The following is a 224,254-nucleotide window of genomic DNA, read 5'->3' on the forward strand; positions in this document are numbered from 1 at the left end:
GGCGACACGCTGTTCGCCGATCAGCATTTGGCCTGGGAAGCACTGCCGACTGAACTGCAGCAGCGCATCCTCCCGCTCAAGGCCGAGCACAGCTACCTCGCCAAGTACGAGGAACTGCGCGCCAGGAACCCGTGGCGGCCCAAGCTCTCGCAGGCGCAGATCGACCAGGTCGCGCCCGCGGTGCAGCCGGTGGTGCGCACGCATCCCGAGACCGGGCGCAAGGCGCTGTTCGTCAGCGAGCACTTCACCACCCGCATCGTCGGCCTGCCCAAGGAAGAAAGCGATGAACTCCTGTCCGAGCTGTTCGCGCACAGCGTGAAGCCCGAATTCGTCTACCGCCACCAATGGGCGCCCCACGACCTCGTGTTCTGGGACAACCGCTCGCTGATGCACCTGGCGGCGGGCACGCCCGACCACCTGCGCCGCCGGCTCAACCGCACCACCATCGTGGGCGACGAGCCCCGATAGACCGACCACCTCCGCAGACGAACGTCCTCGACGGACCGGCGACGCCGGGTCCGCGCGGAGCGCTGCACCCCGAATTTCTTCCCCTGGAGTCCTTCCCGCCATGAACCGCTTCACCCGCCAGGCCACATCCCTCGTCGCCGGCCTCGGCCTGCTGGCCGGCAGCCTCGCCGCGCACGCCGAGGGCCAGATCCGCATCGCCGAGCAGTTCGGCATCGTCTACCTGCTGCTCAACGTGGCGCAGGACCAGAAGCTGATCGAGAAGCACGCGAAGGCCGCGGGCGTCGACGCCAAGGTCGAATGGGTCAAGCTCTCGGGCGGCTCGGCGGTCAACGACGCGCTACTGTCGGGCAACATCGAGATCGCGGGCGCGGGCGTCGGCCCGCTGCTCACGCTGTGGGACCGCACCAAGGGCAAGCAGAACGTCAAGGGCGTGGCCTCGCTGGGTAACTTCCCCTACTACCTGGTGAGCAACAACCCGAACGTGAAGACCATCGCCGACTTCACGGACAAGGACCGCATCGCGCTGCCCGCGGTCGGCGTGTCGGTGCAGTCGCGCGTGCTGCAGTTCGCCTCGGCCAAGCTCTGGGGCGACAAGGAATTCAACAAGCTCGACAAGATCAGCGTGGCGCTGCCGCATCCCGACGCGGCCGCGGCCATCATCAAGGGCGGCACCGAGATCACGGCCCACTTCGGCAACCCGCCGTTCCAGGAGCAGGAGCTCGCGGGCAACCCCGCGGCGCACATCGTGCTGAACTCCTACCAGGTGCTGGGCGGCCCCTCGTCGGCCACGGTGCTCTACGCCACCGAGAAATTCCGCAACGAGAACCCGAAGACCTACAAGGCCTTCATCGACGCGCTCGACGAGGCCGCGAAGTTCGTCAGCGCCAATCCCGAGAAGGCGGCCGACATCTACCTCAAGGTCAGCAACGCCAAGCTCGACCGCGAGCTGCTGCTGAAGATCATCAGGAACCCCGAGGTGCAGTTCAAGACCACGCCGCAGAACACCTACGCGCTGGCCGACTTCATGCACCGCGTGGGCGCGATCAGGAACAAGCCGGCCTCGGTGAAGGACTACTTCTTCGACGACGCGCACAACGCCTCGGGCAACTGATGACGAGCACGGCGGCGGTGCTGGATTCGCGGGCCGATGCCCTGGCCCACCGGCAGCGGGTGGCGCCCGCGGCCGGGTCCTCCTTCCCGGAGCTGGCACGCGAGGAGGCGCGCGCGCGGGAGGCCGCGGCGCCGCTGCTGCAGGTCGACGGCGTCAGCCTCGAGTACCGCACGCCCGAGCGCGTGGTGCGCGCCACGCACCGCGTGAGCTTCGACGTGCACCAGGCCGACCGCTTCGTGCTGCTCGGTCCCTCGGGCTGCGGCAAGTCGACTCTGCTGAAATCGGTCGCGGGCTTCATCGCGCCGGTCGAGGGCGAGATCCGGCTGGCCGGCGAGCGCGTGCTGCGGCCCGGGCCCGACCGCATCGTGGTGTTCCAGGAGTTCGACCAGCTGCCGCCGTGGAAGACCGTCCGGCAGAACGTGATGTTCCCGCTGCTGGCCTCGCGCACGCTGGGCCGCAAGGAGGCGGCCGAGCGCGCGCTGCACTACCTCGACAAGGTGGGCCTCTCGAAATTCGCCGACGTGCATCCGCACCAGCTCTCGGGCGGCATGAAGCAGCGCGTGGCGATCGCGCGCGCGCTCGCGATGCAGCCGCGCGTGCTGCTGATGGACGAGCCCTTCGCCGCGCTCGACGCGCTCACGCGCCGGCGCATGCAGCAGGAGCTGCTGGCGCTGTGGGACGAGGTGCGCTTCACGCTGCTGTTCGTCACCCATTCGATCGAGGAGGCGCTGGTGGTGGGCAACCGCATCGCGCTGCTGTCGCCGCATCCCGGGCGCATGCGCGCCGAGATCAACAGCCACGGCTTCACGCTCGACAGCCTCGGCGGCACCGAGTTCCAGCAGACCGCGAAACGCATCCACGACATGCTGTTCGACGAAGCACACGACACCGAGGCCGGCCGATGAGCGCGATCCTTCCCCCCGTGCGCCCCGAGTACGAGCGCACGCTCGAGCCCTTCACCGCGCTGCCGGTCGAGCGCCGGCTGCCGCTGGGCGCGCGCCTGGCCTCGCAGGCCTGGCTGCGCAAGGGCCTGATCCTGGTCGCGATCGCGCTGCTGTGGGAACTGGCGGCGCGCTGGCAGGACAACGACCTGCTGCTGCCCACCTTCAGCGCCACCGCGCGTGCGCTGGTCGAGGGCCTGGCCAGCGGCGAGCTGCTCGAGAAGGTGCGCATCTCGCTCGCGGTGCTGGTGCAGGGCTATCTCGCGGGCGTGGCGCTGGCCTTCGCGCTGACCACGCTCGCGGTCTCCACGCGCATCGGCCGCGACCTGCTGGACACGCTGACCTCGATGTTCAACCCGCTGCCCGCGATCGCGCTGCTGCCGCTGGCGCTGCTGTGGTTCGGCCTGGGGCGCAGCAGCCTGGTGTTCGTGCTGATCCACTCGGTGCTGTGGCCGCTGGCGCTCAACACCTACGCGGGCTTCCAGGGCGTGCCCGAGACCCTGCGCATGGCCGGGCGCAACTACGGCCTCACGGGCCTGCGCTACGTGCTGCAGATCCTGGTGCCGGCGGCGCTGCCGTCGATCCTCTCGGGGCTCAAGATCGGCTGGGCCTTCGCCTGGCGCACGCTGATCGCGGCCGAGCTGGTGTTCGGCGCCTCCTCGGGCAAGGGCGGGCTGGGCTGGTACATCTTCCAGAACCGCAACGAGCTCTACACCGACCGCGTGTTCGCGGGCCTGGTGCTGGTGGTGCTGATCGGTCTGCTGGTGGAAAGCCTGGGCTTCAAGACGCTCGAGCGCCTGACGGTGCGCAAGTGGGGCCAGCAGCGCTGACGCGCTTCAGCCGGCCTTGCCGGTCTTCTTCGCGTCCTCGCGCAGGCTGCGCAGCTCGGCGCGCAGGAACTCGTTCGATTCCCTGACCACGCCGTTGGTGAGCTTCACGCGGTAGGCCTGGCCGGTCATCTCCGAGCGCGTGGCGCAGCGCTCGATGAAGTCCTCGGCGGTCACGATCTCCTTTTTGAAGTGCTCGTACTTGGCCTGCATGTGCTTGGCGGCGTCGGCGGCGTTGTACTCGCTGCCGTTGCGCAGGAAGGTCATCGAACCCATCTTCGCCACGCGCTGGATCAGCGTGTCGATCAGCCGGTGCTCCGATTCCGACGGGGTGGCGTGGGCGAGGGCGGCGGCGGTGCCGAGCAGGGCCGCGAGCAGCGCGCGGCGCAGGGGCTGGAAGCTGGTCATGTCGTCTCCGCTTGGCAATTTTCGGACCATGCTAGGACGCGGTGCGGCGGCGGTCAAACCCCGGGCCGATCCAAGTTCGGCCTGGACCCCGGCGCAAGGTCGGGTCTAATCCGGGGTCCGCGGCAACCCCGCCGCCTTGCCCGCAGTCCTTCGCCATGAGCACTTCCAACGCCGATCTCCCGAGCCTCGCGCAGGCGCTGGCCGACGCCGCCGCCGCCCAGTCGATGCGCCATTTCCGTACCCCGCTGGACATCATCACCAAGGCCGACGAAAGCCCGGTCACGCTGGCCGACCGCGCGGCCGAGAGCGCCATGCGCGAGCTGCTCGCGCAGCGCGCGCCGGCCGACGGCATCTACGGCGAGGAACACGGCGCCGAGCGCCTCGAGGCCGAGCGCGTCTGGGTGCTCGACCCGATCGACGGCACCCGCAGCTTCATCACCGGCTCGCCGCTGTGGGGCACGCTGATCGGCGTGCTGCAGGGCGAGCGCGTGGTGTTCGGCATGGTCGACATGCCGGTGCTCAAGGAACGCTGGGTCGGCCAGGCCGGCGTGGGCGCCACGCGCGACGGCCAGCCGGTGCACGCGAGCGCCTGCGGCGAGGTCGCCAAGGCGCGCATCGTCACCACCTCGCCCGACATCTTCGCGCCCGCCGACTGGCAGGCCTTCGACCGGCTGAGCCGCCAGTGCGCGATGCGCCGCTTCGGCGGCGACTGCTACGGCTATGCCCAGCTCGCGGGCGGCACCATCGACCTGGTGGTCGAGACCGGCCTGCAGCCCTACGACTACCTCGGCCCGGCCGGCCTGATCGAGGCCGCGGGCGGCGTGATCACCGACTGGGAGGGCCGGCCGCTGGGGCTCCAGTCCGACGGCCGCGTGATCGCGGCGGCCACACCCGAACTTCACCGACAAGCGCTGGCCGTCCTGCGGGGCTAGACTGGTTTCATGCTTCGCTGGCTGATCGTCGTCGTCCTGGCGCTGGTGCTCATGAGCGGCCTGACCGCCTGGCTGCGCCGCTTCGGCTTCGGGCGATTGCCCGGCGATTTCGAGTTCCGCGCCTTCGGCCGCGAATGGCAGCTGCCGATCGCGAGCACGGTGGTGCTCAGCATGCTGGCCGCGCTGGTGGCCCGGCTGCTGTAGGCGTTTCGCCCCTGAAAGAGAAGACAACCGCAATGAGAGCCTGCGTCGACATCGGCGGCACCAAGGTGGCCGTGAGCCTTTCCACCTCGAGCGACGCGCCGCTGATCGGCCGGCGCAGCGAGCCGACCGCGAAGACCGGCGACAACGATGCCGTGGCACGGCAGATCATCCGCATGATCGATGCCGTCTGTGCCGAGCAGCACATCGATCCCGCGAGCATCGACCGCGTGGGCGTGTCCTCGGCCGGCCCCTTCGAGCTGCGCGAGGGCAAGGTCGAACTCGCCACGCCCAACATCTGCGGCGGCATCGCGGGCCCCGCGCGTGGCCTGCCCAACGACTGGATGACGGCACAGGTCGAGGCGCCGCTCGCGCAGCGCTACGGCTGGGTGCGGGTCGAGAACGACGCCGTGGCCGCGCTCGAGGCCGAGCGCCACTGGGGCGCGCTGCAGGGCTTCGACCATTGCGCCTACGTCACCTGGAGCACCGGCGTGGGCGTGGGCCTGTGCGTGGACGGCCGCGCGCTGCGCGGCAAGAACGGCAACGCGGGCCATGCGGGCCACAGCTTCGTGGTCGACGACGGCAGCGGCGCGCTCTGCGGCTGCGGCAACATCGGCGACGTCGAGGCGCTGGTGGCCGGCAACTCCATCGACCGCCGCTTCGGCCAGCCCGCGCCCGACCTGTTCGCCGCCGCCTCGGCCGGCGAGCGGCATGCGCTCGAGGTGGTCGACGCGCTCAGCCGCGTCATGGGCCGCATGCTCTACAACCTGGTCGCCACGCTCGACCTGCAGCGCATCAGCCTCGGCGGCAGCGTGTTCTGGCACCACCGCGATTTCCTGCTGCCGCGGCTGCAGGCGCAGATCGACGGCCGGCTGCCGCCGCTGACGCGCGGCGTCGAACTCGTGCCCGCGGGCCTCGGCGACAAGGTCGGCGACTACGCCGCGCTCGCGCTGCTCGATTGAATCAGGCCTTCGGGCGCGGTGCCTCGCGCGCGCGGCACCGCGCCGCGAGTTCGCCCAGCCGCTTCAGGCCCGCGTCGACGGCCGGCGAATAAGGCCAGCCGCAGTTGATGCGCAGGTAGTGGTCGAAGCGCCCCGAGTTCGAGAACTGCGCGCCCGGCGACACCAGCATGTGCTCGCGCAGCGCCGCCTCGAACACCTCGACCGAGGAGCGCTGCTCGGGCAGCTCCACCCACAGCTGCAGCCCGCCGCGCGGCAGGTTCAGCCGCGTGCCGGGCGGGAAGTACTTCGCGATGGCATCGGCCGTCTGGTCGCGCTGCACGTGCAGGCGTTCGCGCAGGCGGCGCAGGTGGCGGTCGTAGGCGCCGCTGGCGATGAACTCGCCCGCGGCGATCTGCGCCAGCGCCTCGTTGTTGCGCGTCTGCGCGTACTTGAGCATTTCCACCTGCGCATGCCAGCGCCCGGCGGTGATCCAGCCCAGGCGCAGTCCCGGCGCCAGCACCTTGTGCAGCGAGGCGCAATAGATCACGTTGCCCGTGCGGTCCCACGACTTCACCGCGCGCAGCGGCACCTCGGTCTCCACCAGGTCGCTGTAGGTGTCGTCCTCGACCAGCGCGATGCCGTGGCTCTCGCACAGATGCGCCAGGCGCTGCTTGTGCGCATCGGGCATCACGCTGCCGATGGGGTTCTGCAGGTGCGGCACCACCACCACGGCCTTGATGTGGTCGTAGGTGTGGATGGCCAGGTCCAGCGCCTCGATGGAGATGCCGGTCTGCGGGCTGGTCGGGATCTCCAGCGCGCGCATGCCCAGGCTCTCGAGCACCTGCAGCAGCCCGTAGAAGGTGGGCGACTCCACGGCCACCGTGTCGCCGGGCTTGGCGACGGCGCGCAGCGCGAGGTTCAGCGCCTCGATGCAGCCGTTGGTGACGAGCACCTCGTCGGGCGACACCGTCATGCCGATGCGCAGGTTGCGCTGCGCGACGGCCTCGCGGAACTGCTCGTGGCCCTTCTGCGACGAGGCGGTGGTCAGCAGCTCGGGCCGCTGGCGCAGCGCGCGCGTCATGGCGTTGCGCAGCGCTTCGGCGGGGTACAGCTCGGGCGCGGCGCGCGCGATGGCGAAGTTCAGCTTCACGCCCGCATGCCGCCCGCGCGCCATGAAGGTGGCCATGCGGGTGCGCATGCTGACGAACTGCGCCGGGTCCGGCGGCATGTCGGCCACCGGCTCTTCCATCGGCGCGATGGCCATGCGCTGGGGCCGTCGCACGAAATAGCCCGAGCGGTCGCGCGCCTCCACCCAGCCGTCGCTCTCCATCGCGCGGCACAGCTGCAGCGCGGTCGAGAGGCTGATGTCGTGCAGGCGCATCAGGCTGCGCAGCGAGGGCAGCTTGTCGCCCTGCTTGAGCGAGCCGGTGTGGATCGCGTCCACGTAGTGCGCCGCCAGTTGTCGGTAGAGCGGTAGCGAGTCCATGGCCTCGATGCTCGCGCGATCGTTCATTGAAAAACAGATGCAGTTGCGAGGGAAAACGACCATAACAGATGGCCGCCGGCCCTGGCTGTTGCGGTGCGAATCGCGCGGCGGTGTGCCTGTTTTCCGGGCGGGGGAATTCCTACGATCGAAGCGCTTCCAGCCCTTCCTTCACCGATTTCCGAACCCCCGAGGTACCGCCATGATCACCACCCTCTCGCAAGCCCCCGATGCCGTCTTCCTCGAGGCCGGCGACTCCTTCCGCACGGCGGTGGACGCCGGCACCTGGCTGCAGGTGGCCGAGGGGCGCGTGCGGGTGTCGTCGCCGCCGCGCTGGATCGGCGAGGCCGTGTGGACCGCGCACACGGTGCTCGGCGAGGGCGAGATGCATGGCGTGGAGCACGGCGGCTGGATTGAGCTGACGGCGCTGTCGCCGGTGCAGCTGCGCCTTCATGCGCCGGTCGCCGCGGGGCGCCGGCTGCCCACGCGGGCCGAGCCGCCGGCCGAGCCGGTGTCGGCCACCTGGGCCCTGCCGCGGCGGCCGGTGATGCGGCTGATGCAGCTGCTCACCGGCTGGTGAGCGGCCGCCTCAGCGCACGCTGGCCGCCTCGCGCAGCGTCTCGAGGAAGCTGCGCCGCCACCAGTGGATGTCCTGCGCGCGGATGCGCGAGAGCAGCGCCTGGTGCCGTTCGCGGCGTTCCTCCAGCGGCATCTGCAGCGCCTGCTGCACCGTCTCGGCGGTGCCGTGGGTGTCGTAGGGATTGACCAGCAGCGCTTCCTGCATCTGCTCGGCCGCGCCCGCGAAGCGCGACAGCACCAGCACGCCGGGGTCGGCCGGGTCCTGCGCCGCCACGTACTCCTTGGCGACCAGGTTCATGCCGTCGCGCAGCGGCGTCACCAGACCCACGGCCGCGGCGCGGCACAGGCCCGGCACGCGCTTGCGCGCCACCATGCGGTGGATGTAGCGCACCGGCATCCAGTCGAGCTCGCCGTAGTCGCCGTTGATGGCGCCGCACAGCGACTCGAGCTCGCGCCGGATGTCGGCGTAGGCATCGACCGTCTCGCGCGTGGGCGAGGCGATCTGGATCAGGGTGGCGCTGCGCCGGTTCTCGGGGTAGTGGGCCAGCAGCTCGCGGAAGGCGCGCACCCGGTTCGGGATGCCCTTGGAGTAGTCGAGCCGGTCGATGCCCAGCAGCAGCCGGCGCTGCGAGTACTCGCGCTTCATGGTTTCGTACATGTCGCGCGCTTCCTTGGCATGGGTGAGCGCCGCGAACTCGTCGACGTCGATGCCGATCGGGAAGGCCGCCGCGCGCACCGTGTTGCCGTAGGCGCGGTACATCTCTGCGCCCAGGCTCTCGCCCTTGGCCTCGTTGTGCACGTAGTGCTCGAAGTGCTGCACGTCCTGCTGCGCCTGGAAGCCGATCAGGTCGTAGGCGAACAGCGAGCGCATCAGCCACTCGTGCTGCGGGATCGCCGCCAGGATGATCTGCGGCGGCAGCGGGATGTGCAGGAAGAAGCCGATGCGCTGCCTGCAGCCCATGGCGCGCAGCTCGGCCGCCAGCGGGATCAGGTGGTAGTCGTGCACCCAGATGACGTCGTCCTCCTTCAGCAGCGGCATCAGCTTGCGCGCGAACAGCTGGTTCACGCGCCGGTAGCCGCCGATGAAGTTGGCGTCGAAATGGGCCAGATCGAGCCGGTCGTGGAACACCGGCCACAGCACGTCGTTGCTGTAGCCCAGGTAGTAGCTGTCGTGGTCCTCGCGGCTCAGGTCGATGGTGGCCAGCGTGACCTTGCCGGCCTGCTGGCGCCGCAGCTCGCCTTCGCCGGTCGGCCCGTCCTCGACGATCTGGCCGCTCCAGCCGAACCACATGCCGCCCGACTGCTGCAGGCTTTCGCCGAGCGCGACGGCCAGGCCGCCGGCGGCGGGCTTGCGCGGATCGGCCACGCGGTTGGAGATGACGACGAGGCGGCTCATATCGCTGAATCCCAAGGAGCGGACAAGCGCATGGCCGCGTTGATGATGCCGACCATCGAGTAGGTCTGCGGGAAGTTGCCCCACATCTCGCCCGTGACCGGATGCGTGTCCTCGGACAGCAGCCCGAGCGGATTGCGCGCGGCCAGCATGGTCTCGAAGATCTGGCGCGCCTCGGCCTTGCGGCCGATCTTCGCGAGCGCGTCGATGCGCCAGAAGGTGCAGATGTTGAACGCGGTCTCGGGCTTGCCGAAGTCGTCGGCCGCCTCGTAGCGGCGCATGTAGGGACCGTCGCACAGCGTCTTCTCCATCGCGTCGACGGTCGAGACGAAGCGCGGGTCGCGCGCGTCGATCAGCCCCACCTCGGCCATCAGCAGGATGCTGGCGTCGAGCTCGCGGCCGCCGAAGCTCTCGGCGAAGGCCTGGCGCTCCTCGCTCCACGACTTGGCGAGGATCTCCTCGCGCATGCGCGAGGCATGGCCGTGCCAGTAGGCGGCGCGCTCGGCGAAGTTGATGCGCGTGTCCACGGGCTTGCCGGCCGAGGCGGCCTCGGCGCGCGCGTTCTTGTCGAGCGCGCGCGCGATCTTCGCGAGCCGGTCGCAGGCGGCCCAGCTCATGAGCGCCGAGCTGGTGTGCACGCGCGCGCGGGTGCGCAGCTCCCACATGCCGGCGTCGGGCGTGCCGTAGACGGCGATCGCGCGCTCGCCCACGGCCTCGAGGTGCGGGAACTCCGCCTCGCCCGCGCGCTGCAGCAGCCGGTGGTCGTGGAAGGCCTGCGCGGCGCCCAGCACGATGTTGCCGTAGACGTCGTGCTGGAAATGCTCCTGCGCCTGGTTGCCCACGCGCACCGGGCCCATGCCGCGGTAGCCGGGCAGGCTCTCGACGAAGGACTCGGGCAGCTCGCGCTCCAGGCCGATGCCGTACAGCGGCTGGATGTGCTCGCCGTGCGATCCGATCACCACGTTGCCGAGCCAGCGCAGGTAGTCCTCCATGGTGCCGACCTCGCTCAGCGAGTTGAGCGCGCGCACCACGAAGAAGGCGTCGCGCAGCCAGCAGTAGCGGTAGTCCCAGTTGCGCTGGCTGTCGGGCGCTTCGGGGATGCTGGTGGTCATCGCGGCGACGATGGCGCCGGTGTCCTCGTAGAGCGACATCTTCAGCGTGATGGCCGCGCGGATCACCGCGTCCTGGTACTCGAAGGGGATCGCGAGCCGCTTGGACCACACGCGCCAGTAGGCGATGGTCTCCTGCTCGAAGCGGCGCGCGGTGTCGGCGATGCCGTCGAGCAGCGTTTCGTCGACGCCGAACATGAAGTTGTATTCGCGCGAGACCACGAAGGGCTGGCGCGAGAGGATGTGCGAGATCGAGGCGTCGGTGTTGAGCCTGAGCGTCACGTCGGGGCCGACGTAGCGGATGTGGTTGCTGCCGCGCGTGACCTCCACCGGCTCCTGCGCGCCCCACTGGAAGCGCGGATCGAGCGCCACGCGCATGCGCGGCGCGCCCGCGATCGGGCGCACGCGGCGCACCAGCATCAGCGGGCGGAAATAGCGCGCGCGGCTGTAGAAGCGCGGCGCGAAGTCGGTGATCTCGATGCCCTGGCCCGCGCTGTCGAACAGCTGGGTACGCAGCACCGCGGTGTTCGGCTCGTACCACTGCTTGGCATGCGCGAAGTCCTCGATCTCGAAGCCCCAGGCCGCCGCGCCCTCGCCCGGATGCAGCAGGGCGTTGAACACCGGGTCGCCGTCGAAGCGCGGCAGGCAGCACCAGACCACGCGCGCGCGCCCGTCGATCAGCGCGCTGAAGGCGCAGTTGCCGATCACGCCGAGGTTGAGCGAGCAGTCGGCCGGGCGCGGGAACTCGCGCGCCTTGGGCGCGGTGGCCGTGCCTTCGTCGACCGGGGCATCGTCGTCGGGACCGGCCGCGCCGGCCACCGATTCGCCGCCGCGGTCCTCGGGGGCCTTGGGCATCTGCCGCGCCTGCGGGTCCTCGTGGCGCGCGGTGGGCACGTCCTGTTGTTTTTCCTGCTGCGGGGTGTCGCTCATCCGGGGTTCCTTGGCGATGCTTCTTCGGGGGCGGGCCGGGGCGCGTTGGCGAGCCGGTCGCGCGCCTGCACCAGCCATTCGTAGACGGCGCGCGGCGACTCGAGCCGGTGCAGCGCCAGGCTCGGACCCGAGCCGACCTTGATGCCGATGCCGCCGCGCGGCTGCACCACGGCGAAGCCGCTCTCGTCGGTGGTGTCGTCGCCCGCGAACACCGGCACGCGGCCCGCGAACGGCGGCTCGTGCATGAAGGCGTCGATGGCGATGCCCTTGTTGACGCCGGCGGGCTTGACCTCGAACACGAACTTGCCGTGCAGCAGCTCGAGCTGCGGCTGGTCGGCGATGGCGCGCGACATGGCGTCGCCGCACACGGCCTCGAGCTGCGGCGCGAGCCGGTAGTGCAGCGCGATGGCCGCGTGCTTGCGCTCGACCAGCAGGCCTTCGTGCACGCGCGCGAGCTCGTTGGCGATCTCGAGCACGGGCACCAGGTCGGGCGGATGCTGCTCCTGCATCGCGCCCTTGGCGTCGCGACGCTGCACGCCGTGCTCGCCGGCGGCCGGCAGGCGCAGGGGCGCGAGGAAGCGGTCGAGCACGTCGATCTGGCGGCCCGACACCACGGCGAGGGCGCCGCCGAGCTGGTCCTTGAGGTCGCCGAGCAGCGCGACCAGGGCGGGGGGGACTTCGATCGCCTCGGGCGTGGCCGCGAGGCCCACCAGGGTGCCGTCGAAATCGAGGAAGAGGGCCGCGTCCCGGCCCAGGGGAGGAGGCAGCGAATCGTTGCTGCGGATGGGATTGGACATCGGGAAAGACCTTAGCACGGCCTCCGCGCGCACCGTGTCGGCCAAAACCGGACGTGCCCCGGGGCCGGGGCCGTGACCCGCGCGAGCGGTTCAGCGTGTGCCGTGGGGCGCGAGTTCGGCCAGCGCGCGCAGCAGCGCCATGGCTTCCACCGGCTTGAACAGCACCGGCACGCCCGAGGCGCGCACGCGCTGCAGCCGCTCGGGCGCGGTCTCGCCGGTCACCAGCATCAGCGGCGCCGCGAGCGCGAAGCGCGCGCGCAGGCGCTGGCCGACGTCGAGGCCGTTGTCGCCGTTGGCGAGCCGGTAGTCGCACAGCAGCGCACGGAAGGGCGCCGGGCCCGAGGCCAGCAGCGCGGCCGCTTCCGCCTCGCCGGCCACGGCCTCCAGGTCGATGCCGTGGGCCCGCAGCAGCTCGGTCATCGCCGCGCGGATCTCGGCGTCGTCGTCGATCAGCAGGATGCGCCCCGGCACCGGCACCGCCGGGGCGGGTACGGCCTCGGCGCGGACGGCCCAGGGCCCGGGGGCGGCCTGCGCGTCGCAGCGCGGCAGCACGAGCCGAAAGCGCGTGCCGCGTCCCACGCGCGAGCGCAGCTGCACCGGATGGCCGAGCAGCCGCGAGAGCCGGCGCACGATGGCCAGGCCGATGCCCAGCCCGTGCGAGCGCTCGCGCCCGGGGTTGTCGACCTGGTAGAACTCCTCGAACACGCGCTCGAGCTGGCCCGGCGCGATGCCGATGCCCGAATCGACCACCTCGATCCACACCGAATCGCCGAGCCCGTCGCCGTTGCGCCGCATGCGCGCGCGCACCGACACGCCGCCGCGCGCCGTGTACTTGAGCGCGTTGTCGAGCAGGTTCGACAGCATGCGGTGCAGCAGCCGCGGATCGCTGCGCACCCACAGGCCGCTCGCGCGCAGCCGCAGCTGCAGCTGGCGCTGCTCGGCCTGCGCCGAGAACATGGGGTTGAGCGCGCGGAACAGGCCGTCGAGCGAGACCGGCTCGAGCACCGGCTCGACCACGCCGGCATCGAGGCGCGAGACGTCGAGCATGGTGTCGAGCGAACTGCCGAGCGCGTTCACCGCGCGCATCAGCCGCTGCGCGTTGCGGCTGCCCGGATGCTCGTTCTCGAGCGCGGCGCCGAACAGCGCAATCGCATGCAGCGGCTGGCGCAGGTCGTGGCTGGCGGTGGCCAGGAAGCGGGTCTTCTCGATGCTCGCGCGCTCGGCCGCGGCGATCTGTTCGCCCAGGCGCGTGGCCAGCGCCTCGTTCTCGAAGCGCAGCACCAGCGAGTCGGTGAGCAGCCGGTGCTGCTGCCGGCCCACGCGCAGCGTGAACAGCAGGTAGGCCAGGCTGAACATCGACAGGAACAGGTGCATGCCGTCGCCCTGCCAGGCCAGCGCGACGATCAGGCTCAGCATCATCGGCAGCGTGTAGCCGTAGAGCGCGGGCTTGAGCGGCCACAGCAGCTGCATGGCGCGCGCGCAGCTGCCGATGATGACGACCGTGAGCACCGAGGTCGCGGACAGGTCGTCGCGCGAGATGAAGAGCCAGGGCGCCGTGGCGGTCGCCAGGCTCACCAGCATGACGGTGCGCGCATGGCGGCGCGCCCACAGCGGGGTTTGCCGCAGCGGCAGGCCGGCGTGCCAGCGCGGCATCAGGAACAGCGCCAGGCCGAGCAGCAGGTGGGCCGCCATCCAGGCCAGGATCCAGGCGCGCGGCGAGGCGATGTACATCGCGGCCCCGAGCGCGGCGCCGAGGCCGAAGTGCACCACGATCGAGGCGTCGTAGGCGCCGTACACCGCGGCCAGGTGCTCGCGCAGCACGCGCAGTGCCAGGTCCTGCGGCACGGCGGCCGCGACCGGCGCCGCGGCGTGCGTGGCGGTCGGGTCCGGCGAGGAGCGGGGGGGCGGGGCGGCGATCACCCGACCCATGCTAGCCATGGCGCGCGGCGTCGGAAGTGCCCTAAGTCATGGAACCTCCGCCATAGGCATGAAGACATGCCGCGGCGCGCGTGGTATTGCGCGCGCCGCCTGGGTGCTCAGCCGGCCGCGGCCTTCACCGCGTCGATGCGCGCGCGGTGGATCGCCTCGCCGATCCTCGGCCCGGTGGCGCCGGCCTGCTGCGCCTGGCGCGCGACCGCGTCGGTGGCCACGGCCGCGGCCGCGGCCAGCACCGAAAGCAGCCGCTCGCGCTGCGGATAGTCGCGCTGCTCGAAGCCGAGCCGGCCGCGCGCGTCGCATTCGCAGGCCAAGAGCGCCTCGGCGAAGCGCGCGGGCTTGCGGAAGGCATCGCAGCGCTCGAGCAGCCGCACCAGCGCGGCGGCATCGAGCTCGCCGCTGCGGTGGATGTTGCCGTGCTCGCGCGCCACCACCTCGGCCAGCTCGCGGATGTCGACCGGCACGCGCCAGCGGTCGCACACCGATTGCAGCAGCTCGGCGCTGCGCTTCTCGTGGCCGATGTGGCGCGGCAGGATCTCCGGCTCGGTGGTGCCCTTGCCGAGGTCGTGCATCAGGCAGGCGAAGCGCACCGCGAGCGAGGCCGCGAGCCGCGCGCTGGTGTCGAGCACCATCATCAGGTGCACGCCGGTGTCGATCTCGGGATGGTGCTGCGCGGGCTGCGGCACGCCCCAGAGCCGGTCGACCTCGGGCAGCAGCACCGCGAGCGCGCCGCAGGCGCGCAGCACCTCGAACATGCGCGAGGGCCGCGTCTCCATCAGCCCCCGCGAGAGCTCCTGCCACACGCGCTCGGGCACCAGCGCATCGACCTCGCCGGCCGCGACCATCTCGCGCATCAGTGCCTGCGTGTCGGGCGCGACTTCGAAGTCGTCGAAGCGCGCGGCGAAGCGCGCCACGCGCAGGATGCGCACCGGGTCCTCGCGGAAGGCGTCGGTGACGTGGCGCAGCCGCTTCTCTCGCAGGTCGCGCTGGCCGTGGAAGGGATCGGCCAGGTCGGTGGGGGCGGGGTCGAAGCTGCCGTCGGCGGCCACGCGCTCGGCCGGCAGCGCGATCGCGTTGATGGTCAGGTCGCGCCGCGCGAGGTCCTGCTCGAGGCTCACGTCGGGCGACGCATGGATCACGAAGCCGCGGTAGCCGGGCGCGCTCTTGCGCTCGGTGCGCGCGAGCGCGTATTCCTCGCGCGTCGATGGATGCAGGAATACCGGGAAATCGCGTCCCACGGGCAGGAAGCCCTGTGCCACCATGGCCTCGGGCGTGGCGCCGACCACGAGCCAGTCGTGGTCCGACACCGGGCGTCCGAGCAGGCGATCGCGCACCGCGCCGCCGACGAGATAGGTTTTCATGCGCCCAGTGTAGGGATACCCCGCAGGGCTTAAAAAGAACGGTCGTTCGATAATCGACGGGCAAATCGAACGACCGTTCGCTCGTTCGAGGCGCTCGAACGCCTCACCGGCTGCAGACCGGCACCGCGTTTGGAGGGGGCATTTCAACCAAAGGAGTATTCACATCATGAAAAAGACCATGTTGGCGTTGGCAGCCCTGGGGGCACTGACGTCCGGCAGCGCCTTTGCACAGAAGGCCGGCGACTGGGTCGTCGGCGCGGGCTGGTTCCATCTGTCGCCGCAGGACAAGAGCAAGCCGCTGACGCTCACCGCGCCGGTGCAGAGCGTGCTCGCGGGTTCGGGCGCGAGCGTGAGCGATTCCGACACGCTGGGCCTGAGCGCCATGTACTTCGTCGACGACCACTGGGCCGTCGAAGGCGTGCTGGGCATTCCGCCGAAGTTCAAGCTCAACGGCACCGGCACGCTGGCACGCGTGGGCCAGCTCGGCGAAGCGCGGCAGTGGAGCCCGACCATCCTCGGCAAGTACTACTTCAACGAGGCCAACTCGGCCTTCCGTCCCTTCGTGGGCCTGGGCGCCACCTACGTCTGGTACAGCGACATCAACCTGACGTCGAACCTGCAGGAAGCGCTCGGCAGCCAGCTGCACCAGCGGCCGCTGTCGACCGTGACCACGGCCAAGCTCGACAGCTCCTTCGCGCCCGTGCTCAATGCCGGCCTGGCCTACCAGTTCGACAAGCACTGGGGCATTTCCTTCTCGGTCTCCTACATCCCGCTGAAGACCAAGGCCAAGCTCACGACGACCTCGATCACGGGCCTGCCGATCGCGACCAGCGAGGCGCGCCTGAAGCTCAACCCGATCGTGACCTACGTGTCGGCGACCTACCGCTTCTGAGCGGCGCGACGCGGCCTGGCCGGCTCGCGCCGATCGCGAACGACGATCAGCGCGAGGTCCGGTAGGGCTCGTCGAAGGCCACGAAATCCTGCTCCGCGAGCGCCTGCTCGATCCACGCGGCGACGCCCGGCAGGGCCGCCACCCGCTCGATGTAGGCCCGCGCCGCGGGCGGCACCGGCAGCCCGTAGCTGCGGATGCGCATGCACACCGGCGCGTAGAAGGCGTCGGCGATGCTGAATTCGCCGAACAGCATCGGGCCGCCATGGGTGTCGAGCAGCTCGCTCCACATGCCCGCGATGCGCTGCAGGTCCTCGACCACGCCGGGCTGTTCCTTCAGCACGCGAGCGCCGACCTCGGCCAGCGAGGCCTCGATGTTCATCGGGAAGTGGTTGCGCAGGCTGCCGAAGCCCGAGTGCATCTCGGCGCTGATGCTGCGCGCGCGGGCCCGCGCGGCCTTGTCGCGCGGCCACAGCGCCTTGTCGGGGAACTGCTCGGCCAGGTACTCGGCGATGGCGAGCGAATCCCAGACCGTGAGGTCGCCGTCGATCAGCACCGGCACGCGCGCCGTGGGGTTGACCGCGCCGACCACGGCCTTGAAGTTGGAACCGGCCTCGAAGGCGTCGAAGCGCACCATCACTTCCTCGAAGGGAATGCCGGCCTGCTTGAGCAGCACCCAGGGACGCATGGACCACGACGAGTAGTTCTTGTTGCCGATGTAGAGCTTGAGCATGGGATTCCTCCGGTTGGTTCGTGGCAAAGCCTTCGATGCTAGGGCGCTGGCGCCGCGCGATTGATACCGTTTGCGGCGCGCATTGATGACGGGCGCGGGCGGCGCGCCGCTGTCTATCGCCGGTCGCTGTCGTCGGTGCGCGGCACGGGCTCGGCGCTCGAGGCGATGACGCGCGGTGCCGCCTGGCCTTCGCCCTTGGGCGGCCCGATCGCGCGCTCGATCAGGCTCACGAGCTTCGGCACGAACTGCAGCACCACCAGCGCCAGCAGTGCGCTGATCACCGCCGTGGCCTCGCGGCCCAGGCCGCAGGCCATGCCGATCGCGGCCGTCATCCACAGCCCGGCGGCGGTGGTGAGGCCCTGCACGTGATGCTCGTCCTTGCCCTGCTTGAGGATGGTGCCCGCGCAGAGGAAGCCGACGCCGGCCACCAGGCCCTGGATCACGCGGCTCATGTCGGCCGGCACGATGCCGGTTTGCTGCGGCACGAGCACGAACAGGGCCGAGCCGATGGCCACCAGCATGTGGGTGCGCACGCCGGCCGCCTTGCCCTGCTGCTCGCGCTCGAAGCCGAGCACGAAGCCCAGCAGCGCCGCGAGCAGCAGCCGCACCAGGATGCGCGTGAGCTGGGCGAGGTCGCCCACGTCCGAGAACTCCGCGGCGATGGTGTCGAGGACCTCGTCGCGCCAGCTCATCTCAGGGCAGGTCCTTGTTGGGCTCGGGCATCGCGGCGTCGCGCGGGCCGACCCGGCCCAGGCGTTCCTTCAGCGACTGCGGCCGGCCGGTGATGATCGCGGCGTAGTTGGTGGTGTTGGCCAGCACCTTCTTCACGTAGTCGCGGGTTTCGTTGAACGGCACGTTCTCGGCCCAGATCGCGGCATCGAGCACCGGGCCGTTGCGCCAGCTGCGCGGGCGGCCCGGGCCGGCGTTGTAGGCCGCGGCGGCCAGCGCCATCGAGTCGTCGAAGTCGTCGAGCGCGAGCTTCAGGTAGTTGGTGCCGATGGTGATGTTGGTCTCGCGGTCGTTGATCTGGCCCGGCGTGAAGTCGGTCATGCCGATCTTGCGCGCGGTCCAGCGCGCGGTGGCGGGCATCACCTGCATCAGGCCCGAGGCACCGACGCCCGAGCGCGCGTCCATGATGAAGCGGCTCTCCTGGCGGATCAGGCCGTAGACGTAGGCCGGGTCGAGGCCGATGTCCTGGCTCTTGCGCAGCACCGTGTCGTGGAAGGGCATCGGGAAGCGCTGCTCGACGTCGATCACGCCCTTGGTGCGCTCGCTGGTGTTGATGCAGCGGTCCCAGACCTCGCGCTGGCAGGCGAAGTCGGCCGCGGCCAGCAGCGCGCGGTCGTCCATGCCGCCGCGGTCGTGCAGGTTGGTGGCGTAGTTCCATTCGCGCGTGCCCTCGGGGCGCAGGCCGATCGCGATGGCGTAGAGGCCGCGGTTGAGCGAGGGGTTCATGCGCGCGGCATTGCGTTCCTCGGGCGTGAGCGGCGCGGGCCGGGTGGCGGCCATCACGCGCTGGCCCAGCTCCTCGAGCGCCAGCATCTCGTAGAAGCCGCGCGTGCCCGCGATGCCCTGGTAGAGCTCGCGCGCCTGGGCGCGGCGCTCGTCGCCGCCGGCATTGACCAGTGCGCGCGCCTTCCAGTAGGTCCAGGTCGGGTCCTGCTGGCTGGCCTCGCTCATGGCGTTGATGGCGGGCGCCACGTCCTTCCACTGGCCGGCGCGCAGCGCCGCGCGCACGCGCCAGCCGAGCATGTCGTCCGACAGGTCGGCGTTCTTGGTCACGTTGCCGAAGTAGCTCACGGCCTGCGGCCAGAGCTTGATCGCCGACTGGCGGCCGATGATGCCCCAGATCCAGTTGCGCTCCTCGGCCGAGAGCATCGCGCTCCACTTGGCGTCGAGCTGCGAGGCGGCCTGCTCGGGGTCGGCCATCGCGATCTTGATCAGTGCCAGCGTCACCAGCTCGCGGCGCGACTTGGCGGCCACCGGCCCGCGCGCGACCAGGAACTTGGCCGCGCTCGCGTTGACCTCCTCGAACAGCGGCAGCGCATCGGGCGAGGCCAGCGTGACGGCGCCGCGCGCGGCCTGCGGCCGGTTGGCCTCGATGGCCAGGCGCGCCTTCTTCCAGGCGTCGTTGGGCGTGAGCAGGCGCGCGGCGATCATGCGGTCGGCGGCCGTGAGGCAGCCGTCGTCGCTGTCGCGCTGGGCGAACCAGTTGCGCCGGATCTCGTCGGCCTGGGCCTGCGTGGCGCTGCCGCTGCGCAGCGCGTCGACCAGGATCGCGTAGCAGCGCACCTGGGTGTCGTCGCCCATGCGGAAGCCCGCGATGGCGGCCGAGAAGTTGTCCCAGTCGCGGCGCTGGCCCGTGAGCAGCAGCCAGTCGTTGCGCAGCCGGTCTTCCTGGTAGGTGCCGGGGTAGCGCGCGAAGAAGTCCTGCACCTCGTTCGCGCCGGCTTCCTGCAGCCGCGCCTTGAGTTCCCAGTAGGCGGCCCAGGGTTCGAGCACGTGGCCGCGGGCCTGAGGCAGCAGCGCCGCCAGCCGGGCCTTGTCGCCGCGCTGGAAGGCCTGCTTCATCTGCAGCAGCACCTCGTCGTTGCTGTTGTTCTGCGCCAGCGCCGCGGCGGGCGCGAAGAGGGTCAGCGCGCAGGCCGCGAGGGCCGAAAGAACCAGTGCCGGCGCGACGCTGCGCGGGCGGCGGCACATGGATGCCAAAATGCTTGGAAACTGCATCGGGAGATTATGGACAAGTCAAAGGATGCCGCCACGTCGGCGACGGCGAGTTTTCTCAAGGATCAGCTGCGCAAGGCGTTGATCGAACAACGTCTGGGGATGCCGGACCGGCTGACACGCGCGGACCTGCTGCAGCGCGTGATGCGCATCTGGCTGGTCGGCCGCCCCGACACCGTGATCGGCGCCTACTGGCCGATCAAGGGCGAGTTCGATCCGCTGCCCGCGCTGCATCGGTGGAAGGAGGACGGCGAACTGATCGACGAGCCGCAGCGCCGCCGCATCGGCCTGCCCGTGATCGACAAGGTCCACAAGACCCTGACCTTCCATGCCTGGTACCCGGGCTGCCAGATGGAAGAGGACGCCTACGGCATTCCCAAGCCCAAGGACACCGAGCTGATCGTGCCGACCCTGCTGTTCGTGCCCTGCGTGGGCTACAGCGCGGGCGGCTACCGGCTCGGCTACGGCGGCGGCTTCTACGACCGCACGCTGGCCGCCCTCGAGCCGCGGCCCTTCACGGTCGGCCTGGGTTTCGCGAACGGCTTCCTCGAGGACTTCGAGCCCGAGGCGCACGACCTGCCGCTCGACGCGATCCTCAACGACAACGGGGTGGTCTGGCCGATCGGCTGAGCGGCTGCTTCCTGCGCATACGGGCGCCCGGCCTCGAGCCGCGGCGCCCTTTTTCTCGTCAGTCCAGGTCGTCGACGGTGTCCGGGTCCGGCACCTCGCCGATGGTCTCGCGCGTGGTGCCGGCCTGCGCCAGCAGCCAGTCCCAGAAGGCCTTGATCTCGGGCCGCAGCGCGCTGCGCGGGCCGGCGATCAGCCAGTAGGACATCGGCGAATCCATGCGGTGCTGCGGCAGCACCTCGATCAGGTCCCCGTTGGCCAGGCTCTCGGCGATCAACGAGCTGCGCGCCAGCACCACGCCCTGGCCGGTGAGCGCGGCCTGCACCATCTGGTAGGCGTAGTTGAAATAGAGCCAGCGCTTGGGCTGGGCGCGTTCCAGGCCGTGCAGCTCGAACCAGCGCCGCCAGGTCAGCCACTCGAGGTGGGTGCGGTGGGCGTCGCCGGCCTCGATCAGCGTGAAGCGTGCGATGTCCTCGGGCTTCTTGATCGGCGGGCTGCTCTTGATGAGCCAGGGGCTCGCCACCGGCGTGAGGTTTTCGCCGAACAACCGCACGGCCTGCGGGGGCATGGCCTCGCGCGGGCCGTAGCGCAGCGCGATGTCGACGTCGGCCACCTCGAGGTCGACCGCGAGGTCGCTGGCGTCGATCCGGATGTCGATCTCGGGGTTGTCGCGCTGGAAGGCCTCGAGCCGCGGGATCAGCCACATCGAGGCGAACGAGGCGAAGGTGGTCAGCGAGACGCTCTTGCGCCCGGCGCTCTGGCGGATCTGCCGCACCGCGGTGTCGACGCGCGGCAGCGCCTGCTGCACCGCCAAAAGCAGCTGGGCGCCCGCGCTGGTCAGCTCGACCGCGCGCGTGTGGCGCAGGAACAGCGGCACGCCCACTTCCTCCTCGAGCGACTGGATCTGGCGGCTCACGGCCGACTGGGTCAGGGCCATTTCCTCGGCCGCGGCGCGGAAGTTCAGGTGTCGCGCGACCGCCTCGAAGGCCCGCAGGTGGCCGGCGGAGATCGGGCGGGAACGCAGGTGGGTTTGCGAATGCTGCATGGATCGGGGGCCGGCGCCTGCCTCGGGATTGATGCGAAACCGGAATCAGTAGGCTACCTCCTTTTCATTGGACTGCCAACGGCCGGGAAACGATCATTCATTCCCGAACCGCGCCATTGCTGCCTCCTTCTCCAAGCACCCATTGATTCGCGATTCGGCAAACACCTAGGAGCCCATCATGTCCACTGCCGTCTGCACCACCTCTACGCTGTCCACCCTGTCGCTGCCCAACCGCAACACCGCCGCCGCGATTCCGCCGGCCGTGCGCCGCGGTGCCTGGCAAATCGCGCCCGGCGAGGCGATGAGCCTGAAGGCGCGCGGCGAGAGCGTGCTGCGCGTACGCCAGGGCCGGGTCTGGATCACGCCCGATGCCACGCTCGAGAGCCCGAGCGAGGACCTGGTGCTCGCCCCCGGCGAATCGCTCACCGTGGCGGCCGGCCAGCGCATCGTGATGGAAGCCTGGGACGGCTACGGCGCCACGTACACGTGGGACGCCGCCTGATCCCGCGGGTTTCCTGATCGATCCTGGGCCATCGGGCGGCGGCGCGAGCCGCGCCCGTCATACAAGGGGCCGGACGGCGCTTCGCGCATCGTCCGGCCCTTTTTCTTTGGCGCGGCCGTCTTCAGCCGTTGATGTCGAAACTGCGGCGCAGCGCCAGGAAATGCTTGAGCGCGACCTCGCCGTCGAGCGCATGCACGCCGGCCATCAGGTCGGGGCCCTCGCTCTCGGCCAGCCCGAGCCGGAAGCCGCTGTAGCGGCGCGCGGCCAGTTCGCCTTGCCAGGCCACGCGCACGTCGACATGGCGCGGGTCGCGCGCGATGCGATCCATCAGCGAGCGCAGGGCGTCGGGCGGTCCCTCGATGTGCTGGCAGAAGCGCTGGCCGTCGAAGACCAGCAGCCCGGTGATGCCGAGTTCGCCGTTGCGCACGCGGGCGCGCGCGACGATGCTGGCCACCGTGTCGGGCGGCAGGTCCGGCGCAAGCTCGCTGCAGTAGAGGATCTCGGAGAGCGCCGGGGCGGGCGCGGGAGCTTGCGTCTGTTCGTCGGAAATCATGGGCCGGGATGGGAAAGGCGAGCGCAGTGTAGGCAGCCGTCCGACATCACGAAATGTAAAAAGACATACCGGGACCACCCCCCTCGATGCCTATAGTCGGTGGTGCTCGACCAGTACCCCACACCCGCCGCCCCGGAGAACGGGCCCCATCCCTGCAGCCGTTGCGCGCTGCGTCAGCTGCCGGCCTTTTTGCCGGTGTCCGCCGACCAGTTGCGCACCATCGAATCGTTCCGCATCGGCGCGCGCCGCGTCGAGGCCGGCGGCTCGATCATCGAGGAACACCGGCGCAGCCCGCAGCTGTTCACGCTCTATTCGGGCTGGGCCTTCCGCTACAAGACCCTGAGCGACGGCCGGCGGCAGATCCTCAACGTGCTGCTGCCCGGCGACTTCGTCGGGCTGCAGGACGAGTTCGCCGATGGCCAGACCCATGGCGTCGAGGCCCTGACCGAGGTCTCGCTGTGCGTGTTCGCGCGCGACCGGCTGTGGGAGCTGTTCCATGCCGAGCCCAAGCTCGGCTACGACATCACCTGGCTGGCCGCGCGCGAGGAAAAGATGATCGACGACAACCTCGTGACCACCGGCCGGCGCAGCGCCGTCGAGCGCGTGGCGATGCTGCTGATGCATCTGTACCGCCGCGCCGAGCGCGTGGGCATGGTGCGCGACGGCTGGGTCGAGTTCCCGCTCAACCAGCAGCACATCGCCGATGCGCTCGGGCTGTCGCTGGTCCACACCAACAAGACGCTGCGGCGGCTGTCGCAACTCGGGCTCTACAAGCTCGACGACCGCTGGCTGCGCATCCTCGAGCCGCGCGCGCTCGAGGCGCTGGGCGACTACTTCGAGCGGCCGCTGCGGCCCACGCCGCTGATCTGAGGCCGGGGCCGGCTCAACCGGCCGCCTCCGAGAGCTGCCGCAGGTCCTCGCGGTAGCCCTGCAGCCGCTTGACCGCCTGCGCGCGCTGCGCCGCGCTGGTGCCGTTGTGCAGCGCGGCCAGGTTGCGGCAGCCTTCCTGCAGCAGCGCCTGCTGCTGCTCGCGCCAGGGGCCGGGTGGCGGGTCGGCGATGCGCTGCAGGTAGGCATGCAGCGCGGCGCGCGCCTCGGCCGGCGGCGTGCGGTTCGCGACGAAGCCGCGCAGCAGCACCAGCGCCTCCTGCTGGCGCTTGCGGCGCTCCACGTCCTGCAGCTTCGGGTCGAACACCGACTGCGCCACCTGCTGGCGCAGCAGCTCGCGCTGCTCGGGCGAAAGCCGGCCGTAGAAATCCTCGAAGCGGTCGAGGAACTGGTCGTAGCGCTTCTCCTGCACCCGGGCCGGCGAGCGGTCAAGCCAGTCCTTGCGGTAGTCGGCGTTGTTCTTCGCGTACTTGCGTTCGAGCTGCTGCAACTGGGCCTCGCCGAGGCTCAACGCCAGCTCGGTGCCCGCGGGCTCGGCGCGCTCGCTGACCGCCAGCAGCCGGTCGCGGATGCGGTCGGTCATGGCGCAGGCCTGGGCCGGCGTGATGTCGCCGGGCGCCAGCGCCTCGGCCTCCTGCAGCAGCGCCGCGATCTTCGGCAGTTCGTTGCGCCGGTGCCATTCGAGCAGCCGCGCCAGGTCGTCGCGCACCTTGGGCGTCTGCGAGCCGTCGAAATCGAGGTAGCCGTCGAGCCACCAGTAGCTGAGCTCGGGCAGGTTGTTGTAGGCCAGCCGGATCGCGCTGCAAGCCCCCAGGACGGCCGCCAGCGCCAGCACGCCGATAATCCGCGCCAGCTTGAAACAACGCATCCGGGTAGAAAAAGGCATGAATCAGATTCCGAAGCAGGGCGACCAGGGACCGGTCGACGTCGTGATCATGGCGGCCGGCAAAGGCACGCGCATGAAGAGCAGGCTTCCCAAAGTGTTGCATCGTTTGGGTGGGCGCGCACTGTTGTCGCACGTGACCGGCACCGCCGCGCGCATCGGCGCCCGGCACGTGGTGATCGTCACGGGCCACGGCGCCGAGCAGGTCGAGGCCGCCATGGCCGCCTCGCCCGAGGCCGCCTCGCTGCGCTTCGCGCGCCAGGAGCCGCAGCTGGGCACCGGCCACGCGGTGCAGCAGGCCACGCCGCTCTTGCCCGACGACGGCACGGTGGTGATCCTCTCGGGCGACGTGCCGCTGATCGCCGAGGACACCTTGCGCACCCTGATTGCCGCCAGCGGCGGCGAGCGGCTGGCGCTCTTGACCATCGAGCTGGACGACCCCACCGGCTACGGCCGGATCATCCGCAACGCCGCGGGCGGCGAGGTGACCGCCATCGTCGAGCACAAGGACGCCAGCGAGGCGCAGCGCGCGGTGCGCGAGATCAACAGCGGCGTGATGGCCGCGCCCGCGAAGCTGCTCAAGGGCTGGCTCGAGCGGCTGGACAACCGCAATGCCCAGGCCGAGTACTACCTGACCGACATCGTCAAGCACGCCGCGGCCGACGGCGTGCCGGTGGTGGCCCACATCACGACCGACGGGCTGCAGGTGGCCGGCATCAACAGCCCGGTGCAGCTGGCCGAACTCGAGCGCGCCTTCCAGCGCCGCCAGGCCGAGGCCCTGATGACCCAGGGCGTGCGGCTGGCCGACCCGGCGCGCTTCGACCTGCGCGGCACGCTCGAATGCGGCGGCGACGTCGAGATCGACGTCAACTGCGTGTTCGAGGGCCAGGTCGCGCTCGGCGAGGGCGTGCGCATCGGCGCCAACTGCGTGATCGCCAATGCCCGCATCGAGGCCGGCGCCGTGATCCATCCCTTCACCCACATCGACGGCGAGAAGGCCGGCGTGACGGTCGGCGAGCGCGCGCTGATCGGCCCCTTCGCGCGGCTGCGCCCCGGCGCCCAGCTCGGCACCGAGGTGCACATCGGCAATTTCGTCGAGGTCAAGAACTCCACCCTGGCCGCCGGCGCCAAGGCCAACCACCTGGCCTACCTGGGCGACGCCACCGTGGGCGCGCGCGTCAACTACGGCGCGGGCAGCATCACCGCCAACTACGACGGCGCCAACAAGCACCGCACCGTGCTCGAGGACGACGTGCACATCGGCAGCAACTGCGTGCTGGTGGCGCCGGTCACCATCGGCGCGGGCGGCACGGTGGGCGGCGGCTCCACCGTCACCAAGACCACGCCGGCGGGCGCGCTGACCGTAGCGCGCGGCAAGCAGATCAGCCTGCCGAACTGGCAGCGGCCGCAGAAGAAGCCGAAGGCCTGACGCGCCTCAGCCCGCGGGCGCCAGCGGTGCCAGCGGCACCCGCGGCTCGAACTTCGCGCGCTTGAGGCTGAAGAAGGCCTTGACGTTGCGCACGTTGGCGTCGGCGGTGAACAGCCGCTGCACCAGCGCGCCGTAGCCGGGCATGTCGCGCGCCGCCACCACCAGCACGAAATCCGGTCCCGGCGACACGCGCCAGCACTGCTGCACCGCGTCGTCCGCGATCACGCGCGCTTCGAAGGCCTCGAGCGACCCGGCGTCCTGCCGGTCGAGCGAGATCTCCACCACCGCCTGCAGCCCGTGGCCCAGCACGGCGGCCAGCCGGTCGGGCGACAGCAGCGCCACCTGGCGCTCGATCAAACCCTCCTGCCATAGCCGCTGCACCCGCCGCAGGCAGGTCGGCGGCGAGATGCCCACGGCCGCCGCCAGCTTCTGGTTGGTGGCCGAGGCGTCGCGCTGCAGGGCGTCGAGCAGCTTCAGGTCGATGGCGTCGATTGCGATGGATTCCATGATTCGTGAAATTATGGAATAAAAATTCATTGACCTGAATTTATGAAAGAAAAGTCCAAATTCATGGAAATTTAGACGGCAAATTTCTTTTCACCCTCCCTACCATTCGCAGCAATTCTTTTCGTTCTCCCTCATTCCTTTCCAAAGGCAAGACAACCATGTGCGGCATCGTCGGCGCGGCTTCCCATCGAAACATCGTCCCGGTCCTGGTCCAGGGCCTGCAGCGGCTCGAATACCGCGGCTATGACTCCTGCGGCGTGGCCGTGCACGCGGGCGGCCTGACGCGCGCGCGCACCACCTCGCGCGTGGCCGACCTCCAGGCCCAGGTGGCCGAGGACAGGCTCGAAGGCCTGACCGGCATCGCCCACACCCGCTGGGCCACGCACGGCGCGCCCGCGGTGCACAACGCGCATCCGCACTTCAGTCACGGCCCGGGCGCCGGCGCGCAGGAAGCGCGGCCCGGCCGCATCGCGCTGGTGCACAACGGCATCATCGAGAACCACGAGGCGCTGCGCGCCGGCCTCGAAGCCAAGGGCTACGTGTTCGAGAGCCAGACCGACACCGAGGTCATCGCCCACCTGGTCGACAGCCTCTACGACGGCGACCTGTTCGAGGCCGTGAAGGGCGCCGTGCGCCAGCTCACGGGCGCCTATGCCATTGCCGTGATCTGCCGCGACGAACCGCAGCGCGTGGTCGGCGCGCGCGCCGGTTCGCCGCTGATCCTGGGCGCCGGCAAGGACGGCACCGAGAACTTCCTGGCCAGCGACGCGATGGCGCTGGCCGGCGTCACCGACCAGATCGTGTACCTCGAGGAAGGCGACGTGGTCGACCTGCAGCCCGGCAAGTACTGGATCGTCGACCGCGCCCACAAGCCGGTGCAGCGCCCGGTGCGCACCGTGCAGGCCCACAGCGGCGCGGCCGAGCTCGGCCCCTACCGCCACTACATGCAGAAGGAGATCTTCGAGCAGCCGCGCGCCATCGGCGACACGCTCGAGGGCGTGGAAGGCATCGTGCCCGAGCTGTTCGACGGCATCGGCCAGGACGGCAAGCAGAGCGGCGCCAGCGCGCACCGCGTGTTCAAGGAGATCGACCGCATCCTGATCCTGGCCTGCGGCACCAGCTACTACAGCGGTTGCACCGCCAAGTACTGGCTCGAGGGCATCGCGAAGATCTCGACCCAGGTCGAGATCGCGAGCGAGTACCGCTACCGCGACTCGGTGCCCGATCCGCGCACCCTGGTCGTCACCATCAGCCAATCGGGCGAGACCGCCGACACCCTGGCCGCGCTCAAGCATGCGCGCTCGCTCGGCATGGAGCAGACCCTGACCATCTGCAACGTCGCCACCAGCGCCATGGTGCGCGAATGCAAGCTGGCCTACATCACGCGCGCCGGCGTCGAGATCGGCGTGGCCTCGACCAAGGCCTTCACCACCCAGCTCGCGGGCCTGTTCCTGCTCACGCTGGCGATCGCGCAGTCGAAGGGCCTGCTGAGCGCGGAAGACGAGGCGCGCTACCTCAAGGAGATGCGCCACCTGCCGGTCGCGCTGCAGTCGGTGCTCGCGCTCGAGCCGCAGATCATCAACTGGGCCGAGGACTTCGCGCGCAAGGACAACGCGCTGTTTCTGGGCCGCGGCCTGCACTACCCGATCGCGCTCGAGGGCGCGCTCAAGCTCAAGGAGATCACCTACATCCACGCCGAGGCCTATGCCGCCGGCGAGCTCAAGCACGGCCCGCTCGCGCTGGTGACCAGCGAGATGCCGGTGGTCGCCGTGGCGCCCAACGACGCCCTGCTCGAGAAGCTCAAGAGCAACCTGCAGGAAGTGCGCGCGCGCGGCGGCGTGCTCTACGTGCTGGCCGACGGCGACTCGAAGATCAAGAGCAGCGAAGGCCTGCACGTGATCCACATGCCCGAGCACTACGGCGCGCTGTCGCCGCTGCTGCACGTGGTGCCGCTGCAGCTGCTGGCCTATCACACGGCCTGCGCGCGCGGGACGGACGTGGACAAGCCGCGCAACCTGGCGAAGAGCGTGACGGTGGAGTGAGCGGGCGGGATCGGCCCGAATGGCTTCCCAAGGCCTGCGGGACCTCCTGGCCCCCGGCCTCGCCATCGTCTTCTGCGGCATCAACCCGGGCCAGCGCGCGGCCGCCTCGGGCCTGCACTTCGAAGGCCGGGGCAACCGCTTCTGGCGCGTGCTGCACCTGGCCGGCTTCACGCCGGTGCTGTTGCAACCCGCCCAGGCGCCGTTGCTGCTGCAACGCGGCTACGGCCTGACCACGGCCGTCGACCGGCCGACGGCGCGCGCGAGCCAGTTGGCGGCGCATGAGTTCGCGGCCGCCACCGAGGCCTTCACCCGCAAGATCGCCGCCTGCGGCCCGCGCCGCCTCGCGTTCCTCGGCAAGGCCGCCTACGCGGGCATGACGGGACACCGGCAGATCGCCTGGGGCCGCCAGCCCGAGCCCTTCGCCGGCATCGAGACCTGGATCCTGCCCAATCCCAGCGGACTCAATCGCGCGTTCTCGCTCGATGAGCTGGTGGCTGCCTACAAGGCGCTGCGCGAGGCCGCCTCGCCGAGTTGACCGGTATTCCATCATGTTGGAAAATAAATCCAACATGAAAGAACAAGAGCCCGTCCCCCTCAACGACCGCATCGCCCGCCGCGTGCGCGAACTGCGCGCCGCGCGCGGCCTCTCGCTCGAGGCGCTGGCCGCGCAGAGCGGGGTCAGCCGCTCGATGATCTCGCTGATCGAGCGCGGCGAGAGCAGCCCCACGGCGGTGGTGCTCGAGAAGCTCGCGACCGGCCTCGGCACCATGCTGGCCTCGTTGTTCGACGAGCCGCGCCCGCGCGCCGATCCGGTCGCGCGCCGCGCCGACCAGCCGCAATGGCGCGATCCCTCGTCGGGCTACCTGCGGCGCAACGTCTCGCCCGGCGGCATCGCCTCGCCGCTGCAGATCGTCGAGGTGCTGTTCCCGCCCAAGGCGCGCGTGGCCTACGAATCGGGCGCGCGCGAGTCGCAGGTGCACCAGCAGGTCTGGATGCTCGAGGGAACGATCGAGATCGCGATGGGCGAGGAGCGCCACCGGCTCGACGCCGGCGACTGCCTCGCGATGGTGCTCGACCGGCCCGTCGCCTACTTCAATCCCACGCGCGAGAACGCCCGCTACGCGGTCGCGATCGTGAGTCCCCATCCCGATGTCTGGAAGTGAGAACGAACGCCATGAACCCCACCAGCCTCCACCCGGTGCGCCGCCTGCGGGCGGTGGACGCGGCGCAACTGCAATCGCTGGCCGAGCTGCTGATCGACTGCGTCGACGGCGATGCCTCGGTGAGCTTCATGCATCCGCTGTCGCTCGAGCAGGCGCTGGCCTTCTGGCGCAAGGTGGCCGACGGCGTGGCGCGCGGAGAGCGCGCGCTGATGGTGGCGGAGGACGCGCGGGGCATCGTCGGCACGGTGCAGCTCGTGCTCGACCAGCCCGACAACCAGCCGCACCGCGCCGACCTCGCGAAGATGCTGGTGCACCGGCGCGCCCGGCGCCAGGGGCTCGGCGCGCTGCTGATGCAGGCGGCCGAGCAGGCCGCGCGCGACAGCGGCAAGACGCTGCTGGTGCTCGACACCTCGAGCCCCGAGGCCGAGCGGCTCTACGAACGCTCGGGCTGGCAGCGCAGCGGCACCATCCCCGGCTATGCGCTGCTGCCGCGTGGCGGCTTCTGCGACACCACCTACTTCTATCGCACGCTCGCGCCCTGAGGCCGACATGCGGCGGACTGGCGCGATGACCGAATTCGATCGACTGCTGGCCGAGGCTGCGCGCAAGCCGCTGGTCGGCTGGGACCTGTCCTGCGATGGCCGCATCGCGACCACCGCCGTGCCCTGGGATTTCGAACGGGCGGTGGTCCACCGCGCGCGCGAGTCGCCCGACCTGCTCGACATGGGCACGGGTGGCGGCGAGTGGCTCGGCCGGCTGCCGCTGCGGCCCGCGCGCACCGTCGCCACCGAGGGCTGGGCGCCCAACGTCGCGGTGGCGCGCGAGCGGCTCGCGCCGCTGGGCATCGAGGTGGTGGCGGTGGAGGGCGCGCTCGACAACGGCGCGCGAAGCGATGGCGATGACGATGCGCACGACGACGCACCGCTGCCCTTCGCCGATGGCGAGTTCCACCTGGTGGTCAACCGCCACGAGTCCTTCGTGCCGGCCGAGGTGGCGCGCGTGCTCGCGCGCGGCGGCCACTTCCTCACGCAGCAGGTGGCCTCGGACTTCAATGCCGACCACCACCGGCTCGCGGGCCTGGCACCGGCCGAGCCGCCGCCCGAGTGGCGGCTCGACATCGCGCGGCGCCAGCTCGAGCGCGCGGGCTTCGAGATCCTGCGCGCGGAGGCGGGCGCCGAGCTGCTGCGCTTCGCCGACGTGGGTGCCTTCGCCTGGTACCTGAAGAACGTGCCCTATGTCTGCCCCGACTTCACGATCGAGGGCACGCGCGATGCGCTCGAGCAGCTGCATCGCCGGCAGCAGGCGGGCGAGGCGATCGAGGTGCGGCAGACCTTGTTCTGGCTCGAGGCGCTGCGCTGAAGGCGTTCAGCGCGCCCCGAACTTCGCGTTCTCGAACAGGTCCTTGAACTCGCGCGGCTGCGAGCGCCAGTACTGCACCGGCGCCTTCACCTGCGCGCCGAGTTCGGCGGCCGCGTGCCAGGGCCAGCGCGGGTCGTAGAGGATCGCGCGCGCCAGCGAGATGGCGTCGGCCCTGCCCTCGGCGAGGATGGCCTCGGCCTGCCGCGCCTCGGTGATCAGGCCGACCGCGATCACCGGGATGCCGACCTCGGCCTTCACGCGTTCGGCGAACGGCACCTGGTAGCCCGCGCCCAGCGCGATCGCCTGCTTCGGCGACACGCCGCCGCTCGAGACATGGATGGCCGCGCAGCCGCGCGCCTCGAGTGCCCGGGCGAAGGCCACGGTGCCCTCGAGGTCCCAGCCGCCTTCCACCCAATCGACCGCCGACACGCGCACCCACACGGGCCGCTCGGCCGGGAAGACGGCACGCACCGCGTCGAACACCTCGAGCGGAAAGCGCAGCCGGTTCTCGAGGCTGCCGCCGTAGGCGTCGTCGCGGTGGTTGGCCAGCGGCGACAGGAACTGGTGCAGCAGGTAGCCGTGCGCGGCATGGATCTCGATGCCCTCGATGCCGAGCCGCGCGGCACGGCGGGCGGCGGCCACGAAGGCCTCGCGCACGCGCGCCAGGCCCTCGGTGTCGAGCGCGAGCGGCATGTCCTCGCCGGGCGCATGCGGCACGGCCGAGGGCGCGAAGGCCTTCCACCCGCCGGGCTCGCCGGGGCGGATTTGCGCGCCGCCTTCCCAGGGCGCGCGGCTCGAGGCCTTGCGCCCGGCGTGGCCGAGCTGCATTGCCACGGGCATCGACGAATGGGCGCGCATGGCGGCGAGCACGCGTGCCAGGCCTTCCTCGTTGGCGTCCGAATAGAGACCGAGGTCGCCCGGCGTGATGCGGCCCTCGGCCTCGACCGCGGTGGCCTCGAGGATCAGCAGTCCCGCGCCCGACAGCGCGAGATGGCCGAGATGGATCAGGTGCCAGTCGCCCGGCGTGCCCTCGCTCGCCGAGTACTGGCACATCGGCGCGATCAGGATGCGGTTGTCGAGCGAAAGCGGGCCGAGCTGCATCGGCTCGAAGAGGCGGGGGGTGTCGCTGCTCACGGTGTCGTGGCTCCAGGGGTGCGGTAGGTGCAGGGATTCTGCGGGGGCGGCGCGATCCTTGCCGCGGGCAGGGCGTTGGCCTTGCGGTTCAGGGCGGTATGGATCAGGAGCGCAGCCACCACCATCGCCATGCCCAGCAGTTCGTTCGCCGTGGGCAGGGTGCCGAGCGCCGCGCTCATCAGCAGCGCCGATACCGGCACGAAGTTGAGGAAGGCGGTGCCGGTGACGGCGCCGAGCGTGCGCACGCCATGGTTGAAGGCCAGCACCGAGGCGGCCGAGGGCACCACGCCGACGAACAGCAGCGCTTGCCACGAGAGCCGCAGCCCTTCGAGGCTGGGCGCCGCCGACCAGCCGAGCAGCGCGGCACCGACCGCGGCCGCCAGCAGCACCGGCCACGCGGCCAGCACCGTGAGCGCGCTGTACTCGACCGCGTCGAGTTCGGGAAAGCGCGCCGCGCCGCGCGTGTACCAGACCCAGCCCAGGGTGCCGGCGAAGGCGATGGCGTCGCCGAACAGCGTGGCGTTGCCCGCGCCGCCGTGGCCGCCATGACCGCCGATGAGACCCGAGACGATCGCCACGCCCGCGAGCGCCAGCGCGGTGGCGAGCAGCGCGGCGCGCGTGGGGCGCACGCCGTCGAGCAGCCAGCGCACGAGCTGCGTGGTCATCGGCGTGGTGGCGATGATCACCGCGCCGTGCGAGGGCACCGAGTGCGCGAGGCCGATCAGCAGCAGCACGCTGAACACCCCGAAGCCGGCCGCGCCGCGCAGCGCCAGCGCACCCGCATGGCGGCGCAGCCTGCGCCAGGGTGCGGCGCCGCGCGGCAGCACCAGCAGCGCGAACAGCAGCGCCGACAGGCTGTAGCGGATCAGCGTGAACCACACGGGTTCGACGTGGTGGAGCACGCCCTTGCTGACGAGGAACAGGGAGCCCCAGCCGGAGGTGGCGAAGAGCAGGGCGGCGATGCCGTACAGGCGTTGGGATCGGGACATGGGGGGCTTTCGGACGATGAAGGAGTCGATGTGTCCGAGGATCGGGGCGGGGCCGCGCGAATGCCATTCGCTTCTTTGGAGCGGGCCCTCCGAAAAAACGAAGGGACCGCGCGCCGCCGCGCGCTCACAATCGGCCGCCATGGAGCTCTACCAGCTGAAGACCTTCGTCGCCATCGCCCGCGAGGGCAGCCTCACGCGCGCCGCCGAGCGCGTGTTCACCAGCGCGCCCGCCGTGAGCGCGCAGCTCAAGGCGCTCGAAGACGAACTCGGCGTGCGCCTGTTCGAGCGCACGCCGCGCGGCATGACGCCCACGCCCGCGGGCCAGAGCCTGCTCGAGGAGGCCGAGCGCACGCTGGCCTCGGCGCTGCGCATGCGCTCGGCCGCCGAGCAGCTGCGCGGCGCCGCGCAGGGCGTGGTGCGCTTCGGCACCGTGGTCGACCCGGTCTCGCTGCGGCTCGGCGACGTGCTCGTGAAGCTGGCCGAGCGCCATCCGCAGGTCACGCTGCAACTGCGCCAGGGCCTGTCGTACGAGACCGCCTCGGCGGTCGAGCGCGGCGAGCTCGACTGTGCCTACACGCTGAGCGACGTGGCTTCGCGCGAAGGCCTGGCGCTGCACCGCCTGGCGCCGGTCGACCTGGTGGTCGTGCTCCCGCTGCCGATGGCCGACGCCCATCCGGGCCTGTCGCTCGAGACGCTCACCGAGCAGCCCTGGGTCGGCACGCCGCCCTCCTGCGTGCTGCGCGCGCACCTCGACCGCCTGTTCGCCGGTGCCGGCCGCGAGTACCGCCAGGGCCGCACCGCCGACAGCGAGAGCGCGGTGCGCAGCGTGGTCGCGAGCGGCATGGGCGCGGGGCTGATGCGGCTCGACCAGGCCGAGCAGGGCGAGCGCCACGGCGAGCTCGCGATCTGGCCCGGCTGGCGCGCCCACACCTGGCTGTGCTGGATCGAACCGGCCGCGGGTGCGCGGGCGCCGGCGGTCGAGGTGGTGCGGCAGGCGGTGTTCGAGGCCTGGGGCGTCTGAGGCCTTTCGCCCCTGTGGCAAGGCGGCCCCTGTCAGCCTCCGGTCAGCGCGAAACGCCGGCACGCGGGTACGATGCGCGCGGCCTGCCGCTGGCGGGGTCTTCCTCCTTTCTCGCATGCCCGAACCGACCCTTTCTCTCGCCGAACTCCTGAACCGCGCCAGGCAGGCACTGGCGGGTCCCGAGGGCGTGCTGCCCGCGCTGCCGCCGGCCACGCCGGTCACCGGCAGCGTGGTCTTCCTCGCGATCGGCGAGGGCGGCAGCCGCGCGCGCGTGGTCTCGGGCCGCGGCGCCGATGCCGCGCAGGCCTGGGAGGAAGCGGCCGAGGCGCTGGCCGATGCCGCGCAGCGCGGCGAGCGGCCGCCGCAGCGGCTGCGCGCGGAGCTGGTCGAGCACGTGCTGCCGATGCACTGGGGCGAGTTCAAGGAACTGCTCGCGAAGACGCGGCGCAACTACTTCCAGCAGGGCGTGTCCTTCGACAGCCGCTTCGAGTTCGCGTTGCTCGCGCCCGAGGCCAACGGCAGCGCGGTCTTCTACGACGGCAGCGTGGACCACTGCCTGCCCAATCCCGGCAACCTGCGGCTGCACACCCGGCGCCGCTTCGGCAAGGAGCTCGACTTTCCCGACGACGATGCCGCGCCCGTGTGGTGCTTCACCACGCGCGCGGTCTACGTCGATGCGGGTGGGGCCTGGCCGATCGTGCCCGAGGGGCAGGAGGCCAACCTGCGCCGCCTCGACGACTGGAACGCCGCGCGGGTGCGCGGCATGGTGGAGGACGCCAGCCGCTATCTCGCGGCGCAGGTCAAGCCCACGGGCGAGTTCCACTACGGCTGGTTCCCCTGCTTCGACCGCGCCATCCCGACCTACAACACGCTGCGCCACGCGAGCTCGACCTATGCGCTGCTCGAGGCCTGGGAGCTCACGCGCGATGCCGCGCAGAAGGAGGCCATCGACCGCTCGCTGGCCTTCCTCGCGGGCTCGCTGATCCGGCCCGCGGTGCTGCCCGACGGCAGCCGCGCGGCCTTCCTGGTCGACGTGGCGCACGAGATCAAGCTCGGCGGCAACGCCGTCTGCCTGCTGGCCTTCGTCAAGTACACCGAGCTCACGGGCGACCGCCGCTTCCTGCCGCTGCTCGAGCAGCTCGCGCTCGGCATCCGCCACATGCAGGACCCCGAGAGCGGCCGCTTCGTGCACGTGCTGCACCGGCCCAGCCTCGCGGTGAAGGAGGCTTTCCGCGTCATCTATTACGACGGCGAGGCCGCGTTCGGCCTGATGCGGCTGTACGGCCTCACGCGCGATCCGCGCTGGCTCGCGATGGTCGAGAAGGCCTTCGACCACTTCATCGCCGCCGAGCACTGGCGCGCGCACGACCACTGGCTCGGCTACTGCGTCAACGAGCTCACGCGCCACCGGCCCGCGCTGCGCTACTACGAGTTCGGGCTGCGCAACGTGGCCGACTACCTCGACTTCGTGCTCGAACGCGTCACCACCTTCCCGACCCTGCTCGAGCTGATGATGGCCGCGCGCGAGATGGTGCTGCGCATCGAGGCCGATCCCGAACTGCGCCCCCTGCTCGAGGGCCTGGATCGCGACAAGTTCGAGCGCGCGCTCGAGCACCGCGCGCGCTACCTCGCGAACGGCCACTTCTGGCCCGAGCTCGCGATGTTCTTCCGCCATCCCGAGCGCATCGCGGGCGCGTTCTTCATCAAGCACCACAGCTTCCGCGTGCGCATCGACGACGTGGAGCACTACCTGTCGGGCTACGTGGCCTACCACCGGATGCTGAAGGCGCGCGAGGGCGGCGAGATCGCCGCGCCGTCCGTGCCGCAGGCCGCCACGCAGGCGCCGGCCGACACGCCCGCGACGCGCACCGGCACGGTCGCCTTCGGCGGTGACGTGAACCTCGCCCGCCGCCTGCACTACCGGCGCCTCGAGCTCGGCGGCGCGCGCCGCATGCTCAGCGGCATCCCCGCGCTGCGCGAGGCCGACCTGCGCATCGTCAACCTCGAATGCGTGGTCGCCACCACCGGCGAGCAGGGCGTGGACAAGGGCGAGGCCGGCTCCTACTACTTCCGCGCGCGGCCCGAGATGCTGGACGTGCTGACCACCGCGCGCGTCGGCATCGTCGCCACCGCCAACAACCACAGCGGCGACTACGGTCCGGGCGCGCTGATGGAGCAGCAGTGGCACCTGCGCGCCGCGGGCATCGCCTGGGCCGGTTCCGGGCGCGACCTCGAGGCCGCGCTGCGCCCGGCCTTCGCGATGGCCGGCGAGGTGCGCGTGGCGCTGTTCTCGCTCGACGCCACCCAGCCCCAGTTCGCGGCCGGCCCCGACAGGCCCGGCGCCGCCTACCTGCCGCTCGACGAGCCCGCGGCCTGGACCGCGCTGCTCGCGCCGCGCATCGCGAAGGCGCGCGAGTCGGCCGACGTGGTGCTGGTGGCGGTGCACTGGGGCGACAACCTCGAGACCGAGCCCTCCGAGGCCGAGATCGCGGTCGGCCACGCGATCGTCGACGCGGACGCCGATGCCGTGCTCGGCACCTCGGCGCACGTGCTGCAGGGCATCGAGGTCTACCGCGGCCGGCCGATCGTGCACGACGCGGGCGACCTGCTGTTCGAGGCGGTGCGCAACGATTTCGTCGACGCGGGCGTGTTCACGCTCGCGCTGAGCCCGCGCGGCGTCGAGCAGCTGGTCTTCACGCCGATCGGCGTGGGCTTCGGCCGCTCGCGCCAGTACGCGAACGAACGCGCGCGCGGCGCGGCCGCGCGCTTCGCGCGCCAGTGCGAGGCGCTGGGCACCGCCATGACGGTACAACCCGAGGGCCGCTGCACGCTCGCGCTGGCGCCGCCCGAGCGCGCCTCGCGGCTCGCCGCCGACGCGCCCGCGCTGCCCGAGCAGGTGTTCGCGCGCGTCGCGCCGATGCTCGCGCCGCGGCCCGAATGGCTGGTCGACGTGCTGCCGCCCGATTCGCGCCACATCGCGCCGATGCGCTTCGGCCCGCTCGAGCTGCTCGGCATCCGCTGCACGCCGACGCAGATCTCGGGCCGCCGCATGCTGTGGGTCGAGTCGTTCTGGCGCGCGGTCGAACCGGTGGCCGACGACCTGCGTATCCAGTTCCGTGCCATGCCGATGCGCAGCACCCACATGCCGCCCTGGGGCGAGAGCATGGACCACGATCCCTGCGACTGGATGTGGCCCACCAGCCGCTGGCAGCCGGGGCGCATCCACCGCGACCGCTACGGACTGCGCCCGCCCGCGAGCAGCCTGCTGCGCAGCGACGTGCTGCAGCTCGAGGTGCGGGTGGTCGGCAGCGCCCGGCCCGCGCGCCTGGGCGAGGAGAGCGAGGAGACCGTGCCCGCGCCCGAATGGCCGGCGCGGCGCCTGCCCGTGTGGTGCGGGCTGCGTGCCTCGCAGGTGGCGCTGCCGCTGCCCGAGCGGCCCGCGCCCGTGCTGTTCGCGCTGCGTCCCGGCGCGTCGGCCACGCCCGAGCCGGTGTGGACCGCCGAGGCGCTGCAGCGCATCACGCACGGCCAGTGGCTGGTCGAGCCGCCGCCCGGCTGGCTCGCGCGCTCGGTGGTGCGCGGGCCCAAGCACATGGAGCTGCTGCCGGCGCCGGCGCTGTTCGTCGCCTCCGACTACGAGACGCTGGCCGCGCACGAGCGCTACAGCCGGCCGCGCAGCACCGTCAACTGGGACCGCCACCTGCTGCTGCCCGGCCTGCAGGACCAGCTCGCGGGCGCGATCGTGCAGCACCCGGTCGAGGGCCTCGCGAGCGACTTCCCGCTGCTGCAGGTGGAAGACCCGATCCGTGCCCTGCTGCGCCTGGGCGCCGCCGCGCGCGAGCGCTACCGCGGCCTGCTGGTCGGCGTGACCGGCACCGTGGGCAAGTCCTCCACCATCGCGATGCTGCGCGACCTGCTGCCCGCGCAGGCGCGCGTGCACACCACCATCGACAACTACAACTCGCGCGTCGGCGTGCCGGCGATGCTGGCCAGCCTCGGGCCCGACGTCGACGTCTGCATCCTCGAGATGGCGCAGAGCTCGCTGTGGATGGACCGCGGCCCGATCTCGCTGATGGCGCGCCCGCACGTGGCGATCGTCACCGAGATCGGCCTGTCGCAGACCCGGCAGGCCGTGAGCGTCGAGCAGACGGCCGAATACAAGTCGCGCATCTTCCTCGGCCTCGAGCCCGGCGGCGTGGCGATCGTGCCCGACCACATCCCCTGCCTGCTGCCGGTGGTGCAGGCGGCCGCGCGCACCGCCGGCGCGGTCTGGGTGGTGGGGCCGGGGCCGCAGGCCGACGTGCGCGTGCTCGGCATCGAACCCGAGGGCCACGGCTGCCGCGTGCGCATCGCGCTGCGCGGGCGCACCCATTCCTACCTGTTCCCGGTCGCGAGCGAAGGGCTGGTGCGCAACTCCACGCTCTCGTTCGCGGCGCTGGTCGCGATGGGCTTCGATCCCGAGGCCGCCTGCGCGCGCATGCCCGGCGTGCGGCTGCCGGCCTCGGTGATGCAGGTGCATGCGCTGCGCACCGGCAACGGCGTGCAGGCCACGCTGATCGACGACAGCTGGAACGCCGAGGTGATGTCGATGCGCAATGCGATGGCGTTCGTGCGCGACTACGGACGCGGGAATGGTGCCACGCCGGTCGCGCGCCGCATCGCCATGCTCGGGCGCATCGTCAACCTCGACCACGAGTCCGAGGCCATGCACCGCAGCCTCGCGGCGCCGCTGCTGGCCTCGGGCATCGAGCACGTCGTGACGCACGGCCACGAGATGCGCTGGCTGCGCGAGGAGATGCCGGCCGCGATGCTGGGTCCGCACTTCGAGAGCGCGGCCGAGGCCGCCGGCTATCTCGGCGCCTTCCTGCGCGACGGCGACCTGCTGCTGGTGAAGGGCGACCGCGACCGCTCCGACTTCGGCGACATCCCCGAACTGCTGCAGAAGCTATGAACCTGCGTTCGACCGCCATGCTGCTGTGCGCGCTCGCCGTGGCGCTGGTGCAGGCGGCCTGCGCGCAGCGCGCCGAGATCCGGCCGCCCGCGATCCGCGCCATCGGCGACGAGGTGCTGCACTGGAACCAGCCGGCAGTGCGCGAGAACTGCCCCGAGGGCCGCTTCGGCTTCCTCTGGGTGCAGCCGGTCGAAGGGCCGGCCTGCATCCGCTATTTCGCGAGCAGCGACATCGAGGGCGCGCGCGTCGCCATCGTGCAGTTCTCGGGCGACCGCGACGCCGTGATGGACCAGCCGCCCGCGCGCATCTCGGGCAACACCGAGGCGCTGCGCACGGCCGATGCGCAGAAGAACCGCGACCGCGCCGGCGTGCCGTGGATCTTCGTCGCGCGGCCCGGCACCTACGGTTCCTCGGGCAACCACCGCCAGCGCCGCCAGCCGGTGGAGTTCCATGCGCTCGATGCCGCGCTCGACGCGCTGATGCAGCGCCACCGGATCCAGCGCCTGGTCATCCTCGGCCACAGCGGCGGTGCCACCGCGGGTGCCGCGCTGCTCACGCTGGGCCGCACGCGCGTGGCCTGCGCGGTGCTGACCTCGGGCGCCTACGGCCTGCTCGAGCGCGCGCGCCTGCTCGGGCGTTCGCGCGACGGGCGCACCGACACCACCGGCAGCACGCGCTTCTACGACCCGCTCGACCATGTCGACGGCGTGGTGCCCGATGCGGCGCGCCGCATCGTGCTGATCGGCAACCGCGAGGACCAGAACACGCCCTTCGCGCTGCAGGAGCGCTTCGCCGAGGCGCTGCAGCGCGCCGGCCATCGCGTGGAGATCCGCACCGCGGCCGCGGAGCCGCCCGACTTCCACGACCTCAAGGACCGCGCGGGGCCGAACGCCGCCGCGGCCTGCGCGCGCGAAGCCATGTACCCGGAACCGCGCGGCATGGAGCACTGAGCCCGGGCCGCTCCATTCACACCAGACGTCATTCGATGAGCGAACCGAGAATCTCCCAGCGCAGCTACGGCCGCATGCCCGACGGCCGGCCCGTCATCGAGTACACGCTCGACAACGGCCTCGGCCTGCGGCTGCAGGCGATCAACCTCGGCGGCATCGTCACCGCGCTGCTGGTGCCCGATCGCCAGGGCCGCGCCGCCAACGTGGTGCTGGGCCTGCCCGACCTCGCGGCCTACCTCGGGCCGCATCCGCACCTGGGCACCATCGTCGGCCGCTTCGCCAACCGCATCGCGGCCGGGCGCTTCGAGCTCGACGGGCAGGCGCACCAGCTCGCGCTCAACGACGGGCCGAACTCGCTGCACGGCGGGCCGCAGGGTTTCGGCAAGCGCTTCTGGAGCATCTACGCGCTGCCGGGCGAGCCCGGGCGCATCGGCATCGAGCTGCGCCATGTCAGCGCGCATGGCGACGAGGGCTACCCGGGCGAGCTGCGGCTCGCCGTGCGCTACGAGCTGAGCACCACGGCCAACACCTGGCGCATCGGCTACCGCGCCGAGACCGACCGGCCGACCGTGCTGAACCTGAGCCACCACGACTACTTCAACCTCGCGGGCGAGGGCAGCGCGATGGCGCACCGGCTCATGCTGCCGGCCAGCCGCTACTGCCCGGTCGATGCCACGCTGATCCCGACCGGGCTGGCCGAGGTGGCGGGCACGCCCTTCGACTTCCGGCAGCCGATGCCCATCGGCGAGCGCATCCGCGACGGCCATGCGCAGATGCTGATCGCGCGCGGCTACGACCACAACTGGGTGCTCGACCGCGCGCAGGAACGCGATGGCCTCGCGCTGGCCGCGCGGCTGGCGCACGAAGCCTCGGGCCGCACGATGGAGGTGCACACCACCGAGCCCGGCGTGCAGTTCTATTCGGGCAACTTCCTCGACGGCAGCCTGCTGGGCAGCGGTGGCGCGGCGATTCGCCAGGGCGACGGCCTGTGCCTGGAGACGCAGCACTTCCCCGATTCGCCGAACCGGCCGGAATTTCCCTCCACGGTGCTGCGGCCCGGCGAGGTGTTCCGCAGCGTGACCGAGCACCGCTTCGGCATCGCCTGAAGCCCGGCGCCGGGCTCACGAGGTGTGAAGAAACCATAGCGAGCGCCCCGAGGTCGCGCCGAGGACCGCAGCCGTACTCACGTACGGTGAGGACCGCAGGTGCGAGATCGGGGCGCGCAGTAGGTTTATTCATACCTTGTCAGGCCGCCGACAGCCGGTCGTCGGGCACCGTGCCGAAATCCGTCAGCGCGAAATCCTCGGGCACGTGCACGGCGCGCGCATCGCGCCGCAGCAGGCCGCGCTGTTCCATGGCGCGCATGGTCTTGTTGACCACCTCGCGCGACAGCCCCGAGTACGAGGCGATCATCGATTGCGAGATGCGCTTGTCGAAGCCGCCCGCATGCGCCGGCGCCAGCTGCGTGAGCTGGTGCAGCACGTGGCCCACCAGCGCGCCCGAGGACAGCGTGGAGACGCGCCGCAGCCGTCCGCGCAGCAGGGCCAGCCGCTTCGCGACCAGGCCCAGCAGGCGCAGCGCGATCTCGGGCCGGCGCGCGCACAGCTCGCGCAGCGCCGCCGCCGACACCAGGTGCACCGACGAGGGCAATGCGGCGACCAGCGCCTGCGTCGAGCGGTAGCGATCCTCCGGCAGCCCGAGATCGAGGAAGAAGTCGTCGGCGCGGATGAACTCGCTCGTGAAGTCGGCGCCCGGCGTGCGGCCGCGCGCCACCACGCGCAGCAGTCCGCTCGCCACGCAGTAGACGCGGTCGGTGTCTTCGCCGGCCTCGAGCACGGTCTCGTTGCGCCGGAAGTAGCGCAGCTCGCTGTGGCGTGTCAGCCATTCCCGTTCCGCCATCGGAAGGCCGGCCGTGAGGGGATGCAGGTACATGGCCGCGATGATTGGCGAGCGCGGCCGCCGCGTCTTCTCATTGCGCGCAGGCGCCCCGCGGCGAAACGATCAGTGGCCGCCGGCCCGTGCGCGCGCGTCGCGCGGCGTCATGGCATAGGCGGCGCGGAAGGCGCGGTAGAAGGTCGCGAGGCTGTCGAAGCCGCTGCGGTAGGCGATGTCGGTGACCGAGCGTTCCGGTGCCGCCGCCAGCTGCCGCGAGGCGTCGGCGAGCCGCAGCGCCGTCAGCGTGCGCGCGAACGAATGGCCGGTGGGCTCGAACAGCACGTGCACCTGGCGCAGCGAGATGCCCAGTTCGCGTGCCACGCCCGAGGGCGAGAGTTCGGGCAGCCGCAGGTCGCGCTGCAGGATCTCGCGCGCCGCGTGCAGCAGGCCCGCGCGCAGCGCGGCACGGCTCTCGGGCAAGCCCGGCGCGAGGCGGCCGCGCGCCAGCAGCGTCAGCCGCACGGCATGCACCACCTCGGCCCCGGCGTTGGCGAGTTCACCGGGTCGCGTCGTCAGCGCGCGGAACAGCGCCAGCAGTGGTCGCGCGAAGGCGGCCGTGCGCGTGAGCGGTGCCGCGAACAGGTCGTCGGCGCGCGCGCCCAGCAGCATGCCGGGCGCGAGCGGTATGCGCAGCGAGCGGAAGTCGAAGCCGTCGCCGCGGATCGGCGTGGCCTCGAACGGCAGGTCGGCATGGTGGACCACGAGGTCGCCCTCGCGCACCAGCAGGGGTTCGCCGCGGCCGCTGCCGACCCAGCCCGGGCCGCGCACCTGCAGGCCGATGCACAGGCTCTGGCCCGCGACGCGCGCGATGTCGGCGCGCGTGCGGCTCACGCGGTAGGAGGAGGCGCGCAGCTCGGAGACGCTGGCGGAGATGCTCGCGTCGCCGACCGGCGTGGAGAGGAAGTGCCCTTCGAAGGCCGTGCGCCGTTCGCGCGGCACCTCGATCGTGACGCCGAACAGGTGCTTGCCGCGCACTTCGCACCAATGGTCGAAGCGGTCCTGCGGGCGGAGGTCGTCGGTCGAGAAATGCAGCATGGCCGTCGGAGCGAAGCGACGGATTCTCCGGCGACTTCGCGTCGCCGGCATGGCAATCCCCGGTGTCCGTGGGGCCGACGGGGTCGGGTCAGCCCGCGAACAGGTTCGCCGCTACGCCAGGGCCGTCGATGCGCACCGCGAACAAACCGCCGGCCAGCGGCTCGGCGGCGAGTTGCGCCTCGCTGCGGCCGTTGCGCGCGGTCGAGATGTAGAGCGTGCGCAGGTCGGGCCCGCCGAAGGCGCAGTCGGTGACGTTGCCCGCGGGCAGCGCGATGCGCGCGAGTTCCCGCGCGCTCACCGGATCGTGGCAGCTCACGCAGGCGCCGTCCCAGTGCGCGATCCACAGTCGGCCGGCCGCGTCGGTGGTCATGCCGTCGGGCAGGCCGTCGGTGGCGGGGAAGCGGTGCCAGAGGCGGCGGTTCGCCACCGTGCCGGCCTCCATGTCGAAGTCGTAGGCGTAGAGATGGTTGAGCACCGTGTTGTTGAAGTACAGGGTGCGGCCATCGGCCGACCAGGTCGGGCCGTTCGTGACCTCGAAGCCGTCGTCGTGACGGCCGCAGCGGCCGTCGCCGTCGAAGCGGTAGAGCGCGCCGGTGGGCGCCTTGCAGTCGAAGTCCATGCTGCCGCCCCAGAAGCGGCCGCGCGCGTCGCACTTGCCGTCGTTGAAGCGGTTGCCCGCGCGCTCGGGCTCGGGCTGGTGCAGGTAGGCGGGCGAGGCGGTCTCGTCCTCGGGCGCCGTCGCGGGATCGAAGAAGGCGAAGCCGCGGCGCTGCGTGATCACCAGGCCCGGGGCGGCGGCGCGCTCGGCGATGGCCGTGATCTCCTCGGCGAAGCGCCAGCTCCGGCGCTCGCCGCTCGCGGGGTGGAAGCGGAACAGCCGCGGCGTGAGGATGTCGATCCAGTAGAGCGCCTGTTCGCGCGGCGACCACATCGTGCCTTCGCCGAGGTTGGCGCCGGCATCCCAGATGCATTCGGGCGTGCCGAGGATCGTCGGCGCGGGGAGGGGGCTTGTCTCTGCGGCGGTCATGCGTGCCTTCTTGGTTGGGTGCCTCGTGGCGGGTCTTCTTGACGCCGCGGATCGTATCAAGGCATATTGATAACTGAAATCAAAAATAACGGTATGCATTGATATTCAATTTGCAATGCATCAAGACCACCCCGTCCGGAGACCTCCTTGACCGCTTCCTCCTCCCTTGCCATCCACCCCAGCCTCTCGGGCCGCACCGTGTTCGTCACGGGCGGCGGCAGCGGCATCGGCGCGGCCATCGTGTCGGCCTTCGCCGCGCAGGGCGCCAGGGTGGCCTTCGTCGACATCGCCGAAGCCGCCAGCGCCGAACTCGCGCAGCGCATCGCACAGGCCGGCCACGTGGCGCCCTGGTGGCGTGCCTGCGACGTGCGCGACATCGCCGCGCTGCAGGCCGCCATCGCCGATGCGGCGGCCGAACTCGGCGACTTCGCCGTGCTGGTCAACAACGTCGCGAGCGACGACCGCCACACGCTCGAGTCGGTCACGCCCGACTACTACGACAACCGCATGGCGATCAACGAGCGCCCCGCGCTGTTCGCGATCCAGTCGGTGGTGCCGGGCATGAAGCGCCTGGGCGCGGGCTCGATCGTCAACCTCGGCTCCACCGGCTGGCAGACCAAGGGCTCGGGCTACCCCTGCTACGCGATCGCCAAGTCCTCGGTCAACGGCCTCACGCGCGGGCTCGCGGTGGAACTGGGCCGCGACCGCATCCGCATCAACACCGTCTCGCCCGGCTGGGTGATGACCGAGCGCCAGGTCGCGCTGTGGCTCGACGCCGAGGGCGAGCAGGCCCTGAAGCGCAACCAGTGCCTGCCCGACAGGCTGATGCCCGAGGACATCGCGCGCATGGTGCTGTTCCTGGCCTCGGACGATGCGCGGATGTGCACGGCGCAGGAGTTCACCGTGGATGCCGGGTGGACCTGAGAGAGACAGCCGAACAGCCGGACGCAGAGGACGCGAAGGTTTCGCGAAGAGCGCGAAAGGAATACCAAATTTTTTGAGGTCTCTTTTGCGTACTTCGCGAAACCTTCGCGTTCTTCGCGTCCGGCTGCCCGCCCCCGAATTCAGTCGATCTCGAGCTTGCGCCCGTAGACGCCCAGGCTCGCCGTCTTCAGCGCCTTCATCATCACCTTGGCCGCCGGCGACAGCAGCCGGTCGGTGCGCGTGATGATGCCGAAGGCGTCCATGTGGCAGGGCATGTCCAGCGGCAGCAGCGACACGATGCCGTGCGCGGCGTAGTAGCGCGCCACGTCGGTCGCCAGCACCGCCACCATGTCGCTCTGCTGCAGCATGCGCGTGATGAACAGCAGCGCCGAGCTCTCGATGGTGTTGATCGGCGGCTGCAGCCCCTCCTCCTGGAACATCAGTTCGAAGCGGTGCCGCAGCACGCTGCCGGCCGGCGGCACGATCCAGCCCTCGCCGACCACGTCGCGCAGCGTGAGGCCGCTCACGCCCAGCAGCGGATGGCCGGGGCGCACCAGCGCGCACACCGGCTCCTCGGTCAGCGCCTCGTAGCGCAGCTGCGACTTGTCGTGCTCGGCGAACAGCCGCGCCACCAGGATGTCGAGCTTGCCCTGCTCGAGCCGCTCGATCAGCACCGGGCTGGTCTCGATCTCGAGCGAGATCCGCAGCTGGGGCTGCTCGCGCTTGACCATTGCCACCGCGGGCGGCAGCAGCGTGAGGCCGGGCGCGGTGATCGCGCCCACGCTCACCTGGCCGAAGCGGCCGGCCTTGAGCGCGGTGAGCTCGTCGTGCGCCTGGTTCAGGCTCGCGAGCGCCACCCGCGCGTGGCGGATCATGGTCTCGCCGTACCAGGTCGGCCGCATGCCGCGCGGCAGCCGCTCGAACAGCGGCACCTCGAGCACGTCCTCCAGGTCCTTGAGCAGCTTGGAGGCCGCCGGCTGCGTCATGTTGAGCACCTGCGCGGCGCGGTGGATGTTGCCTTCCTCGGCCAGTGCCACCAGCAGCAGCAGCTGGCGCGTCTTGAGCCGCGCGCGGATAAACCAATGGGTGTAGTTCGTCATGAAGGCTGAGAACCTCGGTTCGCCCGGGTTTTCCAGAATGTCTCGATCGATATTCATTTTGTCGAAAAAATGATTGGATCGATATCCGTTTCATTCCTAGACTGCCGCCCACCCCCCACAACAACAGAGACAAGGTCGGCGCCACGGTGTTCCACGGCGAGATCCATCAGAACGTGCGGCAGTACATCAACGGCCGCTGGGAAACCAGCGCGACCACCGGTGTGAGCACCAATCCCTCGGACACCAGCGAAGTGGTGGCCGAGTACGCACGGGCCGACCGCCGCCAGACCGACGCGGCGATCCGCGCCGCCTCCGACGCCTTCCCCCACTGGAGCCACAGCACGCCGCAGCGCCGCGCCGACGTGCTCGACCGCATCGGCGCCGAGCTGCTGGCGCGCAAGGACGAGCTGGGCCTGCTGCTGGCGCGCGAGGAGGGCAAGGTGCTGCCCGAGGCCGTGGCCGAGGTGGCGCGCGCGGGCCAGGTGTTCAAGTTCTTCGCGGGCGAGGCCTTCCGTGGCGGCGCGGGCGCCGGCGGCGGCGAGAGCCTCGCCTCGGCGCGCGCGGGCGTGCAGGTCGACGTCACGCGCGAGCCGCTCGGCGTGGTCGGCCTGATCGCGCCCTGGAACGCGCCTTTCGCGGTGCCGGCCTGGAAGATCGCGCCCGCGCTCGCGCATGGCAACAGCGTGGTGTTCAAGCCGGCCGAGCGGGTGCCGGCCTGCGGCTGGGCGCTGGCCGAGATCATCAGCCGCGCCGCGCTGCCCGCGGGCGTGTTCAACCTCGTGATGGGCAGCGGCCGCGAGGTCGGCCAGGCGCTGGTCGACAGCCCGCACGTCGACGCGCTGAGCTTCACCGGCTCGGCCGCCGTCGGCGAGCGCGTGCTGCGCGGCGCCACCGCGCGCCGGGCCCGGGTGCAGCTCGAGATGGGCGGCAAGAACGCGCTGGTGGTGCTGGCCGACACCGACCTCGAGCGCGCGGTCGACTGCGCGGTGCAGGGCGCCTACTTCTCGGCCGGCCAGCGCTGCACGGCCTCGAGCCGGCTGATCGTCGAGGCCGCGGTGCACGATGCCTTCGTGGCGCGGCTGCGCGAGCGGCTCAAGGCGCTGCGCGTGGGCCATGCGCTCGAGCGCGGCGTGGAGATCGGGCCGATCGTCGACGCCGAACGGCTCGCGGGGCATCTCGCCTGGGTCGACATCGCGCGCGCCGAGGGCGCCGAGCATGTCTGGGGCGGCGAAGCGCTGGAGCGCGCCACCACCGGCCACTACATGAGCCCCGCGCTGTTCCTGGCCGAGCCCGGCCACCGCATCGCGCGCGAGGAGATCTTCGGCCCGCTGGCCTGCGTGCTGCGCGCCACCGACTACGAGCATGCGCTCGCGCTGTGCAACGACACGCCGTTCGGCCTGTGCGCCGGCATCTGCACCAACTCGCTGAAGCACGCGATGCATTTCAGGCGCCATGCCGAGGTCGGCATGACCATGGTCAACCTGCCGACCGCGGGCGTGGACTTTCACGTGCCCTTCGGCGGCCGCAAGGGCTCGGGCTACGGCCCGCGCGAGCAGGGACGCCAGGCCGCCGAGTTCTACACGCAGGTCAAGACCGGCTACATGCTGGCCTGACCCGCACCCAGGTCCCCCTAAGGTTTCCGACAAGCAGCCCCCCATCCACAACAGGAGACGACCCATGACCATGAACCGCCGCACCCTCAACGCCGCGCTCGCCGCCGCCGCCCTCGGCGGTCTGCTGCCGGCTTCCGTCCTCGCGCAGAAGAAGCTCGTGCTGGGCTTCGCGCAGGTCGGCGCCGAAAGCGAATGGCGCACCGCCAACACCGAGTCGATCAAGGCCTCGGCCAAGGAGGCGGGCATCGAGCTCAAGTTCTCCGACGCGCAGCAGAAGCAGGAGAACCAGATCAAGGCGATCCGTTCGTACATCGCGCAGAAGGTCGACGTGATCGCCTTCTCGCCCGTGGTCGAGTCGGGCTGGGACACGGTGCTGCGCGAGGCCAAGGCCGCGAAGATCCCGGTGGTGCTGACCGACCGGTCCGTCAACAGCAAGGACGACACGCTCTACGTGACCTTCATGGGCTCGGACTTCGTCGAGGAGGGCCGCAAGGCCGGCCGCTGGCTGGTCGAGAAGATGAAGGACCAGAAGGGCGAGGTCAACATCGTCGAGCTGCAGGGCACGGTGGGCTCGGCGCCCGCCATCGACCGCAAGAAGGGCTTCGAGGAAATCATCAAGGCCGACCCGAAGTTCAAGATCGTGCGCTCGCAGACCGGCGACTTCACGCGCGCCAAGGGCAAGGAGGTGATGGAAGCCTTCCTCAAGGCCGAGGGCAAGAAGATCAACGTGCTCTACGCGCACAACGACGACATGGCGATCGGCGCCATCCAGGCCATCGAGGAGGCCGGCCTCAAGCCCGCAAAGGACATCGTGATCATCTCCATCGACGGCGTGAAGGGCGCCTTCGAGGCCATGATCGCCGGCAAGCTCAACGTCTCGGTCGAATGCAGCCCGCTGCTGGGCCCGCAGCTGATGCAGGCGGTGAAGGACATCAAGGCCGGCAAGACGCTGCCCAAGCGCATCGTGACCGAGGAGGGCATCTTCCCGATGGAAGTGGCCGCCAAGGAATTCCCGAACCGCAAGTACTGAGGACGACCATGAAGCGCAACTTCCTCAAGGCGGCCGTGGCGGGCCTCGCGCTCGCCGCCGCCGGCATCGCGCCGCTGGCCCGGGCGCAGGACAAGGGCCTGATCGCGATCTCGATGCCCACCAAGTCCTCCGCGCGCTGGATCGCCGATGGCGCCAACATGGTCAAGTACTTCAAGGAGAAGGGCTACAAGACCGACCTGCAGTACGCCGACGACGACATCCCGAACCAGCTCGCGCAGGTCGAGAACATGGTGACCAAGGGCTCGAAGGTGCTGGTGATCGCGGCCATCGATGGCACCACGCTGTCCGACGTGCTGCAGAAGGCTGCCGACAAGGGCGTGAAGGTGATCGCCTACGACCGGCTCATCAAGGGCTCGAAGAACGTCGACTACTACGCCACCTTCGACAACTTCCAGGTCGGCGTGCTGCAGGCGCAGTCGATCGAGAAGGCGCTCGACCTCAAGGCCGGCAAGGGACCGTTCAACATCGAGCTGTTCGGCGGATCGCCCGACGACAACAACGCCTTCTTCTTCTACAACGGCGCGATGTCGGTGCTCGACCCCTACATCAAGAGCGGCAAGCTGGTGGTGCGCAGCAAGCAGACGGGCATGGACAAGGTCGGAACCCTGCGCTGGGACGGCGCGGTGGCGCAGGCGCGCATGGACAACCTGCTGTCGGCCTTCTACACCAAGGAGCGCGTCGACGCGGTGCTCTCGCCCTACGACGGGCTGTCGATCGGCATCCTGTCGTCGCTCAAGGGCGTGGGCTACGGCTCGGGCTCGCAGCCGATGCCGGTGGTGTCGGGGCAGGACGCCGAGATTCCCTCGGTGAAGTCGATCCTGCGCAAGGAGCAGAGCTCGACCGTGTTCAAGGACACGCGCGAGCTCGCCAAGGTCACGGTGGCGATGGTCGACGCCATGCTCTCGGGCAAGACGCCCGAGGTCAACGACACCAAGACCTACAACAACGGCGTCAAGGTCGTGCCCTCGTACCTGCTCAAGCCGGTCAGCGTCGACGGCAGCAACTGGAAGCAGGTGCTGGTCGACAGCGGCTACTACAAGGAAAGCCAGGTCAAGTGAACGAGCGCGACGCGCACGGCGGCGGCACGATCCTCGAGATGCGCGGGATCACCAAGACCTTCCCGGGCGTGAAGGCGCTGTGCAACGTCAACCTCGCGGTGCGCGCGGGGGAGATCCACGCGGTGGTGGGCGAGAACGGGGCCGGCAAGTCCACGCTGATGAAGGTGCTCAGCGGCGTCTATCCCTGCGACTCGTACGACGGCGAGATCCTGTTCGAGGGCGAGCCGCGCCGCTTCCGGGGCATCGCCGACAGCGAGAAGCTCGGCATCATCATCATCCACCAGGAGCTCGCGCTGGTGCCGCTGCTGTCGATCGCCGAGAACATCTTCCTCGGCAACGAGATCGCGCGCGGCGGCGTGATCGACTGGTTCGCGGCCTATGCGAGGACGCGCGAGCTGCTCGCCAAGGTCGGCCTGAAGGAAGCGCCGACCACGCTGGTGACCGACCTCGGCGTGGGCAAGCAGCAGCTGGTTGAAATTGCGAAGGCGCTCGCGAAGGAGGTGCGCCTGCTGATCCTCGACGAGCCCACCGCGAGCCTCAACGAGACCGACAGCGACGCGCTGCTGCGGCTGCTGCTCGAGCTCAAGCGCCAGGGCATCGCCTCGATCCTGATCTCGCACAAGCTCAACGAGATCGCCAAGGTGGCCGATGCGATCACCGTGCTGCGCGACGGCGCCACGGTCGAGACCATGGACTGCCGCGCCCAGCCGATCAGCGAGGACCGCATCGTGCGCGGCATGGTGGGGCGCGACATGGCGCACCGCTATCCGCCGCGCGAGCCGAAGATCGGCGAGACGGTGTTCGAGCTGCGCGACTGGCGCGTGCACCATGCGCAGCATGCCGACCGCGAGCAGATCCACGGCGTGGGCCTGCGCGTGCGCCAGGGCGAGATCGTAGGCATCGCGGGCCTGATGGGCGCGGGCCGCACCGAGCTCGCGATGAGCGTGTTCGGCCGCTCCTACGGCCAGCGCATCAGCGGCGAGGTGCTGATGCACGGCAAGACGGTGGACGTGAGCACGGTGCGCAAGGCCATCGACCACGGCATCGCCTACGTGACCGAGGACCGCAAGGGCCTGGGCCTGGTGCTCGAGGAGGAGATCCGCAAGAACGTGAGCCTCGCGAACCTCGGCGCGGTGGCCGACGGCCTGGTGATCGACCCGGGCCGCGAGTTCCAGGTGGCGAACGAGTACCGCAAGGCGCTCAAGATCCGCTGCGCGGGCATCGAGCAGCCGGTGGTCAACCTCTCGGGCGGCAATCAGCAGAAGGTGGTGCTGAGCAAGTGGCTCTTCACGCAGCCCGAGCTGCTGATCCTCGACGAGCCCACGCGCGGCATCGACGTGGGCGCCAAGTACGAGATCTACACCATCATCGACCGGCTCGCGCGCGAGGGCAAAGGCATTCTCATGATCTCTTCCGAACTGCCGGAGCTGCTCGGCATGTGCGACCGCATTTACGTGATGAACGAGGGGCGCTTCGTCGCCGAATTCACGGCCGCCGAGGCCACGCAGGAACGCATCATGCACGCCATCGTGCGCGCGGGGAGCACGGTCCATGTCGCGGCCTGAAGCACAGGCGGTGACCGCCGCCGTGGCCGCCGAGCCCCGGGGCCTGCACGCGGGCTTCCTCAAGAACAACCTGCGCGAATACGGCATGCTGATCTCGCTGGTCGCGATCATGGTGCTGTTCCAGGTGCTGACCGACGGCACCCTGCTGCGGCCGCTGAACCTCACGAACCTGCTGCTGCAGAACAGCTATGTGGTGATCATGGCGCTGGGCATGCTGCTGGTGATCGTGGCCGGCCACATCGACCTGTCGGTGGGCTCGGTCTGCGGCTTCATCGGCGCGCTGGCGGCGGTGCTGATGGTGGAGTACGAATGGCATTTCGTGCCGACCGCGATCGTGAGCATCCTCGCGGGCGCGCTCATCGGCGCGGCGCAGGGCTGGTTCGTGGCCTTCCGCAAGATCCCCTCGTTCATCGTCACGCTCGCGGGCATGCTGGTGTTCAAGGGGCTCACGCTGGCATTGCTCGCGGGCCAGTCGGTGGGGCCGTTCCCCGAGGCCTTCCAGCGCCTGAGCTCGGGCTTCATCCCCGACCCGATCGGCGGCGCGGCGCTGCGCACCACCTCGCTGGTCGTGGGCGCGCTGGCGGCCGCGGCGCTGGTGTTCTTCAAGCTGCGCGGCCGTGCGAAGCTCGCGGCGCACGGCATGGCGCAGGAGCCCTATGCCTTCTTCCTCGTGAAGAACCTGTTCTTCGCGGCCATCATCCTGTTCTTTAGCTACCTGCTGGCCACCTACAAGGGCCTGCCCAATGTGCTGATCGTGATGGCGGTACTGATCGTGGCCTACGACTTCGTCACCAACCGCACCACCATCGGCCGGCGCATCTATGCGCTGGGCGGCAACGAGAAGGCGGCGCGGCTGTCGGGCGTGAAGACGCAGCGCCTGGCCTTCCTGACCTTCGTGAACATGGGCGCGCTGGCCGCGCTTGCGGGACTGGTGTTCGCGGCCCGGCTCAACACCGCCACGCCCAAGGCCGGCCTGGGCTTCGAGCTCGACGTGATCGCGGCCTGCTTCATCGGCGGCGCCTCTGCCTCGGGCGGCGTGGGCAAGGTGATGGGCGCGGTGATCGGCGCCTTCATCATGGGCGTGATGAACAACGGCATGTCGATCCTCGGCATCGGCATCGACTACCAGCAGGTGATCAAGGGGCTGGTGCTGCTGGCGGCGGTGTTCATCGATGTCTACAACAAGAACAAGTAGCGCCATGGCCGACTCCGCGACCTCCGCGCCCCTGCCCGTGCTCGCGCTGCGCGGCATCCGCAAGCAGTTCGGCGGCATCGCCGTGCTCGACGACGTGCAGCTCGAGCTGTACCCGGGCGAGGTGCATGCGCTGATGGGGCAGAACGGCGCGGGCAAGTCGACGCTGATCAAGGTGCTGACGGGCGTGCTGCCCTCGAGCGGCGGCGAGATGTTCCTAGACGGGCAGGCGATCCATCCGGCCTCGCCGCTCGATGCGCAGAAGCTCGGCATCAGCACGGTCTACCAGGAAGTGAACCTGTGCCCGAACCTGTCGGTGGCCGAGAACGTGTTCGCGGGTCGCTATCCGCGCCGTGGCGCGCTGCAGGGCTTTCGCATCGACTGGCGCGCGGTGAACCGCCGCGCGGAGGAACTGCTCGCGCGCATCGGGCTCGAGATCGACGTGACGCGCTTGCTGTCGAGCTATTCGGTGGCGGTGCAGCAGATGGTGGCGATCGCGCGCGCGCTCGGCGTGTCGTCGAAGGTGCTGATCCTCGACGAGCCCACCTCGAGCCTGGACGACGACGAGGTCGAGAAGCTGTTCGAGGTGTTGCGGCGGCTGCGCGCGGAAGGCATGGCGATCGTCTTCGTGACGCACTTTCTCAACCAGATGTATGCAGTGTCCGACCGCATCACGGTGCTGCGCAACGGCCACTGGGTGGGCGAATGGAAGGCGGCGGACCTGGGGCCGCAGGCGCTGATCGCGGCGATGCTCGGGCGCGAGCTGGCGGCGCAGTCGGCGCGGCCCGCGGCATTGCCGGCCTTCGACGAGGCGGCCCCCGCGCTGCTGCAGATCGAGGGGCTGGCACAGGCCGGCCAGCTGCAGCCGACCGACCTGCGCGTGCGTGCCGGCGAGGTGGTCGGCATCGCGGGCCTGCTGGGCGCGGGCCGCACGGAACTGGCGCGGCTGCTGTTCGGGCTCGAGACGCCCGACCGCGGGGTGTTGAAGATCGAGGGCCGCACGCTGAGCTTCTCGAACCCGGCCGATGCGATCCGCGAGGGTCTGGCGCTGTGCCCCGAGGAACGCAAGACCGACGGCATCGTGGCCGAGCTGTCGGTGCGCGAGAACATCGCGCTCGCGCTGCAGGCGCGCCTGGGCACGCGCAAGTTCCTCTCGCATGCCGAACAGACGGCGATGGCCGAGCGCTTCGTGGCCTCGCTGGGCATCAAGACGGCAAGTGTCGAGACCCCCATCGGATTGCTGTCGGGCGGCAACCAGCAGAAGGCCATGATCGCGCGCTGGCTCGCGACCGAGCCGCGCATCCTGATCCTCGACGAGCCCACGCGCGGCATCGACGTGGCGGCCAAGCAGGAGATCATGGAAGAGATCCTGCGGCTCGCGCGCGCGGGGATGGCGGTGATCTTCATTTCTTCCGAGATGAGCGAGGTGGTGCGGGTCGCGCATCGCATCGTGGTCCTGCGTGACCGGAAGAAGGTGGGGGAGTTGCCGGGCGGGGCCACCGAAGACGAGGTGTACGACATGATTGCTGCGGCATGAAGCGCTTGTCTTGCTTTGTTCGTTCGGGACGGGCGCGCGCCGATGGGGTACTCCCCTCCGCGAATGTCCCCCGCCTTCGGCTCCTCCTTTATTTCGCTGCGGGGAGTACCCCATCGACGCGCGCCTGGACGCAGCGGTTGTTGAACCGCCGGCACCACCGCAGCGCCTCTCGTGCACAGGGCAGTGGGTGCTTCCCGCAGCGAAATCAAGGAGGAGCCCGAAGGGCGGGGGACATTCGCGGAGGGAAGTACCCGCTGTCCTGTGCACGCGCCCCAGCCCTCAAGCAGAGACCCTACCAATGACAGCAACAAAAAGCCGAGTGCACAAGGCCATGCACCACCGCCTGACCTGGCCCCTGGTCACGCTGTTCCTCTTGCTGGCCGTCAACACAGCCTTCAACCCCAGCTTCCTCCACCTCGAATGGAGAGAGGGCCATCTCTACGGCAGCCTCATCGACATCCTCAACCGCGCCGCCCCCCTGGTGCTGGTGTCGCTGGGCATGACCCTGGTCATCGCCACGCGCGGCATCGACATCTCGGTCGGCGCCGTCGTGGCCATCGCGGCGGCGCTCGCGGCCTGGATGATCGGCGGCTCGGTGGCCAGTGACGTGAGCCGCTTTCCCATGAGCCTGGCCATCGTGGCGGCCATCGGCATCGCGTTGCTGTGCGGCCTGTGGAACGGCCTGCTGGTGGCCAAGGTCGGCATGCAGCCGATCATCGCCACGCTGATCCTCATGGTGGCCGGGCGCGGCATCGCCCAGCTCATCGCCGACGGCCAGATCATCACCATCTACTACAAGCCCTTCTTCTTCCTCGGCAGCGGCTACCTGCTGGGCCTGCCGTTCTCGCTGTTCATCGTGGCCACCGTGTTCGTGCTGCTGTATCTCGCCATCACCCGCACCGCGCTGGGCCTGTTCATCCAGGCCGTGGGCATCAACCCGACGGCCGCGCGCGTGGCGGGCGTGCAGGCGCGGCGGCTGATCGTCGGGGCCTATGCCTTCTGCGGTGCCTGCGCGGGCGTGGCGGGCCTGCTGATCAGCTCCAACGTCAAGAGCGCGGACGGCAACAACGCCGGCCAGCTGATCGAGCTCGACGCGATCCTCGCCGTGACCCTCGGCGGCACCGCGCTGACCGGCGGGCGCTTCAGCCTCGTGGGCAGCGTGATCGGCGCGCTGATCATCCAGACCCTGACCTATGCGATCTACTCGCTCGGCGTGCCGCCCGAGATCAACCTCGTGGTGAAGGCCGGCGTGGTGTTCGCGGTGATGCTGCTGCAGTCGCCCGAGTTCAGGGCGGAGATACGGACGCTGGTGCAGCGGCCGGCGCATGACGGAGCCAAGGCATGAGCGCGGTGATCGAGGCGGCACCACAGTCCTCCGCCGTGCGTACAGGGGGGAAGGAGCGCAGCAGGCTCAATCCCAAGTACCTGCCGCTGGCCGCGACCATCTCGCTGTTCGTGCTCGTCGCCACGCTGGGCTCGGTGTTCTACGACGGCTTCTTCTCGGCCCAGGTCTTCCTCAACCTGCTGATCGACAACGCCTTCCTGATCGTCGTCGCCGTCGGCATGACCTTCGTGATCCTCTCGGGCGGCATCGATCTTTCGGTGGGCTCGGTGATCGCGCTCACCACCATGGTGTCGGCCGCGCTGGTCGAGAAGCACGGCTGGAGCCCGGCGGTGGTGATTCCGCTCGTGCTCGCCATGGGCACCGCCTTCGGCGCCTTCATGGGCCTGCTGATCGAGCGCTACCGGCTGCAGCCCTTCATCGTCACGCTGGCCGGCATGTTCCTCGCGCGCGGCCTGTGCTACCTGATCAGCATCGACTCGATCAGCATCACGAACGAGTTCTACACCGAGGTCTCGCAGATCCGCATTCCCATCTGGGGCGAGGCCTCGATCTCGCTGAGCGCGGCGATCGCCGTCGGCGTGCTGCTGGCCGCGGTCTTCGTCGCCCACTGCACGCCCTTCGGCCGCGCCGTCTACGCCATCGGCGGCAGCGAGCATTCGGCCATGCTGATGGGCCTGCCGGTGCGTCGCACGCTGATCGGCGTCTACACCCTCTCGGGCTTCTGCTCGGCGCTGGCCGGCGTCATCTTCACCTTCTACATGCTCTCGGGCTACGGCCTGCATGCCGTGGGCCTCGAGCTCGACGCCATCGCGGCGGTGGTCATCGGCGGCACCCTGCTCACCGGCGGCGTGGGCTATGTCGCCGGCACGCTGTTCGGCGTGCTGATGCTCGGGATCATCCAGACCCTGATCTCCTTCGACGGCACGCTGAGCTCGTGGTGGACGCGCATCGTCGTCGGCGCGCTGCTGTTCGTGTTCTGCCTGCTGCAACGCTTCTTCACCTCGCGCGCCCCGCGCCGCTGATCGACCTCCCCATGACCCAGAAGAAATTGCGCTCCGCCGAATGGTTCGGCACGGCCGACAAGAACGGCTTCATGTACCGCAGCTGGATGAAGAACCAGGGCATCCCCGACCACGAGTTCGATGGCCGGCCGATCGTCGGCATCTGCAACACCTGGTCGGAACTCACGCCCTGCAACGCCCACTTCCGCAAGATCGCCGAGCACGTCAAGCGCGGCATCTCGGAGGCCGGCGGCTTCCCGGTCGAGTTCCCGGTGTTCTCCAACGGCGAATCGAACCTGCGGCCCACCGCCATGCTCACGCGCAACCTCGCGAGCATGGACGTCGAGGAAGCCATCCGCGGCAACCCGGTCGATGCCGTGGTGCTGCTGACCGGCTGCGACAAGACCACGCCCGCGCTGCTGATGGGCGCGGCGAGCTGCGACATCCCGGCCATCGTGGTCACGGGCGGGCCGATGCTCAACGGCAAGCTCGACGGCCGCAACATCGGCTCGGGCACGGCCGTGTGGCAGCTGCACGAATCGCTCAAGGCCGGCGAGATCGACCTGCACCAGTTCCTCTCGGCCGAGGGCGGCATGTCGCGCTCGGCCGGCACCTGCAACACCATGGGCACGGCCTCCACCATGGCCTGCATGGCCGAGGCGCTCGGCACCTCGCTGCCGCACAACGCGGCCATTCCCGCGGTCGACGCGCGGCGCTACGTGCTGGCGCAGATGTCGGGCATGCGCGCGGTCGAGATGGCGAAGGAGGGCCTGACGCTCTCGAAGGTGCTCACGCGCGAGGCCTTCGAGAACGCCATCCGCGTCAATGCCGCCATCGGCGGCTCGACCAATGCCGTGATCCACCTGAAGGCGATCGCGGGGCGCATCGGCGTCGAACTCGAGCTCGAGGACTGGACCCGCATCGGCAGCCACACGCCGACCATCGTCGACCTGATGCCCTCGGGCCGCTTCCTGATGGAGGAGTTCTACTACGCGGGCGGCCTGCCCGCGGTGCTGCGCCGGCTCGGCGAGAACGGCCTGCTGCCGCACCCGGGCGCGCTCACCGTCAACGGCCGCTCGCTGTGGGACAACGTGCGCGACGCGCCCAGCCTTGACGACGAAGTGATCCGCCCGCTCGACAAGCCCCTGATCGCCGACGGCGGCATCCGCATCCTGCGCGGCAACCTCGCGCCGCGCGGCGCCGTGCTCAAGCCCTCGGCGGCCACGCCCGAGCTGCTCAAGCATCGCGGCCGCGCGGTGGTGTTCGAGAACCTCGAGCACTACAAGGAGCGCATCGTCGACGAATCGCTCGAGGTCGACGCCAGCTCCGTCCTCGTGCTGAAGAACTGCGGCCCCAAGGGCTACCCCGGCATGGCCGAGGTCGGCAACATGGGCCTGCCGCCCAAGCTGCTGCGCCAGGGCATCAAGGACATGGTGCGCATCTCCGACGCGCGCATGAGCGGCACCGCCTACGGCACCGTGGTGCTGCACGTCGCGCCCGAGGCGGCCGACGGCGGCCCGCTGGCGGCGGTGCGCGACGGCGACTGGATCGAGCTCGACTGCGATGCCGGCCGGCTGCACCTGGATATCGGCGACGAGGAACTGGCCGCGCGGCTGGCCGCGCTCGGGCCCTCCGACGCGCAGCCCATGAACACGCGCGGCGGCGGCTACCAGAAGCTCTACGTGAACCACGTGCTGCAGGCCGACGAGGGCTGCGACTTCGATTTCCTGGTCGGTTGCCGTGGGGCGGCCGTGCCGCGCCATTCGCACTGAAATGAAACACCAACAGCCGGACGCAGAGGACGCGAAGATTCCGCAAAGGGCGCGAAAGAGAAATTCAAAAATTTTCTTGTCTTCCTTTTGCGTCCTTCGCGAAGTCTTCGCGTCCTCTGCGTCCGGAAGTCCGCTCCCGTCTTCGGCCGTAGCGCAATGAACAACCGACCTCTTCGACACACCATGACCCCCCGATACCGCGGCATCTTCCCGGTGGTGCCCACCACCTTCGACGAACAGGGCGCGCTCGACCTCGAGAGCCAGAAGCGCTGCGTCGACTTCATGATCGACGCCGGCTCCGACGGCCTGTGCATCCTGGCCAACTTCTCCGAGCAGTTCGTGCTGTCGGACGAGGAGCGCGAGGTGCTCACGCGCACCGTGCTCGAGCACGTGAAGGGTCGCGTGCCGGTGATCGTGACCACCACCCACTACAGCACCCGGGTGTGCGCCGAGCGCAGCCGCCGCGCGCAGGACATGGGCGCCGCGATGCTGATGGTGATGCCGCCGTATCACGGCGCCACTTTCCGCGTGCCCGAGGAACAGATCTTCGCGTTCTACGCGCGGCTGTCGGACGCCGTGGGCATTCCGATCATGGTGCAGGACGCGCCGGCCAGCGGCACCGTGCTGTCGGCGCCGTTCCTCGCGCGCATGGCGCGCGAGATCGAGCACCTGGCCTATTTCAAGATCGAGACCGCGGGCGCGGCCGCCAAGCTGCGCGAGCTGATCCGCCTGGGCGGCGACGCGGTCGAGGGCCCGTGGGACGGCGAGGAGGCGATCACGCTGATGCCCGACCTCGATGCCGGCGCCACCGGCTCGATGACCGGCGGCGGCTATCCCGACGGCCTGCGCCCGATCCTGGTGGCGCACCGCGAGGGCCGGCGCGAGGAGGCCTTCGCGCGCTACCAGCAGTGGCTGCCGCTGATCAACTACGAGAACCGCCAGGCCGGCCTCCTGGCCTGCAAGGCGCTGATGAAGGAGGGCGGCGTCATCGCCTGCGAGGCGCCGCGGCATCCGCTGCCGGCGCTGCATCCTGACACGCGCGCGGGACTGATCGAGACCGCGCGGCGGCTCGATCCGCTGGTGTTGCGCTGGGGGCGCTGAAGAACGACTGCCGCGTCAGCGGTAGTAGACCTCGACCGTGCCCTTGAGCTTGAGCAGCAGCGGATGGCCCTTGCGGTCCACCGTCTTGCCGGCCGGCACCTTGATCCAGCCTTCGCTGATGCAGTACTCCTCGACGTCGAGGCGTTCCTTGCCGTTGAAGCGGATGCCGATCTCGTGCTCGAAGGCCGTGGGCAGATGGAAGGGGCTGCGCGCGTCGGTCGAGAGGCGGTCGGGCAGGGGCGGGCGTTCGGTGGCGTCGGTCATGGCAAGGATTGTCGGTCGAAGGGGCCGGCCGCGGCAGTGGGCGCGCGGCGGCGTGCAATGATAGTGGCCGACCGACCCCCGCCCCCATGAGACCCGACCTGGATTCCCTTGCGCTGTTCCTGCGCGCCGTCGAATGCGGCAGCCTCTCGAAGGCCGCCGCCGAGAGCCACATGGTGCTGTCGGCCGCGAGCCGGCGCATCGCGATGCTCGAGAGCCAGTTCGGCGTGACCCTGTTCCAGCGCAGCTCGCGCGGCGTGACCGTGACGGGCGCGGGCGAATCGCTCGCGGTACATGCGCGGCTGATCCTGCGCGACGTCGACCGCATGCGCGCCGACCTGTCCGACTACGCGCAGGGCGCCACCGGCCGCGTGCGGCTGCAGGCCAATGCCTCGGCGATGGGGCAGTTCCTGCCCGACGACGTGGCGAGCTTCCGGCGCGCCTATCCCGAGATCCGCGTCGACGTGGAGGAGCACCGCAGCGTGTGGATCGTGCAGGCCATCCGCGAGCGCCAGGCCGACGTCGGCGTGATCACCGGCGAGACCTCCGACGCCAGCCTCAACTTCATCCCCTACCGCATGGACCGGCTGGTGGCCGTGGTGCACCGGCGGCATCCGCACCGCGGCCGCGAGGTCTCGTTCGAGCAGCTGCTCGATTTCGACTTCGTCGGCCTCGAGAGCGACTCCGCGATCGCGCGCACCATCGAGGACGCGGCCGCGCTGGCGCGCAAGGTGCTGCGGCTGCGCGTGCAGGTCAAGAGCTTCGAGGCCGTGTGCCGGATGATCGAGGCCGGCATGGGCGTGGGCATCCTGCCCGAGGGCGCGGCCGCCACCTACCGCAAGGAGATGGGGCTGCGCTTTTTGAACCTCACCGACGCCTGGGCCTCGCGCCGCATGTACATCTGCACGCGGCAGGAGACGCTGGGCTTTCCGCAGCGCCGGCTGGTGGACCACCTGCTGGCGCGCAGCGTCGCGCCCGTCACTTCATCAGGTCGCTGAGGTTCACCGGCTTGATCTTGCCGCCTTCCACCGTGGCCACCAGCGGGTCGACGATGGTGCCGCCCACGCTGTCCACGCCCTTGAAGCTGCCGGCATTGATCTTCTCGGGCAGCGCCTTGAGCGCGTCGCCGAGCTTGGCGCGGATCGCCGCCGCGTCGCTGGTGGTGCCCGCGAGCTTCATCGCGCCGGCCAGCGCGTGCACCAGCGTGTAGTTGTAGGAAGACTCGGTGGTCGCGTCCTTGTCGGCGCCGTAGGCCTTGCGGTAGGCCTCGGCGAAGCTCTTCGGGCCCACGCGCTCGTCGTAAGCCACCGGCAGCACGCCGATCGAGCCCTCGAGCGCGCCGAGGCCGCCCGTGACCTTGGCCATCTCGTCGAACTTGGCCTGGTCCATCACCAGGAAGCCGCCCTTGAAGCCGAGCTCGCGCGCCTGCTTGGCCACCAGCGCGGTGGGCTCCGAGGGGCCGCCGACGAACAGCACGTCGGGCTTCTCGGCCAGCACGCGGCTCACGCCGCTGTAGAAGTCGGCCGAGCGGTTGTAGGACATGGGGTTGTTCGAGGCGATGGTGCCGCCGGCCTTCTCCCAGGCCGGGCCGAACAGCTGGCTCCAGTTCTTCGCGTACTCGTGGTCGCCCGGCAGCATGCCGACGCGCTTGCCGAACTTCTTCATCTCGTAGCGCGTGAAGGGCTCGATGTAGGAGTTGAAGGTCGGCGGGATACGGATGGTGAGCTTGTTGCCGGTCTCGGTGATCTTCGGCGTGCTCGAGTACGCCATCACGATGAACTTCTCCTGCTCGTTGAAGGCCTGCATCGCGTAGATGCCGCCCGAGTGCGGCACGAACACCGCCGGCGCCTGGTGCTGCTGCACCAGCCGGCGCGCGTTGATGGCGGCATCGGCCGGCGAGTACTTGTCGTCGAGCGCGACCAGCTCGAACTTGTACTTCTTGCCGCCGACCTCGAGGCCCGCGGCATTCACTTCCTTGATCGCCATCTCCATGCCGTTGACCACGTTCTTGCCGTAGAGCGCGGCGCCGCCGCTCAGCGGGCCCGTGAAGCCGATCTTCACCGTGTCCTGCGCGAAGGCGGAGCCGGCACCGAAGGCGGCGGCCAGCGCGGCGGCCACGGGCAGCGCGGCGAGGCGGCGGCGGGTGCGAAGGGGCGTGGTGGATGTCATGGCGTTGTCTCCTGTAGTTGGGGGGCGAGGAAAAAGCGGGGGACCGGCGCGCGGCTCAGGCGCCGATGTAGGCGGCGCGCACCGCCTCGTTGTGCAGCAGCGATTCGCGGTCGCCCTCGAGCGCGATGCGGCCGCGCTCGATGACGTAGGCGCGGTGCGCGATGGCCAGCGCCGAGTAGGCGTTCTGCTCGGCCAGCAGCACCGTGGTGCCCTGCTGGTTGATGCGCTGGATCACCTCGAACACCTGCTTCACGATCAGCGGCGCCAGGCCCAGCGAGGGCTCGTCGAGCAGCAGAACCCTGGGCCGCCCGAGCATCGCGCGGCCGATCGCCACCATCTGCTGCTGGCCGCCCGAGAGCGAGCCCGCGGGATCGTTCTGCTTGGCCGCGAGGATCGGGAACAGCGAGAACACCTCGTCGAGCGAGCGCTGGATGCCGGCCTTGTCGCCGCGGTGCACGTAGGCGCCCAGCGTGAGGTTCTTGCGCACCGTCATCATCGGGAACAGCTTGCGGCCCTCGGGGCAGTGCACCAGGCCCGAGGCCACGATCTGCGCCGGGCGCTGGCCCGTGATGTCGCCGTCGCCCAGGCGGATGCGGCCCGCGCTCGGGCGGCGGATGCCGCTGGCGGCCATGAAGATCGAGGTCTTGCCCGCGCCGTTGGCGCCCAGCAGCACCACCAGCTCGCCCGGATCGGCATGCAGGCTCACGCCGCTGAGCGCGCGGAAGCTCCCGTAGTGGAGGTCGACGCCCTCAAACCGCAGCATGGTCGGTCCCCAGGTAGGCCTCGATCACCTGCGGATCGCGGCGGATCTCGGCGGGCGTTCCCTCGGCGATCTTGGCGCCGTTGTTGAGCACGACGATCTTGTCGGCCAGCTGCATGATCATGTCCATCTTGTGCTCGATCAGGCACACGGTCTTGCCGTGCGCCACCAGCTTGCGGATCAGCGCCGCCAGGCCCACGGTCTCCTCGGGGTTCACGCCGCCCGCGGGTTCGTCGAGCAGGAGCAGCTGCGGGTCGGTCGCCAGCGCGAGCGCGAAGGCCACGCGCTTGCGCTCCTCCTGCGTGATGTCGGCCGCGATGCGGTGGGCGATGTGCGAGAGGCCCACGAAGTCCAGCGCCTCCTGCGCCTTGTCGCGGCACAGCTTCTCTTCCTCGCGCAGGCGGCGGCTGCCGATCAGCACGTCCCACAGGCCCGAGTGGGTGCGCAGCCGGTGGCCCACGATCAGGTTGTCGAGCACGGTGGCGTTGTCGAACAGGTGCGTGGTCTGGAAGGTGCGCGCGATGCCCAGCCGCGCTACGTGGTCGGGGCGCATGCCGGTGACGTCGCGGCCCTCGAAGGCGATGCGGCCCGCGCTCGGCTTGTGCGTGCCCGCCACCAGGTTGAAGAAGGTGGTCTTGCCGGCGCCGTTGGGGCCGATGATGGCGCTGATCTGGCCGCGCTCGAAGCGCGTGCTCACGCTGTCGACCGCGGTCAGGCCGAAGAACTGCTTGGTGAGGCCCTCGATCTCAAGCATGGCGCCGCACCTCCTGCACGGTGGCGGCGGAAGCCGCGGCCCGCCGCGCGTCCGCCTTGCGCGCCCGGCGCTTGAGCCAGGTGCCGACGATGCCGTCGGGCAGGAAGATGATCAGCGCGATCAGCACCGGGCCGAACACCACCATGCGGTAGTCCTGCAGGAACTGCAGGCTCTGCGTGAGGCCGGTGACCAGGAAGGTGCCCACCAGCGGCCCGAGCAGCGTGCCGATGCCGCCCACCAGCACGAACATCACGAGGTCGAAGGTCACGGCCTCGCTCGCGAGGTCGGGGCCGAGGAAGCGCACCTGGCCCGCGTAGAGCGCGCCCGCGAAGCCGGCGTAGATCACCGACAGCACGAAGGACAGCGTCTTGGTGCGCATCAGGTCGGTGCCCAGCGCCTCGGCCAACTCGTCGCTGTTGCGCACCGCCATGAAGCTGCGGCCCAGCAGCGAGCGCACGATGCGCGCCATGACCCAGATGCCCAGCGCGAGGAAGGCCAGCACCAGGTAGTACTGCGACAGCGGCGTGCCGAACTGCAGCGGCCCGATGCCCGTGGGCGAGGGGATGCCCATGATGCCCACCGGACCGTGCGTGAGGCTCTCCCACTTCTCGATCAGCAGGAACATGATGTAGCTCACGCACAGCGTGAAGATCGAGAAGTAGTGGCCCTTCAGCCGCAGCGACAGGATGCCGATGAAGAAGCCCAGCACGCCCGTGACCACGCCCGCGAGCGCGAAGGCGATCCAGAACGGCACCTGGTGGTCGACCGTGAGGATGCCCACCGTGTAGGCGCCCACGGCCATGAAGGCGCCGTGCGCGAGGTTGAACTGGCCCGTGTAGCCGGTGATCAGGTTCAGGCCCAGCGCGGCGATGGCCATGATGAAGGCCTGCGTCGCGACCGAGATCAGGTAGTTGTTGGGCGCGAACAGCGGAAAGGCCAGCGCGATCAGCGCGAGCACGGCCCAGCCGGCCTTGCCTTGCAGCAGCGATCCCATCAGCGCGCTCCCTTCGGCGTGAACAGGCCCTGCGGGCGCAGCGACAGGATCACCACCAGCAGCACGAAGGCGATGATGTCCTTGTAGTCGGTCGAGAAGTAGAAGCCGCCGAAGCTCTCGGCCATGCCGATGATCAAGCCCCCGACGATGGCGCCCGGGAAGCTGCCCATGCCACCGAGGATGATGATCACGAAGGCCTTGGTGATCACCAGGTTGCCCATGCTCGGGTAGACCAGGTTGATCGGCGCATAGAGCACCGCGGCCACCGCCGCCAGCGCGCCCGAGATCGCGAACACCAGCAGCGTGACGCGCGTGGCGTCGATGCCCACCAGCGCCGCGCCGTCGCGGTTCTGCGCCATCGCGATGATGGTCGAGCCCAGCACCGTGTGGTTGAGGAACAGGTGCAGCAGCACCATCAGCCCGAAGGCGCCCGCGATGATCAGCAGGCGCTGCAGCGGCGCCGTGAGCCCGAACACCTCGACGATCTGGCCGTAGGGCGTGGGCATGCGGTGGAAGTCGGCGCCGAAGATGGCCTGCGCGCCGGCCTCGATGAACAGCAGGATGCCGATGGCGGCGATCATGTCGTGCAGCTCGGGCGCGTTGCGCAGCGGATGGAACACCAGCCGCTCGGCCAGCATCGCGATCACCGCGACCACCACCGCCGCGCCGGCCATCGCGAGCCAGTAGTTGAGGCCCAGCCGGGCCATCAGGTAGTAGCCCGCGAAGGCCCCGGCCATGTAGAAGGCGCCGTGCGCGAAATTCGGCACGTGCAGGATGCCGTAGACCAGCGTGAGGCCCAGGGCCACCAGGCTGTAGACACCGCCCACGGTCAGGCCGTTGAGCAGTTGCTGAAAGAACAGTTCCACGTCGATCCTCGCAGTTGCCGTCAAGGCATTCACCCGCGCACCGGCTCTGGAGGTCGGTGTCGCCGGGGTCCAGCGGGGGATTGTGGAAGCGCGGTGTGGCCGCGTCGACTGAGGTTTGCCCGAACTTGCCTTGTCGCTTCAGCGACTTCGAAAAACGGGTATGGGGTTGCGCGGGGCCCGGCGGTCACGCGGGCGTCGCGCGGATCTGCGCAGGAAACGCCCGCGCGAGGGCGTTCCCGCGCGGGTGCTCAGCGCTTGAGCGCCTCGACCAGGTCCAGCACCATGCGGTCGCCGCCGAAGGTGTCGACGCCGCGCGTGAGCAGCGCGTCGACCGCCTGCGCGATGCCGTGCGCGGCCGCGGACTGCTCGGCCATGTCGTTGTAGTAGCCCAGGTCCTTCTTGGCGTTGGCCATCGAGAACTTGAGCGAATCGGTGCTGCCGGTCAGGAGCTTGGGCTTGACGCGTTCGAGCGCGACACCGTTGCCGCCGCCCTTGGCGAGCACGTCGACGAAGACATCGGGCTTGACGCCCGCGCGCTCGGCGCAGGCCGCGGCCTCGCACAGCAGCGCCACGGTGCCCAGCGAGACGAAGTTGTGCAGCAGCTTCATCGCATGGCCGGCGCCGATGCCGCCCACGTGCGTGACGTTCTCGGCGAAGGCGCGCAGGAGCGGCAGGCAGGAGGCCAGCACCTCGGCGTCGCCGCCCACCAGCAGGTTGAGCCGGCCCTCGGCCGCTTCCTTCGCGGTGCGGGTCATCGGCGCGTCGAGGAAATGGCCACCCCTGGTCTCGACGGCGCGTGCCACGCGCGAGGTGGATTCGGGCACCGCGGTCGAGCAGTCGACCACCACGGTGCCGGGGCGCAGGGCGGAGAGCGCGCCCTTCTCGCCGAGCATCACGGCCTCGACCTGCGGCGTGCCGGTCACGCAGAGGATCAGCACGTCGACCTCGGCCGCGAGCTTCGCCACGTCGGGCGTGGAGGTCGCGCCGGCCGCGAGCAGGGCGTCGATCGGCTGGTTGCCCGGGTGCTCGAGCACCGTGAGCGCATGGCCGTGGCCCACGATGTTCTGCGCGATGCCGCTGCCCATCAGGCCCACGCCCACGAGGCCCACGCGGCGCTTGGGAGCGGCCGCCTTCTCTTGTTCGTTCAATGCCATGGTCTGGTTCCGCCTTGCTTATCCGTGCTTGATCGCGATGGTCTTGAGGGTGGTGAAGCCGAGCAGGGCCTCGAAGCCCTTCTCGCGGCCGAAGCCCGATGACTTCACGCCGCCGAAGGGCAGTTCCACGCCGCCGGCCGCGCCGTAATTGTTGATGAAGACCTGGCCGCAGTGCATCTTGTGCGCCATGCGCAGCTGGCGCGCGCCGTCGCGCGTCCAGATGCCGGCCACCAGGCCGAAGTCGGTGCCGTTGGCCAGGCGCACGGCCTCGGCCTCGTCGGCGAAGGGCGTGAGCGCCAGCACCGGGCCGAAGATCTCGCGCTGCGCGATGTCGCTGTCGCCGGGCACGTCGCGGAACAGCACGGCCTCCTGGTAGAAGCCCTGGGCCGATGCACTGGGCGCCACGCTGCCGCGCGCGGCCACCTTCAGGCCCTGGGCCTCGGCGGTGGCGACCATGTCGCGCACCTGGCGGAACTGCTTCTCGTTGATCAGCGGGCCCATGTCGAGGTCGTCGGCCGGCGGGCCGGCGCGCACGGCCGAGAAGCGCTTCGCGAGCCGCTGCACCACCTCTTCGTAGATCGACTGCTCGACCAGCACCCGGCTGCCCGCCGAGCAGGTCTGGCCGGCGTTCTGGATGATGGCGTTGACCAGCACCGGCTCGGCCGCGTCGAGGTCGGCATCGGCGAACACGATCTGCGGCGACTTGCCGCCCAGCTCCAGCGTCACGGGGCAGTGGCGCTCGGCGGCCGCCAGGCCCACGCTGCGGCCGGTGACGGTGGAGCCGGTGAAGGAGATGTGGTCGATGCCCGGGTGCGCGCACAGCGCCGCGCCGGCTTCCTTGCCGTAGCCCGTGACCACGTTGAGCGTGCCGGCCGGAAAGCCGACCTCGGCCGCCAGCTCGGCCAGGCGCAGCAGCGAGAGGCTCGCGTCCTCGGCCGGCTTGACCACGCAGGCATTGCCCGCGGCCAGCGCGGCGCCCACGCTGCGACCCGCGATCTGCATCGGGTAGTTCCAGGGAATGATGTGGCCGGTCACGCCGTGCGGCACGCGCACGGTGAGCACGGTGTAGCCGCGTTCGTAGGGCAGGGTGTCGCCATGCAGCTTGTCGCAGGCGCCGGCGTAGTACTCCATGTAGCGCGCGAGCGCGGTGGCGTCGTTGCGTGCCACGCGCAGCGCCTTGCCGGTGTCGCGCGCCTCGAGCTGGGCCAGTTCCTCGTGGTGGGCGAGCACGGCCGCGCCGAGCTTGGCCATCAGCCGGCCGCGCTCGAGCGCGCTCAGAGCGCCCCAGGGGCCGTCGAAGTTCTCGCCGACCGCGCGGCGCGCGGCCTTCACGGCGGCATCGATGTCGCCCGCGGTGCCGCGCGCGAGCTGGCCGAAGCGCTCGCCGTCGCTGGGGTCGATCACGTCGATGGTGGCGTTGCCTTCCGAGGGCACGCGACGGCCGTCGATGAAGTGGGTGGGGTTCATGGGGGTGTCTCCTTGCGGGCGGCGCCGGCGGGGCGGCGCGGAAAAACGGGGGGCGGTGCGCGAGAGGCTCGCGCGCCGCCCAGTGTCGGACAAGCGCTTCAGCCGAGTTCGGGCCAGGGCTTCTGCGGCTCGCGGATCTGCTCGAAGGCGCGGCTGAACTGCAGCACGCCGAGGTCGTCGAAGCGCCGGCCGATGATCTGCAGGCCGATCGGCAGGCCCTCGGCGGAGTAGCCGCAGTTGATCGAGGCCGCCGGCTGTTCCGACATGTTGTAGGGCACGGTGAAGCCGATGTGCTCGAGCGAGCGCAGCGGGTCGTTGGTGGGCGAAGCATGCTCCGCGGGCGCGGGCATGTTGGGCGACACCGGCGAGAGCACGAAGTCGAAGCCGACCGTGGCCGCCACCGCCGCGGCGCGCGTGGCGATGAACTGGCTGTAGGCCTCGTAGATGTGCTCGCCCGAGAACTCGGCCGCGCTCTCGGCCCAGGTCAGGATGTAGGGCAGCATCTTCGCGCGCTGCTCGGCGCTCATCGTGCGCAGGTCGCTCAGCGAGCGCATGCGCCAGAAGTGGTCCATGCCCTGCAGCATCTTCGGCGTCATGAAGGGCTGCATCGGCTCGACGTGCGCGCCTGCGTCCTCGATGCGCTTCGCGGCGCGGCGCACCGCCTCGGCGATCTGCGGATCGAGCGGCAGGCCGCAGCCCGCGTCCATCAACAGGCCCACGCGCTTGCCCTTGATGAAATCGGGCTCGACCGCGAAGGCGGCCCAGTCGATCGCGCCGGGCGGCAGCTCGGAGTAGTCGCGCGCGTCGGGCTGGGCCATCGAGGCCATCATCAGCGCCGAGTCCTCCACGGTGCGCGTCATCGGGCCGGCGCAGCGGCCCATGTAGGGCGTGCTCAGCGGGATGCGGCCGAAGCTGGGCTTGAGCGAGTAGATGCCGCACCAGCTCGCGGGCAGGCGCAGCGAGCCGCCGATGTCGGTGCCCACGTGCAGCGGGCCGTAGCCGGCCGCGGCGGCCGAGCCGGCACCGGCGCTCGAGCCGCCCGGCGTGCGCGACAGGTCCCAGGGATTGCGCGAGAGATGGTGGAAGGTCGACAGGCCCGAGGACAGCATGCCCACGTCGGGCATGGTGGTCTTGGCCACGAGCACCGTGCCGTCCTCCTTGAGGCGCGCGGCGGGCGGCGAGTCCTGCGCCATCGGCACCAGCGGATAGGCGGCGGTGCCCAGCGGCATCGGGTCGCCCGCGGTCGCGAGGTTGTCCTTGATGGTCACGGGCACGCCGTCGAGCGCGCCGCGCTGCGTGCCGGCCTGCCAGCGCGCCTCGGAGGCGCGCGCCTGCTCGAGCGCGAGCTCGGGGCGGAACAGCCAGGTGGCGCAGAGCCTGGGCTCGAGCGCCTCGATGCGCGCATTGACCGAGCGCGCCACCTCCACCGGCGAGAGTTCGCGGCGCGCGTAGGCGGCGCCGAGTTCGGCCGCGCCGAGGTCGTACAGGTTCTTCGTCGTCATCGCATCAGCTCCACGAGATGGCCGCGAGGTCGTTCACCACGATCGGCATGCTGGGCCACAGGCCCTTGACTTCCTTGCGCGCGATGGTCGGGAACACGGCCTGGTAGAGGAAGCCGTTGACCGCGTCGGTCGCGAGCATCTTCTGCGCGTCGCCCAGCAGGTCGGCGCGGCGCTTCTTGTTCTCCTCGTTCTGGATCGCGGCGAACAGGTCGCGGAACTTCTTCGAGTCGTAGCCCCAGTAGTAGTCGGGCTCGGTGTACTTCACGAGGTCGAAGGGCTCGACGTGCGCGACCATCGTGAGGTCGAAGTCGTGCGCGCCGCCGAAGGTGCCGCTGAGCCACTGGGCCCATTCCACGTTCTGGATCTTCACGTTGATGCCGATCTGCGCGAGCTGCGCGGCGATCACCTCGCCGCCCTGGCGCGCGTACGACGGCGGCGGCAACTGCAGGCGCAGCTCGAGCGGCGTCTTCACGCCGGCCTCGGCCAGGAGCTTCTTCGCCTTTTCGACGTCGAAGGGATTCATCGCGGTGGTGTCGACGAAGCCCGGCGCGCCCAGCGCGTAGTGGCTGCCGATGGGCTTGCCGAAGCCGTCGGCCGCGCCCTGCACGATCGCGTTGCGGTCGATCGCCGCCAGGATCGCGCGGCGCACGCGCACGTCGTCGAGCGGCTTCTTGCGGTTGTTGATGGTGAGGATCACCTTGCCGCGCGTGCCGACTTCGATCACCTGGAAGCGGTTGTTGCCCTTGAACTGGCTCACCGAGCGCGTGCCCGCGCGCGGGAAGATGTCGATGTCGCCCGACAGCAGCGCGGCGGTCTGGGCCGCGGTGTCCGACATGAAGCGGAACACGAAGCGCTCGATCTTGGCCTGCGCGGGATCGCGGTAGGTGGTGGACTTGACCAGCGTGCACGAGGCGCCGCGCTGCCAGCCGCCGAGCTTGTAGGGGCCGGTGCCCACGGGCTGCGTGGCATTGGTGTCGGCGCTCTTGGGCTCGACCAGGCAGGCGGTGGACTGGCCCAGCATGAAGGGCAGGTCGGGATTGGGCAGCGTGCTGTTCACGCCCACCGTGTGCTCGTCGAGCACCACGGTGCCGATCTCGCTGAAGAAGCGCTTGTCCTTGTTGGTGCTCTTGGCGTTGCCCGCGCGGTCGAAGGAGAACTTCACCACCGCCGCGTTGAAGGGCTCGCCGTTCTGGAACTTGACGCCGCGCTTGAGCTTGAAGACGAAGGTCTTCATGTCGGGCGAGGAGGTCCAGCTCTCGGCGAGCATCGGCGTGACCGAGCCGTCGGCGTTGACCTTGGTCAGCGTCTCGAAGATGTTGTACTGCGTGATCTCGGCGATGGCCGAGGCCGCGCCCGTGGTCGGGTCCAGGCCCGGCGGTTCGAGCGGCATGCCGATGGTCAGCGTGTTCTTGCCGGCCTGCGCGCGCGCCTGCGGCAGGAAGACGCCCGGGATGGCCGCGGCCATGGCGGACGTCATGAGGGTGCGACGCTTCAACATACTTCGATAGCTCCTGGAAAAGACAACAGAAAAAATTCAGTGGGCCGGTGCCTGCAGCACGGCGCCGAGCAGCGTGCGCGTGTAGGGATGCTGGGCGTTGGCGAAGAGCTCCTGCGGCGTGCCGCACTCGACGATCTGCCCCTTGAAGACCACGCAGACTTCGTCGCACAGGTGGTTGACGACGGCCAGGTCATGGCTGATGAGCAGGTAGCTGATGCCGAACTGCTGCTGCAGGTCCTGCATGAGGTTGAGCACCTGGGCCTGCACGGAGACGTCCAGGGCGCTCACGGGCTCGTCGGCGACGATGAGCTTGGGGCGGGTGATCAGGGCGCGTGCGATCGCGATGCGCTGGCGCTGGCCGCCCGAGAACTCGTGCGGGTACTTGTCGAGGTCGGTGGGGCGCAGGCCCACGGCGGCCAGGGATTCGGCGGCGCGCTCGCGCTGCTCCTTCTTCGAGACCTGGGCCAGTGCCTCCAGAGGCTCGGCCACGATGCGCGCGACGGTCTGGCGCGGGTCGAGGGAGCCGTAGGGGTCCTGGAAGACCATCTGGAAGTCGCGCCGAGCGGTGCGAAGTTCGTCTCTTGAGAGGGCATGCAACTCGCGCCCTTCGAGCTTCACGCTGCCCGAGGTGGGCTTGTCCAGGGCCATCACGAGCCGTGCGATGGTCGACTTGCCCGACCCGGACTCCCCGACGATCCCCACGCTGCGCCCGGCCTGCACCTCGAAGCTCACGCCATTGAGGGCCTTGACGGTGGGCGGCGGGCCCAGCAGCTTCTCGCGCGGCAGCGCGTAGTGGCGAACGAGGTCGGTGACTTGCAGCAGCGGTGTGTTGGTGGTGGTCGTGCTCATGCCACGGCCTCCGCTTCGATCTCGTCGAGTCGGATGCAGCGCACCGCATGGTCGTCAGGCAGCATCACCGCGGGCGGGCGCGTCGACTGGCAGGCATCGACCGTGTAGCTGCAGCGCCCCGCGAAGGGACAACCCGCGGGCAGGTCCACCAGCTCGGGCACGCTGCCGCGAATCGTCGCCAGCCGCTGGCCCTTCGGCGCCCCGATCACCGGCCGCGCCGCGAACAGCCCCTTGGTATACGGATGGGCCCGGTTCGCGAAGAGCGCGCGCGTCGGCCCGCTCTCCACCACGCTGCCGCCGTACATCACGAGCATGCGCTGCACGCTGTTGGCGATCACGCCCAGGTCGTGCGAGATCAGGATCAGCGCCATGCCCATCTCGGCCACCAGGTTCTGGATCAGGTCGAGCACCTGCTTCTGGATCGTCACGTCCAGGGCGGTGGTGGGTTCGTCGGCGATCAGCAGGTCGGGCCCGCAGGCCAGCGCCATGGCGATGCCGATGCGCTGGCGCTGGCCGCCCGAGAACTGGTGCGGATAGGCATCCAGGCGCGAGGCCGCGTCGGGAATGCCCACGCGCTGCAGCAGGTTCAGCGCCTCGGCGCGAGCCTGCTTCGCTGTCAGCCCGCGGTGCAGCCGCAGCGGCTCGCCGACCTGGCGCGCGATGGTGTGGACCGGGTTCAGAGCCGTCATCGGCTCCTGGAAGATCATGCCGATGCGGTTGCCGCGGATCTGGCACAGGGCCGACTCGGGCTGCCCGATGAGCTCCTGGCCGTCCAGGCGGATGCTGCCCGTGACCTTGGCGGTGGCCGGAAGCAGGCCCATGAGGGACATGACCGTGATGGACTTGCCGCAGCCCGACTCGCCCACGATGCCGAGGGTCTGGCCGCGCTCGAGCGAGAAGGAGACGCCGCGCACGGCCTGGGCGGGGCCGCGCTGGGTCTGCAGGCCGATGTGGAGGTTGTCGACTTCGAGGAGGGGCATGGGATTGTTGGTGGCCATGTCGCTCACCTCGCACGCGCCAGACGCGGATCGAGCAGGTCGCGCAGGCCGTCGCCCAAGAGGTTCAGGCCCAGCACCGCCAGCGCGATGGCCATGCCCGGGAAGACGGCCAGGAGGGGCTGCTGGAACATCAGGGTCTGCGCCTCGCTGAGCATGCGGCCCCAGGAGGGCTGGGGCGGCTGCGTGCCCAGGCCGAGGTAGGAGAGGGCGGCCTCGGCCAGGATCGCGATGGCGAAGCGGATGGTGATCTGCACGATCAGCACCGCCGAGATGTTGGGCAGCACGTGCTGCATGGTGATGGCGAATGATCCCTTGCCGCAGGCACGCGCGGCGGCCACGTACTCGCGCGACCAGATGGCGTTGGCCGAGGCGCGCGTGATGCGCGCGAAGGTGGGGATGTTGTAGATGCCGATGGCGATGATGGCGTTGACGATGCCCGCGCCGAAGACGGCCGTCATCATGATGGCCGAGAGGATGGCGGGGAAGGCCAGCGAGAAGTCGGAGAAACGCATGATGGCTTCTTCCACCCAGCCCCGCCTGGCCGCGGCCAGCAGGCCCAGGGCGGTGCCCACCACCAGGCCGATGCCCACGGCGATGACGCCCACCAGGATGGAGGCACGGGCGCCCACCAGCAGCAGCGAGGCCACGTCGCGCCCGAAGGCGTCGGTGCCCAGCCAGTGGCTGGCCGAGGGCGCCTGCATCTTGTTGGCCATGTCCATGGCGTAGGGCGAGTAGGGCGTCCAGAGGTAGGAGACCAGGGCCGCGAGCAGCAGCAAGGCGGCGAGCACGCCGCCGATGACGAAGCTGCGGTGGTGGCGCGCGCGCTGCCAGAAGCCGGGCAGCTTGAGGGCGGCGGCCGAAGGCACGGCCAGGGAGGCGGGAGTGGCGCTCATATGTCGCTCGCCTTGATGCGCGGGTCGATGACGGCATAGAGCACGTCGACCACGAAGTTGACGATGACGACCATGGCCGCGAGCAGCATGACGCAGTTGCGCACGACGATGAGGTCGCGGTTGCTGATGGCCTGGAAGATCAGGCGGCCCAGGCCCGGCAGGTAGAACACGTTCTCCACCACGATGGTGCCGGCGAGCAGCTCGGAGAACTGCATGCCCATGACGGTGATGACGGGGATCAGGGCATTGCGCAGCACGTGGGTCCAGAGCACTGCCCGCTGGGTCACGCCCTTGGCGCGCGCGGTGCGCACGAAGTCCTCGCGCATGACCTCGAGCACGGCCGAGCGGGTGATGCGCGCGAGGATGGCCGCCTGCACGACGGCCAGCGACAGGGCGGGCAGCAGGAGCGACTTCAAGCCGGCGAAGACGCCCTCGCCCCAGCCGTCGAAGCCGCCGGCGGAGAACCACTGCAGCTGCACGGAGAAGACGAGGATCAGCAGGATGGCGAACCAGAAGTTGGGGATGGCGATGCCGACCTGGGTGAGGCCCATGAGGCCGACGTCGCCGAGCTTGTTGTGGCGGGCGGCGGCGGTGACGCCCACGAGCAGGGCGAGCACGGTGGTGAAGGCCATGGCCAAGAGGGCCAGGGGGACGGTGAGTGCGAGGCGCTCGAGGATGAGGTCGAGCACGGGGGAGCTGTAGGCGTAGGAGTCGCCGAGGTCGCCGGTGAGAAGTCCGGCGATCCAGTGCCAGTAGCGGGTCCAGGCGGGTTGGTCGAGGCCGAGCTTGGTGGCCAGGGCGGCGACGGCTTCGGGGGCGGCGTCCGGGCCCATGAGCATCTGCGCGGCATTGCCGGGCAGGATCTCCAGGACGAGGAAGACGATGATGGAGGCGCCGATCAGCGTGCCGATCAGCGTGGCAAGGCGCTTGATTAAGAAGAGGCTCATCGCTTTGCGTGTTTGTTTCTGTTCGGGGTGCTTTTGTCCGGGGCGCGTGCACAGGACAGCGGGTACTTCCCTCCGCGAATGTCCCCCGCCTTCGGCTCCTCCTTTATTTCGCTGCGGGAAGCACCCACTGCCCTGTGCACGGAGGCGCTGCAGTGGTGCCGGCCGATCACGCCGTCGGAGCGCGCCCGCCCCGACCCACGCACCTCATCCAAGGCACGACGAACCGTACGGCAGGCGCGAGAACTCATGCCGAGATGCACTCGGCGATCGCACGCCCCACGTCGACGGTGTTGGCGGTGCCACCCATGTCGCGGGTGCGCGGACCTTCGCTGAGCACGGTCTCGATCGCCGAGAGCACGGCGGCCGAGGCTTCGGCGTAGACCGGGTTGTCGCCGCCGAGGTGGTCGAGCATCAGCGCGGCCGACCAGATCTGGCCGATGGGGTTGGCGATGCCCTTGCCCGCGATGTCGGGGGCCGAGCCGTGCACGGGTTCGAACAGCGAGGGGAACTTGCGCTCGGGGTTGAGGTTGCCCGAAGGCGCGATGCCGATGGTGCCGGTGCAGGCCGGACCCAGGTCCGACAGGATGTCGCCGAACAGGTTGGAGGCCACCACCACGTCGAACCAGTCGGGGTGCTGCACGAAGTGCGCGCACAGGATGTCGATGTGGTACTTGCTCGTCGCCACGTCGGGGTAGCGCTTCGCGATCTCGGCCAGGCGCTCGTCCCAGTAGGGCATCGTGATCGAGATCCCGTTGGACTTGGTCGCGGCCACCAGGTTCTTGCGCTTGCGGCGGCTCGCCAGCTGGAACGCGTAGTCGATGATCCGGTCCACGCCGGTGCGCGTGAACACCGCTTCCTGGATCGCCATCTCGCGCGGCGTGCCCTCGAACAGGCGACCGCCGACCGAGGTGTATTCGCCCTCGGTGTTCTCGCGCACCACCAGGAAGTCGATGTCGCCGGGCTGGCGGTGCGCCAGCGGGCCGGGCACGCCGGGCATCAGGCGCACCGGGCGCAGGTTCACGTACTGGTCGAACTCGCGGCGGATCTTGATCAGGAGGCCCCACACGGCGATGTGGTCGGGCACCTTGTCGGGCGCGCCCACCGCGCCGAAGTAGATCGCGTCGTGGCCCTGGATCTTGTCGTCCCAGTCGGCCGGCATCATCAGGCCGGTGCGCACGTAGTGGTCCGAACCCCAGTCGAAATGGTCGAACGAGAAATCGATGCCGAAGCGGCGGCCCACGGCATCCAGCACGCGAAGGCCCTCGGGCATCACCTCGACGCCGATGCCGTCGCCGGGAATGACGGCGATCCTGTGTTTTGCTTGCATTTGATCCAGTACCCGGTTGATGAGGGAGGGCGCGGGGCGCCCGTCATGCGGGGCGCGCGCCTGCCGCGTCGGAGTCTAGGACTGGATCGGCGGGGCGGGATCGGGAATGGCACGTACGCCGGCTTGCCAATATTGGAAGGGGCTGAGGCCGGTCTTTCCAGGGAGGCTGCCGAAAGACCGGGCTCGTTTCAGCGATCGGTCTTCGAATATTTGGAAGGCTGGAGGCCGAATCGGCGACCGCTGGACATGGGCACGACACGCGCGCGTGCCAGCGCCGCGGCCGCCCGCGCTCCCGCCGCGCGCCCGCGCAAAGGCAGGCGCGTCGCGTGGCGCGGGTTCGGGAAGCGGAAGGGAAGCGGATCGGCCGGCTGCGACGGTGCAGCGGTCGCGTCGAACGCGAGGGGAATCGGGGGAAGGGGAGAGGCGGGGAGCGGGAGCGAGGAAAACGAAAAAGGCGCGGGACCGTCGGATCTCAGTTGCTGCTGCTCTTGGTGTCGAGCTCGCTGACCTGCAGCGACAGATCGAACAGCTTGGACTTGCTGGCGTAGTAGCGGTCGAGGCGCCACTCCTTGAGGATGTCCATCGCCAGCTGGAAGCTCTTGTAGTCGAGGCTGTAGAGCGTGACGAGTTCGAAGCTGCGTTCGGATTCGAGGGCCAGCACGAGCTGGGCGAGGATCTTGGCCGATTCGTTGGCCGGGTCCGTTTCGATGAATCGGCGAGCGACCTTGATGGCATTCATGGGTGGAAAGTTTCTCGGTAAGGCAGGAGCCGAGAACTATAGCTAGCAGCCCCCAGGGCTTTTATGACAATTCTGTGACATTGCGGGGCATCGATTTGCAGTCCTGCAAGACCTCGCCAAGAGGGAAAACACCCGGATTTCGGGGCGTCGAGGCGGTTTTTCGCAGGAAAAAGGCGCCCCGAAGGGCGCCTCGTGGCGGATGCCGATGGCGATCAGCGGATCGGCTGCGGTGCCGGGTAGGGCATCGGCGCGGCCGGATAGGCGGCCGGCGGCACCATCACGGGCTCGGGCGCGCGCATCATCGGCGCGGGCGGTGCCACCGGGTAGGGCGCGGGCGCCGGCATCACGACCGTGGTGACCGACTCGCGGATCACGCCGCCGCCCATCACGCTGCCGTCGACCGCGGCACGGGTGTTGCCCTCGCCACCGAGCACGCGGGCCTCGCAGTCGGCGCGATCGCCCGGCGGCTGCAGCGCGCAGCGTTGCAGCGCGTTGCGGCGGTAGTCGGGCGCGCTCGTGAGGCCGCCGCGCGCCGCTTCCTGGCGTGCCGCGCCGGCTTCGCGGATGCAGGCCGCGCGGTCCTGCTGGTTGTGGCCGCAGACGGCCAGTTCGCGTTCGTAGGTGGCGTCGCCACGGCGCGATTGCGCGCTGGCGGTGCCCGCGCTGGCCAGGGCGCCGAGCGCCACGAGGGCGGCGATGGCGCCGCGGGTGAAAAGAAGACGGTGGGTCATGGTGTGCTCCTCGAAATGAGCCGATGGAACGGGTGAAGGGTTCAGCGCGCCGGTGCCGGCTGCGCGGGCAGGGGCGTCACGGTCTCGCGGATCACGCCGCCGCCCATCACGCTGCCTTCGGTGGTGGTGCGGCCGGCGCCCGCGCTGCCGCGGATGCGCGCTTCGCAGTCGGCGCGATCGGCCACCGGCTGCTCGCGGCAGCGCGCGAGCGCGTTGGCGTCGTAGCCGCCGGGACTGGCGCTCGTCAGGCCGTTGCGGCCGGCCTCCTGCCGTGCCGCGCCGGCTTCGCGCAGGCAGGCCGCGCGGTCCTGCTGCACGCCGTCGCAGGTGGCGCGCTCCTTCTGCATGCGGGCGTCGGAACCGGGCGCCTGGGCATGGGCGCCGAGCGCGACCAGCCCGGCGGCGAGCGCGAGGATGCGAAGGGAGCGCAGCGGCCGCATCGGCCGGCGGGACGGGATCGTTCCCGCGTGAATCGTTGGGGTCATCGGGCCTCCTGGAAAGGACGCGACTTCCTCGAGAGCGAGGCAGTGCGCGACTGGAGGCCCAGTGTCCGGCCGCGCGGCGCGCGCGGCCTGTGGGACGGCACAGATTGCGGACCCGGCGGGACGCGCCCCCGCGTGTGGGACGAATCCCGCAGGCCGAGGGCTCAGCCCTCGGCGATGCGCTTCGCGAGGTGAGCGAGCGCTTCGTCGACCTGGTCGACCAGGATCAGCGAGAGGTCGCCGGGCTGCAGCCGGGCCAGCGCGGCGTCGATGGCGATGAATTCGCCGCGGATCTCGTCGATCTGGCGCGTGCGGGTCGCGCCCTGCAGGCCCTGGCGCAGCAGGCCCATCACCTCGCCGTCGGCGCGGCCGCGCTGGGCCGCATCCTGGTAGAGGATCACGTCGTCGAAGGCCTGGCCCAGGATCGCGGTCTGGTCGCGGATGTCGGAATCGCGCCGGTCGCCCGCGCCGCTGATGACCACCGAGCGCTTCTTCGCGGGCATGGTGTCCACGGCCGAGACCAGCGCGCGCATGGCGTCGGTGTTGTGGCCGTAGTCGGCGATCACGGTGGCGCCGCGGTAGTCCATCACGTTGAAGCGGCCGGGCACGCCGGCGGCGTCGTTGAGGAAGCTCGCGAGGCCGCTGCGGATGGTGTCCCAGTCCAGGCCCACGGCCCAGGCCGCGGCCACGGCGGCCATCACGTTGTCGACCTGGAAGCCGATGCTGCCGCCGCGCGTGATCGGCACGTCGCGCAGCGCGATGCGTTCGCGCCACGAGCCCTCGGCCGCCACCACCGTGTCCTGGTCGACGTAGACGGTGCGCTTGCCCTGCGCGCGGTGCGTGGCCATCACCGGATGCTGGCGGTCGGCCGCGAAGAAGATCACCTCGCCCGGGCAGTTGGTGGCCATCGCGGCGACGTTGGGGTCGGCCGCGTTGAGCACGGCGTAGCCGCCGGGCGCCACGTTGCGCACCACCACGCGCTTGAGCACCGCGAGGTCCTCGACGGTGGTGATGTAGTTCAGGCCCAGGTGGTCGCCGCTGCCGATGTTGGTGACCACGGCCACCGAGCAGCGGTCGAAGCCCAGGCCCTCGCGCAGCACGCCGCCGCGCGCGACCTCGAACACGGCCGCGTCCACGTCGGGATGCAGCAGCACGTTGCGCGCGCTCTTCGGGCCGCTGCAGTCGCCGCTGTCGGTCTGGCGGCCATCGACGTACACGCCGTCGGTGTTCGTCATGCCGGTGCGCAGGCCGCTGGAGGCGACGATGTGGTTGATCAGCCGCGTGGTGGTGGTCTTGCCGTTGGTGCCGGTGACCGCGATCACCGGGATGCGGCCGTCGTCGCCATGGGCGAACAGCGCATCGACCACCGCCTCGCCGACCGCGCGGCCGCGGCCGAACGAGGGCGAGATGTGCATGCGCAGGCCCGGTGCGGCATTGACCTCGACGATGCCGCCGTGCTGCTCTTCGAGCGGGCGCAGCACGCTCTCGCAGACCACGTCGACGCCGCAGATGTGCAGGCCGACCATCTGCGCCGCGTCGACCGCGCGCGCCGCCACCTCGGGGTGCACGGTGTCGGTCACGTCGGTGGCGGTGCCGCCGGTCGAGAGGTTGGCGTTGTTGCGCAGCACCACGCGCTGGCCCAGCGCGGGCACGCTATCGGGCGTGAGGCCCTGGGCCTCGAGCCGGCCGACGGCGATGTCGTCGAGGCGGATCTTGGTCAGCGAGGTGGCATGGCCCTCGCCGCGGCGCGGATCGAGGTTGACCGTGTCGACCAGCTGGCGCACGGTGGCGCTGCCGTCGCCGATCACGTGCGGCGGATCGCGGCGCGAGGCGGCCACCAGGCGGTCGCCCACCACCAGCAGGCGGAAGTCGAAGCCCGGCAGGAATTTCTCGACCATCACCTCGCCGTAGGCGTCGGCGGCCTTGTAGGCGGCGTCGAGCTGCTCGCGCGTCGTGATGTTGACGGTCACGCCCTTGCCCTGGTTGCCGTCCTGCGGCTTCACCACCACGGGCATGCCGATCTCCTGCGCGGCGGCCCAGGCGTCGTCCATGTCGGCCACCGGGCGGCCCAGCGGCACCGGCACACCGGCGGCGTTGAGCAGCTGCTTGGTGAGCTCCTTGTCCTGCGCGATCGACTCGGCCACGCCACTGGTGCTGTCGACCTCGGCGGCCTGGATGCGGCGCTGCTTCGAGCCCCAGCCGAACTGCACCAGGCTGCCGGTGGTGAGGCGGCGGTAGGGGATGCCGCGCGCGACGGCGGCATCGACGATGGAGCCGGTGCTCGGGCCCAGGCGTTCCGATTCGTCGAGGTCGCGCAGCTCGGTGATGGCGGCGGTGGCGTCGAAGGCGGTGCCGTTCTGCGCCGCGGCGATCAGCGCCTCGGCCAGCTCGAGCGCGCGGCGGCCCACGGCCTCCTCGGTGTATTGCACGACCACCTGGTAGACGCCTTCTTCCAGCGTGGGCGAGGTGTGGCCGAAGTTGACCGCGCAGCCGGCCTGGGCCTGCAGCGCCACGGCCGCGTTCTCCAGCACGTGGGCCAACGCCAGCGGCTGGCCCAGCACCATCGGGTGCAGCTCGCCGATGGTCGGGAAGGCCGCGCGCAGGCGGTCCTCGAAGCCGGCCAGCCGGCCGATGGCGTTCTCGTCGCCTTCGCAGGCAACGACCGCCTCGATGGCGGTGTGGCGGCTCCAGAGGTTGGGGCCGCGAAGGGCGCGGGTGCGGGTGACTTTCATGGGGCGGCGCGGTTCTTCAGGGGGTATCGGCGGGTGCCCCCGCGCGGATGCGCGGAGGAACCGGGTGGATCAGGCGAGCTGGAGCTGGGGCGAGGGCTGGCTCTGCGAGAGCTGCAGCGAGGCCAGTGCCGCCTGCAGGTCGGCCTCGAAGGCCTCGATGCCCGCGCCGATGAGGTTGAGCGGAATGCCCAGCGCCCAGGCCGCGGCCACGGCGGCCAGCAGGCTCTCGAGGCTCACGCCGGCATGGGTGGCGCGCCACACGGTGAGGCGGCCCAGGCCCGGCAGGAAGGACTCGCTGGTGCCGTTGGCCAGCACCACGCGGTCCTGGCGGATCAGCACCGCCTTGCCGCCGGAGGCCTGGTGGGCCGTCAGCGACGCGGCCTGCGCGTCCACGCTGTAGAGGATCACGGCGCCGTCGCACAGCGGCGCCAGGCCGGCCACGCGTTCGTCGTCGGCGTTGAGCACCGCGGTGCCCTCGGGCAGCACCACGTCGACCTGGGTGCGCAGCACCTTGACCATGTGGTCGCTCTCGCGGATGTCGAAGTCGCCCAGCTGCTCGAAGCCGCCGAGGTCGGTCACGATGCCGACCTCGCAGCGGTCGTAGGGCAGGCCGTCCTGCAGGATGGTGCGCGCGCCGTTCTCGATCACCACGGCCTGCACCTGGCGGTTCATCAGCAGGCGGTGGCCGGCTTCCCAGTTGGCGCTGTCGCGCGCGTCGACGCGGCGGCGCTCGAGGAACAGGCCGTCGCGGCAGGCCAGGCCGGTGTGGCGGCCGCCGAGGCCGACCAGCCAGGCCACCAGGCGGGCGATCACCGCGTTGTCGCGCGAACCGGCCACGCCCACCACGGGGATGCGGCCTTGCGAGTCGTCGGGGAACAGGTGGTCGCAGATCGCGCGGCCCACCGGGCGCGGCGAACCGACGGCCGGCTTCAGGTGCATCAGCAGGCCGGGGCCGGCGTTGACTTCGACGATGGCGCCGCCCTGCGGGCCGAGCGGCTTGGAGATGTCCTCGCACACCAGGTCGATGCCCGCGATGTCCAGGCCGACCACGCGCGCGGCCAGCTCGACCATGTGCGCGACCTCGGGATGGACGCTGTCGGTGCAGTCGATCGCGACGTTGCCGTTGCGCTGGATCAGCACGCGGCGGCCGGCTTCGGGCACCGATTCGGGCTCCAGGCCCTGGCGGCGCAGGTCCGACAGGATCGCGCCGTCGCGCGCGCCCAGGAAGGACAGCGGGAAGTCTTCCGTGTCGCCGCGGCGCGGGTCGCTGTTGATCTGCAGGTCGATGAGCTCGCTGCAGTTCGACTTGCCGTCGCCCGTGACCCAGACGGTCTCGCCGCGCGCGGCCGCCACCATGCGGCCGCCGACGACCAGCACGCGGTGCTCCTCGCCGCGGATGTAGCGCTCGACCAGCACTTCGCTGCCGTGGCGCTCGGCCACGGAGAAGGCGGCCTCGATGTCCTCGCGCTTGGTCAGGTCCAGGATCACGCCGCGGCCGTGGTTGCCGTCGGAGGGCTTGACCACCACCGGCACGCCCATGTCCTCGGCCACTTCCCAAGCCTCGGCCGGGCTGGCGACCGCCTGGCCGCCGGGCACCGGGATGCCGCAGCCCGCGAGCAGCGACTTGGTCAGCACCTTGTCGCTGGCGATCGATTCGCCGATGGCGCTGGTGTAGTCGGTCTCGGCGGTCCAGATGCGCTGCTGGTTGGCGCCGTAGCCCATCTGGACCAGGTTGCCGCTGTTCAGGCGCATGTAGGGGATGTCGCGGTCGATCGCGGCATTCACGATCGCCTCGGTGCTCGGGCCGAGGTAGCAGTCGTCGACCTTCGACTTGATCGCCTCGATCGCGGCCTGCACGTCGGCCGGGCCGATGGGGTCGTCGTTGATCGCGGCCATCATGATGCGGTGGCCCTCGGCCAGCGCCACCCGCGCCACCTGCTCGTCACGCGAGCGGAACACCATGCGGTAGGTGCCCGAGACCGAGGTCTCGCGGGTCTGGCCGAAACCGGTGGCCATGCCGGCCAGGTTCAAGAGCTCGATCACCACGTGCTCGAGCACGTGGCCCGACCAGGTGCCTTCGCGCAGCCGCTGGATGAAGCCGCCGCGCTCGCCGACGCCGCAGTGGTGCTCGATCAGCGCCGGCAGCAGGGTCGTCAGCCGGTCGCCGAAGCCTTCGATCTTGTTGGAGGGGAATTCCTCGAGCCGGCCGAGGTCCAGCCAGACTTCGAGCACCGGGCGGTAGGTCCAGATGCTCGGGCCGCGCAAATAGTTGATGCGCAGCAGGCGAATGTCGTCGAAACGGGTCATGCAAACGTTCGATGTGCTTTGGCCGAGCACCGCGGCGCCTTCAAGCGCGCCCATGGCGATCGGTCAGAATCGGCGCCCCGCGAAGGGCGTCATGGCGCGGTCCCAACGGGCCGCGACGGGCAAGAGTCAAAGAAACACAATGCAACATCACGATCCAGTCGGCACCCAGGAGGGCGAAAACGAAGCGGTTTCAGAGGCTCTGAAAAGCCGGCTCGCAGTCGCGGAAAACGTTCTGGCAACACTGTCGGTTGACCTCGATGAAGAACTTCGTTTCGGTTTTGGCCTGGTGGCGCTCACAGATCGCCGGCTGCTGGCGCTGGACCCCGGCGGCAAAGGCGTGTGGCGTGAGTGGTCGCTCGCCGACCCGGCGCTCGAACTGCAGCTGAGCGACCAGTCCGGGGTCGGCCTGCTCGATCTCGTCGACGGGCGCGGGCGGCTGGTGCGCTGGCGCTACACCCTGGCCCAGCAGGTCGCCGCGCTGCGCCTGCTGCGGCTGTTCGGCCAGCGCGCCAACGCGGCGGGTGTCGCGCGCGCGACACCCGAGGCCGACGGCGACGAGGTCGACACCGAGCTCCAGACCCCGCCCTCGACCTGGGTGCTGCTGCGGCTGGGCCGCTTCGCCCGGCCCTACCGCAAGCAGCTGATCGCCGGCTTCTTCCTCACGGTGCTGTCCACGGCCGCCACCCTGGTGCCGCCCTACCTCACGATCCCGCTGATGGACGACATCCTGATCCCGTTCCAGAACGGGCAGAAGATCGATCCGATGCGCGTGGGCCTCTACCTGAGCGGGCTGCTCGGCGCGGCGCTGGTCGGCTGGGGCCTGGGCTGGGCGCGTACCTACCTGCTGGCGCTGGTGTCCGAGCGCATCGGCGCCGACCTGCGCACCACCACCTACGAGCACCTGCTCACGTTGCCGCTCGACTACTTCGGCGGCAAGCGCACCGGCGACCTGATGGCGCGCATCGGCTCCGAAACCGACCGCATCAACGTTTTCCTCTCGTTGCACGCGCTCGATTTCGCCAACGACGTGCTGATGATCGTCATGACGGCGGCGATCCTGATCTCGATCAATCCGCTGCTGGCCGTGGTCACGCTGGTGCCGCTGCCCTTCATCGCCTGGATGATCCACGTGGTGCGCGACCGGCTGCGCACCGGCTTCGAGAAGATCGACCGCGTCTGGTCCGAGGTCACCAACGTGCTGGCCGACACCATCCCCGGCATCCGCGTGGTCAAGGCCTTCGCGCAGGAGCGCCGCGAGGCCGAGCGCTTCCGCGCCGCCAATGCCTACAACCTGCAGGTCAACGACAAGCTCAACCGCACCTGGTCGGTGTTCACGCCCACGGTGTCGCTGCTGACCGAGATCGGCCTGCTGGTGGTCTGGGCCTTCGGCATCTGGCAGGTGGCGCGCGGCAGCATCACGGTGGGCGTGCTGACCGCCTTCATCGCCTACATCGGCCGCTTCTACACGCGCATGGACTCGATGAGCCGCATCGTCTCGGTGACGCAGAAGGCGGCCGCCGGCGCCAAGCGCATCTTCGACATCCTCGACCACGTGAGCAACGTGCCCGAGCCCACGAACCCGGTGAAGGTGGAGCGGGTGCAGGGCGCGATCGCGATGCGCGGGCTGGGCTTCCGCTACGGCTCGCGCGCCGTCATCCACGACCTCGACCTGCGCATCGAGCCCGGCGAGATGATCGGCCTGGTGGGCCACAGCGGCTCGGGCAAGAGCACGCTGGTCAACCTGATCTGCCGCTTCTACGACGCCACCGAGGGTGCGATCGAGGTCGACGGCACCGACATCCGCCGCTTCGCCGTGGCCGACTACCGGCGCCACGTCGGGCTGGTGCTGCAGGAGCCCTTCCTGTTCTTCGGCACCATCGCGCAGAACATCGCCTACGGCAAGCCCGACGCCACGCGCGAGGAGATCGTGGCCGCGGCGCGCGCCGCCCATGCGCACGACTTCATCCTGCGGCTGCCGCATGGCTACGACTCGCTGGTGGGCGAGCGCGGCCAGGGCCTGTCGGGCGGCGAGCGCCAGCGCATCAGCATCGCGCGCGCTCTCTTGATCGACCCGCGCATCCTGATCCTCGACGAGGCCACCTCGGCGGTCGACACCGAGACCGAGAAGGAGATCCAGAAGGCGCTCGACAACCTCGTGCAGGGCCGCACCACGATCGCGATCGCGCACCGGCTCTCGACCCTGCGCAAGGCCGACCGCCTGGTGGTGATGGACCGCGGCGAGATCGTCGAGGTCGGCCCGCACGACGCACTCATGGCGAAGCAGGGCGCCTACTGGCGCCTCTACCAGGCGCAGCTGCGCCAGGGCGACGACGACGCCAGCGAAGGCGCGGCCAACGAGCGCGTGGGCGCGCAGGGCATCCCGGTGAGCCATGCGGCGCATCCGGCGGGAGAGGCATGATGGAAACGACGACGATCACCCCGCCCGACTTCGGGCTCGAGCGCGATGCCTTCGGCCGGCTGGTGCTGACCGATGCGCAGGGCCAGCGGCACGTGGGCATTTCCGCGGTGCGGGCCTTTCCGCTCAGCGCGCCGGGCGAGGGCATCTCGCTGGTCGGCGGCGAGGGCCGCGAACTGGTGTGGATCGACCGCGTCGATCAGCTGCCGTCCGCGGCGCGCGCGCTGCTCGAGGAAGAACTCGCGGTGCGCGACTTCGCGCCCACGCTGCTCAAGCTGCACGCCGTGTCGAGCTTCGGCGTGCCCAGCACCTGGACCGTGAGCACCGACCGCGGCGACACCCGCTTCGTGCTCAAGGCCGAGGAGGACATCCGCCGGCTCGAGCATGGCGCGCTGCTGATCGCGAGCGCGCATGGGGTGCAGTTCCGCATTGCCGACGTGAAGGCGCTCGACCGGGGGTCTAGAAAGTTGCTGGAGCGCTTTCTCTGAATTCGGGAACCGGACGCAGAGGACGCGAAGGTTTCGCGAAGGACGCGAAAGAACAGCCTTGAAGGTGTGGGTCGCGCTCGTGCGCAAGCACTGCCCCGTAGCGAGACCGAAAGTGCCGCAGCGTTAGCCCAGCAGCAGCCCACTTCATTGGGTATTCCTTTCGCGTCCTTCGCGAAACCTTCGCGTCCTCTGCGTCCGGCTGCCCGATCCCGCTTTCCAGCCGACCCTTCAGTCCAGCAAATCCGAATAGTCGCCGCGCTCGTAGGCCTCGACCGCCTGCCAGGGCAGTGTCTTCGGCGCCGCGATCGGCATGGCGGTCATCGTGTTGAGCGAGGTGCCGTGCGCGTTGCGCTGCTCGATCCTGCGCGCATAGCGGCCGGCCACGTCCCAGTCGATGCGCACCGTGCTCTCGCCCTGCTGCTGCTCGTAGCGCTGCACGCCCGGGCCCGCGGCGCCCAGGGACTTCATGCGCGGCAGCACCGCCGGATCGACCAGCCAGTAGGCAGGCGCCCACGAGCCGCCGTAGCCGACGTTGCCATAGTTGGCCGCGTCGACCTCGATCAGCTTGCGCTGCGCGCGCAGCACCATGCCGACCTCCACCTTGCCGCTGGCATCGCGGCGCAGCCACAGCGGCGCGGCCGTGTTGTCGGCATGCGCATGGCCGATGTGCACCTTGGCGTCGCGGGCCTCGTGCTCGTGGTCGGCGCGCAGCGCGGCCGGCAGCTCGCGTTCGATCCACACCGTGCCGGCGCGGCGGAACATGCGGTCGGCGTAGCGGCTCTCGCGCTGCACGCCGTCCTTGCCGATCGACAGCACGTGGTGCTGGATGCGCAGGTTCTGGTCGGGTGCCTGGGCGTCGCCCGCGGCACCCGCCGCCAGCGGGACGGCCGCGAGGACCGCCGCCGCCAGCAGCGCCTGGAGTTTCGAGCCCGCCGTCACAGGCCCGCCGCCTGCCGGACCTTGTCGAACACCTTGATGTTCTCGAGGGTGCCCTTGAAGATCTTCGAGCCCGCGCCGCCGGCGAACAGCATCACGTCGCCGCCGCCATGGGTTTCGGAGCCGGGCGCGCCGAGGTTGATGCCGACCTCCTGCAGGAAGTTGTCGTCCTCGGTGTTCATCGCGCTCTGGTCGTCGCGGTTCGGCGCGCGCGCCGGCGCGATCCACGGCTTGTTGCCGTCTTCCGGGTTGACCTGGCTGGCCGCGCTCGCGTTGGGCCGGCCGCCGTTGCCGAACACCAGCGTGGTGTAGGGCTTGCCGTCGGCCGCCTTCGAGGGCTTGCCGTCGGCGTAGCCGTTGACCTTGCCGAGGATCGGGTTGCCGATCTTCGGATAGCCGTTGAAGGCGATCGCATGGTCGTGGTCGGCCGTGACCACCACCAGCGTGTTCTTCAGGCCCGGGTCCTTCCTGTTCATGTAGTCGAGCGCGGTCTGGATCGCGGCGTCGAAGGCCAGCGTGTCTTCCAGCGCGCGCTTGGCGTTGGTGCCGTGCAGCGCATGGTCGATGCGCCCGCCCTCCACCATCAGGAAGAAGCCCTTGTCGTTGCGGCTGAGCACGCCCAGCGCCTTCTCGGTCATCTCCGAGAGGCTCGGCTGGTCGAGGTTCTGCTTCACGCGGTCGAGCTCGTAGGCCATCTCGCTCTGCGAGAACAGGCCCAGCAGCTTGCCGGTGGCGGCGGTGTCGACGGCGCGCAGCTTGGTGCCGGTGTCGACATAGGCGTAGCCCTTGGCCTGCATCGCGGCCACCAGGTCCACGTTGTCGGTGCGCTTGCTGCTCGGGTTGAGCGACTTCGGCAGGTAGTTGCGCTGGCCGCCGCCCATCAGCACGTCGATGCCGTCGAGCAGCTTGGGGTTGTAGTTGGCATGGCCCGGCGCGCTCTGCTCGGCGATGGTGTTGTAGCCGTTGCGGTTGCAGATGTGGGCGTAGGTGGTGGCCGGCGTGGCGTGGCCCACGCGCGTGGTCGACACCGCGCCCACCGCGCGGCCCTTGGCCTTGGCGAGCTCGAGCAGCGTGTCCACCGCCTTGCCGTTGGTCGGCGGGCAGGTGGTGTTCTCGCCGTTGATGTACTGGGTGCCCGTGCCGTCGACGGCGGTGGTGTCGCTCGACATCGAGATCACCTCGTTGCGCATCTTCACGCCGGTCATGTAGGCGGCCATCGAGGGCGCGCTGTCGGTGGTCTGGCCGTCGAGCGAGAAGGTCTTCACGCGCGCCGCGAAGGGCAGCGACTGCATGACGAGGTGGGCGCGCTCCGGGCTCGCGAGCGAGCCGGGCCTGGCCGCGAGCTGCTTCTCGCCCTTGTAGATGCGCGCGGCCGTCACGGTGACCGGGCCCATGCCGTCGCCGAGGAAGAAGATGACGTTCCTGGCTTCGCCGGCGGCGTGCGCGCTGCCGGCCAGGGTGCCGGCGGCGGCGCACAGGATCGCGGCGGCCAGGCGGGTGTTGCGGGTGATGCGGTTCATGGTCGTGCTCATGGTGATGGGGTCGGTGGCTGCGGTGCGTGCCTCAGAGGCCGACCGCCTTCCGGATCAGGCCGAACACGTCCGTGTTGGTGATCACGCCGGAGAAGTTCTCCGCGCCCAGGCCCTGCGCGCCGAGGAACACGTCGGCGCCGCCATGCGTCTCGGAGTCGCTGGCCGCGTCCATCGGCACCACGGCTTCCTGCCTGTAGTCCTTGCCCTCGAGCTCGGCGTCGCCGATCGGGCCGCGCGAGGACAGGCGGCGCGGGCCGTTGCCGAAACCGATGATGGTGTACGGGTTGCCGTCCACGTCCTTGCTGGTCTTGCTGGTGTCGACGTAGTCCTTCACCAGGCCGAGCACGCCCGGCTTGCCGGCCTAGGTCTTGCCGGTGCGCGCGGCATAGCCGTTGAGCTGCAGCGTGTGGTCGTGGTCGGCCGTGACCACCACCAGCGTGTTCTTCAGGCCCGGGTCGATGGCCTTCATCTTGTCGAGCGCGAGCTTGATGGCGTCGTCGAAGGCGCCCGTGTCCTGCAGCGCACGGCGCGCGTTGGTGGCGTGCAGCGCATGGTCGATGCGACCGCCTTCCACCATCAGGAAGAAGCCCTTCTTGCGCGCGGCCAGTGCGTCGATGGCCTTGCCGGTCATCTCGGCCAGGCTCGGTTCCTTGCCGGCATCGCGGTCCAGGTCGTAGGCCATGTGGCTCTTGGTGAACAGGCCGGCGATCTTGGTCGTGCCGTCGGCCGGCAGCTTGTCGAACTCGGCCTTGCTGGCGGCGAAGCCGTACTTCGCGCTCTTCAGTTCGGCGATCAGGTTGCGCTTGTCGTTGCGCTTGCCGCCGTCTTCCTTGGGCGTGAAGTAGTCGGTGCCGCCGCCGAAGACGACGTCGACGCCGTCGCCCAGCCTGGTGTTGTAGCCGGCGCCGCCGGGCACCAGCGCGGCGGCGATGGTGTTCTCGGCGTCGCGGTGGCACACGTGCGCGTAGGTGGCCGCGGGCGTGGCGTGCGTGATGCGCGTGGTGGTCACCACGCCGGTCGCGTAGCCGCGCGCCTTGCTCTGCTCGAGCAGCGTTTCCACCGCGCGGCCGTTGCTCGGGGGGCAGGTGCTGTCGAAGCTGGTGTGGTAGGCCTTGCCCGCGGCATCGGTGGCCTGGGTGTCGGGGCTCATCGAGATGACTTCGTTGTTCATCTTCACGCCGGTCATGTAGGCCGACATCGAGGGCGCGCTGTCGGTCACCTGGGCGTCGTTCGAATAGGTGTGGACGAAGGCCGTCTCGGGCAGCGTGTCGATCGTGAGGTCGCCGTCCTCGCCGACCTTGTAGATGCGCGCGGCGGTCAGCGTGGTGATGCCCATGCCGTCGCCGAGGAAGAACAGGATGTTCTTCGGCGCTTCCGCCGCCGGCGGGTTGGTGGTGGGTGGAATCAGCGGCAGCAGGCCGCCGTGGCTGTCGCTGCCGCCGCAGGCGGACAGCAGCAGTGAAACGCCCAGCAGCGCCGGGGCAATGAAGTGTCGGGTCATGCGACTCCCTTGGTGGTTATCCGTTCGGCGCGCCTCCTGCGCGCCGTTTCTGGAGAAGCAATCTAGGGAGGCCGCATGACTCTCGCGTGACGCGATGCACGCGGGCATGAAAAGTTCGACGCGCCGTTAAAAAAAGCGCGCCATGCCCGGCCAGCGCGATTTCAGCGGGATGCCGCCCAGCGCAGCGCCGCCCCGCCCGCCGTCGCCGCCACGCCGCTCGCGAAGGTGCCCCAGGCCATGTCGAGCAGCGACAGGCCCAGCGGCCAGCCCTTCATGATCGAGAGGTTGGTGAGGTCGTAGGTGGCGTAGGCGAACAGGCCGAGCAGGGCGCCCAGCAGCGCGGTGCGCGCGAGGCTCGCGGCCTCGGCGCCGGGCAGCACCGCGAAGAACACCAGGCCCACCGGGTACAGCAGGTAGAACAGCGCCGCGAAGCCCAGCTTCGGCTCGGAGGCCATCAGGTGGCCCAGCCCCTGCTGGTAGAGGTTCTTGGCGATCACGCCGAGCCAGAGCGAATCGATCAGCGCCATCACCAGGAAGGTGGCGGCCCAGGCGGCGAGGTGTTTGGTGGTCATGGCAGCGGTGCGGATGGGTGGGGTGTCGCGGCCATCGTAGCGAGGCCCGGGGGCCGCGGGTAGCGCCGGCGGCGCGGGCTGCGAAAATCGCGCGTTCGGACTACAGCTCCGTCGTTCCCGCGCACCGATGCGCCTTGCCATTCATTCCTCGAGCCCATCATGCCCCTGCACACCACTGCCCTCGTCCTGTTCTCCGGCGGGCAGGACTCCACCACCTGCCTGGCCGATGCCCTCTCGAAGTACCAGCGCGTCGAGACCCTGGGCTTCGACTACGGCCAGCGCCACCGCGTCGAGCTCGACGTGCGCGCCGGCATCCTCGCCTCGCTGCGCGAGCGTTTTCCCGACTGGGCGCCACGCCTGGGCCAGGACCACGTGCTCACGCTGGCGGCGCTGGCGCAGCTCGGCGGCTCCTCGCTGACCGAGGAGGTCGCGTTCGAGATGCAGGCCGACGGCCTGCCCAACACCTTCGTGCCGGGACGCAACCTGCTGTTCCTCACGCTGGCCGGCGCGCTGGCCTACCGGCGCGGGCTGCAGGTGATCGTCACCGGCGTCTGCGAGACCGACTTCTCGGGCTATCCCGACTGCCGCGACGACACCATGAAGGCGATGCAGCTCGCGCTGTCGCTGGGGCTGGAGCGCCGGCTGGTGATCGACACGCCGCTGATGTGGATCGACAAGGCCGAGACCTGGCAGCTCGCGCACCGCCTCGGCGGCCAGCCGCTGGTCGACCTGATCGTGGAGGAGACCCACACCTGCTACCTGGGCGACCGCACGCACCGGCAGGCCTGGGGCTATGGGTGCGGCGAGTGTCCGGCGTGCGAGCTGCGCGCCAAGGGCTGGGATCGCTACGTGGCCGCCGCCGGAGCCGCCGAGGCTTCGAGCCGGTAGCGCGCGCCGCCGGCCGCGCCATCGGCCTGCGGCACCAGCGTCCAGCGCTGGCCATGGAACTCGCCCACCGCCGCGCGGTGCGCGATCGACACCATCGAACCGCCCGCTGCCTGCACCATCGCGCCCAGCCGCCGGTAGAGCGTGCTCTCGGCCTGGGCATCGAGCGCGCTCGTGATCTCGTCGGCGAACAGCCAGGCCGGCTTGCGCAGCAGCACGCGCGCGATCGCCAGGCGCTGCTGCTCGCCGCCCGAGAGCTTCTGGCTCCAGGCATCGCTGTCGTCGAGCCGGCCGGCAAGGTCGGGCAGCAGGGCGTCGTTCAGGGCCTGGCGCAGCTGGTCGTCGCTGAAGTCGGTGGCGGGGTTGGGGTAGGTCAGCGCATCGCGCAGCTTGCCGTCGGGCACGTAGGGGCGCTGCGGCATGAAGGCGACGTTGTCGGGCACCTGCAGGCGCCCCTTCGAGAATGGCCAGATGCCCGCGAAGGTGCGGAACAGCGTCGACTTGCCGCTGCCCGAGGGGCCTTGCAGCAGCACGCTCTCGCCGGACTTCACGGCCAGCGCGGCGCCGGCGAGCAGCGGTGTGCCGTCGGGCAGCGAGACCGCGAGATCGTCGGTGCGCAGCTCGGCGTTCTGCTCGCGCTGCAGCGGCATGGACTGGGCCGCGTGGGCGCGCATGGCGTCGTCGAAGCTGGTCAGGCGGTCGGTGGTCGCGCGCCAGATCGCCACGCGGTCGTAGTTGTCGACGAACCAGCTCAGCGAGCCCTGCACCTTGTCGAAGGCCGAGCCGATCTGCATCAGCTGCCCCAGCTGGATGGCGCCGCCGAAGAAGCGCGGGCCGGCGACCAGGAACGGGAAGATCACCGCGGCCTGGCCGAAGAACGAGGTGAAGGTGACCAGGTTCTTCTGCTGCTTGATGAGCAGCAGGTAGTTGCGCAGGACGCTGCCGAAGCGCAGGTCGAGCTGGGCGTGCTCCACTTTCTCGCCCTTGTCGAGCGCGATGGCCTCGCTGTACTCGCGCACCCGCACCAGGTGATGGCGGAAGTCGGCCTCGAAGCGCTGCTGGCGGAAGTTGATGCCGATCAGCGGCCGGCCGACGAAGTGGGTGATGGCCGTGCCGACCACGCAATAGACGACGGCCAGCCAGACCATGGCGCCCGCGATCTGGTAGGTGCTGCCGCCCAGCGAGAAGGAGAAGTTGCCCGACAGGCCCCAGAGGATGCCGACGAAGCTCACCAGCGTGACCACGGCATTCAGCAGGCCCATCGACAGCGTCATCGTGTAGTCGGTGAACAGCTGCATGTCCTCCTGGATCCGCTGGTCGGGGTTGTCGGGCGCATGGCCGTTCTGGTTCGCGTAGCGCGCGAGCTCGAGGTGATAGAAGGTGCGGTCGGACATCCAGCGCGACAGGTAGTCGCGTGTCATCCAGGTGCGCCAGCGCAGCTGCAGCAGCTGCGTCACGTAGAACTTGAGCACCTGCACCGCGATGTTGAAGAAGGCGATCCAGCCGAAGACCCGGACCTCGCGCCAGAAGCTCACGGCGTCCTTGTTCTGCAGCGCGTCGTAGAAGCGGCCATACCACTGGTTGCCCAGCACGGCCACGTACACATAGAACAGGTTCAGTGCGACGATGCCCAGCAGCATGAGCCGCGCCCGCCATTTCTCCTCGGATCGGAAGTAGGGCGCCGCGAGCGCGAAGACGCGCCGCAGCACCTGCAGGAAGCTGCGGGCGCGTTCGTTGACGGTGGGAGACATGCTGGCTTTCCTCGCTGGCGCAGGCGCGCCGGTCATCGTGAGGAGGCCATAGTAGACAAATGTTTCTTAAACCGGGCTGAAACATGCCGGCACGGCATGCGACCCGCGTCCAGCGCCCTTCAGTACGTGTCCAGCATCACGCGCGCCGCGGTCGCCAGGAAATGCGAGAGCGGCGGCGTCTTCAGGCCTTCGACCTTCGCCTCCTCGTCCCACAGTCGCAGCCGGATCGCATCGCCCGACCACGGATGGTCGGCGAAGCGCCGCGCGGCCGCGTCGTTCATCGGCCCGCCCTGCAGTTGCAGGCTGCGCACCGAATCGGGCGACAGGCGCGCGAAGTAGTCGGGCCGGGTCGCGCAGAGGTAGCGCTTGGCATCCACGTGCAGCCGGATCGGTTCGCGCACCTCGAGGCCGAAGGCGCCGCGCAGCAGCGGCAGCGCGATGTACTGGTGGCGGTCGTCGATGCCGAGCTCGGTCGGCGAGCGCTCGAGCGTCTGGTGCTCGGTGATCAGCATGTGGCCCAGGTCGTGCAGCAGCGCGGCCGTGACCAGCGCGTCGCCGGCCTCGGCCTGCTCGGCCAGCCAGGCGCATTGCAGCGCGTGCTCGGCCTGCGACACGGGCTCGCCCGCATAGGCCACGCCGCCGCGTTCGGCAAAAAGGCGGGCGATCTCGGCGAGGTCGAGTGTCATTGTTCTGAAACGAAGCGCGGGCGACAGCACACCGAAGTTCGCGGATCTCCATGACAAGGCCGTGACCGCTGGTGCGGGCCGCGTCGAAAAGAGGGTCTTGGCGGGCCCTGGCTCATGCGTTTGACAAATCCCTGTCACACGCCGCTGCCAGCATCGCCGCGTCCACGGCAGGCCTGCGCCACCGTGTTGCGTTTTCGTTTTTCTTTCGCTTTCCGCTTCATTTCTTTCCCGAGGGATCTCACCATGCTGCGTCGTTGTCTTCGCTGGGCCGCCGTGCCCGCCCTGCTTTCGCTGGCCTTCGCCGCCACCGCCCAGGGCCGCACCGAGCTGCTGGTCTATACCGCGCTCGAGGCCGATCAGGTGCAGGCCTACAAGGCCGCGTTCGAGAAGGAGAACCCGACCATCGAGCTGAAGTTCGTGCGCGACTCCACCGGCATCGTCACCGCCAAGCTGCTGGCCGAGAAGGCCAACCCGCAGGCCGACATGGTGTGGGGCCTGGCCGCCACCTCGCTGATGCTGCTCGACAAGGAAGGCATGCTGCAGCCCTACGCGCCCAAGGGCCTCGACGCGGTGAAGCCCACCATGCGCGATCCGGCCAACCCGCCCAAGTGGGTGGGCATGGACGTGTGGTCCTCGGCGATCTGCTTCAACACCGCCGAAGCGACCAAGAAGAACCTGCCCAAGCCCACGAGCTGGGCCGACCTGACGAACCCGGTCTACAAGGGCCAGATCACGATGCCGAACCCGGCCGCTTCTGGCACCGGCTACCTGATGGTCTCGGGCTGGATCCAGATGATGGGCGAGGACAAGGCCTGGAAGTACATGGACGCGCTGCACCAGAACATCGGCATCTACAGCCAGTCGGGCAGCAAGCCCTGCCGCCAGGCCGGCGCCGGCGAGTTCGCGCTCGGCATGTCCTTCGAATACCGCGCCAACAAGACCAAGCGCGACGGCGCGCCGATCGACATCGTGCTGCCCAAGGAAGGCCTGGGCTGGGACATGGAAGCCACCGGCATCATCAAGACCAGCAAGAAGCAGGAAGCCGCCAAGGCACTGGCCGACTGGGCCGTGACGAAGCAGGCCAACGAGCTCTACGCGAAGAACTTCGCAGTGCTGGCGCTGCCGGGCATCCAGGAGAAGCTGGAATTCGTGCCGGGCGACGTGGAGAAGCTGCTGGCCAAGAACGACTTCACCTGGGCCGCCGCGAACCGCGACCGCATCCTGGCCGAGTGGTCGAAGCGCTACGAATCGAAGTCGGAAAAGAAGCCGATGTGATCTGAATACGGGCAGCCGGACGCAGAGGACGCGAAGGTTTCGCGAAGGACGCAAAAGATGCAGCAGAAATCCTTTCATGGATTCCTTTCGCGCTCTTTGCGAAATCTTCGCGCCCTTCGCGTACGGAAGTCCGATCCCGTATTTGCCTCAGCTTGACCATTGACATGACCAGCTTCCTGTCCCTGCGCGGTATCGAAAAATCCTTCGGTGCCACCCGTGTGCTCGACGGCATCGACCTCGACATCGAACCCGGCGAGTTCGTCTGCCTGCTCGGCCCCTCGGGCTGCGGCAAGACCACGCTGCTGCGCATCGTCTGCGGCATCGAGCGCGCGGACCGCGGGCAGATCCTGCTCGGCGGCCAGGACATCGCGGGCCTGCCGCCGGCGGCGCGCGGCTTCGGCGTGGTGTTCCAGTCGTACGCACTGTTCCCCAACCTGACGGCGGCGCAGAACATCGCCTACGGCCTGCATCCCACGGGCGCGCTGGCGCGCGAAATGGCCAAGCGTTCGCGCGAGATGCTCGACCTGGTGGGCCTGGCGGCGCATGCCGACAAGTACCCGGTGCAGCTCTCGGGCGGCCAGCAGCAGCGCGTAGCGCTGGCGCGTGCGCTCGCGCCCAATCCGCGCCTGCTGCTGCTCGACGAGCCGCTGTCCGCGCTCGACGCGCAGGTGCGAGCGAGCCTGCGCACCGAGATCCGCGCGCTGCAGAAGCGCCTGGGCATCGTCACCATCATGGTCACGCACGACCAGGAAGAGGCACTCTCGATGGCCGACCGCGTGGTGCTGATGCACGACGGGCGCATCGAGCAGGCCGGCACGCCCGACGAGCTCTACCGCCAGCCGCGCACGCGCTTCGTCGCGGGCTTCGTGGGCCGCATGAACATGCTGCCGGCCACGGTGCTGGCCGATGGCAAGGTGCGCGTGCGCGATGCCGAGCTGTTCTGCGCCCCCGGCAACCTCAGCGTGGGTTCGCAGGCCACCGTGGGCATCCGTCCCGAGCATGTGGTGGTGAAGCGCTTCGGTGCCGAACTCGGCGCCAACAGCTTCGCGGCGCGCCTGCTCGACACCGAGTTCTTCGGCAACCGCACCGCCGCGCGCCTGTCTTGCGAGCCGCTGGGCATCGAGATCGAGGCCGAGCTGCCGGCCGATGCGCAAGGCAATGGCGGCGAGCCGCTGGTGCCGAGCAGCATGGTGCATATCCAGTTGCCTTTGCATGCGCTGTCGGTGCTGGCGCATTGAATGACGAACCGCTTTGTCGTTTGTTCGACGATGGAGCGATGGGGCCGGACTCACGCCGACGGGGTACTCCCCTCCGCGAATGTCCCCCGGCCTGCGGCCTCCTTCTTGATTTCGCTGCGGGGAGTACCCCATCGACGTGAGTCTGGAGCAGGTCGGTTGAACCGGTTGGCACCACCGCTGCGCCCACGTGCACAGGGCAGTGGGTGCTTCCCGCAGCGAAATCAAGGAGGAGCCGAAGGCGGGGGACATTCGCGGAGGGAAGTACCCGCTGTCCTGTGCACGCGCCCCGGACACACACAATGAGCAGCACCCCCGAAGCCATCGCCATCATCCCTGTCACGCCGATACGCGCCAATGCCATCGACCGCGAGCGCTGGCTCACGGGCGCTGCCGTGGCATTGGTCGTGCTGTTGTTGCTCGTGATCGTTGCGTTGCCCGTAGGTGCACTCGTCGGCCAGAGCTTCTTCGACCGCGAAGGCGCCTTCGTCGGCCTCGCCAACTTCGCTCGCTACCTCGACAACCCCGCCCTGGTCCAGTCCGCCTCCAACAGCCTCTGGCTGGCCGCGATCAGCGCCGTCATCTGCACCGCCATCGCCTACGTCTACGCGTATGGCCTCACGCTCTCGTGCATGCCGGCCAAGGGCGTGCTGCGCGCTGTCGCGCTGATACCGCTGCTCGCGCCCTCGCTGCTGCCCGCCATCAGCCTGGTCTACCTGTTCGGCAACCAGGGCCTCTTCAAGGGCCTGCTCGGTGGCGCGTCCATCTATGGCCCGCTGGGCATCGTGCTGGGCTCGGTGTTCTGGACCCTGCCGCATGCGCTCCTGATCCTCACCACCGCGATGGCGACCTCCGACGGCCGCCTCTACGAGGCCGCGCAGACCCTCGGTGCTTCGCGCTGGCGCATGTTCCGCACCGTCACCCTGCCGTCCACGCGCTACGGGCTGATCGTGGCCGCGATGGTGGTGTTCGTGCTGGTGATCACCGACTTCGGCGTGCCCAAGGTGGTGGGCGGCCAGACCGGCGTGCTCGCGACCGACATCTACAAGCAGGTGGTCGGGCAGCAGAACTTCCAGATGGGCGCGGTGGTGGGCTTCGTGCTGCTGATCCCGGCCGTGCTGTCCTTCCTGGTCGAGCGCCACGTGCGTCGCAAGCAGGCGGCCGCGCTGTCGGCGCGCGCCACGCCCTACCAGCCCGAGCCGGTACGCACGCGCGACCGCGCGCTGCTGGTGTTCTGCGCGCTCACGGCCTGCGCCATCCTCGTGATGATCGGCATGGCCGTGTTCGCCTCGCTCGCCACCTATTGGCCCTACCAGCTCGCGCCCTCGCTGAAGAACTACGACTTCAGCAACATGGACGGCGGCGGCTGGGGCAGCTACTTCAACTCGCTGCGGCTCGCGGTCTGCGCCGCCGTGGCGGGCGCGCTGCTCAGCTTCGTCTCGGCCTACCTGGTCGAGAAGCCGCGCCACTTCGGCCTGCTGCGCGAACTGCTGAACCTGCTGGCCAACCTGCCGCTCGCCGTGCCGGGCCTGGTGCTCGGCGTGGGCTACATCTTCTTCTTCATCTCGCCCTCGAACCCGCTGCGCGCCATCTACGGCAGCATGACCATCCTCGTGGTCTGCACCGTGGCCCACTTCTTCTCGGTTGCGCACCTCACCTCGCTGACCGCGCTGCGCCAGCTCGACCGCGAGTACGAACTGGTCTCCGAATCGATGGGCATCCCGTTCTGGCGCACCCTGTGGCGCGTGCACCTGCCGGTGGCGCTGCCCACGGTGCTCAACGTCGGCGGCTACTTCTTCGTCAACGCGATGACCACCGTCTCGGCCGTCGTGTTCCTCTATTCGCCGCAGACCACGCTGGCCGCCATCGCCGTGCTCAACATGGACGATGCCGGCGACGTGGCACCCGCCGCGGCCATGGCCTCGCTGATCATGCTCACGGCCGCCGCCGGTCGCGGCCTGTTCGCGCTGGCCGGCCGCTGGGCGCTCGTGCGCACCCAAGCCTGGAGACACCGTTGACCGCCGCTCCCAACTCCTCCTCCTTCGACGTCATCGTCGTCGGCGCCGGCATCGTCGGCCTCGCGCATGCCTACACCGCCGCCAGGCGCGGCCTGCGGGTCTGCGTGGTCGAGCGAGACGCCGCCTGCATCGGCGCCTCGATCCGCAATTTCGGCTTCATCACCGTGACCGGCCAGGCGCCGGGCGACAGCTGGCGCCGCGCCATGCATTCGCGCGACGTGTGGCAGGAGATCGCGCCGCAGGCCGACATCGACATCGTGCACCGCCACCTGTGGCTCGCGGCCTACCGGCCCGAGGCGCATGCGGTGCTCGAGGCCTTCATGCGCACGCCCATGGGCGAGGCCTGCCAACTCATCGATGCCGCCGAGGCCCAGGCCAAGGCGCCCGCGCTGCACCTGGCCGAGGCGCGCTCGGTGCTGTTCAGCCCGCACGAGCTGCGCGTGGAATCGCGCACCGCGATCGGCCGGCTCGCCACCTGGCTGGCGCGCGCGCACGGCGTGAGCTTCCGCTTCGGCGAGGCCGTGCTCGAGGTGCAGACGCCGCGCGTGCGCACCTCGCGCGGCGAGCTGCATGCCGAGCGCGTGGTGGTCTGCACCAACAGCGAACTGCACGGCCTGTTCGCCGATCGCATCGCGGCCCACGACCTCACGCTGTGCCGGCTGCAGATGCTGCGCGTGCAGCCCGAGGCCGGCTTCCGGCTGCCGGGCGCGGTGATGATGGACCTGAGCCTGGTGCGCTACGAGGGCTACAGCACGCTGCCCGAGGCCGCCGCGCTGCGCGAGCGCCTGCAGCAGGAAGAAGCGGCTTCGCTCGCGCACGGCATCCACCTGATCGTGGTGCAGAGCGCCGACGGCTCGCTGGTGGTCGGCGATTCGCACCACTACGCCGCCGCGCCCGAGCCTTTCGCGCTGGAGGAGGTCGACCGCCTGATCCTGCGCCACCTGCGCAGCACGCTCGACCTCGAGAGCGCGCAGATCGTCGAGCGCTGGAACGGCGTCTATCCCTCCTCGAAGACCACGCCCTGCGTGATCGACGCGCCCGACGACGCGACCCGCGTGGTGCTGGTCACCAGCGGCACCGGCGCCAGCACCGGCTTCGGCATCGCGCACGACGTGTTCGCCGGCTGGTGATCCCTTTTCATTCACGCGAGTTCTTCTTCATGTCCGCCACGCATTCCTCCAGGCTCCAGGCCGTCGTCTTCGACTGGGCCGGCACCATCCTCGACTTCGGCTCGTGCGCGCCCATGGGCGCCTTCGTGAAGCTGTTCGAGCAGTTCGGCATCGAGATCACCATCGCCGAGGCGCGCGGCCCGATGGGCATGGCCAAGTGGGACCACATCAAGGCGCTGGGCTCGCAGCCGCGCATCGCCGCGCAGTGGGAGGCGAAGCACGGCCATGCCTTCAACGATGCCGATGTCGACCGGCTCTACGAGGTGTTCACGCCGATGAATGCCGCCAGCGCGCGCGACCATGCCGACTTCATTCCGGGCGCGCTCGACGCCGTGGCCGCCGCGCGTGCGCGCGGCATGAAGATCGGATCGACCACCGGCTACAACCGCCCGATCATGGAGGTGGTCGCGGCCATCGCCGCGCAGGGCGGCTACGTGCCCGACAACCTCGTGTGCGCGGGCGACCTCGCGGCCGGCCGGCCTTCGCCGCTGATGATGTACCGCTGCTTCGCCGACCTCGGCGTGTGGCCGGCCCACGCCGTGGTGAAGGTCGACGACACCGGCGTGGGCCTCGAGGAAGGCCTGAACGCGGGCACCTGGGCCGTGGGCCTCGCGGTCAGCGGCAACGTGATGGGGCTGACCCTGGCCGAATGGCAGGCGCTCGGCGCCGACGAGCAGCAGGCACGCCGCGAGCAGGCCACCGAGCAGCTGAAGGCGGCCGGTGCCCACTACGTGATCGACAGCGTGGCCGAGCTCATGCCGGTGCTCGACGACATCGAGCGCCGCCTCGCGGCCGGCGAGCGGCCCGGGCGCTGAGTTCCGTTTTCACGGCGGCGCGATCGGGCCCGCGTCCGACTTGACCGCCCATCGGGCGGGCCTAGCATGCCCGCCATGCGACACCTCTTCCTCGCACTCTGCTGCTGCCTCGGCCTGATGGCCGCCGGTTGCGACGACAAGCCCAGGCCGGGCGGTCCGATGCCCAAGGCCTCGGCCGCGCAGCCGCTCGTCGCGCCGTCGCTGGCCTGACGCGCACCGGCACATGGCGGCGCCGCCGACGCGCGGCGCGGGGCGCTCGTGCGCCAGCGCGGCTTGCCTTGTATGCTCGACCTCGCCGTCGCCCTGACGGACGCATGCAGGACAAGAAAGAGAACGATGACGGAGACGCTCGCCGCACGCCACCCCTCCCACCAGCCCGATTCGCGCTACGCCATGGTGCGGCTGGGCCTCACGCTGCTGATCATGACGGTCGGCAGCAGCGGCATGTACGTGGTGTCGGTGATGCTGCCCTCGGTGCAGGCCGAGTTCGGCATCGACCGCGCGCAGGCCTCGCTGCCCTACACGCTGCTGATGCTGGGCTTCGGCATCGGCGGCGTGCTCATGGGCAAGCTGGCCGACCGCTTCGGCATCATGTGGCCGCTGCTCGGCGGCGCCGTCTGCCTCGGTCTCGGCTACGTCGCCTCGGGCCTCGCCGGCGGCATCGTCTCCTTCACCATCGCCCAGACCCTGCTGGTCGGCCTGCTCGGCAGCTCGGTGGCCTTCGCGCCGCTGGTGGCCGACACCTCGCTCTGGTTCGTCAAGCGGCGCGGCATCGCGGTGGCGATCTGCGCCAGCGGCAACTACGTGGCGGGCGCGGTGTGGCCGCCGATCGTGCAGCACTTCATCGAGACCGTGGGCTGGCGCCAGACCTACATCGGCATGGGACTGTTCTGCAGCGTCACGATGGTGGCGCTGGCCTTCTTCTTCCGCGCGCGTCCGCCGGCGGCCGTCGCGGCACCGCCCGTTGCCGGTCCCGGCGGCGCCGCGGTGCGCAACCTCGCGCGGCCCTTCGGCTTCAGCACCGGCGCGGCGCAGGGCCTGCTGTGCGTGGCGGGCGTGGCCTGCTGCGTGGCGATGGCGATGCCGCAGGTGCACATCGTGGCCTACTGCAGCGACCTCGGCTTCGGCGCCGCGCGCGGCGCGCAGATGCTCTCGCTGATGCTGGCCTTCGGCGTGGTGAGCCGGCTGGTGTCGGGCGCCATCTGCGACCGCATCGGCGGGCTGCGCACGCTGCTGCTCGGCGGCGCGCTGCAGTGCGTGGCGCTGCTGCTGTTCCTGCCCTTCGACGGGCTGGTGCCGCTGTACGTGGTGTCGGCGCTGTTCGGCCTGTTCCAGGGCGGCATCGTGCCCTCGTACGCGATCATCGTGCGCGAGCACTTCCCGGCCTCCGAGGCGGGCGCGCGCGTGGGCACGGTGCTGATGTTCACGCTGTTCGGCATGGCGCTCGGCGGCTGGATGTCGGGCAAGGTGTTCGACCTCACGGGCAGCTACCACGCGGCCTTCCTCAACGGCATCGGCTGGAACCTCGTCAACGTCTCGATCGCGGCCTTCCTGCTCTACCGCGTCATGGGGCGCGGCCGCCGCGTCGCGCCGGCCTGAGCCGCCGTCCGGGAGGCCTGGGGCGGCAGAGTATATTCAAGCGACAGATTCTTCGAGCCGACCCCCGATGCCCGCCTCCAAGCCCACCGCCCGCCGACCCGACGTCCGCCCGCGCGCGCGCCGCGCCGCCCATGCGGAAGCGGTGCCGCCGGACGACGCGCAGGGCGCGCGCGCCGACACGCTGACCGATCAGGTCTACCAGCAGCTTCGCCAGTCGCTGATGACCGGCGCGCTGCTGCCCGAGCAGGTGCTGACCGTGCGCGGCGTGGCCGAGAGCCAGGGCGTGAGCCTGACGCCGGTGCGCGAGGCGGTGCAGCGGCTGGTGGTGGAGCACGGGCTCGAGGTGGTCAACGGCCGCACCATCCGCGTGCCGCGCCTCGACGTCGAGACCTACCGCGAGATCCTCAAGATCCGCATGGAGCTCGAATGCCTGGCGGCCAAGGAGGCCGCGCCGCGCATCTCGAACGACGAGATCGAGCGCCTCGACGGCGTGGTGCAGGCGCACCTGGCGGCGATCCAGGCCGGCGACGCGCACCGCACCCTGCTCGAGAACACCGAATTCCATCTCTCGATATATCGAGCCTCGGGCCAGGCCATCCTGATCCGCATCATCGAGAGCCTGTGGTTGCGCGTCGGCCCCACGCTCAACCTGCTGTTCCCGCAGTACTGCGGCAGTCTCACGGGCCACGAGACGCATCTGACCGCGATGGACGCGCTGCGCCGGCGCGACGGCGACGCGCTCGGACAGGCGATGCGCGACGACCTGACGCACGGCTCGCGCTACCTGATCCGGCTGCTCAAGCCCTGAAAAAGCGGCTGGGTCGGGTTTTTGCGTAGACAGAATATATTCTGATCGCCTAAAGTGCGGCCCAAGGCCTCGTTGCCGGGGCTCCAGTTCCTTCGTCTGTTCGAAGAAAGGCCGTCGCATGAAGTTGAATCTCTCCCGCCGCGAGTTCCACCTGGCCAGCGCCCACATGCTGCTGGCCTCTTCCGCCGGCTCGCTGCTGCTCGGGGCTTCGGGCCCGGCCGCCGCGCAGGCGCGTTCGGTCAAGCTCGGCACCTTCGGCGCCATCGATGCGCAGAACTACATCCGCGCGAAGAACATGGCGGCCAAGACCTTCGGCGCCGGCACCAGCGCCGACTTCGTGACCGTGCGCGCGGGCTCCGAGGTGATCGCGGCCATGGCCGGCGGCAGCCTCGACATGTGCAACATCGGCTCCAGCCCGATGATGGTCGGCTACGCCAACGGGCTGAAGGCCTCGATGGTCTACGTCTACAAGAACATCGTCGACAGCGAATGCCTGGTGGTGCAGGGCAACTCGGGCATCACCACGGTGGCGGGGCTCAAGGGCAAGAAGATCGGCCTGCCGTTCAACACCTCGGTGCACTTCGCCGCGGTGGCGGCGCTCAAGACCGCGGGCATCGGGCTGGCGGACGTGCAACTCATCAACATGCGCGCCGACCAGATCGCCTCGGCCTGGCAGCGCCGCGAGATCGATGCCAGCTACATCTGGGTGCCGGTGCTGCCGCGCCTGACCGAGGACGGCGGCAAGATCATCTTCAAGACCGGCGACCTCAACAAGAACAACCTGCTGATCTTCGACGGCCTGCTGGTGCGCGACGAGTTCAAGCAGAAGTCGCCCGACCTGGTGCTGGCCTTCCTCAAGGACTACGAACAGATCGCGCGCACCTTCAAGCAGGAACCGAAGGAAGTGGTCGAGACCATGACGAAGTTCCTCAACGTCGACGAGGCCGCGGTGATGCGCTCGCTCAACACCTTCTACCCGGTGCCCGCGCGCGAGCAGCTGCAGAGCCATTGGATGGGCAAGCCCGGCGAGAAGGACACGGGCGTGCTCAAGACCTTGCAGACGCAGGCGCAGTTCCTCCTGGAGTCGGCGCAGATCTCGGCCATGCCCAAGGACCTGAGCGGGCTCGTCGATTCGAGCTTCGTCGCCAAGATGGCCGCCTGAGGCCATGGGACTGCCACCGCAGCAGGCGGGCACGCCCAAGGTCCGTTTCGAGGAAGTCTCCAAGCGCTTCGGCGACGGCCCCGACGCGGTGCAGGCGCTGGAGCCGATCACGCTCGACATCGCAGAGGGCGCCTTCGCCTGCCTGCTCGGCCCCTCGGGCTGCGGCAAGAGCACGCTGCTGAACATCCTCGCGGGCTTCGAGCAGCCCACGGCCGGCCGCGTGCTGATGGACGGCCAGCCGGTGCGCGGCCCCGATCCGCGCCGCGGCGTGGTGTTCCAGCAGGGCGCGCTGTTCACCTGGATGCGCGTGATCGACAACGTGGCCTTCGGGCCGCTGGCCACGGGCAAGTCGGCCGCCGAGGCCACGCGCATCGCCTCGCAATACCTCGAGATGGTCGGCCTCGCGGGCTTCGCGAAGCGCTATCCCTACGAGCTCTCGGGCGGCATGCAGCAGCGCGTGGGCATCGCGCGCGCGCTCGCCAATTCGCCCGAGATCCTGCTGATGGACGAGCCCTTCGCCGCGCTCGACGCACAGACGCGCGAGCTGCTGCAGGAGGAGATCAAGCGCATCTGGCACGAGACGCGCAAGACCGTGCTGTGGATCACCCACAGCATCGACGAGGCGCTGTTCCTCGCGACCGAGATCGTCGTGATGTCGGCGCGCCCGGGCCGCATCAAGGCGAAGTTCCATCCGGGCTTCGCGCAGAGCGACGACCCGGCCGTGGTCGCGAGCGCCGAGTTCGCGCGCATGAAGGCCGAGATCTTCGGCCTGCTGCGCGAGGAGGCGCTGGCCGCGCAGCACCAGGAGGCCCAGCGATGAGCGCCGCGCCCAACCGGCCCAACGGCGCACGCACCCGCGCGCGCTGGATCAACCTCGGCTCCTTCGCCGCGCTGTTCGTGCTGTGGCTGCTGATCACCGTGCCAATCGTGGGCGACCAGCCGCTGGTCGCGCCGCTGTTCCTGCCTTCGCCGATGTCGGTGTGGAACACCTTCCTCCAGCTCATGCAGAACGGCTACCAGGGCAAGACGCTCGCGCACCACCTGGGCATCAGCCTGTTCCGCTTCGGCGCCTCCTTCGTCCTCACCGTGCTGGTGGCGGTGCCGCTGGGGCTGTGGATGGGCATGAACGAGACCGTGAAGGCGGTGCTCGATCCGCCGATCGAGATCACGCGGCCGATGCCCAAGCTCGCGCTGCTGCCGCTGCTCATCATCTGGTTCGGCATCGGCGAGGTCTCGAAGATCGTGATCATCGTGCTCGCGCTGTTCCCGATCCTCTCGATCAGCGCCATGCAGGCGGTGCGCGCGGTGGGCCGGCGCAAGGTGCAGGCTGCGATGGCGCTCGGTGCCTCGCGCGCCATGATCTTCCGGCGCGTGATCTTCCCGGCCAGCCTGCCGGGCATCTTCACCGGCATCCGCGTGAGCATCGGCCTGGGCGTGACCATGCTGGTGGGCGCCGAGATGATCGCCACCAACGCGGGCATCGCCTACATGGCGATGTCGGCCTCCGACTTCCTGCTCACCAACGTCGTGATCGTCGGCGCGCTGATCATGGCGATCCTCGGCTACCTGCTCGACCTGCTGGCGCGGGCACTCGAAAACAAGGTCGTCCATTGGGGCGGCAAGGAAGGATGAAGCGACCATGGCACTGACACTCCCCGAGCAAGGCACGTCCTGGCCCGAGCTGCAGCGGCGGCTCGAGGAGGCCGGCCGCGGCGACGCCGACTGGCGCAACGGCCGCGTGCCGATGTTCATCCACTATGCGGGCGAGGACGTGCTCGAGGTGGCCAAGAAGGCCTACCTGATGTACTTCTCCGAGAACGGCCTGGGCCCGCGCGCCTTCGCGAGCCTCGCGACCTTCGAGCGCGAGGTGGTGGAGATGGGCCTTTCGCTGCTGCACGGCGGCCCCGAGTCGCGCGGCGCCATGACCACCGGCGGCACCGAGAGCATCTTCCTCGCGGTCAAGTGCGCGCGCGACCGCGCGCTGGCGCGCCGCCCCGGCATGGCCAAGCCCGAGATCCTGATGCCCCGGAGCGCGCATCCGGCCTTCGACAAGGCCGCGCACTTCCTCGGCCTGGTGCCGGTGCGCACGCCGCTGGCGGCCGACTTCCGCGCCGACCCGGCGGCGATGCGCGCCGCCTTCACGCCCGACACCGCGATGGTGGTGGGCTCGGCGCCGGCCTTTCCGCACGGCGTGGTCGATCCCATTCCCGAGATCGCGGCATTGGCGCGCGAGCACGGCTGCTGGATGCATGTCGATGCCTGCGTGGGCGGCTACTTCGCGCCGTTCGCGCGCGAGCTCGGCGCCGACATTCCCGACTTCGATTTCGCGGTCGAGGGCGTGACCTCGATCTCGGCCGACCTGCACAAGTACGGCTACACCGCCAAGGGCGCCTCGACCCTGTTCTTCGCCGATCCCGAGGCCTTCGCGCTGATGGGCTACTACTTCGACGACTGGCCGCGCGGCCAGTACTTCACCCACACGCTGGTGGGCACGCGCGCGGGCGGCGCCATCGCCGCGGCCTGGGCGGTGATGAACTACCTGGGCCATGCGGGCTATCTGCGCGTCACCGAGCGCGTGCTCGCGACGCGGCGCGCGATGCAGCAGGGCCTCGATGCGCTGGGCCTGCCCACGCTGGGCCGGCCCGAGCTGTCGATCTTCGCTTTCGGCTCGCCCGAACGCGACATGGGCGCCATCGGCCGCGGCCTCGGCGCGCGCGGCTGGACCGTGGGCTACGTGAAGAACCCCGACGGCATCCACCACATGCTGAACCTCACGCACGAGCCGGTGGTGGGGCAGTACCTGGGCGACGTGGCCGCGGTGCTGGAGGATCCGGCGACGTTGGCGGATGGCGGTGCTGGCGGGGTGGTGGCGCAGTATTGAACGCGGGAGCGGACGGAAACCCGAATTCGACAACCTGTCCAGCGTCCGCTCAGATGTTCGTGCTCGACGGAATCCGGCTCGGCAGCAGGTGCTCGTAGGGCCGCGAGCGCGTCGTGTTGCGCTGCTTGATCGTCGTTTCGATGTTCGCCAGCGCCGCGCGGAAGCGCTCGAGCGGCCCGCCCTGGCCCGCGATCGCGGGATCGATCAGCACCGGCAGGTGCGGAAAGGCGTTGTCCTTGTACTCGCCGAGCGGCCGGTAGTAGACGCCGCCGAGGATGTGGAACAGCAGGATCTGCTCCTGCGCCGCGAGCCGCGCGGGCAGCATCTGCGACCAGGTGGCCTCCGACTGGCCGGCCGTCGAGGCGGGCGCCGGCGTGCCGGCCATGCCCGCGCTGAAGGGCGCGTAGGTCATCACCGAGAGCTGCGGGAAGTTCACGGCCGCATGCTGCGCGCTGGTGTTGAAGACGATGGCCGTGATCACGTCGGCCAGCCTGGCGCGCGTGGAAATGGCCGGCAGCCCCTTCACCTTGCCGTGGGTCGATAGGTCGACGGCCCAGGCCTGCAGCTCGTGGTCGCCGCTCACGTCGGCGTCGCTGAGGTAGTAGGTCGCGACGTACTCGCCCACCCATTGCGCGATCGCGTTCCACAGCAGCAGCGCGTCGTCGCGGTACGGGTACTCGGGCAACTCGTTCGGGTTGTCGACGCCGCGCGCGCGCAGCTCGTCGGGCAGCATCAGGTTGGCCTGGAAGTCGTAGGCCAGGCGGTCGCGGCCGCACTCGCGCTGCAGGGTCTCGATCGGCGCCGCGAGGATGCCGTCGCCCGTGGTCAGCGGCGCCATGATGATCAGCGTGGCCGCCTCGTTGATGAACATCGCGCCCTCGAGGTGCGGCGACAGCAGGCGGCTCAGCGGATGCGCGGTCGCGAGCTGGCGCTGCGTGGCCATCGCGAAGGCCTCCGACATCAGGTGCGTGCGGCCCAGGTGCACGAACATCTCGTGGTAGTTGAAGTCGGCCACCTGCACCGTGGTCTTGGCCGACTGCCAGGCCCAGTAGGCCTCGGCGTTCGAGGCGTCGTCCACGCGCAGGAAGATCGGATGCTGCGCCGGGTTCTGGCCGCACTGGATGGCCACGGGCACCAACGAACGGCCCGCCCTGGGCCGCGCGAACAGCGCGATGGGCATGAAGACATAGGCGGTGCCGGTCAACGGCTTGGTCACCGGGCCCGTGGGCGCCATGTCGCCCAGGCCCTCGTAGTCGAGCAGGTAGAGGCGGCCCTCGGCGGCCGCGTCGGCGAGGCTGTCGGCGTTGCCCATGGCCTGCCGGTACTGCGCGTCGGTCAGCGGGAACTTCGAGGGCAGCACGCTCGCCTTGCGGATCAGCATCGGGTTCGGGCCGGCCACGCGCATCCAGGCGAACAGCGCGTTGTCGCGGAAGACCTGCGCGATCGACGGCTTCTCGATGGTCGCGAACAGCGCGTCGTACTGCGCCACGGTGCGCGGCCCGCCGAGCAGGCCCTGCGTCATCAGGTCCTGGTGCACCTGGCGCAACTGGGTGGCGATGTCGCCCGCGGTGCCGGTCAGCGTGCCCAGCAATGCGAGCGCCGCGGCCGGCAGCGTGAGCAGGCCGGCGTTCTGCGACAGCAGCTGCGCGAAGCTGGCCTGCAGGCCCGAAAGCCGCGTGCGCAGGTTGTCGAGCGTCTGCAGGCTGCCGCTGGCGAGCGGGCTGGTGGCGAAGGAGGCCGCGAAGTTCACGGCCGCCTCGAGCGCGCGCGACAAGGTCAGCAACTGGTGCTCGAGCGCCGGCAGTTCGGCCGGCGGCACCACGGTGCCCATCGGCACGCCCGCGAGGTTGAGGTGCGACTCGGTCCAGAGGTAGGTGGCCTGCCGGCTCACGAGTTCGAGCCGGCGCAAGGTGGCGCTGATCGGATCGATCTTCTGCGGCAAGGTGGGCCTGGGCACCGGCAGCGCGGCCGAAGCGGTGGATGGCGCGCCGGCCAGCAGGCTGCCGAATCCCGCTGCGGTGCCGGCCGCGGCCGCGCCCTTGAGGAGTTCTCTGCGTTTCATCGCTGGTGTTCCCTGTTGTTGTCGTGCATCTGGAACATCGGCCGATGGTTCTCGCCCTGGCCGACAAAATCGAACGCTCGTTCTATTCGAGCCAGCGGATTCTGCGGACGAGGCATGACGCCCGCAATGCGGGTAGCTGCCTAGGGCGAAGGTTCGCATCCGGCGTTGCGAAAGCGCACGCCGGTCAGGTGCTGTTCAGCGTCTCAGGCCGTGTGCGGATGCCGCGCGCGCTCGTACAGCGTGCGCGCGAGCTCGCGGTGCCGCGCGAGCAGCGGCGGCAGCTCGAGATCGACGAAGCGGCCGTCGCGGATGCGCACCTGGCCGTCGATGATGCTGAGCGCGGCCGAGGCCGGCGTGCAGAACACCAGCGCCGCCACCGGGTCGTGCCCCGCGCCCGCGTGCGACACGCCGCGCAGGTCGAAGCCCACCATGTCGGCCGACATGCCCGGCGCGAGCGCGCCGATGTCGTCGCGGCCCAGCACGCGCGCGCCGCCCAGGGTCGCGATCTCGAGCGCCTCGCGCGCCGTCATCGCGGCCGGGCCATGGCCCACGCGCTGCAGCAGCATGGCCTGGCGCGCCTCGCCGAGCAGGTGGGCGCCGTCGTTCGAGGCGCTGCCGTCCACGCCCAGGCCCACCGGCACGCCGGCGCGGCGCATGGCGCCGATGGGCGCGATGCCCGAGGCCAGCCGCATGTTCGAGCACGGGCAATGGGCCACGCCGGTGCCGGTGCGGCCGAAGAGGGCGATGCCCGCGGGGTCGAGCTTCACGCAGTGCGCATGCCAGACGTCGCGGCCGACCCAGCCCAGGTCCTCGGCGTACTCGGCCGGCGTCATGCCGAACTTCTCGCGCGAGTAGGCAACGTCGTTGTCGTTCTCGGCCAGGTGCGTGTGCAGCGACACGCCGCGCTCGCGCGCGAGCAGTGCCGAGTCGCGCATGAGCTCGCGCGAGACCGAGAACGGCGAGCAGGGCGCGAGCACGATGCGCCGCATCGAATGGCGCGAGGCGTCGTGCCAGCGATCGATCAGCCGCTCGCTGTCGCGCAGGATCGCGGCCTCGCTTTCCACCACCTCGTCGGGCGGCAGGCCGCCGGCGCTGCGGCCCACGCTCATGCTGCCGCGCGCGGCATGGAAGCGCATGCCCATCGTGGCGGCCGCCTCGATCGAATCGTCGAGCCGCGCGCCGTTGGGGAACAGGTAGAGGTGGTCGCTGGTGGTGGTGCAGCCCGAGAGCATCAGCTCGGCCATCGCGGTCTGGGTCGACACGCGGATCATCTCGGGCGTGAGCCGCGCCCACAGCAGGTAGAGGTTGGTGAGCCAGCCGAACAGCTCGGCGTCCTGCGCTTCGGGCACCGCGCGCGTGAGGCTCTGGTACATGTGGTGGTGGGTGTTCACCAGCCCCGGCATCAGCACGTGGCCGTGCAGGTCGATGGCCTCGGCACCGCCGCTGCGCAACGCCTCGAGGTAGATCGGCGGCAGCTCGGCCGTGGCACCGACCCAGGCGATGGCCGGCCCGTCGATCACCAGCGCGCCATCGGCGATCTCGCGCCGCGCGGCGTCCATGGTGACGAGCACGTCGGCGTGGCGCAGCACGCGCAGCGGCCGGGGCGAGGAGGCGATGGAGGAAGTCATGTCATTCGGTTCCGTGCGAGGTGCGTGCCGCCAGTGTGAAGGAACGCTCCCTCGACTGCACGCCGTTGTAGAAGAGATTGAGCAGCACCGCGGCGACCGTGCCGAGCACGATGCCGCTGTGCGTCAGCGGATGGGTCCAGGCCGGGAAGTGCTGGAAGAAGTTCGGCGACAGCGTGGGGATCAGCCCGAGGCCGACCGAGATCGCGATCACGTAGAGCGCGTGGCGCTCGCGTGCGTAGTCGATGCTGCCGAGGATTCGGATGCCAGTGGCCGCGACCATGCCGAACATCACGATGCCCGCGCCCCCGAGCACGAAGGAAGGCACCGAGGCCACCACGTGCGCGACCTTGGGGAACAGCGCGAGCGCGATCAGCAGCACGCCGCCGCCGGCCGCCACGTAGCGCGAGCGCACGCCCGTGACCGTGACCAGCCCCACGTTCTGCGAGAACGAGGTGTAGGGGAAGGTGTTGAACACGCCGCCGATCACCGTGCCCAGGCCGTCGGCGCGCAGGCCGCGCGAGAGCGCGTCGGTGTCGATCTTGCGGCCCGTGATCTCGCCGAGCGCGAGGAACATGCCGGTCGATTCGACCAGGGTGATCAGCATCACGATGCACATCGAGGCGATGGCCGTGAGCTCGAAGCGCGGCAGGCCGAAGTGGAAGGGCGTGGTCACGGCCATCCAGCTCGCTTCCTCGAGGCCGTCGAACTGCATGCGGCCGAGCGCCAGCGACAGCAGCACGCCGAAGACGATGCCCAGCAGCACCGCGATGTTGGCGATGAGGCCCTTGCCGAAGCGCGTGATCGCGACGATCGCCGCCAGCACGGCCGCGGCGATGGCGAGGTTCACCGGCTCGCCGTAGGCCGGGTTGGCCACCGCATGCGCCACGCCCTCGATGCTGCGCGTCGAGGTGGGCTGCCCGCCCGCGGCCCAGTGGATCGCCACCACCATCAGCGAGACGCCGATCAGCGTGATGACCGTGCCCGTCACCAGCGGCGGGAACACGCCGAGCACGCGTCCCATCAGCGGCGCGAGCGCGATGCCGAACAGCCCCGCCACGATGGTGGCGCCGTAGATCGCGGGCAGGCCCAGCGAGGGATCGATGCCGATCGCGATCATCGGGCCCACGGCCGCGAAGGTCACGCCCATCATCACGGGCATGCGGATGCCGAAGCGCCAGAAGCCGATGGCCTGCACCAGCGTGGCGATGCCGGCGGCCAGCAGGTCGGCATTGATGAGGAAGGCGATGTCGGCCTTCGAGAGGCCGAGCGCGCCGCCCACGATCAGCGGCACCGCCACCGTGCCCGCGTACATCACGAGCACGTGCTGCAGGCTCAGCGCGCCGCAGCGCATGAGGGGAAGCTTCTGGTCGACCCCTTCGCCGTCTCCTGCGGGGGTCTTTTTCTTGTCGTTCGAAAGCATGGGACTTTTCCTTCCGGCCGATGACCGGCGCGGCAGTCTAGGAGCCATGCCTTCGAACGCGCAAAGTCAATAAATGGCGCGCCCCGTGCACAAAAAGTGGACAGCCCCCGGCGCCGTGTTCAGGGCGCGAGCAGCTCGTCGAGGCAGGCCGTCACGTGGTTGGCGAACAGCTCGGCCGCGGGGCTCGGTGCCTGCGCGGCGCGGGTCTCGAGCGTGAGCGTCTGGGCCGGCAGGGTCGCGTCGCGCAGCGGCACGAAGACCAGCGAGCCGTCGTGCATCTCCTCGGCCACGTCGAGCCGGTTGAGCAGCGTGATGCCCTCGCCCTCGCGCACCAGGCGGCGCATCAGCGCGGTGGAGGTGGTCTCGATCGCGGGCGAGGCGCGCAGGCCCGAGCGTTCGAAGGCTGCATCGATGATCGGCCGGATCGACAGCGAGGGCGCGGGCAGCAGCAGCGGATGGCCCACGCACTCGGCCAGCACGGTGCTCGCATGGGCCGTGAGCGCATGGCCGGGAGGCACCACCGCGCCGATCGGCCATTCGCTCGCGAACAGCGTGCGAAAGCCCGCCGTGGCGGGCACGTCGTAGGCCAGCGCGAGGTCGGCATCGCCTTCGCGCACGCCGTGCAGCACGGCCGCGATCGGCAGGCCCAGCAGCTTGAGCTGGATGCCGGGATGCGCCGCGCGAAAGCGCCGCACCACGCCCGGCAGGAAGGCGTCGGCGAGGCCGGCGGTGGTGGCCAGCGTGACCTCGCCCTGGCGCAGCCCGCGCATGGCCTCGATGCGCTGGCGCACCCCGTCGAACTCGCGCAGCGTGCCGCGCGCATGCGCGAGCACCAGCTCGCCCACCGGCGTGAGCTTGAGCGTGTTGTGGATGCGCTCGAACAGCGGCGCGCCCAGCTCCTCCTCGAGGTTGAGGATCTGCCGGTTGATCGCGGTCGGCACCACGTGCAGCTGCGCGGCCGCCTTGCGGATCGAACCCGCGCGAACCACCTCGACGAAGTACCGGACCACCTTGGCGTGCATGACATCTCCCGCGCCACCGTGGGCGCGGGGGGATCATGCATGCGGGCTCAGAGGTCGGGCAAGCCCAGCGCGGGATCGCTGACCGAATGCTTGCCGGTCTCGACGCGGCCGGCGAAGCGGCGGTAGTAGGCCGGATCGGCATCGCAGTTGACGGCGAAGTCGTACCACTGGCCGCTGGCCGCGAGCTCCCAGTGCAGCTCGGCCTTGGCGCCGCCCGCGACGGTCGCGGTCCACGGGCCGTCGTCGCGGTAGGCCTTGGCGCGCACGCTGAACTTCGCCGCGGCCTGGCCGCCGTTCATCATCTCGAGGTAGACGTTGCCGTTGGCGATGTCGTAGCACACGCGCACTTCGGGCGCGGCCGCGCCGCCGGCGCGCAATGCGTTGAGGTCGCCCTGGAAATGGCGGTGGTAGCCGTTGGGGCCGAGCACCCAGAGGTCGTAGCGGCCGGCGTTGTCGGCGGTCGCGTTCCAGCGGTCGTCGAGCGACTTGCCGGCTTCGACCATGTAGCGGCGCGGCAGGCGGTCGAGGTTGAGCCGGTCGTAGACATGGAACACGGCGGCCGCGCTGCCGGTGTTGGCGAACAGCAGCTGCAGCGTGCCGCCGGCCGCGTCGGCCCTGGCGCTGGTGTGCAGCTCGTAGGGCAATGCGCGCGAGGGCCGCGTGCCCGTGGCCTGGCGCGGCAGCAGGCCATTGGCCGGCGGCGTGACCTGCGGCAGCGCCTGCTGCGCGGCGCGCAGCTGGTCGGCCTCGGCCTTGGTGCGGCGGCCCGCGAGCGTGGGCAGCGCCTCGCCGTTGGGATCGGCGAAGTTGAAGGCGCTCGTGAGGTCGCCGTTGACCGCGCGGCGGAACGGGCCGATGTTGCTTTCCTTCACGCCGAAGCGGGCCTCGACGAAGCGCAGCACCGAGGTGTGGTCGAAGGTCTGCGAGTTGACCCAGCCGCCGCGGCTCCACGGCGAGATCACGTACATCGGCACGCGCATGCCGGGGCCGTAGACGTTGCCGTCGGGCGCGGGCTGCGACTGCGTCATGCCCGGCGGCTTGGGATGGTTGAAGTACTCGAAGCTCAGGTCCGCGTCGGACATCGTGGTCTTGCCCGCGAAGGCCTTCGCCGAGGGATCGGCCGATGCGATGGGCGAGGGCGCCGAGGCCGAGGGCACGTGGTCGAAGTAGCCGTCGTTCTCGTCGAAGTTCACGAACAGCACGGTCTTGCTCCAGACCTCGGGCACGGCGGTGAGCGCCTCCAGCACCTGCTGGATGTACCACGCGCCCTGCACCGGGCTCGAGGGGCCGGGGTGCTCGGAGTAGACGTCGGGCGGGATCACCCACGACACCGCCGGCAGCCGGCCGGCCTTCACGTCGGCGCGGAAGGCATCCATGATCGCGCCCGCGTCGAAGGCCGCCTGGTCGGCCACCGGCAGCGTGTTGGCCGTGCCCTTGTAGAGCGGGTTGCCGGCGTCGTCGCCGGGCGCGTAGGCCGGCGATGCGCCCTGCGGCAGCGAGGTGCTGACCGGCTTGGCCGAGGCCTCGTTGGCCTTGCGGAAGTTCTTGAAGCCCAGCAGCGGATTGCAGCCGTAGTTGTTCGGGATGTTCTGGTAGACCATCCAGCTCACGCCCGCGTCCTGCAGCCGCTCGGCATAGGTCTTCCATTCGTAGCCCTCGGTCGAGGGACCGGTCGAGCTCCAGGCATTGACGTTGTTCACGTAGGCCACGTTGCCGCCGGTGGGGCCGTTGGTGCCGGTCCAGTGGAACGAGCGGTTGGCGTGCGTGCCGGTGTGCATCGCGCAGTGGTAGTCGTCGCAGATCGTGAAGGCGTTGGCCAGCGCGAACTGGAACGGCAGCTCGGCCTCGGCGAGGTAGCCCATCGACTGCACGTAGGGCGCGGTGCTGCTGACCTTCTTGTAGCGCGGCCACTGGTAGAGGCGGCCGCCGTCCCAGGCGTTGTGCGAGTCGACCCAGGTGTGCGGCGTGCTGCTCACGCGCTGCGCGTTGCCTTTGCTGCCGTCGAGGTGATAGGGCAGCACCACCTTGCCGTTCTCGTCGAGCTGCTGCCACACGTTGAGGCCGTTGGGCAGCGGGATCGGGAAGCGGTCGCCGAAGCCGCGCACGCCCTTGAGGGTGCCGAAGTAATGGTCGAACGAACGGTTCTCCTGCATCAGGATGACGATGTGCTCGACGTCCTGGATGGTGCCGGTCTTGTTGTTGGCGGGGATCGCGAGCGCGCGGCGGATGGCGGGCGGAAAGGCCGAGAGCGCGAGCGCGGCGGCGCCGGTGGTGGCGCTGCCGGTGAGGAATTTGCGGCGTGAGGTCATGGTCTTGTCGTGTTGTTTTTCGGGCCGTTGTATCAGGGCGCGCAGCGCATCACGGGCTGCGTGGTGGCGGGCGGGTTCTGCGTGCCGCCGTCGCCGCCGCCGGGGTTGCCCGTGCCCGGCAGGCCGCCGAAGCCGCCGCCGCTGCCGCCACCGCAGGCGGCGAGGGTGCAGGCCAGGATCAGCGCCGGCAGCAGCCGCGCGCGCGAGAAGAAGAGATGCATGGGGAAATCCTCGCAGGTGTGTTTTCTTGTGAAGAGGCGACGAGGAGCGCGCCGCCACTGCCCACGGTAGGAAGCGGCAATGACAGTCGAGTGAAGAACGCGGCCGAGGTGTAAGCGCGCGTTGCGCCTGCGCGCGCGATGAATACCAAAGCCGGACAGGCAGCGCGCGAAGGGCTCGCGCGTACCGTGTCCGGCCTGGTGGGAAGGCTGCGGAAGCCCTCAGCGATGCATGGGCCTCAGAGGTCGGCCATGCCCATCGCGGGATCGCTGACCGAGTGCTTGCCGGTCTCGACGCGGCCCGCGAAGCGGCGCGCGAAGGTCGGATCGGCATCGCAGCCCACGACGAAGTCGTACCAGGCGCCGCTCGACGAAAGATCCCAATGCAGCTCGGCCTTGGCGCCGGGCTGCACGGTCGCGGTCCACGGGCCGTCGTCGCGGTAGGCCTTGGCGCGCACCGTGAACTTCGCGGCCTTCTTGCCGCCGTTGAGCAGCTCGAGGTAGACGTTGCCGTTGGCGATGTCGTAGCACACGCGGACTTCGGGGGCGGCCGCGTCGCTCGCGCGCAGGCTGCCGAGGTCGCCCTTGAAGTGGCGGTGGTAGCCGTTCGGGCCGAGCACCCACAGGTCGTAGAAGCCGCTGTTGTCGCGGCCCGCCATCCAGGTGTCGTCGAGCGTCTTGCCGGCCTCGACCATGTAGCGGCGCGGCAGGCGCGCGAGGTTGAGCTTGTCGTAGACGTGGAACACGGCGGCTGCCTTGCCGGTGTTCGCGAACAGCAGCTGCACCGTGCCGTCGAGCGGTGCCGTGCGCGCGCTGGTGTGCAGCTCGTAGGGCAGGGCGCGCGAGGGGCGCGTGCCGGTGGTCTGCCGAGGCAACTGCGGATCGAGCGGCAGCGGCACCTGCGACAGCGCCTCCTGGTTGCGCCGGATCTGGTCGACCTCCGCGCGGGTGGCGCGGCCGGTCAGCGTGGGCAGCGCCTCGCCGTTGGGGTTGGCGAAGTTGAAGGCGCTCGTGAGGTCGCCGCACACCGCGCGCCGGAAGGCGCTGATGTTGGGCTCCTGCACGCCGAAGCGGGTTTCGAGGAAGCGCAGCACCGAGGTGTGGTCGAAGGCCTGCGAGCTGACCCAGCCGCCGCGGCTCCACGGCGAGATCACGTACAGCGGCACGCGCGGGCCCGGGCCGTAGACGCGGCCGTCGGCCTTGGGCTGGCCGCCGCTGCCCAGCGGCGCGGCATGCGTGAAGTACTCGGGACCCATCGCCGAGTCCGACAGCGTGGTCTTGCCCGCGTAGCTGCCGTCGCCGTTGGGCGAAGGCGCCGAGGGCGAGGGCAGGTGGTCGAAATAGCCGTCGTTCTCGTCGAAGTTGATCAGCAGCACGGTCTTGCTCCACACCTCGGGCACGGCGGTGAGCGCGTCCAGCACCTCCTGCAGGAACCAGGCGCCCTGGATAGGGCTCGAGGGACCGGGATGCTCGCAGTAGATCGACGGCGCGTTCATCCAGCAGACCTGCGGCAGCTTGCCTTCGCGGATGTCGCGCTTGAACGCGTCGAGGTAGTCCTCGGGCTTCGTGCCGGGCAGCGTGTTGGCCACGCCCTTGTAGAGCGGGCTCTTCGCGTCGTCGGTGGCGCGGTCGTAGGCCTTGTAGGGCAGCGCCTGGCCGGTGTCGGCATAGGGCTTGTTGGGCTCGCCGCCGCTGGAGACCGGATAGCCCGAGTCGATGTTGGCCTTGCGGAACTGCCGGAACGCGCCGAGCATGTTGTCGCCCCATTCGTCGGGCATGTTCTGGTAGCTGATCCAGCGCACGCCCGCATCTTCCAGGCGCTCCGCGTAGGTCTTCCAGGTGTAGCCCACGTTCAGCGAGCCGGGCTTGCCGTCGATCCAGTCCCATTCGTTGCGCACGAAGGCGGTGTTGGTCGCGGTCGGGCCGTTGGTGCCGGTCAGGTGGAAGGAGCGGTTGGCGTCGGTGCCGGTGTGCATCGCGCAGTGGTAGGCATCGCAGATCGTGAAGGCGTTGGCCAGCGCGAACTGGAACGGGATCTCCGTCGCCTTGTGATAGCCCATGGCCTTGCTGGTCTTGTAGCGCGCCCACTGGTACATGCGCCCGCCATCCCAGGCGTTCTGGCTGTCGGCCCAGTCGTGCGGCGTGCCGCCGTCGCGCTGCGCATTGCCCTTCGAGCTGTCGAGGTGGTAGGGCAGGATGGCCTTGCCGCTGGCATCGCTCTGCTGCCAGACGTTCATGCCCTTGGGCAGCGGGATGGTGAAGCGGTCGCCGAAGCCACGCACGCCGGCGAGCGTGCCGAAGTAGTGGTCGAACGAACGGTTCTCCTGCATCAGGATGACGACGTGCTCGACGTCCTGGATGGTGCCGGTCTTGTTGTTGGCGGGGATCGCGAGGGCGCGGCGGATGCTCGGCGGGAAGGCCGAGAGTGCGAGCGCGGCGGCGCCGGTGGTGGCGCTGCCGGTGAGGAACTTGCGGCGTGCGTTGTCGGTCATGGTGCGTGCCTCCTTCACAGATCGCCCAGGCCCATGGCCGGATCGCTGACCGAATGCTTGCCGGTCTCCACGCGGCCCGCGAAGCGGCGCTGCCAGCTCGCGTCGGCGTCGCAGCTCACGACGAAGTCGTACCAGGCGCCGCTCGACGAAAGATCCCAGTGCAGCTCGGCCTTGGCGCCGCCCGCGACGGTCGCGCTCCACGGGCCGTCGTCGCGGTAGGCCTTGGCGCGCACCGTGAATTTCGCGGCGGCCTGGCCGGCATTGAGCATCTCGAGGTAGACGTTGCCGTTGGCGATGTCGTAGCACACGCGCACCTCGGGCACGGCGGTGCCGCCGGCGCGCAGCCGGCTCAGGTCGCCCTTGAAGTGGCGGTGGTAGCCGTTCGGGCCGAGCACCCAGAGGTCATAGAAGCCGCTGTCGTCGCTGACCGCGTTCCAGGCGTCGTCGAGCGTCTTGCCCGGTTCCACCATGAAGCGGCGCGGCAGGCGGTCGAGGTGCAGCCGGTCGTAGACGTGGAACACGGCGGCCGCCTTGCCGGTGTTAGCGAAGATCAGCCGCACGCTGCCGCCGATCGCATCGCTGCGCGCGCTGGTGTGCAGCTCGTAGGGCAGCGCGCGCGAGGGCCGCGTGCCGGTGGCCTGGCGCGGCAGCTGCGGGTCCAGCGGCAGCGGCACCTGGGGCAGCTTCTCCTGGTCGTTGCGCAACTGAGTGGCCGCGTTGCGCGTGGTGCGGCCCGCGAGCGTGGGCAGCGTCTCGTTGTTCGGATTCGCGAAGTTGAAGGCGCTCGTGAGGTCGCCGCACACCGCGCGCCGGAAGGCGCTGATGTTGGTCTCCTTCACGCCGAAGCGCGCCTCGATGAAGCGCAGCACCGAAGTGTGGTCGAAGGCCTGCGAGTTGACCCAGCCGCCGCGACTCCACGGCGACACCACGTACATCGGCACGCGCACGCCGGGGCCGTAGACGCGGCCGTCGGGCGCGGGCTGGCCGGTGGTGCCCGGCGGCTTCGGATGGTTGAAGTACTCGGGCTTGAGCGCGTCGACCGGCAGCGTGGTCTTGCCCGCGGGCGTGCCGTCGGGGTTGATCGAGGGCGCGGCGGGCGAGGGGTAGTGGTCGAAGTAGCCGTCGTTCTCGTCGAAGTTGATGAGCAGCACGGTCTTGCTCCACACCTCGGGCACGGCGGTCAGCGCATCGAGCGTTTCCTGGATGTACCAGCCGCCCTGCACCGGGCTCGAGGGGCCGGGGTGCTCGGAGTAGGTGGCCGGCGCGACGATCCACGACACCTGCGGCAGCTTGCCGTTCCTGATGTCCTGGCGGAACTGCTCGAGGAAGCCGCCGTCGCCCATGGTGTTGGCGATGCCCTTGTAGAGCGGGTTGCGCGCGTCGTCGCTCGCCGGGTCGTAGACCGGCGAGGGGTCGTCGTTGCTGACCGGCTTGCCCGAGGCCTCGTTGGCCAGGCGGTACTGCTTGAAGCCCGCGAGCGGGTTGTCGCCGAAGTTCTCCGGCATGTTCTGGTAGACGATCCAGCTGACCTTGGCCTCCTGCAGGCGCTCGGGATAGGTCTTCCACTCGTAGCCCTTGGCCGAGCTGTCGATCGAATCCCACTCGTTGTTGACCGTGGCCACGCCCGCGCCGGTCGGGCCGTTGGTGCCGGTCCAGTGGAACATGCGGTTCGAGTTGGTGCCGGTGTGCATGCTGCAGTGGTACTCGTCGCACAGCGTGAAGGCGTTGGCCAGCGCGAACTGATAGGGCAGTTCGGCTTCCTTGAAGTAGCCCATCGCCGCGTTGGTCTTGTAGCGCGCCCACTGGTAGGTGCGCCCGCCGTCCCACGCGTTCTGGCCGTCGCTCCACGAGTGCGGCGTGCCGCTCACGCGCTGGGCGTTGCCCTTGGTGCTGTCGAGGTGGTAGGGCAGGATGGCCGTGCCGCTGGCATCGCTCTGCTGCCAGACGTTCATGCCCTTGGGCAGCGGAATCGTGAAGCGGTCGCCGAAGCCGCGCACGCCCATGAGCGTGCCGAAGTAGTGGTCGAAGGAGCGGTTCTCCTGCATCAGGATGACGATGTGCTCGACGTCCTGGATGGTGCCGGTCTTGTTGTTGGCGGGAATGGCGAGGGCGCGGCGGATGCTCGGCGGAAAGGCCGAGAGCGCGAGCGCGGCGGCGCCGGTGGTGGCGGCGCCGGTGAGGAATTTGCGGCGTGCGTTGTCTGTCATCGCGGGGTCGTCCTTGGCGTTCTTCCGGTTTGGAAAGCTCGAACGCTCAGGGCGCGCAGCGCTTCACGGGCTCGGTGGTGGCCGGCGGATTCGGCGTGCCGCCGCCGGGGTTGCCCGCGCCGGGCAGGCCGCCGAGGAAGCCGCCGCCGCCATCGCCGCCGCCGCAGGCGGACAGCAGGCAGGCCAGCAGCAGGGCGGGCGCGAAGCGAAGCAGGTGAAGGGGACGTGGGACTTGCATGGTGATCCTCTCTCTCGGGGTCGTTGTGTGTGGGGGAACGGAATGCGATGGCGCTCAGGGCTCGAGCGTGGACAGCGGCTGGCCCGACTTGAAGATGCTCGTGAGCTCGTCGGCCGCGAGCGCGCGGTTCCAGATCGCGAACTCGTTGAAGTCGAGCGGGCCGCGCGGCGAGCTGGTCCAGCGCTTGTAGTACTGGCCGGTGCCGTCCTCGTTGAGGCTCAGGCCGTTCTTCAGGCCGCCGAGCTGGGCCACGATGTCGGCGTTGAGGGTGGCGCTGCCGGTCTGCAGCGCGCGCGCGGCGTCGAACAGGTAGCCGGTCATCTTCAGGTTGGCCTTGTCGATCACGACCGCCACGTAGGCCCACTGGCCGGCGCTCAGGCGGTAGCCGTTGCTGTCGGCGCGGCCGCCGCCCTTGCCGACGTTGAAGCGCAGTTCGCAGCCGTCGAACAGGCCGATCGCGAGGCCGGCGTTGCTGCCGCTGTCGTAGTTCTTGTTGGCGATCACCGAGGCGCCGTCGCCCGCGCCCACGCTGCAGCTCGCGTCGGTGCGCAGCCAGAAGCCGATGGTGTAGGCCGTGACCGAGGGCGCGGTCGCCACGTCGGCGGTCTGCACCAGGCGATAGCCGGCGGTGCCGTCGGCGGTCTTCACGCTGCTGTCCACGCGCAGGGCCTTGGCCTTGTACGGGGCCTTGAAGCCATCGTCCACGAGGCTGCCGCCGTCGGCGCCGGCGGCCCAGGGCGCGAGCGTGGAGGCGCTCTTGCGGTCGGCGGGCGGCAGCGCGTCGAGCGGGTAGTAGTTGACCAGGCCGTTGCGCAGCGTGGGCGCGAGCGTGGCGGGCTTCACGTAGGTGACGCGCGCCGGCAGCGCGAGGCTCGCATCGCCCGCGACCACGGTGTAGTCGAAGGCCAGGATGCCGTCGCTGGCCGCCTCCACGGGATCGTTGTTGGCGGTGGCACCGGCCGCGAGCGTGGCGACCAGCTTGCCGTCGCGCAGCACCTTCACCGGCACGTTCGCGTTGCCCGCGAGCGTCCACGAGAGGTCGACGCTGGCCTTGTCGGCGCCGGTCGTTGCCACCAGGCCGCGCAGCGCGGTGGCGGCCTGCAGCGGCTGGCCGTTGAAGCGATAGGCCTCGGCCGCGGGCAGCGCGCCGAGGTGGCGCAGCACGGTCGGCGCGATGTCGGTCGCGGCGGCCAGCTTCGTCAGCGTGGCGACGTCGGCGGGCGCGGCCTCGCCGGTGGCGGGCAGCGCGGCCAGCGTCTTGTTGCTCGCGACGAAGATCGTCTTGGTCTGCGCGCTCTGCGTGCCGGTCGCGTTGCCGAAGGCATCGAGGCCGTTGGGCGTGGTGAGCACCACGAGCCAGTCTTCCTTCGCATCGTTGGCGCTGCGCCGCGCGATGCGCGCGAGCAACTGGCCGACCGCGGCGGCGGTGTCGGACACGGCGCGCTGGTAGGCCTCGCCGCGCGGGCCGGAGGGCGCGGCCGCGGCGGGCGCGCCGTACTGCGCCACCAGCAGGTCCCAGCCCTGGTCGATGAGCTGCGCGGTGCGTTCGGTCACGCAGGCGTCGGCGCCCGCGCAGTCGACGGCGGCATCGAGCGTGCCGCTCTCGTTCGCGAGCAGCGAGCGGTAGTTGGCGCCGGCCGTCACCGAGGCGGTGAGGTAGCCGGCGTCCTTCTTCAGCTTCGCGAGCGCGAACACCGAGGGCGCGAGCTTGGCGTCGATGCGCTGGTCGGCCGTGTCCCACTGCACCGAGTGGCGCTGCGCCCAGGTGCCGGTCACGAGCGTGGCCCAGCCGGGGCTCGCGGTGGTGCGCTGCTCGGTGAGCGCGCCATTGGCGCCGCCGGTCCAGGCCGGCGCGAGCTTCAGGCCCTGCAGCGCGGGCACCTTGTTCTGCGCCATCGCATCGCGCAGCGCGGCGTGGGTGAGGCCGTCGATCTGCACCACCAGGGCCTTGGGGCCGCTCTTGCCCTGGTTGGTGGTGGGCAGGTTGCCGTCGCCGTTGCCGCCGCCGGCGGGTGGTGTCGCGACCGGCGGGAAGACCACGCCGCCGCCGCCACCGCCGCCGCATGCGGCGAGCGCCATGGCCGCGGTCAGCGGCAGCAGCCAGCGGGTCGCGGCGCGTGATCGGAATGCGGGGAGCGCGTGAAGTTTCGGACGCATCGTGGAGCCCTGGAATGAGATGGAACGGAGTGCCGGTGACAGTCGGCTGGAGGCAAAAAAAAGTGCCCGGAGGGCACGTGTGCGGACGCCGCGAAGATTAGGGAGAACCCGTGACGCAGCAGTGAATCGCGCATGACAATGCGAAGGCATGCGCGTGACAGCGCATCGCCGGTTACTGCGAAAGAATGAAGTTGGCGGTGGCCGGCGGGTTCGGCCCCGCGCCCTTCGCGCCTAGCGCGAGCGCGGCTTCGCGGGCTTCGCCGCGGCCTTGGGCGCGCGTTGCTTCGATGGCGCCTTCGCGGCCTTCGCCGCTTCGCGCGCGGGCTCGTTGCTGATCCCGCTCGAGACATGCCCCGCCGGCACATGCCGCGCCGCCGCATCGACATGCCCGGTCTGGTCGTCGAAGAAGAAGTCGGGCTCGAACTCGCGCAGGAACTCGCCCTTGGGCAGGCCGCCGAGGAACATGGCCTCGTCGACGCGGATGTTCCAGTTCATCAGCGTGCGGATGGCGCGTTCGTGCGCGGGCGCGCTGCGCGCCGTCACCAGCGCGGTGCGGATGCGCATCTGCGCATTGCCCGCCATCTGCAGCCGGTGCAGCGCGGCCAGCAGCGGCTTGAACGGGCCGCCGGGCAGCGGCAGGTCGACCTTGCTCGCCTCGTGCGCCTGGAAGGCATCGAGGCCCTCGGCCTGGAACACGCGCTCGGCCTCGTCGCTGAACAGCACGGCGTCGCCGTCGAAGGCGATGCGCACCTCGTTGGGCCAGGCATCGCTGGCCTTCACCGATTCGACCAGCACGCGCGCGGCCGGGAAGCCCGCGGCCAGCGCCTCGCGCACGTCCTGCGCGTTGACCGAGAGGAACAGGTGGGCGCGCAGCGCGCGCAGGTAGCCGAAGGGCGGGCGGCCCTGCGTGAACACGCCGCGCTGCAGCTTGATGTCGGCCGCGGCGCTGGAGCGGAAGATGCGCATGCCCGAGACCGGGTCGTTGCGCGAGAGGATCACGACCTCGACGCGCTGCACGCCATCGTCGTTGAAGCGCAGCAGCTTGCGGATCAGCGAGTAGGCGATACCGGGCGCGGCCGGCACGTCGAGGCGCTCGAGCTGCAGCTTCATGTAGCCCGCGTCGTCGCCCGACTCGAAGATCTCGTTCTCTTCTTCGAGGTTGAACAGGGCGCGCGAGGAGATCGCGACCACGAGCTTGTCTTCGAGGGTGACGGGCATGGCGTGCGGTTGGACGGTCAGGAGTCGTCGCGGCCATCGTCGGCCGCATCGAACGAGAAGTAGAGCGTATCCGACCAGTGGCCCAGGCCGAGCTCGCGGATCGGCGCCTCGACCACCTGCTGCGCGGGCGGCAGCAGGCGTTGCCAGATGTTCTTCGGCCGCGGCGCGAGCGTGGCGAGCGTGCGCTCGATCTCGGCGTCGAGGTCGCCCAGGCCCAGGCGCAGCTTCTCGACCGCTTCGGCCACGGGCGCGTCGCCCATGCCCAGCACCTCGGCCGGCTCGAGCACGAACCATTCGTCGGGCCGCGTGTGTTCGTTCAGGAAGCGCAGCGCCTCCTCGCGCATCGGCGAGATCGCGGGATGCTCGATGCGCGCGAGGAAGGCGGCCGCGCGCGCGATGCCCGGGCCGCAACGCCCGGCCAGCGCGAGCGGCCCGGGCTCGTTCCAGATCGCCGAGCGGCAGGGCCGCGTCTCGCACGAGACCAGCAGCCGGAACAGCAGCGGCACCGCGTACGCATGCTCGGAGATGCCGCGCAGCGTGGACGGGCTGGCCTGCGCATCGGGCAGGGCGGTGCTGGCATAGAGGTAGCTTCGATTCGCCATCGGCTTGCTCCTTGCCCGCGGCCGGACCGCGCGCGGGCGCTACTTCACGAACTGGTTGAGCTGGATGATCGGCAGCATCACGGCCAGCACGATCAGCATCACCACGCCGCCCATCGCCACGATCAGCAGCGGCTCGAGGATGGTGGCCAGGTGCATGGCGCGGCGCTGCACTTCGGCGCCGAGCTGGTTGGAGGCGCGCTGCAGCATCAGCGGCAGCGTGCCGGTCTGCTCGCCGAGCCGCGCGAACATCGACACCAGGCCCGGAAAGCGTTTCTTCTGCGCCAGCGCCGAGGCCAGCGGCGCGCCCTCGCGCACCAGCACCAGCGCATCGAGCGCGTCGGCGCGCATGGCGCGGTTGCTCAGGGTCTCGGCGGCCGCTTGCAGCGCGCGCAGGATCGGCACGCCGGCGGTGGCCAGCATGGCGAGCGTGCTCGCGAAGCGCGCCGCGTTGTAGCCGCGCGCGAGCTTGCCCACCAGCGGCAGCTTGAGCCAGGCGGCGTCGAACTTGAGGCGGAAGGCCTCCTGCGCCAGCGCCAGCCGCGCGCCGATGGCGGCCAGCAGCACGGCGCCGAGCATCCACCAGCCGTAGTTGCGCACCGCGGCGCTGAGGCCCAGCATCACGGTGGTGAGGAAGGGCAGCGAGCGCTTGGTGCCCGCGAACACCTGCGCCACCTGCGGCACCACGTAGCTCACGAGGAAGATCACGATCACGATCGCCACCAGCGTGACGATGGCCGGGTAGAGCGCCGCGCCGACCAGCTTCTGCTGCAGCGCCTGGCGTTCCTCGAGATCGTCGGCCAGGCGGTCGAGCACCAGGCCGAGGTTGCCGCTCTGCTCGCCGGCGCCGATCACGGCGGTGTAGATCGGCGAGAACTCGCGCGAATGCGCCGACAGCGCGCGCGCGAACGGCGAGCCGGCGTTGACCTCCGCGCGCAGCGAGGCCACGAGGTTGCGTTGCTGTTCCGATTCGGCCTCGTCCGTGAGCGCCGTGAGCGCGCGCTCGAGCGGCAGGCCCGAGGAGACCAGGCCCGCGAGCTGGCGCGTCCAGACCGCGAGACCGGTGGAATTGAAGACCCGCTTGCCGCCGCCGAGCCAGCGCGACAGGCCGCTCGCCTGGCCGGTGCCGTTGACGTGGTCGCTGCCGACCGGCTTGACCGACAGCGGGATCAGCGCCTGGGCGCGCAGCATGCTGCGCGCGCTGCGCGCGGTGTCGGCTTCGAGCACGCCTTCGCGCGACTGGCCGGCGGCATCGATGGCTTCGAAGGAATAGGCGGGCATGGCGGAACTCGCGCGCTAGTCGCGCGTGACGCGCAGGAGCTCGGCGCGCGAGGTGATGCCGGCCTGCACCAGCCGTTCGCCGTCCTCGCGCATCAGGCGCAGGCCGCCCTGCGCGCCGGCCTTGAGCAGCTCGCTCTCGGCCGCCTTGCTGTGGATCAGGCCCTGGATGGTCTCGTCGGCCACCAGCAGCTCGAAGATGCCGGTGCGGCCCTGGTAGCCGGTCTGGCCGCAGGCCTCGCAGCCGGCGCCGCCGCAGCTGGTGCAGACCTTGCGCACCAGCCGCTGCGCGAGCACGCCCAGCAGCGAGGAACTCAGCAGGAAGGGCTCGACGCCCATGTCGGTGAGACGCGTGACGGCGCTGACCGAGTCGTTGGTGTGCAGCGTGGCCAGCACCAGGTGGCCGGTGAGCGAGGCCTGGATCGCGATCTGCGCGGTCTCGAAGTCGCGGATTTCGCCGATCATGATCACGTCCGGGTCCTGCCGCAGGATGGCGCGCAGGGCCTTGGCGAAGGTGAGCTCGATCTTGGCGTTGATCTGGGTCTGGCCCACGCCCGGCAGCTCGTACTCGATCGGGTCTTCCACCGTCATGATGTTGCTGCGGCTCGCATCGAGCCGGGCCAGCGCGGCATACAGCGTGGTGGTCTTGCCCGAGCCGGTGGGGCCGGTCACGAGGATGATGCCGTGCGGCTGCGTGATCAGCTTCTCGAAGCGCTCTAGCGTGTCGCCCAGCATGCCCACCGATTCGAGCGTGAGCTTCGACTCGCTCTTGTCGAGCAGGCGCAGCACGGCGCGTTCGCCGTGCGCGCTCGGCAGCGTCGACACCCGCACGTCGACCGCGCGCGTGCCGATGCGCAGCGAGATGCGCCCGTCCTGCGGCAGCCGCTTCTCGGAGATGTCGAGGTCGGCCATGATCTTCAGGCGCGAGATCAGCGCGGCATGCAGCGCGCGGTTGGGCTGCACCACTTCGCGCAGCGTGCCGTCGATGCGAAAGCGCACCGACGACGTGCGCTCGTAGGGCTCGATGTGGATGTCGCTGGCGCCGTCGCGCGCGGCCTGCGTGAGCAGCGCGTTGAGCATGCGGATGATGGGCGCGTCGCCCGCGCTTTCCAGCAGGTCCTCGACCGCCGGCAGCTCCTGCATCATGCGCGAGAGGTCGGCGTCGCTCTGCACCTCGCTGACCACCGCGGCGGCGCTCGATTCGCCCTGGGCGTAGGCGGCGCTGATGCGCTGCGCGAGCGGGCCGTCGGCCAGCACCTCGAAGGCCTGCACGCCGTACTTGCGCGTGACCTCGCCGACGGCGCTGCGCGCGGGGTGGCTCGACATCCACAGCGTGTAACGGCCGTCGTCGGCTTCCTCGAGCAGCAGTTGCTGGCTGCGGGCGAAGGCGTAGGGCAGGGGATAGCGCATGGGGCGGGTCGGCGGGGCGTGGTCGGTGCGTGGTTCGAGCGGGGCGGGCGGCCTTCGGGCCTCAGGGCATTTCGCGTTGCGTGGCCGGGTCGGCGGTGGGCGGCAGGGCGCCGCGCAGCGGGCTGGCCGGCAGCTTGCGGTTGTCGGGCGCGGGGATCGGTGGCGGGATCAGCTGCGTGCCTTCCTCGCGCAGGCTGCCCGAGGGAGCGCGCGGCGCGCGCGTCAGCGGCGTGTCGGGCAGGATCGGCGCGGCGTCGACCTTGTTGAGCATCGGGTTGCCGGTGTCGGGCTGGGCCTGGACCTGCAGGGCGCGGATCTGGTCGTAGCGGTCGAAGGCGAAGGCCTCGGTGGAGGCGGCGTCGCGCATCACGACCGGGCGCAGGAACATCATCAGGTTGTTCTTCTCGCGCGAGCGGGTCTCGTTCTTGAACAGGTTGCCCACGACCGGGATGTCGCCGGCCAGCGGCACCTTCTCGATCTTGTTGCCGTAGTTGTCGGACAGCAGGCCGCCCAGCATGACCAGGCCGCCGTCTTCCACCAGCACGCTCGATTCGAGCGAGCGCTTGTTGGTGGTGGGGCCGTTCGGGTCGGTCAGGCTGCCGGGCAGCACGGTCGAGATCTCCTGGAAGATGCTCATCTTCACGGTGCCGTTCTCGTTGATGGTCGGGCGCACGCGCAGCGTGAGGCCGACGTCCTTGCGTTCGACGGTGGTGAAGGGGTTGAGGCCGCCCGTGGTGGGGTTCGAGTAGGAGCCGGTCGGGAAGGGCACGTTCTGGCCGATCACGATCTTGGCCTCCTCGTTGTCCAGCGTCAGCAGGTTCGGCGTGGACAGCACGTTCGTGTCGTTGTCGCTGGCGAAGAAGTTGGCGATGGCGCCCAGCACGTAGTGGCCGCCGATCTTGCCGCCGATGCCGATGTTGAAGCCCTGCGGCAGCGAGATGCCCTGCGGGTTGCGCGTGGCGATCGCCGCCGTGAGCGCCAGCAGGTTGGTGCCGGTCAGGCTCGAGTTGGTGCCGAGCACCGCGTTGTTGCCGAGCGCGCTCTGCCATTGCACGCCGAACTGCGCGGCCTTGGTCGCGTTCACCTCGACCACCAGCGCCTCGATCATGACCTGGGCGCGGCGGCCGTCGAGCCTGTCGATCACGGCGCGCATCTGGCGGTACTGCGGCTCGGGCGCGGTGATGATCAGCGAGTTGGTCGACGGGTCGGCCTGGATCTGGCCGCCGGTCGAGGGCTGGTTGGCGTTGTTGAGCGGCGCGCTCGCCTGCGGCGAACTGCCGTTCTGCGAGTTGCTGTTGCCGAAGTTGACCGGCATGGCGGCCGACAGGTTGGGCTGCGACTGTGCCGCGGCCGCGCCGGCGCCGCCGGCCGCGCCGGGCTGGCCCTGGTTGTTGGTCTGCGCCGCCGCCATCGCCGCGCGCAGCGTGGCCGCGAGCCGTACCGCGTCGGCGTTCTTCAGGTAGACCACGTAGATGTTGCCGGCCGCGCCGTTGCTGTTGTCGATGGCGGGGCGGTCAAGCTTCTCGACCAGCGTGCGCACCAGCGCCGCGCGCGCCGGGTTGGCCGCGCGCAGGATCAGCGCGTTGCTGCGCGGATCGGCCATCAGCGTGGTGCGGAACGAGGCATCCGTGCCGCCCGGGGCCGCGGCCGCGCCGGGCTGGCCGGTGGCGCCGCCGCCGTCGACCAGGCGCTGGATCAGCGGCACGATGTCGGTGGCGATCGAGTGCTTGAGCGGGATCACGTCGATGTCGGAGGCGTTGGGCACGTCGAGCGCCGCGATGATGCGCGCGAGGCGGCGCATGTTCTCGGCGTAGTCGGTGATCACGAGCGAGTTGTTGCCCGGGTTCACGTTGATGGTGTTGTTCGGCGGGATCAGCGGCCGCAGCACCGGCAGCAGGTTGTTCGGCGATTCGTAGTTGAGGCGGAAGATCTGCGTGATGATCTGGTTGCCCGCCACCGCGGCGGTGCCGCCCGTGGTGGTGGTGACGGTGCTGGTCTGCAGCTTGGCGTCGGCCTCGGGCACGATCTTGTAGAGGCCGTCGGCCTCGACCACCGCGAAGCCCTGCAGCCGCAGCGCCGAGGCGAACTGGTTGAAGGCGGCCGAGGGCGGGATCGCGCGGTCGGTCACGAGGTTCATCGTGCCCTTCACGCGCGGATCGACCACCACGTCGCGTCCCGTGACCACCGCCATGGTGCGCGCCACGGCCTCGATGTCGGCGTTCGCGAAGTTCAGCGTGATCGGCTCGCCGCGGCGTGGCGCCTCGCCCTGCGCGAAGGCCGGCATCAGCGCGAGCGGCGCGGCCTGCAGGAAGGTGGCGGCGATCAGCAGCCGGACCGCATGCGCGACCAGGCCACGGGGGGCGCGGGGGAGGGAGCTCAGGGGCGTCGTCATGGTCAGGTCAACCCAGGGTGATGATCGAGCGCGCGTTGTCGCGCCGCCCGATGATGTTCAACAAGTTGGAGAGAGCGTCTTCGCTGCCCGGCGCGGCACTGGCCTCGCCGTTGAAGCGGAATGCGGTGCCGTTCCAGCTGCCGCTGCCGTTGAGCTCGAGGCTGCCCTGGCGCGTGCTCAGCAGCAGCGAGGGGCGGTTGCCGCCCTCGAGCGCGAGGCGGTAGCTGCCCATCGGCCGCAGGGTCGAGAGGCTGGAGGAAACGTCGGTGGCGTCGAGCGTGGCCTGGCCCGCGATGCGCAGCACCGGGCCGTCGGTGCGCAGCGAGAAGGCGCGCGTCGAGAGGTCGAGCGTGCCTTCGAGCTTGAGCGTGTTCCAGGGCGCGCCGAGGCCGCTGAGCATGGTGGCGGGCCAGCGCGAGCGGCCGTCGCCCCAGTCGATCTGCACGCCGCCGGCGCGCGGGCCGGCGCGCAGCTCGAGCGGCTGGGCGGCGCAGCAGGGCAGGTCGAGCGATGCGGACACGCCGCCCCAGCCCGGCCGCAGGCGCCAGTTGAGCGTGCCGGGCAGCGAGACGGCTTCGCCGCCGCCCGCGCCGCTCGCGAACACCACGGCCGCGGCGCCGTTCCAGACCGTGCCGCGCGGATTGACCAGCAGCAGCCGGCCCTCGCTCCAGCTCGAGAGGCCGGCCGCGAGCCAGCGCGCGGGCGCGAACAGCACCAGCGCGACCAGCGCGCCGACGACGATGCCGAGCACGGCCCAGCGCCAGCCGCGGCGCGGCTTGGGAGAAGACAGCGGGGCGCGCGTCAGCATGGACGGGGGCACCGGTGGAGGGGGCGGCTCATCGCGCGGCCGGCAGCGTCATGACGAGGGTGCCCTCCCAGCGGATCTGCGGCGGCTCGGGCGTCTTGTCGCGCGCGGCGGCCTGCGCCGGGCCGGTGGGCGGGGTCGGCGTGGCGGCGACGGCGCGCGTGAGATGCGCCTCGCGCGGCACCGCATGCGCATTGCCGCGCGCCTGCGCGAGCCATTGCGCGAGCGCGTCGGCGGCGGTGGGACGCAGCGTGACGGTGGCGACGTCGCCGGAGCCGCCGCCACCGGTCATCAGCTGGCCGCTGGCGCCGATGCCCTGGCGCACCGAGGTCTCGAGCGCGCGCAGCGCGTCGTCGCGCGCCAGCCGCGGTTGCGACTGCAGCGCCTTGGCGCGGTTCTGCAGGGTGGCCATCTGCTGCAGCTGCGCGTCGAGCTTCGCGTGCTCGGCCGGCGCGGCCCAGAGGGTGCGCAGCGCGGGCGCGAGCGCGATCCACCACAGCAGGGCCAGCGCCACCAGCGAGACGGCGGCGATCACCATGCGGCGCTCGCGCATCGCGAGGACGGCCCAGCGGGCCTTGAGTTCTTCGGTGAATTTCATCGGGTGGCCTCGGCCTGTACCAGCAGCAGATCGCCCTCGGTGCGCACGCCGTAGCCGCGCGGCGCCATCGCGGACGTGAGCTGCGAAACCTCGGAGGGCTGCAGCCCGAGGCCGCGCAGACGCAACTGGCCGGCCACGTAGTCGATGGCGCTCGGCACGCGGCCCGGCGGAAGATTGCCGGCGAGCGCGCCGAGCATGGGTTCGAAGTCGCCGCTGGTCACATCGCCCACGGCGAGCTGCAGCGCGGCGACTTCGCGCTGCATCTGCACCGGCGCGTCGACCACCAGCTTGACGGCGGGGAAGGTCTGCGTGAGCACGCCCTTGACGGCTTCGCGCTTGGCCTCGAGCGCGCTGCGCTCCTTCCAGGCCCAGGCGTTGAGGCCGACGAGCTGCACCAGCACCAGCACCACCGCGCCCCAGCGCGCGGCGCGCCATTCGGGCGCGTAGCGCAGGGTCTGGACCACGGAGGCGAATTTCTTGCCGGCGCGCGCGCGGCCCGTGACCGCGAGGTCGAACTGCGCGAGCTCCCAGCGCGAGCGCGCGGCCTGCAGCCAGCGCTGCGGCGCCTGCACGATCGGCACGCGCTGCTCGAGCAGCCGTTCGGCCGCCGCGGCCACGGCCGGCTCGGCCGAGATCACGGCGGTGTCGGCCGGCAGGCCGGCCGAGAGCGCGAGGCCGGCGCCCGCGAGCGGCAGCGAGACCACGCCGTCGGCGTCGCAGACCGTGAGCTGCGGGGCTTCGGGCTCGCCGGTGATCAGCAACTGCGGCGGGCCGTCGGCCGGCTGCGGCGCGAACTCGGGAACGATGCGGGTGACGCGCCGGCCGCTGGCCTCGAGCGCCTGCACCACCGAGCGCAGCCAGATGCGGTTGCAGGCCGCGACCCACACCGGATCGCCGGCGCGCGCCTCGGGCTCGAGGGCGAAGTGCAGCGCCTCGGGGTCGTCGAGCAGGTGTTCCTCGAGCAGGCCATCGAGCACGGCGCGCAGCTTGGAGGCGCTGCCCATGCTGCCCTTGGGCAGCGTGACGCGGTGCCACGAGAGCGCGGTCGACGGCACGCCGAGCGTGACCTCGCTGCCCGAGGGCAGCAGCGCGAGCAGTGCGCGGCCATGGTCGCGCAGCACGATGCCGTCGTCGCCGGCCTGGGCCCAGTCGTACTCGCCCGCGGCGTCGGCCGGAGGCAGGGGAGCGATGAGCAGCAGCGGGGTCATGGGGGTGTGGGGAAAAGCCGGTGATTGTAGGTGGGCGTCTTACAAAGGCGCACTACGTTTTTCATAGCGTACCTGACAGATGTGACGGGCGTTGGAAGGCTTTTATGCTCGGAAAAATGTAACGGGCCTCAGGGTTTGACCGAGGTGTAGGTGGCGCCGGTGCCGCGCGTACGCCACAAGGTCTTGACGGTGACGCCATCGCGTTGCAGCAGCGAACGCTCGTCGACCCAGGTGCGGTCGATGCGCAGGCGGCCGTAGACCTCGAAGAACTGCGTGGCGACGCCGTGCTGCTCGGCGTTGAACAGGCCGCCGTCGGCGGGCAGGCCGGCATTGGCGTCCGCGAAGGTCTTGAAGTACGTGCGCGTGCGTCGTTCCACCAGCTGGCGCGCGTTGGCGATGGTGAGCGAGGGCAGGCTGGCGGCAATGACTTCGGCGGACGCCGTGTTGAGGTTGATCGGCGTGCGGATCGGCAGCACCGTGACGTAGGGCTCGAGCGCGGCCGCGGTCGCAGGCGAGAGGCCGAGCCACACGAGCTGCGACACCTCCTGCGGCATCAGCGGCGCGCTGGCGCCGTCGTCGGCCGGTGCGCCGGCCGAGGCATCGGTGGTGGTGTTCAGGGTGCGCGTCAGCGAGGCGACCATCGCGTTGAGTTCGGCGCCCGGCAGGTTCAGCAATCCGAACAGCTTGGTGAAGGCGGCGACCGCCGCTGGCACCGGCTTGCCCGCATTCACCAGCGTCAGCACGTTGAGCTTGGACTGCGCATCGACGATGCGGCCCGAGAGGAAGGCATCGGGCAGGCCCTCGAGCTGGTCGCTCGAGACGTTCTTGTCGGCCGCCAGGAAGCTGGTGAGCCGCGCTTCCTCGAGCGGCACGGCCCAGGGCTCGGCCAGGTGGTCGGGGCCGCCGGCGCGGCCGTCCTCGCGCAGGATCAGGCGCGACCAGTCGAGCGCGCCGACCAGCACCCAGGCCGCCTGCACGCGCGCGCGCTCGGCCGATTCGACCTCGGACGCGCGCCACTGCTGCCACAGCGCGGCGGCGGCGAAGGTGGCGACCAGCGTCACGGTGAGCATCGCGGCCAGCAGCGCGGCGCCGGCCTGCCGATGGCGTTGGTGGTGGCGTGGCGTCATGAGCGTTGCGATCCCACGGTGGGCCGCACCCAGTCGCGCGTGAGCGTGCCCGAGAGGCCGTCGCCCGGCGGCAGGGTGAGCACCAGCCGAACGCCGTCGGGCATGCTGACGATCGAGCCGGTCGGTGCCTGCGGATTGGCCGGCGTGGCCTGCAGTTCGCTCGCGGGCACCCAGACGTCGTTGCGGAAGTAGTAGAGCTGCCAGCTCTGCACCGGGATCAGCACCGTGTCGCTGAAGCCGTTGGGGCCGCCGTAGCTGCCCTGCGCGCCGCCGTTTTCCTGCGCCCACGCGGCGGCCTGGGTCCAGGCCTGCTGCCAGGCGCCACGGGTGCTGAAGGGAGGCGATTGCCAGCGGCGCCAGCGCACGCCGTCGGGGCCGGCGCGCAGCGTCCAGGCCACCACCAGCACGCCGGGGTTGGCGGCGTCGCCGCCGCTGCGCGTGAGGCGCAGCACGCGGCCGTCCCAGTCGATCGGCCGCGTCTGCGCGAGCGCGACCACCGCGTCGAGGTCGGTGCTCCATTGCGCCAGCGTGGTCTGCAGCGTGAGCACCGCGTCGGCGCGCAGCTGGTTCTGCGAGGTGGCGCGCGACATGCCGTCGAGCCCACGCCAGCTGACCAGCGCGAGCAGCGCCATCACCGCGATCGCGACCAGCAGCTCGATCAGCGTGAAGCCGCGGGCGCGGGTTGTGCGGGCAGGCCTGCGGTTCATCAGTAGCGCCCCACCACCGTCGACAGGCGCAGGATCGGCGCATCGACCGCGTCGCGCACCTGCACGTCGACGCGGTTGAAATTGGGATTCAGCGTGGGGGACACGGTGGTCGTCACGTTGAAGCTCGCGCCGGCCTGGGCGCAGATGGAGCCCGAGATGCCCACGCCCGGCATCTGGCGCGCGAGCCGGGCCTTGGCCAGTTCGTTCTCGGCGCACAGGTCGGCCAGCAGCAGGTCGGACTGGCGCTGCGCGTTGCGCGTGAGCGCCATCGTCGCCTCGGAGCCCGCGGCCAGCGCGAGCGCGACGATGCCGAGCGCGATCAGCACCTCGATCAGCGTGAAGCCGCGGCGGCGCCGCGCGGCGGCCGCGGCGCGGGGGGCGCGCTGCCTCATGGATTGCTGACCGAGAAGGGGCGCAGGCCGTCGGTCGCGATGCGCAAGGTGCGCGCGGGCGGGCCGTCGGAGGACAGCAGCACCTGCTGGGGCGCGATGATCGGATCGGGGCCGAGCAGCAGCGCCGCGACCGGAATGCCGTTGGCGAAGAAGGCCTGCGCCGTCATGCCCTGCGAGGCCCAGCCGTTGGGCAGCGTGCCGGGCGGCAGGCCGTCGAACACGAAGCTGCCGCCCTCGACCAGGCGCCAGCGCACCGCGATGCCGCTGGCGCGCGACTGGGCGCGGGCCGATTCGAGCAGCGCGGCGAGGCGGTCGGCCTCGCGGTCGAGCCGGGCCTGGCCGCTGTCGCGCATCGCGAAGCTCACGCCGGCCGTGGCGATCGCGATCACCGCGATCACCACGATCAGTTCGATCAGCGTGAAGCCCGCGGCCCGGCGGCCGGCGCGGCGTCTATTGCCAGCTGCCGATGTCGGCATTCTTGCCCTCGCCGCCGGCCTGTCCATCGGCGCCGAGCGAGAGCACGTCGATTTCGCCCTTGATGCCTGGGTTCATGTACTGGTAGGGATGACCCCAGGGGTCGTTCGGGAGCTTTTCGACGTAAGGCTTCCAGTTGGGGGCCGCCGGGCCGGTGGTCGGGCGCACCAGCAGCGCCTGCAGGCCCTGTTCGGCCGTGGGATAGCGCTGGTTGTCGAGGCGGTAGAGCTTGAGCGCCTGCATCAGGTTGTTGATGTCGGTCTTGGCGGCCGTCACGCGGGCGTCATCGGCCCGCTCGATCACGTTCGGCACGATCAGCGCGGCCAGCACGCCGATGATGACGAGCACCACCATCAGCTCGATCAGCGTGAAGCCGCGCTGGGCGGAACGGGTGGCGGCGCGAAGGAGTTTGGTCATGGATTTCGGTGACATGGTTCGGAAAGCGCGCTGCATGATAATCCGCGGCCATGACAAGTCCCTATACCGCCGCGCGCTGGCATGCGCCCCTCGCAACCACGGGCCTGTGGGCGCTCGCGGCCGGTGCGGCCGTGTTCTGGGGCCTGCGGCTGGCGTCGCCGGTGCAGACCGTCGCCGCGGCCGCTGCCGCCGGACGGCCCGCCGCGGCCGCCGATAACGACGCGGTGGCGCGGATCTTCGGCGTGCTGCCGGCCTCGAACAACGCGCCGGTGGCGCCCGAGGCGGCCAGCCGCTTCGCGCTCGCGGGCGTGGTGGCCGACCCCTCGAGCCAGGGCGCGGCGCTGATCGCCATCGACGGCAAGCCGCCGCGGCCCTTCCGCGTGGGCTCGCGCGTCGGCGAGGGCTACGTGCTGCAGTCGGTCGGACTGCGCTCGGCGACGCTGGGCACGCGGATGGATGCGCCGGCCGCGTTCACCTTGCAGCTGCCGGTGAAGGCGCCGATCAACGTGAGCGTGCCGCCGCCGATCGGTTCGGCACCCGTGATGCAGGCGCCTCCGAATCCGGGCGTGCTGCCCGCGACCATGCCCGCGATGGCGCCTGCCGCCGCCGCGCTGCAGCCGCAGCCGCAGCCGCAGCCGGACGGGGCGGCAATGCCGCAGCCCGGGCAGGGCGGGGCGACCGCGCAGTAGCGCCGCGTTGGGCGGAAAGAAAAAAACCGGCAGCGCGCCGGTTTTCTTCTTTCAGGCCTGGAGGAACAGGCGGTACGCGGGGTTCGCGGTTTCTTCCACGTAGGGATAACCCAGGGTTTCGAGGAAAGCGTCGAATGCTTCGCCGTCGCCGGCGGGCACCTGCAGGCCGACCAGGATGCGGCCGTAATCCGCACCCTGGTTGCGATAGTGGAACAGGCTGATGTTCCAGTTCGGACGCATCAGGCTCAGGAACTTGAGCAGCGCGCCGGGACGCTCGGGGAAGATGAAGCGCAGCAGGCGCTCGTCGTGCGCGAGGCCGGTGCGCCCGCCGACGAGGTGGCGCAGGTGTTCCTTGGCGAGTTCGTCGTGCGTGAGATCGAGCGCGTCGAAGCCGTTCTCGCCGAAGGCCTTCGCGATGACCGCCGACTCGCCGCGCGTCGAGGTCGTGAGGCCGACGAAGACATGGGCCTGGGCCGCGTCGCTGATGCGGTAGTTGAACTCGGTCACGTTGCGCAAGCCGCCGCCCGGAGTGGCCGCGTTCGTGTCGGCGTCGCCGATCGGCATCTGGCCGACCAGCTCGCACAGGCGCCGGAAGCTGCCGCGCTCCTCGGGGATCGTGACCGCGAACAGCGCTTCGCGCTCCTCGCCGACTTCCGCGCGTTCGGCCACGAAGCGCAGGCGGTCGAAGTTCATGTTCGCGCCGCTGAGGATCGCCGCGTAGGTCTCGCCATGGCGGCCATGCTGCGCCGCGTACTGCTTGATCGCCGCCACCGCCAGCGCGCCCGAAGGCTCGACGATGCTGCGCGTGTCGACGAACACGTCCTTGATCGCGGCGCAGACCGCGTCGGTGTCGACCGAGACGTAGTCGTCCACCAGGTCGCTCGCGACGCGGAAGGTTTCCTCGCCCACCAGCTTGACGGCGGTGCCGTCGGCGAACAGGCCCACGTCGGACAAGGTCACGCGCTGGCGCGCCGCGACCGATCGCATCATCGCGTCGGAGTCGTTCATCTGCACGCCGATCACCTTGATCTCGGGACGCACGGCCTTGATGTAGTTGGCCACGCCCGAGATCAGGCCGCCGCCGCCGATCGCGACGAAGACCGCATCGAGCCGGCCCTGGTGCTGCCGCAGGATCTCCATCGCGATCGTGCCCTGGCCCGCGATCACCTCGGGATCGTCGAAGGGGTGGACGAAGGTCAGCTTCTGTTCGGCCTGCAGTTCGAGCGCGCGCGTGTAGGCGTCGGAATAGCTGTCGCCATGCAGCACGACCTCGCCGCCGAAGCCGCGCACCGCATCGATCTTGAGCTTGGGCGTCGTCACCGGCATCACCACCACCGCGCGCGCGCCGAGCTTGCGCGCGCCGAGGGCCACGCCTTGCGCATGGTTGCCGGCCGATGCGCAGATCACGCCGTTGGCGAGTTGCTCGGCGCTCAGGTGCGCCATCTTGTTGTAGGCACCGCGCAATTTGAAGCTGAAGACGGGCTGCTGGTCCTCGCGCTTGAGCAGCACCGTGTTGCCGATTCGCTCGCTCAGCGCGCGCGCTTTTTCGAGGGCCGATTCGACCGCCACGTCGTACACGCGGGCGTTGAGAATTTTTCGGAGATAGTCGGCAGGTGTCAGTGCCGACGAGGGTGCATGGCGCACGATTGTTCCTGGGGAGAATTTTGTTAACAACGAATGATAAGAGGCATCGGGATTGCATACGGGAGATGACATGGACACAAATGTCATAACTCTCTTTCCCAACGCGCCTGCCGCCAATGATTCCGGTTTTTTTGGACGCACCTATCCCGCAGTCCCACCGGCCGCCGAAAAGTTCAAAGACGGACAGAATCTGTTATCAATTTCTGTCAGTGATCTTTCCGAAAAGTTGATGCATGCGGAGGCCGCGCGCGTTCAACGTGGGGAGATAGGACGCGCCACCTGGCAGGTGATGGGCAACAGATTGCGTGCGCATGTCCTTCCGCTGCTGGGGGATTTGCCCGCGCAGGCGTTCGGCACGCGCGATGCGCAGCGGCTCATCGATCGGCTCGGCGACGAGGGCTTCACGAGCACGACGATCGCGCAGTACCTCGTGCTGCTGCGCAAGGTCGTGATGCATGGCGTGCACATCGGTGTGTTGCGCGAAGCGCCGCTGTTTCCGAAGGTGAAGGTGCGCAGCCGGCCGCGCGGAAGCTTCAGCGTGGCCGAGTACCGCGCATTGATCGCCGCGGCGCGCAGGTTGCGCGGCCGATCGCATCCCGTGCTCGATGCACTCGCGCCCGGCGAGCGCTTCTGGATCGCGCGCGAGCTGCTGGTGATGCCCGACGAGATGCCGTGGCTGATCCGCTGGATGGTCAACACCTTCGTGCGGCCGAGCGACATCAAGCTCATGAAGCACAAGCACATCGAGGTGGTGCGCGCGAAGCATGTCTACCTGCGCATGAACCTGCCGGAGACGAAGCGCCACAGCCAGCCCATCGTGAGCCTGCAGCCCGCGGTGCGTGTCTACGAACGCCTCGTCGCGCACCGCGCGAGACACGGCTTCGATGGCGCGGACGACTACATCTTCCTGCCGCAGCTCAAGAACCGCGAGCACGCGCTCGCGGTGCTCAACTTCCTCTTTCACTGGGTGCTCGAGGTCGAAGGCATCGAGAAGGGGCCGCTGGGGCAGGACCGCACGCTCTACTGCCTGCGCCATACCGCCATCACGTTGCGTTTGCTCTATGGGCAAGGCATCGACATGCTGACCTTGGCGCGCAATGCAAGAACGAGTGTCAACATGGTCGAGCGCTTCTATGCGTCGGTGCTCAATGGGGAAATGAATGTGGGGCTGTTGCAAAGCCGTCGGGGACGCACGGTGTGAGAGGGCTGCGATGAACCCGCCGGTCCTCGAGGCTTGAGGCCGGCGCCGCAGGCGCGGAAGAGGCGGATTCGGAAAGAGCGTCGACACAACGCTCGACACGGACGACCAAAAAGCCGCCCGGCGCGAACCGGGCGGCTTGGGATGGGAAGGATTCGATCTGGCGGGAGCCAGCATCGGAATCGGCTTCTTTCAGATCGGCTTAGAACGCGTGGCGGATGCCGATGTCGTAACCGGTGGCCGTGCGCGGAGCCCAGCCGAGGTTCTTCGCGGCGTCCAGGTAAGCGGGGGTGCCGCCCGTGGTCGCGCCCATCACGCCGGGGTTGTTCTGGCCGTCCTTGATGCGGATGCGAGCCACCGTGGCGTACAGCGCGGTGCGCTTCGACAGGTTGTGCACGTAACCGATGGCGAGCTTGTTGGCCGAAGCATCACGGTTGCCGCCGAAGAGCGCTTCCGCGACGCTGAGCGGCGCGCCGTTCTTGAACTTGACCGTCGAGTACGAAGCGCGGATCAGGCCCGGGCCGACCGGCACCGTCACGCCCAGCAGGTAGCCGTTGTACTTGTCGCTCTGCGAGCTGGTGGCGAAGTAGGGGACCGACTGCAGCGTGAGGGGGTTCACGAAGCTCGAGCTCGCGCCCGTTTCGTTCTTGTCCTTCACGCGGGACACCTCGCCGAAGAGCTTGACCGGACCGAAGTCGTACGAAGCGCCGAGGTTGAAAGTGCTGATCTTGCGATCCTGCGAGCCGGTGATGAGCGACAGGTTGTTGATGGTCACGCTGTCGGCGGCGGTGCTTTGCCCGTAGGCGGCAGCCACGTCGATCGGGCCGTTGGCGTAGCCGAAGCGGCCGCCGACGTAGCGACCCTTGGTCGACGGGCTTTCGGGCAGGCCGCTCGACTTCACGTTCTCGTGCAGCGCGTACTGGATCTGGCCGTAGAAACCGCCCAGGTTCGGAGGCAGGAAGTATCCGATGCTGTTGCTGGCGCGGTAGTAGTTGTCGGTCTTGTCCACGGCGGAGCCGGGGCCGGACGAGGTCGACAGGTTGCTGTTGATCGTGGCGATGAGGTTGGTGCCGACGCCATTGGTGCCGAACGGATCGAACACGGTGTCGTTCCAGAAGGTCGAGGTGTAGTCGCGACCGAGGCGGACTTCACCGAAACCACCCGACAGGCTCACGGTCGAGCGGCGGCTGAAGTCGGCGACGCCCTTGGAGCCGTCGTCGTTGCTGATGGGGGCCTCGAGCCAGAAGCTGGCGGCCAGGCCGCCGCCGAGGTCCTCGGTGCCGCGGAAGCCGAGGCGGCTGGAGTTGTAGCCCGAACGCGAGAGCGCGGTCTGGCTCTGTTTCACGCCGACGGGTGCCACCAGGAAGGGGTTCGCGAGCGGGCTGTAGTAGGTGCTCTTCGTCGAGTAGTTGCTGACTGCGGCATCGACCACACCGAACAACGTGACGGAAGACTGGGCCGAGGCAACACCGGCAACAGCCAGGGCAGCCAGAGCAACTGCCCTTCGGAGCGGATGGCTAGAGTGGGCGCGGCGCCCAAGAAAAAAGCCCCGGGCCTTGCGGCTCGGGGCTAAATCCACCAATTGGAAGGGTGGAGGAGACAACTTGCACGCACCGGGGTGCGCAATGAAATAAAGTATATCGGTTGTTTGTTGCGATGCAACAAGCGAGTGACGCTTTTCCCACACAGATAACGATGCCGGGCGTGATTTTTGCCAGACATCCGGAACCGGAGTTCAAAAAAAGATGGAATGCACTGTAAGTTGGACCGGCAATGCGGGCGCGCGGTCGTCGATGGGCTTCGTGGCCGAGACGGGCAGCGGCCACGTCCTGATGATGGACGGGGCGCCCGATGCGGCCAAGCCCGAGAACGGCGGCCAGAACCTGGCGGCGCGTCCCATGGAGACGGTGCTGGCCGGCACCGGCGGTTGCACGGCCTACGACGTGGTGCTGATCCTCAAGCGCGGCCGCCACCAGGTGGAGCGCTGCAGCGTCAAGCTGACCAGCGAGCGGGCCGAGAAGGATCCCAAGGTGTTCACCAAGATCCACATGCATTTCACCGTGGCCGGCAAGGGAATTCCGGCCTCCGCGGTGGAGCGAGCGATCGCTCTCAGCCATGAGACCTACTGTTCCGCCAGCATCATGCTGGCCAAGACCGCGGAGATCACGACCAGCTTCGACCTGATCGAAGCCTGATCCTCCCGGGGGTCAAATCCGGTGCGCCACGGTCGTCATCACCCGTGAGGCGACGCGCATCAGGGCCTTGGCGGGCGGCGGCAGCTCGGCGGCGCCCGCGGCCACGGCGTTGTCGGCGTGCCGGGCCTCGTCGGCCTTCATCTGTTCGACCACCGCGCGCGAAGCGCTGTCCGCGGGGGGGAGCCGGTCCAGGTGGCTGTCCAGGTGGGCCTCGACCTGGCGCTCGGTTTCCGCCACGAAGCCCAGGCTCAGCGGATCGCCGAGCCGTCCGGCGACCAGGCCAAGCCCGAAAGCACCCGCGTACCAGAGTGGATTGAGCATCGAGGGGCGTGCGCCGAGCGCGTCCAGGCGCTCGCGCGTCCAGGCCAGGTGGTCCGTTTCCTCGTGCGCTGCCTCGAGCAGTTGCGCGCGCAGCAGGGGATCGCGCGCCACGGCCGCCTGCGCCGTGTAGAGCGCCTGCGCGCACACTTCCCCGACATGGTTGACGCGCATCAGCGCACCGGCCTCGCGCCGCTCCGTGTCGCTCAATTCCCCGCCAGGCTGGGCGGGGACGGGGCTCGCGCGGGTGGCATGCGGACGGGCGAACAGCGTCCGCAGCGCGGAATCGGCGGCGGTCAGCAGGGGGTCGAGCGAAGTCGTCATGAAGGGATTGGAACGCAACTTGCCAAAGCACCAATTCCGGCAAGTTTGTTTCACATCATGAGATGGAAAGGCCCTAAGTCCTTTGTTGCATCACTGCAACGAAACGCAGGGAGGGTAGGAGATTTCGGCCGAATTGTTTTGCCCTGCCGCAGCGGCTCTGGTGCAATAGCGACAACTTCCCAAAAGGAGGTTGGCCCGGGGTCCGGTGGGAGCACAGAAGTGCCAGTCACGGTGAGCCCTTCGCGCCGGAGCCCTATGTTTAACCTTGGAGAAACTTGCAATGAAAAAATCTCTAGTTGCTCTGGCTGCCCTGGCTGTTGCCGGTGTTGCCTCGGCGCAATCGTCCGTGACGCTGTTCGGCGTGGTTGACGCTGCAGTCAGCGGCTATTCGACCAAGAGCAATCTGTACTACACGAACCCGTTCGCGGTTCCGTTCACGGTGCCGGGCTCGCTCAAGCGCAGCCAGACCGCTCTGTCGAACTCGGGCTACAACTCCAGCCGCATCGGCTTCCGTGGTACGGAAGACCTCGGTGGTGGCCTGGCAGCCAGCTTCTGGCTCGAAGCCCCGATCACGAACGACGACGGCAAGGGTGGTATCTCCAACTTCGCTCGCCGCTCGACCGTGAGCCTGTCGGGTGGTTTCGGTGAAATCCGTCTGGGTCGTGACTACACCGCCACGTTCTGGAACGACACCGTGTTCGACCCCTTCGGCACCAACGGTGTCGGTTCGAGCGCGATCTTCCGCACCAACGTGAACCTGGCTGCTACGCACGGCGGTACGCCGAACGGCGCCGCAGGCTCGGACAGCTATGTCCGCACCAGCAACGCCATCGCCTACTTCCTGCCCCCGAACCTGGGCGGTTTCTACGGCCAGTTCCAGTACGCTCTGCATGAGAACGTCAAGACCGACGAGCTCAACGGCAGCCCGTCGAAGAAGGGTCGCTACATCGGTGGCCGCTTCGGCTACGCGAATGGTCCCCTGGACGTCGCAGCCGCCTACGGCATCGACACCAAGGACAGCCTGACCGACCTGACCGTCGCTGGCAAGGATCGTCTGAAGACCTTCAACCTGGGCGCTTCGTACGACTTCGGTCCCGTCAAGCTGTTCGGTGAACTGTCGCAAGTCAAGGACGCGTACAACCTGAGCTCGACGGTCACCCTGGGTGGCTTCCCGTACCTGCTGACGCAAGGCGTGTCGAACAAGTACAACGGCGCTCTGATCGGTGCGACGATCCCCGTCGGCCCCGGCCTGATCCGCGCTTCGTACTCGCAAGTGAAGTACAAGCCTGACTCGGCCATCGTGCCGTTCAACTTCTACAACAACGGCAGCAGCCGCGCCAGCCAGTTCGCTGTTGGCTATGTGCACAACCTGTCGAAGCGTACGGCTCTGTACGCTACGCTGTCGCGCATCTCCATCAAGGACGGCCAGAACAACCCTGGCGTGATGGGCATCACGACCGGCGGTTCGCCGGCCTACGGCACCCTGACGGGCTACACGTACGCTCCGAAGAGCGCCACGGGTTACGACTTCGGTATCCGTCACGCTTTCTAATTTGATGCTGGCGCAAGCCAGCTTCGAATCGAAAGATCAAAAAGCCGCTCGACGCAAGTCGAGCGGCTTTTTTTCATGGGCATTCCATCGGCCCTGGCGATGCCGGGATACCCTCGCGCACCGTTGCGAGATCGCATGCGCACCAAGCGCGTGCACCCCGGGGGAACCCCCGTGCGGGCACGCAGTTTGCACTGCTAGCATGCCTGCTCTTTTTCAGAACTGAATGATTGCCTTCGTACTGCGCCGCCTGATCCAGGCCGTGATCGTGATGGTCGCGGTCGCGTTCATTGCCTTCCTTCTCTTCCAATACGTGGGCGATCCGGTCGTGTTCCTGCTGGGCCAGGACGCCCGGCCCGAGCAGATCCGCGAAATGCGCTCCGCGCTGGGGCTCGATCGGCCCTTCTTCGTGCAGTTCTGGCATTTCCTGGTGAATGCGGCGCAGGGCGAATTCGGCCTGAGCCTGCGCCAGGGCGCCAAGGTCTCGCGCCTGATCGGCGAGCGCTTCCCGGCCACGCTCGAACTCGCGCTGGTCGCGGCCGTGCTCGCGCTGCTGATCGGCATACCGATGGGCGTGTACACCGCGCTGCGCCGCGGCACCTTCATGAGCCAGGTCTTCATGACCGTTTCGCTGCTCGGCGTGTCGCTGCCCACCTTCCTGATCGGCATCCTGCTGATCCTGGTCTTCGCCGTCACGCTCGGCTGGTTCCCGAGCTTCGGCCGCGGCGACACCGTGCAGATCGGCTGGTGGTCCACCGGCCTGCTCAAGCCCGACGGCTGGATGCACATCGTGCTGCCCGCGATCACGCTCGCGATCTTCCAGCTCACGCTGATCATGCGGCTGGTGCGCGCCGAGATGCTCGAGGTGCTGCGCACCGACTACATCAAGTTCGCGCGCGCACGCGGCCTCTCGAACCGCGCCATCCACTTCGGCCATGCGCTCAAGAACACGCTGGTGCCCGTGATGACCATCACTGGCCTGCAGCTCGGCGGCCTCATCGCCTTCGCGATCATCACCGAGTCGGTGTTCCAGTGGCCGGGCATGGGCCTGCTGTTCATCCAGGCCGTGACCTTCGCCGACATCCCCGTGATGGCCGCCTACCTGTGCCTGATCGCGCTGATCTTCGTCACCATCAACCTCATCGTGGACCTGCTGTATTTCGTGGTCGATCCACGGCTGCGCATCGGCAAGGCGGGAGGACACTGACATGAGCGCCACCCCCACCGCGGCCACTCCGCGCCTGCAGGCCAACGGCCGCGCCTTCGCCCACATCGCGAGCTTCTATCCCGAGATCGAGGCCTTCCGGCGCGACCTGCACGCGCATCCCGAACTGGGCTTCGAGGAGGTCTACACCTCGGGCCGCGTGCGCGAGGCGCTGCGTGCCTGCGGCGTCGACGAGATCCACGACGGCATCGGCAAGACCGGCGTGGTCGGCGTGATCCGCGGCCGTTCCACCGCGAGCGGCCGCATGATCGGCCTGCGCGCCGACATGGACGCGCTGCCGATGCGCGAGGACAACGACTTCGGTTGGCGCTCGTGCACCGAGGGCCTGATGCACGGCTGCGGCCACGACGGCCATACGGCGATGCTCGTGGGCGCGGCGCGCTACCTGGCCGAAACGCGCAACTTCGACGGCACCGCGGTGCTGATCTTCCAGCCCGGCGAGGAGGGCTACGCCGGCGCGCGCGTGATGATCGAGGACGGCCTGTTCGACCGCTTCCCCGTGCAGTCGGTCTATGCCATGCACAACTGGCCCGCGATGCCGGCCGGCACGGTCGGCATCAACCGCGGCGCGATGATGGCCGCGGCCGACCGCATCACGATCGAGATCAAGGGCAAGGGCGGCCACGGCGCGCATGCCTATCTCACGGTCGACCCCGTGGTCGTGGCGGCGCACCTGATCACCGCGGCGCAGACCATCGTCTCGCGCAACGTGCGTCCAATCGACGCGGCCGTGATCAGCATCTGCGCGATGCAGGCCGGCGACCTCGGCGCCTTCAGCGTGGTGCCGGGCGAGGCCACGCTCGTGGGCACCGTGCGCACCTTCAGCGCGCGCGTGCAGGCGCAGGTCGAGCAGCGGCTCGGCGAGCTCTGCAAGGCCGTGGCCGCGGGCTTCGGCGCCACCGCCACGCTGAAGTACGAGCGCATCTACCCGGCCACCATCAACACCGCGCCCGAGGCGATGTTCGCGGCCGACGTGGCCGAGTCGCTGGTCGGTGCTTCCAACGTCGACCGCAGCCTCGAGCCCAGCATGGGCGCCGAAGATTTTTCGTTCATGCTGCAGAAGAAGGCCGGTGCCTACCTGCGCCTGGGTCAGGACGCGCGCCGCGGCGCCTTCCTGCACAACAGCCGCTACGACTTCAATGACGAGATCCTGCCGCTCGGCGCCGCGCTGCACGCGGGGCTGATCGAGCGGGGCATGCCGCTCGCCGCGACCCGCGGCGGGCAGCCGGAAAAAGCTGCCGCCACCGCGGCGCCTTGATTGTTTTGATCCCAACCCGAGGAGTGTTTCCCATGAGTCTCAGAAGAAATGTGGCCGCGGCCGCGGTCGTGTGCGCCCTGGGCGCCGTCAGCATGGTCGCCGGCGCGCAGACCATCCGCATCGCCAACCAGGGCGACGCGCTGTCGCTCGATCCGCACTCGCTCAACGAATCGCTGCAGCTCAGCGTGACGGCGAACGTCTACGAAACCCTCGTGGGCCGCAACAAGGACCTGAGCCTCGCGCCGCTCCTGGCCACCAGCTGGAAACAGACCTCGCCCGACGTCTGGCGCTTCGAGCTGCGCAAGGGCGTGGTGTTCCACGACGGCACGCCGTTCACCGCCGACGACGTGGTGTTCAGCTTCGCGCGCGCGCAGGGCGACGGCTCCGACATGAAGGCCACGCTCAGCGAGATCAAGGCCGTGCGCAAGGTCGGCGAGCTCGCCGTCGAGATCGAGACCAACGGCCCGTTCCCGATCCTGCCCGACGTGATCTCGCTGACGATGATCATGAGCAAGAAATGGTGCGAGGAGAACCAGGCCACCAAGCCGGTCGACCGCCGCAAGGGCATCGAGAACACGGCCTCGTTCAAGGCCAACGGCACCGGCCCGTTCCGCGTGCGCGAGCGCCAGCCGAACGTGCGCACGGTGTTCACGCGCAACGGCACCTACTGGGGCAAGATCGACGGCAACGCGCAGGAGATCGTCTTCACGCCGATCGCCAACCCCGCCACCCGCGTGGCCGCTCTGGTCTCGGGCGAAGTCGACGTGATGGAGCCGGTGCCCGTGCAGGACATCGCGCGCATCAACGCCGCGCCCAACGCGCGCGTGATCACCGGCCCCGAGCTGCGCACCATCTTCCTGGGCATGGACCAGAAGCGCGACGAGCTGCAGTACTCGAACATCAAGGGCAAGAACCCGTTCAAGGACAAGCGCGTTCGCCAGGCCTTCTACCAGGCCATCGACATCGCCGGCATCCAGCGCACCGTGATGCGCGGCGCCTCGCGGCCCACGGGCCTGCTGGTCGGCCCCGGCATCAACGGCTGGACCGCCGAGCAGGACAAGCGCCTGCCCTTCGACGTCGAGGCCGCCAAGAAGCTGCTGACCGAGGCCGGCTATCCGAACGGCTTCGAGGTCTCGCTGAACTGCCCGAACGACCGCTACGTCAACGACGGCCAGATCTGCCAGAGCGTGGCCGCCAACCTCGCGAAGATCGGCGTCAAGATCAACCTCGTGGCCGAGACCAAGGGCACCTACTTCCCGAAGATCCTGCGCCGCGACACCAGCTTCTACATGCTGGGCTGGACCCCGACCACCTACGACTCGCACAACGCGCTGAGCTCGCTGACCTCCTGCCCCGACGACAAGGGCACGGGCCAGTTCAACCTGGGCGCCTACTGCAATCCGAAGCTCGACGAGGTCACGAAGAAGATCCAGTCCGAGAGCGACAAGACCAAGCGCAACGAGCTGATCAAGGAAGCCTTCAAGATCCATGCGGACGACGTCGGCACGCTGCCGCTGCATCAGCAGTCGCTGGCCTGGGGCGTGAGCAAGAAGGTCGAGCTGGTGCAACTGGCCGACAACTTCATGTATTTCAAGTGGATGAGCGTCAAGCCCTGATCGGGCTTCCCGCTGCCTTCGCGGCCTGACCCATGGGCCCGCTTCTTGCGGGCCCATTCCTTTTGCTTCCACGATGAAAAAAAACTTAGTTCGCTGGTTCGACAGCGATGTCGGCTACAGCTTCCGCACCTCGCCGGTGGCGATCGTCGCGGCGCTGATCGCGCTGACCTGCCTGTTCTGCGCGGTGTTCGCCGGCTGGGTGTCGCCGCACAACCCCTTCGATCTCGCATCGCTCGAACTCGGCGATGCGCGCCTGCCGCCGGCCTGGACCACCGACGGTTCGGCCAAGTACCTGCTGGGCACCGACGATCAGGGCCGCGACATCCTCTCGGCCGTGATCTACGGCGCGCGCATCTCGCTGATCGTCGGCGTGGTGTCGGTGGTGCTGTCGGTCTTCGTCGGCGTCGTGCTGGGCCTCTTGGCCGGCTTCTTCGGCGGCTGGCTCGACACCTTCCTCATGCGGCTGTGCGACGTGATGCTGTCGTTTCCGCCGATCCTGGTCGCGCTGCTGATCGCCGGCGTGGGCCGCGCGCTGTTCCCGCATGCCAACGATTCGCTGGCCTTCGGCGTGCTCATCATCTCGATCTCGCTGACCGGCTGGGTGCAGTACGCGCGCACCGTGCGCGGCTCCACGCTGGTGGAACGCAGCAAGGAATACGTGCAGGCCGCGCGCGTCACCGGCGTCGCGCCGCTGCGCATCATGCTGCGCCACGTGCTGCCCAACGTGCTCGGGCCGGTGATGGTGCTGGCCACGATCCAGGTCGCGACCGCGATCATCACCGAGGCCACGCTGTCCTTCCTCGGTGTCGGCGTGCCGCCGACCTCGCCCTCGCTGGGCACGCTCATCAGCATCGGCAACCAGTACCTGTTCTCGGGCGAGTGGTGGATCACCGTGTTCCCCGGCGCGATGCTGGTGCTGATCGCGCTCAGCGTGAACCTGCTGGGCGACTGGCTGCGCGATGCGCTCAACCCGCGGCTGCGCTGAAGAAGCGGGAGACACGCCATGACACTGCTCCAGGTCAAGAACCTCGTCGTCGAATTCCCGAACCGCCGCGGCACCCTGCGCGCGCTCGACGACATCTCCTTCGACATCGCGCCCGGCGAGATCCTCGGCGTGGTCGGCGAATCGGGCGCGGGCAAGTCGCTCACCGGCGCCTCGATCATCGGCCTGCTCGAGCCGCCGGGCCGCGTGGCCGGCGGCCAGATCCTGCTCGAGGGCCAGCGCATCGACAACCTCGGTTTCGACGCCATGCGGCCGATCCGCGGCCGCAAGATCGGCGCGATCTTCCAGGACCCGCTGACTTCGCTGAACCCGCTTTACACGGTGGGCCGGCAGCTCGTCGAGACCATCCGCACCCACCTGCCCGTGACCGAATCGGAAGCGCGCAAGCGTGCCATCGGCCTGCTGCAGGACACCGGCATTCCCGCCGCCGAGCAGCGCATCGACCATTTCCCGCACCAGTTCTCGGGTGGCATGCGCCAGCGCGTGGTGATCGCGCTCGCGCTCGCGGCCGAGCCCAAGCTGATCGTGGCCGACGAGCCGACCACCGCGCTCGACGTGTCGATCCAGGCGCAGATCATCCAGTTGCTCAAGCGCGTCTGCAAGGACCGCGGCGCGGCCGTGATGCTGATCACGCACGACATGGGCGTGATCGCCGAGACCTGCGACCGCGTGGCCGTGATGTATGCGGGCCGCATCGCCGAGATCGGCCCGGTGCACGAGGTCATCCACCAGGCGGCGCATCCCTACACCGCGGGCCTGATGGCTTCGATCCCCGACATGGCGAGCGACCGCGAGCGGCTGAACCAGATCGACGGCGCGATGCCGCGGCTCAATGCGATCCCCAGGGGCTGCGCCTACAACCCGCGCTGCCCGCGCACCTTCGCGCGCTGCCTCGAGGAGCGGCCCGAGCTGATGCACGCGGGCGCCACGCGCGCCGCCTGCTGGCTGCACGACGCGACCGATCCGCACACCGGCCAGGCCGAGATCGCGGCGAAGCATCACGACGTGCTCGCGGCCGACGAACGCGCCACGCCCGAGGCGGCCGAACCGATCGTGGAGGTGACGCGATGAGCGCCGTGATCGAACCCGGCAAGGCCACCGGCGGCGAACCGCTCGTGGTGGCCCACGACCTCGCGCGCACCTTCGACGTCTCGCCGCCCTGGCTCAACCGCGTGCTCGAGCGCAAGCCGCGCGTGCTGCTGCATGCGGTCGATGGCGTGAGCTTCTCGATCGAGCGCGGCAAGACGCTCGCGCTGGTCGGCGAATCGGGCTGCGGCAAGAGCACGGTCGCGCGCCTGCTCGTGGGCCTGTACGCGCCCACGCGCGGCGGGCTGCAGTTCGACGGCCAGGACGCGCACGCGGCCTTCAAGACCGCCGAGGGCCGCAAGCTGCGCCGCCGCATTCAGATGATCTTCCAGGACCCCTACGCGAGCCTCAACCCGCGCTGGATCGTCGAGGACATCATCGGCGAGCCGCTGCGCGAGCACGGCATCCTCAGCGACAAGGCCCAGTTGCGCGAGCGCGTGGGTCAGCTTTTGCAGTCGGTGGGCCTGTCGCCGCTGGACATGAGCAAGTACCCGCACCAGTTCTCGGGCGGCCAGCGACAACGCATCTCGATCGCGCGCGCGCTGGCCACGCAGCCCGAGTTCCTGGTGTGCGACGAGCCCACCTCGGCGCTCGACGTGAGCGTGCAGGCGCAGGTGCTCAACATCATGAAGGACCTGCAGCGCGAGCAGGGCCTGACCTACCTGTTCATCTCGCACAACCTCGCGGTGGTGCGCCACGTGGCCGACCAGGTGGGCGTGATGTACCTGGGGCGGCTGGTGGAGGTGGCGGACAAGCAGAAGCTGTTCGCGACGCCGCAGCATCCGTACACGCGCATGCTGCTCGACGCGATCCCGCAGATGAAGCACACGGGGCGCGCGCGCACGCCGGTGCAGGGCGAGGTGCCGAACCCGCTCAATCCGCCCGCGGGCTGCGCCTTCCATCCGCGCTGCCCGCATGCCAATGCGCGCTGCTCGGCCGAGCGGCCGAAGCTCCAGAGCATCCGCGGCGTGCAGGTGGCATGCCATGCGGCGGAGGAGGGGCGGATCTGAGGATCGGGACCGGCGCGCAAAGATGTGCGCAAAGGCACAGCCCGGCGCGCCGCATCGCGGCACAGTGGCGCGGCCTCTTCCGCACCGCGCCATGCCCCTTCCGATGACCTCTCTTCCTTCCGACGCCAGCGCGCTGAGCGCGCTCGGCCGCCGCGGCTTCCTCATGGGCTCGGCGCTCGGCGCGACCGCCGTGCTGGGCGCGCTGGCTTCCGTCTCGCAGGCGGCGTCGGCCGCCGGCGGTGCGCCCGCGCGGCGCATGCCGGTGATCTTCATCGGCCATGGGTCGCCGATGAATGCGCTGGCCGACAACGGCTTCACGCGCCGGCTCGCGGCCTGGGGCCGCGAACTGCCGCGGCCCACGGCCATCCTCAGCGTCTCGGCGCACTGGCTCAGCAGCGGCGCGACCGGCGTCGGCGTGCAGGCCCGGCCCCGCACCATCCACGACTTCGGCGGCTTTCCGCAGGCGCTGCACGACATCGACTACCCGGCGCCCGGCCATCCCGCGCTCGCGCGCGAGGCGGCCGCGGCGGTGAAGCAGTCGCCGGTGGTCGCCACCGAGCAATGGGGCCTGGACCACGGCACCTGGACCGTGCTCAGGCATCTCTATCCGAAGGCCGACGTGCCGGTGTTCCAGCTCAGCATCGACTACGACAAGCCCGCGGCCTTCCACTACGCGGTGGGGCGCGACCTCGCCGCGCTGCGCGACAAGGGCGTGCTGGTGATGGGCAGCGGCAACGTGGTGCACAACCTGCGCGCCACCGACCGCGGCACGCCCGACGGCCCGGCGGCGAGCCGGCCCTGGGCCCAGTCCTTCGACGATGCGGTGAAGGCCGCGCTGGCCGGGCGCGACGACCGCGCGCTGATCGGTTATGAAAGGCTCGCGGGCGCATCGACCGCGGTGGCCACGCCCGATCACTACTTCCCGTTTCTCTACGCGCTCGGCGCCGCGGGCGCGGGCGAGCGCGCGAAGACGGTCCACGAGGGCTTCCAGTCGGGCACGCTGAGCATGCGCTGCGTGCAGTTCGGCTGAGCTACTGCTCCTCGCCCCACGAGAACCCGTCGCGCGCGATCATCGCGCTCGACGCGCTCGGGCCCCAGGTGCCGGCCGCGTAGGGGCGCGGTCCGCCGTCGCTGGCCCAGCTGTCGATCAGCGGCTCGACCCAGCGCCATGCCTCCTCCTGCTCGTCGCTGCGCACGAACAGGTTGAGCCGGCCGTCGATCACGTCGAGCAGCAGCCGTTCGTAGGCGCCCACGCGCTCGGAACCGAAGCGTTTGTCGAAGTCGAGGTCCAGCTGCACCGGCGCGAGCTGCGCCGCGCTGTCCTGGCGGCCGTTGCTGCGGCGGTTGTCCTGCGCCTGCGCGAGCATGTGCAGCTCGAGCCCGTCCTTGGGCTGCAGGTTGATCACGAACTTGTTCGCGCTGCCGGCCGGCGCGCGGAAGATCGCGTGCGGCGTCGGGCGGAAGTTGACCTCGATGCGCGCGTCGCGCGAGGCCAGTCGCTTGCCGGTGCGGATGTAGAAGGGCACGCCGGCCCAGCGCCAGTTGGCGATCTCGGTGCGCAGCGCGACGAAGGTCTCGGTGCGGCTCTCGCGGTCGACGCCGGGTTCGTCGCGGTAGCCGGGCACGCGCTCGCCGTAGGCCGTGCCGGCCGTGTACTGGCCGCGCACCGTGTGCAGGCCCAGCGTCTCGGGCGTCCAGGGCTTGAGGGCGCGCAGCACCTTGAGCTTCTCGTCGCGGATCGCATCGGCGTGCGAGTTGATCGGCGGCTCCATGCCGATGGCGCACAGCAGCTGCAGCGCATGGTTCTGCACCATGTCGCGCAGCGCGCCGGTCTGGTCGTAGAAGGCGCCGCGCTTCTCCACGCCGAGGTCTTCGGCGATGGTAATCTGGATGTTGGCGATGTGCTCGCGGCGCCAGATGGGCTCGAACAGCGCGTTGCCGAAGCGCATCGCGAACAGGTTCTGCACCGAGGGCTTGCCGAGGTAGTGGTCGATGCGGAAGACCTGCTTCTCCTCGAGCACCTTGCCCACCGCGGCATTGATCGCGCGGTTGGAGGCCAGGTCGTGGCCCAGCGGCTTCTCGAGCACGATGCGGGTGCGCGCGCCGTTGAGGCCGGCGGCCGCGATCTGCTCGACGACCTGCGTGAACAGGCCCGGCGCGGTGGCGACATACATCACGACCGTTTCGGCATCGCGCTGCTTGAGCAGGTCGGACAGGCGCGCATAGTCGTCGGGCTTCGACAGGTCCATGCGCAGGTAGTGCAGCATCGAGGCGAACTTCTCGAACTCCTCGGGCGAGGGCCGCTTGGCGCCCTCGACGGCATTGAAGCGCGACTGAATCAGCTCGCGGTACTGGTCGTCCGACAGGTTGTCCCGCGCCACGCCGACGATGCGCCCATCCTTCGGCAGGCTCCCGTGCCGGAAGGCCTGGAACAGAGCGGGCATCAGCTTGCGCCATGCGAGATCGCCGGTGCCGCCGAACAGAACGAGATCGAAGCTCATGGGAACACTTTCCTTGGGTCTGGGGCGAGAGCAGGCAATGCGCCGGTCCGCCAATCGCGATGGTACTTGTACCGATTCCACGCACTTGTACTAAAGCTACGCTGCACCCACGGCCGGGAGGCCTTTTTTTATTGGACAAAGCGGAGAACTCCATGAAGAAGCTTTTTGTTGCGGCGGCGCTGCTGGGTGGATCGGCCATGGCATCGGCCCAGGGCACGGTCAACGTGATCTGCTCGGTGCAGGCCGAGTGGTGCAGCGTGATCTCGACCGTGTATGCGCGCACCACGGGCACCCGCATCAACATGGCGCTCAAGGGCTCGGGCGAGGCGCTGGCCCAGCTCATCGCCGAGAAGGACAACCCCAAGACCGACGTCTGGTTCGGCGGCACCGGCGACCCGCACCTGCAGGCGGCCGAGCAGGGCCTGACGCTCGAGTACAAGTCGCCCTCGCTGCCGCAGTTGCATCCCTGGGCCCAGCAGCAGGCCAAGCAGTCGGGCTACAAGACCGTGGGCATCTACTCGGGCCCGCTGGGCTTCGGCTACAACCCCGAATTGCTGGCCAAGAAGAAGCTGCCCGTGCCCAAGACCTGGGCCGACCTGCTCAAGCCCGAGTACAAGGGCGACATCCAGGTGGCCAACCCCGCCTCGAGCGGCACGGCCTACACCATGATCGCCACGCTGGTGCAGCTCATGGGCGAGGACAAGGCCTTCGAGTACCTCAAGGCGCTGCACAAGAATGTCGGCCAGTACACGCGCTCTGGCACCGGCCCGATCAAGGCCGTGGCGCGCGGCGAGACCGCGGTGTCGATCAGCTTCGTGCACGACGGCCCGGGCGAGAAGATGCAGGGCTTCCCGGTCGAGACCATCACGCCGAGCGACGGCACCGGCGCCGAGATCGGCTCCATGAGCATCATCAAGGGCGCGCGCAACCTCGAGGCCGCGAAGAAGTTCTACGAATGGGCGCTCACGCCCGCCGCGCAGGAACTCGGCGCCGCCAACAAGCAGTTCCAGCTGCCGAGCAACGTCAATGCCAAGCTCGATCCGCGCATTCCCGACTTCAAGAAGATCAAGTTCATCAACTACGACTACGCCAAGTACGGTGCCAGCGCCGAGCGCCGCCGCCTGATCGCGCGCTGGGAGAAGGACGTCAACTCGCTGCCGCGCTAAGTGGAAGCGCGTTCCATCGGAGCCTCGCCCCGCGCGGCGGCCCCGCGCAATCCGGCATCGGAGGCCGCGGCGCGGCGCACCCAGCGCTGGATCCGCGCCTGGGTCTTGCTGGGCCTCGCGGCCTACCTGCTGCTGCCCTGGTATGCGATCCAGGATGCGACCTGGTACGAGGCCGTTCCGCAGGTCTTCGGCGGCGCCGAGGGCGCCAATGGCCTGATGCAGGCGGCCCTGCAGGGGCGCGTCTGGCTGTTCGTCGGGCTGGCGGGCCTGCTGGTCTGCGCCATCGGCGCCTGGCTGCCGCCGGGCCGCGCGCAGGGGCGTTGGCTGCTGGCCGGCGGCGCGGGCGGTGCGCTCGGGCTCGCGCTCGCGGGCTTCGCGATCGGCGCGCGCGGCTGGGCCTTCGCGGCGCTCGAGGCGCGCTTCGGCGAGCTCGGGGTCAACCAGTTCGGCATCGGCGCCGGCGGCTTCGTGGCGCTCTGTGCGCTGGTGCTGCTCGCGGCCTTCGGCATCGCGCGGCTCGGCCGCTTCAAGGGCGACCTGTTCGTGGCCGCCTCGGTGCTGGGCTGCGGCGTGCTGATGGCGCTGTTCATCGCCTATCCCGTGAGCCGCGCGCTGTCGGGCGCCTTCCTCGACGAGGATGGCCGCGTGTCGATGGCCGCCTTCCTCGCGCGGGTCTTCACCGAGCGCATCTGGGGCCTGGGCTGCCTCGCGGGCGGAGTGCGCTGCGGCGTGGCCTGGAACACGCTGGTGCTGGCGCTGCTCACGGCCGCGGGCACCACCTTCCTCGGCACGCTGATGGCGCTGATGGCCGAGCGCGGCAGCCGGCGCGGACAGGGCGCGCTGCGGGTGCTGGCGCTGCTGCCGATCATCACGCCGCCCTTCGTGGTGGGCCTCGGCCTGATCCTGCTGTTCGGCCGCGCGGGCATCGTCAACCAGGTACTCGAAAACCTGTTCGGCATCGAGCCCACGCGCTGGTTCTACGGCATGCCCGGCGTGCTGGTGGCGCAGCTGTTCGCCTTCACGCCGATCGCCTTCATGATCATGCGCGGCGTGGTGCAGGGCATCGCGCCCAGCCTCGAGGAGGCGGCGCAGATGCTGCGCGCCGACCGACGCCGCGCCTTCTTCACCATCACGCTGCCGCTGCTCAAACCAGGGCTGGCCAATGCCTTCCTGGTGGGCTTCATCGAGAGCATCGCCGACTTCGGCAACCCGGTGGTGGTGGGCGGCCAGTTCTCGGTGCTGTCGACCGACATCTTCTTCGCCATCGTCGGCGCGCAGTACGACCAGGGCCGCGCGGCCTCGCTGGCCTGGGTGCTCACCTTGTTCGCGCTCGGCGTGTTCGCGCTGCAGCGCGGGCTGCTCGGCAAGCAGAACTACACCACCGTCAGCGGCAAGGGCGACGCCGGCATCCCGATGGCGCTGCCCGACGGCGTGCGCCGCACCATCCACTGCATCGCGCTGCCGTGGATCGCCTTCACGGCCGTGGTCTACCTGTTCGCGTTCGCGGGCGGCTTCGTGCAGACCTGGGGGCGCGACTACAGCTTCACCTTGCAGCATTTCAAGACCGCGTTCGCGCTCGAGTGGGGCCAGTTCGGGCTGGTGTGGGCCGGCACCGCGTGGAACTCGCTGCTCACCACGCTCAAGCTCGCGGGCATCTCGGCGCCGATCACCGCGGCACTGGGCCTGCTGATCGCCTGGCTGCTGGCGCGCAACGAGTTCAAGGGGCAGGGCGCCTTCGAGTTCGGCGCGCTGCTGGCCTTCGCGATCCCGGGCACGGTGCTCGGCGTGAGCTACATCCTGGCCTTCAACGTGCCGCCGTTCGAGCTCACGGGCACCGGGCTCATCATCGTGCTGTGCTTCATGTTCCGCAACCTGCCGGTGGGCGTGCGCGCGGGAACCGCGGCCTTCAAGCAGCTCGACCGCTCGCTCGACGAGGCCTCGCTGATGCTGCGCGCCTCGACCTCGCAGACGCTGTTCAAGGTGGTGCTGCCGCTGCTCAAGCCGGCGCTGGTGGCGGCGCTGGTCTACAGCTTCGTGCGCGCGATGACGACCGTGAGCGCGGTGATCTTCCTGGTCACGGCCGAGAACGAACTCGCCACCACCTACATCATCGGCCGCGTCGGCAACGGCGACTACGGCATCGCGCTGGCCTACTGCACGGTACTGATGATCCTGATGTCGCTCGCGATCGCGCTGGTGCAGTGGGTGGTGGGCGAACGCAGGCTGGGACGGCGCGGCACGGCGCCGGGGCACCAGGGGCATCACAAGATGGAGGGGCTGGCATGAGCACGGGCATCGAGTTTCGCGACGTCACCAAGCGCTACGGTGCCGACCGCAACGCGCCGCTGGCGGTCAAGGGCATCAGCTTCGAGGTGCCCGAGGGCACGCTGACCACCATCCTCGGCCCCTCGGGCTGCGGCAAGACCACCACCCTGCGCATGATCGCGGGGCTCGAGTCGCCGACCTCGGGCGCGATCTTCATGGGCGGGCGCGACGTCACCACGCTCGGACCGGCCGAGCGCAACGTCAGCATGATGTTCCAGAGCTATGCGCTGTTCCCGCACATGGACGTGATCGGCAACGTGGGCTATGGCCTGCGCATGAGCGGCGTGAAGAAGGACGAGGCCACGGCGCGTGCGCGCGAGGCGCTGCGCGGCGTGGGCCTGGTCGGCTTCGACCAGCGGCTGCCGAGCGAGCTCTCGGGCGGCCAGCAGCAGCGCGTGGCGCTGGCGCGCGCGCTGGTGCTCGAGCCCGCGGTGCTGCTGTTCGACGAGCCGCTGTCGAACCTCGACGCGCGGCTGCGGCGCGAGATGCGCGAGGAGATCCGCTCGCTGCAGCAGCGGCTCGGGCTCACGGTGGCCTACGTCACGCACGACCAGAGCGAGGCGCTGGCCGTGAGCGACCAGATCATCGTGATGGACCATGGCGTGATCGCCCAGCGCGGCACGCCCGAGCAGCTCTACGGCCGGCCCGAGAGCGAGTTCGTCGCGGGCTTCATGGGCGAGGCGATGGTGTTCCCGGCCGTGGCCGGCGCCGACGGCGACGTCACGCTCGGGCCGCTGCGGCTGCGGCCGCGTCATGCGGTGGCGCCGGGCGCGGTCAAGGTGGCGGTGCGGCCCGAGGCCTGGCGCATCGGCGAGGCTTCGGCGGCCGGCACCGGCCTGCCGGCCACTCTGAAGAAGGTGGCCTACCTCGGCAGCTTCTACGAGTACGGCTTCGACACGCCGCTGGGCGCGGTCTTCGTGGTCTCGACCGACCTGTCGAACCCGCTGGCCGCGGGCGCGCAGACCCGGCTCTCCCTGGGGGCGCACGGCGTCAGCGTGGTGTAGCGCGCGCATGGAACAATGGCGCCATGAACGTGGTTTTCGATCTTGGCGCCGTGCTCTTCGCCTGGGAGCCCACCCGGCTGGTCCAGGCCCATCTGGCGGAGCATGCTCCCACTGAATCCGCCGCCGCGGCCCTGGGCCGCGCGCTGTTCCATCACGACGACTGGACCAGCTTCGATTGCGGCACCCGCACGCTCGAGGAATCGGTCGCCCGCATGGCGGCGCGGCTCTCGCTGCCGGCCGACCGCCTGCTGGCCATGCTCGACGGACTCGGCGAACGGCTGGTGCCGATCGATGTCACGGTGGCGCTGCTCGAGGAACTGTTCGAGCGCCGCGAGGCCGGCGAGCCGCTGAAGCTCTACTACCTCTCGAACATGCCCTCGCCCTATGCGCGCGCGATCATGGCGCGCCACGGCTTCATGCGGCGTTTCGACGGTGGCGTGTTCTCGGGCGACGTAAAGTTCCTGAAGCCGCACCGCGAGATCTACGAACTGCTCGCGGTGCGCCATGCGCTGGCGGCGGAGCGGACGGTGTTCATCGACGATTCGGCGCCCAACGTGGAGGCCGCGCGCGCCTTCGGCTGGCACGCGATCCACTGCACCGCGCCGGCCGCGCTCGCGACCCAGCTCTCGCGCTACCTGCCAGTGCGCTCGACCTTGTCGATGTCGAAGCCCAGGCTGCCCGCGTAGTCGAGCTCGGCCTGCAGGGTCGCGTCGTCCAGGCAGGGGGCGCGCGACAGCACCCACAGGTACTCGCGGTTCGGCGTGCCGACCAGCGCCACCTGGTAGTCGCGGTCCAGCTTCAGGATCCAGTAGTCGCCCCACACCACCGGCAGCCAGGCCAGCCACGAGGGCGCGAAGCGCACCTCGAGCCGGCCCGCGCCGGGCTGGCCGGCCACCGGCACCACGCGCGCGGTGCCCAGCGATTCCTCGAAATTGCCGTCGGCGCGCTCGCAGCGGTTGAGCACCTCGATCGTGCCGTCGGGCCGCGGCGTGTAGTGGGCCGTGACCGGGCCGGCGCAGGACTTCTGGAAGCGGTTGGGCAGCCGCGCCTGCTCGTGCCAGAGACCCGCATAGCGGTGCAGGTCCACCGGCGCCACCACCTGCAGCGGCGCGCGCATCAGCGGGGCGCCGTCGGCCGGGCCGGCCAGCCGCACGCGCGAGCGGCGCGCGGCATCCAGCGCGAGCCAGGCCGCCGCGCCGCCGATCACGAAGGCCGTGGCCAGCGTGCCGATGGCGGCACTGGTGCGGCGGTCGTCGAAGGGGGCGAGGTCGGTGGAGGCTGCGGGAGGAAGTCTGCGCTGCATGGAGGGGGCTCCTGGGTCGGGACGGGACGGCGAATCCGACGATTCGCGAAGGAAGGACTCGCCAGACTAGACGCGCCCGCCAGCCGTCGCCGTCAGCCGTGGACCACAGCGCCTGTAGGGCGGCACGGGGCCGAAACCCTGCTGGCCGCATGTTGTTCGCGCCGTCATGGAGCCGGGCCTGAAGCCGTGCTACGGTGCGCATGAAAGCATCGGCCCGCATGCAACAACGTGCAGGCCACGTCGCCATCACCGCAACATAATCATTGCCATGAACCAACTCGATGCACTCCGTCAATGGACCACCGTGGTCGCCGACACCGGCGACTTCAAGCAGCTCAGCGCCTCCAAGCCGCAGGACGCGACCACCAATCCGTCGCTGATCCTCAAGGCGGTGCAGAAGCCCGAGTACCGTCCGCTGCTCGACGAGAGCGTGAAGAAGCATGCGGGCAAGCCGCTCGACGAGGTCATCGACCGCCTGCTGGTGCGCTTCGGCACCGAGATCCTCTCGATCATCCCGGGCCGCGTCTCGACCGAGGTCGATGCGCGCCTGTCCTTCGACACCGCCGCCACCGTGGCGCGCGGCGAGCGCATCACTGCGCTCTACAAGGCCGAGGGCATCGACACCGAGAAGCGGCTGCTGATCAAGGTCGCTTCCACCTGGGAAGGCATCGAGGCCGCGCGCCAGCTCGAGAAGAAGGGCATCCGCACCAACCTCACGCTGCTGTTCTCGTTCGCGCAGGCCGTGGCCTGCGGCGCGGCCGGCGTGCAGCTGATCTCGCCCTTCGTCGGCCGCATCTACGACTGGTACAAGAAGTCCGAGGGCGCCAAGTGGGACGAGGCCGCCAATGCCGGCGCCAACGACCCGGGCGTGAAGTCGGTGCGCCAGATCTTCGAGTACTACAAGGCCAACGGCATCGAGACCGAGGTGATGGGCGCGAGCTTCCGCAACGTGGGCCAGATCAAGGCGCTCGCCGGCTGCGACCTGCTGACCATCAGCCCCGAGCTGCTGGCCGAACTGGCCGCCAGCAACGAGCCGCTCGAGCACGCGCTCGACGCCAAGGCCGCCGCCCAGGGCAAGGCCGAGAAGATCGCCTACGACGAGGCCGGTTTCCGCTTCGCGCTCAACGAGGACGCGATGGCCACCGAGAAGCTCGCCGAGGGCATCCGCGCCTTCGCGGCCGATGCGATCAAGCTCGAAAAGCTGATGCAGGAAAGCGGCCGCTGATCATGGCGACCCCGCTTCGCTGCGACCGCGCGCCGGCCTGGGCGCAGCTGCAGTCCTACTTCGAGACCGCGGGCCGCCAGTTCGACCTGCGCCATGCCTTCGTCGACGACGCCGGCCGCTTCGCGCACTTCAGCCAGGAGGCGCCGTACCTGTTCGCCGACCTGTCGAAGAACCTGATCGATGCGCGCGTGGAAGCGCTGCTGTTCGCGCTCGCGCGCGAGTGCGGCCTCGAGGCGCACCGCGACGCGATGTTCGCGGGCGAGCACATCAACAACACGGAAGACCGCGCGGTGCTGCACACGCTGCTGCGCGCGCCGGCCGATGCCAAGGCCGGCAAGACCGCGCCGCAATTGCGCGAAGTGCACGAAACGCTCGACGCCATGCTCGCCTACGCCGAGAAGGTGCGCGGCGACCACACCATCACCGACGTGGTCAACATCGGCATCGGCGGCTCCGACCTCGGCCCGCAGATGGCGGTGCTGGCGCTCGCGGAGTTCGCGGCGCCGGGCAAGCATTTCCATTTCGTCTCGAACGTCGACGGCCACGAGCTCGACGGCGTGCTCGAGGGCCTCGCGCCCGAGCACACGCTGTTCCTGATCGCCTCGAAGACCTTCACCACGGCCGAGACGATGACCAACGCGCAGTCCGCCAAGCGCTGGTACGAGCAATCGGGCGGCACCGACATCGCGGGCCACTTCGCGGCGCTCACCACCAACGTGGAAGCAGCCAACAAGTTCGGCATCGAGACCACCTTCGGCTTCTGGGACTGGGTGGGCGGGCGCTATTCGCTGTGGTCGGCCATCGGCCTGCCGATCGCGCTGGCCATCGGCGCCGAGGGCTTCCGCCGGCTGCTGGCGGGCGCGCATGCGATGGACGAGCACTTCCGCACCGCGCCGCTGGCGCAGAACCTGCCGATCCGCCTCGGCCTGCTCGACGTCTGGTATCGCAATTTCCACCGCTTCACGAGCCGCTGCATCGCGCCATATCACAGCGCATTGAAGCGGCTGCCGGCCTATCTGCAGCAGCTCGAGATGGAGAGCAACGGCAAGCAGGTCGACGCGACCGGTGCCGCGCTGCCGCCGGGCCTGGGCACCTCGCCCGTGCTGTGGGGCGAGCCGGGCACCAACGGCCAGCATGCCTACTTCCAGATGCTGCACCAGGGCACCGACGTGATCCCGCTGGAGTTCCTCGCGGTGCGCGATGCCTCGCACGACCTCGAGGGCCACCATCCGAAGCTGCTGGCCAACGCGCTCGCGCAGGCGCAGGCGCTGATGGTGGGCAAGCTCGACGCGGGCGGCCACAAGAACTTCCCGGGCAACCGGCCCAGCAGCTTCTTCGTGTTCGAGAAGCTCACGCCCGAGGCGCTCGGCGCCTTCATCGCGATGTACGAGCACCGCGTGTTCACCAGCGGCGCGCTGTGGGGCATCAACAGCTTCGACCAGTGGGGCGTGGAGCTCGGCAAGGTGCTCGCGAAGGACATCGAGCCGCGGCTCGCCTCGGGCGACGTCACGGGGCTCGATGCCTCGACCGCGGGGCTGCTGCAGCGCCTGAGTCCGCCCGCGCAATAGCTGCTTGGCCATTTGAAGTACGCCATTCGTTGCCATTGCCGTTGAAGAAGGCGCCGATATGATGGCCCCGGGAAATTTCCCGGGGACCTCAAGAGGAGCCGAGCAAATGGATTTTCAAACAGCGGTCAAGACCTGCTTTCAGAAGTACACGGATTTCAGTGGGCGCGCCTCGCGCTCCGAGTTCTGGTGGTTCATATTGGCCGAGGTGGTCGTGCTGATCGTCGCCAGCCTCATCCACCAGATCGTCTACCTGATCGCCGCGCTGGGTTTCCTGCTGCCCGTGCTGGCCGCGGGCTCGCGCCGCCTGCACGACATCGGCAAGAGCGGCTGGTTCCAGCTGCTGATGATCATTCCGCTGGTCAACCTCGTGCTGATCTATTTCTTCGTGCAGCCCAGCCAGCCCGAGGCCAACGCCTACGGCCAGCCGCCGGGCGCCTGAAGCCCCCCGGGACTCGCAGAACAACGATTCGACAGGGCCGCGCATGCGGCCCTTTTTTCTGGTCGCCCGCCGACTCAGGCCTCGGCCGTCGCGGCCGCGCGCACCGGCGCGCCGCTGGCCATGCGCAGGCACAGGTCGAAGGCCTGCTGCAGGCCCTCGATCTGCGCGATGCCCTGGCCCGCGATGTCGAAGGCGCTGCCGCTGGCCGAGGTGGCCACGGGCACGGGCAGGCCGCCGTGCAGGGTCACGCCCTGCTCGAAGCCCATGAGCTTCATCGCGATCTGGCCCTGGTCGTGGTACATCGAGACCACCGCGTCGACGTCGCCGCGCCGCGCGCCGATGAACACCGTGTCGGGCGAGAACGGGCCGCGCGCGTCGTAGCCCTCGGCGCGCAGCTTCTCGATGGCCGGGCCGATGATCTCGATCTCCTCCATGCCGATCGAGCCGCCGTCGCCGGCATGCGGGTTGAGCCCCGAGACCGCGATGCGCGGCTGCGCCACGCCCGACTGCCGCAGTGCCGCGGCGATGATCTTCACCGCGTCGCGCACGCCTTCGCCGGTGATGTGGCTCGCCACGTCCTTGAGCGGAATGTGCGAGGTCACGCGCGAGGTCCACAGCGCGCCCGTGAGGTTGAACTCGCAGACGAAACCCGGCACCGCGAAGCGCGCCTGCATGTAGCGCAGCTCATCCTCGTGCACCAGGCCGCCCAGGCGCAGCGAATGCTTGTTGAGCGGCGCGAACAGGATCGCGTCGACCTGGCCGCGGCGCACGGCCGCGGTCGCGAGCTCGAGCGCCTGGAATGAGGCACGGCCCGAGGCCTCGTTCGATTCGCCGAGCACCGGCTCGGCGCCCTCCATCCAGTCGCAGGCCAGCAGCGAGGGCCGGCCGTCCTCGAAGCGCAGCGTGTCGAGGCTCTCGGTCGCGAGCGGATCGAGCTTCGCGCCGGCGATGCGCTCGCCCGCAGCCAGCACCACCGGGTCGGCGATCAGCAGCACGCGCGCGGCGTCGAGGTTGCGCTGGCGCGCGAGCAGCTTGACCGCCATCTCGGGGCCGACCCCGCTGGGGTCGCCGAGCAGCACGGCGATGCGGGGCTTGGCGGAGGTCACGGTCGGGATCTTCGAAGGAGTTGACATGGCGATCGTCGGTGGAGAAAAAGCGGGGGACGGCCTCATTCGGCCTTGATGTTGGCGGCGCGCACGAGCTGGCCGTAGTGCTCGAACTCCTGCCGGTTCATGGCCGCGAAGGGCTCGCCGATCAGGTTGCCGGGCTCGCCGCCCAGGGCCTTGATGCGGGCCTGCACGTCGGGCAGCTGCAGGCTGCGCGCGAGCTCGGCGCTCAGGCGCTCGACGGCCGGGCGCGGCGTGCCGGCGGTCACGTAGAGGCCGTACCAGGTCGAGACGTCGGCGCCCTTGACGCCCTGCTCGGCCAGTGTGGGCACGTCGGGCAGCTCGGGCGAGCGCTGCGGCGCGCTCACGGCCAGCGCGCGGAACTTGCCGGCCTTGATCTGGCCCATGGCCGAGGAGGTGCTGTCGAACATCATCTCGACCTCGCCCGCGATGATGTCGATGTGCGCCTGCGAGCTGCCCTTGTAGGGCACGTGCACCGACTTCATGCCGGTGGCCAGGTTGAAGGCCTCGCCGCCCACGTGCTGCGTGCTGCCGATGCCCGAGGAGGCGTACTTGAAGCCGCCGGGCTTGGCCGCCATCGCGGCCAGCAGGTCCTTCACCGACTTGTAGGGCGAGCTGGCCGACACCACCAGCACGTTGGGCATCACGGCCACCAGGCCCAGCGGTTGCAGGTCCTTGAGCGGGTCGTACTTGAGCTTGAGGATGTGCGGCGCCACCGCCTGCGCGGTGTTGGTGGCCAGGAGCAGCGTGGCGCCGTCGGCCGGCGCGCGCGCCGTGAGCTCGCCCGCGATGGTGTTGGAGGCGCCGGGCCGGTTCTCGACCACCACCGGCTGCTTGAGCGCGGGCGAGAGCTTGTCGGCCAGCACGCGCGCCAGGATGTCGGTGCCGCCGCCCGGCGAGGCGCCGACCATGATGCGCAGCGGCTTGTCGGGGTAGGCGGGCGCGGTCTGGGCGGTGGCGAGGCCGGTGGCCAGCGCGAGCGCGGCGGCGAATGCGATGGCGCATCGCTGGCGGAAGGCCGGGGAAAAGGGGCGCATCGGGGTTGTCTCCTGCTTGTTGGTCTTGGATGCCATTGCTTTCCATGCATGGCGAGGCCGCAGGTTAGGCCGTTCGCTCCCCTCGATCCAATCGAAATTGGCGGGGTCTTCATATACTTTTGGTGATGACCATCCAGAAAGCCTCGCCCGATGCCTCGCTGATGCTGCAGGTGCGACCGCGCCAGCTGTTGCTGCTGGTGCGCCTCGACGCTCACCGCCACCTGGGCCGCGCGGCCGAGGCCATGAACATCAGCCAGCCCGCGGCCACCAAGCTGCTGCAGCAGCTCGAGGATTCGCTCGGCGAGAAGCTGTTCGAGCGGCTGGCGCGCGGCATGGAGCCCACCGCCTACGGCGAGATCCTGGTGCGCTACGCCCACCGCGTGGTCAGCGACTTCGGCAGCGCGCGCGAGGAGATGCTGGCGCTGCGCTCCGGCCTCAGCGGCGCGCTGCGCGTGGGCAGCGTGCCCGGCGCCGTGCCCGAGCTGCTGGCGCCCGCGCTGGTCGAGTACCGCCGGCGCCATCCGCAGGTGGCGGTGTCGGTGGTGGTCGAGACCAGCGACGTGATGCAGGCCCAGCTCGAGCAGGGCGAGGTCGACCTGGTGCTGGGCCGGCTCACCGACGGGCACGACGAGTCGCGCTACGCCAGCGTGCCGCTGCTCGGCGAATCGCAGGTGGTGGTGGTGCGCGGCGGCCATCCGGCCTTCGAGCGCGAGGGCCTCACGCTGGCCGACCTGGCGGCCTGGCAATGGGTGCTGCAGCCGCCGGGCTCGCCGCAGCGCGGGCGCTTCGAGGCCGCCATGCGCGAGGCCGGCGTGCAGGCGCGGCTCGACATTCTCGAGACCGCCTCGCCGATCGCCATCACGGCGCTGCTCGAGAGCTCCGACATGGCGGCCGTCATGCCCGCCTCGCAGGCCCGGCACTATGCGCGGCTCGGGCTGCTGCGGGTGGTGCCGATCGAGCTGCCGGTGCGCGTGCCGCCGATCTGCCTGGTCACGCGCGAGGGGCGGCCGCTCTCGCCCGCGGCGGCCCAGTTCCGCCGGCAGCTGCTGGGCACCGGCTGAACGCTTTGGATTGCACAAAACACATGCTGTATTGCATTGACTAGGGATTTCACTAGCCAATCGGTGCATGAAAGTACTGTCGATGACATTCGAAGTACCAAAATCGCAAGCCGGTTTATCCAGAATCCGGGCACGGCGACCCAAGGGGGCGTCGCTCACCCTCTAGGAGACAACATGCAGCGTTTTCTGAAAGCGGGCCTCGTCCTCGCACTCGCCGGCACCGGCCTCGTTGCCCAGGCGGCCACCGAACTCGTGATCGCGACCGTCAACAACGGCCACATGATCGAGATGCAGAAGCTCACGCCCTTCTTCGAGAAGGCCAATCCCGACATCAAGCTCAAGTGGGTCACGCTGGAGGAGGGCACGCTGCGCCAGCGCGTGACCACCGACATCGCCACCAAGGGCGGCCAGTTCGACGTGATGACCATCGGCCTGTACGAAGCGCCGATCTGGTCGAAGAAGGGCTGGCTGCAGCCCATCGCCACCGATGCCGCCTACGACGCCGACGACCTGCTGCCCGCGATCCGCGACGGCCTGTCGTACCAGGGCAAGCTCTACGCCGCGCCGTTCTACGGCGAGAGCTCGATGCTCATGTACCGCAAGGACCTGGCCGACAAGGTCGGCTTCCAGATGCCCGAGCAGCCGACCTGGACCCAGGTGAAGGAACTGGCCGGCAAGATCCACGACCCGAAGGCCGGCGTCTACGGCATGTGCCTGCGCGGCAAGCCGGGCTGGGGCGACAACATGGCCTTCCTGACCACGCTGGTCAACACCAACGGCGGCCAGTGGTTCGACATGCAGTGGAAGCCGCAGATCGACACCAAGCCCTGGAAGGACGCGATCGGCTTCTACGTCGACCTGATGAAGGCCTACGGCCCGCCGGGCGCCTCGGCCAACAGCTTCAACGAGAACCTCGCGCTCTTCAACGAAGGCAAGTGCGGCATGTGGGTCGACGCGACCATCGCGGCCTCGTTCATCAGCGATCCCAAGCAGTCGAAGGTGGCCGACAAGGTGGCTTTCGCGCAGGCACCGGTGGCCGTCACGCCCAAGGGCGCCAACTGGCTGTGGACCTGGAACCTGGCGATCCCCGCCAGCTCGACCAAGGCCGCCGCCGCCCAGACCTTCGTGAAGTGGGCCACCTCCAAGGACTACATCAACCTGGTCGCCAAGGAGCAGGGCTGGGGCGCGGTGCCCACCGGCACGCGCAAGTCGACCTACGCGAACCCCGAGTTCCAGAAGGTCGCGAAGTTCGCCGCCGCCGAGAAGAAGGCCATCGACAGCGCCAACCTCAGCGACAGCACGCTGCCCAAGTCGCCTTATGTCGGCGTGCAGTACGCGGCCATCCCCGAGTTCCAGGCCATCGGCGTGGCGGTGGGCCAGCAGATGAGCGCGGCGCTCGCGGGCAAGGTCACGGTCGACCAGGCGCTGAAGACCTCGCAGACCACGGCCGAGCGCGAGATGAAGAAGGCCGGCTACTACAAGTAAGCCGCGCGGCCTGCGCCCTCCCCCTGGGGGAGGGCGCCAGACAGAAGAGAGAAGGGATCACCCATGAAAAGACTCCTGCCCCGCGCGCTCATGGCGCCGGCCGTGCTCACGCTCTTCCTCTGGATGATCGTGCCGCTCGCGATGACGTTGTACTTCTCGTTCGTGAACTACAACCTCATGCAGCCCGGCGACCATCCCTTCGCGGGCCTCGCCAACTTCGAGTACTTCGTCACCGACCCGGACTTCTGGCCCGCGACCTGGAACACGCTGCTCCTGATCGGCAGCGTGATCGGCATCACCGTGGTGCTCGGCGTGCTGCTCGCGCTGCTGGTCAACGAACCCTTCCCGGGCCGCGGCATCGTGCGCGTGCTCTTGATCTCGCCCTTCTTCGTCATGCCCGCGGTCAACGCGCTGCTGTGGAAGCACATGATGATGAACCCGATCTACGGCATCCTGGCCGACGTGTGGCGCATGTTCGGCGCCCAGCCGATCGACTGGCTCACCGACGTGCCCCTGCTGTCGGTGATCATCATGGTGGCCTGGCAATGGCTGCCCTTCGCCTGCCTGATCTTCATCACCTCGCTGCAGTCGCTCGACCGCGAGCAGATGGAGGCCGCGCGCATGGACGGCGCGAGCGCGTTCCAGCGCTTCTTCTACCTCACCGTGCCGCACCTCGCGCGCCCGATGGCGGTGGTGATCATGATCGAGATGATCTTCCTGCTCAGCGTGTTCGCCGAGATCGCCATCACCACCAACGGCGGCCCGGGCAACGAGAGCACGAACATGACCTACATGATCTTCAAGCAGTCGCTCATGAACTTCGACGTGGGCGTGGCTTCCGCGGGCGCGCTGTTCGCGGTGGTGCTGGCCAACATCGTGGCCGTGTTCCTGATCCGCATCATCGGCAAGAACCTGGACTAGTCATGTTGCACACCCCCAGTCTTCGCGCACTTCGTGTCGCTTCGCCAACCCCCTTGCAGGGGGCAACACCAACGGCCCGGCAAAGCCGGTTCCGTGGTGTTCCTGGAATGGGCCGTGTCTTGCCCACCGCACGATGGAGTAGCTGAACCATGCAACAACAAGCTCCCAGCAACTTCCTGCCGCAACTGCTGCGCACCGTCGGCGCCTGGGCCGTCGCGTTGCTGCTGTTCTTCCCGCTCGGCTGGCTGTTCCTCACGGCCTTCAAGACCGAGCTGCAGGCGATCCACGTGCCGCCGCTGTTCATCTTCGAGCCCACGCTCGACAACTTCGGCGAAGTGCAGCGGCGCAGCGACTACCTGCTGTACGCGCGCAACTCGCTGATCACCAGCCTGGGCTCGACCATCCTCGGCCTGTTGATCGCGGCGCCGGCCGCGTACTCGATGGCCTTCTTCCGCACGAAGAAGACGCGCGACATCCTGATGTGGATGCTCTCGACCAAGATGATGCCGGCCGTGGGCGCGCTGGTGCCGATCTACGTGCTCGCGCAGACCGCGGGCATGCTGGACTCGCTGAGCGCGCTGACCATCGTGTTCACGCTGTCGAACCTGCCGATCATGGTCTGGATGCTCTACAGCGCCTACAAGGACATCCCGAACGAGATCCTCGAGGCCGCGCGCATGGACGGCGCGAGCCTGTGGACCGAGTTCCGCCATGTCGTGATGCCGCTGTCGGTCGGCGGCCTCGCCTCCACCGGCCTGCTGTGCCTGGTGCTGAGCTGGAACGAAGCCTTCTGGGCGCTCAACCTCACCTCGGCCAAGGCCGGCACGCTGGCCACGCTGATCGCCTCGTACTCGAGCCCCGAGGGCCTGTTCTGGGCCAAGTTGTCGGCGGCCTCGCTGATGGCCATCGCGCCCATCGTCGTGTTCGGCTGGTTCAGCCAGAAGCAACTGGTGCAAGGCCTGACCTTCGGCGCCGTCAAGTAAAGAAAGGGAGACACCCCATGGCCTACCTCGAACTCAAGAACATCAAGAAGAGCTTTGGTGACGTCAACATCATCAAGGGCGTCGACCTCGAAATCCAGAAGGGCGAATTCATCGTCTTCGTCGGGCCTTCGGGCTGCGGCAAGTCGACCCTGCTGCGGCTGATCGCGGGACTCGAGCCGATCACCAGCGGCAACCTGCTGCTCGACGGCAAGGACATCACCTGGGCGCCCTCGGGCAAGCGCGACCTCGCGATGGTGTTCCAGAGCTATGCGCTCTATCCGCACATGAGCGTGTACGACAACATGTCCTTCGCGCTCAAGCTCGCGGGCACGAGCAAGTCCGAGATCAAGACCAAGGTCGAGCATGCGGCCAAGACGCTGAACCTCACGCAGTACCTCGACCGCCTGCCCAAGGACCTCTCGGGCGGCCAGCGCCAGCGCGTGGCCATCGGCCGCGCCATCGTGCGCGCGCCCAAGGTGTTCCTGTTCGACGAGCCGCTGTCGAACCTCGACGCGGCGCTGCGCGGCAACACGCGCGTGGAGATCCACAAGCTGCACCGCGCGCTCGGTGCGACCACCATCTACGTCACGCACGACCAGGTCGAGGCCATGACCCTGGCCGACCGCGTGGTGGTGCTCAAGGACGGGCTGATCGAGCAGGTCGGCACGCCGCTCGAGCTCTACGACCGCCCGGCCAACCAGTTCGTCGCGCAGTTCATCGGCATGCCCTCGATGAACATGGTGGCGGCCAGCGCCATCCCGAGCTTCTCGGCCGCCACCGGCGGCCGGCTGCCGAGCGACGGCTTCCTCGGCGTGCGGCCCGAGGGCCTGCGCGTGCATGCGAAGGCCGGCGCGCCGGTGTCGGACGTGCAGGGCCGCGTCGAGCTGATCGAGGCGCTGGGCGCCGACACGCTGATCCACGTCGACGTGGGCGGCGTGCCGCTGGTGGCGCGCCAGAACGACCGCACGCCGCTGCAGGCCGGCGACGACGTGGCGGTCGAACTCGATCCCTCGGTGCTGCACCTGTTCACGCGCGACGGGCGCGCGGTCGCGGCCTGAATCCCCTCTCTCGTTTCATTCCTCTTCCGGGACATTCTTCGTGACTCTCGCAGCAGCACCCCTTCCACCCGCTCCCTCGGAGTTCACGGTGCTCCACCTCGGCCTCGGGTCCTTCCACCGGGCGCACCAGGCGGTCTACCTGCAGCGGCTGATCGACGCGGGCGACACGCGCTGGTCGATCTCGGGCGCCAACATCCGGCCCGACATGGCCGAGGTCGTCGAGGCGCTGCGCGCCCAGGGCGGCCGCTACACGCTCGAAACGGTGTCGCCCGCGGGCGAGTACCGCTACGAGCAGATCGAGGCCATCCGCGAGGTGCTGCCCTACGAGCCCTCGCTCGCCGGCCCGATCGCGCGCGGCGCCGCGTCGTCGACGCGCATCGTCTCCTTCACCGTCACCGAGGCCGGCTACTACCTCGACACCAAGGGCCGGCTCGACCTGTCCTTCGCCGACCTCGCTGCCGACATCGCGCGTGCCGCCAAAGGCGAGGCGGGTGGCGCGGGCGTGACCATCTACGGCGCCGTCTGCGCGATCCTGCGCGCGCGCAAGGCCGCCGGCGCGGGCCCGCTCACGCTGCTGAACTGCGACAACCTGCGCCACAACGGCGAGCGCTTCCGCGCCGGCCTGCTCGAGTTCATCGAGCGCGCGGGCGATGCCGAGCTGCTGGCCTGGACGCAGGCCAACACCCGCTGCCCCAACGCCATGGTCGACCGCATCACGCCGCGCCCGCCGCCCGAGCTGCGCGCGCGCGTGCAGGCCGCCACCGGTCGCGACGACGCGGCCGCGATCACCGGCGAGAGCTTCATCCAGTGGGTCATCGAGGACGACTTCGCGGCCGGCCGCCCCGACTGGGCGCGCGTGGGCGTCGAACTGGTCGACTCGGTGCAGCCCTACGAGGAAGCCAAGATCCGCATCCTCAACGCCACCCACAGCTGCATCGCCTGGGCCGGCACGCTGGTGGGGCTCGGCTTCATCCACGAGGGCACGCACGACGCCGCCATCCGCAAGATGGCCTTCGACTACGTGAGCGACGATGTCATCCCCTGCCTGAGCCCGAGCCCGATCGATCTCGCGGCCTACCGCGACGTGGTGCTCGACCGCTTCGGCAATCCCGCCATCCGCGACACCAACCAGCGCGTGGCCGCCGACGGCTTCTCGAAGATCCCTGGCTTCATCGCACCGACCGTGCGCGAGCGGCTGGCCGCGGGCCAGCCCATCGACAGCGTGGCGATGCTGCCCGCGCTGTTCCTGGCCTTCCTGCAGCGCTGGCACCGCGGCGCCTTGCCCTATGCCTACCAGGACCAGGGCATGGACGAAGCCGTGGCTCATGCGATCTGCGATGCGGCCGACCCGGTCGCCGCGCTGTGCGCGGACGCGGGCCTGTGGGGCCCGATCGCGGGCGATGCGCGGCTGGTCGATGCGGTGCGCCGCGCGAGCGGGCGCGTCTCGGACTTCGTGAGCGCGAAGGCATGAGCACCCGGCTGCAGGATCGCCATGTTCTGCTGACCGGCGCGGGCGGCGGCATCGGCCTGGCGGTCGCCGAGGCCTGCATCGCCGAAGGCGCGCGCTGCAGCGTGGTCGATCGCGCGGCCGCGCCCTCCGAGGCGGTGCGCGCGCTGCAGCAGCGCCATCCCGATCGCCTGGCCTACATCGCGGCCGACGTGACCGACATGCAGGCCATCGCGCGCCTGCTGGTCGAGGCGCAGGTGGCCTTCGGGCCGATCCACGTGCTGTTCAACAACGCCGCCGTGTTCGATCTCGCGCCGCTGCTGGACAGCGACGAGGCCTCGTTCGACCGCCTGTTCGCCGTCAACGTGAAGGGCATGTTCTTCGTCATGCAGGCCGTGCTGCGCCACATGGTCGAGGCCGGCACCCGCGGTGCCTCGGTCATCAACATGGCCTCGCAGGCGGGGCGGCGCGGCGAGGCGCTGGTGTCGCACTACTGCGCCACCAAGGCCGCCGTGATCAGCTACACCCAGAGCGCGGCGCTCGCGATGGCACCGCACGGCATCCGCGTCAACGGCATCGCGCCCGGCGTGGTCGACACGCCGATGTGGGACCAGGTCGACAGCCTGTTCGCCCGGGCCGAGGGACTGGCCCTCGGCGAGAAGAAGCGGCGCGTGGGGCTCGAGGTGCCGCTGGGCCGCATGGGCCTGCCGGGCGACATCGCGGGCGCGGCCGTGTTCCTGGCCAGCGACGAGGCGCGCTACATCACGGCGCAGACCTTGAACGTCGATGGCGGCAACGTCATGAGCTGAGGTGGCGATGCACTCTGCAGCGAAGTCAGGAAAGTATCGGAGCGCTTGCCTTCCTTGCGGTGAAGCGCGGGCCGCCCGGTGAGAAGATAGCCGGCCCCCGCCGCACGCGATCCATGAACGACGATTTCCATCTCTACCTCGACAGCGCCGACCTCGCGGAGTTGCGGGCCTGCCTGCCGCACCCGGTCGTCCATGGCGTGACGACCAACCCGACCTTGCTTCGGCGCGCCGGTGTCGGTCGCGCCGACGTGCCCGGCCTGCTGCAGCGCTGCATCGAGCTGGGTGCGCGCCAGGTGCAGGCTCAGGTGTACTCGAGCGAGGTCGACGGCATGCTCGAGGATGCGCGCTCGCTGCTGCCGAAGTTCGACGCCGGCCAGCTCGTCATCAAGATTCCCGCCACGCGCCAGGGCCTGGTGGCCGGCGCGCGGCTGATCGCGCAGGGCGTGCCCGTGACCTGGACCGCCGTCTACGCGCCCGAGCAGGCGCACTTCGCGGCGCAATTGGGCGCGGCCTATGCGGCGCCGTACCTCGGGCGGCTCGAGGATGCCGGCCAGGACGGGCTCGCGCTGATCGCGCGCATGCAGTCGCTGGTCGCGCAACGGCCCGCGTCGGGCACGCGGCTGCTGGTGGCGAGCATCCGCTCGCGCGAGGCCTACCTGTCGCTGCTCGCGCTGGGCGTCGGCGCCATCACGATCCCGCCGCGCCTGTTCGCCGAACTGCTCGACCATCCCGCCACCTTGGCCGCCGAACGCGGCTTCCTGGACGACGCTGGCGCCCTGAACTGACCGAAGAAAATCCTTTCTCCACCATGCGCATTGCACTCACGGGCGAAGCCCTGATCGATTTCACCGCCAGCGAGGCCGGCGCACTGGCTTTCCTCGGCCATGAGGGCGGTTCGCCGCTCAACACGGCCGTGGCCTGCGCGCGCCTGGGCCAGCACACGGGCTTCTTCACGCAGCTGTCGACCGACCTGTTCGGCGAGCGGCTGATGGCCTTCCTCGAACGCAATGGCGTCGACACCGGCTTCATCCTTCGCAGCAGCGCGCCCTCGACCCTGGCCTTCGTCGAGCGCACGCCGCAGACCAACCGCTATGCCTTCTACACGCACGGCAGCGCCGACGCGACCTGGGCGCCCGAGCCGCTGCCGCAGCTGCCGGCCGACTGCCGCTTTCTGCACTTCGGCTCGATCTCGCTGCTGCAGGAGCCGGCCGCGACGCGCATCGCCGACCTCGTGAGCGCCAACGCGGGCCGCTGCGTGATCGTGTTCGATCCCAACGTGCGGCCCAGCCTGATCCCCGACCTCGCGGCCTACCGAGCGCGTGTCGCCAACTGGTTCGCGATGGCCGACCTCGTGAAGCTCAGCGACGAGGATGCCGCGCTGTTGGCACCGGATCGCCCGGTCGATGCGCTGGCCACCGAGATCCTGGCCGCGGGCGCGCGCGCCGTCATCGTCACGCGCGGCGGCGAGGGCGCCACGCTGTGGCGCGCGGGCAAGGCGCCGCTGTCGGTGGCCGCGCCGCGCGTGCAGGTGGTCGACACCATCGGCGCCGGCGACACCTTCACGGCCGGCCTGTCGGTCGCGCTGCTCGAACAGGGCGTCGAGCACCGCGACCAGCTCGCGGCGCTCGGCGACGACGGCTGGCGCGCGGTGATGCGCTTCGCCGCCACCGCCGCGGCCCTGAACTGCACCCGCGAGGGTGCCGATCCACCGGTGCTGGCGGCCGTGCAGGCGGCGCTGGCGCAGGGAGACAATCTCTAGCACCCTTGCATTGGCAGCGGGCGCGGCCCGCGAGCGAGCATGCAGCCATGACCACCACCACCCGCAAGCGTTCGATTCCCCGCCAGCGCCAGCCCGAGCTGGAGCGCGACTTCGCGCGCTCGCCCTCGCTGGGCTACGAGGCGCCCGAGGAGACCGGCCTGGTGCGATGCCTGGCGCACGGCTTCCCGAGCCCGCTGGTGCGCTGGCACTTCCACGAGGACTACGAGCTGCACCTGATCACCGAGACCTCGGGCAAGGCCTTCATCGGCGACTGGATCGGGCCGTTCCAGCCCGGCCACCTGGTGCTGTGCGGCCCGCGGCTGCCGCACAACTGGATCTCGCTCGACGTGCCCGAAGGAGGTGCCGCCGGGCGCGACCGCGTGATCCAGTTCCGGCACGAGCCGATCGAGCAGGCCGCGGCGCAGATTCCCGAGCTGCGCGAGGTCATGCAGCTGCTCGAGCGCGCGCGCCACGGCATCGAGTTCTTCGGCCTCTCGCAGCAGGCGCAGCAGCACTGGGACGACATCAAGGCCGCGCGCGGCGTGCGCCGGCTCGGGCTGTTCCTGGGCTTCCTGGCCGACCTCGCGCAGTGCACCGACTACCGGCTGCTGTCGAGCGTGCAGATGCAGGGCGCGCAGGGCGCCGACGGCGATGCGCAGGTCGACCAGATCAACGGCATCGTCAACCGCATCACCAACAACATGACCGAGCAGCTCTCGATGGCCGACCTGGCCGCCGAGCTCGGCATGAGCGAGAGCCGCTTCAGCCGCTTCTTCCGGCGTTCCACCGGCAACAGCTTCACCGACTTCGTCAACCGCGTGCGCATCAACAGCGCCTGCCACCTGCTGATGCAGACCGACCATTACGTGACCGACATCTGCTACCAGGTCGGCTTCAACAACGTGGCGAACTTCAACCGGCGCTTTCTCGAGATCAAGGGCATGACGCCCAGCGAGTTCCGCCGCCAGGCCGACACCCGCTTCGGCAACGGCATGGCCTGAACGCCGCCTTTCATCCAAACCCACCGGGAGCTTCTCTTGTATCTGGGACTCGACCTCGGCACGTCCGAGCTCAAGGCGCTGCTGCTCGCCGACGATCACCGCATCGTCGGCGTGGCGCGCGCATCGCTGACCGTGGACCGGCCGCATCCGCTGTGGTCCGAACAATCGCCCGCGCAATGGTGGCAGGCGCTCGAGCAGGTGATGGCGCAACTGCGCGCCGACCAGCCGGCGGCGCTCGCGCAGGTGCGCGCCATCGGGCTGTCGGGCCAGATGCACGGCGCCACCTTGCTCGACGCGGCCGGCGAGGTGCTGCGCCCGGCCATCCTCTGGAACGACGGTCGCAGCGGCGCGCAGTGCGAGGCGCTGACGCGCGCGGTGCCGCGCCTGGGCGAGATCGCGGGCAACCTCGCGATGCCGGGCTTCACGGCGCCCAAGCTGCTGTGGGTGCGCGAGCACGAGCCCGAGCTCTTCGCGCGCGTGGCGCGCGTGCTGCTGCCCAAGGACTGGCTGCGCTTCATGCTGAGCGGCGAGGCGGTCGGCGAGATGTCCGACGCGGCCGGTACGCTGTGGCTCGACGTCGGCGCGCGCGACTGGTCCGACGAGCTGCTCGCGGCCACCGGCCTCACGCGTGCGCAGATGCCGCGGCTGGTGGAGGGCAGCGAGGTCTCGGCCACGCTGAAGTCCGCGCTCGCCGAACGCTGGGGCCTGGGCGCGGAGGTGAAGATCGCCGGCGGCGCGGGCGACAACGCCGCCAGCGCGGTCGGCATGGGCATCGTGGAGCCGGGGCAGGGCTTCGTCTCGCTCGGCACCTCGGGCGTGATCTTCGTCGCCTCGAGCCGCTTCGAACCGAATCCCGCGCAGGCGGTGCATGCCTTCTGCCATGCGCTGCCGGGCCGCTGGCACCAGATGTCGGTGATGCTCTCGGCCGCGAGCGCCGTGAGCTGGGCCTCGCGGCACCTGGGCTTCGGCGACGAGGCCACGCTGCTGGCGGCGGCCGCGCGGCTCGACGACGCGGCGCGTGCGCGCGCGCCGATCTTCCTGCCCTACCTGTCGGGTGAACGCTCGCCGCACAACAACGCGAACGCGCAGGGCGTGCTCTTCGGGCTCACGCAGGCGCACGGCGCCGACGACATCGCCTATGCCGTGGTCGAGGGCGTGAGCTTCGGCCTGCGCGACGGGCTCGACACGCTGGCGCGGCCCGCGGGCGCGCTGGCGCTGGTGGGGGGCGGCGCGCGCAGCAGCTGGTGGGCGCAGCTGCTGGCCGACATCCTCGAGGTGCCGCTGACGCTGGCCGAGGGCGGCGAGGCCGGTGGCGCGCTGGGCGCCGCGCGGCTGGCCTGGCTGGCCGACGGCGGCGCGATCGCCGCGGTCTGCACCGCGCCCGCGGTGCGGCAGCGCTTCGATCCGAAGGCCGAGGCCGCGGCGGGGCACCGCGCGCGGCATGCGCGCTTTCGCAAGCTCTATCCGCTGCTGCGCGCGTCCTTCGAGGCCTGAGTGCCTCCGCGGCCTCAGTGCGCCGCGACGATCGCGATGCCCTTGATCTGCCCCGCGGCCTTGGTCGAGGCCGGCGCCGGATAGCGCTGCGGCCGCAGGCGGTGCAGCAGTTCGGCTTCGCGTGCACGCGCCAGCGCGAGGTTGCCGATCTTCACGTGGCCGTAGCCGCGAATCGTCATCGGCAGCGCGGCGATGTCGGCCAGCAGCTTCTGGTCGGCGGCCGCCATGTCCTGCGCCAGTTCGTCGAGCCGGGCCTCGAAGTGGGCGATCAGCTCGCGCTCCAGCCGCCGCTCCTGCGTACGGCCGAAGGGATCGAAGGGCGTGTGGCGCAGCGCCTTGCCGCGCGCGAGCACGCGCATCGCGGGCAGCATCCAGGCACCGAAGCGGATCTTGCGCGGCGCCTGGCCGTTCTTCGGCGGTGCGAGGAAGGGCGGGGCCATGTGGAACTCGAGCTTGATCTTCTCGCCCTCGAACTGTTCCATCAGGCTGCGCTGGAAGCTGCCGTCGGTGTACAGGCGCGCCACCTCGTACTCGTCCTTGTAGCTCATGAGCTTGAGCAGGCTGCGCGCCGCGTTGCGCGTGAAGGGCAGCGAGGCATCGCCGCCGAGCGCCGATTCGCGCTGCTGCAGCGCGCGGATGCGGGTCTCGAAGCGCCGCGCCCAGGCGGCGTTCTGGTAGCCCGAGAGATGGGCCACGCCGCGCGCGACGATGGCCTCGAGGTCGTTGCCGTCGGCCGCGTTCGCGAGGTCCATCGTCGACGCGGGCTGCAGCGTGTCGCCCAGGCGCTCGAGCCCTTCGGGATCGGCCGCGGCCATGCGGCCCAGCGCGAAGGCCAGGCGATTGGCGGCGACCGCCACGCCGTTGAGTTCGATGGCGCGCATCAGCGCCTCGAAGCCCAGCGGCACCAGGCCGAGCTGCCACGCATAGCCCACGGCGAGGATGTTGGCGGCCAGCGTGTCGCCGATGAACTCCTCGGCCAGCGCCTGCGCGTCGAAGGTCTTCACCTGTTCCTCGCCGGCCGCGAACTGCAGCTTCTCGAGCAGCAGGTCGATGTGCAGCTCGGCGTCGGGATTGCGCAGCGACTCGGCGACCGGGATCTCGTGCAGGTTCGCGAGGATGCGCGTGCGGCCGTGGCGCACGGCCTGCAGCGCCTCGGGCGAGGAGCCGACGACGAGGTCGCAGGCCAGCACGGCATCGGCCTGCTGGGTGTCGATGCGGGCCTGGTTCAGGCGCTCCGGATGGCTGGCCATGCGCACGAAGCTCAGCACCGAGCCGCCCTTCTGCGCGAAGCCCATGAAGTCGAGCACGCTCGCGGCCTTGCCCTCGAGGTGCGCGGCCATCGCGACCAGCGCGCCCACGGTCACCACGCCGGTGCCGCCGACGCCGGTGACCAGCAGGTCGTAGGGCGCGTTGTCCCAGTCGTGGCCCGGGGGCTGCGGCAGCGCGGCGGCGCGCGCCAGCACGGCGTCCTTCTCGCGCTGCAGCGCGCCGGCCTTGCGGCGCAGCGAGGCGCCCGTCACGCCGACGAAGCTCGGGCAGAAGCCCTGGGCGCAGGAGTAGTCCTTGTTGCAGTGGGTCTGGTCGATCTGGCGCTTGCGGCCCAGCGGCGTCTCGTGCGGCACCACCGCCACGCAGTTGCTCTGCACCGTGCAGTCGCCGCAGCCCTCGCACACCGCCTGGTTGATGAACAGGCGCTTGGGCGGATCGGCCAGTTCGCCCTTCTTGCGCCGGCGGCGCTTCTCGGCGGCGCAGGTCTGCTCGTAGATCAGCACGGTGACCCCCGCCACCTCGCGCAGCTCGCGCTGCACCGTGTCGAGCAGGCTGCGGTCGTGGAAGCCGGTGCCGGCCGGGAAGCGATCCTTCTGGCCGTCGTACTTGCGGATGTCGTCGCTGACCACCACCACGCGCGCCACGCCTTCCGATTCGACCTGGCGCGCGATCGCGTCGACGGTGATCACGCCGTCCACCGGCTGGCCGCCGGTCATCGCGACCGCGTCGTTGAACAGGATCTTGTAGGTCATGGTGGCCTTGGCCGCCACCGCCTGGCGGATCGCCAGGTAGCCCGAGTGGTAGTAGGTGCCGTCGCCGAGGTTCTGGAACACGTGCGGCACGCGCGTGAACTTGGAATGCGAGATCCAGTCCACGCCTTCGCCGCCCATCTGCACCAGGCCCGCGGTGCCGCGCTCCATCCAGCTGGCCATGAAGTGGCAGCCGATGCCGGCGCGCGCGGTCGAGCCCTCGGGCACCTTGGTGCTGGTGTTGTGCGGGCAGCCGGCGCAGAAGTAGGGCAGGCGCTTCACGGCATCGCTGGCGTTGGCCAGCAGGTCGGGCGGCGTGAAGTCGCGCACGCGCTCGGTCGGGCGGCCGATGCCGTCGGCGCCGCCGACGTGGCGCTCGAGCCATTCGGCCACGCGCTCGATCAGCCGCGAGGGCCGCAGCTCGCCGAGCGCCGAGATGAAGGGGCGGCCGTCGCGGTCGTGCTTGCCGACCAGCGCCGGGCGTGCGTCGGCCGGCGCGTTGTAGAACATGTCGCGCAGCTGGCTCTCGACGAAGGCGCCTTTCTCCTCGATCACCAGCACCTCGGCCAGGCCCGCGGTGAAGGCGCGCATGCGCGTCTGCTCGAGCGGGAAGCTCAGGCCCACCTTGTAGATGCGCACGCCGGCCGCGGCCAGGCGTTCGGTCGGGATCTCGAGCCGGCGCAGCACCTCCATCAGGTCGTAGTGGGCCTTGCCGCAGGTCACGATGCCGACGCGGGCCTCGGGGCTCTCGACCGCCACGCGGTCGATGCTGTTGACGCGCGCGAAGGCGGCCACTGCCTCGTGCTTGTCGGCCAGCCGCGACTCGATGCGCAGCGAGGGCAGGTCGGGCCAGCGGTAGTGCAGGCCGTCGGCCGGCGCGCGGTGGCCGGTGGCCTCGCGCACGCCGTCGGCATCGAGCCAGGCGGCGCTGCGCGCGAGGATCAGGTCGAGGTCGACCGTGCTCGAGCTCTCGACCACCTCCGACAGCGCCGGCATGCCGACCCAGGTGCCCGAGTAGCGCGAGAGCGCATAGCCGTAGAGCCCGAACTCCACCAACTCGGCCACGTTGGCCGGCTGCAGCACCGGCATGCCCCAGGCCGCGAAGGCCTGGTCGGACTGGTGCGGCATCGACGAGGACACGCAGCCGTGGTCGTCGCCCGCCACCACCAGCACGCCGCCGTTGGGCGAGGCGCCGTAGGCGTTGCCGTGCTTGATCGCGTCGCCCGCGCGGTCCACGCCCGGGCCCTTGCCGTACCACATGCCGAACACGGCCTCGACCTCGCGCTCGGGGTCGGACTCCACGCGCTGGGTGCCGAGCACCTGGGTGGCGGCCAGTTCCTCGTTGATGGCGGGCACGAAGCGCACGCCCTCCTGCTCGAAGCGGCTGCCGGCCTTCCAGATCGCCTGGTCGACCATGCCGAGCGGCGAGCCGCGGTAGCCGCTGACGAAGCCGCGGCTGTCGAGGCCGCGCGCGGCATCGCGCTGGCGCTGCATGCACAGCAGGCGCACCAGCGCCTGCGTGCCGGTGAGGAAGACCACGCCCGAGCTCGCCCAGAGGTTGTCGGCGAGCTGGTAGCCCGGACGGGCGAGGGTGGTCGTGGCGGCGGTTTCGGCGGCGCGGGTGGGGGCTGCGGCCGAAGAGAGGTCATTCGAATTCATTGCGAGATTGTTGTTCTCGCTCAGGAGGAATATTCTCTTGAATCACTACAGGGTGACCCTGTAATCAGGAATATACATCTCGAAAATCGCCATGAACGACGAATTCATTCCTCTCGACCATCATTCGCTGCGCATCCTCGACGAACTGCAGCGCGACGCGCGCCAGACCGTGCAGCAGATCGCCGACGCGGTGGGACTGTCGCCCACGCCCTGCTGGCGCCGCATCAAGGACATGGAGGCCAGCGGCGTGATCCGCGGCTACACGGTGATCGTCGACCGCGAGAAGGTGGGGCTGAACCTCGCGGCCGTGACCGAGGTGAACCTCGACCGCCACAGCGAGGCCAAGGTGCGCGACTTCGAGCGCGCCGTGGCCGCGAGTCCGCAGGTGGTGCGCTGTGCCTCGGCCACCGGGCCGGCCGACTACATCCTCACGGTGCTGGTGCCCGACATCAAGCACTACGAGCAGTTCCTGCACACCACGCTGTTCGAGCAGGCCGGCGTGACGCACGTGCGCTCGGCGATCGTGCTGCGCGAGGTCAAGGCCGATGCGCCGCTGCCGATCGACATGGCGTCGACCGCGGCGGGGCCGAGACGGCGCTCGAAATGAAAAAGGCCGGGGCGAACCCCGGCCTTCTTCGTGTCTGGACGACCCGCCCGCCGAACGCCGAAGCGCTCGCCGGGCGAGAGGCAATTACATGCCCATGCCGCCCATGCCACCCATGCCGCCCATGTCGGGCATGCCGCCGCCGGCAGGAGCTTCGTCCTTCGGAGCGTCAGCCACCATGGCTTCGGTCGTCAGCAGCAGCGAGGCCACCGAGGCGGCGTTCTGCAGCGCGGTGCGGGTCACCTTGGTCGGGTCCAGGATGCCCAGCTCGAGCATGTCGCCATACGAGTCGTTGGCGGCATTGAAGCCGTAGTTGCCCTTGCCGGCCAGCACCGCGTTCACCACCACCGAGGCTTCGCCGCCGGCGTTGTTCACGATTTCGCGCAGGGGGGCTTCGATGGCCTTCAGCACCAGCTTGATGCCGGCGTCCTGGTCGGCGTTGTCGCCCTTGACCTTGTCGCCCACGGCTTGCTTGGCGCGCAGCAGGGCCACGCCACCACCGGCAACCACGCCTTCTTCCACTGCAGCGCGGGTGGCGTGCAGGGCGTCTTCGACGCGAGCCTTCTTTTCCTTCATTTCGACTTCGGTGGCGGCGCCGACCTTGATCACCGCAACGCCGCCGGCCAGCTTGGCCACGCGCTCTTGCAGCTTTTCACGGTCGTAGTCGCTCGTGGCTTCCTCGATCTGCACGCGCACTTGCTTCACGCGGGCTTCGATGTCGGCAGCAGCGCCGGCGCCGTCGATGATGATGGTGTTTTCCTTGCCCACTTCGATGCGCTTGGCCTGGCCCAGGTCGGCCAGCGTCACCTTCTCGAGGGTCAGGCCGACTTCTTCGGCGATGACCTTGCCGCCCGTCAGGATGGCGATGTCTTCGAGCATGGCCTTGCGGCGGTCGCCGAAGCCAGGCGCCTTGACGGCCACGACCTTCAGGATGCCGCGGATCGTGTTCACGACCAGCGTCGCCAGGGCTTCGCCCTCGACTTCTTCGGCAATGATCAGCAGCGGACGACCGGCCTTGGCGACTTGTTCCAGCGTGGGGAGCAGGTCACGGATGTTGCTGATCTTCTTGTCGAACAGCAGCACGAAGGGGTTGTCGAGCAGCGCCGATTGCTTCTCGGGGTTGTTGATGAAGTAGGGCGACAGGTAGCCGCGGTCGAATTGCATGCCTTCGACGACGTCCAGTTCGCTGTCCAGCGACTTGCCGTCTTCGACGGTGATCACGCCTTCCTTGCCGACCTTGTCCATCGCGTCGGCGATGAGCTTGCCGATGGTTTCGTCGCTGTTGGCCGAGATCGAGCCGACTTGAGCGATTTCCTTCGACGTGGTGGTGGGCTTCGAAGCCTTCTTCAGCTCTTCGACCAGGGCCGTCACGGCCTTGTCGATGCCGCGCTTCAGGTCCATCGGGTTGATGCCGGCGGCCACGTACTTGAAGCCTTCGCGAACGATGGCTTGTGCCAGCACGGTCGCGGTGGTGGTGCCGTCACCGGCGTTGTCCGAAGTCTTGGAAGCCACTTCCTTCACGAGCTGGGCGCCCATGTTCTGCAGCTTGTCCTTGAGTTCGATTTCCTTGGCGACCGACACACCGTCCTTGGTCACGGTGGGGGCGCCGAACGAGCGCTCGAGCACCACGTTGCGGCCCTTGGGGCCCAGGGTGACCTTGACCGCGTTGGCCAGGATGTTCACACCCTCGACCATGCGTGCGCGGGCTTCACCGCCGAAGACTACGTCTTTTGCTGCCATGTTCTATTACTCCGAATGGGGATCTGTTGAATTACTTCTCGACGACCGCGAACAGGTCGTCTTCCTTCATGACCAGCAGTTCGTCGCCGCCGACCTTGACGGTCTGGCCGCTGTACTTGCCGAACAGGACGCGGTCGCCGACCTTGACGGTCAGTGCGGCCAGTTCGCCCTTGTCGTTGCGCTTGCCCGGGCCCACGGCCAGGACTTCACCCTGATCGGGCTTTTCGGCGGCGGCGTCGGGAATGACGATGCCCGAGGCAGTCTTGGTTTCGCTGTCAACACGCTTGACGATCACGCGATCGGCCAAAGGACGAAGTTTCATTGCATCTCCTGGATAAGAAACTGGGTGGTGGTTTTTTGGGCGCCCATCCCGCAGGACCGGTTGCCCGTCGACTGGAGGCGAGGCTTGTTAGCACTCAACCACAGCGAGTGCTAATCATAAGGGCAATCGCCGGGGTTTCAAGCGCCGGAGCGGGCCGAGCCGGAAGTCGGTTGCCACGATTCAATATTTCAACGATGATTGAAATATGGAAGAAGAAGTCGTCATCCGTTCCCTCATGGCACTCGCCCAGAGCGTGCGCCTGCGCGTGTTTCGCGCCCTGGTCGTGGCCGGCCCGCAGGGCATGACGCCTGGCGCGCTGACCGAAACGCTGGGCGTTCCGGCCACGGGCCTGTCGTTCCATCTCAAGGAGCTGGGCCGCGCGGGCCTGGTGTCGCAGGAGCGGCAGGGGCGCCACTTGATCTACCGCGCCTCGTTCGACCAGATGAACGGGCTGCTGGCCTATCTGAGCGAGAACTGCTGCCAGGGACAGCCCTGCGAAGTCGATGCGCAAGGCGCGTCCTGCGACTGCTGACGGTCGGCGCCGCATCGTTTCCTCGCCCCATGCTCACCGCCGTTCTCATCTTTCTCGCGACCCTGGTGCTCGTCATCTGGCAGCCGCGCGGCCTCGGCATCGGATGGAGCGCCGCGCTGGGCGCGCTGGTGGCCCTGGCGCTCGGCGTGGTGCATCTGCCCGACGTCGTGCGGGTCTGGCAGATCGTCTGGAATGCCACCGGGACCTTCATCGCCGTGATCGTCATCAGCCTGCTGCTCGACGAGGCCGGCTTCTTCGAATGGGCCGCGCTGCACGTCGCGCGCTGGGGCGGCGGCAGCGGCGGCCGGCTGTTCGCCTTCATCGTGCTGCTCGGCGCGGCCGTCTCGGCGCTGTTCGCCAACGACGGCGCCGCGCTGATCCTCACGCCGATCGTGATGGCCATGCTGGTGGCGCTGGGCTTCACGCCGGCCACCACGCTGGCTTTCGTGATGGCGGCCGGCTTCATCGCCGACACCGCGAGCCTGCCGCTGATCGTCTCGAACCTCGTCAACATCGTTTCGGCCGACTTCTTCGGGATCGGTTTCAGCGCCTATGCGGCGGTGATGGTGCCGGTCAACCTCGTTGCGGTGGTCGCCAGCCTGCTGGCCTTGCTGCTCTACTTTCGTCGCGACATCCCCGCGCGCTACGACGCCAGCCGCCTCAAGCGCCCGGCCGATGCCATCCGCGACCCGGCCACCTTCCGCGCGGGCTGGGTGGTGCTGGTGCTGCTGCTCGTCGGTTTCTTCGGCCTCGAGCCATTGGGCGTGCCGGTCAGCGCCGTGGCGGCCGCTGGCGCGCTGCTGCTGCTGGCCGTGGCGGCCCGCGGCGAGGTCATCGCCACGCGCAAGGTGCTGCGCGGCGCGCCCTGGCAGATCGTCGTGTTCTCGCTGGGCATGTACCTGGTGGTCTACGGCCTGCGCAATGCCGGCCTGACCGAGCGGATCTCGACGCTGCTCGACGTGTTCGCGCAAGGCGGCATCTGGGGCGCGGCCCTGGGCACGGGCTTCCTGGCGGCCGCGCTGTCTTCCGTGATGAACAACATGCCGACGGTGCTGGTCGGCGCGCTCTCCATCGATGCCTCGGGCGCCACCGGCGTGGTGAAGGAGGCGATGGTCTACGCCAACGTCATCGGCTGCGACCTGGGCCCGAAGATCACGCCGATCGGCAGCCTCGCCACCCTGCTGTGGCTGCATGTGCTCGCGAAGAAGGGCACCACCATCGGCTGGGGCTGCTACTTCAAGGTGGGCGTCGTCATGACGGTGCCCGTGCTCGCGCTGACCCTCGCCGCGCTCGCACTGCGCCTGAGCTTCGGCTGATCTGCTTTCTCACCAGCGACATCCCTCCCTTCCATGAGCGACATCACGATCTATCACAACCCCGACTGCGGCACGTCGCGCAACGTGCTCGCGCTGATCCGCAACAGCGGCGAGGAGCCGACCGTCATCGAGTACCTCAAGCATCCGCCGAGCCGCGCAACGCTCGAGCAACTGGTCGCCGACATGGGCATCGGCGTGCGCGACCTGCTGCGCCAGAAGGGCACGCCCCACGACGAGCTCGGGCTGGCCGATGCAAAGTGGACCGATGCGGAGCTGATCGGTTTCATGCTCGCGCATCCGATCCTCATCAACCGCCCGATCGTCGTCACGCCGTTGGGCACGCGCCTGTGCCGGCCATCGGAGGCCGTGCTCGACCTGCTGCCGCACGCCCAGCGCGGCGCGTTCTCGAAGGAAGACGGCGAGCCCGTCATCGATGCGAAAGGCCAGCGTGTCGCCAAGCCCTGACCTGCCGAACCTGGATGCGGAGGCCTTCCGGCTGCCGGACCCACGACACCTGTGGCCCGCCGAGCGTTCGACGCATGCGCCGCGCATCCTGTTGCTCTACGGCTCGGTCCGCGAGCGCTCGTACAGCCGCCTGCTGACCGAAGAGGCCGAGCGGCTGCTGCGCGCGCTGGGCGCGCAGACCCGCGTCTTCGATCCGCGCGGCCTGCCGTTGCCCGACAGCGAACCCGAGGACCATCCGAAGGTGCAGGAACTGCGCGCGCTCGCGCAGTGGTCCGAAGGCATGGTCTGGTGCTCGCCGGAACGCCATGGCGCGATGACCGGCATCATGAAGGCGCAGCTCGACTGGATCCCGCTGTCGGTCGGCTCCGTGCGGCCGACGCAGGGCAAGACGCTGGCCGTGATGGAGGTGTCGGGCGGCTCGCAGTCCTTCAATGCGGTGAACCAGCTGCGCGTGCTCGGACGCTGGATGCGCATGATCACCATCCCGAACCAGTCCTCGGTGGCCAAGGCCTACCTCGAGTTCGACGAAGCCGGGCGCATGAAGCCCTCGCCGTACTACGAACGCGTGGTCGACGTCATGGAGGAGCTGGTCAAGTTCACGCTGCTGACGCGCGACTGCGCCGGCCATCTGGTCGATCGCTACAGCGAGCGGCGCGAGAGCGCCGAGGCCTTGTCGCGGCGCGTGAACCTGCGAAGCATCTAGCGCCGTGCCTTGCCGGGCGCGGTCCAGCCCGACGGCAGGGCCGGCGCGCCCGCGACCAGCGCATCCCAGAGATGGCGCGACGCGTTCGTGTGATGGCGTGTGCGCGAACGCACGAGGCAGGCCTTGCGCTGCAGTTCGACGCTGTCGATCGGCACCGCGTCGTGCACCGCCAGGCTCGATGCGGCCGCGGCGTTGAGGATCGCGACCATGCCGCTCTCGCGCGCGGCCGCCACCAGGTCTTCGAGTGCATCCGATTCGAGCCGGACCTGCGGCTTGAGGCCCTGCGAGGCGAAGGCCGCGTCGAGCTCGCGGCGCATCATGTATTCGCTCGGCAGCAGCGCGAGCCCGAAAGGCGCGAGCTGCGCCAGCGTGAGCCGCCGCGCGCGCCGCGGCAGGGCGCCGACGGCGACGGCCCGCTCGACGAAGCACTGCGCGATCTCGAGGTCGGCATGGGGATGCGGATCGAAGCTCACCGCGAACTCGAAGTCGCCGCGCAGCACGCCTTCCTCGAGCGCGTGCGCGGTGCGCCGCCGCAGCGCCACGGACAGCGCGGGCCAGCGCGCCTGCGCCGCGCGCATCACCGGCACCACCCAGCAGGCGCCGTAGGACTGCACGAGTCCCACGCGCACCAGGCCCGAGATGGTGTCGGCCCGCTCGGGCACCTCGCGCAAGGCCGACTGCAGTTCGAGCAGGCTGCCCGCGATGCGGCGTTCGAGTTCGTGCCCCGACAGCGTGGGGACCGCGCGGCCGCCGGTGCGGTCGAACAGTGGCACGCCGAGCACCTGCTCGAGCAGCGCGATCTGTTCCGACAACGCGGGCTGCGAGATCGAGCATTCGCGCGCCGCCTCGTTGAAGCTGGGCGCGCGCATCGCGGCGCTGAAGTAGCGCAGTTGCCGCAGCGAAACGAGCTCGAGGGGATCGCGTGCGCGCTGGGCGCGGCTGCTGGGGCGTGCGGTCATGGCTATCGGATTATCCGATGGGGCGTGCCGAAAAATGCGATTTGCCGCAGCCGGCGCATCCTCTGAAACTGCCTCCCAAGACGAGACATCAGGAAGCACCGATTCATGCAGCGACGAAATTTCCTCCAGGCCGGCGCGGCCCTTGCCATCCCCGGCCTTGCCGGCGCATCGCACGCACAGGCCTTTCCCTCCAAGCCGATCCGCATCGTCTGCCCGTATCCGGCCGGCGCCACCACCGACGCGATCTCGCGCCTGATGGCGCATGCGCTGCAGACGGAGAGCGGCGCCACGGTGCTCGTGGACAACCGCGGCGGCGCGGGTGGCAACATCGGCACCGAAGCCGTGGCGCGCGGCGAGGCCGACGGCCACACGCTGCTGCTCGCGGCGCTCGGCCCGATGGCTGCGAATGCCGCGCTCTATCCCAAGCTCAACTACGACCCGGCCAAGGACTTCGCGCCGCTGGCCTGGGCCGCATCGGTGCCGCTGGTGATGGTGGCGCATCCCTCGTTCCCCGCGCCGAACCTGCGCGCGGCGCTCGAGGTGCTGCGCAAGGCGCCGGGCCGCTACTCCTACGCCTCGGCGGGCAACGGCACGCCGCAGCACCTGGCGGCCGAACTCTTCAAGCGCGAGGCGCAGGTGTCGATCCTGCACGTGCCGTACCGCGGCTCGGCGCCGGCGCTCAATGATCTGATGGGCGGCACCGTGCAACTGCTGTTCGAGGCCACGCCGGCGGTGCTGCAGCACATCGTGTCGGGCCGGCTCAAGGCACTTGCCGTGACCAGCCCCGCGCGCATTCCCGCGTTGGCCGAGGTCCCGACGCTCAAGGAGAGCGGCGTCGATGCGCAGATCGGCGGCTGGTACGGCTTCGTCGCGCCCGCGGCCACGCCGAGCGAACGCCAGGCCTGGCTGGTCGAGCACATGGGCCGCGCGCTGGCGCAGAAGAACACGCGCGACAAGCTCGCGGAACTGGGATCGATCACGGTCGACAGCTCGCCGCAGGCCTTCGCGCGGATGATGGCCGGCGAGCGCATCCGCTGGCAGCAACTGATCCGCGAGGCCGGCATCAAGCTGGATTGAGGTCGCGCGCCATGCCCCACATCGTTGTCGAGGCGTCGCCTCCCCTGCTCGCGGCCATCGATTGGCCGCGGACCCTGCGGACGCTGCACCGCGCACTCGCGGACAGCGGATCGGCCGCGCTCGGCGATCTGAAGTCGCGCGTGCAACCCATCGTGGCCGAACTCTGCGGCGACGAGCCCGGCGCGCAGCAACTGATCGCCACGCTGGTGCTGACGAATCCGCGCGCGAGCGAGGTGAGCCAGCGGATGGCCGACACAACGTTCACGGTGCTGTCCCGCGCGGTCGAGGCGCTGTCGCCCGGCCAATGGGTGCAGTGCTGCGTGTTCCTGCGCGAGCACCCCAAGGCGAACTACTGGAAGCAGCAGTGGAACCCGCCCTCGAAACCCCACCATCCATGAAAGGGATCCTCCAGATGAACGCCAACCCCTCCATCGGCAGCCTCGAGCGCCGCAACATCCTGCGCGGCGGCGCGGGCACGGTGGCGGCCGCCGCGCTGTCCGGCCTCGCGGCGGGCGAAGCGCGGGCCCAGGCGCGACCGAAGGCCGCTACCGGCCGCCACTGGCCGAACGGTGCGCGGCTCGTGATCTCGGTGTCGATGCAGTTCGAGTCGGGCGCGCAGAGCGAGCACGACAACGGCTCGCCGTTTCCGCCGATGGATGCGAAGTACCCGGACCTGCCGGCGCGCACCTGGTTCGAATACGGCGTGCGCGAAGGCATCCCGCGGCTGCTCGACCTGTGGGACCGGCATGGCGTGAAGGTGACTTCGCACATGACCGGCCAGGCCGTGGAGCGCAACCCGCAGCTCGCGCGCGAGATCGTGCAGCGCGGCCACGAAGCCGCCGCGCATGGCCAGACCTGGACCCCGCACTGGGACATCTCGCCCGAGCAGGAGCGCGCCTCGTACCAGGCCAACATCGATGCGCTGCTCAAGGCCACCGGCACCCGTCCCGCGGGCTACAACGCGTTCTGGCTGCGCGGCACGACACGCACGCTCGGCATCCTGCAGGAACTGGGCTTCACGTACCACATCGACGACCTCTCGGCCGACGAGCCGATGACCACGCAGGTCAACGGCAAGCCCTTCGCGGTCGTGCCCTACACGCTGCGCATGAACGACATCGCGCGCTTCGGCGCGGAGGGTCCGCTCACGGCCGCGGCCTTCGGCCAGGAGCTCAAGGACGAGTTCGACCAGCTCTATGCCGAGGCGGCCGGACGCCGGCGGATGATGTCGATCTCCACCCACGACCGCATCGGCGGCACGCCCGCGCGCGTGAAGGCGCTGGGCGAGTTCCTGGCCTATGCGAACAAGCACCCGGGCGTGGCCTTCGAACGCAAGGACCGGATCGCGCAGTGGGCGCTGTCCATGCAGGGCGTGCCGAGCCGCACCTATTGAACGGGAGCCTCGGCTCAGGGACTGAAGAGGAGCAGCCCGAAGATCGCGAATAGCGCCAGGTGCATCCAGCCCTGGACCGCCGAGGTCTTCTGGCCGTTGAAGCTCAGCATGCCCAGCGCCACGGTGGCGATGTAGAGCACCGTCTCCGTGTTCGAGATGCCCATGATCACCTGCTTGCCGGTCACGAGGCCGATCACGAGCACGGCCGGCACCGTCAGTCCCACGGTGGAGACGAAGGCACCGAGGCACAGGTTGATGGCGCGCTGCATCTCGTTGTTCATCGCGGCCTTCACGGCCGTGATGGACTCGGGCGTGAACACGATGATGGCGATCAGGACACCGCCCAGGGCGGTGGGCGCGCCCGCCGCCGCGATGCCGTAGTCGGTGACCACCGCGAGATGGTGGGCGAGCAGCACGATCGGCAGGATCAGCGCGATCAGCAGGGCCGAGCGCAGCACGAGGAATTTCGTGTCCGTCCGCGCGGGCTGGGGCAGCAGGCCGACGGCATGGCGGGCCGGGTCGGCATCGTCGCCCGGCGCGGGCTCCATGTAGAGCTTGCGGTGGCTGCGCATCTGCAGGCCGAGGAAGACCGCATAGACCACGGCGGTGATGGCCGAGATGCCGATGGCCTGGACGCGTGTGAACTCACCCGCGCCGCTCAGGTACTTCGGCAGCACCAACGCGATGCTGGCGAGCAGCACCACCATCGACAGGTACGAGGCGGTGCCCTGCGCGTTGTAGCGCTGATGGCCGTTGCGGCCGTGGCCCGCGATCAGGCACAGGCCCATCACGAGGTTCATGATGATCATCATGACGGCGAAGATCGAGTCGCGGCCGATGGTGGGGAAGTCGCCCGGCCCCAGCAGCACGGAGGCGATCAGCACCACCTCGATCAGCACGATCGACAGCGTCAGGATCAGGGTGCCGTAGGGCTCGCCCAGCGCATGCGCGAGATGGTCGGCTTCCTTCACCACGCCGAAGGACGCGGCCAGGATCGTGACGAACAGCGCCGCGAACGCGATGCCCGCGGTGACCGGTGTCATCGAGGGGCCGAGCCAGCCGGCGCCGAAGACGGTGAACGCGCCGACGACGGCCCAGGCTGCTATCAGCAGCAGCCAGGTCTGCGGTGGGACGGAGGAGGTGGCGGCGGTGAGGGGCTGCGCGCTGCGAGGATGGACCATGGTTGAACTTCACAGGAAGTGCAGGGTCGTCCCCGGGGCGGCGATCGCGCCCTGGAGTCGTCCCCGGGGCCGAGCGTGGCAGTCACGCTGCGGCGGACTCTATCACGGGGAGCGCGCGTCGCCGGGACCCGGCTGCCCTCAGGTCGCCTTGCGTGGCGGCGAAGGGGCCACCATGGCCATGAGGCTGTCCATGCTCTTCTCGACGATCTCCATGTCGAGGTCGGGCTCGCGCGCCGCGCGAAGCACCAGGCCGTCGATGAAGCAGCCGAGGGCCATGGCGCGGATCTGGATCTCCTTCTCGCTCACTGTCTCCCCGGCTTGGACGGAGAGGTCCGTCAGCCAGGCGATCAGCGACGCCCTGGCTTCCTTGTCGGCGTCGACGATGTGCTTGGCGATCGCCTCGTTGCGCGTGCTTTCCGCGCTCATTTCCAGGATCAGCGGCGGGCTTGGAACATCGGGGTCGCCCGCGAGCCACCGGCGCAGGTATTCGCAGATGCGGGCCGTCACCACCTTCGGCGTCAGTCCGGCGATGCCCGGGCCGAAGCCGGCCTTGACCTGCAGGCGCATGAGGCCGAGAACGATCTCCTCCCGGCTCGAGAAGTAGCGGTAGATCAGCCCCGGGCTCATCTGCGCGGTCTCGCTGATGCGGGCGATGGTGCCCGCATGCAGCCCGTCCTGGATGAAGCAGGTTCTCGCGGCCTTCAGGATCCTCAGCTTCTGCAACTCGGCCCGCTGTTCGCTGCTGGGAGACGAGCGCTTGATCTTGTTATTCACGCGTGAATTTCCTTGAGGTGTGGTGTCGGCTGGCTGGGGAGCTTACGTCGGCGCTCATGGAGTAAAGAAAGTATAAATGCTCATTCATTTTTCATGATCTGAGAGGCAAGCTTTCGCGGCGCTGGCGCCCTTGTTTCTGCTGTTTGCGGTTGCATTCGTTTTCCCCGAAGAAGGCCGCTGTTTGCTGACAATCGACTGATCTTGCCGAGGGGTGGGCGAGAACTAGTTCCTCCTTTCCGGGGAAATATGACACTTGTCCCTAGGAATCTGGTCAGCAGTGTCGTGGTTGCGCGAAGACTGGAGTAACCTAACAAAAACTGAATGTTCACTCTCTTTTCGTGGCGCGGATTGTGTTTACGAAGAAGTGGGCCGAAAGGATTCAATTGCAGGGAAACAAATTGCAGGCGGCTGGCGCGGTACGGGAGGGTACGGTCCGCGATCGCATTCTCCTGGCCGCGAGTGCGTGCTTCGCGGAGCGCGGCATCCGGCCTGTCTCCATGGTGCATATCTGCGACGCGGTCGGCATGAGCCCTTCCGAGATTCGCCTTCACTTCGAGACCAAGGACGACATCGTGCTGGCCTTGCTGGAGCGCCTGCAGGGCATGGGCCTCGGCGACTTGCCGGATTCTGCGGCCCGAGACCGTGGCAGCGTTCGTCTGCGAGCGGCTGCGCAGTTGGCGCGCAACGGGGGCATCGAATGCCGCCTTCGTGCTGGAGGCGGTCGCCGAAGGTACTCGCAGGGCGCGCGTGGCCGGCGCGACGGCCGAAGCTCTGGCGCTCGAGCGTCATGCGCTCGTCGCGCTGTTGCAGGCCCGCATGCGCCAGGCCTGCAAGGCGCTGCCCGAGGCCGAGGTGCGCGGCCGGGTGTTCGCCTTGCAGTGCTTCGTCGAAGGCGTGGTGCTGCGCGTCGCTCGCGAGCCGGACATGGATCTCGACATCGTCGGTGAAAGCGTCAGGCGCTTCGTCGCCCAGGCGGTCCCGAGCTTCGAGCCGGAAACACCGACCCTCGGAGTCTGCGCATGAGTCCCGCCACCAACACCGGGCAGGGCCTTTCGAGGTCCATTTCCTCGCTGGCGCTGGTTTTCGGCGACGAGCGCAATCGCGGCACCCTGCGCAGCGCGCTCGACTCGCAGGGCTTCGCCTCGGCTGCCTTCGATTCGGTGCAGACCTTGTGGGAGTCGATGTCCTCGGGCCGTCACTACGACGCGCTGATCGCATGTGCCGACAAGGGATGGAGCCAGCGGCGCTGGGCGAATCTTCGGACCATGGTGAAGCTGCCCATCCTGGTCGTCGTGTCGCGCGATGCCCTGGAACTCGCGGCCACCTTCGACGAGGACTCGCTGAATGGCGAGCGGATCGAATTCGCCACGGCGCCGGTGGATGGCGCCGAACTGGCGATGCGGTTGCGATTGCTCCACACGCGCAGGCAAGGGGGGCATGTGCCGTCTGCCGAGGAAGACCTGATCTGGGGCAGTTTTCATTTCAAGCGGGCGGCGCGCGTGGTGTTGGTCGATGGCGTGGAAGTGCGCTTGCAGCCGCGCGAATTCGAGGTCGCCTGCATCCTGTTCCAGAACCTCGGCAAGGTCGTCGCCCGCACGGAGATCGAGGAGCGGTTGTTCGACCGGCCCAGCAGCCCCGGTTCGCGGGTGCTCGACGTGCACGTGACGCGTGTGCGCCGCAAGCTGGGACTGGGCCCGGAGAAGGGTATCAGGCTGTTGACGATCTACGGAGTCGGGTACCGCCTGGTCGCCCTGAACCCATCGCCCTAGTTGCCGGCCTGGCGAGGCCTTCGCTGCCGTCGACGTGGGTGGGCAGCGTGGCCGATGGTCGTCCGTGACGCGAGCCACGGGGCTTCGTCATCGCGACTCAATCGTCTGAATCGACGTCAAGCCATGCGGGATTCATGCTCAATTCAACTCAATGGGAGATCGCTGAACGAAAACTCGTAGTCAAAAAAAATCAACCAAGGAATATCAATTCATCTCCGGGCTTTCCGCGTTCCCGCGGCAGCCGGCGATGTTCGTCTCGCAGGGCCTGCCGCCATCGAGCGGGCTCTCATCGATTGAAATCAAGGAATCCAATGCTCAAGCATCCCCTCTCCAAACTCTTCGCGTTCGTAGCTGTCGGCGTTCTCTCGCAAGCCGCGATGGCCTATGACGGCACCATCAATTTCCAGGGCGAAATCATCGACGCCACCTGCTCGGTGGCGCCCGGCAGCCAGAACAAGACCGTGCAACTCGGCAAGATCGTGAGCCGGACGCTCACCGGTCTCGGCAGCACTTCCACGCCGGTCGACTTCACCATCGATCTGCTCAACTGCGACACCGCCTCGGCCAAGAATGCGCAGGTCACGTTCTCCGGCACCGCCGATGGCACCAACCTGGCCATTGCCAATTCAGGGCAGACGGTGGCGGCCGCAACGGGCGTGGCGATCCAGTTGAAGGATTCGGCTGGCAATCCGATCAAGCTGGGCGTGGCATCTCCCAGCTACATCCTGGGCAACGGCACCAACTCGCTGCAATTCAAAGCGAACTACCTCGCGACCAAGGATTCGGTCACGGTCGGCCCGGCCAACGGCATGGCCCAGTTCACCGTCGCCTACAACTAAGTTCGGGTGATCCGCGGCCGCGGCTCTCGCAGCCACCGGCCGTTGGCGCCGCCTCGAGGCGGCGCTCCTCTTCGCTTTCCTTTTTCTTCATGTTTCGTACGGCGGCGTACCGCCGCATGGGCGCGTGCGCCCGAAAACTCCTATGTGCAGCAAGCAGACATTCGGTTGGGCCCTGGCCATGGCATTGGGACTGGGCATTTCATGGCACGCCGATGCGGCGGTATCGCTCAGCGGTACGCGCGTGATCCTCGGCGAGAAAGAGCGCGAGGCCTCGATCCCCATGCGCAATACCGGCGGCGCGCCCTATGTCATCCAGGCCTGGGTCGATGCGGGCGAGGGCCTGACCGACGTGCCGCTGCTGGTCACGCCGCCGCTGTCGCGGCTCGATCCCGGCAAGGAAAACATCCTGCGCATCCTGCGGATGCCCGGTGAATTACCGCGCGACCGCGAATCGGTGTACTGGCTCAACGTCAAGGAGATTCCCGAGAAGACGCAGGAAGAGAACGTGCTGCAGATCGCGGTGCGTACCCGCATCAAGCTGTTCTATCGTCCCGCCGCGCTGTCGGGCCAGCCGGCGGATGCGCGCACGCAGCTGCGCTGGAGCGTCGCTGCCGGTGCGCAGGACCAGGGGGCGGTGCTGAAGATCCGCAATCCCACGGCCTATCACGTGACCTTCACCGGCTTGACCGTCAACGCCGGCCAGCAGGTGATCCGGGCCGTCATGGTCGCGCCGCTCGCGGAGTCGAGCTTTCAGCTCGATGCCATGAAGACACCGCAACCGATCGAGGTCCGATTCACCACGATCAACGACTACGGTGGCGAAACGCCCGAGGAACGCGTGCGCGTGCCCGTGGCCGTCGAGCCCGTGGCCTTGACGCCCGAGGTCGTCGATACGCCATCCACGAGCGATGCAGCGCGCTGAGGCCATGCGCCGCATCCTGCGCGCCGCGCCGTTCCGTCGCACGCTGTGCGCGACGGTCATCGCGAGCCTCGGCATTCCTGCGTTGGCGCAGCAGCTCGCCGGTTCGCGTTTCGAGGAGGAATTCCTCGGCATCGGCGGCGGCAAGCAACCGCGCGCCGATCTCTCGATCTTCGCCTTCGGCAATCGAGTGCTGCCCGGCACCTATGCCGTCGACGTGACGGTCAACGGGCGGGGCGTTGGCCGCAGCACCATCCGGTTCGACGACGTGCCGGGCAAGACCGATGCCGTGGCCTGCCTCACGCGCGGCATGCTGGACGGATGGGGTGTCAACGTCGAGGCCTTCCCCGCGCTGGCCGGTGCGGCCGACGACGCCTGCGTCGACCTGCCGGCCAGCATTCCCGAAGCGACCGTGAGCTACGACGCGGGCCAGCTCGCGCTGTCGCTCGGCATTCCGCAGGCGGCGCTCAAGCGCGCGGCGCGCGGCGCGGTCGAACCGGCGCGCTGGGACAGAGGCATCACCGCCGCCATGCTCGACTACCAGCTGAACTTCGCGCGCCACGGCGGCGACAACCAGCGCGAGCGGCCGAACCTCTTCGCGAACTCGCCGAGCCTCTTCGACGCCAATCCTTTCCTCGACCGCGGGCGCCAGGATGCCCAGCGCAACACGCTGTTCGCGGGCCTGCGCGGCGGCTTCAACATCGGCGACTGGCGCCTGCGCCACTACTCGACCTACAACCGCGACACCGACGGCCGCGGCCGCTGGCAGGCCGTCACCACCACGCTGCAGCGCGACCTGCCTTCGATCCAGGGGCAACTGCAGATCGGCGACGGCAACACGCCCGCCAACTTCTTCGACAGCGTGCCGTTTCGCGGCGTGCAGATCGGCACCGACGAGGCCATGCTGTCCGACAGCCAGCAAGGCTACGCCCCCACCATCCGCGGCATCGCGCAGACGAACGCGCGCGTCACGGTGCGCCAGAGCGGCTATGTCGTCTACAGCACCTTCGTCGCGCCGGGGCCGTTCGTGATCGACGACCTCTATCCCACGGACTCGGGTGGCGACCTCGAAGTCACGGTCACCGAAGCCGACGGGCGCGAAAGCCGATACATACAGGCCTTCTCGGCGGTGCCGACGCTGCTGCGCGAAGGCACCTGGCGCTACGGCGCCACGGTGGGCAAGTACCGCAGCGCCTTCGGCTACAGCAGCAGCTACATCGGCGACATGCGCCAGGGCGGTCCCAGCACGCTGCTGGCACCGTGGCTGCGGGAACAAGGCGCGCGCATCGAGCCGGTCTTCGTGCAGGCGACCCTGGCGCGCGGCCTGGGCAACGACTACACGGTCTATGGCGGCTTCATGGCCTCGAGCCGCTACCAGTCGATGCTGGCCGGCGTGGGCAAGAACATGCGCAGCTTCGGCGCGCTGTCGCTCGACCTCTCGACCGCCAGCACCACGGCGCCGCGCGGCCTGCCGACCGATCCGGCCGGCACGCCGATGGCGTTCGCGCTCGGCGGGAAGGAGCGCCAGAGCGGCCAGTCGCTGCGGTTCCTCTACGCGAAGTCCTTCGTCGACAGCGGCACCAACTTTCGCGTCGCGGGCTACCGCTATTCCACCAGCGGCTACCGCACCTTCCAGGAAGCCGTGGACATGCAGGCGCTGTCGCCGTCCGAGCGCCTGCACAGTCGGCGCAACGAGCTGCGTTTCGAGCTCGCGCAGAAGGTCGGCGACTGGGGCTCGCTCTTCGCCTCCGCGCGCCAGCAGAGCTATTGGGGAACCTCCTTCAAGGATCGGCTGGTGCAGCTGGGCTGGTCGGGCAGCTACAAGCAGTTCAGCTACAGCGTCTTCTACAACCGCAGCGCCTACCAGGACCGCCGTGCCACGAGCCAGCTCATGTTCACGCTGAGCATTCCGCTCGGCACTTCCGCGGCCAGCGCGCAGTACGCGGTCTCGCGCGATCGCGAGGGAAACACCAGCCAGCAGGTGAGCCTGTACGGCGCGGCCCTGGAGGATCGCCGCCTCAGCTACAGCGTGAGCGCCAGCCATGCGAGCGAGCAGGGCGCCGGCGGCAGCGTGGGGGGCAGCTATCTCGCGCCTTTCGGCCGCTTCGACCTCGGCCACTCGCAGGGCCGGGGCTTCCGCCAGACCACCTTCGGCATGGCGGGCGGGCTGCTGGTGCATGGCGGCGGCATCACGCTGTCGCAGCCCCTGGGCGAGACGGTCGCGCTGGTGCAGGTGCCCAAGGCCGGCGGGGTCGGTTTCGACGCGCGTCCGGGCGTGGTGACCGATGGCTCGGGCAGTGCCGTCATCCCGAACCTCAGCCCCTACCGGCTCAACCGCGTGGCGGTGCGCACGCAGGACCTGGGGGACACGACGGAAGTGAAGTCCGCCGCCACCGAACTCGTGCCGACGCGCGGCGCGGTGGTGCTGACGACCTTCGAGACCTCGGTGGGCTACCGGCTGATGCTGACGCTCACCGACGGCCGTGGACAGCCGCTGCCCTTCGGTGCGCGCATCGAGAACGACGCCGGCCAGGAGGTCGGCATCGTCGGCCCCGAGGGCCGGGCCTATGTGACCGGCGCGGGCCAGAACGGCCGCCTCGCGGTGCGCTGGGGCCAGCGCTCGGCGAACCAATGCGCGGTGTCGTACAGCCTGCCCGAAGATGCCAGTCCCTCGCCCGTTCGCCAGTTCGCGGGCCGGTGCACCGATGAGGCGCAGGCCGTCTCGCTCAAGGGCCGTCGATGAGATCGCGTCCTTCGTTCGTCCAGGCGAATTGCTACAGGGGCGACGCGTGCCCGAACTCCCACGTTTCATGAAGTAGAGAAGACATGTCAATCAGAACGATGGCGCGAAAGATCCGCGTGTTGGCGCTCTGGACTGCTGTCGCCGTGGCGGCGACCGCGGCGCAAGCGGCCGATTGCTTCTATTCGGACGCCATACGAATTGGCGACTTCAGCTTCGACTTCGGCCAGGTGATCGTGGACAACAATCAACCTGTAGGAACTGTCCTGGCGCATCGGGAGGGCAACCTGAGAAATGCCTGGATCGCCGACTGCGGCCTGGGTCAGTCGCTCGCCGTCCAGGCTCGAGGAGGGCAGGGCGCGCTCGTGAGCAACACTTCCATGTGGGAGAAGGTCTACTCGACGAATGTGCCTGGAGTGGGATACCGGATCCAGGTCATGGGAGGACGAGACGATGCCCAGGGCGCTCTTCCCTACGATTTCGTGGTCTACAACGTCATTTCGAGCAATGTCTCGTCGCAGTACCGAGGCTGGTTCAAGTTCAACTTCGATCTGATCAAGACGGCAAAGCGCGTCGGCAACGGGCCGTTGACGCCTGGGCTCTACGGAGAAGTAAACGTCGCCAACAAACCGCAGGACTATTATTTTCGTATTCGCCTGAATGGCGGCAAGGTCGTCGCACCTTCGTGCACCGTGACCGAGCCATCGCGCAAGCTCCTCGTTCCGATGGGCCGCGTGCCGATCCGCGATCTCACCGGTGGCATCGGAACCGTTGCACGCGATACGCCGTTCAACATCGAGGTCGCTTGCCAGGCGGCACCGGGCTCCGTGCAGTCCACCGTATCGATGACCATGGACCCCACGAACGCGACCACGCTGCCGGGCGTGCTGGGGATCAACGAAGCCGGCTCGGCGGGAACCACGGCCAGCGGCGTCGGCATCCAGGTGCTCGACGCCCAGCGCCGACCCGTGGAGTTCGGCAAGGCGATGAGGGTGGGTGAGTCGAAAGACTTCACCTATGCCGTGCCCTTCGTCGCGCGCTACATGCGCATCGGTGGCGAGTTGAAGCCGGGCATTGCCAACGGGACCGCGACCATCACGCTGACGCATCAGTAGGCGGCTTCGTCGCATCCCGCGCTTGCGCCGGTGCGGTGCCCTGTCATTGCGTTCTTGCAAGGCGGCTGCGTTCGTCTTCTGCCTTGCATTTCGAGACTTCTCGCGTCGATCGCTAATAAATCCTAGTTAAATTGAATGATGAAAATAAATTCACTATTTCAAATTAACCATTGGTCGCTAATATGAAGGATAGTTAATCACGTTGCTGTTCCATATTGTTTTGTGGAATGCATTTTTATTGCATGGGTGGATAGGATCGCATTGGTCTGCAGGACGTGCAGGCTAATTATTAGTATCTACTTTTATTAAGGAATCCAATGCTGAAGAATGCATTCACCAAGCTCGCAGTAATCGCCGCTGTCGGTGCCCTGTCGCAAGCCGCGATGGCCGCCGACGGTACGGTCAACTTCACGGGCGAAATCACCGACAGCATCTGCTCGGTGGCGCCTGAGAGCGTGAACATGACCGTGCCTCTCGGCAAGGTGTCGAAGAACGCCTTCCCCGCAGTGGGAACGGGCTCCACCGCGGCCAAGTTCACCATCAACCTGCGCGACTGCCCCGCCGGTACCAACAAGGCCAAGGTGACCTTCTCCGGCGCCGGTGTCCCCGGCAACATCGCCGCGGCCGAAGGCCTGCTGAAGGTCAACAACTCCGGCTCGACCGTCGAAGCCGCCAAGGGCGTCGGCATCGAGATCGGCGATGCGAATGGCCTGAAGATCCCCCTGGGCGCGGCTTCGTCCGAATACATCCTGGGTGCGGGTGACAACAACCTGAAGTTCCAGGCGCGCTACGTGTCCTTCTTCCCGGTGACGCCGACGGCGCCGTCCACGGACGCCCTGACCGCCGGTCCGGCCGACGGTACCGCGCAGTTCTCGATTGCCTACAACTAATCGGGCTTGATGGCATGGGGTCCTTGCGGCCCCATGCCTTCATCGACGCGCTTTCGGCGGCGCAAGGCCGCGCAGCTTTCGCGTCGAAATTTCCTTTTATCGGCTTTTTCTTCGAGGCGTCGTTGTCGATGCGTCGGGGTGCTTGCGTGCGCGTGATGGGCGTGGCTCGCGCAGGGGACTAGATATGTGCAGCAATCAAAGAATTCGGTGGGTCTTCGGTGCCCTGGTGATGTTCGGGCTTCAGGCGCTGGCGGGTGCGAGCGTGATGCTCTCCGGCACGCGCGTGGTCCTGAACGAGAAGGACCGCGAGACTTCCCTTCCGATGAAGAACACCGGTACGTTGCCCTATGTGGTCCAGGCCTGGGTCGACGCCGGCGAAGGCAACAACAAGACCCCGCTGATCGTCACGCCGCCGCTGTCCCGGCTCGATCCGGGCAAAGAGAATCTCTTGCGCATCATGCGTGTCGGCGGCGAATTGCCGAAGGACCGCGAGTCGGCGTTCTGGCTCAACGTCAAGGAGATCCCCCAGAAGCCGAACCAGGAGAACGTGCTCCAGGTGGCGATACGCAACCGGCTCAAGCTGTTCTACAGGCCCTCCAATCTTCCGGGCTCGGCCGCGGAGGCGCGCGGCCTGCTCAAGTGGTCCGTGAGCGAGGGGCCCGGGGGGCAGGGCGCCGTGCTCAAGGTCGGCAATGCGAGTGCCTTTCACGTCACCTTGCTGAAACTCACGGTCAACAAGGGTCAGGGCCAGGACAAGAAGGACCAGGAGGAGCTCGATGCGGGCATGGTCCCGCCGTTCGGAGAGTTGAGCTTTCCGATCCGCACCCTCAAGAGCCCGCAGGCCATTCAGATCAACTTCACGACGATCAACGACTACGGCAGCGAAACGCCCGAGGAGTTCGTCAGGGTGCCTGAAGGCGCTCAACCCGTGGCCTTGACGCCCGAACTGGTGCCGAAGGCCGAAGCCTCCACCATCAACCGCGCACAGCGCTAGGCCGATGCGGTGCATGTATGTCCGGCGGACGCGCGCAGGCGCGCCATTCCGCCTCAGTCTGTGCGCACTCGCGCTCGGTGCCATGGGCGTCCCCGCCTTTGCGCAGCAATTCGCCGCCTCGACCTTCAACGAAAGCTTCCTCGGCGTTGGCGGCAACCAGCAGAGCGCCGACCTGTCGCTGTTTGCCTTCGGCAATCGTGTACTGCCGGGTCAGTACACCGTGGACGTGTCGGTCAACAGCCGAGGCGTGGGGCAGATGTCGATCCGCTTCGATGCCAAGGAGGGCAAGAACGACGCCGAGCCTTGTCTCACGCGCGGCATGCTCGACGAGTGGGGCGTCAACGTGGCGGTGTTTCCCGCCCTGGCGACGCTCGCGGACGAGGCCTGCGTTGATCTGGGCGCGGCTGTTCCCGATGCCTCCTTCAGCTACGACAGTGGCAAGCTGCACCTGGCACTCAGCATTCCGCAGGCGGCGCTGAAGCGCTCGGCGCGCGGTGCCGTCGATCCCGGCAAGTGGGATCGGGGCATCACGGCCGGCATGGTCGACTACCAGATCAACTTCTCGCGCCATGGCGGCGACAACTACCGTCGCGGGCCCGATCCCTTCGCCATACCGCGCAGCGCGTTCGACGGCAACCCCTTCCGCGAGCCCTACGAAGAGCCTCGGCGCAACAGCCTGTTCGTCGGCTTGCGCGGCGGCTTCAACTACCGCGACTGGCGCTTTCGCCACTTCTCGACCTACAGTCGCGGCACGGACGGCAAGTCCCGCTGGCAGGCGGTCAACACCTATGCCCAGCGCGATCTGAGTTCGCTCAATGCCCAGTTGCTGATCGGCGATGGCAACACGCCCGGCAACATGTTCGACAGCATGCCGTTCCGTGGCGTGCAACTCGCCTCCGACGAGGCCATGCTCCCCGATAGCCAGCAAGGCTATGCCCCCACCATCCGCGGCATTGCGCAGACCAACGCGCGCGTGACGGTGCGGCAGAACGGCTACACGATCTACAGCACCTTCGTGGCGCCCGGTGCGTTCGTGATCGATGACCTTTATCCCACGGCGTCGAGCGGCGACCTGGAAGTGATCGTCAAGGAAGCGGATGGCCGCGAGATCAAGTACATCCAGGCCTTCTCCGCAGTGCCCACGTTGTTGCGCGAAGGCACGTGGCGCTTTTCCGCCACGGTCGGCAAGTACCGCCGCGCGCCCGGTGACGACTACTTTCCCTACGCCGGCGGAATCGCGCAATCGCCATGGGGCCTGCCGCTGCGATCGCGTGCCGAGCCGGCATTCGTGCAGGCCACGGTGGCGCACGGCCTGGGCAACGACTACAGCGTCTACGGCGGGTTCATCGCCTCCGGGCGCTACCAGTCGGTGATGGCCGGCGTGGGCAAGAACATGCGCGCTTTCGGCGCCATTTCCGCCGACCTGTCGGCCGCGCGCGCCGTCATGCCGCTGCCGCTGCTGGTCGACAGGACCTACAACGGCCAGTCGGTGCGCTTCCTCTACTCCAAGGCCTTCGATGCGGGGACCACCGTTCGCGTGGCGGGTTATCGCTATTCCACCAGCGGCTACCGCACTTTCCAGGAAGCCGCGGACATGCAAGGCCTCGATCCGAGCGAGCGTCTCAACAACCGTCGCAATGAACTGCGCCTGGAGCTCTCCCAGTCGCTGGGCGACTGGGGCTCCATGTTCGCCTCGGCGCGCCAGCAGAGCTACTGGGGTACCAGCGCCAAGGACAGCCTGGTGCAGATCGGGTACTCGGGGAACTACAAGCAGTTCGGCTACAGCATCTACTACAACCGCAGCAGCAGCTACCGAAGCAACAAGCCCAGCAATCAGATCATGCTCACCGTGAGCATTCCGCTGGGTGCCTCCGGTGCCAGCGCCCAGTATGCGATGACGCAGGAGCGCAAGGGCCGCACCAGCCAGCAGGTCAGCGTGTTCGGCACCGCGCTCGAGGATTCGCGTCTCAGCTACAGCGTGTCGGCCAATCGGGTCGATGACTCCGGATCGACCGGCAGTGCCAGCGCCAGCTATCTGTCGCCGGTGGGGCGCTTCGACCTCAGCCATTCGCAGGGCTCCAGCTACCGGCAGACCAACTTCGGCGTGGCGGGTGGCCTGTTGGCGCACGGCGGTGGCGTGACCCTGTCGCAGCCGCTGGGGGACACCATCGCACTGGTCCAGGTCCCCAAGGCTTCCGGCGTGGGCGTCGAATCGCGCCCCGGGATCGCCACCGACTGGGCGGGAAATGCCGTGATCGCCAACGTCAGTCCCTATCGGGAGAACCGTCTGGCTCTGCGCACCCAGGACCTGGGCGAAACCGTGGAGGTCAAGAACGCGGCGATTGCGGTCGTCCCCACGCGCGGTGCGGTGGTCCTGGCGAAGTTCGAAACGGCCGTGGGTTTTCGGCTGATGTTGACCCTGAAGGACCGCAAGGGCGAGCCGCTGCCTTTCGGCTCGGTGGTCGAGAACGAGACAGGCCAGGAAATGGGCATCGTGGGTCCGGATGGACAGGCCTTCGTGACGGGGGCTGAACAGAGCGGGCGCCTCACGGTGCGATGGGGGCAGCGCGAGGAGGACCGCTGCACGGTGGTCTACAGCCTGCCCGAGGAACCCAACCCGCCTCCCATCCGGGAACTGAACGGCCAGTGCGAGGCGCCCGCCGGATCGACAGGTGCGCAACCGAAGGAGATCAAATGAACCGCTGCCATCCATTCCATGCCATGAAGGCCGCGCGCCGTTCCCTCGGTGTGGCCGTGACGGCGTTCGCGCTGTCGTCCGGTGCCCAGGCCGAGTGCTACGTCACGCCAGGCTACATCGAGAAGACGGTCAACATGTCGATGGGGCGGGTGTACATCCCTAACGATCTCCCGGTTGGCGGCCTGATCAGGCGCGGGCTCTTCCCGCTGACCTTCACTGGCAACGACAGGCCCTGGACCTGCTCTGGCGGCGGTGCCGTGAGAGGCGTGATGCTGCAGGGCACTGCGGTGCCTGGCTACGACCATGTCTTCACCACCGACGTACCTGGCGTGGGCATCCGGCTTTCGCGTTACTTCAGTGGGTCCGAAGCCAGCTACTACCCGCACGACCGCGTGACCACGAACGACTTCGGATGGTTCAATCAAGGCTCGCAATTTCAAGTAGAACTGTTCAAGATCGCAGCCCGCACGGGCAGCGGCCCCTTCGCGCAGGGGACCTACACCCGGTATTTCTCCCTGGGGTCGGACCAGCGCTCGGTGCTCACGACCTTCCTGCTGGGGGAAGGCATCACGATCATCACACCCACCTGTTCGGTGGACGCCGGCTCGCGCAACATCCTGGTGGATTTCGGCAAGGTGGCCAAGGGCGACTTCAGGGGCAAAGGCAGCACCGCGGCCGAGCGCAAGTTCAGCATCAAGCTCAACTGCCAGTCGGGACTGGGCGTCCAGAACATGGTGCTGCTGCGCATGGATGCCGTGCAGGACCCGTCGAACGAACCAGGCGTGCTGCGCATCACCCCGAGCGGGACCGTACTGACGGCGCAGGGTGTCGGTATCCAGATCGTCGACGACAAGCAGATGCCCGTGAAGTTCGGCGATGACGCGGAGGTCGGCCCGTCGAAGGACGGCTCTTACATCGTGCCCTTCACGGCGCGCTACTACCAGACCGGCGACAAGATCGGGGCGGGGCGGGCGGATGGCACCGCGACCTTCACGATCATGTACAGGTGATCGCGCCGGCGATCCTTAGAGCTGGTCCGTCGGCACGAACCACGAGAACAGCAGCAACTGCAGCCGCGTCAGCATGCTCGAATCGGGCTCGCTGTCGAGCACCTCGTTGTTGACGTCCCCCGTGCCGATCCACTGCACGTTCTCGCCATCGGGCTTGAGCACGACGCGGTAGACGCCCTCGATGTCGTCGAGCTGGTAGGCATAGAGCAGGGCCTGGGTCAGGTCGAAGCTGCGCACGCGCACGCCGAACTCGGTGTTGAGCAGGGCCGAGCGCGGGTCGAGGTTCATCGAGCCCAGCATCACCCATTCGCGGTCGATCAGCGCGAGCTTGGCATGCAGCCGGCCGCGCGCCTTCTTCAGCAGGTCGCGGAACTGGCCGCTGCGCTTGAGCTGCTGGGTGCTGACCTCGTAGAGCTCCACGCCGAGCTTGAGCATGTCGACGCGGTAGCGGTTGTAGTTGATGTTGACCAGCGGCTCGTCGCTGTCGGCCAGCGAGTTGGTGATGACGCTGACCTGCACGCCGCGCCGGCGGCCTTCGCGGATGCGCGCCATGCCCTCGTCGCCCGGGATGAAGTAGGGCGAGATCACGAGCACGCTCGAGCGCGCGGTGGCGGCCAGTTCGTGGAAGCGCTGCGCCACCGATTCGGTGGGATGCCGCATCACACCGAGCGCCTTGTTCGGGCTGTCGGCGGTGGCGTGCGCATCGGCGCGCATCCATTGCAGGGTGGGGATGTTCAGCAGCTGCAGGCCGAGCGGCGGATCGCCGAGCACGTCGCTGTCGCCCGGCGGGTCGGGCCAGGGCGCGAAGCGCAACGAGGTGGCGGTTTCGAAGTCGGCCTTCAGCACGGCCGGCGTGCGGTGGTTGATGGCCACGGTCTCGATCGGATAGACGACGTCGCTGTTCCAGTAGGTGTCGAAGACCGCGGCCGATTCGGCCACCACCGGGCCGGCCATCAGCAGTTCGAAGTCGATGAAGTTGGCGACCTCGCTGCGCAGGAAGTATTCGTCGGCGAGGTTGCGCCCGCCCGCGATGGCGATGGCACCGTCGGCCACGAACAGCTTGTTGTGCATGCGGTGGTTGAGCCGCCGGAAATCGCCGAAGAACTCCATCCAGCGCGTGGCCGAGTGGTCGCGCGCGTTCACGAAGGGGTTGAACAGCCGCACCGAGGCGTTCGACTCGGCCGCCAGGCCGAGCAGCAGCGGGTCCATGCCGGAGGTATAGAAGTCGTCGAGCAGCAGCCGCACGCGCACGCCACGGCGCGCGGCATCGCGCAGCTCGCGCAGCAGCAGGCGGCCGGTCTTGTCGTTGCCGAGCTGGTAGGTCTGGACGTCGATCGAGCTCTGGGCGCGGCGGATCAGCTCGAGCCGGGCATCGAGCGCGAACGAGGCCTCGATCAGCGGCCGCACGCTCGACAGCCCGTCGCGCGGCGCATCGAGATGGGCGGCGGCGCGGCCGAGCAGGGTGGCATTGGACGCGGGGATGGCGAGCACCGGCGTGTCAGCCGCCCGTGGCGGCAGGCCGGCACAGCCTGAGAGCACGAAGGCGGCCGCCAGCGCGAGCAGCCATGCCGCGGCGCCGCGCGGCGCGGGGAAGCGGGAGGCGAGGGAGGTGTGCATGACGGCGGACGCGAATGTTGCAGGGGCGGCAGGCGAAGCTTGACGGGACTATCCCGCGCCTGGTGCGTGCCGATGCCAGCTGCGTTGCGCCGGAACAACGAATCGCCATCTTCCGCAGCGCCCCCTGCACCCTCCCGGAATTGTCAAAAATGTGAACTACTTCGTTCTAGAATGAGAATGATTCTTAATGTCTTGTGAGGAGCGGAGTGGGAATGGCGGTCTTGTTGACGCGGCGCAACGGTTTGGCGCTGATGGGGTGTCTCGCGATTTACGCGAACCAGCAGGTGCTGGCGCAAACGGCCGCCACGACGGCACTGCCCGAAATCCGGGTCGAGGCCCCGGCCGAAACGGCGACCACGCCGGTGAACGGCTACCGCGCGAGGAATGCGGCGACCGCCACCAAGACCGACACGCCGCTGGCCGAGACGCCGCAGTCGGTGACGGTCGTGACCCGCGACCAGATCCTCGACCAGGGCGCCACCAACCTGCAGGATGCGCTCACTTACGCGGCCGGCGTGCGCTCCGATGCCTACGGCCTGGACTCGCGCTCCGACAGCTTCCTGGTGCGCGGCAGCGATGCCTCGGTCTACCTCGACGGGCTGCAGCTCTTCTCCGCGGGCTGGTACACCGCGACCGCGCGGCCCGACCCCTACACGCTCGAGCGCCTCGAGGTGCTGCGCGGCCCGTCGGGCATGCTGTTCGGCGCCGGCACGGCCGGTGGCGTGATCAACATGGTCAGCAAGCGGCCGCAGACGCAGGCCGCGCGCGAAGTGGGCGTGCAGTTCGGCTCCTGGGGCCGCAAGCAGATCCAGGCCGACCTGACCGGACCGCTGACGGCCGACGGCGACTGGTCGTACCGCCTCGTGGCGCTGCAGCGCAAGTCCGACACGCAGGTCGACTACGTGCCCGACGACCGCACGCTGGTCATGCCTTCGCTGACCTGGCGCCCGAGCGCCGCCACCTCGCTGACCCTGCAGGGCCTCTACCAGAAGGACAAGACCGGCAGCACCTCGCAGTTCCTGCCGTGGCAGGGCACGATCCTGCCGAACGTCAACGGCAAGCTGCCCGTGAGCCGCTTCATCGGCGAGCCCGGCGACGGCTACGACACCGAGCGCAAGACCTTCGGCTGGCTGTTCGAGCACCAGTTCAACGACAACTGGTCGTTCCGGCAGAACTTCCGGATGTCGCGCACCTACAACGACTCGCACTACCACTATGCGGACTTCTTCTCCATCCCCGGCGGCTGGGGCATGGACCCGATCGGCCAGCGCGTGATCGGCCGCATCAACGACAAGTCGCTGACCTGGACCCGCATGACGGGCATCGACAACCATGTCGAGGGCCACTTCGACACCGGCGCGCTGCGCCACACGCTGCTGGTGGGCGCCGAGTACTCGCGCCAGCGCCAGGACAAGTACGAAGGCTCGGCCTATAGCGCCATCGACGCCTACGCCCCGGTCTACGGCCTGGGCTACGTGCCGGTGACCGACCTGAGCTGGAAGCCCCGCACCACGCAGCGCAATGCCGGCGTGTACCTGCAGGACCAGATGAAGCTCGACAACTGGATCTTCGTCGCGGGCCTGCGCCATGACCGCAGCACGGCCGGCACCGAAGGCAGTGCCTCGGAGACCACCACCGCCACCTCGCGCCGGCTCGGCGTGATGTACACGCTGCCCTCGGGCTGGGCGCCCTACCTGAGCTACACCGAGTCGTTCACGCCGCAGGCCGGCACGGACGCCAACGGCCGGCTGTTCAAGCCGCTGCGCGGCGAGCAGGTCGAGGCCGGCGTCAAGTACCAGCCCATGGGTTCGCCGACCAGCTTCACGGCCTCGGTCTTCTCGCTCAAGGAAAAGAACCGCACCGTCTCCGACAGCACCAATCCGAACTACGGCCGCCAGGTCGATTCGAGCAAGAACAAGGGCCTCGAGCTCGACCTCAAGACCACGCTCGCGCGCGACCTCGACCTGATCGCCAACTACACCTACATCGAGGTCGATCCCAAGCTCACCGACACGCCGCGCAACCAGCTGTCGGTCTGGGGCAAGTACCGCTTCGCCGTCGGCGGCATCACGGGCTTCTCGGCCGGCGCCGGCGTGCGCTACATGAGCGGCTTCCGCGACATCGAAAGCACGGGCGCGGGCCCGCGCGTGCCGTCGGTGGCGCTGCTCGACCTGATGCTGGCCTACGAGTCGGACCGGTGGCGCTATGCGCTCAACATCAACAACGTGACCGACAAGATCTACTTCAGCACCTGCCTGGCCCGCGGCGACTGCTGGTACGGCACGCGCCGCAACGTGGTCGCCACCGCGACTTACAAGTTCTGAGGCTTTTGCAGCCGCCGCCACGCCGAGCCTCGGGGACAATTCCGCCATGTCGATGAACAGCCGAAAAATCAAGACCTGGGCCTGGGTGCACAAGTGGAGCAGCCTCGTGTGCACGGTCTTCATGCTGCTGCTGTGCCTGACGGGCTTGCCGCTGATCTTCCACCACGAGATCGGCCACCTGCTGGGCACCGAGGTCGAGGCGCCGAAGATGCCCGCGGACACGCCGCGCGTGAGCCTCGACCGCGTGCTCGAGGTGGCGCGCGCGCAGCACCCCGACCGCGTGGTGCAGTTCGCCTCGCAGCCCGAGGACGACGACGGCCTCTGGTTCGTCACGCTCACGCCCACGCCCGCGCCCACCGACGACTTCAAGTCGGTCGCGGTCGATGCCCGCACCGGTGCCATCCTCGCGCAGCCGAAGTTCGACGAGGGCTTCATGTACGTGATGTTCAAGCTGCACGTCGACCTGTTCGCGGGCCTGCCGGGCAAGCTGTTCCTCGGCTTCATGGGCTTCCTGCTGCTGGTCGCGATCGTCTCGGGCGTGGTGCTCTATTCGCCGTTCATGCGCAAGCTCGACTTCGGCACGGTGCGCCGCGAGAAGCGCCCGCGCCTCAAGTGGCTCGACCTGCACAACCTGCTGGGCATCGTCACGCTGGTGTGGCTGTTCGTGGTGGGCGCCACCGGCATGATCAACACCTGGGCCGACCTGGTGATCAAGTACTGGCAGTACGACCAGCTCAGCACGCTGCTCGCGCCCTACAAGAACGAGCCCGTGGTCGCGGTGAGCGAGCGCGGCTCGGTGCAGCGCTCCTACGAGGCGGCGATGCAGCAGGCACCGGGCAACCGGCTGTCGTTCATCGCCTTCCCGGGCACCTCGTTCTCGAGCCCGCACCACACCACCTTCTTCCTGCAGGGCAAGGAGCCCTTCACCTCGAAGCTGCTGCAGCCGGTGCTGGTCGATGCGAAGACCGCGCAGGTCACGGCGGCGCCGAAGCTGCCCTGGTACCTCACGGCGCTGCTGGTGTCGCAGCCGCTGCACTTCGGCGACTACGGCGGCATGCCGATGCAGATCCTCTGGGCGCTGCTCGACATCGCGACCATCATCGTGCTGGGCAGCGGCCTGTACCTGTGGCTCAAGCGCGGCAACACCGTGCCCGCGGCGACTTCCAGGGCGACCGCCGAACGTCCGCAGCGCGAGGAGGGCGGCGCACCGCAGGCCGATCCCGCACCCGCATTGAAAGCCTGAGCCCATGACCGCAAAGCATCCGCAGCACCACGGCTTCTGGCGCCTCTGGGGCTGGCCGATCGCCCTCGGCCTGCTCACCATCTTCGGCCTGATCTCGGCGCTGTTCAGCGATGGCGGCCTGGGCGACGTGCTGGCCTGGATCACGCTCGGCATCCCGGTGGCGGTGGGCGTGTGGTACGGCTGGTGCCGGCCGCGTCCGGCCAGCGAGTAGCTCGTCGCATCGCATCGATGCGCGCATGGCGCGCGCCACGGTGAGAAACCCCGAGGTCCGGCCGCGGCGCGACACCGCAGAATCGGCGGCATGAAACCCGTTGCCGCCGCTGCCGTCGCCTGTCTCCTGCTCGATCTCTCTGCGGCTTCGCGTGCGCAGTCCGCCACCGAGGCGCCGTCGCCGTTCGCGGGTGCCTCTCTGCGCGAGATCACCGTCTCCACGCCGCGCGGCGAGGTCGCGCCTTTCAACGTGCCGGGCTCGGTCGATCGCGTCGACGGCGAGTCCATGCGCGATGGCCGCCTCGGCGTGAACCTGTCCGAGAGCCTGGGCGCGGTGCCCGGGCTGCAGGTGCAGAACCGGCTCAACTACGCGCAGGACCTGCAGCTCTCGATCCGCGGCTTCGGCGCGCGCTCGACCTTCGGCGTGCGCGGCGTGCGACTCTATGTCGACGGCATTCCCGCCACCCTGCCCGACGGCCAGGGCCAGACCTCGAACATCGACATCGGCTCGCTCGACCGCGTCGAGATCCTGCGCGGACCGTTCTCGGCGCTCTACGGCAATTCCTCGGGCGGCGTGCTGCAGGCCTTCACTGCCTCGGGCGAGGGCCGGCCGAAGCTGGCCTACTCGGCGGCGGGCGGCAGCAACGGCACCTGGCGCCAGTCGCTGCAGGCCAGCGGCTCGCAGGGCGCCGTCGACTACCTGCTGGGCGCCAGCCGCTTCCAGACCGACGGCTGGCGCGAGCACAGCGCCGCGCGGCGCGACATCGCCAACGGCAAGCTCGGCATCGCGCTCGACAACGGCGACCGGCTCACGCTGGTCGTCAACAGCGTGCGCATCGATGCACAGGACCCGCTGGGCCTCACGGCCGACCAGTACGCGCTGGCGCCGCGCCTCGCGCCGCTGGCCGTGCAGTACGACACCCGCAAGACCGTCGAGCAGACCCAGGCCGGCCTGCTCTACGAGCGCCGCCTGAGCCAGACGCAGCAGCTGCGCCTGATGGTCTACGGCGGCGAGCGCAAGACCACGCAGTACCAGTCGATCCCGCCCTCGGCGCAGCAGAACCCGCTGCATGCGGGCGGCGTGATCGACCTCACGCGCCAGTACGGCGGCCTCGACCTGCGCTGGACCGGTGCCTTCACCCTGGCGGATCGTCCGTTCGAGCTGGTGGCGGGCCTGGGCTACGACAGCCTGCGCGAATGGCGCCGCGGCTACGAGAACTACCTCGGCAGCGGCGCGGCCCAGATCCTCGGCGTGCAGGGCCGGCTGCGGCGCTACGAGCGCAACGAGGTCTGGAACCTCGATCCCTATGCGCAGGCCACCTGGCGCTTCGCCGAGCGCTGGACGCTCGAGGCCGGCCTGCGGCGCAGCAACGTGCACTTCGATTCGGGCGACCGCTACATCGTCGGCAGCAACCGCGACGACAGCGGCAGCGCGCGCTATGCCAAGACCCTGCCCGCGGCCTCGTTGCGCTTCCAGGCCACGCGCGACATCGCGCTCTACGGCTCCATCGGCCGCGGCTTCGAAACGCCGACGCTCAACGAGCTGTCGTACCGCGCGGGCGGCGCGAGCGGGCTCAACTTCGCGCTGCGGCCCTCGGTCAACGACAGCCTCGAGCTCGGCGCCAAGGCGCGGCTCGGCGGCGGGCTCTTGACCGCGGCGCTGTTTCGCACCCGCACGCGCGACGAGATCGTGACCGACACCAACATCGGCGGCCGCGCCACCTTCCAGAACGCGGGCCGCACGCGGCGCAACGGCTTCGAGTTGGCCTGGCAGCACGAGACCGAGAACCACTGGCGCACCCAGCTCGCCTACACCTGGCTCGACGCCACCTACCGCGATGCCTTCTGCTCGCCCTCGCCGTGCGCGGCCGCCAACACGGTGGCCGCGGGCAACCGCATCCCGGGTATCGCGCGGCAGTCGCTGTTCGCCTCGTTGGGCTGGGTACCGCCCGAGGGCTGGCGCGCGGGCGTGGAGATGCGCGCGCTGGGCCGCATCCAGGCCAACGACCTCAACAGCGCGAGCGCGCCGGGCTATGCGGTCGCGGCGGCCTATGCCGGCTATCTCAAGAAGTGGGAGCGCTGGGAGTTCAACGCCTTCGCGCGCGTGGACAACCTGTTCGACCGCCGCTATGCCGGCTCGGTCATCGTCAACGAAGGCAATGCGCGCTATTTCGAGCCCGCGCCGGGGCGCAACTGGACGGTGGGCATGAGCGGTTCGTACCGCTTCTGAATCTTCGAGCCACCATGAAGAACGGCGGGCACTGCCCGCCGTCGCGATGGATGGCCAAGCGCCTCAGAAGGCCGCGGGCCGCCACTTCAGCAGCCGCTTCTCGAGCGAGCTCAAGAGGAAGTCGGCCGCCAGCGCGACCACCGCGAGCACGATCATCGCCGCGAACACGCCGCTGGCATTGAAGGCGCCCTGCGCGGTCGAGATCAGCAGGCCGATGCCTTCCTTGGCGCCGAGGAACTCGCCGACCACCGCGCCGACCAGCGCGAAGCCGAAGCTCACGTGCAGGCTCGCGAGGATCCACGACATCGCCGAGGGGATCACCACCGCCATCGTGAGCTGGCGCGGCGAAGCGCCGAGGATCTGTGCGTTCGCGATCATGTACTTGTCGGCTTCGCGCACGCCCTGGAAGGCATTGCCGAAGACCACGAAGAACACCATCACCACCGCGAGCGCCACCTTCGAGGCCATGCCCAGGCCGAGCGCGATCACGAAGATCGAGCCGAGCACCACGCGCGGGATCGAGTTGGCGATCTGGATGTAGAGGCTGAACACGTCCGACAGCAGCTTGTTGCGACCGAGCACGATGCCGCAGATCACGCCGGCGATGGAACCGATCAGGAAGCCGATCACCGTCTCCTCGAGCGTCACCGCGACCTGCATCCACAGCGACCCCTGGGCCGTGCCGTCGCGCATCCACTCCACGAGCTGGTCGTAGATCATGGTGGGCATCGAATAGAAGAAGGGGTCGATCCACTTGAGGCGCGCCGCGATCTCCCAGCCGCCGAGCGCGACCACCAGCACGACCAGCCGCAGCGCGATGATCATGCGGCGCCGGCCGCGGATGGCGGCCTGCGCTATCTCGGATTCGCGCGCGAGCGCGGCGTCGCTGAGGGCCGAGGGAAGTTGCGCGGCGGCAGGCGTGGTGGTGGATGTGCTCATGGCGGCGTGGGAGGGTGTGACAGCGTTATTCATTGGATGACGACCTCTTCGCGCAGGTCGTCCCAGATGTGCTTGGACAGTTCGATGAACTGCGCGTCGTAGCGCACCTGCGCCATCACGCGCGGTCGCGGCAGGTCGATCTCGTAGACGCGCTTGAGCGTGGCGGGCCGCGCCGAGAGCACGAACACGCGGTCGGCCAGCGCGATCGCCTCCTCGAGGTCGTGGGTCACGAAGACCACGCTGCCGCCGTTGTTCGACCACAGCTGCAGCAGCTCGTCCTGCATCAGCGTGCGGGTCTGCATGTCGAGCGCGGAGAAGGGCTCGTCCATCAGCAGGATCTCGGGGTCGTTGATGAAGGTCTGGGCCAGCGCCACGCGCTTGCGCATGCCGCCCGAGAGCTGGTGCGGGTAGTGCTTGCCGAACTTGGCCAGGCCCACGCGGTGGATCCACTGCTGCGCCAGTTCCATCGCTTCCTTCTTCGGCTTGCCGCGGAAGATCGGGCCGGCCGCCACGTTGTCCTCCACGCTGCGCCACGGGAACACCGCGTCGGCCTGGAACACGAAGCCGATGCGCGGATCGACGCCGGTCACCGGCTGGCCCATCACGCGCACATTGCCGACGGTGGGCTTGAGCAGGCCGGTGATCATGTTGAGCGTGGTCGACTTGCCGCAGCCCGTGGGCCCGACGATGGCGACGAACTCGCCGCGCGCCACCGACATGCTGAAGTTGCGCAGCGCGACCGTGGCGTTGCCGTCCTGCGAGATGAAGCGCAGCGACACGTCGTCGAAGTCGATCGCTGAGGTGGCCGCGACGTTGCCGCCGCCGGAGGAGGGAGAGCCGTGGCGCATGGTCATTTCGCCGCCGCGAGGTAGGCGTTGCTGTAGGTCTTCGAGAGGTCGATGTTCTTGCTCTTCACGAGCGGCTTGTAGGTGGCCAGTACCTTGAGCACGGTCTCGGGGCCGCCCGCGGGCATCTTCGCGTCGGCGGTGAACATCGGCAGCGAGGCCTTGAGCGCCTGCACGTAGAGTTCCTTGTCGTTGCCGTAGTAGTCGCGCGGCACCTTCTCGGCGATCTCCTCGGCGCTGTGCGACTGGATGTACTGCATGGTGCGCGCGAAGGCGCGCGCCAGCTTGCCGGCCTCGGCCTTGTGCGACTCGGCCCAGGCGTTCTGCACGTAGAGGCTGGCGGCCGGGTAGAGGCCGCCGAGCGCCTTCACCGTGTCGGCCTCGGTGCGCAGGTCGACCAGCACCTTGGCGTCGCCGCTCTTGATCATCTGCGACACCGTGGGCTCGGTCGTCATGCCGGCCTGGATGCGGTCCTGCTTCATCGCGGCGATGAAGGTGTTGCCGGCGCCCACGGGCAGCAGCGAGTAGTCCTTCGAGGCCACGCCCGCGCGGTCGGCGAGGTAGCGCGTGAGGAAGTCGGTCGACGAGCCCAGGCCGGTCACGCCCAGGGTCTTGCCGCCCTTGGCGTCGGCCATGCTCTTGAAGCCGGCCGCGTCGGCCTTGGTGCTGACCAGCTCGACCTCGCCGGGCACCTTGCAGAAGACGGCGATCGCCTGGATCTCCTTGCCCTTGCTCTGCAGGTCGATGGTGTGGTCGTAGAAGCCGACCACGCCCTGCACGGCGCCGGCGATCAGCTGGTTCTCGGCATCGACGCCCGCGGGCTGCGACTGCAGCTCGACGTTCAGCCCCTCGTCCTTGAAGTAGCCCAGCGCCTCGGTGAGCTTGGCCGGCAGGTAGATGATCTTGTTGATGCCGCCCACCATGATGGTGATGGGCGCGTCGGCGGCTTGGGCGAAGGGCGTGGCGAAGGCGGCGCAGAGCGCGGCGGCGAGCAGGGTGCGGCGGGTGGCGGACATGGGGTCGGGTGTCTCCGGTCGGGGTTGTTCGGTCGGGCCAGTCTAGGAATCGCGATCCTTCGGCCAGCTTTCAGCGCCGGGCGCGATTCCTCATGGTTATCCCTAGGCTGCCGCCTTTCCCGTGGCCCTTCCTAGAATCCACGGCCACTCCCGCCGACCGCATGAAGCTGCTGCTGATCGAAGACAACCCGCAACTCGCGCACTGGCTTGCCAGCCTGCTGCGCGAACAGGACTTCGTGGTCGACCACGTCGCCAACGGCGAAGCCGCCGACCTGCAGCTGGCCCAGGCCGCCTACGACGTGGTGCTGCTCGACCTCAACATACCCGGCCTGCCGGGCAAGGCCGTGCTGCGCCGGCTGCGCGAGCGCGGCGACACGGTGCCGGTGATCATCCTCACGGCCACCGCCTCGCTCGACCAGAAGGTGCTGTGCCTGGAGATCGGCGCCGACGACTACCTGGTGAAGCCCTTCGAGATCCGCGAACTGGTGGCGCGCATCAAGGTGCTGGTGCGCCGGCAGATGCCGGGCAAGGCCAACGACATCGCCTGCGGCGACCTGCGCTACGACCTGCGCACGCGCCAGTTCGCGCTGGCCGGCGAGGAACTGGCGCTGCCGCCGCGCGAGCGCACGCTGCTCGAGACGCTGATGCTCAAGGCCGGCAGCACGGTGTCGAAGCAGGCGCTGATCGATGCCATCTTCGGCCTCGACGACGAGCCCAGCGCGGATGCGGTGGACATCTACATCCATCGGCTGCGCAAGAAGCTCGAGGCCAGCCAGGCGACCATCATCACGCTGCGCGGCGTGGGCTACCTGCTGCGCACGCGCCAGGAAGAATGAAGCGCTCCAGCCTGCGCCTGCGCCTCGCGCTGTGGCTGCTGCTGCCGCTGTCGCTGTTCGTGGCGGTCTGCGGCTGGCTCAACTGGCGCAATGCGGCGGAAGTGGCCGACTACGTGCAGGACCACGACCTGCTGTCCTCGGCCAAGGTGCTGTCCGACCGCCTGATCTGGGAGGACGACGACGTGCGGGCCAGCGTGCCGCCATCGGCGCTGAGCCTGTTCGTCTCGCCCGAGCACGACCGCGTGTTCCTCAGCGTGACGGGCGCCAACGGCGAGGTGCTGGCCGGTTCGCCCGACTTCCCGCTGCCGGCCCGGCGCAAGCCCGAGGGTGTGGACCGCGCCCAGTGGTACGACGCGGAATTCGCGGGCCTGCCACTGCGCGCGGTCGTCACCACGCGCTCGATGTACGAGATCGGTGGGGCGCGCGACATCACCATCGCCGTGGGCAAGACCGAGCGCAGCCGCGACCACATGCTGCGCACGCTGTGGTGGCCGTCGATGGAGTACCTGCTGATCGCGCTGGCGCTGGCCATCGCGCTCGCCGTGGCCGCGCTGACGCTGGAGCTGCGGCCCATCGTGCGGCTGAGCCAGCAGCTCGCGCAGCGCGATCCCCTGCATCTCGACCTGGTGGTGGATCCCGGCGCGCTGCATACCGAGCTGCGGCCGGTGGCCGACACCATCAACCGCTTCGTCGCGCAGTTGCGCGCGCACTCGGAGGCACAGCGGCGCTTCATCGCCGACGCGGCGCACCAGCTGCGCACGCCGCTGGCGATGCAGGCCTCGCAGATCGAGTACGCGCGCTACACGCGCCAGCACCGCGGCGAATGGGACACGCGCCGCGCCGACATGGATGCGATGTGGCTCGCGATGCAGACCAGCAATCGGCGGCTGGTCGACGTCACCAACAAGCTGCTGCTGCTCGCGCAGGCCGAGCACGGCGATGCGCACACGCGGCTCGAGCGGGTCGACCTCGCGGCGGTGGCGCTGCGCTGCGTCGAGCAGCTCGCGGCACTAGCCGACCGGCGCCGCATCGACCTGGGACTGGAAGCGCCCGGCACGGCGTTCGTGCGGGCGCAGCCGGCGCTGCTCGATGCGCTGGTCACCAACCTGCTCGACAACGCGTTGCGCTACACGCACGAGGGCGGCCGGGTGACGCTGGGCGTGGGCGTAGGTGAGGCCGCGGACGCGGTCGTGCTGAGCGTGGAGGACAACGGTCCGGGCATCCCCGCCGAGGCACGCGAGCGCGTGTTCGAGCGCTTCTACCGGGTGGCGCAGGACAGCGAGGGAACGGGGCTGGGGCTGGCCATCGTGCGCGAGATCGCGCGGGCCTTCGATGCCGACGTGGACCTGGCGGCCAACCCGCGCGAGGCGAGCGGGCTGCTGGTCACGGTGCGTTTTCCGCCGGTGGGGCCGGCGGAAAACGCGGGGTAGGCCTCAGAGGCCGGCGGCAGCGCGCAGGGCCGCGGCCTGCGTGGTCGCTTCCCAGGTGAACTCGGGCTCCTCGCGGCCGAAGTGGCCGTAGGCCGCGGTCTTCTGGTAGATCGGGCGCAGCAGGTCGAGCATCTGGATGATGCCCTTCGGACGCAGGTCGAAGTGCTCGCGCACGAGCTCGGCGATCTTCTCGTCGGGGATCACGCCGGTGCCTTCGGTGTAGACCGTGATGTTCATCGGCTGGGCCACGCCGATGGCGTAGGCCACCTGGATCTGGCACTGGCGCGCCAGGCCGGCGGCCACGATGTTCTTGGCCACGTAGCGCGCGGCATAGGCGGCCGAGCGGTCGACCTTCGACGGGTCCTTGCCCGAGAACGCGCCGCCGCCGTGCGGGCAGGCGCCGCCGTAGGTGTCGACGATGATCTTGCGGCCCGTGAGGCCGCAGTCGCCCTGCGGGCCGCCGATGACGAAGCGGCCGGTCGGGTTGATCAGGTAGCGCGTGTTCTGCAGCCATTCCTTGGGCAGCACGGGCTTGATGATCTCCTCGATGATGGCTTCGTTGAACGAGGCCTTCATCTTGGTCGGCGTCTCGCTCTGGTCGGGGCTGTGCTGGGTCGAGAGCACCACGGTGTCGATGCTGTGCGGCTTGCCGTCGACGTAGCGCATCGTCACCTGGCTCTTGGCGTCGGGGCGCAGGAAGGGCAGGCGGCCGTCCTTGCGCAGCTGGGCCTGGCGCTCGACCAGGCGGTGCGCGTAGTAGATCGGCGCGGGCATCAGCTCGGGCGTCTCGTCGCAGGCGTAGCCAAACATCAGGCCCTGGTCGCCGGCGCCGGTGTTCAGGTGGTCGTCCGATGCGTGGTCGACGCCCTGGGCGATGTCGTTGGACTGCTTGTCGTAGCAGACCATGACCGCGCAGCCCTTGTAGTCGATGCCGTAGTCGGTGTTGTCGTAGCCGATGCGCTTGATGGTGTCGCGCGCGACCTGGATGTAGTCGACGTGCGCGTTGGTCGTGATCTCGCCGGCGAGCACCACGAGGCCGGTGTTGGTCAGCGTCTCGGCGGCCACGCGGCTGCGCGGGTCCTGCTCGAAGATCGCGTCCAGGATGGCGTCCGAGATCTGGTCGGCAACCTTGTCGGGGTGGCCTTCGGAGACGGATTCGGAAGTGAAGAGGAAGTCGTTCGCCATTTGTTCAAAGCTCCTTGAAGTGGTTTGGCGCGTTGCCAACTCTGCGGAGCCCTGGCGAACGCTTTAGCAGATTGCCGATGAGCCATCGGCGGGCACAATCGCCATGCGGCGCCTGTGCTTGTCGCCCTGCAAGTTGTTCCGTAACTCGGCGACAATTTCGATTCTATTCGAGCCGCGCCAAACCGTGCGCGCGCGTCCTTGACCCCATTCCCGACCTGTCCATGATCGCTCTCTTCCGATTGCTCGCCCGCGTACCGATGCCCGTGATGCATTGGTTCGGCGCGGGGCTCGGATGGCTGGTATGGGCCCTCGCGCCCGGCTACCGAAGGCGCTTCCGGGCCAATGCGCAGAGCGCGGGCTTCGGGCCCGGCGCCTATCGCCCGGCCATCGCCGCGGCCGGCAAGATGGCCTCCGAGCTGCCCTGGTTGTGGCTGCGTCCCCATGGCGAGACGGTGCTGCCGCGCGTGCTGCGCTGGGAGGGCGTCGAGGCCTTCGAGGCCGCGCTGCAGGCGAAGAAGGGCGTGATCCTGGTCGCGCCCCACCTGGGCAGCTGGGAGATGTGCGGCCAGGCGATCGGCGAACGCTTCCACGAGCGTTACGGACCCATCACCGCGCTGTTCCGTCCCGCGCGCAAGAAGTGGATGGCCGAGTTGATCGCCGCCGGCTCGCGCGACCGGCCCGGGCTGCAGACCCTGCCGACCAGCATCACCGGCGTGCGCGGCCTGATGCGCACGCTGCGCAACGGCGGCTACACCGGCATCCTGCCCGACCAGGTGCCGCCGCTGGGGCAGGGCGTGTGGGCGCCGTTCCTCGGCCGGCCCGCCTACACCATGAGCCTGCTGCCGCGGCTCGCGCAGCAGACCGGCGCGGCCTGCTTCCTCAGCGTGTGCGAGCGGCTGCCGCGCGGCGCGGGCTACGTGATCCGCTTCGAGCCGATCGTGGGCACCGCGCTGACCGATCCGAAGGCGCCGCTCGAGGACGCGGCCGCCGCGATGAACGAGGCCATCGGCCGGCTGATCCGCAGCCTGCCGGGCCAGTACGTGTGGGACTACGCGCGCTACAAGCAGCCGAAGGCCGATGCGCCCGAGATGGCCGAAGTCGGGGGGGCGGCACGATGAGCCTGGGTTCCCGTCTGGGCATCGGCTTCATGCGCGCGATCGCGCCGCTGCCGCTGCCGCTGGTGCGCGGCTTCGGCGCCTTCCTGGGCCGCGTGCTGCACACGCTCGCGCTGCCGCGCCGGCGCGTGGTCGACACCAACCTCGCGGTCTGCTTCCCCGAGAAGTCCGAGGCCGAGCGGCGCGCGATCGCGAAGCAGAGCTTCGTCTACGTGGCGCAGTCGTGGCTCGACCGCAGCTGGCTCTGGCATGCGCCCGAGAAGGTGGTGGCGAGCCGGCTGAAGATCGTGGGCGCGGCGCCGGAGATCCGCGAGATCGCCGAGGGCAGCGCGCCCATGATCCTGTTCGCGCCGCACTTCTACGGCCTCGACGCCGCGGCCACCGCGCTCACGATGCACACGGCGCGGCCCTCGGCCACCATCTACACGACCCAGCGCGATCCGATGGTCGATGCCTGGATCCGCGAGGGCCGCACGCGCTTCGGCGACGTGGCGGCGCTCAACCGGGTCGACGGCATCAAGCCGGTGCTCGCGGGGCTGCGCAAGGGCGGGCTCCTGTACCTGCTGCCCGACATGGACTTCGGCCGCGACCAGACCATCTTCGTGCCCTTCTACGGCGTGCAGGCGGCCACCGTGCCCTCGCTCTCGCGCTTCGCGCGGCTGGGCAAGGCGAAGGTGGTGCCGATCGTCGCGAAGCTCACGCGCGGCGGCTACGAGATCGAGGTGCTCGAGACCTGGCGGAACTTCCCGACCGACGACGTCGAGGCCGACACCGCGCTGATGAACACGCGGCTGCAGGGCTACATCGATCCGATGCCGGCCCAGTACTACTGGGTGCACCGGCGCTTCAAGACCCGCCCCGAGGGCGACCCTCCTATTTACTGAGGAAGGCCTCGATCTCGCCCGCCACGAGCCGCGGCTGCTCGTGCACGATCCAGTGGGTGGCGCCCGGCACCTTCTTGACCACCAGGTCGGGCACGTACTCGTCGAGCCCCTCGAGCAGGCCCGGCAGCAGCGCGGCATCGTCGAGCGCCCAGAACACGAAGGTCGGGACGTTCACCACCAGCCGCTCGCGCGGCAGCACCGGAATGCCGTCGACGGTCTGGCCCGGCAGCGGCGGCTTCATCGGCGTCACGCGGTAGAGGTTGCAGGCACCGGTGAGGCCCGCGCTCCAGACCTCGCGGTACTGCTGCTTCACTTCCTCGGTGAGCCAGCCGAAGCCGTCGGGGCCGGCCTTCATCAGCAGGAAGAAGGGCCACATGCGCTTGAAGTCGTCGGCCGCGAGCAGGGCCTCGGCATCGGGCCGCGCGAGGAAGTTCATGTAGGCGCTGGCCTGCTGCTGCGCCGGGCTGTTGCGCAGCTCGCGCGTGAAGGTGCCGGGGTGCGGCGAGTTGAGGATCACCAGCTTGCCGACCTGCTGCGGGAAGGCGTTGGCATAGCCCCAGCCGAAGGCGCCGCCCCAGTCGTGCGCGACCAGCGCGGCCATGGTGCCGTCCTTGCTCTCGGTGGCCACCAGTTGCTGGATGTCCTGGATCAGCAGGTGCGCCTTGTATTCGGCCACGTCGGTGGGCGCGCTCGACTTCTCGAAGCCGCGCAGGTTCGGTGCGACGCAGCGGTAGCCGCCATGCGCGGGATCGGCGAAATGGGCGAGCAGTTCGTCCCAGATGAACGCGGCCTCGGGAAAGCCGTGCAGGAACACCATCAGCGGGCGGCCGGGTTCGCCGGCGGCGCGGCAGCTCAGGGTGGTGCCGTTGGGCAGGCTGCGTTGGAAGGTCTCGATCATACGTCTGTCTCCTCTTTGCTATCGTTTCAATAGTGAATCAGGCAGAAGGGACGGCCGCTGCAGCCGGGTCTGCCTCAGGACTCTTCGGGCGGCTCGGGCTCGGCGGCTGGCTCGTCCGTATGGACCCAGCGCGACAGCAGCTCCGCCGCTTCGCCCACGCCCTGCTTCTTCAGCGCCGAGAACAGTTTGACCTCGCCGCCGCCGGCCTGCAGTCGCACGATGGACAGCACCTTCGCGCCCTCGGAGCGCGTGAGCTTGTCGGCCTTGGTCAGCAGCACCAGGAACTTGAGGCCCTGCTCGACGCGCGGGCGGATCACCTCGAGCAGGATCTCGTCGAGCTCGGTCAGGCCGTGGCGCGGATCGCACATCAGCACCACGCCGCGCAGGTTCTCGCGCGTCATCAGGTAGTTGCCCATCACGCGCTGCCAGCGCAGCTTGGCCTCGCGCGGCACGGCCGCGTAGCCGTAGCCGGGCAGGTCGGCGAGCACCGCGTCGTCGACCTTCTGCCGGCCGATGCCGAACAGGTTGATGTGCTGCGTGCGCCCGGGCGTCTTCGAGGCGAAGGCCAGCCGCGTCTGCTGCGTGAGCGTGTTGATGGCGGTGGACTTGCCGGCGTTGGAGCGGCCGACGAAGGCGATCTCGGGCAGGTCGAAGGGCGGCAGGTGCTCGAGCTGCGGGGCACTGGTCAGGAAGTGCGCGGTGTGCAGCCAGCCCAGCGCGGCACGTTCGCGTTCGGCGGTCTGGGGGTCTTGGGCGGGGGCCGCGCGGGAAGGAAATGCGGTGCTCTTGCGCGACGGCGTGGTCATCAATGGGCTTTCGGAACGGGGCGCCATTGTAGAATCGCGGGGTTTTGCGCCAATAAATTCGAGCCCCCGATATGAAGTTGTTTGCCAATTTTCTGCTTGCGGCCCTCGTGGGGATCGCTGGTACCGCAGTCAGCACTGGTGCTTTTGCCGAGGAGACGGCAGCCGCACCGACCACACCGGTCAAGGCCAAGCCCGACCCGGCCAAGGGCGACACCATCTTCAATGCCACCCCGGCCAACAGCCAGAGCTGCGCCTCCTGCCACAACGCGGACGGCAACTCGGCGATCCCGGCCAACCCCAAGCTGGCGCAGCAGCACCCCGAATACATCCTCAAGCAGCTCGAGGACTTCAAGTCCGGCAAGCGCAAGAGCGCGATCATGAAGCCGCTGGCCTCGGCGCTGTCCGAGGAGGACATGCGCAACATCGCCTGGTTCGTCGGCTCCAAGAAGATCAAGCCCGGCTTCTCGAAGGACAAGGACACGATCGCCCTGGGCGAGCGGATCTACCGCGGCGGCATCGCCGACCGCCAGATCCCGGCCTGCGCCGGCTGCCACAGCCCGAACGGCGCCGGCATGCCCGCGCAGTACCCGCGCCTGGGCGGCCAGCACGCCGACTACACGGCGGCCCAGCTCACGGCCTTCCGCGGCGACGGCACCACGGTGCGTGCCAACAACGCCGTGATGACCGGCGTGGCCGCCAAGCTCAACGACCGCGAAATCAAGGCCGTGGCCGACTACATCGCCGGTCTGCGTTGATCCCGCACGCGCGAGCGTGAACTAACCGCCGAGAACAACCCCAAAACAGGGCGGGCCGATCCAGCAGGATGGCCCGCCCTTTTGCGTTTCGCTTCTTCCGGACGCCTTTTCTTCTCTCTTCTCTAGCAACCGATGTCAGTTTCCACTCACGGCCTTCGCGTCCATCGCGGCCCGCAAGCGCTTCGCGCGGCGGTGGAACTGCTGTCGTCGATGCGCTTCGCGATCGCGCTGCTCACGATCATCTGCATCGCCTCGATCATCGGCACCGTGCTCAAGCAGCACGAGCCGATCAACAACTACATCAACCAGTTCGGGCCGTTCTGGGCCGAGGTGTTCCGCGCCGCGCGGCTCGACTCGATCTACAGCGCCTGGTGGTTCCTGCTGATCCTGCTGTTCCTGGTGATCAGCACCACGCTGTGCATCGTGCGCAACACGCCGCGCATCGTGGTCGAGCTGCGCACCTTCAAGGAAGACATCCGCACCCAGAGCCTCAAGGCCTTCGGCCAGCGCGCGCAGACGCAGCTCGGCGAAACGCCCGACATGGCGGCCAACCGCATCGGCCAGCTGCTCGTGAGCGGCGGCTGGAAGGTCAAGCTGCAGCAGCGCGAAGCCACGGGCGACGGCAAGACGCCGGCCGGCTGGATGGTCGCCGCGCGAGCCGGCGGCGCCCACAAGCTCGGCTACATCGCGGCGCACAGCGCGATCGTGCTGGTGTGCATCGGCGGCCTGCTCGACGGCGACCTGGTGGTGCGCGCGCAGACCTGGTTCAACGGCAAGAGCGTGTTCACCGGCGGCGGCATGATCGCCGACGTGCCGCCGCAGCACCGGCTCTCGGCCAGCAACCCGACCTTCCGCGGCAACATCCTGGTGCCCGAGGGCGGTCAGGGCAGCGTGGCGATCCTCAACCAGGCCGACGGCGTGCTGCTGCAGGAGCTGCCGTTCTCGATCGAGCTCAAGAAATTCATCGTCGACTACTACTCGACCGGCATGCCCAAGCTGTTCGCGAGCGAGGTGGTGCTGCACGACCGCGAGACCGGCGAGCAGGTGCCCGCGCGCATCGAGGTCAACCACCCGGCCAGCTACAAGGGCGTGGAGATCTACCAGTCGAGCTTCGACGACGGCGGCTCGACGGTGAAGCTCAAGGCGGTGCCGATGGCGGCCGCGGCCAAGCCCTTCGAGGTCGAGGGCGTGATCGGCGGACCGAGCAGCGAGATCACCAACGGCAAGGAGAAGCTGACGCTGGAGTTCGCCGCGCTGCGCGTGATCAACGTCGAGAACTTCGCCGACGGCGGCGCCATGGGCAGCGGCGCCGACGTGCGCAAGGTCGACCTGCGCCACGACATCGAGTCGCGCCTGGGCGCGGCCAACAAGACCAACAAGCCCAAGGTGCTGCGCAACATCGGCCCGAGCATCGGCTACAAGCTGCGCGACGCGGCCGGCCAGGCGCGCGAGTACCAGAACTACATGGTGCCGGTCGACACCGGCGACGGCCAGCCGGTGTTCCTGCTGGGCATGCGCGAGAAGCCCGAGGAGCCGTTCCGCTACCTGCGCGTGCCGGCCGACGAGCAGGGCTCGATGGACGGCTTCGTGCGCATGCGCGCCGCGCTCGAGGACCCGGCCACGCGCGCGCGCGCCATCGAGCGCTACATCGCCAAGGCCAGCGATCCGAAGCGCCCCGAGATGGCCGACCAGCTGCGCGTGTCGGCCACGCGCGCGCTGGCGCTGTTCGCGGGCAGCGAGCCCGCGCGCGCCGATGCCGCTTCCGCGGGCGGCTGGCAGGCGATCGCCGAGTTCATGGAGAGCAACGTGCCCGAGGCCGAGCGCGAGCGCGCGGGCGCGGTGCTGGTGCGCATCCTCAACGACGTGCTGTACGAGGTGCTGAACCTCAGCCGCGAAGGCGCGGGCCTCGCGGCGCTGCCGGGCGACGAGAAGTCGCAGGCCTTCCTCACGCAGGCGGTGATCGCGCTGAGCGACGCCCACTTCTACCCGGCCCCGGTCGCGATGATGATGACCGACTTCACCCAGGTGCAGGCCAGCGTGTTCCAGGTGGCGCGCGCCCCTGGCAAGAACGTCGTCTATCTGGGCTGTCTGTTGCTGATCGTCGGGATTTTTGCCATGCTGTACGTGCGCGAGCGTCGGCTCTGGGTGTGGCTGACACCCGCCGGCGCCGCCGGAGACAACACCACCGAGACCGCCGCGACGATGGCGTTCTCGGTCAATCGCAAGACCATCGACAGCGATCGGGAGTTCGAGCACCTCAAGCACAAGCTGCTCGCCCTGAAGAAAGAAGAGCCCGCCTCACCATGAACACCACCACCCTCACGCTCAACGAAAGCTGGCTCTCGCGGCGCAACCTGTTCGACTGGGTGTTCGCGGCGCTGGTGCTCGCGGGCGGCCTGTTCGCCTTCGCGCGCCATGCGGGGTCGATGGATTCCTACGAGAAGCCGATCCTGGTGGGCGCGCTGGTCTGCGTGATCGCCATGGGCTGGTTCTGGCGTCCGCTGCGGGTGCTGGCGATCGTGGTCGCGGCAGCCTCGCTGCTGGCCATCGCGTCCTACCAGGGCGACCTGGCGCGGGCCGACACCGTGTTCTGGCTCAAGTACTTCCTCTCGAGCCAGTCGGCCATCCTCTGGATGAGCGTGCTGTTCTTCATGAGCACGCTGTTCTACTGGCTGGGCTTCTTCGTCGGCAAGCAGGGCGACGCGCTCGAGGCGATCGGCTCGCGGCTGGCCTGGGCCGCCATCACCATGGCGCTGATCGGCACCATGGTGCGCTGGT

195 protein-coding genes and 2 pseudogenes (2 of these 197 running past the window's edge) are annotated in these 224,254 nt (G+C 69.5%); 108 read left to right on the forward strand and 89 right to left on the reverse strand.

Annotated elements, in window-relative coordinates; translation table 11 throughout:
- The 4 genes from AC1HIL_RS09690 to AC1HIL_RS09705 all read left to right on the forward strand — a co-directional run.
- On the forward strand, window positions 1-468 hold the 3' portion of the coding sequence (locus AC1HIL_RS09690; protein ID WP_479671691.1) for a TauD/TfdA dioxygenase family protein. 414 nt of this gene lie to the left of the window's left edge; the window shows 468 of its 882 coding nt (coding positions 415-882); the start codon falls outside the window, past its left edge; the stop codon is at window positions 466-468.
- Window positions 469-568: 100 nt separating this feature from the next.
- On the forward strand, window positions 569-1,579 hold the full coding sequence (locus tag AC1HIL_RS09695) for an ABC transporter substrate-binding protein (RefSeq protein WP_479671692.1): 1,011 nt from the start codon (window positions 569-571) through the stop codon (window positions 1,577-1,579).
- A complete protein-coding gene (locus tag AC1HIL_RS09700) occupies window positions 1,579-2,484 on the forward strand; it encodes an ABC transporter ATP-binding protein (RefSeq protein ID WP_479671693.1) in 906 nt (301 codons plus the stop codon). Before AC1HIL_RS09695 ends, AC1HIL_RS09700 begins: the two co-directional genes overlap by 1 nt.
- Complete coding sequence (locus tag AC1HIL_RS09705) at window positions 2,481-3,350, forward strand: ABC transporter permease (RefSeq protein WP_479671694.1); 870 nt, start codon at window positions 2,481-2,483, stop codon at window positions 3,348-3,350. The genes AC1HIL_RS09700 and AC1HIL_RS09705 overlap by 4 nt, the downstream gene beginning before the upstream one ends.
- 6 nt (window positions 3,351-3,356) lie before the next feature.
- On the opposite strand, the gene AC1HIL_RS09710 is transcribed toward AC1HIL_RS09705, so the two are convergent.
- A complete protein-coding gene (locus AC1HIL_RS09710; RefSeq protein WP_057596563.1) occupies window positions 3,357-3,755 on the reverse strand; it encodes a DUF5329 family protein in 399 nt (132 codons plus the stop codon).
- 155 nt (window positions 3,756-3,910) lie between these two features.
- On the opposite strand from AC1HIL_RS09710, the gene hisN reads away from it, so the two are divergent.
- Genes hisN through AC1HIL_RS09725 form a run of 3 tightly spaced genes read left to right on the forward strand, consistent with a single transcriptional unit; the run spans window position 3,911 to window position 5,850 of the window.
- Window positions 3,911-4,687: a histidinol-phosphatase gene (gene hisN / locus AC1HIL_RS09715; protein WP_413764464.1), complete on the forward strand. Its 777-nt coding sequence runs from the start codon at window positions 3,911-3,913 to the stop codon at window positions 4,685-4,687.
- A gap of 9 nt (window positions 4,688-4,696) precedes the next feature.
- Window positions 4,697-4,891 carry a DUF2905 domain-containing protein gene (locus AC1HIL_RS09720; RefSeq protein ID WP_057596561.1) on the forward strand — a complete coding sequence of 65 codons (195 nt, stop codon included), beginning with the start codon at window positions 4,697-4,699 and terminating at the stop codon, window positions 4,889-4,891.
- Window positions 4,892-4,923: 32 nt separating this feature from the next.
- A complete protein-coding gene (locus tag AC1HIL_RS09725; protein ID WP_057596560.1) occupies window positions 4,924-5,850 on the forward strand; it encodes an ROK family protein in 927 nt (308 codons plus the stop codon).
- A gap of 1 nt (window position 5,851) precedes the next feature.
- Here AC1HIL_RS09725 and AC1HIL_RS09730 read toward each other — a convergent pair whose 3' ends face one another.
- Window positions 5,852-7,315, reverse strand: a complete 1,464-nt coding sequence (locus AC1HIL_RS09730; protein ID WP_479672479.1) for an aminotransferase-like domain-containing protein — start codon at window positions 7,313-7,315, stop codon at window positions 5,852-5,854.
- Between the two features lie 199 nt (window positions 7,316-7,514).
- Between AC1HIL_RS09730 and AC1HIL_RS09735 the strand changes: the two genes are divergently transcribed.
- Entirely contained in the window at window positions 7,515-7,892 is a 378-nt protein-coding gene (locus tag AC1HIL_RS09735) for a hypothetical protein (RefSeq protein ID WP_422097985.1), read from the forward strand.
- Window positions 7,893-7,901: 9 nt separating this feature from the next.
- Here the strand turns inward: AC1HIL_RS09735 and otsA are convergent, their stop codons facing one another.
- The 5 genes from otsA to AC1HIL_RS09760 form a co-directional block, all read right to left on the reverse strand.
- Window positions 7,902-9,287 (reverse strand): alpha,alpha-trehalose-phosphate synthase (UDP-forming), encoded by a 1,386-nt coding sequence (gene otsA, locus AC1HIL_RS09740; protein WP_057596558.1) that lies wholly within the window; start codon window positions 9,285-9,287, stop codon window positions 7,902-7,904.
- Window positions 9,284-11,248: a glycoside hydrolase family 15 protein gene (locus AC1HIL_RS09745; protein WP_172705435.1), complete on the reverse strand. Its 1,965-nt coding sequence runs from the start codon at window positions 11,246-11,248 to the stop codon at window positions 9,284-9,286. Before AC1HIL_RS09745 ends, otsA begins: the two co-directional genes overlap by 4 nt.
- Window positions 11,249-11,319: 71 nt before the next feature.
- Window positions 11,320-12,120 carry a trehalose-phosphatase gene (gene otsB / locus AC1HIL_RS09750; RefSeq protein WP_057596557.1) on the reverse strand — a complete coding sequence of 267 codons (801 nt, stop codon included), beginning with the start codon at window positions 12,118-12,120 and terminating at the stop codon, window positions 11,320-11,322.
- Window positions 12,121-12,210: 90 nt separating this feature from the next.
- Window positions 12,211-14,058, reverse strand: a complete 1,848-nt coding sequence (locus tag AC1HIL_RS09755; protein WP_422097984.1) for an ATP-binding response regulator — start codon at window positions 14,056-14,058, stop codon at window positions 12,211-12,213.
- 98 nt (window positions 14,059-14,156) lie between these two features.
- On the reverse strand, window positions 14,157-15,416 hold the full coding sequence (locus AC1HIL_RS09760) for a multifunctional CCA addition/repair protein (RefSeq protein ID WP_413764463.1): 1,260 nt from the start codon (window positions 15,414-15,416) through the stop codon (window positions 14,157-14,159).
- 166 nt (window positions 15,417-15,582) lie between these two features.
- Between AC1HIL_RS09760 and AC1HIL_RS09765 the strand changes: the two genes are divergently transcribed.
- Window positions 15,583-16,308, forward strand: a complete 726-nt coding sequence (locus tag AC1HIL_RS09765) for an OmpW/AlkL family protein (protein ID WP_057596555.1) — start codon at window positions 15,583-15,585, stop codon at window positions 16,306-16,308.
- A gap of 46 nt (window positions 16,309-16,354) precedes the next feature.
- Here AC1HIL_RS09765 and AC1HIL_RS09770 read toward each other — a convergent pair whose 3' ends face one another.
- The 3 genes from AC1HIL_RS09770 to AC1HIL_RS09780 form a co-directional block, all read right to left on the reverse strand.
- Window positions 16,355-17,038 (reverse strand): glutathione S-transferase family protein, encoded by a 684-nt coding sequence (locus AC1HIL_RS09770; protein WP_479671695.1) that lies wholly within the window; start codon window positions 17,036-17,038, stop codon window positions 16,355-16,357.
- A 113-nt stretch (window positions 17,039-17,151) separates the two neighbouring features.
- Window positions 17,152-17,730, reverse strand: coding sequence for an MgtC/SapB family protein (locus tag AC1HIL_RS09775; RefSeq protein ID WP_057596553.1), 579 nt, complete (start codon window positions 17,728-17,730; stop codon window positions 17,152-17,154).
- Window position 17,731: 1 nt separating this feature from the next.
- Complete coding sequence (locus AC1HIL_RS09780) at window positions 17,732-19,738, reverse strand: lytic transglycosylase domain-containing protein (RefSeq protein WP_479671696.1); 2,007 nt, start codon at window positions 19,736-19,738, stop codon at window positions 17,732-17,734.
- 36 nt (window positions 19,739-19,774) lie between these two features.
- Here AC1HIL_RS09780 and AC1HIL_RS09785 point away from each other — a divergent pair, with 36 nt between their 5' ends.
- Window positions 19,775-20,392 (forward strand): 5-formyltetrahydrofolate cyclo-ligase, encoded by a 618-nt coding sequence (locus AC1HIL_RS09785; protein WP_057596551.1) that lies wholly within the window; start codon window positions 19,775-19,777, stop codon window positions 20,390-20,392.
- Between the two features lie 58 nt (window positions 20,393-20,450).
- Here the strand turns inward: AC1HIL_RS09785 and AC1HIL_RS09790 are convergent, their stop codons facing one another.
- Complete coding sequence (locus tag AC1HIL_RS09790; RefSeq protein ID WP_208507774.1) at window positions 20,451-21,434, reverse strand: LysR substrate-binding domain-containing protein; 984 nt, start codon at window positions 21,432-21,434, stop codon at window positions 20,451-20,453.
- A 178-nt stretch (window positions 21,435-21,612) separates the two neighbouring features.
- On the opposite strand from AC1HIL_RS09790, the gene AC1HIL_RS09795 reads away from it, so the two are divergent.
- Window positions 21,613-21,936 (forward strand): DUF2917 domain-containing protein, encoded by a 324-nt coding sequence (locus AC1HIL_RS09795; RefSeq protein WP_057596549.1) that lies wholly within the window; start codon window positions 21,613-21,615, stop codon window positions 21,934-21,936.
- A 121-nt stretch (window positions 21,937-22,057) separates the two neighbouring features.
- On the opposite strand, the gene AC1HIL_RS09800 is transcribed toward AC1HIL_RS09795, so the two are convergent.
- Entirely contained in the window at window positions 22,058-22,489 is a 432-nt protein-coding gene (locus tag AC1HIL_RS09800) for a BLUF domain-containing protein (RefSeq protein WP_057596548.1), read from the reverse strand.
- Between the two features lie 177 nt (window positions 22,490-22,666).
- On the opposite strand from AC1HIL_RS09800, the gene AC1HIL_RS09805 reads away from it, so the two are divergent.
- Window positions 22,667-23,359: a Crp/Fnr family transcriptional regulator gene (locus tag AC1HIL_RS09805; protein ID WP_082322025.1), complete on the forward strand. Its 693-nt coding sequence runs from the start codon at window positions 22,667-22,669 to the stop codon at window positions 23,357-23,359.
- Between the two features lie 13 nt (window positions 23,360-23,372).
- On the opposite strand, the gene AC1HIL_RS09810 is transcribed toward AC1HIL_RS09805, so the two are convergent.
- Window positions 23,373-24,263: a DUF6279 family lipoprotein gene (locus tag AC1HIL_RS09810; protein WP_413764462.1), complete on the reverse strand. Its 891-nt coding sequence runs from the start codon at window positions 24,261-24,263 to the stop codon at window positions 23,373-23,375.
- Between AC1HIL_RS09810 and glmU the strand changes: the two genes are divergently transcribed.
- The gene (gene glmU / locus AC1HIL_RS09815; RefSeq protein WP_261216595.1) at window positions 24,262-25,689 is read left to right on the forward strand and encodes a bifunctional UDP-N-acetylglucosamine diphosphorylase/glucosamine-1-phosphate N-acetyltransferase GlmU; all 1,428 of its coding nucleotides are present in this window, start codon (window positions 24,262-24,264) and stop codon (window positions 25,687-25,689) included. The two genes, AC1HIL_RS09810 and glmU, sit on opposite strands and share 2 nt — an antisense overlap.
- A gap of 6 nt (window positions 25,690-25,695) precedes the next feature.
- Here the strand turns inward: glmU and AC1HIL_RS09820 are convergent, their stop codons facing one another.
- Entirely contained in the window at window positions 25,696-26,196 is a 501-nt protein-coding gene (locus tag AC1HIL_RS09820; RefSeq protein ID WP_479671697.1) for an Lrp/AsnC family transcriptional regulator, read from the reverse strand.
- Window positions 26,197-26,354: 158 nt separating this feature from the next.
- Here AC1HIL_RS09820 and glmS point away from each other — a divergent pair, with 158 nt between their 5' ends.
- The 5 genes from glmS to AC1HIL_RS09845 are packed head-to-tail and all read left to right on the forward strand — an operon-like array spanning window position 26,355 to window position 30,760.
- A complete protein-coding gene (glmS, locus tag AC1HIL_RS09825) occupies window positions 26,355-28,238 on the forward strand; it encodes a glutamine--fructose-6-phosphate transaminase (isomerizing) (protein ID WP_479671698.1) in 1,884 nt (627 codons plus the stop codon).
- A 19-nt stretch (window positions 28,239-28,257) separates the two neighbouring features.
- Window positions 28,258-28,773, forward strand: a complete 516-nt coding sequence (gene mug / locus AC1HIL_RS09830; RefSeq protein WP_479671699.1) for a G/U mismatch-specific DNA glycosylase — start codon at window positions 28,258-28,260, stop codon at window positions 28,771-28,773.
- 34 nt (window positions 28,774-28,807) lie between these two features.
- Window positions 28,808-29,401, forward strand: a complete 594-nt coding sequence (locus AC1HIL_RS09835) for a helix-turn-helix domain-containing protein (RefSeq protein ID WP_479671700.1) — start codon at window positions 28,808-28,810, stop codon at window positions 29,399-29,401.
- Window positions 29,402-29,412: 11 nt separating this feature from the next.
- Complete coding sequence (locus tag AC1HIL_RS09840) at window positions 29,413-29,943, forward strand: N-acetyltransferase family protein (protein ID WP_479671701.1); 531 nt, start codon at window positions 29,413-29,415, stop codon at window positions 29,941-29,943.
- Between the two features lie 25 nt (window positions 29,944-29,968).
- Window positions 29,969-30,760: a class I SAM-dependent methyltransferase gene (locus AC1HIL_RS09845; RefSeq protein WP_479671702.1), complete on the forward strand. Its 792-nt coding sequence runs from the start codon at window positions 29,969-29,971 to the stop codon at window positions 30,758-30,760.
- Window positions 30,761-30,766: 6 nt separating this feature from the next.
- Here AC1HIL_RS09845 and AC1HIL_RS09850 read toward each other — a convergent pair whose 3' ends face one another.
- Window positions 30,767-31,861, reverse strand: a complete 1,095-nt coding sequence (locus AC1HIL_RS09850; protein ID WP_479672480.1) for an NADH:flavin oxidoreductase/NADH oxidase — start codon at window positions 31,859-31,861, stop codon at window positions 30,767-30,769.
- Window positions 31,862-31,890: 29 nt separating this feature from the next.
- Window positions 31,891-32,883: a DMT family transporter gene (locus AC1HIL_RS09855; RefSeq protein ID WP_261216603.1), complete on the reverse strand. Its 993-nt coding sequence runs from the start codon at window positions 32,881-32,883 to the stop codon at window positions 31,891-31,893.
- Window positions 32,884-33,022: 139 nt separating this feature from the next.
- Between AC1HIL_RS09855 and AC1HIL_RS09860 the strand changes: the two genes are divergently transcribed.
- The 4 genes from AC1HIL_RS09860 (at window position 33,023) to AC1HIL_RS09875 (ending at window position 40,911) form a co-directional block, all read left to right on the forward strand.
- Window positions 33,023-33,904 carry a LysR family transcriptional regulator gene (locus AC1HIL_RS09860; RefSeq protein WP_479671703.1) on the forward strand — a complete coding sequence of 294 codons (882 nt, stop codon included), beginning with the start codon at window positions 33,023-33,025 and terminating at the stop codon, window positions 33,902-33,904.
- Window positions 33,905-34,019: 115 nt separating this feature from the next.
- Window positions 34,020-38,855 (forward strand): CapA family protein, encoded by a 4,836-nt coding sequence (locus AC1HIL_RS09865; protein WP_479671704.1) that lies wholly within the window; start codon window positions 34,020-34,022, stop codon window positions 38,853-38,855.
- Window positions 38,852-39,805 (forward strand): alpha/beta hydrolase family protein, encoded by a 954-nt coding sequence (locus tag AC1HIL_RS09870; RefSeq protein ID WP_057594585.1) that lies wholly within the window; start codon window positions 38,852-38,854, stop codon window positions 39,803-39,805. Before AC1HIL_RS09865 ends, AC1HIL_RS09870 begins: the two co-directional genes overlap by 4 nt.
- 35 nt (window positions 39,806-39,840) lie before the next feature.
- Window positions 39,841-40,911 carry an aldose epimerase family protein gene (locus AC1HIL_RS09875; RefSeq protein ID WP_479671705.1) on the forward strand — a complete coding sequence of 357 codons (1,071 nt, stop codon included), beginning with the start codon at window positions 39,841-39,843 and terminating at the stop codon, window positions 40,909-40,911.
- Between the two features lie 139 nt (window positions 40,912-41,050).
- On the opposite strand, the gene AC1HIL_RS09880 is transcribed toward AC1HIL_RS09875, so the two are convergent.
- The 3 genes from AC1HIL_RS09880 to AC1HIL_RS09890 all read right to left on the reverse strand — a co-directional run bounded on the left by AC1HIL_RS09880 (window position 41,051) and on the right by AC1HIL_RS09890 (window position 43,802).
- Window positions 41,051-41,737 carry a Crp/Fnr family transcriptional regulator gene (locus AC1HIL_RS09880; protein WP_057594587.1) on the reverse strand — a complete coding sequence of 229 codons (687 nt, stop codon included), beginning with the start codon at window positions 41,735-41,737 and terminating at the stop codon, window positions 41,051-41,053.
- Between the two features lie 69 nt (window positions 41,738-41,806).
- A complete protein-coding gene (locus AC1HIL_RS09885; RefSeq protein WP_479671706.1) occupies window positions 41,807-42,775 on the reverse strand; it encodes an AraC family transcriptional regulator in 969 nt (322 codons plus the stop codon).
- An 88-nt stretch (window positions 42,776-42,863) separates the two neighbouring features.
- Window positions 42,864-43,802, reverse strand: coding sequence for an SMP-30/gluconolactonase/LRE family protein (locus tag AC1HIL_RS09890; RefSeq protein WP_479671707.1), 939 nt, complete (start codon window positions 43,800-43,802; stop codon window positions 42,864-42,866).
- A 147-nt stretch (window positions 43,803-43,949) separates the two neighbouring features.
- Here AC1HIL_RS09890 and AC1HIL_RS09895 point away from each other — a divergent pair, with 147 nt between their 5' ends.
- Window positions 43,950-44,726: an SDR family NAD(P)-dependent oxidoreductase gene (locus AC1HIL_RS09895; RefSeq protein WP_261216612.1), complete on the forward strand. Its 777-nt coding sequence runs from the start codon at window positions 43,950-43,952 to the stop codon at window positions 44,724-44,726.
- A gap of 140 nt (window positions 44,727-44,866) precedes the next feature.
- Here AC1HIL_RS09895 and AC1HIL_RS09900 read toward each other — a convergent pair whose 3' ends face one another.
- Window positions 44,867-45,826 carry a LysR family transcriptional regulator gene (locus tag AC1HIL_RS09900; RefSeq protein ID WP_057594591.1) on the reverse strand — a complete coding sequence of 320 codons (960 nt, stop codon included), beginning with the start codon at window positions 45,824-45,826 and terminating at the stop codon, window positions 44,867-44,869.
- Window positions 45,827-45,972: 146 nt separating this feature from the next.
- Here AC1HIL_RS09900 and AC1HIL_RS09905 point away from each other — a divergent pair, with 146 nt between their 5' ends.
- The 10 genes from AC1HIL_RS09905 to AC1HIL_RS09950 all read left to right on the forward strand — a co-directional run bounded on the left by AC1HIL_RS09905 (window position 45,973) and on the right by AC1HIL_RS09950 (window position 59,061).
- Entirely contained in the window at window positions 45,973-47,439 is a 1,467-nt protein-coding gene (locus tag AC1HIL_RS09905) for an aldehyde dehydrogenase family protein (RefSeq protein WP_479671708.1), read from the forward strand.
- Window positions 47,440-47,503: 64 nt separating this feature from the next.
- On the forward strand, window positions 47,504-48,469 hold the full coding sequence (locus tag AC1HIL_RS09910; protein ID WP_057594593.1) for an ABC transporter substrate-binding protein: 966 nt from the start codon (window positions 47,504-47,506) through the stop codon (window positions 48,467-48,469).
- An 8-nt stretch (window positions 48,470-48,477) separates the two neighbouring features.
- On the forward strand, window positions 48,478-49,548 hold the full coding sequence (gene chvE / locus AC1HIL_RS09915; protein ID WP_057594594.1) for a multiple monosaccharide ABC transporter substrate-binding protein: 1,071 nt from the start codon (window positions 48,478-48,480) through the stop codon (window positions 49,546-49,548).
- A gap of 38 nt (window positions 49,549-49,586) precedes the next feature.
- On the forward strand, window positions 49,587-51,113 hold the full coding sequence (gene mmsA / locus AC1HIL_RS09920; RefSeq protein WP_479672481.1) for a multiple monosaccharide ABC transporter ATP-binding protein: 1,527 nt from the start codon (window positions 49,587-49,589) through the stop codon (window positions 51,111-51,113).
- The gene (mmsB, locus tag AC1HIL_RS09925) at window positions 51,100-52,308 is read left to right on the forward strand and encodes a multiple monosaccharide ABC transporter permease (RefSeq protein WP_479671709.1); all 1,209 of its coding nucleotides are present in this window, start codon (window positions 51,100-51,102) and stop codon (window positions 52,306-52,308) included. The genes mmsA and mmsB overlap by 14 nt, the downstream gene beginning before the upstream one ends.
- Before the next feature lie 4 nt (window positions 52,309-52,312).
- Window positions 52,313-53,842, forward strand: coding sequence for a sugar ABC transporter ATP-binding protein (locus AC1HIL_RS09930; protein WP_057594596.1), 1,530 nt, complete (start codon window positions 52,313-52,315; stop codon window positions 53,840-53,842).
- 298 nt (window positions 53,843-54,140) lie between these two features.
- Window positions 54,141-55,187, forward strand: coding sequence for an ABC transporter permease (locus AC1HIL_RS09935; RefSeq protein WP_479672754.1), 1,047 nt, complete (start codon window positions 54,141-54,143; stop codon window positions 55,185-55,187).
- The gene (yjfF, locus tag AC1HIL_RS09940; protein WP_057594598.1) at window positions 55,184-56,209 is read left to right on the forward strand and encodes a galactofuranose ABC transporter, permease protein YjfF; all 1,026 of its coding nucleotides are present in this window, start codon (window positions 55,184-55,186) and stop codon (window positions 56,207-56,209) included. Before AC1HIL_RS09935 ends, yjfF begins: the two co-directional genes overlap by 4 nt.
- Before the next feature lie 11 nt (window positions 56,210-56,220).
- Entirely contained in the window at window positions 56,221-57,960 is a 1,740-nt protein-coding gene (locus tag AC1HIL_RS09945) for an IlvD/Edd family dehydratase (protein ID WP_479671710.1), read from the forward strand.
- A 183-nt stretch (window positions 57,961-58,143) separates the two neighbouring features.
- Window positions 58,144-59,061, forward strand: a complete 918-nt coding sequence (locus tag AC1HIL_RS09950) for a dihydrodipicolinate synthase family protein (protein WP_261216628.1) — start codon at window positions 58,144-58,146, stop codon at window positions 59,059-59,061.
- 15 nt (window positions 59,062-59,076) lie between these two features.
- Here the strand turns inward: AC1HIL_RS09950 and AC1HIL_RS09955 are convergent, their stop codons facing one another.
- On the reverse strand, window positions 59,077-59,325 hold the full coding sequence (locus tag AC1HIL_RS09955) for a DUF3297 family protein (protein ID WP_057594601.1): 249 nt from the start codon (window positions 59,323-59,325) through the stop codon (window positions 59,077-59,079).
- Between the two features lie 86 nt (window positions 59,326-59,411).
- Here AC1HIL_RS09955 and AC1HIL_RS09960 point away from each other — a divergent pair, with 86 nt between their 5' ends.
- A complete protein-coding gene (locus AC1HIL_RS09960; protein ID WP_057594602.1) occupies window positions 59,412-60,320 on the forward strand; it encodes a LysR family transcriptional regulator in 909 nt (302 codons plus the stop codon).
- Here AC1HIL_RS09960 and AC1HIL_RS09965 read toward each other — a convergent pair.
- The 19 genes from AC1HIL_RS09965 to AC1HIL_RS10055 all read right to left on the reverse strand — a co-directional run bounded on the left by AC1HIL_RS09965 (window position 60,301) and on the right by AC1HIL_RS10055 (window position 82,491).
- Complete coding sequence (locus AC1HIL_RS09965) at window positions 60,301-61,491, reverse strand: ABC transporter substrate-binding protein (protein WP_479671711.1); 1,191 nt, start codon at window positions 61,489-61,491, stop codon at window positions 60,301-60,303. The two genes, AC1HIL_RS09960 and AC1HIL_RS09965, sit on opposite strands and share 20 nt — an antisense overlap.
- Before the next feature lie 55 nt (window positions 61,492-61,546).
- The gene (locus AC1HIL_RS09970; RefSeq protein ID WP_057594604.1) at window positions 61,547-62,254 is read right to left on the reverse strand and encodes an ABC transporter ATP-binding protein; all 708 of its coding nucleotides are present in this window, start codon (window positions 62,252-62,254) and stop codon (window positions 61,547-61,549) included.
- Complete coding sequence (locus AC1HIL_RS09975; RefSeq protein WP_057594605.1) at window positions 62,241-63,005, reverse strand: ABC transporter ATP-binding protein; 765 nt, start codon at window positions 63,003-63,005, stop codon at window positions 62,241-62,243. The genes AC1HIL_RS09970 and AC1HIL_RS09975 overlap by 14 nt, the downstream gene beginning before the upstream one ends.
- Window positions 62,998-63,999 (reverse strand): branched-chain amino acid ABC transporter permease, encoded by a 1,002-nt coding sequence (locus AC1HIL_RS09980; protein WP_057594606.1) that lies wholly within the window; start codon window positions 63,997-63,999, stop codon window positions 62,998-63,000. Before AC1HIL_RS09980 ends, AC1HIL_RS09975 begins: the two co-directional genes overlap by 8 nt.
- Window positions 63,999-64,865 carry a branched-chain amino acid ABC transporter permease gene (locus tag AC1HIL_RS09985; RefSeq protein ID WP_057594607.1) on the reverse strand — a complete coding sequence of 289 codons (867 nt, stop codon included), beginning with the start codon at window positions 64,863-64,865 and terminating at the stop codon, window positions 63,999-64,001. Before AC1HIL_RS09985 ends, AC1HIL_RS09980 begins: the two co-directional genes overlap by 1 nt.
- A gap of 248 nt (window positions 64,866-65,113) precedes the next feature.
- Window positions 65,114-66,019, reverse strand: coding sequence for an NAD(P)-dependent oxidoreductase (locus AC1HIL_RS09990; RefSeq protein ID WP_057594608.1), 906 nt, complete (start codon window positions 66,017-66,019; stop codon window positions 65,114-65,116).
- A gap of 18 nt (window positions 66,020-66,037) precedes the next feature.
- Window positions 66,038-67,486, reverse strand: coding sequence for an aldehyde dehydrogenase family protein (locus AC1HIL_RS09995; protein ID WP_093353671.1), 1,449 nt, complete (start codon window positions 67,484-67,486; stop codon window positions 66,038-66,040).
- 98 nt (window positions 67,487-67,584) lie between these two features.
- Window positions 67,585-68,988 carry an amidase gene (locus tag AC1HIL_RS10000; RefSeq protein ID WP_479671712.1) on the reverse strand — a complete coding sequence of 468 codons (1,404 nt, stop codon included), beginning with the start codon at window positions 68,986-68,988 and terminating at the stop codon, window positions 67,585-67,587.
- Between the two features lie 4 nt (window positions 68,989-68,992).
- Window positions 68,993-70,486 carry an ABC transporter substrate-binding protein gene (locus AC1HIL_RS10005; RefSeq protein ID WP_057597886.1) on the reverse strand — a complete coding sequence of 498 codons (1,494 nt, stop codon included), beginning with the start codon at window positions 70,484-70,486 and terminating at the stop codon, window positions 68,993-68,995.
- 36 nt (window positions 70,487-70,522) lie between these two features.
- Window positions 70,523-71,335 carry an ATP-binding cassette domain-containing protein gene (locus tag AC1HIL_RS10010; RefSeq protein WP_479671713.1) on the reverse strand — a complete coding sequence of 271 codons (813 nt, stop codon included), beginning with the start codon at window positions 71,333-71,335 and terminating at the stop codon, window positions 70,523-70,525.
- Window positions 71,332-72,315 carry an ABC transporter ATP-binding protein gene (locus tag AC1HIL_RS10015; protein WP_479671714.1) on the reverse strand — a complete coding sequence of 328 codons (984 nt, stop codon included), beginning with the start codon at window positions 72,313-72,315 and terminating at the stop codon, window positions 71,332-71,334. Before AC1HIL_RS10015 ends, AC1HIL_RS10010 begins: the two co-directional genes overlap by 4 nt.
- Before the next feature lie 23 nt (window positions 72,316-72,338).
- The gene (locus tag AC1HIL_RS10020; RefSeq protein WP_413764433.1) at window positions 72,339-73,226 is read right to left on the reverse strand and encodes an ABC transporter permease; all 888 of its coding nucleotides are present in this window, start codon (window positions 73,224-73,226) and stop codon (window positions 72,339-72,341) included.
- On the reverse strand, window positions 73,223-74,173 hold the full coding sequence (locus AC1HIL_RS10025) for an ABC transporter permease (protein WP_057596054.1): 951 nt from the start codon (window positions 74,171-74,173) through the stop codon (window positions 73,223-73,225). The genes AC1HIL_RS10020 and AC1HIL_RS10025 overlap by 4 nt, the downstream gene beginning before the upstream one ends.
- Before the next feature lie 244 nt (window positions 74,174-74,417).
- Complete coding sequence (locus AC1HIL_RS10030; protein ID WP_093355354.1) at window positions 74,418-75,500, reverse strand: tartrate dehydrogenase; 1,083 nt, start codon at window positions 75,498-75,500, stop codon at window positions 74,418-74,420.
- Between the two features lie 472 nt (window positions 75,501-75,972).
- Entirely contained in the window at window positions 75,973-76,239 is a 267-nt protein-coding gene (locus AC1HIL_RS10035) for a hypothetical protein (protein WP_057593807.1), read from the reverse strand.
- Between the two features lie 212 nt (window positions 76,240-76,451).
- On the reverse strand, window positions 76,452-76,970 hold the full coding sequence (locus tag AC1HIL_RS10040; RefSeq protein WP_261217906.1) for a hypothetical protein: 519 nt from the start codon (window positions 76,968-76,970) through the stop codon (window positions 76,452-76,454).
- Window positions 76,971-77,011: 41 nt separating this feature from the next.
- Window positions 77,012-77,410, reverse strand: coding sequence for a hypothetical protein (locus AC1HIL_RS10045; RefSeq protein ID WP_057593804.1), 399 nt, complete (start codon window positions 77,408-77,410; stop codon window positions 77,012-77,014).
- 206 nt (window positions 77,411-77,616) lie between these two features.
- A complete protein-coding gene (cphA, locus tag AC1HIL_RS10050; protein WP_479671715.1) occupies window positions 77,617-80,184 on the reverse strand; it encodes a cyanophycin synthetase in 2,568 nt (855 codons plus the stop codon).
- A gap of 69 nt (window positions 80,185-80,253) precedes the next feature.
- Complete coding sequence (locus tag AC1HIL_RS10055; protein WP_479671716.1) at window positions 80,254-82,491, reverse strand: cyanophycin synthetase; 2,238 nt, start codon at window positions 82,489-82,491, stop codon at window positions 80,254-80,256.
- A 139-nt stretch (window positions 82,492-82,630) separates the two neighbouring features.
- On the opposite strand from AC1HIL_RS10055, the gene AC1HIL_RS10060 reads away from it, so the two are divergent.
- Both AC1HIL_RS10060 and AC1HIL_RS10065 read left to right on the forward strand, forming a co-directional pair.
- Window positions 82,631-84,910 (forward strand): cyanophycin metabolism-associated ABC transporter, encoded by a 2,280-nt coding sequence (locus AC1HIL_RS10060; RefSeq protein WP_261217899.1) that lies wholly within the window; start codon window positions 82,631-82,633, stop codon window positions 84,908-84,910.
- Window positions 84,910-85,395, forward strand: a complete 486-nt coding sequence (locus AC1HIL_RS10065; RefSeq protein WP_057593814.1) for a cyanophycin metabolism-associated DUF1854 family protein — start codon at window positions 84,910-84,912, stop codon at window positions 85,393-85,395. The genes AC1HIL_RS10060 and AC1HIL_RS10065 overlap by 1 nt, the downstream gene beginning before the upstream one ends.
- Before the next feature lie 228 nt (window positions 85,396-85,623).
- Here AC1HIL_RS10065 and AC1HIL_RS10070 read toward each other — a convergent pair whose 3' ends face one another.
- From AC1HIL_RS10070 to AC1HIL_RS10085, 4 genes and pseudogenes are all read right to left on the reverse strand, one after another.
- Window positions 85,624-86,334 (reverse strand): hypothetical protein, encoded by a 711-nt coding sequence (locus tag AC1HIL_RS10070; protein WP_057593798.1) that lies wholly within the window; start codon window positions 86,332-86,334, stop codon window positions 85,624-85,626.
- Window positions 86,331-87,863, reverse strand: coding sequence for an alkaline phosphatase (locus AC1HIL_RS10075; protein WP_479671717.1), 1,533 nt, complete (start codon window positions 87,861-87,863; stop codon window positions 86,331-86,333). The genes AC1HIL_RS10070 and AC1HIL_RS10075 overlap by 4 nt, the downstream gene beginning before the upstream one ends.
- A 31-nt stretch (window positions 87,864-87,894) precedes the next feature.
- Window positions 87,895-89,364, reverse strand: a pseudogene (locus AC1HIL_RS10080) (alkaline phosphatase).
- Between the two features lie 161 nt (window positions 89,365-89,525).
- Window positions 89,526-89,936, reverse strand: coding sequence for a DUF2177 family protein (locus tag AC1HIL_RS10085; RefSeq protein ID WP_208512512.1), 411 nt, complete (start codon window positions 89,934-89,936; stop codon window positions 89,526-89,528).
- Window positions 89,937-90,095: 159 nt separating this feature from the next.
- Here AC1HIL_RS10085 and queC point away from each other — a divergent pair, with 159 nt between their 5' ends.
- Window positions 90,096-90,824, forward strand: a complete 729-nt coding sequence (gene queC / locus AC1HIL_RS10090; protein WP_422097951.1) for a 7-cyano-7-deazaguanine synthase QueC — start codon at window positions 90,096-90,098, stop codon at window positions 90,822-90,824.
- Here queC and AC1HIL_RS10095 read toward each other — a convergent pair.
- Window positions 90,782-92,572 (reverse strand): ABC transporter ATP-binding protein/permease, encoded by a 1,791-nt coding sequence (locus AC1HIL_RS10095; protein WP_479671718.1) that lies wholly within the window; start codon window positions 92,570-92,572, stop codon window positions 90,782-90,784. The two genes, queC and AC1HIL_RS10095, sit on opposite strands and share 43 nt — an antisense overlap.
- 119 nt (window positions 92,573-92,691) lie before the next feature.
- Entirely contained in the window at window positions 92,692-93,258 is a 567-nt protein-coding gene (locus AC1HIL_RS10100) for a phosphonate degradation HD-domain oxygenase (protein WP_057593793.1), read from the reverse strand.
- 243 nt (window positions 93,259-93,501) lie between these two features.
- Here AC1HIL_RS10100 and AC1HIL_RS10105 point away from each other — a divergent pair, with 243 nt between their 5' ends.
- The 12 genes from AC1HIL_RS10105 (at window position 93,502) to AC1HIL_RS10160 (ending at window position 106,220) form a co-directional block, all read left to right on the forward strand.
- The gene (locus tag AC1HIL_RS10105) at window positions 93,502-94,533 is read left to right on the forward strand and encodes a putative 2-aminoethylphosphonate ABC transporter substrate-binding protein (RefSeq protein WP_479671719.1); all 1,032 of its coding nucleotides are present in this window, start codon (window positions 93,502-93,504) and stop codon (window positions 94,531-94,533) included.
- A 164-nt stretch (window positions 94,534-94,697) separates the two neighbouring features.
- Window positions 94,698-95,771, forward strand: coding sequence for an ABC transporter ATP-binding protein (locus AC1HIL_RS10110; protein ID WP_479671720.1), 1,074 nt, complete (start codon window positions 94,698-94,700; stop codon window positions 95,769-95,771).
- 299 nt (window positions 95,772-96,070) lie between these two features.
- A complete protein-coding gene (locus tag AC1HIL_RS10115; protein WP_479671721.1) occupies window positions 96,071-97,786 on the forward strand; it encodes a putative 2-aminoethylphosphonate ABC transporter permease subunit in 1,716 nt (571 codons plus the stop codon).
- Window positions 97,783-98,916: a TIGR03364 family FAD-dependent oxidoreductase gene (locus tag AC1HIL_RS10120; RefSeq protein WP_479671722.1), complete on the forward strand. Its 1,134-nt coding sequence runs from the start codon at window positions 97,783-97,785 to the stop codon at window positions 98,914-98,916. Before AC1HIL_RS10115 ends, AC1HIL_RS10120 begins: the two co-directional genes overlap by 4 nt.
- Before the next feature lie 29 nt (window positions 98,917-98,945).
- On the forward strand, window positions 98,946-99,770 hold the full coding sequence (phnX, locus tag AC1HIL_RS10125; RefSeq protein WP_057593786.1) for a phosphonoacetaldehyde hydrolase: 825 nt from the start codon (window positions 98,946-98,948) through the stop codon (window positions 99,768-99,770).
- A gap of 75 nt (window positions 99,771-99,845) precedes the next feature.
- Complete coding sequence (locus AC1HIL_RS10130) at window positions 99,846-99,980, forward strand: hypothetical protein (RefSeq protein ID WP_256223075.1); 135 nt, start codon at window positions 99,846-99,848, stop codon at window positions 99,978-99,980.
- A gap of 126 nt (window positions 99,981-100,106) precedes the next feature.
- Complete coding sequence (locus AC1HIL_RS10135; RefSeq protein ID WP_057593784.1) at window positions 100,107-101,369, forward strand: MFS transporter; 1,263 nt, start codon at window positions 100,107-100,109, stop codon at window positions 101,367-101,369.
- Between the two features lie 67 nt (window positions 101,370-101,436).
- On the forward strand, window positions 101,437-102,177 hold the full coding sequence (locus tag AC1HIL_RS10140) for a GntR family transcriptional regulator (RefSeq protein WP_082322017.1): 741 nt from the start codon (window positions 101,437-101,439) through the stop codon (window positions 102,175-102,177).
- 118 nt (window positions 102,178-102,295) lie between these two features.
- A complete protein-coding gene (locus AC1HIL_RS10145; RefSeq protein ID WP_057593783.1) occupies window positions 102,296-103,339 on the forward strand; it encodes a taurine ABC transporter substrate-binding protein in 1,044 nt (347 codons plus the stop codon).
- A gap of 4 nt (window positions 103,340-103,343) precedes the next feature.
- On the forward strand, window positions 103,344-104,159 hold the full coding sequence (locus AC1HIL_RS10150; RefSeq protein ID WP_261217737.1) for an ABC transporter ATP-binding protein: 816 nt from the start codon (window positions 103,344-103,346) through the stop codon (window positions 104,157-104,159).
- Window positions 104,156-104,971: an ABC transporter permease gene (locus AC1HIL_RS10155; RefSeq protein WP_057593781.1), complete on the forward strand. Its 816-nt coding sequence runs from the start codon at window positions 104,156-104,158 to the stop codon at window positions 104,969-104,971. The genes AC1HIL_RS10150 and AC1HIL_RS10155 overlap by 4 nt, the downstream gene beginning before the upstream one ends.
- 7 nt (window positions 104,972-104,978) lie before the next feature.
- Window positions 104,979-106,220 (forward strand): pyridoxal phosphate-dependent decarboxylase family protein, encoded by a 1,242-nt coding sequence (locus tag AC1HIL_RS10160; RefSeq protein ID WP_479671723.1) that lies wholly within the window; start codon window positions 104,979-104,981, stop codon window positions 106,218-106,220.
- 49 nt (window positions 106,221-106,269) lie between these two features.
- Here the strand turns inward: AC1HIL_RS10160 and AC1HIL_RS10165 are convergent, their stop codons facing one another.
- The 23 genes from AC1HIL_RS10165 to gspG all read right to left on the reverse strand — a co-directional run bounded on the left by AC1HIL_RS10165 (window position 106,270) and on the right by gspG (window position 134,598).
- Complete coding sequence (locus AC1HIL_RS10165) at window positions 106,270-108,282, reverse strand: lipoxygenase family protein (protein ID WP_479671724.1); 2,013 nt, start codon at window positions 108,280-108,282, stop codon at window positions 106,270-106,272.
- A 203-nt stretch (window positions 108,283-108,485) separates the two neighbouring features.
- Window positions 108,486-109,910, reverse strand: a complete 1,425-nt coding sequence (locus AC1HIL_RS10170) for an 8-oxoguanine deaminase (protein WP_479671725.1) — start codon at window positions 109,908-109,910, stop codon at window positions 108,486-108,488.
- Between the two features lies 1 nt (window position 109,911).
- A complete protein-coding gene (locus AC1HIL_RS10175; protein WP_479671726.1) occupies window positions 109,912-111,330 on the reverse strand; it encodes a nucleobase:cation symporter-2 family protein in 1,419 nt (472 codons plus the stop codon).
- 119 nt (window positions 111,331-111,449) lie between these two features.
- Entirely contained in the window at window positions 111,450-112,352 is a 903-nt protein-coding gene (locus AC1HIL_RS10180; RefSeq protein WP_479671727.1) for a LysR substrate-binding domain-containing protein, read from the reverse strand.
- Between the two features lie 47 nt (window positions 112,353-112,399).
- A complete protein-coding gene (locus AC1HIL_RS10185; protein ID WP_479671728.1) occupies window positions 112,400-114,661 on the reverse strand; it encodes a phosphocholine-specific phospholipase C in 2,262 nt (753 codons plus the stop codon).
- A 32-nt stretch (window positions 114,662-114,693) separates the two neighbouring features.
- Window positions 114,694-114,882 carry a hypothetical protein gene (locus AC1HIL_RS10190; protein ID WP_057593774.1) on the reverse strand — a complete coding sequence of 63 codons (189 nt, stop codon included), beginning with the start codon at window positions 114,880-114,882 and terminating at the stop codon, window positions 114,694-114,696.
- A gap of 236 nt (window positions 114,883-115,118) precedes the next feature.
- Complete coding sequence (locus AC1HIL_RS10195; RefSeq protein ID WP_057593809.1) at window positions 115,119-117,371, reverse strand: phosphocholine-specific phospholipase C; 2,253 nt, start codon at window positions 117,369-117,371, stop codon at window positions 115,119-115,121.
- Between the two features lie 14 nt (window positions 117,372-117,385).
- Entirely contained in the window at window positions 117,386-119,578 is a 2,193-nt protein-coding gene (locus AC1HIL_RS10200) for a phosphocholine-specific phospholipase C (RefSeq protein WP_479671729.1), read from the reverse strand.
- Window positions 119,579-119,624: 46 nt separating this feature from the next.
- Window positions 119,625-119,816: a hypothetical protein gene (locus AC1HIL_RS10205; protein WP_057593772.1), complete on the reverse strand. Its 192-nt coding sequence runs from the start codon at window positions 119,814-119,816 to the stop codon at window positions 119,625-119,627.
- Between the two features lie 54 nt (window positions 119,817-119,870).
- On the reverse strand, window positions 119,871-121,973 hold the full coding sequence (locus AC1HIL_RS10210) for a LamG-like jellyroll fold domain-containing protein (RefSeq protein WP_479671730.1): 2,103 nt from the start codon (window positions 121,971-121,973) through the stop codon (window positions 119,871-119,873).
- A gap of 231 nt (window positions 121,974-122,204) precedes the next feature.
- Window positions 122,205-123,191 carry a 5'-nucleotidase gene (locus AC1HIL_RS10215; protein WP_261217708.1) on the reverse strand — a complete coding sequence of 329 codons (987 nt, stop codon included), beginning with the start codon at window positions 123,189-123,191 and terminating at the stop codon, window positions 122,205-122,207.
- A gap of 17 nt (window positions 123,192-123,208) precedes the next feature.
- Window positions 123,209-123,793 (reverse strand): DUF7822 domain-containing protein, encoded by a 585-nt coding sequence (locus AC1HIL_RS10220; protein ID WP_479671731.1) that lies wholly within the window; start codon window positions 123,791-123,793, stop codon window positions 123,209-123,211.
- Between the two features lie 39 nt (window positions 123,794-123,832).
- Entirely contained in the window at window positions 123,833-125,071 is a 1,239-nt protein-coding gene (gspF, locus tag AC1HIL_RS10225) for a type II secretion system inner membrane protein GspF (RefSeq protein ID WP_057593768.1), read from the reverse strand.
- 15 nt (window positions 125,072-125,086) lie between these two features.
- The gene (locus AC1HIL_RS10230) at window positions 125,087-126,478 is read right to left on the reverse strand and encodes a GspE/PulE family protein (protein WP_057593767.1); all 1,392 of its coding nucleotides are present in this window, start codon (window positions 126,476-126,478) and stop codon (window positions 125,087-125,089) included.
- Window positions 126,479-126,539: 61 nt separating this feature from the next.
- The gene (gspD, locus tag AC1HIL_RS10235) at window positions 126,540-128,870 is read right to left on the reverse strand and encodes a type II secretion system secretin GspD (RefSeq protein ID WP_479671732.1); all 2,331 of its coding nucleotides are present in this window, start codon (window positions 128,868-128,870) and stop codon (window positions 126,540-126,542) included.
- Between the two features lie 7 nt (window positions 128,871-128,877).
- Window positions 128,878-129,678: a type II secretion system protein N gene (gene gspN, locus AC1HIL_RS10240; RefSeq protein WP_057598074.1), complete on the reverse strand. Its 801-nt coding sequence runs from the start codon at window positions 129,676-129,678 to the stop codon at window positions 128,878-128,880.
- Window positions 129,679-129,706: 28 nt separating this feature from the next.
- Window positions 129,707-130,273: a type II secretion system protein GspM gene (gspM, locus tag AC1HIL_RS10245; protein WP_057598076.1), complete on the reverse strand. Its 567-nt coding sequence runs from the start codon at window positions 130,271-130,273 to the stop codon at window positions 129,707-129,709.
- Window positions 130,270-131,481 carry a type II secretion system protein GspL gene (gene gspL / locus AC1HIL_RS10250; protein WP_057594109.1) on the reverse strand — a complete coding sequence of 404 codons (1,212 nt, stop codon included), beginning with the start codon at window positions 131,479-131,481 and terminating at the stop codon, window positions 130,270-130,272. The genes gspM and gspL overlap by 4 nt, the downstream gene beginning before the upstream one ends.
- A gap of 128 nt (window positions 131,482-131,609) precedes the next feature.
- Window positions 131,610-132,608 (reverse strand): type II secretion system minor pseudopilin GspK, encoded by a 999-nt coding sequence (gene gspK, locus AC1HIL_RS10255; protein WP_057594108.1) that lies wholly within the window; start codon window positions 132,606-132,608, stop codon window positions 131,610-131,612.
- Window positions 132,605-133,315: a PulJ/GspJ family protein gene (locus AC1HIL_RS10260; RefSeq protein ID WP_413764411.1), complete on the reverse strand. Its 711-nt coding sequence runs from the start codon at window positions 133,313-133,315 to the stop codon at window positions 132,605-132,607. Before AC1HIL_RS10260 ends, gspK begins: the two co-directional genes overlap by 4 nt.
- Window positions 133,315-133,707 carry a type II secretion system minor pseudopilin GspI gene (gene gspI, locus AC1HIL_RS10265; protein ID WP_057594106.1) on the reverse strand — a complete coding sequence of 131 codons (393 nt, stop codon included), beginning with the start codon at window positions 133,705-133,707 and terminating at the stop codon, window positions 133,315-133,317. Before gspI ends, AC1HIL_RS10260 begins: the two co-directional genes overlap by 1 nt.
- A complete protein-coding gene (locus tag AC1HIL_RS10270; protein WP_057594105.1) occupies window positions 133,704-134,183 on the reverse strand; it encodes a prepilin-type N-terminal cleavage/methylation domain-containing protein in 480 nt (159 codons plus the stop codon). Before AC1HIL_RS10270 ends, gspI begins: the two co-directional genes overlap by 4 nt.
- Window positions 134,158-134,598 (reverse strand): type II secretion system major pseudopilin GspG, encoded by a 441-nt coding sequence (gene gspG / locus AC1HIL_RS10275; RefSeq protein ID WP_057594104.1) that lies wholly within the window; start codon window positions 134,596-134,598, stop codon window positions 134,158-134,160. Before gspG ends, AC1HIL_RS10270 begins: the two co-directional genes overlap by 26 nt.
- A 50-nt stretch (window positions 134,599-134,648) precedes the next feature.
- On the opposite strand from gspG, the gene AC1HIL_RS10280 reads away from it, so the two are divergent.
- Entirely contained in the window at window positions 134,649-135,287 is a 639-nt protein-coding gene (locus AC1HIL_RS10280) for a type II secretion system protein N (protein ID WP_479671733.1), read from the forward strand.
- 51 nt (window positions 135,288-135,338) lie between these two features.
- Here the strand turns inward: AC1HIL_RS10280 and ilvA are convergent, their stop codons facing one another.
- Window positions 135,339-136,931, reverse strand: a complete 1,593-nt coding sequence (ilvA, locus tag AC1HIL_RS10285) for a threonine ammonia-lyase, biosynthetic (RefSeq protein ID WP_172705316.1) — start codon at window positions 136,929-136,931, stop codon at window positions 135,339-135,341.
- A gap of 70 nt (window positions 136,932-137,001) precedes the next feature.
- Between ilvA and AC1HIL_RS10290 the strand changes: the two genes are divergently transcribed.
- On the forward strand, window positions 137,002-138,132 hold the full coding sequence (locus tag AC1HIL_RS10290; RefSeq protein WP_057594102.1) for a hypothetical protein: 1,131 nt from the start codon (window positions 137,002-137,004) through the stop codon (window positions 138,130-138,132).
- A gap of 199 nt (window positions 138,133-138,331) precedes the next feature.
- On the opposite strand, the gene AC1HIL_RS10295 is transcribed toward AC1HIL_RS10290, so the two are convergent.
- Entirely contained in the window at window positions 138,332-139,621 is a 1,290-nt protein-coding gene (locus AC1HIL_RS10295; protein WP_296731300.1) for a porin, read from the reverse strand.
- Between the two features lie 253 nt (window positions 139,622-139,874).
- Between AC1HIL_RS10295 and AC1HIL_RS10300 the strand changes: the two genes are divergently transcribed.
- Complete coding sequence (locus tag AC1HIL_RS10300; protein WP_057594099.1) at window positions 139,875-140,324, forward strand: OsmC family protein; 450 nt, start codon at window positions 139,875-139,877, stop codon at window positions 140,322-140,324.
- 12 nt (window positions 140,325-140,336) lie between these two features.
- Here the strand turns inward: AC1HIL_RS10300 and coq7 are convergent, their stop codons facing one another.
- Complete coding sequence (gene coq7, locus AC1HIL_RS10305) at window positions 140,337-140,966, reverse strand: 2-polyprenyl-3-methyl-6-methoxy-1,4-benzoquinone monooxygenase (RefSeq protein WP_057594100.1); 630 nt, start codon at window positions 140,964-140,966, stop codon at window positions 140,337-140,339.
- Window positions 140,967-141,246: 280 nt separating this feature from the next.
- On the opposite strand from coq7, the gene AC1HIL_RS10310 reads away from it, so the two are divergent.
- The 8 genes from AC1HIL_RS10310 (at window position 141,247) to ygiD (ending at window position 150,743) form a co-directional block, all read left to right on the forward strand.
- Window positions 141,247-142,518, forward strand: coding sequence for a porin (locus tag AC1HIL_RS10310; protein WP_296731284.1), 1,272 nt, complete (start codon window positions 141,247-141,249; stop codon window positions 142,516-142,518).
- Window positions 142,519-142,741: 223 nt separating this feature from the next.
- Entirely contained in the window at window positions 142,742-143,722 is a 981-nt protein-coding gene (locus AC1HIL_RS10315; RefSeq protein ID WP_057594098.1) for an ABC transporter permease, read from the forward strand.
- A gap of 1 nt (window position 143,723) precedes the next feature.
- Complete coding sequence (locus AC1HIL_RS10320) at window positions 143,724-144,998, forward strand: M20 aminoacylase family protein (protein WP_479671734.1); 1,275 nt, start codon at window positions 143,724-143,726, stop codon at window positions 144,996-144,998.
- Window positions 144,999-145,030: 32 nt separating this feature from the next.
- Window positions 145,031-146,614, forward strand: a complete 1,584-nt coding sequence (locus tag AC1HIL_RS10325) for an ABC transporter substrate-binding protein (RefSeq protein WP_261209644.1) — start codon at window positions 145,031-145,033, stop codon at window positions 146,612-146,614.
- 73 nt (window positions 146,615-146,687) lie between these two features.
- Window positions 146,688-147,599, forward strand: a complete 912-nt coding sequence (locus tag AC1HIL_RS10330; RefSeq protein WP_479671735.1) for an ABC transporter permease — start codon at window positions 146,688-146,690, stop codon at window positions 147,597-147,599.
- Between the two features lie 18 nt (window positions 147,600-147,617).
- A complete protein-coding gene (locus AC1HIL_RS10335) occupies window positions 147,618-148,688 on the forward strand; it encodes an ABC transporter ATP-binding protein (RefSeq protein ID WP_479671736.1) in 1,071 nt (356 codons plus the stop codon).
- On the forward strand, window positions 148,685-149,713 hold the full coding sequence (locus AC1HIL_RS10340; RefSeq protein ID WP_281077226.1) for an ABC transporter ATP-binding protein: 1,029 nt from the start codon (window positions 148,685-148,687) through the stop codon (window positions 149,711-149,713). The genes AC1HIL_RS10335 and AC1HIL_RS10340 overlap by 4 nt, the downstream gene beginning before the upstream one ends.
- A 103-nt stretch (window positions 149,714-149,816) precedes the next feature.
- Window positions 149,817-150,743 (forward strand): 4,5-DOPA-extradiol-dioxygenase, encoded by a 927-nt coding sequence (gene ygiD / locus AC1HIL_RS10345; RefSeq protein ID WP_479671737.1) that lies wholly within the window; start codon window positions 149,817-149,819, stop codon window positions 150,741-150,743.
- Between the two features lies 1 nt (window position 150,744).
- Here ygiD and zwf read toward each other — a convergent pair whose 3' ends face one another.
- Window positions 150,745-152,214, reverse strand: a complete 1,470-nt coding sequence (gene zwf, locus AC1HIL_RS10350) for a glucose-6-phosphate dehydrogenase (RefSeq protein ID WP_413764406.1) — start codon at window positions 152,212-152,214, stop codon at window positions 150,745-150,747.
- A gap of 152 nt (window positions 152,215-152,366) precedes the next feature.
- Between zwf and AC1HIL_RS10355 the strand changes: the two genes are divergently transcribed.
- The 4 genes from AC1HIL_RS10355 to AC1HIL_RS10370 are packed head-to-tail and all read left to right on the forward strand — an operon-like array spanning window position 152,367 to window position 157,395.
- Window positions 152,367-153,380: an ABC transporter substrate-binding protein gene (locus tag AC1HIL_RS10355; RefSeq protein ID WP_057594090.1), complete on the forward strand. Its 1,014-nt coding sequence runs from the start codon at window positions 152,367-152,369 to the stop codon at window positions 153,378-153,380.
- The gene (locus tag AC1HIL_RS10360) at window positions 153,381-155,666 is read left to right on the forward strand and encodes an ABC transporter permease (protein ID WP_479671738.1); all 2,286 of its coding nucleotides are present in this window, start codon (window positions 153,381-153,383) and stop codon (window positions 155,664-155,666) included.
- Entirely contained in the window at window positions 155,663-156,709 is a 1,047-nt protein-coding gene (locus tag AC1HIL_RS10365) for an ABC transporter ATP-binding protein (protein WP_422097932.1), read from the forward strand. Before AC1HIL_RS10360 ends, AC1HIL_RS10365 begins: the two co-directional genes overlap by 4 nt.
- A gap of 23 nt (window positions 156,710-156,732) precedes the next feature.
- Window positions 156,733-157,395, forward strand: coding sequence for an HAD family hydrolase (locus AC1HIL_RS10370; RefSeq protein WP_057594087.1), 663 nt, complete (start codon window positions 156,733-156,735; stop codon window positions 157,393-157,395).
- Here the strand turns inward: AC1HIL_RS10370 and AC1HIL_RS10375 are convergent.
- Entirely contained in the window at window positions 157,341-158,012 is a 672-nt protein-coding gene (locus AC1HIL_RS10375; RefSeq protein WP_057594086.1) for a lipocalin family protein, read from the reverse strand. The two genes, AC1HIL_RS10370 and AC1HIL_RS10375, sit on opposite strands and share 55 nt — an antisense overlap.
- Window positions 158,013-158,280: 268 nt before the next feature.
- On the opposite strand from AC1HIL_RS10375, the gene tal reads away from it, so the two are divergent.
- The 3 genes from tal to AC1HIL_RS10390 all read left to right on the forward strand — a co-directional run bounded on the left by tal (window position 158,281) and on the right by AC1HIL_RS10390 (window position 161,244).
- Window positions 158,281-159,237: a transaldolase gene (gene tal / locus AC1HIL_RS10380; protein WP_413764403.1), complete on the forward strand. Its 957-nt coding sequence runs from the start codon at window positions 158,281-158,283 to the stop codon at window positions 159,235-159,237.
- 2 nt (window positions 159,238-159,239) lie between these two features.
- A complete protein-coding gene (pgi, locus tag AC1HIL_RS10385) occupies window positions 159,240-160,805 on the forward strand; it encodes a glucose-6-phosphate isomerase (protein WP_479671739.1) in 1,566 nt (521 codons plus the stop codon).
- Between the two features lie 106 nt (window positions 160,806-160,911).
- Window positions 160,912-161,244, forward strand: a complete 333-nt coding sequence (locus tag AC1HIL_RS10390; RefSeq protein WP_057594083.1) for a DUF805 domain-containing protein — start codon at window positions 160,912-160,914, stop codon at window positions 161,242-161,244.
- Window positions 161,245-161,318: 74 nt separating this feature from the next.
- Here the strand turns inward: AC1HIL_RS10390 and AC1HIL_RS10395 are convergent, their stop codons facing one another.
- Window positions 161,319-162,377 carry a 4-hydroxythreonine-4-phosphate dehydrogenase PdxA gene (locus AC1HIL_RS10395; RefSeq protein WP_479671740.1) on the reverse strand — a complete coding sequence of 353 codons (1,059 nt, stop codon included), beginning with the start codon at window positions 162,375-162,377 and terminating at the stop codon, window positions 161,319-161,321.
- A 35-nt stretch (window positions 162,378-162,412) separates the two neighbouring features.
- Window positions 162,413-163,408, reverse strand: coding sequence for a Bug family tripartite tricarboxylate transporter substrate binding protein (locus AC1HIL_RS10400; protein ID WP_057594081.1), 996 nt, complete (start codon window positions 163,406-163,408; stop codon window positions 162,413-162,415).
- A gap of 125 nt (window positions 163,409-163,533) precedes the next feature.
- Between AC1HIL_RS10400 and AC1HIL_RS10405 the strand changes: the two genes are divergently transcribed.
- The 11 genes from AC1HIL_RS10405 (at window position 163,534) to xylB (ending at window position 175,426) form a co-directional block, all read left to right on the forward strand.
- The gene (locus AC1HIL_RS10405; RefSeq protein ID WP_422097929.1) at window positions 163,534-164,469 is read left to right on the forward strand and encodes a LysR family transcriptional regulator; all 936 of its coding nucleotides are present in this window, start codon (window positions 163,534-163,536) and stop codon (window positions 164,467-164,469) included.
- 174 nt (window positions 164,470-164,643) lie between these two features.
- Entirely contained in the window at window positions 164,644-165,954 is a 1,311-nt protein-coding gene (locus tag AC1HIL_RS10410; RefSeq protein WP_261209665.1) for an ABC transporter substrate-binding protein, read from the forward strand.
- 63 nt (window positions 165,955-166,017) lie between these two features.
- The gene (locus tag AC1HIL_RS10415; protein WP_057594079.1) at window positions 166,018-166,875 is read left to right on the forward strand and encodes a carbohydrate ABC transporter permease; all 858 of its coding nucleotides are present in this window, start codon (window positions 166,018-166,020) and stop codon (window positions 166,873-166,875) included.
- A 149-nt stretch (window positions 166,876-167,024) separates the two neighbouring features.
- The gene (locus AC1HIL_RS10420) at window positions 167,025-167,858 is read left to right on the forward strand and encodes a carbohydrate ABC transporter permease (RefSeq protein WP_296741062.1); all 834 of its coding nucleotides are present in this window, start codon (window positions 167,025-167,027) and stop codon (window positions 167,856-167,858) included.
- A gap of 17 nt (window positions 167,859-167,875) precedes the next feature.
- Window positions 167,876-168,916, forward strand: a complete 1,041-nt coding sequence (locus AC1HIL_RS10425) for an ABC transporter ATP-binding protein (RefSeq protein ID WP_057594077.1) — start codon at window positions 167,876-167,878, stop codon at window positions 168,914-168,916.
- Window positions 168,917-169,004: 88 nt separating this feature from the next.
- Window positions 169,005-170,387 carry a D-arabinitol 4-dehydrogenase gene (dalD, locus tag AC1HIL_RS10430; protein ID WP_479672482.1) on the forward strand — a complete coding sequence of 461 codons (1,383 nt, stop codon included), beginning with the start codon at window positions 169,005-169,007 and terminating at the stop codon, window positions 170,385-170,387.
- A complete protein-coding gene (locus AC1HIL_RS10435) occupies window positions 170,384-171,172 on the forward strand; it encodes an L-iditol 2-dehydrogenase (RefSeq protein ID WP_057594075.1) in 789 nt (262 codons plus the stop codon). Before dalD ends, AC1HIL_RS10435 begins: the two co-directional genes overlap by 4 nt.
- Before the next feature lie 113 nt (window positions 171,173-171,285).
- Entirely contained in the window at window positions 171,286-171,957 is a 672-nt protein-coding gene (locus AC1HIL_RS10440; protein ID WP_479671741.1) for a transaldolase family protein, read from the forward strand.
- Between the two features lie 23 nt (window positions 171,958-171,980).
- Complete coding sequence (locus AC1HIL_RS10445; RefSeq protein ID WP_479671742.1) at window positions 171,981-172,931, forward strand: carbohydrate kinase family protein; 951 nt, start codon at window positions 171,981-171,983, stop codon at window positions 172,929-172,931.
- A gap of 47 nt (window positions 172,932-172,978) precedes the next feature.
- Window positions 172,979-173,932 carry an AraC family transcriptional regulator gene (locus AC1HIL_RS10450; RefSeq protein ID WP_057594072.1) on the forward strand — a complete coding sequence of 318 codons (954 nt, stop codon included), beginning with the start codon at window positions 172,979-172,981 and terminating at the stop codon, window positions 173,930-173,932.
- 36 nt (window positions 173,933-173,968) lie between these two features.
- Window positions 173,969-175,426, forward strand: a complete 1,458-nt coding sequence (gene xylB, locus AC1HIL_RS10455; RefSeq protein ID WP_479671743.1) for a xylulokinase — start codon at window positions 173,969-173,971, stop codon at window positions 175,424-175,426.
- A 14-nt stretch (window positions 175,427-175,440) separates the two neighbouring features.
- Here the strand turns inward: xylB and AC1HIL_RS10460 are convergent, their stop codons facing one another.
- Window positions 175,441-179,103, reverse strand: a complete 3,663-nt coding sequence (locus AC1HIL_RS10460) for an indolepyruvate ferredoxin oxidoreductase family protein (protein WP_479671744.1) — start codon at window positions 179,101-179,103, stop codon at window positions 175,441-175,443.
- A 91-nt stretch (window positions 179,104-179,194) separates the two neighbouring features.
- On the opposite strand from AC1HIL_RS10460, the gene AC1HIL_RS10465 reads away from it, so the two are divergent.
- Window positions 179,195-179,710, forward strand: coding sequence for an Lrp/AsnC family transcriptional regulator (locus AC1HIL_RS10465; protein WP_261209683.1), 516 nt, complete (start codon window positions 179,195-179,197; stop codon window positions 179,708-179,710).
- Window positions 179,711-179,794: 84 nt separating this feature from the next.
- On the opposite strand, the gene groL is transcribed toward AC1HIL_RS10465, so the two are convergent.
- Both groL and AC1HIL_RS10475 read right to left on the reverse strand, forming a co-directional pair.
- On the reverse strand, window positions 179,795-181,447 hold the full coding sequence (groL, locus tag AC1HIL_RS10470) for a chaperonin GroEL (RefSeq protein ID WP_261209685.1): 1,653 nt from the start codon (window positions 181,445-181,447) through the stop codon (window positions 179,795-179,797).
- A 31-nt stretch (window positions 181,448-181,478) separates the two neighbouring features.
- On the reverse strand, window positions 181,479-181,769 hold the full coding sequence (locus tag AC1HIL_RS10475; protein WP_007835162.1) for a co-chaperone GroES: 291 nt from the start codon (window positions 181,767-181,769) through the stop codon (window positions 181,479-181,481).
- A 205-nt stretch (window positions 181,770-181,974) separates the two neighbouring features.
- Here AC1HIL_RS10475 and AC1HIL_RS10480 point away from each other — a divergent pair, with 205 nt between their 5' ends.
- The 4 genes from AC1HIL_RS10480 to arsH are packed head-to-tail and all read left to right on the forward strand — an operon-like array spanning window position 181,975 to window position 184,785.
- On the forward strand, window positions 181,975-182,301 hold the full coding sequence (locus AC1HIL_RS10480; protein WP_296741090.1) for an ArsR/SmtB family transcription factor: 327 nt from the start codon (window positions 181,975-181,977) through the stop codon (window positions 182,299-182,301).
- Between the two features lie 29 nt (window positions 182,302-182,330).
- Window positions 182,331-183,617, forward strand: a complete 1,287-nt coding sequence (locus tag AC1HIL_RS10485) for an arsenic transporter (RefSeq protein WP_479671745.1) — start codon at window positions 182,331-182,333, stop codon at window positions 183,615-183,617.
- Between the two features lie 33 nt (window positions 183,618-183,650).
- On the forward strand, window positions 183,651-184,082 hold the full coding sequence (gene arsC / locus AC1HIL_RS10490; RefSeq protein ID WP_261209707.1) for an arsenate reductase (glutaredoxin): 432 nt from the start codon (window positions 183,651-183,653) through the stop codon (window positions 184,080-184,082).
- Window positions 184,051-184,785 carry an arsenical resistance protein ArsH gene (arsH, locus tag AC1HIL_RS10495; RefSeq protein ID WP_296741096.1) on the forward strand — a complete coding sequence of 245 codons (735 nt, stop codon included), beginning with the start codon at window positions 184,051-184,053 and terminating at the stop codon, window positions 184,783-184,785. The genes arsC and arsH overlap by 32 nt, the downstream gene beginning before the upstream one ends.
- On the opposite strand, the gene AC1HIL_RS10500 is transcribed toward arsH, so the two are convergent.
- Window positions 184,782-185,744, reverse strand: coding sequence for a LysR family transcriptional regulator (locus AC1HIL_RS10500; RefSeq protein ID WP_479671746.1), 963 nt, complete (start codon window positions 185,742-185,744; stop codon window positions 184,782-184,784). The two genes, arsH and AC1HIL_RS10500, sit on opposite strands and share 4 nt — an antisense overlap.
- A 105-nt stretch (window positions 185,745-185,849) precedes the next feature.
- Here AC1HIL_RS10500 and AC1HIL_RS10505 point away from each other — a divergent pair, with 105 nt between their 5' ends.
- The 3 genes from AC1HIL_RS10505 to AC1HIL_RS10515 are packed head-to-tail and all read left to right on the forward strand — an operon-like array spanning window position 185,850 to window position 188,214.
- Window positions 185,850-186,821: a Bug family tripartite tricarboxylate transporter substrate binding protein gene (locus tag AC1HIL_RS10505; RefSeq protein ID WP_479671747.1), complete on the forward strand. Its 972-nt coding sequence runs from the start codon at window positions 185,850-185,852 to the stop codon at window positions 186,819-186,821.
- An 11-nt stretch (window positions 186,822-186,832) separates the two neighbouring features.
- The gene (locus AC1HIL_RS10510; RefSeq protein ID WP_261209716.1) at window positions 186,833-187,219 is read left to right on the forward strand and encodes a 5-carboxymethyl-2-hydroxymuconate Delta-isomerase; all 387 of its coding nucleotides are present in this window, start codon (window positions 186,833-186,835) and stop codon (window positions 187,217-187,219) included.
- Between the two features lie 5 nt (window positions 187,220-187,224).
- Complete coding sequence (locus AC1HIL_RS10515; protein WP_479672483.1) at window positions 187,225-188,214, forward strand: polysaccharide deacetylase family protein; 990 nt, start codon at window positions 187,225-187,227, stop codon at window positions 188,212-188,214.
- Window positions 188,215-188,228: 14 nt separating this feature from the next.
- Here AC1HIL_RS10515 and AC1HIL_RS10520 read toward each other — a convergent pair whose 3' ends face one another.
- Window positions 188,229-189,395: a calcium:cation antiporter gene (locus AC1HIL_RS10520; RefSeq protein ID WP_479671748.1), complete on the reverse strand. Its 1,167-nt coding sequence runs from the start codon at window positions 189,393-189,395 to the stop codon at window positions 188,229-188,231.
- 138 nt (window positions 189,396-189,533) lie between these two features.
- Window positions 189,534-190,169: a TetR/AcrR family transcriptional regulator gene (locus AC1HIL_RS10525; protein ID WP_261209722.1), complete on the reverse strand. Its 636-nt coding sequence runs from the start codon at window positions 190,167-190,169 to the stop codon at window positions 189,534-189,536.
- A 350-nt stretch (window positions 190,170-190,519) separates the two neighbouring features.
- Between AC1HIL_RS10525 and AC1HIL_RS10530 the strand changes: the two are divergent.
- From AC1HIL_RS10530 to AC1HIL_RS10580, 11 genes and pseudogenes are all read left to right on the forward strand, one after another.
- Window positions 190,520-190,741: pseudogene (locus AC1HIL_RS10530) on the forward strand (TetR/AcrR family transcriptional regulator); the annotation flags it as partial.
- 70 nt (window positions 190,742-190,811) lie between these two features.
- Window positions 190,812-191,192 (forward strand): hypothetical protein, encoded by a 381-nt coding sequence (locus tag AC1HIL_RS10535; RefSeq protein WP_479672794.1) that lies wholly within the window; start codon window positions 190,812-190,814, stop codon window positions 191,190-191,192.
- Window positions 191,189-191,938, forward strand: coding sequence for a winged helix-turn-helix transcriptional regulator (locus tag AC1HIL_RS10540; protein ID WP_261209726.1), 750 nt, complete (start codon window positions 191,189-191,191; stop codon window positions 191,936-191,938). Before AC1HIL_RS10535 ends, AC1HIL_RS10540 begins: the two co-directional genes overlap by 4 nt.
- Window positions 191,939-192,249: 311 nt before the next feature.
- Entirely contained in the window at window positions 192,250-192,777 is a 528-nt protein-coding gene (locus tag AC1HIL_RS10545) for a fimbrial protein (protein ID WP_479671750.1), read from the forward strand.
- A 178-nt stretch (window positions 192,778-192,955) separates the two neighbouring features.
- Window positions 192,956-193,699 carry a fimbrial biogenesis chaperone gene (locus tag AC1HIL_RS10550; RefSeq protein WP_479671751.1) on the forward strand — a complete coding sequence of 248 codons (744 nt, stop codon included), beginning with the start codon at window positions 192,956-192,958 and terminating at the stop codon, window positions 193,697-193,699.
- On the forward strand, window positions 193,686-196,439 hold the full coding sequence (locus tag AC1HIL_RS10555; RefSeq protein ID WP_479671752.1) for a fimbria/pilus outer membrane usher protein: 2,754 nt from the start codon (window positions 193,686-193,688) through the stop codon (window positions 196,437-196,439). The genes AC1HIL_RS10550 and AC1HIL_RS10555 overlap by 14 nt, the downstream gene beginning before the upstream one ends.
- 83 nt (window positions 196,440-196,522) lie before the next feature.
- Window positions 196,523-197,551, forward strand: a complete 1,029-nt coding sequence (locus tag AC1HIL_RS10560) for a fimbrial protein (protein WP_479671753.1) — start codon at window positions 196,523-196,525, stop codon at window positions 197,549-197,551.
- 317 nt (window positions 197,552-197,868) lie between these two features.
- Complete coding sequence (locus tag AC1HIL_RS10565) at window positions 197,869-198,441, forward strand: fimbrial protein (protein WP_479671754.1); 573 nt, start codon at window positions 197,869-197,871, stop codon at window positions 198,439-198,441.
- A gap of 229 nt (window positions 198,442-198,670) precedes the next feature.
- The gene (locus AC1HIL_RS10570) at window positions 198,671-199,435 is read left to right on the forward strand and encodes a fimbrial biogenesis chaperone (RefSeq protein WP_479671755.1); all 765 of its coding nucleotides are present in this window, start codon (window positions 198,671-198,673) and stop codon (window positions 199,433-199,435) included.
- Between the two features lie 82 nt (window positions 199,436-199,517).
- Window positions 199,518-202,133, forward strand: a complete 2,616-nt coding sequence (locus AC1HIL_RS10575) for a fimbria/pilus outer membrane usher protein (protein WP_479671756.1) — start codon at window positions 199,518-199,520, stop codon at window positions 202,131-202,133.
- Window positions 202,130-203,143, forward strand: a complete 1,014-nt coding sequence (locus AC1HIL_RS10580; protein WP_479671757.1) for a fimbrial protein — start codon at window positions 202,130-202,132, stop codon at window positions 203,141-203,143. Before AC1HIL_RS10575 ends, AC1HIL_RS10580 begins: the two co-directional genes overlap by 4 nt.
- 15 nt (window positions 203,144-203,158) lie before the next feature.
- On the opposite strand, the gene AC1HIL_RS10585 is transcribed toward AC1HIL_RS10580, so the two are convergent.
- Entirely contained in the window at window positions 203,159-204,760 is a 1,602-nt protein-coding gene (locus AC1HIL_RS10585; RefSeq protein ID WP_479671758.1) for a phospholipase D-like domain-containing protein, read from the reverse strand.
- 212 nt (window positions 204,761-204,972) lie between these two features.
- Here AC1HIL_RS10585 and AC1HIL_RS10590 point away from each other — a divergent pair, with 212 nt between their 5' ends.
- The 4 genes from AC1HIL_RS10590 to AC1HIL_RS10605 all read left to right on the forward strand — a co-directional run bounded on the left by AC1HIL_RS10590 (window position 204,973) and on the right by AC1HIL_RS10605 (window position 210,767).
- Entirely contained in the window at window positions 204,973-207,084 is a 2,112-nt protein-coding gene (locus tag AC1HIL_RS10590; RefSeq protein WP_479671759.1) for a TonB-dependent siderophore receptor, read from the forward strand.
- Window positions 207,085-207,136: 52 nt separating this feature from the next.
- Entirely contained in the window at window positions 207,137-208,327 is a 1,191-nt protein-coding gene (locus AC1HIL_RS10595) for a PepSY-associated TM helix domain-containing protein (RefSeq protein ID WP_296741141.1), read from the forward strand.
- Between the two features lie 4 nt (window positions 208,328-208,331).
- Window positions 208,332-208,538, forward strand: coding sequence for a hypothetical protein (locus AC1HIL_RS10600; RefSeq protein WP_261209750.1), 207 nt, complete (start codon window positions 208,332-208,334; stop codon window positions 208,536-208,538).
- 90 nt (window positions 208,539-208,628) lie between these two features.
- Entirely contained in the window at window positions 208,629-210,767 is a 2,139-nt protein-coding gene (locus tag AC1HIL_RS10605; protein ID WP_479671760.1) for a TonB-dependent receptor domain-containing protein, read from the forward strand.
- A 63-nt stretch (window positions 210,768-210,830) separates the two neighbouring features.
- Here the strand turns inward: AC1HIL_RS10605 and AC1HIL_RS10610 are convergent, their stop codons facing one another.
- From AC1HIL_RS10610 to AC1HIL_RS10620, 3 genes are read right to left on the reverse strand one after another with little or no spacing between them, the layout of a single operon-like run.
- On the reverse strand, window positions 210,831-211,706 hold the full coding sequence (locus AC1HIL_RS10610) for an ABC transporter permease (protein WP_209544717.1): 876 nt from the start codon (window positions 211,704-211,706) through the stop codon (window positions 210,831-210,833).
- A gap of 29 nt (window positions 211,707-211,735) precedes the next feature.
- Window positions 211,736-212,554 carry an ABC transporter ATP-binding protein gene (locus AC1HIL_RS10615; protein ID WP_479671761.1) on the reverse strand — a complete coding sequence of 273 codons (819 nt, stop codon included), beginning with the start codon at window positions 212,552-212,554 and terminating at the stop codon, window positions 211,736-211,738.
- A gap of 2 nt (window positions 212,555-212,556) precedes the next feature.
- Window positions 212,557-213,567 (reverse strand): ABC transporter substrate-binding protein, encoded by a 1,011-nt coding sequence (locus AC1HIL_RS10620; RefSeq protein WP_261209759.1) that lies wholly within the window; start codon window positions 213,565-213,567, stop codon window positions 212,557-212,559.
- A gap of 161 nt (window positions 213,568-213,728) precedes the next feature.
- Here AC1HIL_RS10620 and AC1HIL_RS10625 point away from each other — a divergent pair, with 161 nt between their 5' ends.
- Together AC1HIL_RS10625 and AC1HIL_RS10630 are read left to right on the forward strand one after the other, a co-directional pair.
- Entirely contained in the window at window positions 213,729-214,403 is a 675-nt protein-coding gene (locus AC1HIL_RS10625) for a response regulator transcription factor (RefSeq protein ID WP_261209761.1), read from the forward strand.
- Window positions 214,400-215,833, forward strand: coding sequence for a sensor histidine kinase (locus AC1HIL_RS10630; RefSeq protein WP_479671762.1), 1,434 nt, complete (start codon window positions 214,400-214,402; stop codon window positions 215,831-215,833). Before AC1HIL_RS10625 ends, AC1HIL_RS10630 begins: the two co-directional genes overlap by 4 nt.
- A gap of 3 nt (window positions 215,834-215,836) precedes the next feature.
- Here the strand turns inward: AC1HIL_RS10630 and metK are convergent, their stop codons facing one another.
- Entirely contained in the window at window positions 215,837-217,018 is a 1,182-nt protein-coding gene (metK, locus tag AC1HIL_RS10635; RefSeq protein ID WP_093352062.1) for a methionine adenosyltransferase, read from the reverse strand.
- 221 nt (window positions 217,019-217,239) lie between these two features.
- On the opposite strand from metK, the gene AC1HIL_RS10640 reads away from it, so the two are divergent.
- Window positions 217,240-218,136 (forward strand): lysophospholipid acyltransferase family protein, encoded by an 897-nt coding sequence (locus AC1HIL_RS10640; protein ID WP_261209767.1) that lies wholly within the window; start codon window positions 217,240-217,242, stop codon window positions 218,134-218,136.
- Complete coding sequence (locus tag AC1HIL_RS10645) at window positions 218,133-219,017, forward strand: LpxL/LpxP family acyltransferase (RefSeq protein WP_296741162.1); 885 nt, start codon at window positions 218,133-218,135, stop codon at window positions 219,015-219,017. Before AC1HIL_RS10640 ends, AC1HIL_RS10645 begins: the two co-directional genes overlap by 4 nt.
- Here AC1HIL_RS10645 and AC1HIL_RS10650 read toward each other — a convergent pair.
- Window positions 219,007-219,915: an alpha/beta fold hydrolase gene (locus AC1HIL_RS10650; RefSeq protein ID WP_479671763.1), complete on the reverse strand. Its 909-nt coding sequence runs from the start codon at window positions 219,913-219,915 to the stop codon at window positions 219,007-219,009. The two genes, AC1HIL_RS10645 and AC1HIL_RS10650, sit on opposite strands and share 11 nt — an antisense overlap.
- Before the next feature lie 74 nt (window positions 219,916-219,989).
- Complete coding sequence (gene yihA / locus AC1HIL_RS10655) at window positions 219,990-220,721, reverse strand: ribosome biogenesis GTP-binding protein YihA/YsxC (protein WP_261209772.1); 732 nt, start codon at window positions 220,719-220,721, stop codon at window positions 219,990-219,992.
- Between the two features lie 71 nt (window positions 220,722-220,792).
- Here yihA and AC1HIL_RS10660 point away from each other — a divergent pair, with 71 nt between their 5' ends.
- The 3 genes from AC1HIL_RS10660 to ccsB all read left to right on the forward strand — a co-directional run.
- Window positions 220,793-221,476, forward strand: a complete 684-nt coding sequence (locus AC1HIL_RS10660; RefSeq protein ID WP_261209774.1) for a c-type cytochrome — start codon at window positions 220,793-220,795, stop codon at window positions 221,474-221,476.
- Window positions 221,477-221,608: 132 nt separating this feature from the next.
- Window positions 221,609-223,783: a cytochrome c biogenesis protein ResB gene (locus tag AC1HIL_RS10665; RefSeq protein ID WP_261209776.1), complete on the forward strand. Its 2,175-nt coding sequence runs from the start codon at window positions 221,609-221,611 to the stop codon at window positions 223,781-223,783.
- Window positions 223,780-224,254 carry the 5' portion of a c-type cytochrome biogenesis protein CcsB gene (gene ccsB, locus AC1HIL_RS10670; RefSeq protein ID WP_479671764.1) on the forward strand. Its footprint extends 842 nt past the window's final position, so the window shows 475 of its 1,317 coding nt (coding positions 1-475); its start codon is at window positions 223,780-223,782; its stop codon lies off the right edge, out of view. The genes AC1HIL_RS10665 and ccsB overlap by 4 nt, the downstream gene beginning before the upstream one ends.

This window comes from Variovorax sp. ISS6 (genome assembly GCF_056523145.1).

Excerpts from the sequence above, each read along its gene's own strand:
- AC1HIL_RS09850 (WP_479672480.1), bottom strand. The coding sequence starts at position 31,861 with ATGCAGCTCGGCCCGCTTTCGCTCGACAACCGCATCCTGATCGCGCCG.
- AC1HIL_RS09970 (WP_057594604.1), bottom strand. The coding sequence starts at position 62,254 with ATGCTGCGGTTTGAGGGCGTCGACCTCCACTACGGGAGCTTCCGCGCG.
- AC1HIL_RS09700 (WP_479671693.1), top strand. The coding sequence starts at position 1,579 with ATGACGAGCACGGCGGCGGTGCTGGATTCGCGGGCCGATGCCCTGGCC.
- AC1HIL_RS10015 (WP_479671714.1), bottom strand. The coding sequence starts at position 72,315 with ATGCCCCTCCTCGAAGTCGACAACCTCCACATCGGCCTGCAGACCCAG.
- AC1HIL_RS10615 (WP_479671761.1), bottom strand. The coding sequence starts at position 212,554 with ATGCGCCACGGCTCTCCCTCCTCCGGCGGCGGCAACGTCGCGGCCACC.
- AC1HIL_RS10640 (WP_261209767.1), top strand. The coding sequence starts at position 217,240 with ATGATCGCTCTCTTCCGATTGCTCGCCCGCGTACCGATGCCCGTGATG.
- AC1HIL_RS09810 (WP_413764462.1), bottom strand. The coding sequence starts at position 24,263 with ATGCCTTTTTCTACCCGGATGCGTTGTTTCAAGCTGGCGCGGATTATC.
- AC1HIL_RS09795 (WP_057596549.1), top strand. The coding sequence starts at position 21,613 with ATGTCCACTGCCGTCTGCACCACCTCTACGCTGTCCACCCTGTCGCTG.
- AC1HIL_RS10365 (WP_422097932.1), top strand. The coding sequence starts at position 155,663 with ATGAGCACGGGCATCGAGTTTCGCGACGTCACCAAGCGCTACGGTGCC.
- AC1HIL_RS09990 (WP_057594608.1), bottom strand. The coding sequence starts at position 66,019 with ATGGCATTGAACGAACAAGAGAAGGCGGCCGCTCCCAAGCGCCGCGTG.
- AC1HIL_RS09695 (WP_479671692.1), top strand. The coding sequence starts at position 569 with ATGAACCGCTTCACCCGCCAGGCCACATCCCTCGTCGCCGGCCTCGGC.
- gspL (WP_057594109.1), bottom strand. The coding sequence starts at position 131,481 with ATGACCCCGCTGCTGCTCATCGCTCCCCTGCCTCCGGCCGACGCCGCG.
- mug (WP_479671699.1), top strand. The coding sequence starts at position 28,258 with ATGGCTTCCCAAGGCCTGCGGGACCTCCTGGCCCCCGGCCTCGCCATC.
- chvE (WP_057594594.1), top strand. The coding sequence starts at position 48,478 with ATGAAGCGCAACTTCCTCAAGGCGGCCGTGGCGGGCCTCGCGCTCGCC.
- AC1HIL_RS10435 (WP_057594075.1), top strand. The coding sequence starts at position 170,384 with ATGAGCACCCGGCTGCAGGATCGCCATGTTCTGCTGACCGGCGCGGGC.
- AC1HIL_RS10450 (WP_057594072.1), top strand. The coding sequence starts at position 172,979 with ATGACCACCACCACCCGCAAGCGTTCGATTCCCCGCCAGCGCCAGCCC.
- AC1HIL_RS10095 (WP_479671718.1), bottom strand. The coding sequence starts at position 92,572 with ATGTCTCCCACCGTCAACGAACGCGCCCGCAGCTTCCTGCAGGTGCTG.
- AC1HIL_RS10085 (WP_208512512.1), bottom strand. The coding sequence starts at position 89,936 with ATGACCACCAAACACCTCGCCGCCTGGGCCGCCACCTTCCTGGTGATG.
- groL (WP_261209685.1), bottom strand. The coding sequence starts at position 181,447 with ATGGCAGCAAAAGACGTAGTCTTCGGCGGTGAAGCCCGCGCACGCATG.
- glmU (WP_261216595.1), top strand. The coding sequence starts at position 24,262 with ATGAATCAGATTCCGAAGCAGGGCGACCAGGGACCGGTCGACGTCGTG.
- gspM (WP_057598076.1), bottom strand. The coding sequence starts at position 130,273 with ATGAAATTCACCGAAGAACTCAAGGCCCGCTGGGCCGTCCTCGCGATG.
- AC1HIL_RS10325 (WP_261209644.1), top strand. The coding sequence starts at position 145,031 with ATGAGTCTCAGAAGAAATGTGGCCGCGGCCGCGGTCGTGTGCGCCCTG.
- AC1HIL_RS10260 (WP_413764411.1), bottom strand. The coding sequence starts at position 133,315 with ATGAACCGCAGGCCTGCCCGCACAACCCGCGCCCGCGGCTTCACGCTG.
- AC1HIL_RS10000 (WP_479671712.1), bottom strand. The coding sequence starts at position 68,988 with ATGACGACGAAGAACCTGTACGACCTCGGCGCGGCCGAACTCGGCGCC.
- AC1HIL_RS09885 (WP_479671706.1), bottom strand. The coding sequence starts at position 42,775 with ATGCTGCATTTCTCGACCGACGACCTCCGCCCGCAGGACCGCTTCGAC.
- AC1HIL_RS09735 (WP_422097985.1), top strand. The coding sequence starts at position 7,515 with ATGATCACCACCCTCTCGCAAGCCCCCGATGCCGTCTTCCTCGAGGCC.
- AC1HIL_RS09930 (WP_057594596.1), top strand. The coding sequence starts at position 52,313 with ATGGCCGACTCCGCGACCTCCGCGCCCCTGCCCGTGCTCGCGCTGCGC.
- AC1HIL_RS10590 (WP_479671759.1), top strand. The coding sequence starts at position 204,973 with ATGGCGGTCTTGTTGACGCGGCGCAACGGTTTGGCGCTGATGGGGTGT.
- AC1HIL_RS10390 (WP_057594083.1), top strand. The coding sequence starts at position 160,912 with ATGGATTTTCAAACAGCGGTCAAGACCTGCTTTCAGAAGTACACGGAT.
- AC1HIL_RS09880 (WP_057594587.1), bottom strand. The coding sequence starts at position 41,737 with ATGTACCTGCATCCCCTCACGGCCGGCCTTCCGATGGCGGAACGGGAA.
- AC1HIL_RS10555 (WP_479671752.1), top strand. The coding sequence starts at position 193,686 with ATGCAGCGCGCTGAGGCCATGCGCCGCATCCTGCGCGCCGCGCCGTTC.
- AC1HIL_RS10395 (WP_479671740.1), bottom strand. The coding sequence starts at position 162,377 with ATGTCAACTCCTTCGAAGATCCCGACCGTGACCTCCGCCAAGCCCCGC.
- pgi (WP_479671739.1), top strand. The coding sequence starts at position 159,240 with ATGGCGACCCCGCTTCGCTGCGACCGCGCGCCGGCCTGGGCGCAGCTG.
- AC1HIL_RS09870 (WP_057594585.1), top strand. The coding sequence starts at position 38,852 with ATGAACCTGCGTTCGACCGCCATGCTGCTGTGCGCGCTCGCCGTGGCG.
- AC1HIL_RS10100 (WP_057593793.1), bottom strand. The coding sequence starts at position 93,258 with ATGACACTCGACCTCGCCGAGATCGCCCGCCTTTTTGCCGAACGCGGC.
- AC1HIL_RS09770 (WP_479671695.1), bottom strand. The coding sequence starts at position 17,038 with ATGCTCAAGCTCTACATCGGCAACAAGAACTACTCGTCGTGGTCCATG.
- AC1HIL_RS10310 (WP_296731284.1), top strand. The coding sequence starts at position 141,247 with ATGAAAAAATCTCTAGTTGCTCTGGCTGCCCTGGCTGTTGCCGGTGTT.
- otsB (WP_057596557.1), bottom strand. The coding sequence starts at position 12,120 with ATGTCCAATCCCATCCGCAGCAACGATTCGCTGCCTCCTCCCCTGGGC.
- AC1HIL_RS10135 (WP_057593784.1), top strand. The coding sequence starts at position 100,107 with ATGACGGAGACGCTCGCCGCACGCCACCCCTCCCACCAGCCCGATTCG.
- AC1HIL_RS10200 (WP_479671729.1), bottom strand. The coding sequence starts at position 119,578 with ATGACAGACAACGCACGCCGCAAATTCCTCACCGGCGCCGCCACCACC.
- AC1HIL_RS09975 (WP_057594605.1), bottom strand. The coding sequence starts at position 63,005 with ATGCTTGAGATCGAGGGCCTCACCAAGCAGTTCTTCGGCCTGACCGCG.
- arsH (WP_296741096.1), top strand. The coding sequence starts at position 184,051 with ATGCGAAAGGCCAGCGTGTCGCCAAGCCCTGACCTGCCGAACCTGGAT.
- AC1HIL_RS10620 (WP_261209759.1), bottom strand. The coding sequence starts at position 213,567 with ATGTCCGCCACCCGCCGCACCCTGCTCGCCGCCGCGCTCTGCGCCGCC.
- AC1HIL_RS10205 (WP_057593772.1), bottom strand. The coding sequence starts at position 119,816 with ATGCAAGTCCCACGTCCCCTTCACCTGCTTCGCTTCGCGCCCGCCCTG.
- gspD (WP_479671732.1), bottom strand. The coding sequence starts at position 128,870 with ATGACGACGCCCCTGAGCTCCCTCCCCCGCGCCCCCCGTGGCCTGGTC.
- AC1HIL_RS10315 (WP_057594098.1), top strand. The coding sequence starts at position 142,742 with ATGATTGCCTTCGTACTGCGCCGCCTGATCCAGGCCGTGATCGTGATG.
- AC1HIL_RS10650 (WP_479671763.1), bottom strand. The coding sequence starts at position 219,915 with ATGATCGAGACCTTCCAACGCAGCCTGCCCAACGGCACCACCCTGAGC.
- AC1HIL_RS10040 (WP_261217906.1), bottom strand. The coding sequence starts at position 76,970 with ATGACCCACCGTCTTCTTTTCACCCGCGGCGCCATCGCCGCCCTCGTG.
- AC1HIL_RS10355 (WP_057594090.1), top strand. The coding sequence starts at position 152,367 with ATGAAGAAGCTTTTTGTTGCGGCGGCGCTGCTGGGTGGATCGGCCATG.
- AC1HIL_RS10160 (WP_479671723.1), top strand. The coding sequence starts at position 104,979 with ATGGCACTGACACTCCCCGAGCAAGGCACGTCCTGGCCCGAGCTGCAG.
- AC1HIL_RS10420 (WP_296741062.1), top strand. The coding sequence starts at position 167,025 with ATGCAACAACAAGCTCCCAGCAACTTCCTGCCGCAACTGCTGCGCACC.
- AC1HIL_RS10610 (WP_209544717.1), bottom strand. The coding sequence starts at position 211,706 with ATGAGCACATCCACCACCACGCCTGCCGCCGCGCAACTTCCCTCGGCC.
- cphA (WP_479671715.1), bottom strand. The coding sequence starts at position 80,184 with ATGAAAGTCACCCGCACCCGCGCCCTTCGCGGCCCCAACCTCTGGAGC.
- AC1HIL_RS10065 (WP_057593814.1), top strand. The coding sequence starts at position 84,910 with ATGGAAACGACGACGATCACCCCGCCCGACTTCGGGCTCGAGCGCGAT.
- AC1HIL_RS09745 (WP_172705435.1), bottom strand. The coding sequence starts at position 11,248 with ATGCCCAAGGCCCCCGAGGACCGCGGCGGCGAATCGGTGGCCGGCGCG.
- AC1HIL_RS10195 (WP_057593809.1), bottom strand. The coding sequence starts at position 117,371 with ATGACCGACAACGCACGCCGCAAGTTCCTCACCGGCAGCGCCACCACC.
- zwf (WP_413764406.1), bottom strand. The coding sequence starts at position 152,214 with ATGAGCTTCGATCTCGTTCTGTTCGGCGGCACCGGCGATCTCGCATGG.
- AC1HIL_RS10505 (WP_479671747.1), top strand. The coding sequence starts at position 185,850 with ATGCAGCGACGAAATTTCCTCCAGGCCGGCGCGGCCCTTGCCATCCCC.
- AC1HIL_RS10330 (WP_479671735.1), top strand. The coding sequence starts at position 146,688 with ATGAAAAAAAACTTAGTTCGCTGGTTCGACAGCGATGTCGGCTACAGC.
- AC1HIL_RS10565 (WP_479671754.1), top strand. The coding sequence starts at position 197,869 with ATGCTGAAGAATGCATTCACCAAGCTCGCAGTAATCGCCGCTGTCGGT.
- mmsA (WP_479672481.1), top strand. The coding sequence starts at position 49,587 with ATGCGCGGGATCACCAAGACCTTCCCGGGCGTGAAGGCGCTGTGCAAC.
- AC1HIL_RS09890 (WP_479671707.1), bottom strand. The coding sequence starts at position 43,802 with ATGACCGCCGCAGAGACAAGCCCCCTCCCCGCGCCGACGATCCTCGGC.
- AC1HIL_RS10625 (WP_261209761.1), top strand. The coding sequence starts at position 213,729 with ATGAAGCTGCTGCTGATCGAAGACAACCCGCAACTCGCGCACTGGCTT.
- AC1HIL_RS10630 (WP_479671762.1), top strand. The coding sequence starts at position 214,400 with ATGAAGCGCTCCAGCCTGCGCCTGCGCCTCGCGCTGTGGCTGCTGCTG.
- AC1HIL_RS10190 (WP_057593774.1), bottom strand. The coding sequence starts at position 114,882 with ATGCATCTCTTCTTCTCGCGCGCGCGGCTGCTGCCGGCGCTGATCCTG.
- AC1HIL_RS10440 (WP_479671741.1), top strand. The coding sequence starts at position 171,286 with ATGAACGACGATTTCCATCTCTACCTCGACAGCGCCGACCTCGCGGAG.
- AC1HIL_RS10185 (WP_479671728.1), bottom strand. The coding sequence starts at position 114,661 with ATGACCTCACGCCGCAAATTCCTCACCGGCAGCGCCACCACCGGCGCC.
- AC1HIL_RS10045 (WP_057593804.1), bottom strand. The coding sequence starts at position 77,410 with ATGCGGCCGCTGCGCTCCCTTCGCATCCTCGCGCTCGCCGCCGGGCTG.
- AC1HIL_RS10030 (WP_093355354.1), bottom strand. The coding sequence starts at position 75,500 with ATGCAAGCAAAACACAGGATCGCCGTCATTCCCGGCGACGGCATCGGC.
- AC1HIL_RS10220 (WP_479671731.1), bottom strand. The coding sequence starts at position 123,793 with ATGGCGAATCGAAGCTACCTCTATGCCAGCACCGCCCTGCCCGATGCG.
- hisN (WP_413764464.1), top strand. The coding sequence starts at position 3,911 with ATGAGCACTTCCAACGCCGATCTCCCGAGCCTCGCGCAGGCGCTGGCC.
- AC1HIL_RS10475 (WP_007835162.1), bottom strand. The coding sequence starts at position 181,769 with ATGAAACTTCGTCCTTTGGCCGATCGCGTGATCGTCAAGCGTGTTGAC.
- yihA (WP_261209772.1), bottom strand. The coding sequence starts at position 220,721 with ATGACCACGCCGTCGCGCAAGAGCACCGCATTTCCTTCCCGCGCGGCC.
- AC1HIL_RS10170 (WP_479671725.1), bottom strand. The coding sequence starts at position 109,910 with ATGACTTCCTCCATCGCCTCCTCGCCCCGGCCGCTGCGCGTGCTGCGC.
- AC1HIL_RS10445 (WP_479671742.1), top strand. The coding sequence starts at position 171,981 with ATGCGCATTGCACTCACGGGCGAAGCCCTGATCGATTTCACCGCCAGC.
- AC1HIL_RS10560 (WP_479671753.1), top strand. The coding sequence starts at position 196,523 with ATGTCAATCAGAACGATGGCGCGAAAGATCCGCGTGTTGGCGCTCTGG.
- AC1HIL_RS10660 (WP_261209774.1), top strand. The coding sequence starts at position 220,793 with ATGAAGTTGTTTGCCAATTTTCTGCTTGCGGCCCTCGTGGGGATCGCT.
- AC1HIL_RS10460 (WP_479671744.1), bottom strand. The coding sequence starts at position 179,103 with ATGAATTCGAATGACCTCTCTTCGGCCGCAGCCCCCACCCGCGCCGCC.
- AC1HIL_RS09955 (WP_057594601.1), bottom strand. The coding sequence starts at position 59,325 with ATGACCGACGCCACCGAACGCCCGCCCCTGCCCGACCGCCTCTCGACC.
- AC1HIL_RS10075 (WP_479671717.1), bottom strand. The coding sequence starts at position 87,863 with ATGAGCACGACCATGAACCGCATCACCCGCAACACCCGCCTGGCCGCC.
- AC1HIL_RS10035 (WP_057593807.1), bottom strand. The coding sequence starts at position 76,239 with ATGAATGCCATCAAGGTCGCTCGCCGATTCATCGAAACGGACCCGGCC.
- AC1HIL_RS10020 (WP_413764433.1), bottom strand. The coding sequence starts at position 73,226 with ATGAGCGCCACTCCCGCCTCCCTGGCCGTGCCTTCGGCCGCCGCCCTC.
- AC1HIL_RS10010 (WP_479671713.1), bottom strand. The coding sequence starts at position 71,335 with ATGAGCACGACCACCACCAACACACCGCTGCTGCAAGTCACCGACCTC.
- AC1HIL_RS10230 (WP_057593767.1), bottom strand. The coding sequence starts at position 126,478 with ATGCGCTATCCCCTGCCCTACGCCTTCGCCCGCAGCCAGCAACTGCTG.
- AC1HIL_RS10585 (WP_479671758.1), bottom strand. The coding sequence starts at position 204,760 with ATGCACACCTCCCTCGCCTCCCGCTTCCCCGCGCCGCGCGGCGCCGCG.
- AC1HIL_RS10480 (WP_296741090.1), top strand. The coding sequence starts at position 181,975 with ATGGAAGAAGAAGTCGTCATCCGTTCCCTCATGGCACTCGCCCAGAGC.
- AC1HIL_RS10280 (WP_479671733.1), top strand. The coding sequence starts at position 134,649 with ATGACAAGTCCCTATACCGCCGCGCGCTGGCATGCGCCCCTCGCAACC.
- AC1HIL_RS10600 (WP_261209750.1), top strand. The coding sequence starts at position 208,332 with ATGACCGCAAAGCATCCGCAGCACCACGGCTTCTGGCGCCTCTGGGGC.
- mmsB (WP_479671709.1), top strand. The coding sequence starts at position 51,100 with ATGTCGCGGCCTGAAGCACAGGCGGTGACCGCCGCCGTGGCCGCCGAG.
- AC1HIL_RS10300 (WP_057594099.1), top strand. The coding sequence starts at position 139,875 with ATGGAATGCACTGTAAGTTGGACCGGCAATGCGGGCGCGCGGTCGTCG.
- AC1HIL_RS09860 (WP_479671703.1), top strand. The coding sequence starts at position 33,023 with ATGGAGCTCTACCAGCTGAAGACCTTCGTCGCCATCGCCCGCGAGGGC.
- AC1HIL_RS10545 (WP_479671750.1), top strand. The coding sequence starts at position 192,250 with ATGCTCAAGCATCCCCTCTCCAAACTCTTCGCGTTCGTAGCTGTCGGC.
- AC1HIL_RS09785 (WP_057596551.1), top strand. The coding sequence starts at position 19,775 with ATGGACAAGTCAAAGGATGCCGCCACGTCGGCGACGGCGAGTTTTCTC.
- AC1HIL_RS10150 (WP_261217737.1), top strand. The coding sequence starts at position 103,344 with ATGGGACTGCCACCGCAGCAGGCGGGCACGCCCAAGGTCCGTTTCGAG.
- AC1HIL_RS09725 (WP_057596560.1), top strand. The coding sequence starts at position 4,924 with ATGAGAGCCTGCGTCGACATCGGCGGCACCAAGGTGGCCGTGAGCCTT.
- AC1HIL_RS10570 (WP_479671755.1), top strand. The coding sequence starts at position 198,671 with ATGTTCGGGCTTCAGGCGCTGGCGGGTGCGAGCGTGATGCTCTCCGGC.
- AC1HIL_RS10415 (WP_057594079.1), top strand. The coding sequence starts at position 166,018 with ATGAAAAGACTCCTGCCCCGCGCGCTCATGGCGCCGGCCGTGCTCACG.
- AC1HIL_RS09710 (WP_057596563.1), bottom strand. The coding sequence starts at position 3,755 with ATGACCAGCTTCCAGCCCCTGCGCCGCGCGCTGCTCGCGGCCCTGCTC.
- gspF (WP_057593768.1), bottom strand. The coding sequence starts at position 125,071 with ATGCCCGCCTATTCCTTCGAAGCCATCGATGCCGCCGGCCAGTCGCGC.
- yjfF (WP_057594598.1), top strand. The coding sequence starts at position 55,184 with ATGAGCGCGGTGATCGAGGCGGCACCACAGTCCTCCGCCGTGCGTACA.
- AC1HIL_RS09865 (WP_479671704.1), top strand. The coding sequence starts at position 34,020 with ATGCCCGAACCGACCCTTTCTCTCGCCGAACTCCTGAACCGCGCCAGG.
- AC1HIL_RS10290 (WP_057594102.1), top strand. The coding sequence starts at position 137,002 with ATGGACACAAATGTCATAACTCTCTTTCCCAACGCGCCTGCCGCCAAT.
- AC1HIL_RS09775 (WP_057596553.1), bottom strand. The coding sequence starts at position 17,730 with ATGAGCTGGCGCGACGAGGTCCTCGACACCATCGCCGCGGAGTTCTCG.
- AC1HIL_RS10165 (WP_479671724.1), bottom strand. The coding sequence starts at position 108,282 with ATGAAACGCAGAGAACTCCTCAAGGGCGCGGCCGCGGCCGGCACCGCA.
- AC1HIL_RS10130 (WP_256223075.1), top strand. The coding sequence starts at position 99,846 with ATGCGACACCTCTTCCTCGCACTCTGCTGCTGCCTCGGCCTGATGGCC.
- gspK (WP_057594108.1), bottom strand. The coding sequence starts at position 132,608 with ATGACGCCACGCCACCACCAACGCCATCGGCAGGCCGGCGCCGCGCTG.
- AC1HIL_RS10115 (WP_479671721.1), top strand. The coding sequence starts at position 96,071 with ATGAGCAGCACCCCCGAAGCCATCGCCATCATCCCTGTCACGCCGATA.
- AC1HIL_RS10410 (WP_261209665.1), top strand. The coding sequence starts at position 164,644 with ATGCAGCGTTTTCTGAAAGCGGGCCTCGTCCTCGCACTCGCCGGCACC.
- AC1HIL_RS09760 (WP_413764463.1), bottom strand. The coding sequence starts at position 15,416 with ATGAAAACCTATCTCGTCGGCGGCGCGGTGCGCGATCGCCTGCTCGGA.
- AC1HIL_RS09965 (WP_479671711.1), bottom strand. The coding sequence starts at position 61,491 with ATGACATCCACCACGCCCCTTCGCACCCGCCGCCGCCTCGCCGCGCTG.
- AC1HIL_RS09960 (WP_057594602.1), top strand. The coding sequence starts at position 59,412 with ATGAGACCCGACCTGGATTCCCTTGCGCTGTTCCTGCGCGCCGTCGAA.
- AC1HIL_RS10425 (WP_057594077.1), top strand. The coding sequence starts at position 167,876 with ATGGCCTACCTCGAACTCAAGAACATCAAGAAGAGCTTTGGTGACGTC.
- AC1HIL_RS10520 (WP_479671748.1), bottom strand. The coding sequence starts at position 189,395 with ATGGTCCATCCTCGCAGCGCGCAGCCCCTCACCGCCGCCACCTCCTCC.
- AC1HIL_RS10025 (WP_057596054.1), bottom strand. The coding sequence starts at position 74,173 with ATGAGCCTCTTCTTAATCAAGCGCCTTGCCACGCTGATCGGCACGCTG.
- AC1HIL_RS10500 (WP_479671746.1), bottom strand. The coding sequence starts at position 185,744 with ATGACCGCACGCCCCAGCAGCCGCGCCCAGCGCGCACGCGATCCCCTC.
- AC1HIL_RS10400 (WP_057594081.1), bottom strand. The coding sequence starts at position 163,408 with ATGCGCCCCTTTTCCCCGGCCTTCCGCCAGCGATGCGCCATCGCATTC.
- AC1HIL_RS10155 (WP_057593781.1), top strand. The coding sequence starts at position 104,156 with ATGAGCGCCGCGCCCAACCGGCCCAACGGCGCACGCACCCGCGCGCGC.
- AC1HIL_RS10110 (WP_479671720.1), top strand. The coding sequence starts at position 94,698 with ATGACCAGCTTCCTGTCCCTGCGCGGTATCGAAAAATCCTTCGGTGCC.
- AC1HIL_RS09845 (WP_479671702.1), top strand. The coding sequence starts at position 29,969 with ATGACCGAATTCGATCGACTGCTGGCCGAGGCTGCGCGCAAGCCGCTG.
- queC (WP_422097951.1), top strand. The coding sequence starts at position 90,096 with ATGCCCCTGCACACCACTGCCCTCGTCCTGTTCTCCGGCGGGCAGGAC.
- otsA (WP_057596558.1), bottom strand. The coding sequence starts at position 9,287 with ATGAGCCGCCTCGTCGTCATCTCCAACCGCGTGGCCGATCCGCGCAAG.
- AC1HIL_RS10105 (WP_479671719.1), top strand. The coding sequence starts at position 93,502 with ATGCTGCGTCGTTGTCTTCGCTGGGCCGCCGTGCCCGCCCTGCTTTCG.
- AC1HIL_RS10320 (WP_479671734.1), top strand. The coding sequence starts at position 143,724 with ATGAGCGCCACCCCCACCGCGGCCACTCCGCGCCTGCAGGCCAACGGC.
- AC1HIL_RS10465 (WP_261209683.1), top strand. The coding sequence starts at position 179,195 with ATGAACGACGAATTCATTCCTCTCGACCATCATTCGCTGCGCATCCTC.
- AC1HIL_RS10215 (WP_261217708.1), bottom strand. The coding sequence starts at position 123,191 with ATGCCCGTCACCCTCGAAGACAAGCTCGTGGTCGCGATCTCCTCGCGC.
- AC1HIL_RS10595 (WP_296741141.1), top strand. The coding sequence starts at position 207,137 with ATGAACAGCCGAAAAATCAAGACCTGGGCCTGGGTGCACAAGTGGAGC.
- AC1HIL_RS09935 (WP_479672754.1), top strand. The coding sequence starts at position 54,141 with ATGACAGCAACAAAAAGCCGAGTGCACAAGGCCATGCACCACCGCCTG.
- AC1HIL_RS10605 (WP_479671760.1), top strand. The coding sequence starts at position 208,629 with ATGAAACCCGTTGCCGCCGCTGCCGTCGCCTGTCTCCTGCTCGATCTC.
- AC1HIL_RS10055 (WP_479671716.1), bottom strand. The coding sequence starts at position 82,491 with ATGACCCGTTTCGACGACATTCGCCTGCTGCGCATCAACTATTTGCGC.
- tal (WP_413764403.1), top strand. The coding sequence starts at position 158,281 with ATGAACCAACTCGATGCACTCCGTCAATGGACCACCGTGGTCGCCGAC.
- ygiD (WP_479671737.1), top strand. The coding sequence starts at position 149,817 with ATGACCTCTCTTCCTTCCGACGCCAGCGCGCTGAGCGCGCTCGGCCGC.
- AC1HIL_RS09765 (WP_057596555.1), top strand. The coding sequence starts at position 15,583 with ATGAAAAAGACCATGTTGGCGTTGGCAGCCCTGGGGGCACTGACGTCC.
- AC1HIL_RS09950 (WP_261216628.1), top strand. The coding sequence starts at position 58,144 with ATGACCCCCCGATACCGCGGCATCTTCCCGGTGGTGCCCACCACCTTC.
- AC1HIL_RS10665 (WP_261209776.1), top strand. The coding sequence starts at position 221,609 with ATGTCAGTTTCCACTCACGGCCTTCGCGTCCATCGCGGCCCGCAAGCG.
- AC1HIL_RS09980 (WP_057594606.1), bottom strand. The coding sequence starts at position 63,999 with ATGGGATCGCTGCTGCAAGGCAAGGCCGGCTGGGCCGTGCTCGCGCTG.
- AC1HIL_RS09910 (WP_057594593.1), top strand. The coding sequence starts at position 47,504 with ATGACCATGAACCGCCGCACCCTCAACGCCGCGCTCGCCGCCGCCGCC.
- AC1HIL_RS10575 (WP_479671756.1), top strand. The coding sequence starts at position 199,518 with ATGGGCGTCCCCGCCTTTGCGCAGCAATTCGCCGCCTCGACCTTCAAC.
- AC1HIL_RS09705 (WP_479671694.1), top strand. The coding sequence starts at position 2,481 with ATGAGCGCGATCCTTCCCCCCGTGCGCCCCGAGTACGAGCGCACGCTC.
- metK (WP_093352062.1), bottom strand. The coding sequence starts at position 217,018 with ATGGCGAACGACTTCCTCTTCACTTCCGAATCCGTCTCCGAAGGCCAC.
- AC1HIL_RS10580 (WP_479671757.1), top strand. The coding sequence starts at position 202,130 with ATGAACCGCTGCCATCCATTCCATGCCATGAAGGCCGCGCGCCGTTCC.
- gspG (WP_057594104.1), bottom strand. The coding sequence starts at position 134,598 with ATGACCAAACTCCTTCGCGCCGCCACCCGTTCCGCCCAGCGCGGCTTC.
- arsC (WP_261209707.1), top strand. The coding sequence starts at position 183,651 with ATGAGCGACATCACGATCTATCACAACCCCGACTGCGGCACGTCGCGC.
- AC1HIL_RS09820 (WP_479671697.1), bottom strand. The coding sequence starts at position 26,196 with ATGGAATCCATCGCAATCGACGCCATCGACCTGAAGCTGCTCGACGCC.
- AC1HIL_RS10340 (WP_281077226.1), top strand. The coding sequence starts at position 148,685 with ATGAGCGCCGTGATCGAACCCGGCAAGGCCACCGGCGGCGAACCGCTC.
- AC1HIL_RS10005 (WP_057597886.1), bottom strand. The coding sequence starts at position 70,486 with ATGTTGAAGCGTCGCACCCTCATGACGTCCGCCATGGCCGCGGCCATC.
- AC1HIL_RS09875 (WP_479671705.1), top strand. The coding sequence starts at position 39,841 with ATGAGCGAACCGAGAATCTCCCAGCGCAGCTACGGCCGCATGCCCGAC.
- phnX (WP_057593786.1), top strand. The coding sequence starts at position 98,946 with ATGTCCGCCACGCATTCCTCCAGGCTCCAGGCCGTCGTCTTCGACTGG.
- AC1HIL_RS09840 (WP_479671701.1), top strand. The coding sequence starts at position 29,413 with ATGAACCCCACCAGCCTCCACCCGGTGCGCCGCCTGCGGGCGGTGGAC.
- AC1HIL_RS10060 (WP_261217899.1), top strand. The coding sequence starts at position 82,631 with ATGCAACATCACGATCCAGTCGGCACCCAGGAGGGCGAAAACGAAGCG.
- gspI (WP_057594106.1), bottom strand. The coding sequence starts at position 133,707 with ATGAGGCAGCGCGCCCCCCGCGCCGCGGCCGCCGCGCGGCGCCGCCGC.
- AC1HIL_RS10510 (WP_261209716.1), top strand. The coding sequence starts at position 186,833 with ATGCCCCACATCGTTGTCGAGGCGTCGCCTCCCCTGCTCGCGGCCATC.
- AC1HIL_RS10175 (WP_479671726.1), bottom strand. The coding sequence starts at position 111,330 with ATGCTTTCGAACGACAAGAAAAAGACCCCCGCAGGAGACGGCGAAGGG.
- glmS (WP_479671698.1), top strand. The coding sequence starts at position 26,355 with ATGTGCGGCATCGTCGGCGCGGCTTCCCATCGAAACATCGTCCCGGTC.
- AC1HIL_RS10140 (WP_082322017.1), top strand. The coding sequence starts at position 101,437 with ATGCCCGCCTCCAAGCCCACCGCCCGCCGACCCGACGTCCGCCCGCGC.
- AC1HIL_RS10485 (WP_479671745.1), top strand. The coding sequence starts at position 182,331 with ATGCTCACCGCCGTTCTCATCTTTCTCGCGACCCTGGTGCTCGTCATC.
- AC1HIL_RS09835 (WP_479671700.1), top strand. The coding sequence starts at position 28,808 with ATGAAAGAACAAGAGCCCGTCCCCCTCAACGACCGCATCGCCCGCCGC.
- AC1HIL_RS10210 (WP_479671730.1), bottom strand. The coding sequence starts at position 121,973 with ATGCGTCCGAAACTTCACGCGCTCCCCGCATTCCGATCACGCGCCGCG.
- AC1HIL_RS09790 (WP_208507774.1), bottom strand. The coding sequence starts at position 21,434 with ATGCAGCATTCGCAAACCCACCTGCGTTCCCGCCCGATCTCCGCCGGC.
- AC1HIL_RS10375 (WP_057594086.1), bottom strand. The coding sequence starts at position 158,012 with ATGCAGCGCAGACTTCCTCCCGCAGCCTCCACCGACCTCGCCCCCTTC.
- AC1HIL_RS10370 (WP_057594087.1), top strand. The coding sequence starts at position 156,733 with ATGAACGTGGTTTTCGATCTTGGCGCCGTGCTCTTCGCCTGGGAGCCC.
- AC1HIL_RS09995 (WP_093353671.1), bottom strand. The coding sequence starts at position 67,486 with ATGAACCCCACCCACTTCATCGACGGCCGTCGCGTGCCCTCGGAAGGC.
- AC1HIL_RS10540 (WP_261209726.1), top strand. The coding sequence starts at position 191,189 with ATGAGTCCCGCCACCAACACCGGGCAGGGCCTTTCGAGGTCCATTTCC.
- AC1HIL_RS09755 (WP_422097984.1), bottom strand. The coding sequence starts at position 14,058 with ATGGCTAGCATGGGTCGGGTGATCGCCGCCCCGCCCCCCCGCTCCTCG.
- AC1HIL_RS09780 (WP_479671696.1), bottom strand. The coding sequence starts at position 19,738 with ATGTGCCGCCGCCCGCGCAGCGTCGCGCCGGCACTGGTTCTTTCGGCC.
- coq7 (WP_057594100.1), bottom strand. The coding sequence starts at position 140,966 with ATGACGACTTCGCTCGACCCCCTGCTGACCGCCGCCGATTCCGCGCTG.
- AC1HIL_RS10645 (WP_296741162.1), top strand. The coding sequence starts at position 218,133 with ATGAGCCTGGGTTCCCGTCTGGGCATCGGCTTCATGCGCGCGATCGCG.
- AC1HIL_RS10550 (WP_479671751.1), top strand. The coding sequence starts at position 192,956 with ATGGCATTGGGACTGGGCATTTCATGGCACGCCGATGCGGCGGTATCG.
- AC1HIL_RS09945 (WP_479671710.1), top strand. The coding sequence starts at position 56,221 with ATGACCCAGAAGAAATTGCGCTCCGCCGAATGGTTCGGCACGGCCGAC.
- AC1HIL_RS10405 (WP_422097929.1), top strand. The coding sequence starts at position 163,534 with ATGACCATCCAGAAAGCCTCGCCCGATGCCTCGCTGATGCTGCAGGTG.
- AC1HIL_RS10145 (WP_057593783.1), top strand. The coding sequence starts at position 102,296 with ATGAAGTTGAATCTCTCCCGCCGCGAGTTCCACCTGGCCAGCGCCCAC.
- AC1HIL_RS09900 (WP_057594591.1), bottom strand. The coding sequence starts at position 45,826 with ATGACGAACTACACCCATTGGTTTATCCGCGCGCGGCTCAAGACGCGC.
- AC1HIL_RS09855 (WP_261216603.1), bottom strand. The coding sequence starts at position 32,883 with ATGTCCCGATCCCAACGCCTGTACGGCATCGCCGCCCTGCTCTTCGCC.
- AC1HIL_RS09730 (WP_479672479.1), bottom strand. The coding sequence starts at position 7,315 with ATGGACTCGCTACCGCTCTACCGACAACTGGCGGCGCACTACGTGGAC.
- AC1HIL_RS10270 (WP_057594105.1), bottom strand. The coding sequence starts at position 134,183 with ATGCCGACATCGGCAGCTGGCAATAGACGCCGCGCCGGCCGCCGGGCC.
- AC1HIL_RS10335 (WP_479671736.1), top strand. The coding sequence starts at position 147,618 with ATGACACTGCTCCAGGTCAAGAACCTCGTCGTCGAATTCCCGAACCGC.
- AC1HIL_RS09720 (WP_057596561.1), top strand. The coding sequence starts at position 4,697 with ATGCTTCGCTGGCTGATCGTCGTCGTCCTGGCGCTGGTGCTCATGAGC.
- AC1HIL_RS10180 (WP_479671727.1), bottom strand. The coding sequence starts at position 112,352 with ATGCACGCCAAGGTGGTCCGGTACTTCGTCGAGGTGGTTCGCGCGGGT.
- gspN (WP_057598074.1), bottom strand. The coding sequence starts at position 129,678 with ATGCTGACGCGCGCCCCGCTGTCTTCTCCCAAGCCGCGCCGCGGCTGG.
- AC1HIL_RS09800 (WP_057596548.1), bottom strand. The coding sequence starts at position 22,489 with ATGATTTCCGACGAACAGACGCAAGCTCCCGCGCCCGCCCCGGCGCTC.